Below are 230,686 nucleotides of genomic sequence, written 5' to 3' on the forward strand. Positions count from 1 at the left end.
GTTTGCCAGCGTCGTTTCCAATTGCAATTGGGGCCGCAGTTTGTCCTTGTCGCTGGGGTCGCCAATCGTGCTGGTGAAGGAACCAATGAGAAACGTAACATCATGCCCCAGGTCCTGAAACTGGCGCAGCTTAAACAGCGGAACGGTGTGTCCCAGGTGCAGATCGGACGTGGTCGGATCGAAGCCGCAGTAGACGCGCAGGGGGCGGTTGGCCGCCGCCGCCGCGTGCAAACGCTGTCGTAATTCCTGCTCCATGCTTCGCCTGGTTTCCTCGTCGCCGTACTCCGTGCCTTGCATAATGATGGCGACTTGCTCCTCAATTGGACGCATATGCTTCACCTCAACCTTGTGTATTTCTGAACAAACGCGGCGGGTATTATACATGATGCTTTCAGGATGGCACAACGGGGGCGGGGTACATTTTCCGCCAGCAATTCCAATTTTGGAATCCCTTGGTAGGGGCGGGATGACCGGGAAATACCTTCGTCTAGCGTAAGATGTTGTCTCCCGGTCATCTCGCCCGAATTTACGGCCTGTGCGGGCGAGATGGCGCGGAGACGAGGCCTCTTGTTTCCTACAGGTCTATTCCGCGCCATCCCGCCCCTACCATAATTGGAATTGCTGATTTTCCGCATTCCCTGTTGTGCAAAACGGAAGTTGTGGTATTATTTTTCCTCGTTGCGAACTGGCTGCCTGCCTGTACCCGGCCAATGAGTTCACTGAAAAAACCGGGTTTTTTGATTGTCCGGCGGAAATTACCAGAGTGGTTCATGTGTAAAAACCCGGTTTTTGGCCTTTTTTCAGTAGAGTCACCATTGAGCATAGATGCCCATACACATTGCGCACACGCTCCGTGGCAGCCGTGAAAGCGGGAAAGAGCAAGCGCATGTGGCGGGCAGGGCAGTCCATCTTCCCACGTTGATTCCCAATTAAGTGTCCAGACAAAACCGGCCTCGCGCGCGCCGTGAGGCGTGATGTGTGGGGCGCGCGCGTTGACAGGATGCCGTCTTGTCCACCGCATGACCAATCGCTGACGAACCACGCCGCTGCGCAGCACCACCAATGAATAATTATAGCGCAATTGACCGGCGGCACTTCCACCAACTGTCAACTGCAAACTGACCACTACCCACTATCAACTGACCACTATCTACAGAGGCGTTCATGACCAAGAAACGTAATTCACCTGAAAACAATCGCCTGGATCCCCGCGAGTTGCGCGACAGACGCCGCCGCCAGCGGGACGCTGAAGAGCGCCGTCAGGTGCTCCTGGCCGTGGGCGGCATATTGGCCCTCATCGTCGTCGTCGTGCTGATCGGCGTCGTGAATGAGTTCATCGTCAAGCCGGGGCAGCCGGTGGCTACTGTGAATGGAGAGGAGATCTCCACCCGCGAATGGCAAAAGCGCGTGCGCTACCAGCGCGCGCAGTTTATTTCCACCATTGAAGAGTTTTATGACACGACCAACGGCAATGTGGGGTTGGTACAACAGTTGTTGGGGCAGCAGATGCAGTTGCTGTTGGACCCGGAGCAGCTTGGCCTGTTGGTGCTAAACAGCATGGTGGACGAGCGCCTGATTCGAGAAGCGGCCCAGGCACGGGGGATTCAGGTAACGGCGGACGAAGTGCAAAAGGCGATTGAGGAGCAATACAATTATTATGGTGGTGCGCTGCCCACGCCTCTGCCCGCGGCCACGGAAACGGTCATCCCCACGCCCTCCCTGACGCCGATTCCCACGGCGGTGATCACGGAGGTGGTCCCTACGCTGACGCCGTTCCCCACCTTCACGCCCGGCCCCACGCAAACGCCCGCGCCCACGGCTACGCCCGTGTCACAGGAGTCGTTTGACCAGGAATATGGCGCGGCCATACGGCGTCTGAAGCGTTTGGGGGGCAGCGAGGCGATTTTCCGCGAGGTTGTGGAGGCGCAGCTTTATCGTGACAAGCTGACGGAAGCGCTGGCGGAAGATGCCAACCTGCCCACGGAGGAGTTGCAGGCGAGTATTTATGTGATTACTGCCGGCACAAAATCAGAAGCGGACCAGGTACTCAGCGACATTCAGGCTGATAACTACCTGGACGTGTGGAACCAGATTCGCAGCACCCCACCCAATCCTGACAGCGCCTCCACCGCGCAGGCGCGCGAGTTGCTCTGGTCCAATAGCGACCGCATCACCACCTCGCTTGGCAATAACGTCGCCATCGCCGCCCTGGCCCTGGACGTGGGTGTGCCCAGCAACGTGATCACGCAAACCGTGACCACGGGCGAAGGCGATACAGCCACAACAACGGACTCCTTCCATATTATTATGGTCAGCGGCCGGGAAATGCGCCCCCTCACGGAAAGCGCGCTGAACACGGCCCGGCAGCAGAATCTGTCCACCTGGTTAGACAGCCAGCGCGTTACCACGGAAACGCTCGAACGTTGGCGTGCGCGCGTACCCAAGCAGCCCGCGCTGGATCCGAAGTATCTGGCGCAACCAACCCCAATCCCGCAAACGCCGCTGCCGCCGACGCTGGAAGTCGCCACGCCCGCTCCCGCCGCCACCGAAGCTCCCTGATCCCCTTCTTAGAGAGACTGGAGCAGTTTCCAAAACTGCTCCAGTCTGAAAAATCCTGAACGGATGCAGCCTTAACGCGCCCCGTGCAGATACTCTTCCGGGCGCACGGAAATGACGCGGCTGGCGCTGTCCGACCCCATGCTGATGCCGTAAACCGTCTGCGCCGCCTGCACCGTGCCGCGATTATGCGTGATGACGATGAACTGCGTCCTGGCGCTCAACTCGCGCAGAGCGGACACAAAGCGGTTCACATTTGCCTCGTCCAGCATTGCGTCCACTTCATCCAGCACGCAAAATGGGGTGGGCGCGACCTTCAACAGCGCGAAAATCAGGGCCACGGCGGTTAGTGACCGCTCTCCCCCGGACAACAACCCCAACCCCTGTTCACGACGACTGGGGAGCCGCGCCACAATGTCCACGCCACTGACGGTGAGATCATCGGGATCGGTGAGGACTAGCGAGGCGGAGCCGCCACCAAATAGCTGCTTAAACATGTGCCCAAAGATGGCGTCCACCTGCCGCACGGTTTCACCAAAGGCGGCGGACGTCAGTTCATCCAATTCGGCCACGATCTGGCGCAACTGTTGCTCCGTTTTCGTCAGGTCGTCCACCTGCTGCGTGAGAAAGTCATACCGCTGCTGCGTTTCCTCGTATTCGGCGGGAGCATCGGGATTGATGGCCCCGATGCGGCGGAGTTGCCCACGATACTTTTGGATTTCTTCTTCCAGGTCGGGCGGTAGTTCCTCGACCACGGGCAGGTACTCGACGATCTCTGACAGCGGCAGTGGCGATTGACTCACCTCATCCTCGTCATAAGGTAGCACCACCAGTCCCAGGTCGCTCTTAATGCGATCTTTCAACCCCTCAACGTGATTCTCGTGCTGGCTGAGGGCTATTTGCGTTTGCGTGTGGCGCGTTTCCTGCTCGTGCGCGAGTTTCTGCAAACTTGCGTATTCCCGCTCCAATTGGCGCAGTGCTTCCTGCCCGCCGCGCAGCTTCTGCTGCACCGGCGTGAGCAGCCCGTTCAACCGGGCCAGGTCCGCCTGCTGCGTGTCCAGTTCTGTCGCCACCTCTCGCAGATCAAGCTGCGCCAGTTCCTGCTGCCAGCTATCGCGGCGGCTCTCCTGGCGGCGCAGCAAATCCTGCGCCTGCTGCAAGGCCGCCCGGCGACTGTCTACCACCGCCTGTCTCCCGGCCATAATCGTGCGTAGGGCTTCCATCTTCTGCTGCCAGTTTTGCTGTTCCTGTTTCAGTTCAGCGATGGGCAGAGCCGTCAGATGCGCTTGCGCCGCGTCCGCTTCTTGCGCCAGCCGTGTTACCTCCGCTTCCTGGTTTATCACGGCTTGCTGCATTTCGTCTATGCGCGTGTGCAGCCGTTCCTGGTCACGGGCGGCGTTTTCCCGCTGCCGCTGCAAAAAGCGAAGCTGCTGCCGCGCCCGCTCCAGACTGCTTTGCATCTTGGTGAGGCGTTGGTTGAGCGCCTGCCGTTCCCGTTCAAACTGCCGTTCCGTCCTTTCCAGAGCGTCTGCGACTGCTTGCTGTTCCTGCGTGGCCTGATCCTGTTTGTCGGCCTGCACTGCCAGCCGTGCCGTTTCCGCGCGCTGCGCGTCCAGGTCGGCCACCGCCGCGCGCCACGCCGCTTCCTGCGCCAACACGGAACGGCGCGGGTCTTTGGGGGCCTGCTCCACCAACCCACCGGCATGGACGACCAGGCCATCTAGCGACGCGGCAAGGCAGCCGGGGGGCAGCTCGCGCCCCACCGCGTAGGCGGTAGCGGCATCTTGCACCAGCAGCAGCCGCCCCAGCAGCAGTTGACTGACGCCGGCCAGGTGAGGGGGGCAGGCAACGAGTTCACCGGCCCAACCCAGCACGCCCACCTGTTGCGGACGCGGTGGTGAGGGCGAGGCCAGCACATCCGGCTGCGCCACGACGGAGAGCGGTTGGTCCTGTTTTTCCAGCAGCGCCCACAGGCTGGCCGCGTCCGCAACAATCAGGGTGGAGAGGCGCGCCTGTAGGGCCGCTTCGAGGGCGATCTGGTAGGGCGCGGGAATGGTGAGAACGCCGGCCAGCCGCCCGATGAGGGTGGCTTTGTTGTTGATGCGTACCTCTTTTTGGCGCATTTGCGCCAGTAACTCGGTGCGCGCCTCCAGGCGGGCCAGTTCCTTTTGCTGGGCGTTGATTGTCTGCGCCAACTGCTGATTGGCGCGCCGCATCTCTTTCAGCGTTTGTGTGAGTCCGCGGCGTTCGCGTTGTTTTTCTTGCGAGGATTGCTGTAATTCCGCCGCCTGCGACTGCACCTGCGCTACCTGCGCCTCGCGGCGCTGGATGTCCGCCGCCGCCGCTTCCAGTTGCGCGTCGTCTATCGTTTCGCTTGGTTTTTCCCGGCTGCGTTCCCGCAACTGGGTTAGCTGCCCCTTGAGTTGGGCCAGCGTGTCCTGTCCGGCGCGGTGGGCGGCGTTAGCCTGATCGTTTGCCTTTTGCCAGCGCCGAATCTCTGTTTGCCGCGCCTGAAAGGAGCTGTTGAACTGGCTCATTTGCGTCTGCTGGGCGGCAAGCTGCGCCTGCGCCGTTTCCAGTTCAGCGAGGGCAACGGCCAGTTCCGCCTCGGCGTGGGTCAGGCGCTCTTGGGTAATGGGGATTTCGGCGGCGATGTCGTTTAGTTGGCGTTGGATGGCGCTATGCCGTTCCTGCAAAATGGCCGACTGCCGTCGCGTTTTTTCCAATCGGTCGCGGGTGGCGTCTCGCTGGCCCTGGATGTCTTGCTCTTGCCGTTGCCACCCGGCGATCTGTTGCTTTTCGTTGTCCAGCCGATCCTGGTGCTGTTGCAACTTATGGCGGCCATCGCGCCAGGTGGATTCGGCGTCGCGCGCTTCCTGGCGGCGACGGCGCATTTCCAGGCGGGCATGCTGCCAGCGGTAGCCGTATTGTTGTCGCAGCAGGTGGTGCAGGTCGGCGGCGACCTGTTCGTAGTTTTGGGCGCGGTTGGCTTGCCGCTTGAGGGAGCCGAGGCGGGGGCGGATTTCGGAGAGGATGTCGTAGACACGTTCCAGGTTGTGTTGTGTTTCCTGGAGGCGACGGAGGGTTTCGGCGCGGCGACTTTTGTAGTGGTTGATGCCGGCAGCTTCTTCAAACAAAGCGCGTCGTTCTTCCGCCCGCAGGGAGAGGGCGCGGTCGATCAACCCCTGGCCGATGATCGTGTAGTTGCGCTCCGCCAGGCCACTGGTCGCCAACAGGTCGGCCACGTCGCGCAGCCGCACTTTTTGCCCGTTGATCAGGTAGTCGTTTTCGCCGGAACGGTAGGCGCGGCGGCCAATTTCTACTTCGGTGTAGTCGATGGGCAGCCAGGCGTCGTCGTTGTCGAGGGTGAGGATGGCCTGGGCCATGCCGGCACGAGCGCGACTCTGGCTGCCGGCAAAAATCATATCCGTCGTCTTCTTCCCCCGCAGCGCGCTGTAGCTTTGTTCCCCCAGCACCCAACGCAGCGCGTCGGCCACGTTGCTCTTGCCGCTGCCATTGGGGCCGACGATGGCCGTGATCCCCTCGTCAAAAACAAACTCCTGCTTGCTGGCGAATGTCTTGTAACCTTGAAGTTGTAATCGTTTCAGTCGCATTGAGGAAAGAGTCACAGATTGCGCAGATTGCGCGGATTGATTTTCTGGAAAAGTATAGTCATCACCAGACGCGGCACAGGAACCCTTTGAGGTAGGCGGATTCGGGGAAGGTGAGGGCAATCGGGTGGTCGGGAGCCTGGCCGAGCGGGTAGAGAATTTGCGCGGTGCGTCCGGCATCCACCGCCGCGCCAAACAGCACCTTTTGGAACAGGTCCGCGCTCACCAGCCCGGAACAGGAGAACGTTGCCAGCAGGCCGCCGGGCGTGAGCAGCCGCAGCGCCAGCCAGTTCAGGTCTTTGTAGCCACGGCAGGCGCGTTCCACGTCGCGCTGTGTGTGCGCGAATTTGGGTGGGTCCAGGATGATCACGTCAAACTGCTCGCCGGTGTCGCGGTAGTGGCGCAGCACCTGGAAAGCGTCGCCAGCGATGTATTCATCGTCGGGGCGTTGGGGGGCGGTGAGTTGGACGTTGGCTTCCGCCAGCCGCAGCACATCCACGGAACTGTCCAGGTTGGTGATGGCGCGCGCGCCGGCAGCGGCGGCGTAGACAGCGAAGCCGCCTGTGTAGCTGAAGACGTTGAGGAGGCGTTTGCCGGCAACGAAGCGGGGCTGGCAGACGAGGGCGCGGTTGTCTCGCTGGTCCAGGTAGAGGCCGGTCTTGTGGCCGTGGCGCAGGTCTACCTGGAAGGGGTGACCGTTTTCGTGGACGGTGAGCAGGTCCGGGGGCGGTTGGCCCCAGAGGAGGCCACTAACCGGGGACAGCCCTTCTTTCTTACGAATGGAGAGGTCGGAGCGTTCGAGAATGCCGGCAGGTCCCACCCGCGCCGCCAACAAATCCACCAACATCTGCTTCCACCGCTCAATCCCCGCCGTCTGGCTTTGCAACACCAGAAAATCGCCATACTGGTCCACGATCAGACCGGGCAGATCATCCGATTCGGCGTTGACGAGGCGCAGCGCGTTGGTTTGCGGGGCGAGTTGTAGCGCAGTTCTGCCGGCAATGGCGCGCGCCAACCGCCGTTCCCAAAATGCCTCATCAATCGATTCCTCCAGGTCCCAACTAAGGACGCGCGCTTGAATTTGTGAATGCGGATTGTAGTAGGCGCAGGCCAGCCAGGTATCGTCCGCCGCCACGATATGCACCAGGTCGCCGGCGTTTGCCTGCCCTTCCAATCGCTGCACCGCGCCGGAGAAAATCCAGGGATGGCGCTGCCGCAGCGGTCGGTCACGGTCTTTCTTGAGATAGAGAATTGCGGAAATGTTGGTCATGAATACTCACTTTCGGAGCAGATTTTGCTAGATAAATTGAATTGTGGCGCTCGTGCGCTCAACATGCCATTCACAAAGCGCTTGCTTAAGGCAACTTGCCAACTGTATCAGAAACCGCCCGGTTGCCCAATGGTGTTAGCGAGTCGGCAGCCATGCTCCATGCGGATTGATGATGTTTCCCTTTTCCCGTTGATCGTTTTCCCGTTGGCAAAACTGTCCGAATAGAACGATAGCTGCCTTGTCAATGTTGTACAGGCGTACCTTGACACTCATGACGCACCGTGTTATATTACGGCTTAACGCGGCGCGTTATCTGGCGTTAGCGCGGGTGGGAACTAGAGGGTGGCCGGAGCCTGATGAAGATGCGATGCAGCCAGGGCAGCGTGCCTGACATATTGATGAACAGTAACTACTAACGCTCTCTGGAGATTGGACCAAATTCACGCGCTCAATGGCCATTTTCACCAGAGAAAATTGGTTCAATCTGGCCTGGCAGTTACGATGAACAACCTTCAGCGGAGGCATGAGAGATGTCCGAATCTGTGAACTTGATTGAGGAACAGTTGGCCCTGGATGAGGGCAGTTCCGTGCTGGAAATGGCGCGCAAGGTGCTGCTGGCCAGCATTGGCGCTGTTGTCCTGGCGCAGGAAGAGATGGACACATTCGTGGGCAAACTGGTAGAGCGCGGAGAGATCGCCGAAAAAGATGGACGCAAGTTGCTAAACGAGTTGCGTGAGCGGCGTAAGTCCGCGCCGGAGTCGCCACGGGTGGAATCCGAGGGACGTATGGATGCGATGCTGAAACGCATGAATATCCCTACGAAGACGGATATTGAAACATTGAGCCAGAAAATTCATCACCTGACGGAAAAGGTCGAGGGTTTGCTGGTGGCCGCCGAGGACCGACCCTGACCCGCTGGGAAAGGTGATGAGGCGTGGTGGCGTAGGGGTGATCAGATGCTAGATTCTCCCTTGCGCCAGCAGACGGAATGCGCCCCAATCTGTTATCTTGGCCTGGGCAGCAATCTGGGCCAGCGTGAAGTACATCTGCGCCAGGCCATTAAACTACTGCGTGCGTTTATGGTTGTGAGCGCGATTTCTCCCGTTTACGAAACGCCTCCCTGGGGCGTGGTCGATCAGCCTGATTTTCTCAACATTTGCGTGGCGGGCAGTACCCATCTGCCGCCGCTGCCGTTGCTGTCGGCGCTCAAAAGGATTGAAAACGAGATGGGGCGACGGGCTACCTATCGCTGGGGACCGCGCCTGATAGACATTGACCTGCTCTTTTATGGTGATCTGATCTTGGAAACTGAGCGGCTTACCATTCCACATCCTCATCTGGCGGCGCGCGCCTTTGTGCTGGCGCCGCTGGCGGATATTGCTCCCGGATATTTGCACCCACAAACGAAGAATAGCGTCGCCGAAATGTTGGCGGAAGTTGACCAGACCGGGCTGCGGCGTCTGGCCGCGCCTCTGTTTGCCGAGGATGCCCATGTCTAAGGTCGCGCCCGTTCGCCATCCGTCGCTTGCCCGATTTGCGTGGGGCAGTCGCACCTACGTTATGGGTATCCTTAACGTTACGCCGGACAGTTTTTCTGGTGATGGGCTACTGGCGGAGCATGGCCATGTTACGGCGGCGGCGGTGGCCCAGGCGCGGCAGTTCGTGGCGGATGGCGCGGATATCGTGGACATCGGCGGCGAGAGTACGCGCCCGGGCAGCACGCCGGTGAGTGCGGCGGAGGAGATGGCCCGGATTCTGCCGGTGATTGGCGCGGTGCGGGCGGCGCTGGACGTGACGATTTCCGTGGACACCTATCGCGCGGAGGTGGCGGAAGCGGCGCTGGCGGCGGGAGCGGACTGGGTGAACGATGTGTGGGGGCTGCGCATGGACCCACGCATGGCGGAGGTGGTGGCGGCGGCGGGCTGCCCGGTGGTGATTATGCACAACCGCGGCAAGCCAAAGGATGTGGCCCAGGAAACACGGCTGGGGGGGCGGTATGTGGGGGTGGCCTATGACGATTTGCTGGCGGACGTGACGCGGGAGTTGGAAGCGGGCATTGCCGTGGCTCTGGAAGCCGGTATCCTCCCCCACCACATCATCATTGATCCGGGGATTGGTTTTGGCAAGACGGTTGCGCAAAATGCGCGGTTGATCCATGAATTGGGGCGCATTAAGGCGCTGGGCTATCCGGTTTTGTTGGGACCTTCGCGCAAGTCGTTTATTGGTTACACGCTGGACCTGCCGCCGGCGGAGCGTATGGAGGGCACGGCGGCAACGGTTGCCATTGGCATTGACCGCGGCGCGGATATTGTGCGTGTCCATGACGTGCGGGCGATGGTCCGTGTGGCGCGCATGACGGACCGCATTGTACGAGGTGTGGGGTATGAGGTATGAGGTATGAGTGAGGTCATTGCCGCTTGCCTGATACTCAGTGTCTACTATTTGAGGAGTTAACGATGATTAATTTTCAGCTTGATGAAGAGCAATCCATGCTGACGACGGCTATTCGGCGTTTTGCGCAGGAGCGGGTGCGGAAGGTGTTCCGTGATGCGGATGAGGATGGTGAAATGCCGGCAGACGTAATCGCGGCGGGGTGGGAGTTGGGCGTGCTGCCGACGAGTATTCCCGAGGCGTATGGGGGTTTTGGTGACCATTCCATGGTCACGTCCGTGTTGGCGACCGAGGCTTTTGCCTGGGGCGACCTGGCGGCGGCATTGGCGATTATGACGCCGGGATTGGTGGCCGTACCGGTGATGTTGGAGGGGAGCGAGGCGCAGAAGGAGGCGTATTTGCCCCAGTTTTGCGAAGAGATTATGCCGCCAATGACGGCGGCGCTGACGGAGCCGCGGATGCAGTATGATCCGCGACACCTGGAGACGACGGCGACGCGGGAAGGCGACGAGTACGTGCTGAACGGGGTGAAGTGCATGGTTCCGCGGGCGACGGCGGCGTCGTTGATCCTGGTTTATGCGCGGGAGGGGGAAGGCAATCAGGCGTTCCTGGTTCCGGCGGATGCGCCGGGGTTGGTGATTGGGGAGCGGGAGAAATTGATGGGGGTGAAGGCGCTGCCGACTTATGGGGTGACGCTGACGGATGTGCGCGTGCCGGCATCTTCTCGACTGGGAGAGGCGCGCGGCATCAATTTTGACCGCATCCTCAACTACAGCCGCGTCACCCTGGGTGCGGCAGCCGTCGGGCTGGCCCGTGCCGCCTACGAATACGCCGTCGAATACGCCAAGACGCGGCAGCAGTTCGGCGAACCCATTGCTCACCGCCAGTCCATCGCCTTCATGCTGGCGGAAATGGCGATTGACATTGACGCCGCCCGCCTCATGGTCTGGGAGACCGCCTGGAAAATGGACAAAGGGGAAGACGTGACGCGAGACGTGAGCGTGATGAAGTATTACACCGATAACATGGTGCTGCGCGTGGCGGACCAGGCGCTGCAAACGCTGGGCGGCTATGGCTACATCCGCGAGTATCCCGTGGAACTGTGGCTGCGCAATGCCCGCGGTTTTGCCACGTTCGATGGCATGGCGATTGCCTGAGGCCTTCTCAGCCATCCATTCAGGAGAAGCAAAAAATGATTAGTTTTGAGATTCCCAGCCGAATTACCAACGAAGTGCAGCTTGTGAAAATGGTGGCCGAGCAGGTGATGCGCCCGAAGTCGCGCTACTATGATGAACATGAGCATGAGCGCCCGGTGGAATACATCAACATGATGTGGCAGTTCCTGCGCGACCAGAATAAGAAGCGCATGGAAAAGATGATGAGCGCCAATGGGCAGACCAATGGCAGCAAGCCGAAGGAAGCGTTTGACTTTTCGGTGCTGCGGTTGGTCGTGATTATTGAGATGCTCAGTTGGGGGGATGCCGGCATGTACCTCTGCACCCCCGATCCCCTCTTGGGCGGCGCCGCCGTGGAAGCCGTGGGCACAACCGACCAGAAAATCCGTTTCCTGCAGCGGTTTGGCGAAGGCGACCCCAAATGGGGGGCCATGGCCATGACGGAACCAGGCGCAGGTTCCGACACCAGCGGCATCCGCACGCGCGCCCTGCTGGACAAAGAGAAGAACGAATGGGTGTTGAACGGAGAGAAAATCTTCTGCACCAGCGGCGGATTGGCCCTGGAGGAGTCCAACGGCTTCGTTGTCGTCTGGGCCACGGTTGATCCGAAGTCGGGTCGTGCCGGCATGAAACCATTCGTTGTGGAAGCGGGAACACCCGGCGTTGCCGTCGTCAAGCACGAACACAAAATGGGTATCCGCGTCAGCGACACCGTTTCCATCGTCTTCCAGGATGCGCGCATCCCCTTTGACAACATCCTCGGCAGCCCAGACGTGCAGCGCGAAGGCACGATCAAGGGGTTCAAGGGGGCCATGAAAACGTTTGACGCCAGCCGCCCGGCGGTGGCCGCCAGCGCCATGGGCGTGGCCCGCGCCGCTATGGAGTTCACGCGGGAGAAGTTGGCCGAAGAAGGCATCGTCCTGGACTACACCAAGCCGTTGCACCAGATGACGGCCGTGGAGCGCGATCTGTTGGAGATGGAAGCGCGGCAGCGGGCCGGCTGGCTGCTGACCGTGCGCGCGGCCACGATGATGGGATACGGCGAGAGCAATCGCCTGGAAGCGAGCATGTGCAAGGCGCGCGCGGGCGAGACGGCTACCTGGATCACGCAGAAAGCGGTGGAGTTGCTGGGGCCGTTGGGGTATTCGCGCCAGTGGTTGGCGGAAAAATGGATGCGTGACGCGAAGATCAACGACATCTACGAAGGCACGAAGCAGATTAACCTGCTGATTGTGGCCCGCAGCATCCTCGGCTACACGCGCAAAGAACTGAAGTAGTGACTATACAGGTCATCTGCCCAGATTGGACCAATTTGCTCTGGTTGAATCTTATTGATGTCTACAAAATTGGTCCAATCTGGCTTAGCCGTTACTATTTTCTTATCTCCTGGAGTGCCCATGGATTTGTTTGCCCTGAATGACAAGGTAGCCATCGTGACCGGGGCGTCGCGTGGGATTGGCGAGGCGATTGCTTGGGCGTATGCGCGGGCCGGGGCGCGGTTGGTGATCAGCAGTCGCAAAGCGGAGAATATCGATCCGGTGGCGGCGGCGATTAACGAGACTTTTCCGGGGCGGGCGGTGGCGATGGCCGCGCACGCGGGGGAGGCGGCGGAGGCGCAGGCGTTGGTGGCGCAGGCGGTGGCGTCGTTTGGGCGGCTAGATGTGGTTGTGAATAATGCCGGCACAAACCCCCACTTTGGCCCTATTCTCACCGCCGCTGAATCCCACTGGGACAAAATCCTGCAAGTCAACGTCAAAGGCCCTTTCCTCCTCTGCCAGGCGGCCATTCAGCAGATGCAGCAGCAGGGAGGTGGGGGCAAGATCATTAACGTGGCGTCGATTGCCGGCATTCGGCCCGGCGCGATGATGGGCGTCTACAGCGTGAGCAAAGCCGCCCTCATCATGCTCACCAAAGTCCTTGCCAGCGAAGTCGGCTCCGACAATATCCAGGTCAACGCCATTGCTCCCGGCTTTATTAAAACCAAATTTAGTGCCGCCTTGTGGCAAAATCCGGCCATCGCCAATGCCCTGATCTCCGAGACCCCCGCCGGACGCATGGCCGAACCGGAGGAACTTGCCGGCATCGCCGTCTACCTTGCTTCCGCCGCGTCTAATTTCACCACGGGGGCTGTCTTTACCATCGATGGAGGATATACTATATAGAGGTTTTCTATCACGCATCGTGGCAAAGGAAATGGTAACTACTAACATTCTCTGGAGATTGGACCAGTCGCAACAGAGAAAATGGGTCCAATCGGGCCTAGTAGTTACAAGAAATGAACAATGAATGGGTGAATCTGTGAATTCATGAATGGCTAACCGGGGCGTCCGTCGCAAATGCCATGAAATATGCAACAATTCCCCGATTATGATTGTTCTCCTCCACCTTATCCATCACACGACTCATGTCCAGAGCGTATACACGCCAACTACGCGGAGAAACGATCGAGACGATCATGTTGATCAGCCCGATTCTTGTGACGCTGCTGGCGTTGGGGAGCCTGCTTGTGGCCCTGAGGTCTGCTAACAGGCTGGAATCCTATCTTTACTTGCTGATGCCGCCGGTGGCGGTCTATGTAGCCCAGGTGGTGCGGCGGTTAAATCGGAAGGGGGAAGAAGAACGTGCCGGCATTGTCTTCCTCAGCGTCCACCTGTTTTTGCTCACCTACGTCTTTTACAACCTCGGCTCCCCCAGTGGCGCGCTGCCTTACGCCTACGGAATCCTCATCATCGTCAGCGGCACGATCCTGTCTCCCCGGGCCGCTTTCTACACATGGCTCTGGTCCGTCGTCCTCATGCTTGGCAGCCTCGCCCTGCGCGAGGACCTCACCTGGTCCGCCGTTTTCGACGTCACCGCGGCCTCCGTCGTCAATCTTTTTCTGGCGGGTCTTAATTACCTCTCCAGCTTTGATTGGGAAATCGCGCTGCGTTCCGTCAGTGACCTGCACCAAAAAGTACAGCGGCGGCGCGATGAACTCTGGAACACGCAGCAGGAACTCCGCCACGCCAATGCCCGTCTCCAGGCCCTAAACACACTCTTGGAGACCAGCGTGGCGATAAACCAGCGGGTTACGTCTATTCTGGAACTGGACCAACTGCTGCAGGAAGTGGCCTCGCTCATCGAAGGACAGTTTGCCTACAGCCGTGTGACCATTCTGCTGCCCACGGCGGCAATCGAAGGATTGATCCCGCATCACCACGGCGGCGCGCTGTCGCTGACTTTGCCCGATGGCGCGGTGCTGTATGCTACGGAGGCGGACGCGGTCGGACAGGCGGTTATCAGGCGTCAGCCTGTGCGCGTGGATGATCTGGCGTTGACCCGCGAGCGGAATCATGTCCTTTTGCGCCCTGGTGCGCGTTCGGAATTGGCGCTGCCCCTGTTCAGCGGAGACGACTTGATGGGGGTGGTAGATATTCAGAGCGAGCGCAGTGGCATGTTCAACGCGGATTCCGTTTTCGTGCTGCGTTCGCTGGCGGACCAACTGACGATCGCGATTCAAAATGCGCGTCTTTACAATCAAGTTTCCCGTTTCAATCAACAGTTGGAGCAGGAAGTCCGGCGGCGCACGGAGGATTTGCAGCAGGCGTATGACAAGTTGGAGCGACTGGATCGCACCAAGTCTGATTTTATTCGCGTGGTTTCGCATGAACTGCGCACGCCGCTGACGGTGCTGCAGGGATACAGTGGCATGTTGATGCAGGAAAGGATGACGGCGGAGAATGAGTATTTGGGGCAGTTGGTTGCCGGCATTGACTCCGGAGCCAGACGCCTGCATGAAGTGGTCAACACGATGCTGGACATGGTCAAAATCGACAGTCGCGCTCTGGAATTGTATCCGGAGCCGGTGTTGGTGCAGATGTTGATCAGCAGCCTGGCCGGTGGTTTTCGCCGTACACTGGCCGAACGACATTTGACATTGCAGATAGAGGGTGTGCAGGAAATGCCGGCAATTGAGGCCGACCCCGATGCCCTCTCCAAAGCCTTCTACCACCTGATCATCAACGCCATCAAATACACCCCCGATGGTGGCTCCATTCGCATCACCGGCGCCTGCCCCCCACTATCCGCCGACGCGGCGGATAGCCACCTGGAAATCGTCGTCAGCGACACAGGGATCGGCATCGATCCCGAGTTTCACGAACTAATCTTCACCAAATTCTACCAGACCGGAAAAGTGGCCCTTCATTCCAGCGGCAAGACGAAGTTTAAGGGTGGTGGCCCCGGCCTCGGTCTGGCCATCGCCCGCGGCATCGTCGAAGCGCACCAGGGCAAAGTCTGGGTTGAAAGCCCCTGTCACGACGAAACAACTTGCCCCGGCAGCCACTTCCACGTGTTGCTGCCTCTCAGACAAAGCCACGGACATATCATGCGCGGCTCGACCGCATCAGGAGAGTTGAACCAATGACCTATCGTATTGACAAAGTTGGCGTGATTGGTGCCGGCACAATGGGCGGCGGTATCGCCGCTCACCTGGCCAACTTGGGCGTCCCCGTACTCTTGTTGGACATCGTGCCCCCCAACCTCAACGACGCCGAGAAGAATGACCCCAAGGCGCGCAATCGCATTGTGCAAAGCCTTTTTGATCGTATGGCCAAAGCCCGCCCGGCCAACCTGGCTCGCGCCGACCGCGCCGACCTGATAACCCTGGGCAACACCGAAGACGACTTGCACAAACTGGCCGACTGCGACTGGATCGTGGAAGTCATCATCGAAAAGCTAGAGCCAAAGCAAGAGCTGATGACCCGCCTCGAAGCCATTCGCAAACCGGGCAGCATCATCAGCAGCAACACCTCCGGCATCCCCATTCACCTCATCGCCGAAGGGCGCTCCGATGATTTCCGCGCCCACTTCCTGGGAACGCACTTCTTCAATCCCCCCCGCTACCTGAAACTGCTGGAAATCATCCCCACACCCGACACCGACCCCGCCGTACTCGACTTCATGGTCGCCTTTGGCCGCGACGTACTCGGCAAAGGCGTTGTCGTTTGCAAGGACACCCCCAACTTCATCGCCAACCGTTTCATCTCCATCACCGGCTCCTACGCTGCCGAATATGCTCTGGAGCATGGCTACACCATCCCCGAAATCGACGCCATCACCGGCCCCCTCATCGGCCGCCCCAAAACGGCGACCTTCCGCCTTACCGACCTCGTTGGCCTGGACGTGATGACCCACGTCAACAGCAACCTTTACCCCGCCATTCCCGATGACCCCTATCGCGAGGTGCTGCGCGGCGAGCGCAGTGTGGCCCTCAATGAAAGGATGCTGGCGCAAAAATGGCTGGGCAACAAAACGGGCCAGGGCTTCTACAAGCAAGTCCACGTTAACGGCAATCGTGAATTCTGGGCCTTGAACCCGGAGACGCTGGAATATGAGGCTGCCCCCAAAATTCGCTTCGACTCCGTGGGTAAGGTGCGCAAAATGGATGAATTGGGTCCGCGGATGCGCGCCCTCCTCACGGAAACGGACCGCGCCGCGCAATACGTCCGCGACACCACGTACTTCAATCTGGCCTATGCGGCCCACGTGACTCCGGAAATTGCGTACACGATTGTGGACGTAGACAACGCCAACCGCTGGGGTTTTGCGCACGAGGCCGGCCCCTTCGAGATATGGGACATGCTGGGCGTGTCGGAAACCGTGCAGGCCATGGAAGCGGCGGGATTGGAGATCGCCCCCTGGGTGAAGCAAATGCTGGCCGATGGCGGCACGAAGTTTTATGACAACGGCCGCTACTACGATTTTAGCACCGCTTCTTACCAGCCCGTGCCGCGCGATCCCAACGTGATCGTGTTGCCTGAGTTGAAGCAGGCGCACAAAGAAGTGGAACGGAACGACAGCGCCAGCCTCATCGACATGGGTGACGGTGTCCTCTTACTTGAATTCCACGGTCCGAAGATCAACGCGCTGGATGCGGATGCCGTGGCCATGGGACAGGCTGCCTTGCGCCGTTTGGAGACGGACTTCGACGCGCTCGTCATTGGTAACCAGGCCCAGGACTTCTGCGTGGGCGCGGACATTGCCATGCTCGGTTTTGCCGCCGCGCAGGGGTTATGGGACCAGCTCGATCTTGCCCTGAAGACGGGGCAGCAATTGATGATGGACCTGCGCCACGCGCCCAAGCCGGTTGTCACCGCGCCGCATCAGCGGGTACTCGGCGGCGGCGTAGAGATCACCATGCACGGTTGGGCGACGGTGGCCGATCACGAAACCTACATGGGGCTGGTCGAAGTCGGGGTGGGCATCATTCCCGGTTGGGGCGGCTGCAAGGAGACGTTGCGGCGCAAGGTGAATCCCGTTATGCTGACGGCCAATGCAGATGTTTTGCCGGCACTTCAAGACGCCTTCACCCAGATCGCCACCGCCAAAGTAGGAACCAGCGCCTGGGAAAACAAAGAACTCGGCTACCTGCGCCCGGAAGACCAGATTGTTATGAACAGTGACCACCGTCTGATGGCCGCCAAGCGCAAGGCGCTGGCCCTCATCGCCAGCGGCACCCGCCCGCCAGAAATGGAAAAAATATACGCCGCCGGCCGCGATGCCCTCAACGCACTCTACCTCGGCGTGCAATCATTCCTCTGGGGCGGCTACGCCAGCGCGCACGACGCTACCATCAGCCGCAAACTCGCCTACGTTTTGTGTGGCGGCGACATCAGCGCACCGGCCTGGGTCGATCCGTGGTATATTTTGGACCTGGAGCGTGAAGCCGTGCTTTCGCTGGCGGGTGAACCGTTGACGCAAGCGCGCATCATGCACATGTTGCAGACGGGCAAACCGCTGCGAAACTAGTTCTCAGGGCGGGCTGAATGGCCCCGTTCTCACATTTCCACGCTGGAGGATCTCATGCGTAATCGTTGGCTACTTTTCGTTGTATTAGGATTGACCGCTTTCTTTATGATCCCGCGCCCTGCATTGGCCGCCGTGCCAGAGCAAGTTGCACCAACTTCACAAGTGGCGCAATCCGTGGGAGATGATGCGTTGAACGGTGGCGGCTGCGTCGCCGCCTACCAGCAAGCCCTGGCGGCGACGCCCGCCGCGTCCCACAACTCCTTTACGGTTATTGGCGACTCCTGGGGCTTCCTGTACTATGGTCAGTTCAAACAGAACATGATCGACTCCGGTTATGGCAATGCCTATCAATACTATATGCGCGCTATTCCGGGGACGGAAGCCAGTCAATGGGTGAGTGATCAATCCTACTGCCAGCTTCTCTTCCTGTTGGTCAAATTCCTGGTCCGCAATGACACAGGGACGCCCCGCGTGATGATTTCGCTGGGTGGCAACGATCTAGTCAACGATTACGACGTATGGGGCATGGCAATCTATGATCGTATAGAATCCGACCTGCGCACTCTGGTCAATATGCTGATCGCTGAGCGCAGCGACGTGATCATCATTTTCTCCGGCTACGACATTGTGAACATGTATAAGAGCCAATACTGCACGGATTATGCCGTTAATCTGCTTGGTTCTTCCGATCCCGCGGTGGTGAACCCCGGCCTGATTGAACTGGGGAATCGCCAGGCGGCCGTGGCCGCGGATTATCCGAACGTCTACTACGCCAACTCCTTTGGCGCGCTGCAAGGTACACCGGGTAATCCGAACGTCAATGAGTACAGTCCCCTGCCCTACTTCGTCGATTATCCGGGGTGGGAGCAAGACTGTATTCATATGAATTTGTCTGGTTATGACATATTCACACAGGCTTTGGTTGATTGGATGGCGGGCCACGGCGTGATCTCGCCCGCCGCCGCGCCCAAGGCTTTCTACTTGCGATAGATCATCTTCCCGGAAGCTGTTTTGATGCCAGATGGCCTGAGATTGAGCTTCCGGGAAGGTTTCCCACTTTCCCGGAAGCTGTCTTGATGCCAGATGGCCTGAGATTGAGCTTCTGGGAAGGTTTCACATAACTACGACAGATGTGGCGCGCTGGAAGTAAGCGAAGGTGTGCCGCGCCTGTCAGATGAAGGAGATGACTATGACACGAGAAGCAGTCATTGTTGCTGCCTCGCGGACGGCTGTGGGACGGTCGAAAAAGGGCACAACCCGTAACTGGCGCTCAGATGAAATGGCTGCCGCCGTTATCCGCGAAGTAATGAATCAGGCGGAAGGGTTGGACCCACGGGAAATTGATGACGTGATTATGGGTTGCGCCATGCCGGAAGGGGCGCAAGGGTTGAATTTTGCGCGCACCATTGCCTTGCGGGCGGGTCTGCCGGTGGATATTCCAGGCATGACGGTGAATCGGTTTTGCTCGAGCGGTTTGCAAACGATTGCGCTGGCGGCGGAGCGCATTATCGCCGATGGCGCGGACTGCATTATCGCCGGTGGCGCGGAGACGATGAGCCTGGTGCCGATGACGGGCTTCCGCGTCAACCCCAACCCGTACATGGTGCAGAATGCGCCGGAAGTGTACATGAATATGGGTCTGACGGCGGAGCAGGTGTCGCAAGAGTTCGAGGTGAGTCGCCAGGCGCAGGACGAGTTTGCGGTGAACAGCCACCGCAAGGCGGCGGCGGCTTATGCCACGGAGCGGTTCAAGGGAGAAATTCTGCCGTTGGAGGTGGAAGAGGTGACCGCAGGCCCGAACGGGCCGGAGCGCAAGACCATTATCTTTGACCGGGACGAGCATCTGCGCCCGGATACGAGTCTGGAAGGGTTGGCAAAGTTGAAGCCTGTGTTTAAGTTGGGGGGGACGGTGACTGCCGGCAATTCCTCTCCTCTCAGTGATGGCGCGGCAGCCGTCATTGTCATGGAGCGACAGAGAGCGGAGTCGCTTGGGCTAAAACCTTTGGCGAAATTCGTGGGCTTCAATGTTGGCGGGGTGCGCCCGGAGATTATGGGCGTGGGACCGATAGCCGCCGTGCCGCGGTTGCTGAAGCGCACGGGTATGAACCTGAGTGATATGGACCTGATCGAGTTGAATGAGGCGTTTGCCGCCCAGGCTGTCGCCGTCATTCGTGAGTTGGGTTTTGATGAAGAAAAGGTCAATGTAAATGGTGGAGCGATTGCGTTGGGTCATCCGTTGGGTTGCACGGGCGCGAAGCTGACGGTGCAGATTATCAATGAGATGAAGCGGCGCGACGCTCAGTTTGGCATGGTGACGATGTGCATTGGTGGTGGTATGGGCGCTGCCGGCATTTTCGAGAACCTCAACTAGCAACAACAGCAGCTTCCTGGAAGCTCGCCGCTTCCAGGAAGCTCAATAGCATCAGCTTCCTGGAAGCTATGGGTCAGGCGTGGCTGTCGCGTTCACGGGGGCGACGAGGTAGGCGCGCAGCGGCTGCGTCGTCACGACGCCGTTTTGCCAGTTGGCCGTCCAACTCCAATCACCCTGGCTGCTGACATAGCCGCAGCCGGGCACATACAGATGGGACAGGCCTGCCAGGCCGTGGCTGGACGTTTCCGTGTCGAATGTGCCGCTGGCGTAGTATGAACCGGTGAAGGAGAATTGATTGTTGCTGATGGTGACGGAAGGTTCCGTGACAACGTAGGTGCCGGCACACTCCTGCACGGTGAAGTAAGTGGCAAAGTCATTGACGTTCTGGCTGTTGCTGCTGACGGTGAAGTCGTGGCCGTAGTTTGTTGCCAGCCAGTAGCCGGGTTGGGGGCCTGTGGGGATCGGGGTTGGCGTGGGGGCGGGTTTGAAGATTGCCGGCAAATTCGCCTTGATGGGTCCGGGTGTTGGTGGTGGTGCGAGGGTGCAGGATGGGAATGTATAAGACCCCACGTACGTGCCCCAGCGCCCGTTGCTGCTACCTGTGTTCTTGCTGTACTGACCCAGATACCAGAAGGTCAGGCCGTCGGGAGCAATCGTCATGCCCGTGTAGTCGCCCCAGCGGTAGGGCGCGCCGTCAAAGGCGGTGTAGCTGATTTCGCCGGCTTTCATTTCGATGTCCGGCTTCAGGTATCCCGCCGGGTCGGAGCTTTTGCGCCCGGTGACCCAGGTCGCGGGATACATGCTGCTGCTGGATTTGGTGAAGCCGATAGCCATGTCGTCGCAGTGGTTGACGGCCAGGTTGGGGAAGGTGCGGTAGATGCTGTCTGTGGCATAGATGCCGGCATTCGCCACCGCCCCACTACTCAATTGAATCTGCGCCCAGCGGATGCAATTCACCGTGCCGCCGCCAGGATTGCAGGCAATCGTGCTGGTCGTCCAACCATACCCGTTGCGATACTCGAAATCCAGCGGTCGCCAATCATTGCCCGTGATGCTGCCCCCGCCGGATTGCGGCCAGTTCAACGGGAATCCCGCCGTCACGCCCGTGACGGCGTTCATATCAATCGTATTCACCGTGACCAGCGCAGGAGTAGGATTGGCGAACGGGTTGCTCCAGGAGAGCAGTCTGTGCTGGCTACCATTATTGTCGTCCGGCAGCGTCAGGAAGTAGTGCGGACCGCTGTTCGGCCAGGTTCCCTGCGCGTAGCCGTGTAAGTTGACGGGGAAGGGGGTGAAGGCATCGCCAACGGAGCGTTCCACGAGACTGGCAGGTTGCCCGGCATACATTTGCGCCTTATTCATGGCCCAAACGCGGCTCTCCACATAGGAGATGAGGGCGGGCGCGCCGGTGGTGAACAGATTGCCGCCCATGTAGATGGCGTCTCGGCCAATGCCGGCATGTGGGAAATCCATCCACACCCCGCCCGCGTCCGAACCATCCATGGCGAAGGCGTACAGATTCCAACCGCCCGTCGGATCATTCGTCGCAGAAACCCCCACGCAATAAAATGAACCATCACTGACCGCTCCCGTGAACGGATTGGCGCGCACGCGGTCAATGGCAATGAAGAAACGGCCCGCCGCCTCGTCATACAACACATTCGGATCAAACAGGCTGGAGCGCACCGTAGCCGTGTCATCATCACTGTTGCAGCCAGGGACACTGCTGAAAAGGCTGGCAAAGGTCCGCGGCGAAGACAGCGCCACTCCGGACGTGTCGTAAATCTGGAAGGCCACATTCACCACGGCCACCACGTGGTTAGGCCCTACCGCCAGCTCCGGGTCGGGGGGAACCGTTCCGCCGCTGCCGCCGCAACATTGCGTGTAGTCCAAAGCGTCGAAATGCGGCCCAGGCGTCAGCGCCGTGGGGGCAAAGGCTTCCGGTTGCTGCACCCGCGGATCAGGCGGCAAAGCCAGCGCCGCTGCTTGCAGCGCCTGAATTTGCGCCTCGCTCAGCGGGTTATCCACACCCTCCAGGTCCACGCCGCCGCTGATCCAGCGATCATAGAGCGTGTTGGGATCGGGTGCGTTGGTGGGTATATCCGCCAGGCGAATGGGCACCGGGTTCACGGGCGGGTGGATAACGGCGATGGACAAATCTGCGTTGGCGTCCCCGCCGCTCCCCCCGTTCAATCCCAGAGCCAGCCGCACCGCTTGCTCATGGGCGACCGATTCCGGCTTCGGGTGGGCGCGACTTACCAACACGGCCACGCCTGCCACCAACAAAACAACGATTATGCTGATACGAGTGATATGCTTGAAAAACACGCTTCATCTCCATTTACGTTTCTGTGAGGAAAGGGAATATGGCTGCTCTTGCGCCCTATTATACTGGACAAGGCAGCCACGCACATAAGCCCATGTTAAAACGTAACAGCTAAGCCAGATTGGATCCATTTTTTCCGGTGAAAATAGTCAAGGAGCGCGTGAAATTGGTCCAATCTCCAGAGAGCGTGAGTAGTTGCGTCAAAACATTATTCCTTCACTTCCATTACTCATGTACCCACCGGCCTGCCTTCTCCCTCCGTCCTTTTCCTTTCGCCTTTACTTTCTTCTCATTATTACGTAAACTTCTGGCATGGATAAAATTGATTTTCGTTCCGACACCGTAACCTGGCCCACGCCGGAAATGCGCCGGGCAATGGCCGAGGCGCCCGTTGGGGACGACGTTTATGGCGAAGACCCCACCGTCAACCACCTGGAGGCGATGGCCGCCGAACGAGTGGGCAAAGAGGCGGCGCTGTTTGTTGCCAGCGGCACGATGGGCAACCTCATCGCCATTCTGACGCACGCGGGGCGCGGCGACGAGGCCATCTTGGGCCAGGACGCGCACATCAACTGCTGGGAGGCGGGTGGCATGGCCGCGTTAGGCGGCGTTATCCCGTACGCGCTGCCTACGGATGAATGGGGCCGCATGGACCTGGCGCAGGTAGAGGCGGCGATCCGTCCCGACGACCCGCACTGCCCGCGCACGCGCCTGATCCTGGTGGAGAACAGCTACGGGGCGCGGAATGGCGCGCCTGTGCCATTGGATTATCTGGCGGGTATCGGGGCGATTGCCCGGCGGCATGGGTTGGCGACCCATATGGATGGGGCGCGTCTGTTCAACGCGGCGGTGGCGTTGGGCGTGCCGGCATCTACTGTCACTCGATCCATTGATTCCGTCAGTTTTTGCCTTAGCAAAGGATTGTGCGCGCCCGTCGGCTCGCTGCTCTGCGGTTCGGCGGCATTCATCCGCCAGGCGCGGCGCGTGCGCAAGGTGTTGGGTGGGGGGATGAGGCAGGCGGGGGTGTTGGCAAGTGCCGGCATCATCGCCCTCACGTACATGGTAGACCGCCTCGCCCTTGACCACCAAAACGCCGCCGCCCTCGCCCGTGGCCTGGCCCAGATTCCCGGAATCCGCCTCAACCCGGCGCAAGTCCGCACCAACATCGTCTTTTTTGACCTCGCTCCCGACGCACCCCTCACCGCGCCTCAGATTGCCGAGCGTTTATGCCGGCAAAACATCTGGATTGGCGCCGAAAGCGAACGCAGCTTCCGTGTCGTCACCCACTACTGGATTGGCCCCCGCGAAATCGAACTGTTGCTATCCGCGCTGGAAGAAATCATGACGGAGAGCCGGTGAGCGAATGGCAACCGGCGCGGGCCTCAGCAATTCGTGTAAACTCGTGAAATTCGCGTCAGATATTCAACAATAAGGGTACTATTCACGTCTCCGAGAGATTGGACCAATTTTGTAGACATCAATAAGATTCAACCAGAGCAAATTGGTCCAATCTGGGCAGATGACCTGTATAGTCACCAATATGGAACGGAAATTGAATAAGACAACGAAGTTGTTTCCTGACCGTTCCTTCAAACTGACAATGCAATTCCATACTTTATTTCAGTGTCAGTCCTGAGCGAAGGGCCAGGATGACAAGCCGCCCCAATCGCAAAAATCAAGGGACCGAGCAAATAAGAGGCGAGCGAGCGCAGACAAAGGCAATTCGTAACTGCTAAGCCAGATTGGACCAATTTTCTCCGGTGAATAGGCTAATTGAGCGCCGGAAATTGGTCCAATCTCCAGGGAGCGTTAGTCGTTACGGCAATTCGTGAAATTCGTGTCAGATCTTCAACAATAGGCGAAGGGTCAGGATGAACACCGATCTAATTGGCAAACAGGTTGGACATTACCGTGTTGATGCGCTACTCGGCGACGGCGGCATGGGCACAGTCTATCGCGCCCATGACCTCAACCTGGGCCGCACCGTCGCTATCAAATTCATGCACGCCCAATTCGCCCACCTGCCCGAATTCCGCGCCCGCCTCACCAACGAAGCGCAAACCGTCGCCCGTCTCGACCACCCATCCATTGTCAAAATCTTCGACTTCGGCGAATCCAGCGAAGGCCTCTACATTGCCATGGAGTATGTAGACGGTGGCAGCTTGCGTGCCCACCTGGGACGGTTGCAAAAACGCGGCGTTTTTCTCCCGCTGCAACAAAGCCTGCAAATTGGCGTGCAGATGGCCGACGCGTTGGATTACGCCCATCAGCGTGGCCTCATCCACCGCGACGTGAAACCGGGCAACATCATCCTCAAGAAGCTGGACCGTCCCCCGGAAGAAGGCGACGGCCCCTTCCGCGCCGTCCTTACCGACTTTGGCCTCGTTAAAGTGCTAGAAGGCGAGCGGCTCACGCTCACCGGCACGACGCTGGGCACGCCCGTATACATGTCCCCGGAGCAGTGCGAAGGGACGGAAGCGGTTGATGGGCGCACCGACCTGTACGCGCTGGGCGTGGTACTGTATGAAATGCTCACGAACGCCACGCCGTTCCGCTTCAAGAATCTCACGGAAGCGGTGACGACGCATCTCAAGGGTGTCATGCCTCGTTCGGCGCGTGAACTGCGCCCAGACATTCCCGCCGTGCTGGATGCGGTGCTGATGAAGGCGCTGGCGAAAGAACCGGGTGACCGTTTCGCGTCTGGCGCGGAGATGGCCGCCGCCCTGCGCAGTGCCCGTCTCTCCCTGGATGCTACCGCCACTCGCGTTGTCGCCAGCGATCAACCGGTGGTGACGCCACTGCCATCGCAACCTCCCGCCGGCTATGTCCTGCTGATTGCCGCTCCCGGTCAGCCGGACAGCCGCCTGGCCCTCACCCGCCCCGTGATCAGCCTGGGGCGCAGCGCGGATAATGACGTGGTTCTGCCGGCAGAAGGCGTCTCCCGTTATCATGCCCGTCTTCAGGCCAGGGCAGACGGTTGGAGCATCATTGACCTCGGCGGCGTCAATGGCACGCGCCTGGGCGGACAGCGCCTGCCCGCCAACCAATCCACCCCGCTTACGCCTGACGAACCGCTGCGTATCGGCCCCTATACCCTCACCCTGGTTGCTCCCGCGCCCGCCGAACCGGTCCCCCCCGCCGAGACCCCCACCGGATTGCGTGTTGTGCCTGTCTCCGAGCAGCCCACGCAGCTTCCTATCCAGGAAAACGTACTGGCGATTTACCTGGCCCAGGATCGCGTCCCCGTGGAGCCGGGCAAACCGACGCGGCTGCGCGTGGAAGTGGTCAATCGCGGCGAGTTCGCGGACCGTGTGAACGTGCGCGTGGAAGGCATCACGCCCGGTTGGATGAGCGTGCCGTCGGAATTCATCACCGTTCCGCCCAATGGCAGCGCCCAGATTCCCATTGACGTGAAGATTCCGCGCCAGCCGGATACACCCGTGGGGCGGCAGCGATTCTTCTTGCGCCTGGTTTCGCAGCAGCACCCGCGCGTGACCGCCTCCGCCAGTGGGTCCCTCCTCATTGGCGCCTACACGGCATTTGAAGCCCGCCTGGAAAACGCGGAACTCCAACTGCCGGCCACGGCTCAGGTTTTTGTGCGCAACGGCGGCAATGTGGCCGCCGATTTCAGTATTGTTGGTCGTGGCGAGCGGGTGCAGTTTCGTGGCGAGACGGGGCATCTGCCGTTGGGGCCGGGCGAGGAAGCCATCGTATCGCTTGGCCTGCAGGCGCGTGCCTCTAGTTTGTTTGGGGGTACGGAGACATTGCCCTTTGAGATTGAAGTGGCCACGCGCCATGGGGCGCGACAGGCTTTGGCAGGGCAGGCTGTTGCTTCCTCCATGATTCCGCCTGTCTTGGGGTATGCGGCTGTGGTGGTGGTTACGTTTGCTTGCGTTTTTGGCTTGCTCTTCCTGCTGTTTGGCGACCGCTTGCGCGGCGAGGCGACGCCGACGATGGGGGCAGGCGCCCTGCCGACCATCACGGTGACGAGTTTGGCGACGCCCGGCCTGGGAGAAGCGGATGTGGCCGGGACGTCTACGTCGGTGGCTGTGACGGCGGAGACGGCAACCGCCGCGGCGGCGACGGCGGCGACGCAGGGGGATGAGGATGGGGATGGTTTGAGTGGCACGCAGGAGGCGATTGCCGGCACGGACCCGCAAAATCCAGACACCGACGATGACGGACTCCTCGATGGGGAAGAAGTGCTGATTTATGGTACGGACCCCAAGAACGCGGATACTGATGGCGACCTGCTGAAAGACGGGGAGGAAGTGCAGCGATACAAGACGAACCCGCGCAGCGCCGATACCGATGGCGATGGCGTGCGCGATGCGGTGGAGATTGACCAGGGGACCGATCCGCTGGCAACGCCCACGGCCACGCCTGTTTTGACCACGGCCACGGCTACGGCTACGGGCGCGCCCACGGCGTCGGCGACAGTAGCGGCCACGGCCACGCCTTCCCCGACGGCCACGGCCACGAATACGCCCGGTCCCACGGCAACGCCGACGGCTTCGGCGACGGCTTCTCCCTCACCAACGAATACGCTGCCGCCCACGCCCACGAGTACTTCCGCGCCGACGGCTACCTTCACGCCACTTCCGCCCACGGCCACGGCGACCACGGTCCCCACGGTCACGGCTACGCCTATTCCCACGCCAGAACTGGCTTGCGTGGCGACACCGCCGGCGCTGGATGAGCCATTTGCTGCTGTCGATTGGGGCGGTGCGCCGCTGTTTACGTATGTAGACCAGGCGGAACCGGCGCGGTTGGTGGAGGTGTATTTCGTACGGGATGACGCGAATCTCTACCTGGCGGGGGTGATTCACGACGACACCGGCGATAACACGGATTCGCTGCGCGTGTATGTGGATACGACGGGGAATGGGGGCGACCCGGACAGCACGGACCGCTTTTTCCAGGTGACGCGGGATGGCACGCTCACGATCCGCGCGGGGTTGGGGGATAATGCCGATGGGGATGAGTGGGATACGGATTATTCGAGCAGCAATTGGGAGGCGACGGTGGGCGCGGCGGGCGCGGGGACGTGGTTGGTGCGGATGCGGATTGATGTGGTGGGGGAAATGCCGGCACTCACGCCCCAATTCCGCCTTATGATGCAAACCCTGTTCACCAACGAGGCTCTTGTCAGTTGGCCTGCCGGCGGCGATACCGTGGATGCCGGCACCTGGCAGCCCGTGAACAACGTCACCTGCCCTTGAGCCACGAGTTGAGTGACGCGAGATTGCCAGCGTGACGCTTTCTTCTATTCATTGTGGACGTGGACGTTTAGTGCCGGCATTTCCACCAGTTGGAAGGTCGTGGAGGCAATAGCGACACGCCCCTCCGTCTGCTCAACCCTGTCCATAATCCGCGTGAACAGCTCATTTCTCGTGCTGCGGCGGTGGGCATAGTCAACGACGTAGCGCAGCGTGTACGCCAGCCAGTTATCCGTGACCTCCAGGGTGACGGCGGGATCCATGCTGGTGTTGAGGATGTGGTACTTTCTCACCAGACTGGGCCAGGTCTCCTTCGCGCTCTTCGTGTAGTCGTCCGTCACGGCGTGCGCCGCATCGTACAGAATCTTCACCGCCAGGGCGCGATCACTGCCATGTTTCACTTTGATGACGATCTCATCCCACAGGAATGGGAAATCGCCAGAGTAGTTGAAGACGGGTTCCTTGAACACAAAGCTGTTGGCGATACGAACAATACGCCCGGAGTATTGATCGGCGGCGACCCACTCGCCCACTTCCATAAGGGTCGTGCGGATAACGCCAATATCTATGACGTCACCTTTTATGCCCCCCAACTGCACCCGGTCGCCGGGTTTATAGAAGTTGCTGAAGGATAAAGCGATCCAACCGGCCACGCTGACTATCACTTCTTGCAGCGCAAAAGCAATGCCGGCTCCGGCGATGCCAAAGGCGGCGGAAAGATTGCTCAACCTTTCGTTAAAAATGCCTAGGATGAGTAGGAAAACGGCGATATAGCCGGCGAAGGAAAGCACTTTGCGCGCACGATAACGCGCATCAAGGGTCCTGATGTGGTTGGTTAGATACCATTGCAAAAAGCGGACGACCAGCGTGATGATGGAAATGCCGGCAAAAATGTAAACAACTTTGCTTAGAACCGGATCGAGTAGCAGATTCCTGAACCCTTCCATAATTCCACTCAGCAATTGTTGCGCAATCGCTCGAAAACGGCTTCACGCGCTTCGGCGACAGCTACAAATCAGTTTTCCGTGATGCCGGTTGTCCGCGGACAGGGCTTCTATTGGCGGCGCGGAAACCAGGGGAAGAAAGCGTTTGTCCGCGCCACGTATTCGCGGTAGCCGGGTTTTGTCTCCCGCAGACTTTGCTCCAGCAGGGTCACGCCGGAAACGCGCATCAGCAGCGTCGTCATCAGCGCCGGGCTGAAGATCGTCCAAAAGCCCCCGGCCCCCACCGCAATCAGGTAATACCCCCACCAGCACATCGCGTCGCCGAAGTAGTTGGGATGGCGCGTGTATCGCCACAGTCCACCGTCAAATAACTGGCCCTTGTTGGCCGGGTTGGCCTTGAAGCGAGCCAACTGCCAGTCGCCCACGGCCTCGAAGAAAAGGCCAATCGCCCATACCACCGCGCCCAGATAGGCCCAAATGCCCAATCCGGCGCGGGTGGACAACTGCGCTGCCAGGAGGGGGACGGAGATGATCCAGAGCAGGAAGCCTTGCAGCAAGAAGACACTGTAATAGCTGCGCCACCAATAGCCAGGACCGGCCTTTGCCCGAAAATTCTGGTAGCGATAATCTTCCGGCTTGCCCCAGTTGCGGCGGAAGATGTACACGGACAGGCGCAGCCCCCACAGCGTGACCAGAATGGTGACCAACAGTTGGCGCGGCGCGTATCCATCAGCGAGGGCGAAGTAGACGGCGTTGGCAAGGACGAAGCCCATGCCCCAAAAGATGTCCACGATGCCGGCATTCTTCAACCTGACGCTCACCAACCAGACGAGCGTCATGTAGAGCAAGATAACCCCACCCGCCGTGGCAAAAATCGTCAGGAATTCATTCATGGCACGGTCTGCTCCTCTTCCTGTAGTTCGTCCAAAACCGCCAGCATGTCGGCACTGTCCGGGATGTCGCTCATGGACTTGCCGTAATGGACGAAGCGGGCAATGCCTTGCTTGTCGATGATGACTTGTGCCGGCATTCTCCCCAACTTGAACAAACGAATCTCCTGCCCATACAACTTCAACACCTGAGAACGCGGGTCCGGCACACCCACAAACGGCAGGTCATTTTCCTTCCAATAGCCACGAAAAGCCTCGGCATTGTCCGGGCCAAGAACAACAACCTCCGCGTCTCGTTCGCGGAACGCCTCATACTCCTGGCGCAACTGCGCCATGTGCGCGCGGCAGAATGGTCATATAAAGCCGCGATTAAAGACCAGAAAAACATGCTTACGCCCGCGAAAATCAGAAAGCCGCACCGTTTCCCCATACATATCAGGCAGGGCAAAATCCGGGGCGGCCGCATTAATGACAACTTTGCTCATCTTGTCACTCCAGGTAGGGTAGTTGGGTTCGGTGTTGGGCAACATTGACAATGACACGAAGGACGGAGTGGCATCATCAATCCGCAAGAGCGAGAAAAACCACGTCATCCGCTCTCAATTGAATTGTAGCGTATCAGACTCGTTTCGCAATCCTATCCGCTCGGTTTTTGTCAAAAACTGGTTTCTTCCTACAAACTGTGCTATTCTTATGCGCTTGTGTCTCCACCCCCAAACAAGGGCAGGACCACAAAACTTTCCGCTCCTGAGCCAATCTCAGGGGCTAAACTCCCAAGAGTTCATCCACGGAAAGGAGGTACTTCATCGTGCGCGACTACGAACTCACCATCATTATTCAACCTGACCTGGACGAAGAAGGGCGCAAAGCCCTCATTGCCCAGGTCACCAACTGGATCACGGGCGGCGACGAAAATGCGCCGCAGCCGGCTATTAATGAGTGGGGGCAGCGGCAACTGGCCTACGCCATCAACAAGATTAAGTCTGGCTATTATGTGTTGTTTGATGCCGGCATCAATCCCGCGCAAATTCAGGGTCTGGAGCGCAATCTGTTCTACAACGACGACATCCTGCGTTACTTGATTGTGCGCGCCGACGAGGCCACCGGCAACTACGACTACAAGCAGTTTAACGCCCTGCGCGATTACGTCACCGAATATGGGCAGATCATCCCCCGTCGCCGCAACCGCGTCTCCGCCAAACAGCAGCGCAACCTGGCGCAAGCCATCAAACGCGCCCGCCACCTGGCGTTGCTGCCGTTTGTCGTAGACTGACGCCCGTTCTCCGCGCCGCACTTCAGCGGCGATCGGTCTGGAAACAAGAAGCCCCGCCGCCATTTTTGCCTGGTGACGGGGCTTTTCGTTTGTCACTGTTACATCTCGCGCTAACGATGACGCCGGTAGCAAAATCGAGTAAACTGGTGCGCGAGTCACCTTCCTGGCAGCTCACGGCTTCCTGAAGGTTCGGCATTTTCAACTTCCCAAACCCCGCGGCCGCCCCCAAACATCCCGCGGCCGTGCCACGGCTGTCCGCGCTACATGCCACACCCGAATGCCGGCAGCCGCCTAGCGTATATGGAGGCATCATGGACTTTCATTTAACCGCGGAGCAGCGCCAATTCCGCGACGCTGTTCACACCTTCGTCGCCCGCGAACTCAAACCAATGGCCCGGCACACCGACGAATCCGCCGAATTTAACTGGACCGCCGTGAAAAAAATGGGGCCACTGGGGTTGCTTGGCCTGGAAGTTCCCGAAGAGTACGGTGGAGCCGCCGTGGACGCCATCAGCGCCGCCATCGCCATCGAAGAACTGGGCTGGGGCTGCGGCTCCACCGCGCTCGCCGTGTCCGCGCACAACGGGCTGGCCCTGGGGCCAATCGTCCGCTACGGAACCCCCGCGCAAAAGCAGAAATGGTTGCCCCCCCTGGCTACGGGGCAGGGACGCCTTGCCAGCCTGGCCCTCACCGAACCTGGCGCCGGCTCCGACCTTCAAGGCGGCGTGCGCACCATGGCCGTGGAAGAAGGGGACTCCTGGATCATTGACGGCAGCAAAATGTGGATGACCAACGCTTCCCTTGCCGACATCGCCGTCGTCCTTTGCCGCACCGACCGCGCCGGCGGCAGCCGCAGCCTCAGCCACATCATCGTGCCCCTGGACACCCCCGGCGTCACCATCGGCCCCGCCGAGAAAAAAATGGGATTGAAAGGCTCCCCCACGCACGCTGTCACCTTGGCAGAAGTGCGCGTGCCCCGCGAGAATCTGTTGGGCGAATATGGGCGGGGCTTGCAGCAAACGCTGGCGACGCTGGACAGTGGGCGCGTGGGCATTGGCGCATTGGCCGTTGGTCTGGCGCAGGCGGCGTACGAAGAGGCGATCAAATACGCGCAGGAGCGGCACACCTTTGGTCAGCCGATTGCCCATCATCAGGCTGTGCAGTGGATGCTGGCGGACGCGGCCACGGAAATCCAGGCGGCCCGCCTCATGGTCTACTGGGCGGCGGCTATCAAGCAAAGCGGGCAGCGGTATACAAAAGAGGCGGCCATGGCCAAGCTGTTTGCCACCGAGGTGAGCGAGCGCGTTTGCCGTAACGCCATCCAGATTCACGGCGGCTACGGCTACAGCAGCGAGTTCCCCGTGGAGCGCATCTACCGCGACACGCGCCTGATGACGATTGGCGAAGGAACGAGCGAAATTCAACGGCTGGTGATTGCCCGCCATATCCTCAATCTGGGCTGAGGGACGGAAAGATAACGGATGTCAGAAAAACCTATCGTACCTAAAGCGGGTGTCGTGCCTTATCGCCGTGACGCGGCAGGCGGAGTGGAATTGTTGCTGATCACGGCGCGCCAGGTTCCCGGCTCCTGGATATTCCCCGTGGGCACGGTCGATCCAGGCGAGACATTGGCGCAGACCGCCGCCCGTGAATGCGTGGAGGAGAGCGGCTGCGTCGTTTCCGTGACGGACGAGTTGGGTTTCGTTGACCTGGACAAGGGGCACGCCATTCACCGCCTTACCTTTTTTGCTGCCGCCGTGATTGGTGAAACGGCGGAACGGGAATCGGATCGGGCGCGGCGGTGGGTTCCGCTGACGGAAGCGGTGGATGAGGTGGCGGATGTTTTTCAGCCGGTAGCGCGCGCGGCGCGGACCTACCTGGAGGCGCTGCCATACACGCTGCTGCGCACGCCGGAAGAACGATTTGCCGACTTGCCCGGATGGCCGTATGCGCCTCGTTACGTCACTGTCAACGGTGCGCGTGTGCATTACGTGGACGAAGGAGTGGGGGAGCCGATTGTTTGTCTGCACGGGGAACCTTCCTGGTCTTACCTGTACCGCAAGATGATCCCCATTCTGGCGCGGGATCACCGCGTGCTGGTTCCCGACTTCCTGGGTTTTGGCCGGTCGGATAAATTCCTGGAACGGGAAGCGTACACTTTCCAGATGCACCGGGACACGCTGGCGGCCTGGCTGGATCGGTTGGGGCTGGATCAGGTGACGCTGGTGGTACAGGATTGGGGTGGTTTAATTGGACTGCGGTTGGTGGGGGAAATGCCGGCACGTTTTTCCCGCCTCGTGATTATGAACACAGGACTGCCCACAGGAGATATGCCGGCAACGGACGCCTTCGAAAAGTGGCGCGACTTTGCCGCCCGCCTGGGCAACCTGCCCATCAAGCGCGTCATCCGCATGGGGCTTTCCCACCCGGAAAACGTCTCCGCCGCCGAACTCAACGCCTACGAAGCCCCATTCCCCACCGCTGCCTACAAAGCCGGCGCGTCCGTCTGGCCCCTGCTCGTGCCTATGCGCCGCGACGACCCCGGCGCGGCGGAGATGCGCCAGGCGCGCACCGTCCTCTCCGATTGGCGCAAACCCGCGCTCGTCATGTTTTCCGATGGCGACCCCATCACGCGCGGCGGTAGTCGCCTCTTTCGCAAACTGATCCCCGCGGCCAAAGAGCAGCCGGAAATCGTGATCACCGACGCGGGGCATTTTCTTCAGGAGGAGAAAGGGGAAACAATCGCCCGGCACATTTTGGACTTTATGGCGCAATCCGCTGCCGGATGATCGGGGACACCGGAACAAAGGCAACAAAAAAGCGCTCCGATTGGAGCGCTTTTTTTGATTGCGGGGGTAGGATTCGAACCTACGACCTCCGGGTTATGAGCCCGACGAGCTGCCTCTGCTCTACCCCGCGACGACCGACAATTTATAACTATATCACAATATCGCTGGATGTCAACTGCGTTTTGAGTGGGGCGTGGCGCTTTTTTTGATAACCCCAAAGCCCATTGCCTCTCACAGAAACACGGGGAACACAAGTTGGTTCCGCCCGAGTCGAGGGCGTCGCCTCGGCGCTGCGCGCCTGGCGACGCCAGAAAAACCTCGTAAAATTCCCCGCGCGGGGCGCGCAGCGCCCTGGCGCGGAACAGTATTCGCCCCACAAAAATGAGGGTGTCAACAAAAACCCCGCGCACCCTTGGGAGTGCGCGGTACTTTTTTCGATGACCCGCAAGCCGAACGCCACGCACCCGATGCGCGGACCACTATTTACCGTTATCGGTGATTTATTGTAAAATAGGGGGCATGACCCAATCCCGTTTTGACGGACGTGCGCGGCAGCGCCCCACCTGGTTAAGGATTCTTGGCGCGAATCTGTCTATCCTCGTCTTTTTGGCAATCGGGATTGTCATCATGTTCGCCGTCTATTTGCGTTTTAGCCCCACGCCGGGGGACGCGGAGGTGGTGGCGCAGTTGGTCAGCTCAGGGGATCCGCTGAATGCGCCGTTGCAGAAAGTGGTGGCGGCGCGCCCCGTGACGCAACGGGTGGTGCAGAGCCAGGCTCCGGCACGAATTGGCCTGATTGCGGGGCACACGGGGAATGATTCCGGGGCGGTGTGTGACGATGGCCTGACGGAGGCGCAGGTCAATCTGACTATTGCTCAGGGGGTGGCGAAACGATTGGCGGATGCCGGCATTCGCGCCGACATCTTCCTCGAATTTGACCCACGCCTGCAAGATTTTGCCGGCACAGCCCTCGTCTCCATCCACGCCGACTCCTGCGACTACTTCAACGACGAAGCCACCGGCTTCAAAATCGCCGGCTCCGGCTATACCGACTCCAGCCAGCTTTCCATCTGCGTCGAACACGCCTACCGGGAAGCCACCGACCTTCCCTTCCACGCCAACACTATCACCCCGCACATGACCGACTATCACGCCTTCCGCGAGATCGCCCCCGGAACGGAAGCCATCATCATCGAAGTCGGCTTCATGAACCGGGACCGCGACCTGCTCACCAACCAGGCGGCCCGCCCCATCACCGGCGTGACCAACGGTATCTTGTGCTTCCTGCGGGAGAATGGCTCATGACGGGCGAACAAACATGGTTACAACAAGCCAGAGCGGCCATCAAGCGCGGAGATCAGGATGAGGCCCGCCGCCTGTTGGAACGGGCCGTGCGCATCTCGCCTAACGATTACCGCGCCTGGCTGTGGCTGGCCGGTGTGACGCCATCCGCCCAGGCCAGCGCCGCCTATCTGGAACGCGCCGCCGCCCTCAATCCGCAAGACACCACCGTACAAAAGGCGCGGCAGTGGGCGGCGCGGCGTCTGGCGGCGGAAACGGCTGCTCCCCCGCCGCCGCCTGTGTCCACACAGACCGCGCCTACCCGCCGCGGCTACGGTTTGACGGCGATTCTCGTTATCCTCTTCTGCCTGTTGGGGATCGGTCTCGGTTTGGTGGCCTGGCGCTGGTTGCAACCCACGGTCGTGCCCGGCGCGGTCGCCGCCGCGGATGTGGCACACCCGTCCGTCGTCGCCACCGTGCCGGCACAGGTGGACACGCTGCCGCCGGAGGAGACGGATAGCGGCGGGGAGACAGACGTGATGGAGATCGCGGATGCGACGGCTATCCCGACGGTAGAGGATGGGATGGTAGAGGCGCCCACGACGGCGGTGGATGTCCGTGAACAGGAAGCGCAGGGAGGGGCGGGAATGCCGGCAAAATCCATCAACCCCGCCACCAACACGCGCCCCACCTGGACCCCCACGCCCATCCCCAGCCCCACACCCACGCCCACACCCGTGCCCACAGCCACCCCCATCCCACCCACACCCGTGCCCGTCACCTCCGTGGGCGGCATTCCCGTCAGCTCTGGCGAAACGTGGGTAGACGTGAACCTGACCACGCAGACATTGGTCGCCTACCGGGGTACGGAACCCGTTTTCACGACGTTCATTTCCTCGGGAACCTGGTCGCATCCCACCGTAACGGGGCAGTTCCGCATCTATCTACGCTACGAAGCCCAGGACATGAACGGCTACCTGTTGGGATATGACTACTATTTGCCAAACGTCCCCTACGTGATGTACTTCTACGAGGACTATGCGCTTCACGGCACATATTGGCACAACAACTTCGGCACGCCCATGAGCCACGGCTGCGTCAATCTGGCGACGGGCGACGCCCAATGGCTGTATAACTTCACGTCCATTGGCACGTTGGTCAGCGTTCATTATTGATCGGCGCTGATGGAGCCGCCGCAACTGTAGGACAATCGGCCACAACTGTCCGAAATGGACATCAACGCGAATGGTCCCACGGCGGCAATGGACATAACCAATCTCGTTAACCCGATGGCGACATCGGGTTTCTTTATGAATCAGGAGGCTGTACGGATGCCTTTGCATATTGTCGTTGGCACGCAATGGGGAGACGAAGGGAAAGGACGCATCACGGATATGTTGGCGGCGCGGGCGGATGTGGTTGCCCGTTACAGCGGCGGCGACAACGCCGGTCATACGGTGACGATTGGCGCGGATGTGTTCAAACTGCACCTGGTTCCGTCAGGGATTGTGCATGAGGAGGTGGTCTGCCTCATCGGTAATGGCGTCGTTATCAATCCGGCCGTGTTGCTGCGTGAACTGGATGGGCTGGCGGCGCGGGGCGTGGACGTTTCGCCGCGGCGGCTGCGTATCTGCCGCAAGGCGCACCTGATCACGCCCGCGCATATCGCTCTGGACCAGGGGTATGAGGCGGCGCGGGGGCAGGAGGCGATTGGCACGACGCTGCGCGGGATCGGTCCCGCTTATACGGACAAGGCGCGGCGCTCCGGGCTGCGCGCGGGGCTGCTGGCGGATGCGGAGGGGCTGGCGGACGCGGTGGCGGCGCACGTGACGGCGCATAATCAGGTGTTGCAGGGGGTGTTCGGTCGGCAGCCAATGCCGGCAAAACAAACCGCCATCGAATACGCCCAATACGCCGCCCGCCTCGCTCCCTACCTGACCGATGGCTCCCTCTTCCTCAGCGAAGCCCTCAGCGACAACCAGACCGTCCTCGCCGAAGGCGCGCAGGGAACGCTGCTCGACCTGGACCACGGAACCTACCCCTTTGTCACCAGTTCATCGTCCACCGCCAGCGGGGCACTCACCGGCCTCGGCCTGGGACCGCGCCAGGTAGGGGACGTCATTGGCGTGGCCAAAGCGTTCACCAGCCGCGTCGGCAGTGGCCCGTTTCCCGCCGAAGTCGGCGGGGAGATGGCCTTGCGCTTGCGCGGCACGGGCGCAAACCCCTGGGACGAATACGGCACGACCACGGGACGACCCCGCCGCGTTGGCTGGCTTGATCTCGTCATTTTGCGCTACGCCGCCCGCATCAATGGTCTGACGCAGTTAGCCCTGACCAAACTGGACATCCTCAGCGGCCTGCCGCAAATACCCGTGTGCGTCGCCTATGAGTGCGAGGGGCGGCGTGTGGACCATTTCCCCCCCGACCTGACGGAATTGGCTCAATGCCGGCCCGTCTACGAAATGCTGCCCGGCTGGGATGAAGACGTGACCGGGGCGCGGGAACTGGCCGATTTGCCCGCCAACGCGCGACGGTATGTGCAGTTTGTCGCGGAGCAGGTCGGTGTGCCCGTCACCTACGTCTCCGTTGGCCCCGCGCGTAAACAGGTGGTTGTGGTCCCGGCGTGATGCCGCCGCATCTTTCATGGCACATGCACCTGTTCTTTGACAGGTCTCCTGGCAACAAGTAGTATTAGACGTTGTCGCAGTCGATTGACCATTTGACGCTACGCATACTCATTTCGCCCACGCCGCGACTGCGATTGTGCGAGGGCGAGCCGAAAAGGTGGAACGTGATAGAACCGGAATTGATTACTGTCCTGGAAGGGCCAACGCCTGAATTTCAATTGACGCCGCAGCTTTGGTCGCATTCAATTTACGAGGGACCGGAGGCCGCGCAGGTAGCGTTCTGTGAACTACGTACAGCCAGCGGGGAGGACATCAAGCGTCGCTGTCTGCAAGCGTGGCACGAAGGTCGCCCCGTGAAGTTGGACTTCCCCGACGAGATTCGGATGCGGCAGCAGATTGACGTGGTCGCCATGCGTCTGCGCCAGGTGGAGGAAGGCACGGTACTCATGCTGTGGGTGACGCAGCCTTTCCTGGAAAGCGAGGAAGATGCGTTTGAGGAGGAAGAAGGAGATGACGATGATACCTACAGCTATTGAGGCGTATCGTCAGGCGCTGAACAGCCTGGACCGCGCCGCCTACCATGCGGCGTTTGCGGCGGATGCCGTGGTGATGGACCCGTATGGGGGGCGTCCGCTGGAGGGCGCGGCGGGATTGGACCGTTTCTTTAATGGCATGGAACGTACCTGGAGCCGTTTTACGATGACGTATGGCGCGGCGTATGCCGGCGGGGACCGGGTGGCGGTGAACTGGCAGGTGGAGGCGGAGGCGAAAGGGGGGAAGGTGGCGGTTTTTGCCGGCATCAACGTCTTCACCCTGGACGATTCTGGACTGATCACCCGCCTGGAAGGGTACTGGGACGCTCGCGCCATGATGGCCCAATTATGACTGGCGCTGAAATAAAACTCGAATTGCAGCGCCAGTTTGAAGGAGCGGTAAGGAAACAACTTCGTTGTCTTGTTTGATTTCCGCTCCTTATCGTGAGGAAAGCATGAGTTACGAAACCATCCTCTTCGACGTGCACGAAGGCGTGGCCTCCATCACCCTCAATCGCCCGCAATCGCTGAACGCCTTCAACGACCAGATGATCGCCGAAACCACGGACGCTTTCAAGCAAGCCGGACGCCGCGCGGACATCCGCTGCGTGGTGATCACCGGCAGCGGGCGCGGCTTTTCCGCCGGGCAAGACTTGAAGGACGTGATGCAGCGGGGCGCGGGCATCTCCATTGGCGACCATTTGCGCCACGGTTACAACCAGCTCATCACGCGCATGATTTCCCTGGAGAAGCCGATCATTGGCGCGATCAACGGCGTGGCCGCCGGCGCGGGATGCAGCGTGGCCCTGGCCGCCGATATGCGCCTGGCCTCCGACCGCGCCAGCTTCATCCAGGCATTCAGCAAAGTGGGCCTGGTCCCCGACAGTGGCTCCACCTGGATGCTGCCCCGCCTCATCGGCTACACCCGCGCCTACCAGATGGCGATTACGGCGGAGAAGGTGGACGCGGCCACCGCATTGGCCTGGGGATTGGTGAACGAAGTTGTCCCCGCCGACCAGCTTCCCGAAATCACGATGGCCTGGGCGTTGCGCCTGGCCGCCGGCCCTACCCTGGCGTTTGGCCTGACGAAGCGGGCTATGTGGGCTTCCTGGGGCAAAAGCCTGGCCGAATCGCTGGAATACGAGGCGCAGTTGCAGGACATTGCCGCCCGCAGCCACGACAGCCGCGAAGGGATCATGGCGTTCGTAGAAAAGCGGCCCGCCAATTATCGGGGAGAGTAGGGGGGAAGGAAGAAGGCAGAAGGATGAAGGAGGAAGGGTGTGATGATTGAGACAGTTGCGGTGATTGGTGGGGGGACGATGGGGCGCGGGATCGCGCAGGCGGCGGCGCTGGCCGGGCATCGGGTTTTTCTGTACGACATCACTGATGACCTGCTGGCGCAGGCGCGCATGCGCATTTTTGATGCCATCGACAAGGGCGTGGCCCGCGGCAAGGTGTCGGCGGCGGACGCGGCGCACGCCCGGTCCGCCCTCACCTTCACGGCCAGCTATGATTTTGCCGCCCATTGCGACTTGATCATCGAAGCGGTTCCCGAAGACATGGCGCTAAAGCGGCGCATTTTCCGTCGCCTGGATGAGGAAGCGCCGTCACGCGCCATTCTGGCCAGCAATACCTCCAGCCTGAGCATTAACGCCCTGGCCGCGGCTACGCAGCGCCCGGAGTCCTTCCTGGGACTGCATTTTTTCAATCCGGCGCACATCATGAAGCTGGTGGAGGTGATTCGCGCCGATTTTACCGCGCCGGAAGTATTGGACCGCGCGGTGGCGTTTGTGCGTGGGTTGGGCAAGACGCCCGTTCTCTGCCAGGATACGCCCGCCTTCATCGTTAACCGTGTCGCCCGCCCCTTTTACGGGGAGGCGTTTCGGCTGTTGGGGGAGCAGGCGGCGGACGTGGCGGATATTGACAAACTGGCGCGCTCGCTGGGTTTCCGCATGGGGCCGTTTGAACTGATTGACCTGATCGGCTGCGACGTGAATCTGGCGGTCACGCAGTCGGTGTATGATGCGTATTTCCAGGACCCGAAGTATCGTCCGCACCCGCTGCAACGGCGCATGGTGGAGAGTAATCGCCTGGGACGAAAGACGCAGCATGGTTTTTATGATTATCGTCCGGGTCGGTCGTAGCCGTCTGGTTTCTGGATTGTCGCTATGTTTTTTTCTGACGTGGATTTGCCGGCATTCGCCCGCTTACTAACCGTTCATTTCCTCCGCATCCTGGCCATCCTCATCGTTGCCTTTCTGGCGCTGCGCCTGCTCAACTGGCTCACGCGGCGGCTGGTGCGTCACCTGAAGGAGATGGACGAAATAGACGGCAGCACCCAGGACAGGCAGATCGACACCATCTTCACCGTCGTGCGCAGCACGGGGTTGGTGGTGATTATTGCCTCCGCGCTGTTCATGGTCTTGCTGGAAGTGGGCGTGAACGTGGGGCCAATGCTCACGAGCGTGGGGATTGTGGGGTTGGCATTGGGGCTGGGGGCGCAGACGTTGGTGAAGGATGTGGTCAGCGGCGTGTTCATTATGGCGGAGAACCTGTATCGTGTGGGGGAGGCTGTGGAGGTGGGGGGATATGCCGGCACTATCGAACACTTCACCCTCCGCGCTACCACCGTCCGCGCCTTCAACGGGACCCTGTACACCATCCCCAACGGCGACATCCGCGCCGTCTCTAACAGCTCCCGCGACTGGAGCCGCGCCATCGTGGACGTCGGGCTGCAATACGAAACAGACGTGCCTCAGGCGATGGACACCCTGCGCGAGATTGGCCGCGCCCTGGGGCAAAACGAAGAATTGGCTCCCGCCCTCCTGGATGAACCTACCATCACCGGCATTGAAAATTTAGGTGACTGGCAGGTGACGCTGCGCATCTTCGTCACCACCTTGCCGGGTCAGCAGTTCGACGTGCAGCGGTACTTGCGCCAGGAAGTTAAGAAACGGCTGGCCCTTGCCTACCCCCGCCAGGAGATTCAGATTATCTCCTGACGAGAGAGTGGGGCAGCCGTCAATTCTCCACCGCCAGCAGTAGATCGTTCCCCGTCACCGCAAAAATACGCAGCGGCGCTTCCGCCACGTCAAAATCCGCGATCTGACTGAACGCTTCCGAGCCGTCGGCCAGCGTTCCCTTGTATTGCGCCAGGAAGATGCCGCCCAGGCTGAACTGCAAAATGCGGGCGCTGCCCGGATCCGCCACGAACAACGAGGAGTTCAACCCTTCGCCAATGATTTTCACGGCGATAGGAGCGACGAGGGGGGTGCGCAGACCGTTGTTTAAGAGATCCGCCTCCGTCCACAGCGGACGCCCGCGCACGAACCGACGCAGGCGACCATCCCCGTAGAGAATGATCACGCTCCCATCTTCGCTGTAAATGGCAACGTCTACGGCTTGCTCCAGGTTGGCGTCGTCGGCGAACTCAATCGCCTCTTGTCCATCACTTATCGTGAATCCCTCGCCATCGGCGATGTAGCGCCACACCTTTTGCGCGGTTCGGTCCAGTACATACAGGTTTTCCAGGTAGGTGGTGATGGCCACGGGCTGCCGCCAGTTGCTGGCCAGCCCCAGGGGGACGGCCCGCAAATCGCGGAAGTCAGGGTAGAAATTGATCAGCGCCCCGCTGTTGTCCAGAGCAGCCAGGCTGGGACGGGAGATGTTCTGCCCCGCTTCGCGCCAAAGGGTGTCCACCAGGGTGGCAACAACCTGGTTGCCAATGGCCTGACCGCCGGAGACGAGTAGTTCCGGTTCGGCGGGGTCGAAGGTGAGGTAGTCCGCCGAGGTGTTGTGTAGCCAGAGTTGATTGTTGCCCCTATCCAGCACGTAGAGGTCGCCATTCGCTCCACTACGCAGGGTGACGCTACCGAGGCGGGCGGTATCGCCGTAGTTGTAGAGGGCGGTTGTTTGCAGGCGGGTGACGTCATCCAGGCGGTCAAGTTGGTTGCGGGCGGTCTGGCGCATACTTTGCACGTCGGCGTTGCCGGGGCGCAGCGTTTCCGCTTCCGCGCTGAGGATGAGGACCTGGTTGTAGTATTCGCGGGCGGCGTCGCTGCTTTCCGCCTGCTGTGCCAGGCCAATGGCCTGCCCCATTTCCTGCCGAATTTCGCTGAACCGGTTGGAGAGGCCGCGCTGGAAATAGGCGCTGGCAACGACGAGGGCCAGGATGATGGGGATGAGGATGGCGATCAGGGTGGGCCATGCCCAGTTGATGGGTTCTTCGTCCGCGGCGGCGGGGCGGGGCGGGTTCAGGCGGGCCATCACTTGCGCCAGCCAGCCGGTGGCGCGGCCCAGGCCGTGTGCCGCCTGGGAGGTGGCCTGGCGGGCGGCGGGGCCGACGTCTATCTGGGGGAGCGGCAGGGAGGCGCGGCGGGGAACCTGGCGGGAAGATGGGGGGCTGGCGTATTGTGGGTCGCGACGGGGGGATGTGGTGGGTGGCTCCAGTCGTCGCCCGGTTTCGCGGATGGGGGCGGGCCGCGGCGTGATGACGGGTTCTTCATCGGTGAACTGGATGAGCATGAGGCGGGCGGTGTCGGCGTCGAGGAGGTGGGCGAAGGCGTCGAGGCTGTCGGCCAGGTCTTCGGTTTCCATGAGGGCGGGGTGGATAGTGGATGCCGGCAAATGTGCCATACGCGGGTCCGCCAGCAACAAGATATGACCCGGCTCCAGCCAGTTATGATAGAAGCGCAAATCCAGCCCCGCCGTCTGGCCCAACGGCGTGATGCGCGGCGGGGCCACGTTGGGCAGCCGCTCCACGCCAAACTGATGCCCCAACACGGCGAAGGATTCGCCCGTTTGCGCCATGAACAACTCTTGCCCCCGTAGTACCGCGCACGTTATCGCCCCTTCGCGGGGGGTGTCGCGTCCGCTGACGTTGCGCCGCAGCAGCAGGTCGTTGGTTTCGACGATGGCCTTGCGCAGCGCGGCGGTGACGCTGCCGGGGGTCTGGTAGAACCGCTGGCTGATGGCATCTAGCAAATCCTGCGCCAGCACTTCCGTTTCCGCCGCCGGTCCGTTGAGGGTGAGGTGGATGAAGAGGAAGTCGCTGCCGCGACCGCGCGCGGCGCGTGCGGGGGGGGATTGCGCCAGCAGGCCGGGCACGGTGGCGGCGGCCCGCGGTTGTCCGTTGATGATGTATAGTTGTCCGGTGACGGCTTTTAGGTCCATAGGTGTTGTGTGGTGCGGGCGGTAGGGTGGTGAAATGCCGGCATTCCGCTCAAAACGGCGCTAATATTCAGGCAGCCGCTCGGAGGCGGCGTGGGAGCCGTGTTGTTTTTCCAGCAAGGTTACAGCAAAGGCGGCGGCGGCTTGAATGTGAACAGGTCGCAGCGGGGGGTGATCTTCCAGAATCTCCTCCGTGGAGCGCCCACGCGCCAGCATTTCCAGAATCTCGCGCACGGTGAAGCGGGTGTCCCGGATGTATGGCTCGCCATTGAAGCGGTTAGGGTCAATGAGTACATGGGAAAGGGCATGCTCGCTCATAACATTACTCGGAATAAGTGGCTGTTCGCAATTAAGCTAGTGGAATTGTGCGAACAGCTTGTCAGTAACCGTCCGATGAAAACGCGAAGTTATTTTCGGATGGTTACTAAGTGGAAACCCGTGGGCTGAGATTGTCGAAGCCCATATTGCCTTCGACAGGCTCAGGCAAGGGGCCTGAATAGTTGCGGGAAAGATTCGTTTAACGTCAACCCTAATCGTACATGCAGCGGGGCGATTAGGCAATGGATGGAAACGATGGCGCGGCGGCTCACCAACTGGATATTGACCAACACGCTGTCTTTTGCCTGTCTCGCTCCCCGCGCGCCGTAAAAGGGTGAGGCGGCGGGAGCAAAGGCCACATGCCTGGCACATCCCGCTCCTACGCCAAATGATTCCAGGGGCGGGACATCATGCGCCAGGTGGGTTCCAAATTAAGAATGGCCGGAAGGGTGGCAAGTCGGTGGTATTCGCGCTATATTTCGGCGCGGTGAAAAACCCGGTGAATGAGGAACCGGGTTTTTCGGCGAAGCAAAACCGGTTTTTCTGTTATCCGTGGGGGCGAACTGAAGTTTGCCCTACTGGGAGGTTTGTATGAAGGTGATTATTGCCGGAGAACTGCCGTTTGTGCAGGAGGTGGCGAAGTTGTGCCTGGATGCGGGGTATGATACGCATGTGTTTTTGGTGGAGGATTTTCTGGGGGCGATTGAGAGTGGGTATGTGCTGGACGATGTGGGGGAGGTAGATGTGGCGCTGGAGTTGCATAATGAGTCGGCGGCGGCGAAGCAGGAGTTGATTCTGGCGCTGGACCATGCGCTGCCGGCAAATGCGCTGCTGCTAACCTCGGCACTGGCGACTAGCGTTACCCAGGCGGCGGCGTGGACGTTGGACGAGTCGCGGGTGGTGGGGATTGGCCTGCTGCCGCCAATTGGTCCGACGGGGTTGGTGGAACTGGCGGCGGGGTTGCGCACAGCGGAAGCGGCCATGACGCGGGCGCGCGCGTTCTGGAGCGACTTGGGTTACGAGCCGGTGACGGTGGCGGATGGCCCAGGATTGGTGCGGGCGCGGCTGGTGTGCTGCATTATCAATGAGGCCGTGAGCGCGTTGATGGAAGGCGTGGCGTCCCCGGAGGATATTGATCGGGCGATGAAACTGGGCACGAATTACCCGTATGGACCGCTGGAGTGGGCGGATATAATCGGCCTGGATACGGTGCTGGGGGTGATGACGGGGTTGTTCCAGGAGTGGGGGGACGATCGGTATCGTCCGGCTCCGCTGCTGCGGCGGATGGTGATTGCCGGCATGTTAGGCCAGAAAACGGGTCGCGGCTTCTACGGATATGACGAGGATGGGAAGCGTATCTAATGGGCGTGACTTCTTGCTACCTATGCGCGACGGACCCCGTCACCAGTCGCCGCTACGGTGGGCAGGGGCTGGCGGAAGGCCAGTTGTGCCCCATTTGCCACCAATCTACCTGCCGCTATCACCTGACGACGGTGCGCTGGCGTTGGCGGGAGAGCGGCGAGACGGATGCCGCGCTCGTCTGTCAGTCGTGCAAACGCGCCTATGCGCACCGCCATTGGGATAGTCATCATCGAGATTGGATTACATAAACGTGCCGGGTGCGACGTATTTCCGGCTTGCGTCGCACCCGGCATGTGGAGATTAGCCGGGGTAGCGGGGGGTGTCCGGTCCGACGAGATGGGTGAACAATTGCAGGATTTCGCCGGGTTCGGCGTGGCGGCCTAGCTGCTTTTTGGAGTAGAGGAGGTCATTGTTGACGCGCACTTCAAACGCGCCTTTGCTGCCGGTGATGAGGGTGAGGGTTTCGACGACGTGTTGGTAGTTTTCCATGATGTCGGCTGCCGCACGGACAGCGCGCTGGACGTAGTTTCAAGGGACGCAGTATTCAATGGTGATGGTGTAGGTTTTTTTCATCGGGGGGTCTCCAGGGATAGTGGGTGGTTGGTGGATGCCGGCATTACCCTATTGTATCACAGGGCGTGCGGGAAGGAGCATGAGACACAACCGTCACCTACGAACTCTCAACTACCAAAAAGCGAGATGCTCCGTTCTGCGGGCGCTGAACGGAGCATCTCCAGGGAGCCATAAGCGGGGTGGACCACTAACGGGCGTTAGCGGCTGCCCACCCCATAGGGGGAGCCAAGAACATTTTACACGAACTTGCTGTTTTTTGTCAATCAATTCGGTTCGTTGATTTTTTTTGCCGGCATTTACGCCACCAGGCGGCTCCTCTACTTTCCTGCCCGCACCTTGTGATTGTGTTTACCCCCACGCGGCGTTACAATATCAGCAAATAGGAGGGTTCTATGAAACAGTACGACGTTCCTAGGATCTGGCGCACGCTGCAAGATAGCACCGGTCTGAGATTGTTTGTCCTCCTTTTGGCTTTTATTATGCCGGCACTCGCCTGCGGCCAAGCCACCCCCACGCCGCCCCCCATCACGCCCACCCCCGCGCCGCCCACGCCACCCTCTCCAAACGCTACCCCCTTCACCATCGCTCTCGAGTACGGCATCCTCGGCGTCGCCGATGCTTACGCCGCCACGGGCATCACCTACGCCAAACCCCAACTCGTCTACACCGTCTGGGGTAACGTGGAACCGGAACCGGGCCGCTACGTTTGGGGTCCGCTGGACGCCGTCGTCGGCGAGTACCACGCCGCCGGCTTCACCGGCCTGCAACTCCTCCTCAGCGCCGACTCCCCCTGGGCCAACAGCCAGCAACCCAAACTGGGCGACCTGGGCAACACCTTCCCCCAGGAAGCTTTCCTCAATGACTATGTGGCCTTCGTCACCAACGTCGTCGAACGGTACGACGCCGACGGCATAGACGACATGCCCGGCCTGCGCTATCCCATCCATGACTACGGCGTGGAGCGCGAATTCACCGGCTTCTGGCCCGGACCTGCCGCCGACTACGTGCGTCTGCTGCGCCTCGCCTACCCGGCCATCAAAGCCGCCGACCCACAAGCGCAAGTGCTCCTCGTGGCCCTCCTCATGGGGGACGTGTTCGACGCCTACCCGGACCAGGCGGAAATCGACCGCCGCCTGACGCAGACGCCCTCCTTCCGCAAAAGCGTCGCCGACATCCGGCTGATCCTATCCGCCTGCGACGCCTACGACATTGTGGACTTCCACAGCCTCGCCGACTACAGCGAAATCCCCCCTACCGCCGCCTGGATTCGTCAGCAGTTGGCGGACAACGGCTGCGGCGACCGCCCCATCTGGATCGGGGACGCCTTCCCCATGTCCGGGTTGTTTGGCTTTGGCGGCTTTGTGCCCCCCATCCCCTTCTGGCCCATCACCGGGGAGACGCGGGACGCGGCGGTGGCCTGGATCCAGGCCGTGGCCGACCCCGCCGACCCGGACCACGAGGCCGCGCAGGCGTGGATGCGCGCGGAAACGGCGCGCGGGTTGGTGAAGAAGATCGTCGTGGCCGCCGCCGCCCACCTGCGCGGCATCAACGTGGGCAATCTGGAAGACTGGAAGACGGGGATAGCGGGCGTGGATAAAGCGGCTGTGCCCTCGCTGGGGGCGGCCATGTTCATGGGGTTGATGGACACGACGATCACGGCGCGACAGCCGGGGGGCGAACTGCCGTACAGCGGCCAACTGTGGGCGTCTGCCCGGCGCGCCGGCGCGCCCCGTCCCGCGTTCTATGCCTTGACGCTGGTGGCGGAACAACTGGACGGCTTCACCGGCGTGGCGCGGCTTGATCTGGGGGAGGGCGTGTGGGCGTTCCAGTTTGAGCGTCCCCAGGGGCCGTTGTGGGTGCTGTGGTACGATGCGGGGGCGTTGGCTTTTCCCATTGCTCCCGCGCCGAATGGGGCCGTGACTCTGCCGTTTCCCGCCGCCGCCGCGGAGGTGCGCCAGACACCGACCACGGCGGACGCGCCCGCCGCCGTGCGCGTGGCGGCAACGGATGGCCTGCTGCCGCTAACGCTGGACGCCACCCCGATTTTCATCACTGTCGCGCCCTGATCAACCCGTTACGGGCTGGCGGTGCTGAGGCGGCGGACGTAGTTGACGAGGTTCCAGATGTCGTCGTCGCTGAATTGGTCGCCAAATGCCGGCATTGGCGTCCCCGTAACCCCCCCCTTGATCCAATACCATAAGTCCCCATCCGGGTGCGTCGCCGTGTGCCCACCCGTGAAATTCGCCGGCGGCGAAGCCAGCGTCGCCGCTGCCGGCCCATCCCCAAACCCCTGCTCCCCGTGGCACGTCACGCAATGCGTCTCAAACAACGCCTTCCCCGCCGCAATGGAGGTCGCATCCGGCGTGATCGGATTCGAGGCAAACATCGCGGGCGTGTAATCCTGCGAGAACTGGAATAACTGCCGCGCCCCCACGTAAAACGAGAGTAGCGAAATCACCAGTAGTCCCACAAGTTGCCAATCCTTATCTGCCGCTTTGTTCGCCAGGATGCCCCAGAGAATGGCGAAGAGGACCAGGGCAATCCCCGGAACCAGCCCGCGGCTGCGCGTGAGGAAGGAAACGAGATTATCCAGAGTGCGTCCGCCCTCGGTCAGTCCCGTGATGCGGCTGTCCAGCCCCGCCTCCAGGCGGAAGGGGGCGAAAACGTCGAACGCGCCCTGGCGCCGCACGGCAACTTCCACCTGCCACGGTCCCAACAGGCTAATGGTGCTGCTGTCGAGTTGGTAGTGGCCGCTGCCAGATGCCGGCACAACTTCCTCCGCCGTCCCCAATGATTGCCCCAGAAATGTAAAGCGCAGCGAAACCTCGCGCGCGTCGCTTACCGGGTTGCCGTCCTGATCTTCCAGGTAAACGTCGAACAAATTCTCGCCCGCCAGCGCCGGCTCCAACGTTAGCGAGACATGCAGGTCTTCCACGGTCTGGCTGAGCGTCGTCTGGCCGCTGCTGGCCGCCAACAGCGGCGCATCCTGCGCCCGCTGCAAGTCGCTCAGCCAGCCGGCGGCCACCAGAATGAGAACGGCAAAGCCGGCTTCCACCCACACCAGCACGCGAAAGCGTCCCTGCGCGGCGACCGCTGCCGCCTCCGCCGGGGTCTCATACGTCTTGTTCAGGCGGGGTTTTACCCAAAACAGGTTCAGCGCGGCGATGGCGAAGGGGACCAGGGCCAGGCCGATTTTCAGCAGGAGTACGCGCCCATAGGCGGTGCTGACGAGGCCGCCCCAACTGCCAACGTGTTGGTAGGAGAGGTAGGCGCCGCTGGCGAGGATGGCGCCGACGCAGGCGGCGGCGAGGGCGGAGAAGTTGAGGATGAGGGTGAGGTAGAGCCACGCTTTGTTTTCGGCTTCCAGGTGGCGGGCGCGCAGCAGGCTGATGCCCAGATAGACGAGACCGCCCACCCAAATGCCGGCAGCCACCACATGCACGAAATCCACCGCCACGGCCACATTCGCGTTCCGCACCAGCGCCGCGCTGTGGCTTACCAGGGAGACCGTCGCTGCCGCGCCCAGGCTGAGCAGCAGCCCCGCCCACCAACCCCAACCGCGCAACCCGCCGCGCCCTTTGCCCGCCGCGCCCAACCGCCAGGCGAGCAGCCCCAACACCAGCGTCAGCAGCAGCCGCAGCAGCCACATGAGGCCGAAGCGCGTGTTGAGCCAGACGCCCAGATTACCCGCCGCCAGCAAGTTGTACTGGCCGGCTTGTTCAATCAGCGTCATCACGGCGGACAGCAGCAGAAAGCCCGCCCCCGCCAGCCCCACACGGGCGCTTTGGCGGGCTACGTCTATGTCCAGCGTCGCTTCCGCGTCGGTGATGTCCTCGACATTGAGGATGGGATTCCATAGCAAGAGGCGAAAGGCGAATAGCCCCAACAGCAGGGCCACGCCGCCCAGATTGCCCCAGCGGGCCAGCAACGAGGCCAGTGTGGGGCTGGCTGCTTCGGTGACGGTCTGGCCGGCTCCGCTGCCGCTCAACTGGGATACGCCCACGCCGAAGGAGTAGATGCCGCTGGTGGTGTGGCCGTCCACGGCGGAAAGCACGCGCCAGCTAACGATGTAGCTGCCGTTGTTCAGCGGCGGCAGGGTGACGCGCACGCGGGTGTTGTCCGCGGCGGTGGCTTCCAGCGCGCCCGTTTCCATGGCCTGCCCCGACGGCGAGAGGATTTGGATGTTGCTAAATGCCGGCACAATCGGTTCGCTAAAGGAGATTTCCATGGCATCCGGGCTGGTTTCCAAAATCTCATTTGCCGCCGGCTTGGACGCAGTGGGCACGGCGTGAGCCAAAGCCGGGCGTGCGCCCAGCCACAACCAGGCCAACAGCGCAATGAGCATCCAGGTGGCGAAATTACGGGGGCGTCGAGTCATGTCTGATCCTCAGGAGCGTAATTAAAAACTGACGATGAAAAAAGTACGGAATTACATCGCCAGGTCGCAGGGGATGGGGGTGTCACTGATGGGGGGAGGAGCGAAGCTCCAGGACGGAACTTCGCTCCCGTACCGGTCGAATTATTTCACTGTGATGGTAATGGCGTCGCCGTCTTCCAGGTCCTGGTGGTCGCCATTTGCCATGGAGACGCTGATGGTGTGTTCGCCAGGCTCCAGGCCACGCACGACTGTGTCGGTGGCGGTTCCCGTCACCATGCCGTAGGTCGCGCCATCCACGGCGACGTGCCAGTGGTTGCCGTTTTCGCCGACGACGAAGTTGGTGAACGAGACTTCCACGACGATGCTGTCCGCGCTGTCGAAGGTGGACCCGTCCGCCGGAGACGTGATCTTGACGACGGCTCCGTTGTTGGGAATCTTGACCTCGTCGCCCATGTCCATGTTCTCATCGTGCATGTGCTCGTCGCTGTTCATGTCCATATTGCTGTCCATGTCCATATTGCTGTCCATGGTGGTGTCGGTGGCGTTGTCCATTGTCCCGTCCATGCCGTTGTCGGTGGTGTTGGCCCCGCAAGCGGCGGCGAACAGGAGCAGGAGCAGGAGGGCGAAAAGGGAAAGAGTTCTGGTTTGTTGCTTCATGATTTATCCTCGTGAAAGGGGTGTTTGTTCATTTGCGGCGGCGGGCCATGTTGGCGCCGCTGAGTGCCAGTCCGATGATGCCGATGGCGATGCCGGCAATTGCCAGCTTCTGTATAGTCTGAATCTCATCCGCCATCCCGGCCAGCCGGTCGGCTAATGTCTGATTATCCGGCGGCATTTCCGGGAATTGCAGCGTGCTGGCGGAAAGCACTTCCTCTGGTTCAATCGTGCCGTTGATCGCCACGCCATCCACCGTGCCGGTCAGCAAAACGTCATACTGACCGCGCACCGTGGGCAGAATTGGGACGCGATACCACCCGGATTCGCCCGTCGGCTCCAGGTTGCCGATGAAGGTACGGCCGGCGTAGGAAACTTGCACCTTTAGGTCCGCTTCCAGGCCATCGACGGGCGCGCCGTCTCGTGTGATTTGCAGCACGAGGGCGTTTCGCTCTCCTACGATGACCGGCTCGTTTTCCCAGCCCGTGACGACGATAAAAGGGCCAATTTCTGATTGTTCGTGGGCAAATGCCGGCATTGTCAAACCGGCGCACACCAGTAAAACCAGCAGCGCGAAAACGGCAGGCAAACGATGCTGACGCAACATAGGATTCCTCCAATCAAGTTTATTCTTCAGTAACGATCTGCTTTGGCGCGGTGCGTCACCGACACATAGGGCAGTTGATGCGGCGCATCAGGGATGAGACTCCAGGCACGTCTGCTTTGGCCCGCGTCCGGGGAGTAGGCCAGGCACGTAGCCTAAGGAGGGGAACAGTTGAACCAGGGGAATGCGGTTACAAGAGGCCGCGTGGAGGGGGCGTGTCCGGCGCAATGAGGGCCGATACATGGGGGAGTATGTCCTCATTGCATAGCTGCGCCATGCGCCACGGGGCCGTCGCCGTACAAGAGGTGGCGGCGCACGGCCACAGAGAAAAAGGAAGCGGTGTTTTTCCGACTCCGCTGCCCGGCAGCGAATTGGCGTGACCATCCACGGCCAACAGTGTACCCGCCAGAACTATCTGGTGAGAACTGGGGCACTGGTTGATTGAAACAAGGGAGGCAGTCACGACGCTCACAACGAGCAGCCAGACAATTACACGTCGCATGGGCGTATTCTATCCACAGCCCCGGTTTCCTGCCAACTGACCGTATCCTGCCGGCAATTCTTATAGCGAGGAATATGATGACACAAGGTAACTGCCAGGCCAGTTTGGACCAATTTTCTCTGATGGAAAATGGTCATTTCGCGCGTGAAATTGGTCCAATCTCCCGAGCGCGTTAGTCCTTAGATCTTTGGCCCCGGGGGGTGTGGTGGGGGAATGCCGGCACAAAAGACCGCGCCATGCGACAACGTGACAAACATCACTATATGCCGCCGCCCCATTGTCGTACAATGTGTTTGTATGCACCTGTAGGGAGTTTGATTCCACATGGTAGCCAATCCGTAAGGAGAAAACGGAAGTTCCCCAGCAGCAATAAAGGGTGAACGTCAGTCTGGCAATGTCAATATGACTTTGCCTTTCTGTGGGTTTGGGCGACCCACTCGTGCCTCTGTCTTCTGGCAGGGTGCGCCATCTTTCCCCGCCCTTTGTTTGGTCCGGCAGCCTGTAAGGGGGAATGCCGGCATTTCCTCAGCCCTAACCATACAACTTCATCAAAAGGAGCAGCGCGATGAAACAGTTGCGACTATTTGCTTTCGCCGCCCTACTGGTGGTGGTGATGTTTCTTGTGCCCGCGCCGTTGCGTATGCAGGCCAGTCCTCTGTCGCCTGATCTGGCGCTCACGGCGCTCAGTTTTCAGTACTTCATGAACGATGGCGGCAATGGTTCGGGTTTCTACTATCTGGCTGATGGGGGCACGTTCGTTGATGATGTGGGCACTGCCGGCATCTGGAACTTCAACCCGGACACCAATCGCTATTTCCTCTACTACAACACCGGCGCAAACTGCGGTGCCCTCTCCCTCGGCACATATGACCCGGTGAGCACCCAGGTTCGCGGCATCCGTTCCTGCACGGATGGCTCTGGCGTATTAGGCGTCTGGTTCGGCAGATTGCTGCCCGCTGAGCCAACCACCCGCGTTTCCATTCCCGCCCCGGCGATCCAGGGAAACAACCATGCCCGCGTTCCTTCCTTCGCGGCGGATGGGCGTTATGTCGCCTTCTTCTCTTGGGCCAGCAACCTGGTCAACTTTGACACGAATGGCTACACGGACATCTTCGTCTACGACCGCGTCAGGGGTTTGATCAGCCTGGTTTCCGTTAACAGCGACGAAATCCAGGCCAATGGCGCATCTTTCGATCCGGTCATGTCTACAGACGGACAGTTTGTGGCCTTTGAATCTGGAGCCAACAACCTGGTCAGCGGCGACACCAACGGTTATCAGGATATCTTTGTGCGGGATCGCCAGTCGGGAACAACGAGCCGCGTTTCCATTGCCTCTGATGGAACACAGGCGAATCACACTTCCCACGACACGGCGATTTCCGCGGACGGGCGGTACGTGGCCTTTATGTCGCTGGCGACCAACCTGGTAGCCGGCGATACCAATGGCGTCTACGATGCGTTTGTGCATGATCGCCTGGCCGGGCAGACCATCCGTGTGTCTGTCGCTTCCGACGGCGCCCAGGGGGATGCCCCGGCGCAAGAGGTGGCCATCTCCGCCGATGGGCATTTTGTCGCCTTTTCTTCCGCCGCCAACAACCTGGTTGTCGGCGATACCAACGACGATTACGACATTTTCGTACGCGACCAGGAAACGGGTCAAACCACGCTGGTTTCCGTGGCTCTCAATGGAACCCCGGCTGGCGGCTCCTACCAACCCGCGCTCTCTGCCGATGGGCGCTATGTGGCGTTCCTGTCCGCCGCCGCCAATCTGGTCAGCGGCGATACCAATGGCTACGTGGACATTTTTGTGCGCGACCGCCAGACGGGTCAGACCAGCCGTGTATCCGTGGCGACAAATGGGACCCAGGCAAATAACGCTTCGTACCATCCGGCCATTTCCGCCGCTGGGCAGTATGTGACTTTTGACTCTGACGCCAGCAATCTGGTTGGCGGCGATGCCAATGGCGCGGGGGACGTGTTCATCCATGACCGGCAAACAGGCCAGACCAGCCGCGTCTCCGTCACCACTTTTGGCGTGGGCGGCAACGCCTATGCCGGCTGGCCCGCCGTCTCCGCGGATGGACGCTACGTGGCCTACTGGTCCGCGGCGACCAATCTGGTCAGCGGCGACACGAATGGCTTCGATGACGTTTTTGTCCGGGACCGGCAAACCGGCCAGACCAGCCGTGTTTCCACCGGCGGGACGGAGGCGGATCAGATATCCCGTATCGCCGTTATCTCCGCTGATGGTCGTTACGTGGCCTTTACGTCTGATGCCGGCAATTTGGTTAACGGCGACACGAACGATGAAACCGACATTTTCGTTTACGACCGTCAGACCCGACAAATCAGCCGCGTTTCCGTGGCCTCGGATGGTGCGCAGGCAAATGGAATCTCCCAATTGCCCGCTATCTCCGCCGATGGACGGTACGTTGCTTTTGTTTCCGCGGCCTCCAACCTGGTCATTGGCGACACCAATTGGTTCGATGTCTTTGTCCATGACCGGCAAACGGGACAGACCACCCTCGTTTCCGTGGCCTCGGATGGTACGCAGGCAAACGATTTGTCCACAGCTACAGCCATCTCTGGCGATGGACGGTACGTGGCTTTTGAATCCAAAGCCTCCAATCTGGTTCCCAATGACACCAATGGATGGGACGACATCTTCGTACACGACAGGCAGACCGGGCAGACTGTCCGCGTCTCTGTCGCTTCCGATGGGACGCAAGCGAACGGGAACTCTGAAAAGCCGGCTATTTCCGCTGATGGGCGGTATGTCGCGTTTCAATCCTGGGCCACGAATCTGGTAGACAATGACAACAATGGCATCGGTGACGTTTTCGTCCACGACCGGCTAACGGGGGAAACCACGCGCGTCTCTGTGGCCTCGGACGGAACGGAAGCGAACAGCCTGGTTTATGCCCCCGCTATTTCTGGCAATGGGCAACTGGTGGCCTTTAACACGGACGCCAGCAACCTGGTTGACAACGACACCAATAACAAGGTGGACGTTTATGTACATGATCGGCAGACGGGGCAGACCAGCCGCATTTCCGTGACTTCGGATGGCGCGGAAGGGGATGATCATTCTCATGAGCCGGCCCTATCGTTTGATGGGCGGTATGTAGCATTTCAGTCCAATGCCACGAACCTCATTGATAACGACACCAATGGCGTCTATGACGTCTTTGTCCATGATCGGCAGACGGGCCAGACTATCCGCGTTTCCCTGACTTATGGCGGAACAGAAGCAAATGGCGACAGCGTCTTATCATCGATCTCCGCCGATGGGCGTTACGTGGCCTTCACTTCCTTTGCCTCCAATCTGGTCCGCGGCGACTTCAATGGTTACTTTGACATCTTCGTGCGCGACCGCGGCGAGTAAGGAACTGAACTTTCGAGAGTAGCAAGGGGGGGGGCATTTTGCATTTCGCGTAGACAGTGGCCGCGCCAAAGAACATTGTCGCGGCCGTCAAGACCAGGAATCGATGAGGTACATGGCTGCAAAGGGTAGGAGGATTTCATCATGAAACGTCATCCGGCTGTTACAGTGACGTGGGTGTTTATCGCCGCGGTTTTTCTGGTTTTCGCGGGAACGCGCCTCAGTCGCGCTCAGGGCCGCACGAGCGCGGACGCAGTGAAAGCGATGACCGCGCCGGGCGCGTGGGTTCCCTTTGTTTACAACCTCCAGACCTCCAGATGGGGGGTTGACGACGGCCCCTACCCTATGGTAGACTATCCTCTGCTTGTCAGCCTTTTGCCGGCAAGCCCATCACAAATTCAGGATTTAGGAAGCATGATGAACTATCACTTGCAAAGCATCAATGGGCGTGTTCGTGGGGATGCCTCCCCAACATGCCCGCGTGCCTGCTGAGTGATTAGAACACCAGTTCGCTAATCAAAGCCGCAGGCGCGTCCCGCCTGTGGCTTTTTTGTTGCTGTTTACGCAATTCCTGCCGGGTGATCCCACCCGTCCGCCAAACAGCCACAGGCGTTCCGTCTATGGCTGTTTTTGTTTTTCGGCGCGGCATTGTCGACACAGGATGTCGGTGAGGATCGCCAAAGTCGTCGGCCAGCGGTTTCCCGTCTGGCCGGCAAACACCGGAGGAATAGTCGTGAAACTTCCTGTCAGACAATACTTCTTGCTCCTGGCCCGATACCTGCGCCCGCAGCGGCGCAAGGTAACGCTTCTGGCCCTGTTTCTCTTCAGCGGCATTGGCTTGCAACTTATCAGCCCGCAGATTGTGCGCGCTTTCATTGACGAGGCGCAGGCGGGTGGCGCGACGGCGGCCCTCACGCGCACGGGCGCGCTTTTCTTGCTTGTGACGATCATCAACCAGATTCTGCGCACGTTGTCTGCTTACTTCACGGAAGACGTGAAGTGGCAGGCCACCAACCTGCTGCGCAACGACGTGTCCGCCCACTGCTTGCAGTTGGACATGGCCTTTCACAACGAGAACACGCCGGGCACAATGATTGAGCGCATTGACGGCGACGTGACGGAGTTGTCTAACTTCTTCTCGCAGTTTGTCTTGCGCGTGCTGGGCAATGGGATTCTCCTGGTGGGTATCCTGGTCTTTTTGCTGCGCGAAAGCTGGGTGATCGGCCTGTCGTTCGGTCTGCTGTGCGTGATCATGATGCTGGTGCTGAGCAAGACGGTGAGCTTTGGCGTGCCGTTTTGGGAGGCGCGTCGGGAGGCTATCTCGCGGATGTTCGGTCACATTGAGGAGTGGTTGGGCGGCACGGAAGATATTCGCGCCAATGGGGCGGTTGCTTATGTGATTCAGCAACTACAGCGGGCGAATTATCTGGTGTATGCGGCGTCGCGGAAGGCGTTTTATGCCGGCAATCTCACCTGGGGCAGCACCGGTCTTATGTTCGCCATCAGCAACGCCCTGGCCCTCGGCCTTGGCGCCTACCTCTTCCTGCGCGGCAGCGTCACCATCGGCACCGTCTACCTCATCCTGCAATACAGCAACGCCTTGCAACGTCCCCTGGAGCAACTCGCCCACGAACTCCAGGACCTGCAATCCGCCGCTGCCAGCATCCACCGTATTGAGCAGTTGTTCGCCATCCAGCCGACCGTGCAGGAGATCGCCCATCCCCGCGATTTGCCGGCAGGTCCCCTCTCCGTCACCTTTGCCAGCGTCACCTTCGGCTACGTGCCCGACGAACCCGTCCTGCGCGACGTTAGCTTTTGCCTGGAACCAGGTCAGGTCATGGGGTTGCTGGGGCGCACCGGCAGCGGCAAAACCACGATCACCCGTCTTCTGTTTCGCTTCCACGACCCCAACCTGGGAACCGTGTGCCTGGGCGAGGAAGACCTGCGCCAGGTCCGTTTGGGCGACGTGCGCCAGGGCGTGGGCATGGTCACGCAGGAAGTGCAGCTCTTCCAGGCCAGCGTACGCGACAACCTGACTTTCTTTGATTCCGCCATTCCTGACGCGGACATCATCGAAGCCCTGCACATCCTGGGTCTGGATCAATGGTATGCCTCATTGCCGCGCGGACTGGACACGCGGCTGGCGGCGGGCGGGCGCGGCCTTTCCGCCGGCGAAGCGCAGCTTCTCGCCTTCACCCGCGTCTTCCTGAAAAACCCCGGCCTCGTCATCCTCGACGAAGCCTCATCTCGTCTCGATCCTGTCACGGAGCAGTTGATTGAGCGGGCTATCGACCGCCTGCTCTACAACCGCACCGCCATCATCGTCGCCCATCGCCTGGCTACCGTCCAGCGCGCCGACGACATCCTGATTCTGGAAAATGGCCGCGTGATGGAGTACGGTCCCCGCGTACTCCTGGCGGCGGATGCCGGTTCCCGCTTCGCGCACCTGCTGCGAACGGGACTGGAAGAGGTATTGGCATGAAACCATTAACCACGTGGGAGGCCACACGTAAATTGATAGGATTGCGCCCCGGGCTGTTCGCGGTGAACGCGCTGGCCTGGGGCCTCGTCCACACGGCGTCCTTGCTGCCTGGCCTCGTCATTCGCCAGGTGCTTGATCGCCTGACGGGAGAAGCGCCCGTCAGTTGGGGGCTGTGGACCTTGATCGCCCTGATCGTAGGCATTGGCGCGGGGCGCTTCGTTCTCCTGCTCCTGGGTTTGACGACCTACATGCCGTTTCGCTTCACGATGGAGGGCGTGCTGCGTCTGAATCTGCTGCGCCACATCCTGCGGCGACCCGGCGCGGCGGCGCTGCCCAACTCACCGGGCGAAGCCGTCAGCCGTTTTCGCGGTGACGTGGACCGCCTCATGTTCTTCGTCTCGGACTGGATGGTAGACCTGCTGGGCCTGGGCTTGAGCGCGCTCATTGGCCTGGCCGTGCTGTTCCGCGTCAATGCGCGCATTGCCGCGGCCATCATCGCGCCGTTGGCCGTGGTCGTCATCGTCACCAACCTGATGCGCAAGCAATTGGAAGCGTACCGTGCCGCCAATCGCAAGGCCACCGGGCGCGTCACCGGTTTTATCGGCGAGACCTATGGCGCGGTGCAGGCCGTCAAGGTTGCCAACGCCCACGACGGCATCAACCGGCACTTCGCCGCCCTGAATGAGAAGCGGCGAGATGCGGCGCTCAAGGATACGCTGTTCAGCCAGCTTCTGAACACGGCCTTTCAGAGTACGATTGAGATCAGCTTGGGCATCATCTTGCTCATGGCCGGGCAAACGATTGGCCGCGGCAGTTTCACCATTGGCGATTTTGCCCTGTTTGTGGCTTACCTCTGGCCGGTGACGGATGGCCTTTCCTATCTGGGCCAACTGCTGGCGGTGCAGAAGCAGACGAACGTCTCGTTGGCGCGCATGGATGCGCTGCTGCAAGATGCGCCGCGCGACGCGGTGGTGCAGCCGATTGACGTGCCGCTGCGGGATGCGTTTCCGCCGCTGCCACCGCCGCCGCGCGGTCAGGCGGGGCGGCTGCAAAGGCTGGAGGTGCGCGGCCTGACATACCACCACCCGCACACGAGCAAGGGTATCGCGGACATCAATCTGTCACTGCCGCGCGGCTCTTTTACGGTGGTCACGGGGCGGATTGGCGCGGGTAAGACGACGCTGTTGCGGGTTCTGCTCGGTTTGCTGCCCTTGGATGCGGGAGAGGTGCGTTGGAATGGCGCGGAGATCGTGGAGCGGGATGCGTTCTTTACGCCGCCGCGCGCGGCTTACACAGGGCAGGTTCCGCGCCTGTTTAGCAATACGTTGCAGCAAAATATCCTCATGGGGCTGCCGGATGCGCACGCGGATGTGCCGGCATCTATCCACAGCGCCGTAATGGAGAAAGACCTGCTCAACCTGGAAGACGGCCTGGACACCATGGTCGGGCCGCGCGGCGTCAAACTCTCCGGCGGCCAGATACAACGCACCGCCGCCGCGCGCATGTTCGCGCGCGAACCCGACCTCTACGTCTTTGACGACCTCTCCAGTGCCCTGGACGTAGAGACGGAACGGCTGCTCTGGGAACGACTGTTTCAGCGCACGGGGCGGGCCAACGGGCACGCGCCTACCTGCCTCGTCGTCTCGCATCGGCGCGCGGCACTGCGTCGCGCCGACCACATCGTCGTCCTCAAGGATGGCCGCATCGAAGATGAAGGGACGTTGGATGAACTGTTGCTTCGCTGCCGCGAGATGCAGCACCTCTGGCATGGACACTAAATAGTCACTGAAAAAACCGGGTTTTTCCATTGTTCATGTGTAAAAACCCGGTTTTTGGCCTTTTTTCAGTAGAATCAAGAATGAACCAATCTTCCGCCGAACATCCTTGACATTTAGATTCTGTCGGCACATACTTTTAGCATAAGGTCAGGGTGGGAGCCAGGGAGGTCGCCACTAAAAGCTCACGTTCACGCCACAATTTACCGCATGGGGGCGACGCGCCATTCCGCCTATTCGCGCACGACAAAGCCGCGCGCTACGGGTAAATTAGGAGAAAGACTCATGAAACGCGCTCTGTCAATTTCAATGGTTCTTTGTGTTTTCGGCAGCGTGGTTTTGGTGATGATGCTGTCTGTCCTTCCCGCGCAGGCGAATCCCACGGTACGCTACGTGGCGCCAGGGGGCAACTGCGGGGGACCGCCGAACTGCTACGCCAGTATCCAGGCGGCGATTGATGCCGCCGTGAATGGGGATGAGGTTCGTGTGGCTGCCGGCATTTACTCATCCGTCAGCAGCGGGCAAGGCATCACAGCCGTTGTTCGCCTGGCGAACAAAAAGATCATCCTGCGCGGGGGGTATGCCATCTCTGATTGGAACCAGTCTCAGCCAGAGAACAACCCGACGGTTATTGACGCCAACGGCAATGGCGTTGGCCTATTCATCAATTACCAGGCGGACATAGGCGTTGGCGCGATTGTCGTGGATGGCTTCTCCATTACGGAAGGCAGCGCCACGCTGAGCGGCGCGGGAACGGACTCCGGCGGTGGCATTTTCATTGACCACACGACGCATGTGTTCGTTACTGTGCAAAACTGTGAAATCTATGGAAATGTGGCGGAAGACGGGAGCGGTGCCGGCATTTGGACAACCCGCAGCGATTCACTACACATCCTGGATAATGAAATCCATGATAACGCAGGCTCCGCCGTCGTCGTCACCTATGGAGACTACACCGTCGTCACCGGTAATACCATCACCAACAACGCCGGCGACGGCCTCTCGGTGATTTCCGATCTGGGCGGCGTGGAGATTAGCGGCAACGAGGTGATGGGCAATCAAGGATCGGGCATCAACGTCAACACCGTGTTGGGTGGTTCGCTGACGAATAATATCGTCACCGACAATCACACGACGGGCGGAGGAGGCGGACTGGACATTGCCGGAGCCGTGGACGATTTGATCATCAGCAACAACACAATCCGGGAAAACTCGGCCTTACAGGGCGGCGGCATTGACATCAGCGGTTCCGTGGCGGAAATCAGGAATAATTTGATTGAAGCGAATGGGACAACGCCTGTCAGCAATGGGGGCGGGGGGGTGTACGTTGATGCCGGCAGCACCGGCGCTTACATCCTCGTTGCCCACAATCACATTCTCAACAACACTTCCACCAACCAGGGCGGCGGGCTGCTCATCCTCGGCGAAGTTGACGTCATCGGCAACACGATAACGGGCAACACGGCCTCTTCGGGCGGGGGCATGATCGCCACGGCTAAAGGCAAGATCAGCAACAACCTGATCAGCGAGAATACGGCCCAAAGTGGCGGTGGCATCCGCACCGTCAATGCGGTGGGTCTGCTGCTGGAGCGGAACCGGCTGATTGATAACCACGCCACCAACGGCGCGGGGGGTGGCATGAATCTGTGGGGTGGTTTCTTCATGGATGTGACCCTGGAGGGGAACCAGGTGCTGTCCAATACGGCGACGACGAAGGGAGGCGGTATCTATCTGGAATGTCCGGCGAACGTTGACCCGGTAGATATGGCCAATACCGTTCTGGCGCATAATGTTGCCGCTGCCGGCAGTGGTCTCTATGCGACCGGCTGCGCGGCCAACATGGCTTACAGCACGGTGTCGTCGAACCGGGATGCGGGGGGGGATGGTGTGGGGTTTTATTTGCGTGACCCCTATGCCGGCACAGCATCCTACGTGATTGAGAACGCGATCCTCACCCAGCAGACCATCGGCATTTACGTGGAAAGCGGCCACGCCTACCTGGAGGCCACCTTCTGGGGCGCCGACGCCTGGAGCAATGACGCCAATACCGGTGGACCGGGGATGATTGACCCCGGTTTGCATCAATATCAAGGCGACCCCGCCTTTGTCGATCCGCAAAGGGGCGATTACCATATCCGCAGCGCCTCTCCTGTCATTGACAAAGGTATTGACACCTGGAGCGCAGTGGATATGGACGGACAAATCCGTCACGCGGGCGAGACGGATATGGGGGCCGATGAGTATGGACAGCTTGTGCCGGTTTATCTGCCCGCCATGTGGAAGGTGGGTACGTCGGAGTGAAGATGTCGAATATCACCGTTGTTAACGTCGGCTACCGTTCGACCAATTATTGGGTTGTCAGCGCGGGCACATCTCGCCTGCTGGTGGACATCGGTTGGCCGGGCAGCATGGGCGAGATGCGCGCCAACCTGAAGCGCATGGATGTGCCCATCAGCGAGCTGCGGTACGCGCTGGCAACCCATTATCACATTGACCACGCTGGAGTGGGGCAGGAGATGAAGCAGGCGGGCGTGCCGCTGCTGGTGATGGATGTGCAGGTGGCGGCGATTCCGCAAATGAGGCAGTGGACCAAGCCGCATGACCATTACGTGGACATCACCATGCACGACAATGTGACTATTTCCTGCGCGGAGAGCCGGGCGCTGTTGGCGCGTATGGGCATTGCCGGGGAAATCCTGCACACGCCCGGCCATTCTGATGATAGTGTTTGCCTGCTGCTGGACGAGGGGGCTGTTTTTACGGGAGACCTGACGTGGCCGGCGTTCGTTGGCGCGGAGAGTCGGGAGATGGTGCTGGCGAGTTGGCAACTGTTCCGCCGGCGTGGTGTGGGGATGGTTTATCCCGGACACGGTCCGGCGCGGCCAATTGAGTCGTTTCTGGTGTGAGGGGGGTGAGGGGAAAATGCCGGCATTTTTGCGATTTACCCGATCCACCATACAATTCCCCCCATGCAACGGGAAGGACAACTCCTCAACGGACGGTATCAAATTTTGGAGCGCATCGGCAGCGGCGGCATGGCCACCGTCTTCAAGGCGCACGACCGCACCCTGGACCGGCTGGTCGCGGTCAAACTGCTGCACGCCGGCCTCACGGGAGACGAATCGTTTTTGCGCCATTTTCGCCAGGAGGCGCGGGCGGCGGCCAATCTGGCGCATCCCAACATCGTCACCGTGCATGATACCGGGCAGGATGGCGATCAGTATTATATCGTGATGGAGTTTGTGGAAGGCAAGACGCTGAAGCAGATTATTCGGCACCAGTTGCAGTTGGGCCAGGTGATGGCCATTAACCGGGCGCTGGACTTGACGATTCAGATTTGTGCCGGCATTGGCTACGCCCACCGCGCCGGCCTCGTCCATTGTGATGTCAAACCGCAAAACATCATCGTCACCCGCGACGAGCGCGTCAAGGTTGCCGACTTCGGCATCGCCCGCGCCGTCAGCGACGCCAGCCAGGAAGTGCGCAGCGTCGTCTGGGGCACGCCGCAATACCTTTCCCCGGAGCAGGCAGAAGGCAAGGCGGCCACCCCCGCTTCCGACGTATACGCGATTGGCGTCATTCTTTTTGAACTCCTCACCAACCGCCTTCCCTTCCAGGCGGAATCCCAATCGGCGATGGCCCTGAAGCATTTGCAGGAACCGGCCCCGCCCGTGACTCGTTTCAATCCCGCCGTGCCGCCGCAAATTGAGCGTATCGTGAGTAAATTGCTGGCGAAGGAGCCGGCCAGCCGCTACCGCACCGCCGGGCAGTTGGGGCGTATTCTGGCTACTTATCGTGAACGGGGTGGGGGAAATGCCGGCATGAATCAACCCACACTCAGCCCCAGATACCCCGAACCCATCGGAATCGGCAACAACCTGTCCGACACAACCCCCATACGCCTGCGCACTCCCCTCCCGGACGCCGCCAAACGTCCTGCCACAGCCGCAACTACCCCCACGCGCCCCCCCACGCTGCCCGTGGCCACATCCGCCGAAACCGGCGCGGATTGGCTCACCATTGGACTCGGCCTTATCGCCCTCGTCGCCCTGCTAGGCCTAATCCCCCTCTGGTGGCTCGTCTTCCAGGCGTGGACCGGCTAGACGCCCCACGCACGGCTCTGGCATCTCGCTTTGCGCCCCGCTTTTTGTTATACTCTCAGAAGGTAAATGAACGGCCATCCCGGCGTGACACAATCGCTTCCGGGTAGCACGTGACAGCGTACGGCGCGATCGCCGGGCAGGTATTGACTACTTGCATCCTCAATTCAACTCGAACAGTAACCGCTAAGCCAGATAGGACCAATTTTCTCTGGTGAAAATAGCCATTGAGCGCGTGAATTTGGTCCAATCTCCAGAGAGCGTTAGTTGTTACCTCGAACATTTTTGAACCGAGGGGCAGCCCATACAGCACCAAGAAACACGCTTTTGATACGCCGCGGCGACAAATATCCTCCAGGTCGCGGCAGCGAAAAGACCCCTACCGCGCCGCAAGCGCGGCGTATCAGCGTTGTAGAACCGTGGAGGTACTCCTGTGAATACCAATAAATATACGCGATGGTTTGTGTACTTGCTCATTGGCATCGGCCTGCTGGCAATCCTGTGGAGCCAGAGCAACACGCAACCGGCAACCGATGAGATCTCCATCAGCCAACTGGCTGAATCCATCAAAGCGCATGAGGTCAAGGAAGTGACCGTGGCCAGCGATGGACAGGAGGTCAGGGTCGAATACAAAAACGGACAGCGCCAGCTCAGCACGTCGCAAATCAGTGGCCTCAGTTCATTGGAAGAAGTGCTGCGCGAATACGGCGTAACGCCCGAGTATTATGGAGACAATGGGGTAACGATTACGTATGAGAAGCCGGGACAATTTGGCGCATGGATTAACTTGCTGAGTCTGTTTTTGCCGGCAATTTTAATTATCGGCTTCATCTATTTCATCTTCCGCCAGGCTCAGGGAACCAACAACCAGGCCATGGCCTTTGGCAAAAGCCGTGCCCGAATGCTCACGGGGGACCACCCTACCGTCACCTTTGCCGACGTAGCCGGCTGCGACGAGGCCAAAGAAGAACTGCAAGAGATCGTCGAATTCCTCAAAGAACCGGAGAAATTCATCACCTTTGGCGCGCGCATTCCCAAAGGCGTCCTCCTCGTCGGCTCACCCGGCACGGGCAAAACCCTGATGGCCAAAGCCGTGTCCGGCGAAGCGGGCGTGCCCTTCTTCTCCATCGCCGGCTCCGAATTCGTGGAAATGTTCGTCGGCGTTGGTGCCAGCCGCGTGCGCGACCTGTTTGAACAGGCCAAACGGCACAGCCCTTGCATCATTTTCGTGGACGAAATCGACGCCGTCGGACGGCAGCGCGGCGCGGGATTGGGCGGCTCCCACGATGAGCGGGAACAGACGTTAAACCAGATTCTGGTGGAAATGGATGGCTTCAGCACGGACACCTACGTGATCATCCTCGCCGCTACCAACCGCCCCGACATTCTCGACCCGGCCCTGATGCGCCCCGGACGCTTCGACCGCCGCGTCGTCATCGACCGCCCCGACGTGCGCGGACGCGAGGCCATCTTCAAGGTCCACATGAAGGGCAAGCCCCTGGCTTCCAACGTAGACGTGGAGATTCTGGCGAAAGCCACGCCCGGCTTCGTCGGCGCGGACATCGAAAATACGGTCAACGAAGCGGCGCTGCTGGCGGCGCGCCGCAACCGCAAAAGTATCGGCATGACGGAGTTCCAGGAAGCGATTGAACGGGTGCAGCTTGGCCCCGAGCGCAAGAGCCGCGTCATGACGCAAGAAGAGCGAGAAATCACCGCTTACCATGAGGCGGGGCACGCCATCGTCAGCCACATGCTGCCGCACGCTTCCGAAGTGCGTAAGGTGACGATTATCCCCCGCGGCATGGCCGGCGGCGTCACCTGGTATCTGGATGAAGACCTGAACTACCTCAGCCGCTCCAAATTCAAGGCGATGATCGCCACGGCTCTGGGCGGGCGTGTGGCCGAGGAAATTGTCTTTGGCGAGATCACCACCGGCGCGGGCAGCGATCTGCAATACGTCACGCGGCAGGCGCGCGCCATGGTCACGCAATATGGCATGAGCGAGGACCTGGGTTTGCGTGTTTATGGCGAACGGCAGGAGATGGTCTTCCTCGGGCGTGAAATCAGCGAACAGCGTGATTATTCCGATGCCGTGGCGGAAAAGATTGACGAGGAAGTGCGCCACATCATCGATGAGGAGTATGAACGCGCGCGCCGCGTTCTCACCGAGAATCGAGATAAACTGGATTTAGTGGCGCGGAAGCTGTTAGAAGTGGAGTCGCTGGAAGCGGAGGACTTCGTGGCGTTGATGGAAGGGCACGAGCCGCCTTCCGCGCCGCCCAGTGGTAAACCGTCGCCGCGCCCGCAGTCATCGCCCGCCGGGAGCGACGTAAAATGGAATCCGCCTTCATTGGATATGCCGCCTGCGCCGTCCCCAGCCTGAAATCGCGCTTTCGGGAAGTTGCTGATTTAACCTGAATTCTTCACCCAGACGTGAAACGTGGAATGTAAGCTTATGCTTCGCGTTTCACGTTTTCTGTTATTAGGACTGGCGCTGAAATAAAATGTGAATGGCAGCGCCAGTTTGAAGGAGCGGTAGGAAAACAACTTTGTTGTCTCATTTCATTTCCGCTCCTTAAGGCCGCGTTTATGAGTTCTTCTCTCGCCGATCTCCTGGCTCTGATCAATGATGTGCTGCAAGCGGCTATCGTCATCTTTGGTTCGGCAGTCGTTTTATATAACCTGCCGCATTGGCGGCGCGATCAGGTGACGCGGGCGTTTTCCAACCTGATTGTCTTTGTGGTTGTCGTTTATCTGACGGAGTTGTTGGCCAGTCGCACGATTGGCACGGTTTCGGCTGAGGCGTGGCTGCGGATGGGCTGGGTGGGCATTTGCCTGGTTCCGGCGGCGCAGTACCATTTGTCCCATACGCTGCTAGGAACGACGGGGCATGGTTTGCGGCGGCGGTTGGCGTATGTGGTACTTTCTTATCTAATTGGGCTGGTTTTCCTGGTACTGGCGTTGGCGACGGACTTGTTGGCGACAAGTCTGGTGACGGTTCCGCGCGCGCCTCATTTGCGTTCGGGACCGCTTTTTGGGTTATTCGCGCTGTACTTTGTGGGGGTCGCGGCTGCCGGCATTTACAACGTCTGGTATGCCCGTGCTCGCTGCGTCACCTCTACCACCCGCCAGCGCATGACCGTCATTCTCCTCGCCTTTCTCGCCGCCCCCCTCGGCGTCTTTCCCTACCAACTCATCAACAACGCCTCCCAGATTCGCCTGCCCATCTGGCTCCTCCTTATCCTCGGCAACCTGGTCGTCGGCCTCATGTTTGCCCTGCTCACCTATTACCTGGCCTACTTTGGTCGCGTCTCGCCCGACCGCGTCGTGCGCGTGCGCCTCTTCAAATTCATGGCGCGCGTTCCCATGACGGGAACCATCGTCCTCCTCGTTTACGTCCTCGTCAACCGCACCAGCCCCATGTTGGGATTGCCGCCGGAAACAATGTCCGCCATAGCCGTTGTAGCCGCCGTCATGCTCGTGGAATGGGCCGTGCACAACTACAAGCGCCCGCTGGAGCGCGTGCTGCAATTGAACAACGAGCCGGATGTGCGCCGTATCCAGGAGTTGAGCGAGCGCATCCTTACCACCCGCGACCTGCACCAGTTCCTGGAAAGCATCCTCACGGCCATTTGCGATGCGCTGCGCACGCCCACCGCCTTTGTGGCCGCGCTCACGGTTGAGGGGCCGCGGCTGGAAGTCGTTGTGGGGCCGTTGCGCGCGCCGGACGATCTGTGGGAGGCGGCATCGTGGCAAAATCTCACCAGTGATAGCCCGGAATTGGAGCGGCGTGACCAATTCATTCTCTGGCATAACTATTGGATTCATCCGCTTTATGACCGCAGCCAGGAGTTCATGCTGGGCATTTTGGGGATGGAAGGGCGCGCGCCGGAACCGGACCTGTCTCCGGAGGAGCTGGTCATTTTTGACCGCCTGGTGAACCAGGCCGCGGCGGCATTGGAAGATCGTATTTTGCAGCAGGAGGTTTTCGCCGCCGTGGAAGGACTGTTGCCGGAGATCACGGCGTTGCAGCGCCGCCGCAGCGCCGCCACGTATGGCAGTGCCCCGCAGTTGACGGAGCGATTGATCAGCAATGGTCCGACGGATAATGGGGAGGGCACGCTGCTCGATGATCCGGGCTTTGGCGATATGGTGCGTGATGCGTTGTCTCACTATTGGGGCGGTCCGAAGTTGACGGAAAGCCCGCTGTTGGGGCTGCACGTGGTGCAGGAGGCGCTGGATGAGTTTGAGGGGAACCCGGCGAAGGCGCTGCGCGCTATTTTGCAGCGGGCGATTGAGCAGCAGCGTCCCGAAGGGGAGCGGCGTATGACGGCTACGGAGTGGATTCTTTACAACATTCTGGAGCTGAAGTTTGTGCAGGGGCAGAAAGTGCGCGACGTGGCGCGTCGCCTGGCGATGAGCGAGTCGGACCTGTATCGCAAGCAGCGGGTGGCTATTGAGAATGTCGCCGAGGCGGTTTCGCGTATGGAGCGGGACGCGACGACGAGGGATGGGGTGTGAGGTATGAGGTATGAGGTATGAGGTATGAGGTATGAGGGTGGGGGCATTGTGATTCTGGTCGCTGTCCACTGACCACTGACCACTGTCCACTGACCACTGACCACTGTCCACTGTCCACTGACCACTGTCCACTGTCCACTGTCCACTGTCCACTATCCACTATCCACTATCCACTATCCACTGACCACTCTATTCTGTGTTGCATTTGCAGGCGGGTGGGGTGGGCGAGGAGGCCGCTGACGCCGGGACCGGGGGAGGGCATGACGCGGCTGCCGGCAAAATACGGGAAATCGAAGGTGACGGGATCGCCGGCGGAGAGGCCGGGGAGGGGCATGAGGCGGGCGGTGAGGGGTTTGCGCAGGCGGGCGGAAAGGGCGGCGAGGTCCAGGAGTATGCCGGCAATCTCCCCCTCACGTACATCTCCCGCCAACGGAATCGTATCCAATCCCACGCCGCAGACAGCCGCGTAGCTGAGTAAATCGGTGATGGTCAGATGACCCTCGGCGGCGCGGCGGGCGAGAACCGAATCTTCTAGCACGGGCAGCATCAGCCCGGAAAAGCCGCGGCGGGGAAAACGCGCGCGGTTGATCGCCTCCGTGACGAACGCGGCGGCGAACAGGCTGCCTGGTGCGCCGATGTACGCCAATCCCAACGCTTCCAGCGCGCCGCCCAGGCTGTGCTCATCGGTGGGAAACGGGGCCAGGGAGAAGTCAATGCCGCCGCACGGAAGGCCAAATTGGCGCGTGAGCGCGGCGGTGGCGGTCATGATGCGGTCAGCTTCTTGTTCGATGGCGGCCACGAGACGCTGGCGCGCGTCTGTCAGCGAGTCCGCGCCGCGCACGGCGCGCAGAGCGATGTCCGCCGATTCTACGGCCACGGCGAAGTGGGCCGGTCCGCCGCGGTGGTAGGCGACGGGGAAGAAGGGGGAACCGGGGGGGCAGTGGGCGAGGGCGGCGAAATAGAGGTTGCCAAAGCCATTGGCTTGTAAGGTGCTGTTGCGACGGATGATGCGGGCGATGTGGTGGCAGCGGCCTACGTCTACGTTCCCCGCCAGATCGCTGATGGCGGCGCTGGCAAAGATCGGGTCGGCGGCGGCGATCAGGGTGGGAATGCGGTCCAACCAGGTGGCGTCGTGTGTCAGTTGTACCGGGCCGAAGCTGATGTAGTCAATGCCGGCATTTTGCCACATTTGGGCAAAAGTCGCGGCGGTGGCTTCCATCTGGTCCTCGTCAGCCGGCAGCCAGGCGGGAAAAGGGGGCGTCGCCAGCCGCAGCGTTTGCACGTTTAAGGGAAAGGCGCGGCGCGCCTCACGCAGAAAAGGGGCGAAGGTGGCCGGTTGGGCGTCGGCATCGGCAAAAAGCGTGATTGAACGAATTTCCATGGTAGACTCCGGTTATCACTCCGGCTAACACTTTGTTTGACAGAATGGAGCGGGGCAATAGAATCAAGGAAACTTTGAAAAAAAGGATGGTAGCATAGTCGCGCTGTTCGTCCAACGCCCGCACGATTTTGGTATGCGTACGGCGGTGAATGGCGTGAGCGGCAATACGTCTTATGGCATCGGAAACGGAAAACAAGAGAAAATCACGGCGGCGTCCGGGAAGCAGGTCGGGTAAGGGGCGCAGTGGGGGGAAGATGGAGCGCCGGTCGCTACCGGCGCGGTCGCCGTTGGAAATAGCGCAGGCGGCTTTTTGCGTCTGCGCCCGTTGTAGTTACTTCCTGGCGGCGTATCGCGCGCATCATGGCCTGGAGCATGTGCGGGCGGCGGCGGAGGCGGGCGACAGTGCCTGGTTGGAACTGGTGTGGGATCGGGAGACGCGGGAGTTGCTACACAAATCTTTTGGCGGGCACACGGACGAGGCGGTATTTGACTATTCGGTAAGTTGCCCGGAGTGCCATCGCATTTATTTGTATCATGCGGCGGAGGCAGGGGAGACGACGTTTCAAGTGGAGGTGCAGCCGAGTGCACGGCGTTGATTTAGGTGCCTCTTCAGATTGGTTCATTCTTCAAGAATGACCCAATTTTTGCGCCCCTAGCGGCGTTGGCGGGCGGCTTCGAAGAGGAGAATGCCGGCACTTACCGCCGCATTTAATGATTCCGTGGCCGCGTGCATGGGGATGTAGACCCGCGTTGTCGCTAACTGCATCGCTTCTGTCCCCGCGCCTTCCGCTTCGCTGCCGATGATCAGGGCGCAGGGGCGACGCCAGTTGGCCTGGTCGTAGCTGACAGTTCCTTGCGCGTCCGCCAGGTAGACGGCCAGGCCACGTACGCGCGCGCCGATTTCGGCCCAGGTGAGGGCATGAATCGGCAGCCGCAAATGGGCGCCCATGCTGCCGCGCACGACTTTGGGGTTGTAGGCGTCTACGCAGCCGGGGGAGAGGAGGATGCCTTCGACGCCGGCGGCGGCGGCGGTGCGCAGGATGGTTCCCAGGTTGCCGGGGTCGCCGAGGCGGTCCAGGATGAGGAGCAGGGTGGGGTTGTCTGGGAGGGGTTTGGTTTTTATGGGGATGACGGCTAAAATGCCGGCAGGTGTCTCCGTCCCACTGATTTCCGCAAGTAGCCGCGCGTCTATCTCGTAAGCGGGTGCGGCCAACCGGGCCAACAGCGCCTGGTGCGCCGCGGTGTGATGCCACTGGTTTGTGTAGAGGAGGAAATGGGGCGTGAGATTAAATGCCGGCAGTTCCGCTAACCAGCGGCTGCCTTCAATCACATAAGCCTGTTCTCGTTCACGGGTGCGGCGCTCCGCCAGCAGGCGACGCACCATTTTAACCCGGCTGTTGCTGGGGCTTGTTATCATTGGTCGATTTCCGTTGGCATCTTTTCCCCTGACAGGGGGTTAATAAACATACAAGCAGTCAATGACTGACAGCATTTTTAACCGTTACCACAGCCCACTGACCACTTCTTCCTCAAGGAGGCATCATGGAAAAAATCAAGGCACTGTTTAAGCTTGCCCGCCCCGTGACCACGCTCAGCGGCGTATTCTCGACCGTGATGGGCGGCTACGTTGCCGGCACGGGCGCCTGGCTGAACATCGCCCTGGCGGCGCTGGCGACGGCGCTGATCTCTGGCGCGGCCAATGCCTGGAATGATTACCTGGATATTGAGATCGACAGGGTCAATCAACCGCGGCGCGTCTTGCCCTCCGGCGGCGTTTCCTTGCACACCGCCTGGCGCTTTTCCCTGCTCCTCACGGTGGCGGCTGTGCTGCTGACGCTGCTAATCAACGTGCCCACCTTTCTCATGGCATTGGGGTCCGGCGCGTTGCTCTATTTCTATTCCTGGAAACTCAAAAGCACGGTGCTGTTGGGCAACGCCACCATTGCCCTCATTTCCGCGCTCAGCGTTGTCTTTGGCGGCGTGGCCGCGGGCAATGCCGCCCCGACGCGCTGGTTGGCTTTGATTATTGGCGTTGCTATTTTGGGGCGGGAAGTGTTGAAGACGATGGCCGATTACGAAGGCGACCTGAGCCAGCAGTGCCGCACGGTGGCGACGGTTTGGGGGCAACGGGTCTCGCGCAATATCTTTTACATCCTGGCCGCGGCCACGTTCGTGATGATGATGGTTCCGTACTTGCTGCGCATCTACTCACCGCTATACGCCTACATTGTGGCGATTGGCGTGTACCCCGTGCTGCTGTACATCCTGGTGCGGGTGGCGAGCGATACAAGTGCGCATCAACTCAATCGCTTGAGCCAGTTGATGAAGTATGATTATTTTGTCTGGTTCCTGGCGGTGATCCTGGGGTCGGTTCATTGACGGAGGGGGGATCGCTGCCGGCATTTCCTAGACCGTCGTCCGGCGATTGAGCAGATAAAGCTGGCTGTTAAAGAGGGGGGCGCTATCTTCCTGGAGGGTAGATGCCGGCACATACGTCCCGTTCGCCTGCAACCAATGCCCCTGCGCCGTATCCTGCAACTCAATCTTCAAGATATTCTCCACAATCTCCTGCTGTAACTGCTCATTCTTGATGGGGAACAACACCTCCACGCGCCGATCAATGTTGCGCGGCATCATATCCGCGCTGCCCAGGTAGAGATCATAATCCCCCTGGTTGTGGAAATAGTAAATGCGGGAGTGTTCCAGAAAACGCCCCACAATGCTCAGCACGCGAATGTTGTCGCTAACGCCGGGGACGCCTGGCCGCAGACAGCATATCCCACGAATGATCAGGTCTATCTTCACGCCTGCCTGCGAGGCACGATAGAGGGCGCGGATAAGGGACGAATCGACCAGTGAATTTGACTTGATGATAATGCGCCCATTCTCGCCATGCTCCGTCTCTCGTTCGATGAAGCGCATTAAGTTGTGCCGCAGATTTACGGGAGCCACCAGAAATTTGCGATAATCCGTTTGCTTGGAATACCCCGTGAGGTAGTTGAACAACTCGGTGGCATCCGCGCCGATCTCCTCATCGCACGTCATGAAGCCAAGATCGGTGTAAATGCGAGCCGTGACGGTGTTGTAGTTGCCCGTGGAAAGATGCACGTAGCGGCGGATGCCATCCCGCTCACGGCGCACGACGAGGCTGACTTTGCAGTGCGTCTTCAGTCCGATCAGGCCATAGACCACATGCACGCCCGCCGTTTCCAGCGCGCGCGCCCATTCGATGTTGCTTTCTTCGTCGAAGCGCGCTTTGAGTTCCACCAATACGGCCACTTGTTTTCCGTTTTCGCGCGCCTGCATCAAGGCTTTGACAATGGGGGGATTCGGTCCGACGCGGTAGAGGGTCTGCTTGATCGCCAGCACATCCGGGTCTTCGGCGGCGGCGGAGATGAAGTCAACGACGGGTAGGAAGCTCTCGTATGGGTGATGCAGCAGCACGCTGCCGCGGCGCATGGTGGCGAAGATGCTGTCGGTGCTGCGCAGCGCGGTGGGCAGTCCCGGTTGAAAAGAGGGGTCTTTCAGGTCGGGTAGCGCCAGTTTGTGCAGTTCCCACAGGCTGCTGAGTCCCAGAGGCCCATCAATCGTGTATGTATCGTATGCGCCCACGCCCAGGTTGGTGGTGAGGATGTCGCGGATGTCCTCGGGCGTGTCTTCTTCCACTTCCAGGCGCACGCAGAAGCCGAAGTGACGCTGGCGCAGGTTTTCTTCCATGGTCAGGAGCAAGTCGTCCGCTTCTTCCTCCTGGATTTCCATGTCGTTGTTGCGCGTGATGCGGAAGGGGTAGGCGGCGACGATTTCCATGCCGGGGAAGAGGTGTTCCAGGTTGGCGGCAATGACCTGTTCCACCCAGACGAATTTTTGCACGCTGGGGAGGAGAAGTTCGTCGGGGTCCAGCGGCGTGAGGGGGACGAGGCGGGGGAGGCTGGCGGGGACTTTGATGCGGGCGAAATGTTCCACGCCGGTTTCCGGGTCACGGATGACGGCGGCAAGGTTGAGGCTGAGGTTGGAGATGTGGGGAAAGGGGCGGGCGACGTCGAAGGCCAGGGGGGTGAGGACGGGAAAGATTTCGCGCTCGAAGTAGTCGCCGAGTTTTTTCTGCTGGCGGCGTTTGAGGTCCTGGTAGTTGGTGACGATAATGCCGGCATTTTCCAACTTCGGCAGCAAATGTTCCTTCCAACACGCCGTCACCTGCGCCGTCAACGCCGTCATCGTGCGATGCACCGCCACCAACTGCTCGCGTGGCGTCAGGCCATCCGCCGGCGTCTCCGTCACCCCCAGCAACAACTGCTGCTTCAGCCCCGACACCCGCACCATGAAGAACTCGTCAATGTTGGAGCTAAAAATCGCCAGAAACTTCACCCGTTCCAGCAACGGGTGGGCCGGGTTCATGCACTCGTTGAGGACGCGGCGGTTAAACTCGATCTGGCTTAATTCTCGGTTGATATACAGACTGGGATTTCGTAAATCCACCTCCGGCGGCGCGGACTCGTCGATCACGTTAACCTGATTGTCTTCGGTCATTTCTAGCTCCTTGAAAAACCCGGTTTTGAACCTGGCTAAGAACCCGGTTTTGGGAAAAAACCGGGTTTTTCATCATTCACAATAAAAAGTAGTCCGCCAGTGGTTCGTGATACCCGCCGGGCGTGAATTCCCCGGTAGCTCTATCGACCTCGTACTGCCCCTGGTAGTCGCCGCGGACGATCCGTTGCAGCATCTCCACCAGGCGGTCTACGTCCGCTTCATTGTTGTAGCAGCCGAAACTCATGCGCACCATGCCGGGCATGTTGGACTTGTCGCCGGCAAGCATTTGGTCGCGCCAGGAGGCGGCTTCTTCTTCGTCTAGCTGCAACAAGTGTACCACGTATGGGTGTGCGCAGAAACAGCCGCTGCGCACGCCGATGCCCCCTTCGTACCCGAGGATGGCGGCCAGTTTGAAGTGGGAAATGCCGGCAACGTTAAACGGAATCACCCCCACTTTTTCATGCGCGCGTGCCGGGTCGCTCTCGCCATAAATGCGAATACCCGGAACCTCGCGCAAACGGCGCAGCGCGTAGGCCACCAGTTCCGTTTCGTGCGCGGCAATCGTCTCCATGCCCACGTCCATGAGCTGCCGCGCGGCAGCCGCCATCGCCACCGCCCCCACGACGTTGGGGCTGCCCGCCTCTTCGCGGTCCGGCAGTCCGGCCCAGTGGATGTCCTCCAGCGTGACCACATCCACCGTGCCGCCGCCGCAGTACTCCGGCCCGCTTTCCAGGAAGATGGATTTGGGGCCGATCAACGCGCCCGTGCCAAAGGGGGCGTACATCTTGTGCGCGGAGAGGACGACGAAGTCCAGATGTTCCGGGTCGTCCACGGGTTTCATGTCCACGGGGCGGTGCGGCGCCAACTGCGCCGTGTCCACGAGAATGCGCGCGCCCACGGCGTGCGCTTTGCGCGCCAGGCGGTGGATGGGTTGGATGAAGCCGGTGACGTTGGAGGCCCCGGAGACGGTGATCAGCGCGATGTTGCCGGCATATCGCGCCACCTGCCGATCAAAATCATCCTCGTCCAGCCGCCCCTCCGCCGTCGTCTTGATGTGAACCACCCGCGCCCGACATCGCCAGGGCAAGTCGTTCGAGTGGTGTTCCATTGCCGTACTCAGAACCACTGCGCCCGGCGCCATATTCAGGCGGTAGGAGAGCTTGTTGATCGCTTCCGTTGTGTTCTTGCCAAAAATAACCGCGTGTTCGTTGGGGTCCGCGCCCACAAAACGGGCCACGATCTCGTGGGCGTGGTCGTAGGCCGCCGTACTCAGGCGGGACTTAAAGCCCGTTCCCCGATGCACGCTGGCGTAGTAGGGCATAAACTGGTTGATGGCGTCCATGACGCGCTTGAAAGGGGGCGTGCTGGCGGCGTTGTCCAGGTTGACGTAGGGCACGCGCCGCCCGTCCAGCAACGGCGTGGGCGCGTCCAGGCCAACAATTTCATGGCGTAGGGTGAGGGGATGGGCTGTGTGGGGGATCATGGGTTTCTCCGGTTTGGGTGTGTGGGGTTTTTCCGGGCGGTGCGTTTCAGGTGTCCTGCAAGCGATCCAGCAATGCCTGCAAGCCTAGCAGGTAGCTGCGCCAGGCAAAGCCGCAAATCTGCCCCACGCAGACGGGGGCGATGAGCGAGGTGTGGCGGAAGGGTTCGCGGGCGTAGATGTTAGAGAGGTGGACTTCGATGGCGGGAATGCCGGCAGCCACAATAGCATCCCGCAGCGCATAACTGGTGTGGGAGTATGCGCCGGGATTGATCACCAGGCCGCCGGCCCAGGCGCGGGCGTCGTGGATGGCATCAATGAGTACGCCTTCGTGGTTCGATTGCCGGCAGCGCACGCCGGCCTGCCGTGAGGCCGCCAGCGCCGCCAGCGCCGCGTTGATCTCGTCCAGCGTGTGCACGCCATAAATTTCCGGTTCGCGTGTGCCCAGCAGATTCAGGCTGGGGCCGTGGAGGATGAGGAATTCGTTCATGGTTTCGTCACTGAAAAAACCGGGTTTTTCGATTGTCCGGCCGAAATTACCTGAGTGGTTCACGTGTAAAAACCCGGTTTTTGGCCTTTTTTCAGTAGAGTCATTCTTGGAGAATGAACCAATCTGAATTTAGTTGTCGTTTAGGATAATGGGCAGGAAGTTGTACGCGGTTTCTGGGGTGGCGGTGGGGACGGGCGTGTTGGTGACGGTGGGCGTGGACGTGGGCGGCGGGGTGTTGGTGATGGTGGGCGTGTTGCTGGGCGTAGGGGAGGGGCCGGGGGTGTTGGTGCTGGTGGCGGTGGGGGTGCTGCTGGGGGTGGGCGTGTTGGTGACGGTCGGGGTGCTGCTGGGGGTGGGCGTGTTGCTGGCGGTGGGGGTCGCGGTGGGGGGCGTGTTTTCCACGATGCGGTAGAGGGTTCCGCCAAACAGGCTGGCGACGTATAGCTCGCCGTCTTCGTCCTCGCCAAACGTGCTGGGGGAGGAGATGCTGTCTACGAGCAGGGTTTGCGTCCACCCCCCCATGCCGTCGCTGCTGAGGCTCCAGATTTTGCCGGCACAACTGTCCGCGTACAGATAGTGCCCCTGCAAAACGGGATACTGGCTGCCACGATACATGAAGCCGCCCGTGATCGCGCACGTTGCGCCGTGGCCGTAGGCGAAAATGGGGGCGACCGCCGTGGGAAGGGGATCGCACGCGCCCGTGGGTGGATACGGATGCACCTCGTTCCCTTCAAAGCAAGGCCAGCCATAATTTTCGCCGCCCGTACTGTCCGCGGGCTGCAAATTCACCTCCTCCCATTCGTCCTGCCCCACGTCGGAGAGGAACATCTCTCCCGTGAGGCGGTCGAAGCTGAAGCGCCACGGGTTGCGCAGCCCATACGACCAGATGGCGTCCTGGGCATCGGGCACGCCCACGAAGGGATTGTCCGGCGGGATGGTGTACGGCACGGCTTCATTGCTCACGTCGATGCGCAGGATTTTGCCGGCAAGCGTGGTCAAGTCCTGCGCGTTGTTGTTCTCATACGGCGGGTAGCTGTCCACCTTGCCATCCCCGACGGCCAGATACAGATACCCATCGGGGCCATACGCCATGTCGCCGCCGTAGTTTTCGATCCAGTTTTGCGGAATCGTGAACAGGGAGACCTCGCTGTTCGGGTCGGCCACGTCCGGGTCCGCCGTCACCGAGAAGCGGGAAATCTGGCTATCGCCGGCGCTGTTGGTGTAATGGACGTAGAAGTATCCGTTGCCGGCATAATTAGCATGAAAGACCAGCCCCAGCAACCCTTGTTGGAAGCCAAAATAGGATATGCGGTCGCTGATGTCCAGGAATTCCGTAACGCTGCCATCAGGGTGAATGATCTGAATACGCCCGGTCTTTTCCGTGGCGAACAGGCGGTCATCGCCCGCGTCGGCAATATCGGTGATGCCGCCGGCGAAGACATGCGCCGTCACCGGTTCGATGCTCACGTCCGGCGTGGTCAGGGGCGTGGTGGTGGAGGCGGCGGAATAAGCGGCGGATGCCGCCAAAACGGCTGCCACCGCGAGCAGCAGCACGGTCATGATTGGGGTCAAGTAACGTTTCATGGAAGATTTCCTTGCTCTGACGAAACCCGAAAGCTCTCCAAGACCTTTTGGGTTTCCAGGGTCACGGGGAGATGACGCCAGTGTAGGTGACGCGATAGATGGTGGCATCACGATACAGCCCGACGTACAACTCGCCGGCGCTGTCTTCGCCAAAGGTGGTGACGCTTGTGCCCACCGGTCCAATGATAGGCCCCAAGGGGGCGCTGCGCCAGTCGCCGTCGTCGTCCTGGGTCAGCCCCAGGATTTTGTCGCCGCAAAAGTCGCTGTAGATGTACACATCTTGCAGCGGCGGATACGCGCTACCATGATACCTGTATCCGCCCGTTATGGCACAGTGCGCTGCGTCATGAGGATAGGTGAAGATGGGGAAGGTGAAGGTTTCCGGGGGGGCGCAGCCGGTAAGGTCATATGGCTGCCAGCCTTCGTAGCAACGCCAGCCGAAGTTTTGCGCCTGGGTGGATGCCGGCATTACATTCACCTCCTCCCATCCCGCCTGCCCCACATCCCCGATAAACAAATCGCCATCCGACCGATCAAAACTCATGCGCCACGGATTTCGCAGCCCACTGCCCCATATCTCCCCCCGCGCCGCCGCATCATCCACATACGGGTTATCCGGCGGAATCGCATAAGGCACGGTACGCACATCCAACCGCAGGATTTTACCCGGCAACGTCCCCAGGTCCTGCGCCACGTTCGCCGTCGCGCCCCCATCTCCCAGGCTGACGTAAAGATAGCCATCAGGGCCAAAGGCCAGGCTGCCGCCGTAATGGTAGGGTTGTTCGTGCGGAACCGCCAGCAGCACCACTTCGCCGTCCGCGTCCGCCCGATTCTTGTTCTCCGCCGACCGCGCAAAGCGAGCAAGCGTCAGGCTGCCGTCGGCGGCGCTGTAGGTGACAAAAAACAGGCCACTGGTGGCGTAGTCGGGCGCAAAGGCCAACCCCAGTAGTCCCTGCTCAAACTCATCCCACTTCACCCGGTCCCGAATATCCAGGAACGGCGTCACCTCCAGGCTGCCGCCCGCCCCAATCACGCGAATCTGCCCCCATTTTTCCGTGACGAACAGGCGCTCATCCCCGGCGTGGGTGATGGTCGTGGGGCGATAGAGGCCAAAAGTGTAAGGCTGTAGCTGGATGGGCTGCCAGTTGGTCGTGATGGGCAGGTAGCTGGCGTAGGTCTGCGCCGCCGCGCCGCTGGCGGGCCGGCAGGCGGTGACGCCCAGCGTCATCCACACCAGCGCGTACTGTAACATTTGTGTGGTGGAATGCCGGCATCTATGCCTGTTCGCGCGCAATAGTGAGTTCACTGAAAAAACCGGGTTTTTCGAGTGTCCGGCCGAAATACCAGAGTGGTTCATGTGCAAAAACCCGGTTTTTGGCCTTTTTTCAGTAGAGTCAATAGTGAGTGAATCATAACCTCATAGAGTTATTCGTGTAATTCGTGTAATTCGTGGCAAAAATCCCCGGTCCGCCGCGCCGTTACGGCTGGAGGTGATACACTCCCCCTCCCGTCAGGTCGAGGACGTATAACTCCCCCGCCGCGTCCTCGCCAAAACTGGCAATGTTCAGGTCGGTTTCCCGCAGCGTAACGCGCTGCCAGCCGTTTTCCGTCTGTTCCATGCTCCAGATGTCGCCGCGGCAATAGTCGCTGAAGAAGTAGCGGCCATAGAGGGTGGGGTATTGCGCCCCGCGATAGACGTAGCCGCCGGTGATGGAGCAGCCGTCGCCGTGGTCATATTCGAGGATGGGCGGGGTGGTGTCGCCGCGATTGCAGATGGGGCGACGGTAGCAGTGGGTTCCTTCCAGTGTGTTCCAGCCGAAGTTGATGCCGGCATCTTCCCCCCCCACCACATCCAACTCCTCCCACGCATCCTGCCCCACATCCCCCACATACAAATCACCCGTCAGTCGGTCAAAACTAAACCGCCACGGATTCCGCAGCCCATACGCCCAGATTTCCCCCCGGCTGCCGCGCTCATCCACAAACGGATTATCCGCCGGAATCGCGTAAGGCTGCGCCTGATCCACATCCAACCGCAGCAGCGCCCCCAACAGCGTTCCCTTATTCTGCCCGTTTCCCTCCGGGTCGCCGCCGGAGCCACCATCCCCCATACCCACGTACAAATACCCATCCGCGCCAAACTGAAGCTGCCCGCCATTGTGGTTGCCATACGGCTGCGGGATGGTCAGCAGCACCCGTTCGCTGGACGGGTCGGCGTTCTCCCCACGCGCGGCGAACTCGGCGATCACGGTGTCTCCATTCTTGTCGGTGTAGTCTACAAAGAAGCGCGCCGGGTTCTGTGGGTGGAAGGCGAGGCTCAAGAGTCCTTGCTCGTTCTCCTCCGCGCCCACCCGGTCCGTGATGTCCAGAAACGGGGGAGAGAGCGCCTGCCCATCCCGCACGATGATCACGCGCCCCGCCTGCTCCACGACGAACAGGCGGTCGTCGAAGGCGTGGGTGAGGTAGGTGGGGCGTTGGAAATTGCCGGCAACCAACCGCAACGTCACCTGGCTGAGCGCGGACGTGGGGGGTAGCGTGATCGGTGGGGGAGACGAGGGGCGGCAGCTCGTCAGCCAGGCGAAGCAGCCAAAAAGAAGGAGGAAGCAAGACCGGCGGCGTAATGCCATCACATACAGAGGAAGAAAGTGCGCCGCGTCTGCGGCGGCGCACTGTACACATATCAGCTTCGTTCTACCAGCGGGACGAAGGCGCGACCCGTCGCGCCCACATACTGCGCCTTAGGCCGGATCAGGCGATTATCCGCCACCTGCTCCATCACGTGCGCCGTCCAGCCGGCAATGCGGCTCATGGCAAAGAGGCAGGTAAACTGATCCGTCGGCAGGCCAATCATGTACAGCACCACTGCGGAATAGTAATCTACGTTCGCGTACAGATTGCGCGTCACGAAATACTCGTCCTGGCGCGTCAGCGACTCAATCTGCGCGGCCACGTCATACCAGTGCCCCTGTCCGCTGCCTTGCGCCATCTTCGCCGCCAGCGGGCGCAGGATGCGCGCGCGCGGGTCCTCAACCTTATAGACGCGGTGGCCGATACCCATAATGCGCCGGTCGTTGGCGCGGGCATCGTGATACCAGGCGGCCACATCCCCACTGTTGGCGGCGGCCATGAACTGCTCCATCGCCAGTTGGTTCGCGCCACCGTGCGCGCCGCCCTTCAGGGTTCCGATACCCGTCGTGATGGCCGAGTAGGTGTCGGCCAGCGTGCCTGTGGTGACACGGGCGGCAAAAGTAGAAGCGTTAAAGCCGTGGTCTGCCAGCAGCACCAGGTAGGCGTTCAGCGCATTCACGGCGGCGGCGTCCGGCTCCGTGCCGTTGAGCATGTAGAGGAAATTGGCGGCGTGCCCCAGATCGGCGCGGGGGGCGATAGGTTCCTGCCCATTGCGGATGCGTTCCCAGGCGGCCACCAGCGTGGGCAGCGCGGCGGTGAGCGTGATCGCTTTCTCCTGCACGCTGGGCAGGCTGTTGTCGTCCGCGTCCGCGTCAATCAGGCCCAACCAGCTCACGAACGTGCGCAAAACGGCCATCGGCGTGGCCGTCGCGGGAACCGTTTTCATTGTCCGCAGCACGCTCTCGTCCACGGTCCGCCGCGCCACCAACTGCGACTGGAACGCCGCTAATTGGGCCTCGTTGGGCAGATCGCCGTGCCACAGCAGATAGATAACTTCCTCGAAGCTGGTTGCTTCCCCAATATCCAGAATGTTATAGCCGCGATAGATGAGTTCTCCCTTTTCCCCATCTACGCGGCTGATACGGGTGTCCGCGGCGATTACGCCTGCCAATCCTTTCGTTGCGGTTGTCATGAATAGTCTTGCTCCTCGTGCATGATGAGTGGATGGTTGTCAGTTATTAGGATCTTCCCGGAAGCTCATGTCAGATCAAGCGCCTCATGATTACAGCTTCCGGGAAGTTGGTTTACACGCCCGCTTCGCGCAGGCGGTCGCCGTATTGGGCCTGATAGTACGCCTTGTATTCGCCGCTCTTGATTTTGCGCCACCACCATTCGTTCTCCACGTACCAGCGCACCGTCTTGCGGATCGCCTGCTCCGGCGTGTGTTCCGGCTGCCAGCCCAACGCCTTGATCTTGTCCACATTCAGGCTATAGCGGCGGTCGTGGCCGGGCCGATCCCGTACGTGCACCAGCAGGTCACGCGGGCGGCGCAGTTCGTCCAGCAGAATTTCCGCCATGTGCAGGTTTTCCATTTCCTCCCCCGTGCCCACGTTGTACGCTTCCCCGATGACGCCCCGGTGCAGCACCAGGTCAATGGCCGCGCAGTGGTCGCCTACGTACTGGTAATCCCGTTTTTGCCGTCCGTCGCCGTAGATGGGCAGCGGTTCTTCGTCAATGGCGTTGGTGGTGAAGAGGGGGACGACTTTTTCCGGGTACTGGTAGGGGCCGATGTTGTTGGCGCCGCGGGTGATGGTCACGGGCAGGTTGTAGGTGACGAAGTAGGCGTTGACCATGAGGTCGGCGCTGGCTTTGCTGGCGGCGTAGGGGCTGCGGGGGGCCAGGTTGTCCGTTTCCCGGCTGGCGTGCCCTTCGGGGACGTGGCCGTACACTTCGTCGGTGGAAATCTGGTGGTAGCGTTCCAGGCCAAACTGGCGCGCCGCTTCCAGCAGGACGTAGGTTCCATACACGTCAGTCTGGATGAAGGCGTCGGGGGCCATGATGGAGCGGTCTACGTGGGTTTCGGCGGCGAAGTTGACGATGGTGTCCACGTTGTGCCGGCGGATGGCGGCGGCCACGGCGGCGGCGTCGCAAATGTCCCCGCGGATGAAGTGGTAGTGGGGGTTGGCGTTGAGGGGGAGGAGGTTGTCGAGGTTTCCCGCATACGTCAGCTTGTCATAGACGATCACATGATAGTCAGGATACCTGTCCAGGACGTAGTGAACGAAGTTGGCTCCGATGAAGCCGGCGCCGCCGGTGACGAGAATGTTTTTCAAGGGTGGGTTCCTTTTCGCTGTGGGTATGGTTGCAATGACGCAGTGCGTCTACCCCGTCATTTTATCGCAAGCGCCACAAAACCCAAAACCCGGTTTTTTCCCAAAACCGGGTTTTTCATAGCTTCTGCCGCACGCGCTCCAGGACAGGGCGGACGTGATTGGCATAGGGCGATCCCAGGCGCTCGAAGATGGCGAGGGATTGTTGCAGCAGGGGCAGGGCCTCGGTCAGCCGCGCCTGTTTTTCCAGCAGCAGCGCCAGGTTGAACAGGTCAATGCTCATGCCGGCAACGTCCCCAATCTGCTCGCCCATGACAATCGCCTCCCGATAGAGGCGTTCCGCTTCCGCTTCGTTCCCTTCGTCATCTTCCAGGTTGGCTAACTGTCCCAGGGTGATGGCAATGCCGGCACGATTCCCCAATTCCCGCTCAATCGCCAGGCTCTCCTCATACCGCCGCCGCGCCAGGTCCATCTCCCCCGTGGCCTGTGCCGCGACAGCCAGGTTATGCACAAACGCCGCCAGTTCCCCCTTATTCCCCTCCGCTTCCGCCGCCGCCACCGCCTGCTCCAGCCGCTTTCGCAGTTCCTCCCAGTAGCCGCGCACACCCAGGTAGCCATTCGCTGGGTCACCCACCGCCCACACAAACCGGCGCACCTGCGCCCAGGCTCCCGCCGCATACGCGCGGTCCAGCGCCAGCAGCACGTCCGCCCGCGCCCGCTCCAGCGCGTCGTAGGCTGCCGGGTCGGCGGCGTCGTTGGCAATGGCATACGCCAGATGCACGGCGCGGTGCGCTCCCTCCGCCGCTTCTTCTTCCCCCGCCGCCGCCAGCCGCGCCCCCGCGTAATCCCGCAGCAGCGGGTGCAGCGCGTACCACGCCGTCCCCGCCCCTTCCGCCGCCTCCGGTCCCAACGGGGCCGCCGCCGGTTGCAGCAGCGCCGCCCGCCGCAGCCGCCGCAGCGTCTCCCGCGTCGCTTCCACCTGCGCCGCCGCCGCCGCCCATCCCTCGTCCAGTTCTCCCCACCGCGCCAGTTCTTGCACCCGCCGCGCCTGCTCCTCGGCGGGCAGGTCCCCCCAGGCCAGCACCGCCGCCAGCCGCTCCCCACTCATCGCCGCCGCCGCAAACACCCCCAACCAGCGGAACGCCCGCGCCGCCGCCGCGTCCCGCTCCACCAGCCGCCCGTAGCTGAGGTCAAAGGTGAGGGCCACGCTCTCCTCCTTCGACGTCGCCTCCGCAAACGCCAGCGTCCCCAACCGCCGCTGCTCGTCCCGCAGGCGCGGCAGCAGCCAGCCCGCCCCCTCCATCTCCGCCAGTGCCCCCGCCAGCCGCAGCGCCAGCGGCCAGTAGCCGCACCGTTGCGCCACCTCCGCCGCCTGGTCCGCCGTCAATCCCTCAGGTGCCAGTTCCAACAGCAGTTGTTCCGCCGCCGCCGCTTCCAGCACATCCAGCCGCGTCGTGGTCGCCCCCAACCGCCGCGCCACCAACTCCTCCCGCGTCGTCAGCAGCAGCGCCGCTCCCTGGGGGCGCGCCGCTTGCAGCATCCTGGCGCCGTCCACCCACTCCGGGCGCGCGTCGTCCAACACCAGCAGCAGCGGTCCCATCTCTCCTTGCCTTGCCGCCAGCAGCCCGCGCACCTGCCCCGCGCGCGCGCCCGCGTCCGCCGCCAGTCCCCCCTCGTCCTGCCCACAATGCCGCGCCCATGCCGCCAGCGACGGCAGCGGGTCTCCCCCCACCGCCGGCAGGTCCGCCCAAAACACCCCGCCGGAGAAGTGTCCCGCCAATTGCGATGCCAACATTTGCGCCAGCGCCGTCTTGCCAATCCCGCCGCTCCCTTGCAGCGCCGTAATCGCCTGCGGCCGCTCCGCCCGCGTCAGCGCCCCCGCCAGCCGCGCCAACGCCCCCTCCCGCCCCACGAAATGCTCCGGCGGCGGTGGCGCGGTGGGCAACGTCGTCGCCCCAGGCGGCTGCATCTCCGCCAGCAGCGTCAGCACCTGGGTCAGCATCGCCTGCATCGCCTCCATGCGCTCCTGTTCCAGGTGGTTCAGCGTGGTAAAGGCGCGGTGCATATCGTCGCGCGTGGCGAAGTCGCGCAAAAGCTGCCCCCGCAGCGCCGCCAGGTCCTGGCGCAACTCCGCGCGGCTGAGGAGTTCATCCAGGCCGCGCTTCTCCAATTCCGCCGCGAACAGCCGCGTAATAGCCGCCGCGTCCAGCGATTCATCGCTGGCGACCCGGTCGAAAAGCCCTGCCAGCAGGTCGCCGCCAACTTTTTCCACGAGGCGGGCCACGAATGCTGGCAGCCAGGGCACGGCGGCCAGGTCACCGCCAAAGACCTGGTACAAAACGGCGAGGATAATGCCATAGACGGCGACCTGCCCGGCGGCCTGTCCCGCCTGGCGCGCCGCCGCCAGCAGCCGGTTGATGGTGCGGGTTTCTCTGTCCTGGGCGTGTGCGGCTGGCTCCACAATGGCCTCCTGAGCGTTGTCTATGAATAAGATAGGTATCTACGTTATGCTGTCCAACTGGCGTCTATTGTAGGGCAATTCGCCGAATTGCCCAGGACAAGACAGCGTCTTGTCCTACAGTGAGCGCGGGAACGTAGGGCAATTCGCCGAATTGCCCAGGACAAGACAGCGTCTTGTCCTACAGTGGCGCGCGGGGCGTAGGGCAATTCGCCGAATTGCCCAGGACAAGACAGCGTCTTGTCCTACAGTGGGCGTGCGGGGCGGGACGTAGGGCAATTCGCTGAATTGCCCCGGACAAGACAGCGTCTTGTCCTACAGTGAGCGTGCGCAGGGACGTAGGGCAATTCGCCAATTGCCCTGGACAAGACAGCGTCTTGTCCTACAGTGGCGCAGGGACGTAGGGCAATTCGCCGGTGCCCCGGACAAGACGGCGTCTTGTCCTACAGTGGGCGCGGGGACGTAGGGCAATTCGCCGATTGCCCCGGACAAGACAGCGTCTTGTCCTACAGTGGGCGCAGGGGCGTAGGGCAATTCGCCGATTGCCCCGGACAAGACAGCGTCTTGTCCTACAGTGAGCGCAGGGACGTAGGGCAATTCGCCGATTGCCCTGGACAAGACAGCGTCTTGTCCTACAAGGGACGTAGGGCAATTGTGCCCTGGACAAGACGGCGTCTTGTCCCTACAGTGAGCGCAGGGACGTAGGGCAATTCGCCCGATTGCCCAGGACAAGACAGCGTCTTGTCCTACAGTGAGCGCGGGGACGTAGGGCAATTCGCTGAATTGCCCTGGACAAGACAGCGTCTTGTCCTACAGTGGGGCGCGGGGACGTAGGGCAATTCGCCGAATTGCCCCGGACAAGACAGCGTCTTGTCCACCACAGTGGGCGCGCAGGGACGTAGGGCAATTCGCCGATTGCCCCGGACAAGACAGCGTCTTGTCCTACCACAGTGGGCGCGAGGGCGTAGGGCAATTCGCCGAATTGCCCTGGACAAGACAGCGTCTTGTCCTACAGTGGGCGTGCGTGGCGGGACGTAGGGCAATTCGCTGATTGCCCCGGACAAGACAGCGTCTTGTCCTACAGTGAGCGCGGGAACGTAGGGCAATTCGCCGAATTGCCCAGGACAAGACAGCGTCTTGTCCTCCCACAGTGGGCGCGCAGGGACGTAGGGCAATTCGCCGAATTGCCCTGGACAAGACAGCGTCTTGTCCTACAGTGGGCGCAGGGACGTAGGGCAATTCGCCGAATTGCCCCGGACAAGACAGCGTCTTGTCCTACAGTGAGCGCAGGGGACGTAGGGCAATTCGCCGAATTGCCCTGGACAAGACAGCGTCTTGTCCTACAGTGGGCGCGGGGGACGTAGGGCAATTCGCCGATTGCCCCGGACAAGACAGCGTCTTGTCCTACAGTGAAAGCGCAGGGACGTAGGGCAATTCGCCGATTGCCCCGGACAAGACAGCGTCTTGTCCTACAGTGGGGCGCGGGGACGTAGGGCAATTCGCCGATTGCCCCGGACAAGACAGCGTCTTGTCCTACAGTGGGCGCGGGGACGTAGGGCAATTCGCCGATTGCCCAGGACAAGACAGCGTCTTGTCCTACAGTGAGCGCGCAGGGGCGTAGGGCAATTCGCCGATTGCCCTGGACAAGACGGCGTCTTGTCCTACAGTGGGCGCGGGGACGTAGGGCAATTCGCCGAATTGCCCAGGACAAGACGGCGTCTTGTCCTACAGTGGGCGCCTGGGGGACGTAGGGCAATTCGCGCCGAATTGCCCCCTGGACAAGACAGCGTCTTGTCCTACAGTGGGCGCGGGGACGTAGGGCAATTTCGCCGATTGCCCCGGACAAGACAGCGTCTTGTCCTACAGTGGGCGTGCGTGGCGGGACGTAGGGCAATTCGCCGATTGCCCCGGACAAGACAGCGTCTTGTCCTACAGTGGGGGCGGGGACGTAGGGCAATTCGCCGAATTGCCCCGGACAAGACAGCGTCTTGTCCTACAGTGGGGGCGGGGACGTAGGGCAATTCGCCGAATTGCCCCGGACAAGACAGCGTCTTGTCCTACAGTGGGGCGGGGACGTAGGGCAATTCGCCGATTGCAATTGCCCCCGGACAAGACAGCGTCTTGTCCTACAGTGGGCGGCGTGGCGGGACGTAGGGCAATTCGCCGAATTGCCCCGGACAAGACAGCGTCTTGTCCTACAGTGGGCGCGGGGACGTAGGGCAATTCGCCGAATTGCCCTGGACAAGATGGCGTCTTGTCCTACAAGTGCGTGACTGGTCGCGGGTGTGTTATACTGTGCGGCGTGCGGCGGCGCACGGGCAGCGCAGGAAGTAGGTTGAATGGCAGGGAGGCGTGGGCGCGGCGAATGCCGGCATAAGGAAAAGAAGATGACCACCTCACACAATTATCTGTTTGTCAGTGACTTGCATTTGAGTGAAGGACGCGACCCGCGCACGGGGCTGCTTTCGCCCAACGAGGATTTCTTTCACGATGACGGGTTTGCGCGTTTCCTGGTGTATCACGTGCAGTTGAGCCGACAGCCGCAAGCCGCGGCGCATTATCGCAAGCCGTGGAAGCTGGTGGTGAACGGGGACATTTTCGACTTCTTGCAGGTGACGAAACTGCCGGCGGAAGGGGACGAACTGGAAGCGGTGCGGGGCGTGCGACGTCATGCTGACCTGAGCCAGAATGAGCAGGAGTACGGCCTGGGCACGCGCAGCGCGGAGATTGTGTGGAAGCTGGAGCAGATCGCCGCCGGCCATCCTGTCTTTTTCCAGGCGTTGGGCTGGTTCCTGGCGCAGCCCGGTCAGGAAGTCATCCTTTTGAAGGGGAACCACGACGTGGAGACGTACTGGCCTGCCGTGCAGGCGCGGATGCGGGCGCTGGTGGCGGCGGCGTATGCGGCGTGGCGCGCTGCCGGCATGCGCGGGGAGGAGGTGGATTCGCCGCTGCCCTGGGATGAGGCGCTGCCCGCTTCTATCGCGGATGTTGTGCCGGCATCTATTCAGTTCCCCCCCTGGTTTTATTACGAGCCGGGCCTGTTCTTCGTGGAACACGGCAACCAGTACGACCCGCCAAACGCCTTCAACGACGTGCTGGCTCCCGTGTTGCCGGATCGCCCGGAGATGATCGAATTGCCGGCAGGTTCCTTCTTCGTGCGCTACTTTTTCAACAAGGTCGAACAGGTCCACCCCTTCGCCGACAACATCAAACCGATTACCCGCTACATTCGCTGGGCGCTGGATCAGGAGCCGGTAGACACGCTGCAAATGGTCATTCGCCAGCGGCGCATTATCGTGCGCAGCTTGACCAACCTGATTAAGAAGAAGGCGGACCCGATTAAAGGCGCACCGGGGATGTTGAAGAATGCCGGCACGCCCAAAGAGGGCGCGCCGCAAATTCCCCTGCACCCGGATCGTTGGGAGCAGATCATCACCATCCGTGACGAGATGCACGAGGCCGCCGGGGCCATGGGGAATCGCACCAGCCTGATGACGGCGGGTTCGTTAGGGTTAAACGTGACGTTGAGCGCCAGCGCGCTCACGGCTTTGCGCGCTTTCGTGCGTGGCGAGTGGCGCAAGCTGGCCTGGTTGCTGTTGGGGGCGGGTGGATCGTTTGTGGGGAAGACGCTGTTGACGCAGCAGTTGAATCGGTTTGATACGTTGGTGTCGTTGACGAATGTGGCGGAACGGATTTGCGTGGCTTTTAATCAGCCGGATAATGCCGGCATTCAGGCCGCCGTCCCCTACTACATTTTCGGCCACAACCACAGCGCCCGCGTACGGGAGTTGACCCAGGCCGCCGGCACCAACGCCCCATTCCGCCAGTGGTACGTGAACACGGGCGCGTGGCTGCCCTCTTTTAATGAGAGCGACCGCCTCACGCGCAGCGACATCCAGTTGACGTTTTTCCGCCTGGTGCCGGACAGGCCGGGCCGCGATGAGCAGGTGCCTGAACTCCTGGAATGGCTGCCCAATGCGGATCGCCCCCGCCCGGTACGTCTCTTGTAAGCTCCCGCAAGGGGGACGCACTGTCAGACGTGCGTCCCTCTTTTTATTTCGGTAGGGCGGCGCAGCTTTGCCATTGGCGATTGTGGTAAAGCAGCGGCATACTGTTGTCGGCGGTGGCGTGGGCGGCCATGACTTCACCGACGAAGATGGCGTGATCGCCACCGTCGTAGATTTGCCACACTTTGCAGTCGAGCCAGGCGAGGCAGCCGGGGAGGATGGGGCAGCCGGTGACGGCGGTTTGTACGTCGATGCCGGCAAATCGATCCTTCACCTCGGGCTGCATGCCGGCAAACCGCATTCCCCAATCAAGCTGATCCACGCTCAAAAGATTAATCGAGAACGCGCCAAACTCGCTGATCGCCTTGTGCGTAAACAGATGCTTGCCGAAGCAAACCAACACCAGCGGCGGATCCAGGCTGAGGCTGGAAAAAGAACTGGCTGTAACGCCAATCCGATGCTCTTGGTACATGGTCGTCACCACGGTGACGCCAGAAGCGAACTGCGCGAGTGCTTTGCGGAAATCGTCAGAACTGACCACGATAATGTTCCCCTACTTTGTTTGAGACCGGCTGGCACGCCAAAGCGCGACGCAGCGAGCGTTTACGGATAACGAGGTCAAGTATAACCGTATGAATTATGAATGACGAACTTTATCCGCAATTACTCGGCCAACAACTTCGGGGAAGATGAGGTCGCCCCTCGTCCTTCATTTTTGCAGCGCGTATACGTTTACGTCCACGCCGGGGGAGTAGAGGGCGCTGTCCGGGGGGCGTCGCAGGTTGGGGAAGCCGGCCAGTGCCAGCAGCGAGCCGTCCCACCGGGTCACGTTGGCCGGTTGCACGGGATACGGGACGTGGTGGACCTGCCCGGTGTGCAGCCCGGATGGGGGATTGGCAAAGAGGATGTAGCGCTCCACGAGGAAGAAGGTGAGGGTGTCTGGCTCGGCGAGGTGGGGGCGGTCGCTGCCCTGGTAGTGGAAGACGGATGGGGGGGTGTCCAGGCCGCGTCGTTGGGTGGTGTAGCGGATGTTGCCGGCATTGTCGCGTTGGGCGTTCATGCGGGCGTGGAAGTAGGGGAGTTTGAAAAAGGCGCGGGCGATGAGGACGGCCAGGGGTTGGCTGGCGTCGAGGGAGTAGAACCAGACGCCGGGCGTGCCGTTGGCGTCGTGGACGTAGGTGCGCACGTTGGTTTCGAGGAAGTTGGAGATGGGGGGAAATGCCGGCACAAACCGTGGCCGAATCTCGCGCATAAAAAAGGGAACCAGCCCCAAAAACGCGCTCCCCTCAAACGTATCCACAAACAGCCCTGGCGGCAGCGTCCGCTGGATCATCTCTGGCTCCACACGCCAATGTAAGAACAGCAGATCGCGCCACTGCTGGTACATGGCCGGCGCGCGCCCGCGTGGCTTTTCGCGCCAATACAGACGGTCAGAGAGATTGGGCATCGTCATGGGCATAGCCAGGTGCGACGCACGGCCAATGTGCGTCGCACCTGAGTAATAGCGTAACCGCTACGGAATCGTAATCGTCTTAGAGAGGACGCTGCTGTTCGGGTCGAACACGTAGCCTGTCTTGACGATGTTGGTGACGGTGATTGTGTACGCACCCGTGGTCAGGCTGCCTGTCTGGAACCAGACCGTGCCGTTCGCCGCGGTGGTGCCGATTTGATTCGTGGTCGTGCCATTGGGTTTGGTCCAGGTCACGTGTACTTCCGCGCCGGGTACGGCGGCATTGTTGCCATCCCGCACCAACACCAGACCACGCGCGATCACGTAAGAACCAACCTGCTGTCCCCAGAGACCAATGCCGGCAGAACGCATTGTTTGCCCACCCGTTACCGTCAGCACTAGCGGGTAAACGAGTTCCGGCGTATCCGGGTCGTTGCTGGTGATAATCAGGTTGCCCGTATACGTACCGGCTGCCAGCCCGGTGGCGTCGAAGGTGACAACCACCTCGTCGGAGCCGCCGCCGCTCGTCGTGCCACTCGTAGGCGCGGCGCTGGCCCAATCAATGCCACTGTCCGGCGAGTTGTCCGTCACATGGTAGACCGTGCCGGTAGAGATGTTCGCCGCGTACATTTCGCCGCTGCTATCTTCACCAAAGGAGACGATGCCAAAACCACCCGCGGCCGGGTATGCGTAGGAATTCCAACCCCCATTGCCATCCGCGACCAGGCTCCAGAAGTTGCCGCTGCAATAGTCGGCAAACAAGTAGTGCCCGAACATGGCCGGATAGGCTGTGCCGCGATACCGATAGCCGCCCGTGACGGAGCAGCCCTGGCCGTGACTGTACTCAAAGATGGGGGCGTCGTAGCTGCTGTACGGCTGGCAACCCGACGTGTTGTAGGCGTGCGTGCCTTCATAACAGCGCCAGCCGTAATTCTCGCCGCCGCCACTGCTGGCCGCCTGGTAGTCAATTTCCTCCCAGTTATTCTGGCCCACATCGGCAATGAACAGGTCCCCGGTCAGCCGATCAAAGCTGAATCGCCAGGGATTGCGGACGCCCAGCGCCCAGATTTCATCCAACGTGCCCGGGTCGCCCACGAACGGGTTGTCGGCGGGGATAGCGTAGGGCGAGCCATTGTCTACGTCGATCCGCAGCATCTTGCCCAACCATTCCAGCGGATTCTGCGCCCGATTGCCCGGATCACCACCGCTGCCGCCGTCGCCCATGCCAATGTACAGGTAGCCATCACTGCCGAAGCGCAGGTTTCCGCCATTGTGGTTGCTGTACGGCTGCGCTACGGTGAACAGAATCTGCTCACTGTTGGGGTCGGCAATGTTGGCGTCTTCGGTGACGCTGAAGCGGGATACTGTCGTATTGCCGCTGTTGTTCGTGTAGTTGACGTAGAAATAGCCGTTGTTGGCATAATTGGGGTGGAACGCCAGCCCGAGCAGGCCCTGCTCGCTGCCATTCGACCCGACGCGGGGGTCAATGTTCATGAAGGGCGTTGGCAGCAGGCTACCGTTGCCGTCCACGATGCGGATGCGTCCCGCCTTTTCCACGATGAAGAGCCGATCATCACCCGCGTTGGTCACATTCAACGGCTCCGCCAACCCGGAAACGTAGGGAACCAGACTCAGATTCAACGGATTGGCATTTGCCCCTTCCTCGCTGATGACCCAGTTCAGGTCGGCCTGCCCGTTGTTGCTGATCGTCAAGGAGCCTGTGGTGGTGCCGCCGGAAGCAAGGGTGGCTTCCAGAGAGGGGGGATCCACGGCAATGTCGGCTGCCGCCGGTTGCTGCGGGATGGGCACAAACATGGGGCCGCCCCAGCAGGGGTACGTTTCGGGATTCGGTTCGCCGGATATCGTCCAACAGTAGTACCCGTCGCCGTCCGTATTGGATGGGTCAGTGACGAATTGGGGCACGTACCAGATCACGATGTTCTGGTTGTTGATGGCTTCGTTGTTTAGATAAATGTGCGGCCCTTGCTGATAATTGTCGTTGCAGCACGTGCCGATGATGCCCAGGTCCGTGTCTCCTTCGGAAGCGTGATGCTGTGTTGCATAAATGAAGGCATCATCACCACGCCCGAGGTCGCCGAAGTTGTTGTCCTGGCCTGGTTCCATGTAGTAGCCGGCGCCCGATTGATCCATGACGCGCCAGGCGTAGCCTTCAGGCGTGTAGGGCGCGCCCTGCGACCACCAGTTTTCCACGGACTGATCTTGCCAGGCCGCACCGTCCCAGGTAGCGAACGTGTCGGCGTCGTCGCCGGCGACGGCAATGTCAATGCGCATGAGGGGACGGTAGATGGCGTTGTCGCCGCAGCCTTTGCCAAAAGCGCCGGCGACGGTGCGGAAGCGGCCATCGTTGTAGAACTGGAAGCGTTGTTCGTAGCGATAGTTGCAGTAGTTGCCCCAGTTGGACATGCGGAAGTCTTGAATGACTTCAAAGCCGACCACATTGGCCTGGCCGTTGTCGTAGATGTCGACGACCTGGGTTTCGCCATAGGGGTTGATGTGGAAGCCGCCGCCGCCGCCGCCACAGCCGGTGTAATCGGTGTAGCCGGAAACGCCGTAGTCGGCGTGCCATTCGATGGCTTTGCCGCTGGTCATCACGAGGACGCCATTGTAGGTGACGTTGTACACGCGCAGCGCGTCCGTACCGGTCACTTCGTAACTCAACTGCCAGCCATCCCGATTCACGACGCCGGGGGAGGGGCAACCCCCTTCTGGTTCGAAGGGGATAGTGTTGTTGGGCGGATTGGGTTCCATGCGGGTGTAGTTGAGGCCTGCCAGTTTTTCGTCGGTGAGGTCCACGATGGCCCAGAGAATGCGGTCGCCCAGCTCAAATGTGGGACCGACGCAGAGGTGGCCGTTATCGCAGTCCGTGCCCACCAGCCCGGACTCAACCGGGGCCATGTCCGCCTGGGTGGGTTTGAAGCCGAGGGCGTCGATGACGGGCTGGCTGTTGATGGCTATCTCCAATGCTCTGTCGGCGAGTCGTTTGTTGATGCCGGGATGGACGCCTGGTTGGTAGAAGACATCCAGTACTTGCTGGCCGGTGATGTCTACGATGGCTGTTACGGCGGCGTTTTCGTTGAAGATGTACATTTCAACTTGCCGGCAATCCGCTTGGGCACAGGCGTTGCTGGAAACAGGAAAATGCTCCCCGACGGCGCGGACGCCAAATACCTCGGCGCGCTTGCCCGCCGTGTAGTCGAGGACGCGGGGATCAGATAGCGCCAACTCCTGCGCCAACTGCTGTTCCGCTGATAGTTCGCTGGTTAATGGCGCAGCCGATGATTTGCCGCGGACCACCCCCGTGGGTTGCAAAAAGTGATTGGCAAGCAGCGCCAGTGGGATAACCAGCGCCAGGCCGATCAGGAACAACTTGAGCGAAAAACGACTTTTCATTACTTCACCTCTCCTGAAAATGGGAAAACACCTGGTTGTTATTGATACCAGTTAGTGGCTGTCCGCTAAGTTAGCGGAAATGTGCGGACAGCGGCTATCCATGATAGCTGGACTGTAACCGTCCATAAAAAGTGTGAAGTTGTTTTCGGACGGTTACTTAGTCTGACCGTGGTGACGATTATGAGGTATGTGTCAGGCGTGTTGCAAACACAATGAGAACAATACCATGAGGCAATGGCAATCCGTGGAATGTGATCAGCAATGGACGGCAGTTAATGGTCGTTGGGCTACGGAACTGCCCAGGGGAAGGTTATCATCTAAAGTGAAAAGATGCCAGGGAATGAGCGGATCAGTGCGAAGCGTGCGCGCTGACAAAGGCGTCGATCAAGGCGCGGGCGATGCTGACAGGAGGTGGCACGAGCGGGAGGTTCTCGGCGCGGTACCAGCCCGCGGCGGCGATTTCAGTTTCCTCTAGCACGATTTCTCCGCCGGCGTATTCGGCGGTGAAGGCCAGCATGAGGGAGTCGGGAAACGGCCACGGCTGGCTGCCAAAGTAGCGAATGTTCCGCACTTCCAGGCCGACTTCTTCCTTGATCTCCCGCTCGACCGCTTCTTCCAGCGTCTCGCCTGGCTCTACGAAGCCCGCCAGGACGCTGTGGAAGCCGGGTGGATGGCGGTGGGCGCGGGCCAGCAGCAGGGTGTCGCCTTTGGTGACGGCGACGATGATGGCGGGCGAGATGCGCGGGTAGGTGGTAAGGTCGCAGTTGGGGCAGAGCTTGGCGCGCTCGTCTGGTTTCAGTTGCGTCGCCTGGCCGCAGCGGCCACAAAATTGCGTGTTGCGGTCCCAGGCGACGATTTGCACGGCGCGCACGGCGACGCGCAGCAGGTCGGGGTCGATGCGGTCGAAAAGGCGGCGCAGTCCAAGAAAACGCCATCCTTCGGGGAGGGAAATGCCGGCACGTACATCCCCTGACAAACAATCAACCTCCCCCAGCCGCCCCAGGTATTGCGTGTGGTGCGGGGACAGCCCTAACAACGCCAATTCAGCGGTGGTGGGGACCATATAACGGGAACCGTCGTCCCGCACCAGCAAATGGCCGTTATCAAACACAAACCACCAGGCGGGCGTGGTGATCCGCGCGGGCGCGGTGGCAATCGAGTGAAAGAGCTGTGTCATCGTTTGATTTGATTATGGATAGGGACCGGGCGAGGGGGCGGGATAGCCGCCGGGGGTGAAGGTGGGCGGGGGCGTGCCCAGCGTGGCTGTGGCGAAGACGTTAGGGGTCGTGGTTACGGGCGTCGGCGTGGACGTGATCGTGGGCGTGGGCGTTATGGAGGGCGTGAGGGAGGGGCCGGGCGTGGGCGTGGGGGTGTCCGTGGCCAGGGGGTTGGGCGTGAGCGTGGGGGTAGCGGTGAGCGATGGCGGCGGCGTGTTGGTCGGCGTCGGCGTGAGCAGGGGGGGTGTTGCTGATGGGGTGGGTGTTGAGAGGAGGGGGAGGATGGGGGTCGTTAGCGTGGGCGTGGTTGTGAGGGTGGCGGTGGGCAGCACGTCTGGCGGTCCGAGGAAGTCACCGCCGCCCGGCTGCGGCGCAACGTCGGCGATCTGGTCGGCGTCGGTGAGGGGGTTGGGTGAGACGATCCATTGCGCTTGCAGGTACCAGGCGTTGCCGGCATCCGGCTCTTTCCCACACCCCAATGGACCGGAATACAACCGCCAGATGCCGTCCACCGTCAACTGCGCGTTGCGCGGAATCAGCGGCAAAATTCCCTCCAGACCGGCGGCGTCCAGCCGGAGTTCGTCGGCAATCAAGGCCCAGGTCGTGCGCGGACCGTGATTGGGGGCGCAGGTGGGCAGGGGCAGGCGGGTGAACGTGCCACGCACGCGAATGAGTTGGTCTTGATACAATTGGGGCGCTTCGTTTAGTTCGGCGAAGCTGACTTCCAGGGGGGTGGCGGAGATGATCTGCTGGACGGCGGCTTTGGTGGGGAATGTGCCGGCAAATTCACCCTGGTTCTGGCGGGAACGGGCACAGGCCGGCAGCAGCAAGAGCAGCAGGAGCAGCGGCGACCAGGCGCGCGCAAAGGGGAAATGAACTCGGATCGACATGCGAGGGTATTGTACCGTCGTTTGGTGCATGGCCGCAATTCCCGATGACCTGCTCAGATGATCCTCATGTGTCAGCGGCGGTTGGGGAGGTGAATTTGCGGCCAGCGTGGACCGCGATGATGGACCCACCATTCGGCAATGAGGATGAGAAGGGCGACGACGGCCAGCCAGGGCCATAACTCGCGCTGCCCGATGTCGCTGTCGCCGGCGGTGGTGGCTGTTTTTTGCCCCAGGTCGATGGTGGCGGCGGGCATGATGTGGGATTCCTGGGGAGAGAAGAGGTTGATGGGGAAAATGCCGGCATTCCGGTCCCCCGCATTATCCCGCGCCATCACCTGATACAGTCCGGGTTGCGCCGTCTCCGTAAACAGCAGATCAGATTCATCCACCGTTGCCGACCAGTCGCTCCCGTCCGGTTTGCGCACCTGGACCAGCGTGGCGCTCGTCCCTGGCGTCAGGCGCACCGCGTCGCCGGGTCGCAGCGCATCCGCGGCGGCAAACGCCTGTCCCGGCGTGAGCCAATCCGTCAAATTAGCCATCAGGATGGGGAAGGCCACCTGCAAGGGCAAATCAGAATCACGCAGATCGAACGTCAACAGCGCCACGCGACGCGCCCCGCGCTCGCCTATGAGGATGAGCGGTCCGCCTTCCCCTTCGACCAGCGTTTGCAGACCGGGGGCGCTGACCTGGCGCGCTTCACGAATGTGGACATTGGTCCAGTCTACGAATTGCAGCAGGGGGTTGTCGGCGACGCGGATGGCGGTTGTGTTGGAGAAGGGGTTGGTGACGGTAAAGAGGTCGGGAATGCCGGCAGGCGGATTGAGCAACAGCAAGTCGGCGTCCGGCAGGGGCGTGGGCGGCGTCACCCCGTCGTAGACCATCAGGTCGAATGGTTCTTCGACGTTGGCCGCCAGGTCTGTGTCCGGGCCGGTCTTGAAGGCGTTAATGCCTGGCAGCACGGCGTAAATCTGTTCCAGGAACAAATTGCCGGCAGTGACGAGAAGCGTGCGGCTGCCCGCGCCCCCCTGGTGTACAGCCCAGGCGACGTCGTCCGGCGGGAAAGCGTCCGCCGCATTATCGCTGAGCTGCGCGGCGATGGTGGTGGTTCCATTGGGTAGCTGCCAGGTGAGGTTGGCGGCGGTGTCCGGGTCAATGGTGACGCGGCGGGAGTCGTAGAGGGCGTCGTCCAGGCGCAGGCTGATGAGGGCGGATTGTGGCGCGGCGCCGTAGTTGGTGACGCTGGCGAACAGTTCCACGCCCGTGGCGCCTGCACGGGTTGCCAGGGCGCTGATGCCCAGGTTTTCGCCTTGCCGGCCGATGGCAACGTAGATGGTATTCGCGGGGAACGGGGGCAAATCCCGTGGCAGCCCGCCATCGGAAACGACGGCAATGCGCGCATCCCGAAATCCTTGCGCCGCGCCGATGGCCAGCGCCGCCGCTGCCGCCCAATCCGCTTCTCCCTGTTCTGGCCGCGCCGCCGCCAACGCGGTCCGCAGCACGGCGCGGTCGCTTGTGGCGGGCGTGAGCACTTGCGGTGTGCGCCCTACGAGGATGATGGTCATCTGGTCGGTGCCGCTCAACCCGCCGATCAGTCGCGCCACTTCTTCTTGCGCTGCCGCAAAGCGGTTGGGGGCCACGTCCGTGGCCTGCATGGAGGCGGAGCCGTCCAGTAAAACCACGATGCTGCCGCTGATTAATGCCGGCACAGGCACAAAAGGACGCGCCAGAGCCACCACCAACGCCGCCAGAATCAGCAATTGCAAAATCAGCAGCAAATTGCGCCGCAGCTTCTGCCAGGGCGCATTCGCCTCCCGGTCGCGCAGCAGCTTTTGCCAGAGCAACGTGCTGCTCACCGTGATCTCCCGCCGCCGCAGCCGCAGCATGTACATCAGTACAATCGGCCCGGCCAGCAAACCCAGTAAGAGAAAAAGCGGGGTGAGAAAGGACATCAGGGCAAATGAGCGGGCTGATTGAGCCAGTTTTCAATACGGTTGCGCAGATTGCCTACATCTTCGCTACACAATTGGCGCACGCGCGGGTACCTTCTTGCCGCTGCCTGCCCCATGGTCTTGTAAACCAAAAGCGCATCATCAGGCAGACCATTCCGCTGTGCCAGAGGGAAGAAGTACCGTTCTTTCACGGCTACTTCCTCTCGAATAGCGCGCCACGACCACTCAGGGGGCAGATCGTGCCCGGCAAGCGCCCACACTTCAATTTCTTGCCAGGCATTTTCGCCAAAAAGAGCGGCATCCGTGCGCAACGTATCCTGCGCCGCGGCTTCGATTTTGTCCAACGCCGCCCGTCTTCCGGGTTTTCCGTCCCGATCCACGCACAACAGAAACAGGTCTACCATAGGGTATTGATCGACGATTTCCATGATTTGGGTCGCGCCCAACGCCTGCTCAACACCGCCCAGTTGGGGTTCAAAACACACCGCGACCCTGGCGCGTGCTTTCCCCAATGCCCTGAACATGGCCTGTACCAACGGCTTCAGGATGTGTTGGTCATAGGTGAAGTCTTCGAGAATGATAAGGACGTTCACGATACCGCCTCTGGTTTTTCGTCTTCCGCAAAGCTCATCACATTTTCAAACCAGCCGGAAGCGTGCAGGCGGCCCAATCCCTGCGCCTGCGCCAGGCGCGCGGCATCCGGCATATCCAGAAGGCGCGTCAGCGTGGCGTCTGCCCGGCCCTCCGGGCGATAGAGCAGATAGGCATGTTCCAACGTCTCGCCCCGGACGCTGTTGAGCAGCGAGGACGAATGCGTGGTGATGATCACCTGGGTCTTGCCGCTGCCCGCTTGCTGCTCAATCAATTGCAGCAGCAGATACTGCCGCGCCGGATGAATGCCATTCTCCAGTTCTTCAAAGAAATAAAGTGAAGCGGGCTGCGGCCCTAGCATTGCCGTTAAAATGCCCAGAAAACGGAGCGTCCCGTCAGACGCGCTAAAGACAGAAGTTTTGCGCCCATCTGCTTCTACCAGTTGCAGTCGTACATTTCCTAGATCGTCGGTGAAGAAGTCAAAACTCTCCACATCCATTGGGGTCAATTCGTGTAGCCAGGTAAGGACACGTTGTTTGCGACCAGGGTCTTGATAGATTTCATAAAGCACAGCAGAAAGGTTGCTTCCATTTTCGCTAAGTGCGAACTGTCCTGGACGGGACGTTTGTCGCATAGTTTCAATGTCTAGGTCAAAAAATCGCAAATTGCGAAATACTTCGAGGATGGCTGAGGTTTGGTTATGTAATAGCGACCATCTGTTTTCTACTGCTGTAACTATCAGTGAGGCTGTTTCATTGGATATGGGCCCTTGCAATAATTCCATTACGGGTGGGCGTTTAGTCTCAAGCTCTGGCGACAAGACGCGCGCGACAAACTCGTTCTCAAGAAACGAGGATTGAGGGCGAGAATCAACAATTGGCAAAACAGGTCGATCTGTTTCATGTATGAATTTCACAAACGCTGGCACAACCACATTCATGTTTGCTTCAGTATCTGTGAGAGTGCTGAACACCGTTTCCCCGTTTCTGGTAAGTGATTCATGGGCCAGACTTAGTTTATCTATTGATTGAATCACAAACCTGATCGTGTAGATGAAGCTGTCTTTGTTTGCCTTATCTTCAAAACGCGCGTCAATTTCTAAGCTCTCTTTCTTCCTAAAAGGCAGTTCGCGCATGCCGCCGCGGATGCCGGACCAGACGCGCTCGCCGGACTCGGTGGATTTGCCGCCGACGATTTCCGCCAGGCTGTAGCCGCGGCCAATGGCGTGGAGGAAGCGGAATGCTTCGCGCAAGTTGCTTTTACCGGTGGCGTTGGCCCCGATGATGACGGTTGTTGGCCCCAGTTCCAGCGTGACGGATTGGAAGTTTTTGAAGTTGGTGAGCTTGAGGGATTTAAGCCTCAATTTTAAGGGTGTGCCGTTGTCCATATTGCCACCTGTGAAGCGCGCCGCGCCTGGAAAGTGCGCCGCGCCCGATCGTTTCCCTCATTTTACCACAGCCTGCGCGCGCAGCGTTTGCAGTACGAGTTTGTCCCAGGGGGTGTCGGTGGTGATGGGGATATAGTGGACGCGGCGGCGGGCGCAGTGGTCGGCGATCTCGGCGCGCCACGCTTCCAGGCGGCGGCGGTAGATGTCTACCATGCCCACGTCGAGCGTGAGTTCGGCGTCCGCGCCCGTTTCCACATCGATGAGCTTCACGTCGCCGGCGGCGGCAGGGGAGACTTCGTCTGGGCTGAGGATGTGCAGGAGGCCGACCTCGTAGCCGCGCGCCAGCAGCGCGTTCAATCCCGCTTCGTAGCCGTTGGGGGAGAGCAGATCGCTGAGGAGGAACAGCAGCCCGGGGCGGCGGGCGCGCGTGGCGTAGCGGCGCAGGGAGAGGTTCAGGTCGGTGACGCCGCTGCTTGGGGCGACTTCCAGGAATTGCAGCAGGCGGATGGATTGGGATGCGCCACGATAGGGTCCCCAGGTCTGATTGCCGGCGCTTCGCAGCAGGGTGACGGTGAGCAGGTCGCCGGTGGTGAGGGCGATGTGGCCCAGCGCCGCCGCCAGCCGCAGGGCGTAGCGCTGTTTGTCCGTGGCGGCGTCCGGCGGCCAGGCCATGCTGCCGCTGGCGTCCACAAGCAGGTGAACGGAGAGGTCTTCTTCCTCTTCCAGCAGCTTCACAAACGGGCGCTCCAGGCGAGCGTAGACGTTCCAGTCGAGGCGGCGCAGGTCGTCGCCGGGTGTGTAGTCGCGGTAGTCGGCGAATTCAATGGAGGAGCCACGCTTGCGGCTGCGGCGGTCCCCTTTCATCGCGCCGACGCGGATGCGGTTGGCGACCAGGGTTAGTTGCTCTAGTTTGCGGAGGTTGGCTTCGTCAAAAAGCATCAGCAGGGGCAGATGTAGGTCCATGCGCCTTGTGGTGGCGGCCAATTGAGGCGTGCCGGCATTTCCTTCTTCACAGCGGATTGCGCACCCATCTCAAAACCTCGTCAGGAACGCGGCAGATTGGCGAGAACGTCAGCGATGATCGCGTCGGGACGAATGCCTTCCGCCTGGCCTTCAAAATTCAACAACAGGCGATGGCGCAGGGCGGCGGGGGCCATGCCGGCAATATCTTCATAACTCACATTGTACCGACCCGCCAGCAGCGCCGTGATTTTTGCGCCCAACACCAGCGCCTGCCCCCCCCGCGGGCTGGCCCCATACCGCACAAACTGATTTACCAGCGGCGCGGGACTTTGGCCGGGATGGGTGGCAATGATCAGGCGGCTGACGAACTGGCTGACGTGGCTGGGGATGGGAACCTGGCGCGCCAGGGCCTGCATGGCCACGATCTGGGCGGCGTCGGCGGCCTGCGCCGGTTGTGGCGATGCTTTTCCGGTCGTGCGCGCCAAAATCTCGGTCAGATCGTCGGCGGAGGGGAAAGGGACGTTGACTTTGAAGAGGAAGCGGTCTAGCTGCGCTTCGGGCAGCGGGTAGGTTCCTTCCATTTCCAACGGGTTTTGTGTGGCGAGGACGAAGAAGGGGGAGGGCAGGGGGTAGGTATGGTCGGCCACGGTGACGGTTTGTTCTTGCATCGCTTCCAGCAGGGCGGATTGTGTCTTGGGCGTGGCGCGGTTGATTTCGTCGGCCAGCACCAGGTTGGCGAAGATGGGGCCTTGCTGAAAACGGAAATCGCGGCGTCCGCCGGCGGTTTCTTCCATGATCTCCGTGCCGGTGATGTCTGCCGGCATTAAATCAGGCGTGAACTGGACGCGGCTGAATGCGAGGTCTAAGACCTGCCCCAGCGTGCGAATGAGCATCGTCTTGCCCAGGCCGGGCACGCCCTCCAGCAGCGCATGTCCGCCGGCGAGGATGGCGACCAGCACATGGCGCACCACGTCCCGCTGCCCCACGATGACTTTGCCCAGTTCTGTTTCTATGTTGGCCGCGGTTTCGCGGAAGGTCGCCGCGCTCAATTCGCTTTGCTCAGTTGTGGTCATGATTGTGCCGGCATCCTTTGTGATGATCGAGGAATTTTATGTATCGTCGCGCGTGGTAACTGCCAGGCCAGATTGGACCAATTGTCTCTTGAAAATGGCCAATAAGCGCGTGAAATTGGTCCCAGAGAGCGTTCGTCGTTACCGCGCGTAAATAATTGTCCGCCTACGGTTCCAGCGAGGCAAAATAGTCGCGCACGAATTCCTTCATGCCCAATGGAATATAGTCGCTGTCCAACGCTTCGTAGGCGGCATCGCGGTAATCGCCATAAACCTGGCTGTACGGCACCAGGCTCTGTTCATCGCCGAATTCGGTGGCGTTTTCATGGAGCAGCGCACCACAGGCGGCGGGGTTGGTCCGGCATTCCGCCGGCAATTCCACCTGCACCCCATTCTCATCGCTCAACGCCGCCAACGGCGGCACATACACATTCTCCACATGGCCGCCGCCCGGCCCCGGTCCACCCGGTCCGCCCGCATCTTCCGTGCCTGTGTCCGCTTCATTGCCCAGACCTTGAATGGGCGACCCATCCTGCCCCGCCCCCTCGTTGCCCGGCCCAGTCTGGCCTGTATCGCCAGTTTGCTGGCCTTGCGCGCCGTTTGCCTGCGGCTGGCCGCTCTGGCCGCTCTGCCCATCCGCCTGCGCCACCGCCTCCCGCCCCGCCGCCAGCGACGCCGCCGCCTGGGCGGCCTGCTGCGCCGCCGCTGTTTCCTGCGCCCGTTGTTGCAGCGTGCCCGCCGCCTGCCGCAGCGCCTGCTGCGCCGCCGCCACGTCTCCATTTTCCAACGACGCGGCGGCCTCGGCCAACTGCTGCGCCAGTTCTGAATCAATCGTTTGCAGCGCCTGCGCCGCCTCGCGCAAATCCTGCGCCAAAGCCGCCTGCTCTGCTGCGCTCATTTGCGGCAGTTGGTCCGCCAATTGGTTGGCGGCGGTGCTGGCCCCGCTCAAATCGCCATTTTGCAGCGCCTGTCCCAGCGATTGGGCGGCGGGATTGTCCGCCAGCGGCGCGCCCGCTTCTTGCAGTCGCTGCCGCAATGCGGAAACGTCGTGGCTGGCGGCCAGGTCGCGCAGGTCGGCTTCCGCTTGCGAGAGGACGGCGACCGCTTCTTCCTGGCCCAAATTCCCTTCCTGCAAGGCCTGCAACGCGCTTTCCACGGGTTGGGTCAGCTCCTCTTGCTGCTCCGGGCTAAGGGCGGGGTTTTGTTGGATTTCGTTGATGAGGGCTTGCAGGGCTTCTTCCTGGGCCTGGATGCTTTCTGCCACGGCGCGTTGCGCCCGTAGCAGGTCGTGTTGCGGATTGGGCAGGTAGAAGCTGAGCGCCAGCAGGATCAGCGCCAGGGTGATCATCAGCCAATCCTGGCGATGTAGCCGCAGGGGGAGCAGGGCGCGGGTGTCCAGTTGGGCGCTGGCGCGCAAGGTGTCCTGGAGCTGCTGTTGGGCGAGGGTGGGGGGGACGACCAGCGCGTTCAGTTGGATTTCCACGGCGGTGCTGGTTCGCTCTTGCAGGCGAAACTGGCGGTCGGCGAAGTGCGCCTGGGCCAGCAGGTCGCGGCGGCGGGTGAGGACGCCAACGAGGCCGGCTGCCACGCCCAATAGCGCCAGCGCCAATGTGGCCCAGAGGAGTTCGCGGCCATCCAGCAAGGGGCGCAGCCGCGCTGCCGCCGCCAGCAGCACGGCGGCGAGCAGGCCAATCAGCAGGCCGCGTGGCCCCCAGATGAGGCTGTCGCGCCCGCGTCGCCGTCGGTCCCAGGTGCGCAGCCGTTGTGTTAATTCCGCGAATGGTGTGGCGGTGTTCATCGTTTTCCTTGTGTCAAGTGGCGCTGGCACGGCGCAGGCTGCGCACGGTGAGTGTGTAGAGGAGCCAGGTGAAGAAGAGGTAGCAGATGAGTTGTAGGTACCAGGGGGAGGGGATGTAGAGGGAGCGCCCGAGGAAGGGGAGGGAGAAGCCCCAGAGGCTGCCTTCCTGGACGAGGATGAGTTCGCTGATGATGAGAGATGCCGGCAAATTCGTCGCCGCCAGACCTATTCCGCCATAAATAGTCATCACGCCCATGGGCCACGCCGGAGTGGCTGCGCCGGCCATGATGATTGGGCCGATCACGGAGCCGACGATCAAGCCCATCATGGGAAAGCCTACTGTGAGGATAAAAGAGACGGTTGTGGTGGCGATGATCGCGCCCAGAGTGCTGCGCATGAAGCTGGAGAAGTAGATGCCGAGTAGGGCGTAGGTGAGCGCGCCCACCGTGAGCATGAGTTGGGAGATGAGCATTTCCGCGAGCGAGACGCCGCCGAGAAAGAAGGCGATGCTTTGCAAGGGGATGGCGGTGATGATCAGCAGTAGCACGTAGGCCAGGGCGGATTGTAGTTTGCCCAGGACGAAGGCGCGTTCGGTGAGCAATGTGGTGCGCAAGATTTCGTATGTTTGCTTCTCCCGTTCGCCGGTGATGGCGTTGGCGGTGAAGGCGGGCGCGGTGAAGACGACGAGGAACAACTGGGTGAGAACCAGGGCATAGAAGGTGGACTTTCCGATGAGGCGCAGGTCTGGGCCGCTGCCGCCGCTGCCGGCAACAAAGGCGAGATAAACGAGTGTGACAAACGTGGACAGTAGCGTCAGATAGATAGTGAGGATGGCGAAGGCGCGGCGGCCACGCATCCGTCCGCGTAGCTCTTTGACGGCCACGGGATTATCGCCGAAGCGGGTTCTAAAATAGCCGGTGTTGCCGGAATAGATGTCGTTCATGTCACTTTACATTGTAGTATGGGCGGGGCAGATTAGCCACAGCCGATCCGCCACTCCGCGGCGAGAAACCGCGATCAACCTGCGTGGGATTCCTGCCCGTCACCCGGAAAGCCCAAACGCCCACCCCCGACCTCCGCATGGAGAGCGGGCATGGCTCACCGGTCGGCGGTTCGCCGCAGGCGGCGCAGGGCCAGGGCGAACAGGATGAGGGTGAGGCCACCGTATAGCCCCATGAACAGGGCGGTGGGCAGCAGGGAGCCGAAGATTGCGTGCCCGCTCATGATGTTGGCCAGGCTGCCGATCACGTTGGCGGAGGCCATGAGTAGGTCGCCGTTGTGGGGCAGCAGGCGGTAGTAGGGGAAGTTGAAGATGTCGGCCAGGATAAAGAGGAGGGGCAGGCCGATGAGGGAGAGCAAGACGGCGGAAAGAGTGATGACGGTGGCCGAGATGGTGCCGCGGGTGATGGTGGAGCAATAGAGGCCGAGCATGGCGTAGGTGAGGGCACAGGTGAGGATGACCGCCTGGGTGAGGGCCAGGTCGGTGAAGCTGATGCCGCCGAGGAGGAAGGCGATGCTCTGCATGGGGATGGAGGCGATGATCAAGAGCAGGATGTAGGCCAGGCCGGAGGCCAGTTTGCCCAGCAGCAGGGCGGGGGCGGAGAGGAGGGTGGTGCGCAACAGTTCGTAGGTTTGTCGCTCCTTTTCGCCGGTGATGGCGCCGGTGGTGAAGATGGGGCCGATGAAGAAGACGAGGAATCCCTGGACGACAAGGACCATGCTGAAGATGGTTTTGCCGGCATCCGCCATATTCGGATTGCTGAGTGCCCCCGTGCTGTAATAGAGGCTGGTGTAGACGAGGACCACCAGCCCGGCCATCACCGACAGATAGATACTGAGGACGACAAACGCCCGCCGCCCGCGCATGCGCCCGCGCAGTTCCTTCAGGACAATTGGGTTGTTGCGCCAGCGGTGGACGGCCTGGTAGAAAGCGGACATAGGCGTGACTGTTTCAGGCGAATTCGCCCAGGCGTGGGGCGCGCCGGAGCAGATTCAGGGTGAGGGCGGCGATGAGGAGGAGGTAGACGAGAATGGGGCCGCCGATGGGAAGGACGGTGCTGCTGCTGTTGAAGAGGAGGGTCCAGAGCAGGTTGTTGGTGAGTAGTTTGATCAGGAGAATGCCGGCATAGCTGGCGGCGAGGGCCAGGGTGGTGGAGCGGATGTGGGTGGAGAGGTTCATGCCCAGGATGCCGGCAGTGATGATTTCCAGCCAGGGGCGCACAGCGGTGAAGCCGCTAACGAATAGGGAGGAAATCGCTTGTTTGGGTGCGGTGCTGCTGAGGTAGAGCGAAAAGAGAAATAGGAGAAGTCCGTGTAGCAGGCTGAATATGCCTAGCAGCAGCCAGATGCGCAGGCGGGCCATGGCGCCGAGGAATTTGGCGCAGAGGATGGTGATGTCGCTGTAGGGGGTGGTGCGGATGCTGTCCCAAGTGCCGGCATTTATCTCCATCCCAATAGCCGGAGCCGTCAGCGCCGGGGCCATAATCACGCCGTACCAGGTGAGGACGTTCAACATAATGGCCGGCAGGCAGACGATGCAGGCAAGGAAAGCATCTCTGCTGCTCTGGCTGCTGAACAGCGCCGGATTGAGCCACCCCCCGCACGCGCCGATGATCAGCGCGCCCAGGAAGATGAAGGGGGCGAATCGGCTGGCCTGGTCAAAAAGGGGATTGGGGCGGCCCCAATCCCCGCGCTGACGGCGGTAGATGGGATTGTGGCGTAGATCACGCAACCAGCGCCACAAGCGATGTGGCTGGGCCAGCAGGCGTAGGTAGGCCGGTGGCGTGTTCGTGTGGGGCGGTGCGGCCATGCGCTACTGCACCAATCCTTGCGTCACTTGCAGGAAGATGTCTTCCAGGTCGCTTTGTTCTTCGCCAAAATGGATGACGGGAATGCCGGCATTCACCATCCCCACCAACAACTCACTCAACGCCTCGTCATTTCCTACAAAATCAAAGCGGATTGCATTTGCCGGCATTTCCACCTCCGGCGCGGTGAGGATCGACGTCACCTGTGGCGTGTGTAGCAAGCGTTCCTGCGCCGCTTCCAGGCCATGCAGCACCCGCATCTCGTACAGGCGGTGTGGGCGAAGCTGCTGCTTCATTTGCTGCATATCTCCGAAGGCAATCAGGCGGCCCGCTTCCAGGATGGCAACGCTTGTGCAAATATCGGCCACTTCCGAGAGAATGTGCGAGGAGAAGAAAATGGTCTTACCCATGTTCTTCAATTCGCGCAGCAGTTCGCGCATCTCAATGCGCGCGCGCGGGTCCAGGCCGCTGGCGGGTTCGTCCAAAATCAACACTCGCGGGTCGTGTGCCAGCGTGCGCGCCAGGCAGAGCCGCTGCTTCATGCCCCGGCTAAGGCTTTCCACAAAGTCATTTTTCTTGTGGTTCAGGTCTACTAATGCCAGCAGGTCATCGATCATGCCGGCACGGGTATGCGCCGGAATGTCGTAGCAGGCGGCGAAAAAGTCCAGATACTCCCACACCTTCATGTCTTCGTAGACGCCAAAAAAGTCGGGCATATAGCCAATGACGCGGCGCACGTGGCGCGGCTGCGTGAGGACGGAGTACCCCGCTACCCGCGCCGTGCCCGCCGTTGGTTGCAGTAGCGTGGTTAGAATGCGCATCGTCGTTGTCTTCCCCGCGCCATTCGGCCCCACAAAACCGACCACGGCCCCCTCTTCCACGTTCAGCGTCAACTCGTGCAGCGCCGTCAACGTTCCGTACCGTTTCGTCAACCCGTCGATCTCAATAATACTTGCCATAGAACCGCTCGTTTTCCGTTGTCCGTCGCCATAATCTACGACCAACTTCCCGGAAGTTGTTTACCGTTGCTTGTTTTTAGCGCAGTTCGCCCGTCAAGACGGGGAACACGCTTCTGATCTGCGCGCCATCGGGATTGTCATAGCGCAGCCGCACGCGCACCCGGTTGTTCTCGCCGAGGAAGGGAGCGAAATCCGCCACGGGGGTCAGGCCCCACTGCACGTCTGGCAGGACGACCCATAGCTCCTGACCCCAATCCCAGAGCCGCACCTCCGGCGTGGGCAAACTGGTGGGGTTGTTCGCTTCCAGAAGCAGCAGCTCCATTTTTTCCGGCGTCAGCATTTGCAGCCTGGCCCAGGGTAGATACTCAAATTCTACCCACCCGGAAACGATGAATAGATCGTCTGGGGATGGTTCGTAGACGCCATTGGTTGCCAGAACTTCCCAGGACCAGAGCGCGGTAGGTGTCGTCGTCTGTCCTTCGAGCGTAATCTCTTCGCGCAGCGGCAGTTCAATAAAGTAGAGGGTCGTGCTCAACTGGGTGGCATTGTCCGGGTAGGTGCTGGCTTCCAGTTGGCTGGTGTTGGACCAGCCAATCAGGGTGGCCGTGTTTTGTGGGGGTCGCTCCAGCCCGTAACCGGCGGACGCCAGCGAGTCCAACAATTGCGCTCGCGGATAGAGGCGGCGATCGTCGTAGTAGTCGCTGGAACCGAGAAGCGTGGCATAGTTGTTTGCCAGCACGGAACCGCCGGGAACCGCGTAGCGGGTGGGGACGGAGGAGGTGGGGGAGAAGAGCGACGACGGCGTTGATGCCCCGTTCAGGGCGAAGGATACGGGCTTGCTTTCTCCTGGGGCCAGGTCGCCGACGGCGTAGACGGTGCCGCCAAACAGGATGGAGGCGGATTCCAGGGTGATGTCGCTGTTGTTTTGCAGTTGGGCGCTGAATTGGGCGCTGTCGCCTTCGATGCTGACGCGGGTGGTTCCGGTGAATGCCGGCATCGGCGCATAGCCGGTGGCGATCACGGTTTGCACGCCGCTGACGTCTACGAGCAGGTTGCGGATTGTCAGGGATTGGGTGCGTTCGATGCCGGCATTTCCCCCACTGTTCATATCCATGCCCCGTTGGTCGAATGGGCGGGCCAGGGTCGCCGGCGGCATCGTCAGATCGTACGCCCGCCGCCGCGGCGAATAGAGGCCGATCAGCGTGTGGACGCGCATCGTATCCGCATTGGCCCCCCCATAAGCGACGGACATTTCGTTGACAATCGTCTCGTTGCCCTTAAGGCGGAAACCGGTGAAATAAGCCGCGCCGCTGAAAAGGATGATCAGCGCGGGAATGGTCACCCAGGCGAGTTCCAGCCGCTTGCGCCGTTTCAGCACCATGTAGTTGACGGGGCCGATCAGGATCACATACAGCAGGAGGAAGAAGATAAGCTGAAAGATGGAGGGTAATACAAGGTTTGGCAGACTTTCCACGGCGGCGGCGGCGGCGTAGGCGTTGCGTGGTTCATGCGCCCAGTAGGGCAGCGTGGGAATGGTGTCGGCGATGGTTTGCCAGAGGATGGGGCTGCCGTCCCAGTCTGCCAGGGGAGCCAGTTGGGGGTCCAGGGCGAGGAAGTAGACGCTGCCCCGTCCGTGAGACTGTCGTGCCAGCAGGGGGAGGTTGTCCTGGCGGTAGAGGAGTTCACCGCTCTTGAGGCTGCTGGTGGTGACGACGTAGGGGCCGGGATCGCGGAAGGGGGTGTTGGTGGCGGCGCTGAGTGCCGGCAAATCCGCTTCCGAACGCGCATCCGTGGGGGTTACGGGCAGCAAATCCATCACCGCCGCCGCCGTTTGCCGCCAGCCGGGACCGCCCGTGACCACAAGCTGCCCCCCCGTATCCAGCCAGGCTTGCAGCGCCTCCTGCTGCGCCGGCGTGACGGAACCTGTGTCCACGTCATTCAGGACCAGAACATCCAGCGCCGCCCACGCGGCGGGCGCTTCCGGCAAATCCTCCAGTTTAAGCACGGCTACCGCCGCCTGCGTGCGCGCTCCCGTCACCGTTTCCAGGAAGCCTAATTCATCGGGCAGCGGACTGACGACGCCGTACAGCAGCATATCTTGTTCCAGGCTTTGTAAACGGTTGGAGTTTGCCTGCGCCACTTCCTGCTGCCCATCGAGCAATGTCACGGTGACGGCGTCGATCAGGTCGGGGAGGTAGATGTATGTAACAAGGCGCTTGTTGGACTGCGTGGGTAATGAGACGGGCGAATCGTAGCGGATGTCGGTTTCCAGCGTCGCGTTGCCGGTGACAATGCGCAGCGTACCATCCAGAGCGTTGCCGCTGTTGGCGATGGTGATGTACACTGGAACCCAGTTGCCCCGCTTGTATTGCCCGTCGAAGCCTGCCGTCACGGTCAGCGTGATGTCGCTTGATTGCCATGAGGGCGCGGCGGCGTGGGCGGAGCGAATGCCGGCACACGTCAGGAGCGCCAGTAGAAAAAGAAGCGCGGCGAGTTTGCGTTGGGGAAGATGAGGCATCATGGTATCTTTACGGGAAAGTTTGCCAGGGTGTCGCACCCTAACGGAAGGTAATTTCGTATTGTTCGATGTGAATGTCGGGTCGTTGCTCTTCTACCCAGCGGACCGATTTTTCCAGCAGGCTGTGCAGATAAGCGGCATCGGTTCCGACGGTTGCCAGGCAAATGGCTGACGTGCGCCAGATGTCTTGATGGTCTACTTCAGCCACGGCGACGTTGAATTGCCGGGGCAGGCGTGTGAGCAAGGATTTAACGACCTGACGCTTGTCTTTAAGAGAATGAACACCGTAGAGTTGAATTTTGAGGACACAGGTGGCTACCAGCATGGTTGGCAATTTTGCCTTACCGGGCAGTAAAAGACAACTCCGGCCTGATAGTTGATTGGTAAGGGTGAACCGTATGATGGATGAAAAAGAGGTAAAGACCAATGGGGGACAGGGTGGGTCGTCGTCTTTGCTGCGACGGCTGGCGTATGTGATGTTGATATTGTTCTTGATTGCCGGCATTTCCGCCAGCAGTCTCGTCATTTTTTCCGTGATAGCCGCCGGGCGCGCGGCCCAAACCGTCACCCAACCCATCTCCGATCTGTTCAAGCAGTTGGCGGTGGAGGCCACGCCCGTCATCTTGCCCGATCCGGTGACCATTGTGCGCGAGATCAATCGGCTCAACAATCTGGAGACGGCTTCCTATTCGCTACAAAAGGTGGTGACGGCGGAGCGGAATCAGGATGTGCTCTGGGGGGCGTTGGGGGAGAGTCTGGTTTTTGTAGCGGTGGGGGATGTGATTGCCGGCATTGATCTCAGCGAGGTGCAAATCGAAGACCTGCAAATTGTTGACCCGGAGACGGTGATGGTCCACCTGCCGGACGCGCAAGTGCTGCACTACAGCCTGGACAATGAGCAGTCCTACGTGGCCGACCGGGACAAGGGGTTGTTCGCGCAGGTGGACCCGCGGTTGGAGACGCAGGTACGTCAGGAGGCGGAACAGGCGATTTTGCAGGAGGCATTGAATGCCGGCATTCTCCAGGAAGCCAACGAAACCGCCCGCGACAATATGGAATCCTTCCTGAACAAACTCGGCTTCACCAACGTTATCTTTACCGACGACCCGCCGCCCCCCGCACCTCCCTACGAGCAGGAAATTCCCAAAGGCACTATCCTGGCCACGCCCACGCCCTAAGGAGCGGAAACAAACAAGATGGCGAACTCATTTCCTTGCCGCTCCTTCAAGCTGACAATGCAATTCCGCATCTTGTTTCATTGTCAACCCTAACGTGGACAAGCCACAACCCAAAAGATTCTGCCTCAAAGATTACGCAGATTACACAGATTCTTTCTTGAGTTCACTGAAAAAACCGGGTTTTTCGATTGTCCGGCCGAAATTACCTGAGTGGTTCACGTGTAAAAACCCGATTTTTGGCCTTTTTTCAGTAGAGTCTTTCTTCCATCTGCGAAATCTGTGATGATTCTTTTGCCTTCCGTACAAGAATTTCGCTGATAAGGTACTGAGCCGGTTGCTGGTTGTACGTTGGCGGCGCACCTCGTGGGGGCAAGGCGCGCCGCCAATGAACCTCGTCCCGATTACGGCGCGATGGCGGGGGCCTGGCAGTTTTCCAGTGGCGCAATCGTAATCGGCGTATTCACGTCCAGAATGTTCAGGTCCACGGAAAATGTACCCGTCGTCAACACTGTGGGATCGATGAAAGACGCCGATCCCTGGCCGTTCATGGTCAGCTTCACCAGATTGCCACCGTCTACCGCGATGTACAGATGCCCGTCCAGGGATTCGATATTCTCGTTATCTTGCACATCCCCCTTGTCAAATACATAGTGGTGGGACAGGATACCGTTGACCGTTTCATCTGGCGTCTCTCGTTTGGCGGACGTGAGCGTACTCAAAAGCTGATCCGCCGTGGGAACCCCCTGCATCGGGTCGCCAAATTCGCCCAGCGCCTCCCGCGACTGCTTCATGCAACCAAACTGGGGCACATTCACATACAGGTCATCCCCAATCTGCACAAACTCCAGGCTGTTCAACTCCGCCACTTCCTGCGGCGCCTGCATACTAAAAACGATGTGCGCCGATTCCGGCTCCTTCACGGACTCCATTTGCACGTTGATCCCCTGCGCTTCCCCTTGTTCCGGCTCCACGTTGATGTACAGCGAAAGGCGGTAGCTGTCGAAACCGGCTAGCTGCCCCTGGAGGGTCGCCGGATCTAGCGTGCGTGGTGCGCTATCGTCGGCTGATTGCCCGCAGGCCACCAGCAGCAGCGCCAAAATCAAAACAAGCAGTTTCCTCATTTTCCTGTTCCTTTGGGCCAGACTGGAGAAGTTTCCGAAATTGCTCCAGTCTCCCAGTCGTTCCTTAAATGCGGCGCGTCCAGGCGTCGTTGGCGAATTTCTCGCGGCGAATCTCGGCGGCGCGCGCCTGTTCCGCCGCGCTCAGTTCCCCCGCAACCAGCTCCAGATTCAGCCGACGGGCAAATCCCTCGCGCATGAAGTTGACGGCGTCCGCGAATTCCACTCGCCGCCCCAGGCTTTGCATGACCGTGGTGGCGCGGTAGCGCAGGCGCAGGCGCGTGGCCGTGCGCTGGCCGGGCTGGTCAAAATGGAGGGCGTCCACAATGCGGGTGATGTCTCCGTAGAGGGGGAGCGTGCCATGTTGCAGCACCATGCCGCGGCGGCGCGCCTGGGCGCTGCCGAGCAATTTCATCTGCCCCATGGTGATTTCGTAGTTGGAGGGGCCGTCGAAGCAAGCCGGCCCCAGTGGGCCGTGGTCGCTGTAGTAGGGCTGGGCGCGTGTTGGCTCCAGTCCCATCAGGTGTAATCCCACCAGCAGGGCTTCGGAGAGGCGTTTGTAGCTTTCCAGGATGCCGCCAACGACGCGGGGTTCATTCTCCGGGGCGGCGACGCTGTAGGTGAGTTCATCGACGTGCAGGATGGCGCGTCCACCGGTGGGGCGACGCACGATGTCCCAGCCGAGGGTGGCGCAGTTTTCGACGTCGGCGATTTCCCACTCCTGGCCGTAGCCGAGGGAGAGGCAGGCGGGTTCCCAGCCGTAGAAGCGCAATGTGGGCGGGGAAATGCCGGCACTCACCGCCTCCACAATCGCCTCATCCACCGCCATATTCGTGGCCCCATCACGCAAACCACTCTCAATCACGCGCCACGTGGCCCGCTCATACGTCTCTTGCCCGGATTGCTCCACTATCATCTCATTCATCTCTTTGTTGGTATACTCAGTCGTCACTGTCGAACTGTTAGAAGCAGCGCACCACTATACCAACTCGGCAAAAATGGTTCAAGTTCCCGCGCGCATACCCGGCCTGCGCCTATTGGCGATTGGCTGGGCTATCTACTCCGCCCTCTGGATCGCGCTTGAGGGCAGCCTCACCCGCGTGGTCATCCTGGCCGCCGGCCTCTCGCTCCTCCTGGCGGCGCATGGCTTGCGACGGTGGGGCGGCGGGCGCCGGCTGCAAGCCTGGCAGTGGGCGTTGCTCCTGGCCGGGCTGGGCGCAGCCGTCGGTTTAGGAGCGGCCCTGCTGACGCTGCCGCTAATGGCGCTGAAGACAGGGTTACACGCCCATGGCCCCGAATTCGGCCCCGCCGATGTGGTCTGGGTCGTGCGGCAGGCTCCCTGGTGGACCGGCGCGGGCTTGTTGGCGGGCCTTGGCCTCAGCCTGCTCACGCCGCGCCGCGCCCCCGACCCGGATTAGATTAGTAATTGAGATTGGTCCAATCTTCAAGATTGGACCAATCTTTATGAAAGGTGGTTTTGGGTCGAATTGTCTTGTTGCCGCTTCCAGGAAGGGGGGGGTGGCGTTACCCGTCCGACATGCGCCGTTCCAGTGCCTCTAGCGCCGCTTGCAGTTCCGCCTGGCGGAAACTGGTCGTCAGGTCGCCGCGCGTCCGCTCCAGCACGGACCGTACTGTATCTGTCCGCCGCCGCAGTCCGCCGGTCACGCTGTCGTTAAAGTCGAACGTCACCAGCACGCTGTAGATGGAGTCCATCACGTCCAGCAACCGTTCCGCCTCGGCACTGTGCCCCAGGCGGATGATGTCCAGGATGCGCCGGCGCAGTTCGGTGGCGGCTTCGGCGAGGCCATTGAGCCAGGTGCTGTACTCGGTGTCCAGTTCTTCCGGGGTGGGCAGGGTCTGGTCGCGCACGAGCGCATAGGTGAGGTGTGCTTCGACGTACTCTTTGAGGGCGTCTTGCGTGTAGCCAGCATGGTAGAGGTCGGGGTAGGCGGAAATGCCGGCAACCAACGTATGTGCGGCGTGGCGTGTTTGCTGTAACAAGGTCTGCGCGTGGTCCCATTCCTCGCGGTGGATGGCGCGAATGGTGCGGGAGCAAAGGCTTACCAATTCCCGCGACTGCTGGTAGGCGGTGTCCCGCGCGGCGGAAACGGCTTCCATCTGTTGACGAATGCGGTCGGCAATCAGGTCGAGATTGTCCAAGCAAGACTCTCCTCTGTAAATAATCTTCCCGGAAGCTTCGTCACGGATGATGGTCCTGGGGTGCAGCTTCCGGGAAGATCGCCAGTTTGCGGGCTATTCATTCCCCTGGTTGGGCGGCGAGAAGCTGAAAAGTTCGTCGGCAAGGGTGCGCGGGAAGCGGATTTCACCAAATTGCCGCTCGAAGTTCGCCAGGTTTTGCCCGAGGGCGCGCCAGAGCAACTTGGCGTGCATGGGGGACATGATCACACGCGCCTGCACGAGGCCTTTGGGTGTGCGCGGCAGGATTTGCGCGAAATCGATGACCATTTCCGCCGGCGTATGGCTGATGAAGGCGATGTTGGCGTAAACAGCCTTCAGGTCTTGTGGCACATCAATGGTGATGCGATTGGGGCCGGGGGGGACGTCCGGCGTTGGCGTTGAGGTCGGTTCTGGATTGCTCATGAGTGGTTCCTGGGTAGAGGCGGGACGCGCATTCAAGAATGCGCGTCGTACCTGGATTATTACGGCCGAGGTGCGGCGCGATTATCAAAAACATGTGCCGCACCAGGATTAAGATACCTCAGTTTACCGGTTTCGTCATGTGCGACCGAAGCACAGGGCGGGGAAGCGCGTGGACGAACACGGTTTGACGACAGGCGAGGCATAGTTGTGACGGTTGAGGCGGGATGGCCTCTCATGTTACAATGTGGGGGAGTATCTCCGCCGCATCCGGCGGAGGAATAGTGCCGCAGTGGAGAATATGAACCATGTTGCCAGTGAAGAATGGTTTGCCAACACCCCCGCCTTACACGGTTGTGGAGCATACGGCGGATTGGGCGCTGCGGGTGTGGGGGGCGGATTGGGCGGCGTTGTTGTGCCATGCGGCTGCCGGCATGTCTAGCCTGATGACGCCCGATGTAGAAGCGATTCCCTTGACGGAGACGAGGCAGATCACGCTCTCCGCCTTTGACGCGGAAACGTTGTTGGTGGATTGGCTGAGCGAACTGGCCTATTGGGCGGAGACGGAAATGCTCGTCTTCACCCGCTACGAGATTGAAGAGGCCACGCCCCGCTTGCTGCGCGCCACGGTGCGCGGCGGGCGGGTGACGGAACTACTGAAGCATATTAAGGCGGTGACGTATCATGATTTGGAGATTGTGCCGGCAAATGCCGGCATCGAAGCCACCATCGTGTTTGACGTGTAAAAACAAGCAACAGTCAACGAAAAACTCTCTGGCCACTATCCACTGACCACTCTTTCACAGGAGACTTCATGCGCCACGGCACACCACCATAAATGACAATATCTTCCCGGAAGCTGCTCCCCAGGGCCATCATCCACGACGAAGCTTCCGGGAAGATTATTCTCGAAGATTATTTTCGAAGGAGGTTAGCATGGTTAGTCCCAGTGATTTCAAACGCATCACCCCGTACATTTACGAAATTGCGCAAACCTATCGCGGTGACATGCGCGTGCCGGCACGATTCTATGCCGACGCCGTTCTTCTGGAAGAAACCCTCGGCGACAAAAGCCTCACCCAGCTCGTAAACACCGCCACCCTCCCCGGCATCGTCAAACACGCCCTGGCCATGCCCGACATCCACCAGGGCTACGGCTTCCCTATCGGCGGTGTCATCGCCACCCGCCTGCCCGATGGCGTCATCTCCCCCGGCGGCGTCGGGTATGACATTAACTGCGGCGTGCGTTTGTTGGGGACGCAGTTGATGCAGGAGGAGGTCGCGCCCTATCTGGAGAACCTGGCTTCGGCGCTGTACGCCAACTGCCCCAGCGGCGTGGGCACGAAGGGGCATGTGCGCCTGACCACCGCCGAACTAGACCGGCTGCTGGAGCAGGGGGGACAGTGGGCACTGAAGAACGGGTATGCGACGTCGGCTGACCTGGAGCGCACGGAAGAAAGGGGGCGATTGGCCGGCGCAGATGCCGGCAAAGTCAGCGCCCGCGCCAAAGATCGAGGAAAACCGCAAATTGGCACGCTCGGGGCCGGCAACCACTTCATCGAAGTAGACGTCGTGGACGAAATCTACCACGAGGAAGGCGCGCGGCGCATGGGCCTGCGTCCGGGGCAAGTAGTGGTGCAAATCCACTGCGGTTCGCGCGGCCTGGGGCACCAGGTATGCAGCGACTACGTGCGCCTGTTCCAGCAGAGCGTGCAGCGGTACGGCATCAAACTGCCCGACCGCGAACTGGTATGCGCCCCCCTGAGCAGCCCGGAAGGGCAGGATTACTTCGCGGCCATGAACGCCGCCGCCAACTACGCCTTCGTCAATCGCCAGGTTCTCACGTTTTACATCCGCCGCAGCTTTGAGCAGGTGCTGGCGGGCAATGTGCCCAATCATTCCGTTTACCAGATATATGACATTGCGCACAACATGGCTAAAATTGAGACGCACGAGATTGATGGTCAGCGGATGAAGGTGTGCGTTCATCGCAAAGGGGCGACGCGGGCGTTTGGTCCGGGGTCGCCGGAACTGCCCGACGTGTACCGCGACATCGGCCAGCCGGTGCTGGTTCCCGGCTCCATGGGCACGGCCAGTTGGGTGCTGTTGGGCACGGAAGGCTCCATGGCGCAAACGTTTGGCTCCACCTGCCACGGCGCGGGCCGTACCATGAGCCGCTCGCAGGCGAAACGGATGGTGCGTGGCAGTGAATTGCGGCAGGAGATGGAAGAGGGTGGTATCCAGGTGCGTGCCGGCAGTATGGCCGGACTGGCCGAAGAAGCGCCGATGGCTTACAAGGATGTGGATCGCGTGGTGGAGGTGGTCCACGGTGCCGGCATTGCCCACAAAGTCGCCCGTATCGTCCCGCTGGCCGTGATCAAAGGGTAGGGAGGGGTGAGTGGCGGGTTTGCTTGCAGGCTCGTAAACTTGCAAACCCGCAGACTCGCAAACCCGCAGACTCGCAAACTTGCAACAGGAAGGACATGAAGCTCGATAAGTACAATCTGATGTATCTGGTGGTGGGGTTTTGTGCCGGCATTGTTCTCGGCGTGGCGGGGATCGTCTTATCAGGACGGTCCGCGCCCGCGCCCATCGTCATTGAAGCGCCCGACCCCACGCCCCTGCCCACGCCGGAGCCGCCCCCCGCGCCCGTTTCCGTGTTTGTCAACGGTGCGGTGAACAGTCCAGGGGTGTATGAAATGCCGGCAGCCAGCAAAATCGGCGACGCCATCAACCAGGCCGGGGGCTTCACCGCCGAAGCGGACGCCGACCTGATCAACCTGGCGCAGCCGCTGCTGGATGGGATGCAAATCCGCGTTCCCACGGTGGCGGAACGGAGCGCCCAGGCCGCGCCCCCCGTCGTCATCGAACCGCAAACGTCCGCGGACACAGGTGTCGGCGCGGACAGCGGCGGCCTGGTGAACATCAACACGGCCGATCAGGCACTGCTGGAAACCCTCCCCGGTGTGGGTCCCACCACGGCGGCCAATATCATTGCCTACCGCGACGCCAATGGTCCCTTCGCGGCTATCGAGTCCCTGCTGGACGTGCCCGGCATTGGTCCTTCCAAGTTCGACGAGGTTAAAGCCTTGATCACGGTGGGTGAATAACGCGCTAGATGCCCCGCGATAATTATCTCACCAGTGCGGCGGCGTTGGTTGCCGGCATTCCCTTTCGCCTCTTCGCCCGCCGCGCATTCCCGCCGCCGCGCAAAATCCTCATCCTGAAGCCCTGTTGCCTCAGCCAGGTCATGCTGGCGACCCCTCTGCTGGCCGCCCTGAGCAACGCCTACCCCAAAGCCCAGATCGACTGGGCCGTTTGCGAATCGGCGCGCGCGGCGGTGGCTACCAATCCCCGCGTGAGCGAACTGATCGACAGCGGGCGCGTAGGGTTGGCGCAGGGGCGCTGGCAGGACGTGTCCGCCCTGATTGCCCGGCTGCGCCAGGAGCAATACGACACTTGCTTTATCCCCAGCCGTTCCGCCCTGCTTTCATACATTGCCTGGCGCGCCCACATTCCGCGGCGTGTGGGACTGGACAACGTCGGGCGTGGTTTCGCGCACACGCTGCCCGTGCGTGTGCCGCAGGAGCCGGCGCACGAAGCGGAGCATTACCTGAAACTGGCGGCGGTGGTGGGCATTGCGGAACAGCCGCCCATGGAATTCTTTCCCCGTGACACGGACCGGGCGCGCACCACGGAGCGGTTGGTGGAGGAACTGGACTGGCTGGGGGATAGGCCGCTGGTGATGTTGCATCCGGGCGGGGGGCAAAATCCGGTGCGCGTTGATTTGCGGAGGCAGTGGCCGATGGAGCGGTTCGCTTTGCTGGGCAATTACCTGGCGCGGCAGCATGGGGCGCTGGTGCTGTTGGTGGGTGGGGAGATGGATCGGGAACGGGCAGAGGCTGCGTTGGGTTTGATGTCTGTGCGCGCCTTCAATTTTGCCGGCACGCTCACCCTGGGGGAACTGGGTGCACTTGCCGAAATCGCCGACCTCTACGTCGGCAACGATACCGGCCCCACGCACGTCGCCGCCGCCGCCGGCTGCCCCACCCTCGCCATTTTTGGCCCCACCGATCCTCTCATCTCTCGCCCCTTTGTCCCCCCGGAGCGGTTAGCGACCGTCGCCTGCCCGCCGCGCGACCCCTTCACCTGGGATGATTGCGTGTCCGTTGCCGAAGTCAGCGCCGCCGCCGACCGTCTGCTGGCGGCGCGCATAACGAAAAACCCGGATTCTGGGCTGGAGGAGAAGTAACCGCCGGGAGAAACCGGGTCTTTGTGAAAAATCCGGTTTCTGGGTGCTGTCAGGTCATCTCCTGAAAGTGCGCCATTAGTTCCGGTAAATTGATCTGGCTCACGGTCAGGCGCACGACCGCGTTCAACGGCGGAACGCGGCGCAAATACCCTTGATACTCCCACGCCAACTCCGGGATAAGCACGGTGCTGCGCGCCCCGTTTTTCTCCACCACCACGCCCTCCCCCTCCCAATCGGGATGCTGCATCAGGTAGACGAGTGTCCAATGTTGGTTGGACAGCCGTTCCACCTGGCGCACGCTGCCGCCGACCGCCTCCGCCGCGCCCACGCGCTTCATCAGGGCAGCCATGTCCAGCACCGATTCCTGGCGCAAGTAGGCGCGCAACTGCTGGTGAACGACCAGGTCCAGGTAGCGGCGCAGTGGGCTGGTGGCCTGCACATAGGCGGCCAGACCCAAACCCGCGTGTGGGGCGGGCGCGCTTTGCCGTTGGCTGCGCCGCATTCCCCGCCGCAGCGCGAACATGCCGGCCATGCCGTCCAGTTGCGCCACTTCCGCGGGCGCGTCCTGCGTGCTGTAGGGGAGGGGGATTTCCCGCTCCTGCGCGAATTGGGCCACGGCCACGCCCACCATGAGCATCGCCTCGCGCACCATTTCCCGGCTGCGCAGCGTGGGCAGCGGCTTGATCACCACCTGTCCGTCCTCCACGCGCACCTTCACTTCCGGCAAATCAATCTCAATGGCTCCCGTCGCCAGTCGCTGCTGCTGGAAACGGGTGGCAAGCTGCCCCAGCGTGGCGAAGGGTGCTTCGTCCATGCGCCGGTCGATTTCCTCATACGAGGCGCGGGTCACGCGCACCCAACTGGGGTAGATTTCCAGGTGGGCGATCTGGCCGTCGGCGTCGAAGTCCAGGCCGAATGAGAGTGCGGGAGAGATGGGAGCCAGGCCGAGGCCGAGCTGAGCGGTGGCGGCGGGGGGGAGCATGGCGATGGTCCCTTCCGGCAGGTAGAGGTTGGCTCCGCGTTCCTGAGCGGCGGTGTCGGCGGCGCTGCCTGGGGGGACGAGTGCGGCGGCGTCGGCGATATGCACCCAGAGGCGATTGCCTTCCAGGCTGAGGGCGTCGTCGGGGTCGGTGCTGCCGGCATCGTCTACGGCAAAAGCATCCAGATGGGTGAGATCGCGGCGGGATTCGTCGGGTAATGCCGGCAGCGGCGCGTTGGCCGAAGTCAGAGGCAACTGGAATCGGCGCGGATACGGGTTAACCGCCGCATCCCAGTACCCCACACGCAGCAGCAGCGCGTGGGCGTTCTCCCGCGTCTCCGCGTTGCCTAAATCGCGCAGCACGCGGCTTTGGTCCCGCTGTTCCAGTGCCAGTTCCACCACATCTTGCAAGTACCGTTCATCCTCCGCCGCCATCCGATTCTCGTTGACGCGGGCGACAAACGCTTCCCAGGCTGCCTTTTCCGCCGCTTTTACTTCCCGCTGCGCCTGCGTCGCCGCTACCTCCGCCGCCGTGCAGGCCTGCACTTCGTCCGGCGCGCCGCGAAAATAGAGGCCATCATCTACCAGTTCCCACGTGGCCCAGGCGGTGATGGGCGTGAATTCGCCAAAGATAAGTTCGGCCAGTTCTTCCAGGTTCGTGCTTTCGCCGCTGAGGAGTTCCCAGGCGGTGCGGACTTCGCCGCGCGGGGCGGGGGGAAGGCGGAGGCTGGCGAGGGGGCCAGGGTGCAGTAGGGTGATGTCTTTGGGGCGGACGCTGATGGTTTCGCCGCTGTCGAGGAGGATGTCGAGTTTTTTGCCGGCATGTCGCACGAGGGCCGGGCGATTTTTATAGAGGATGAGGCTGTTTTCGGGGATGTTGGGGGGGGAAGATGCCGGCATAAGCAAAGATACTCCAATCAAAACAGAACCGAGAGGCAAGTAAGACTATTGATACCCCAATCGGGGAATGCCGGCAACCACGCCGCGCACGTTAACTCACCGATCCTGCGAAAATTTCGTGCCGCGTCATCTTGACATCTTTCTGCGCATCTGGTAAGATTCCGTTCGCTCTGGGGGCGTGGTGTAGTGGTTAACACGCCGGCCTGTCAAGCCGGAGATCGCGGGTTCGATCCCCGTCGCTCCCGCTCTGGGCACAGGAGGTACAAGCGGCATCGTTTGTACCTCCTTTTGTTTCTTACTTGTGACTATACAGGTCATCTGCCCAGATTGGACCAATTTACTCTGGTTGAATCTTATTGATGTCTACAAAATTGGTCCAATCTCTCGGAGACGTGAATAGTTACTCTAACTTTATCTTTTCAACCAATTCGCTGGGAGCCATACCAGCACTGTCTAGCACAACTGCATAATCACCATGTCGGGCAATGGCAATCACCGTATCATCATAAATGAACACTCGGTCTACGTTTTTCGCCAGTAATTGTTTTCGAGCTTCCTCTGGATTTTCTACTTGCGTACAAGCTTCCCAATAATCTGAAAAATTCTTCAGTAGATCTGCCGCTTCTATTGTGGCTGCATCTGTGTCATCCCATACCCACCGTTGTAGCAGAACTGGCCGCGAAAACGAATGTCCAGGCGAGTATATTTCCCGGCATAGTTTTCCGCCGCAAATTCCTCGATTCGTTGGGTCACTTCCCGCTTTATATTTCCGGGAATTTTCTTTCCGCCAGAGCCTGGATCAAACATCCATCTTTTTGGGCCATAATGTTTCCCCTTTGCCTCCATTTGAATCGTTCTTGATCGGATCATAAAAGACTTCATCTAGTCGCGAAAAATATTGCTTTCCCTGTTGATTGGCCATCCCAAACTGGTCGCGGGGGATAGGTGTTTGTTCCAAACCGGTTTTTTCTGAAATAATAAGGCGAGGTAACAACGTCCGTTCGCTTTCGAAAAGAACGGCGCTACTTTAGGCACATAACGCCTGCGTAACCTGCCGCGAGGGATTAGCCAACACCTTCGCCGTTCACCAAATAGTTCCAAAAAAGATCGATCTCGCGGTCAGGTTGACGTAATGTTAGACGGCTGGCAAGATTGACAAACCCAACACAGAAAGCCTATGAAGTAATAGGCTTTCTGTGTTGGGCAATATGTAAATTACGGATTACAGGGTTAGCGAAAACTTATAGGTCGTTACTGTTGCTTTCCCGATCCTTTGCAATATAGACATTCTTGACGTCCACCCCCTTCACAATAAGCACATTCATAACGTGGATCACTTTCTAAGCGACCAGTTCCTTTACAATTTTTACAAGCTGTGTGTCCTAAACCATCACAATTTCTGCAAGGGCCTTTGTCAGTAGACATGAGTAATTCTCCTTGTATAATGTTTTTTCTAATTTGAAATAGAGTCGATCATGAAATTAAATTTGTTTTTTTACATATAAGCCTCCTCCGCCTTTTTTACTTGCAAGAAATATATTCCATGCAACCCTACTAATGCTAAGTGGTCATTATCGGGAAACCAAGAACAACCATTTAACCATCCATCGACACGTAAAGTCGCAAGATTATTGCCGTTTTGAGTATCCCACACCCTAAGAGTGTTATCACTGGATACAGAAGCGACAAACGCTCCGTTTGCACTAATTGCACAACCTGTTACCCATGCTAAATGTTCATCAAATCGAAGCCGTATATCCCCAGATTTTGTATCCCAAATATTGAGCGTTCCATCGTACGACGCAGAAACTATAAAATCGTCTTTAGGACTAATTGCACACGACACCACTGGTTCTAGATGATCTATTAGCGTTAGAAGCTCAGCCCCAGTAGAAGTATCCCATATTTTAAGTGTCGTATCAGCCGAAGCGGAAACAATAAAAGAACCATCTTTACTGATTGCACAACTAAGAACATCTGCTTCATGACCAATTAGGTTCAGACGTTCTTTCCCGTTGCTATCCCATACCTTGAGAGACCGATCGTTTGATGCAGAGACAATAATTGAACCATCAGAACAAATATCGCACGAGTTTACACGCTCAGTATGTCCTACTAATGTATGTCGGTTAATCCCTGTTGCTGTTTCCCATAATTTGATTGTTTTATCTTCAGATGCGGAGACAATAACTGAACCATCTTCACTAATAGCACAATCATCTACAGAACCTGTATGCCCGGAAAATGTACGATATACTGTCCCATTTGTAGTATTCCAAGCCTTAACTGTACGATCGACAGATGAGGTAATTAATAGGTCTCCATTTGCGCTAACTGCACAATTTGATACAGAATCAGTGTGTCTAGCAACAAGATTCAACTGGGGGATATTTTGTATATCCCATATTTTAATAGTATCCCCAACCGATGCAGATGCGGCAATTGTTCCATCTTCACTAATAGAACAGCCAAGAAGACCTCCTTGAACCCCAGCTTTGTGTTGATTCAGCGAGGCACTTTCAACCCCTGTTGACATATTCCAGACTTTAAGGGTTTCATCACGAGATGCAGATACTATTATTGTTCCTGTCTTACTGACAGCACACGCATTTACAACATCTGAGTGTCCGGCCAAAGTTTTACATTCAGCACCCGTTATAGCATTCCAGATTTTAAGAGTACCATCTTCTGATGCCGAAATCACGAATTTATTATCGGAACTTATAGCACAATCTCGTACAGGTTTTGTGTGTCCGTTCAACTGTAGAATCTCTGCACCACTAACCGTATCCCATTTTCTAAGAGTATTGTCTGATGACGCTGAGATAATGAATGATTTATCAGAACTGATTGCACAACTATTTACTTCACCGGCATGACCGAAAAGAGTATGAAGCACATTTCCACTAAGAGCATCCCAGACTCTTAAAGTGTGATCTGACGACGCTGATACTATTATGCTTTCATCTTCACTAAGCTCACAATTATTCACTGCGCTAGAATGTCCACTTAATGTGAGGTGTTCAACACCTGTCGCCACATCCCAAATTTTAAGTGTTTGATCTTGAGACGCTGATACGACAAGCAACATATCTTTACTAATCGCACAACTTAATACTTTTTCTGTATGTCCTTTACAAGTTATTATTTCCTCTCCGGTAGTAATATCCCAAATCTTGAGGGTAGAATCTTCTAGAGCTGTAACGATTCTTGAATTATCTGAACTAATAGCACAATCATTAACTGGATCAGGGACATATGCTGACACAGGCGGATGCATTGCAATTGTACGGCGGTATGCAGGGTGGGGAGCATCTGGTAAAGAATGGTATGGCTCAAGATAAAATCTAAACAGCATTTGCATTTGTGTTCTTAAGTGTTCATGTTTGGAGGTGTTGCTTGTGTGTAGTAACTGAACATACAAAGTATTAGCAAGTTCTTGGAATTCTTCACATTGGTTTAATAAATGATCGTTTTGTTCCAGTAGCTGTTTAATATGGAAAAATACAGGATTATATGCGTTTTCAACTAACTCGTAATCACTAATAAGAGGTTGAGTATTCAAGAGATACATTTTTGCTAACAAAAATTGCAAATTCAGCAATTTTTGTTCCAATTGCTCTTGTTGCCCCGCTTTAGCTAACAAGGTTGGGGTATTTCGTAAAAAATATAATTGCCTTCGTTGCCATTTCACCGAATGAGATTTGAAGTTCTCAATGAAATCGTACAACATTAAAACAATTCTCCTTCATCCCATGTGCTGGCAATAAATCCAGACATTGTATTAAGGTCTACTCGCTCATGAGCAACTTGTTGTTTGTCAGACATGAAATCATAGAAACTAGCATGGTATAGACGGTAACAAGGACGAACATCACCCATGTATTCAATTTGTTCTTCATGCAAGAATTCTTTCCATTCTTCCAATACGGCACTAATGCGACTTGTACTCGTTACTTTTGAAAAATCTTTAATTAATTCAATCCAAACAGGCTCAGGCACAGTTGTTAATGCAACTATTATTGGAAGTTTATATTGAAACCACGCATTCTCATCCCTTCCTTTCATCCGTTGCCAATGATCTTCGTAATAATCCTTGAGACCAGTTGGTAATGTTTCTAATGATTTATCCATGTAAGCACCATTTTCAATCTCAGGAAGAACGTAACGCAAATACATAAAGTTGCCATCGCTTTTATGACCAAGCAACTTAACAAATCCTTCTACTTCTAAGTTTTGCGCGCTCATATAAGTTTGAATCCCTGATATGGTTGAGGCTGATCGTATGTAATCTTCTACATCACTCAAATTGTCCGATGAATCATGTTTGATAATTAACTCATCTTGTTGACATGCCACTTGCGGTTTCGTTGAATCATCACGCATTGTTGTAACAATAAATATTCCTTTGGGCAGTATTGTGGGTAAAAAAAGGAGATTTGTGCCTATAGATTTTCTGGATTCGGTAGCTTCATCTAGTGCGTCAATAACAATTACGCAATTTTCTTCTGATTCTAGTTTGTTTGAAACATCACCTAATAATTTCTTGAGAAAGCCAGCATTCTTTGTAGTATCTGGATGTAAATCTGCATATTCTAATTGGTATGTAGCAATTAGCTGGGCACATATGTTTTCAAGAAAAGCAGATTCCGTGTTAATACCTTCTGCACGAATATTGAAATGATGTAAACAACCTTTTTGCTTTACTATTGTTGCAGCTAATGCTGTTTTTCCAATTCCTGGGTCGCCAATAATAAAGAAATAACCACTTGAGTTATCTCTACCATTGATGAAATGATTTATTTTGTTGAATACCCACTGACGGCCAACAAAACCTCTTGTTTTCTCCTCAATGTAATAAGTAAAATCATATATTCGACTACGAATATCGTAGGGGACTTTGTTGAATTCTTTTAATAATTTATTGAAATCTGAGTGAAGTAAATTTGCCAAACTCTCAATTTGTTGTTCGATGGCAATCAACTGATTGGCTGATATATTGGTACTATTAGCAATAGCATTTATATCTTTGGAATCGAAGACAGGACGAAATACATCAGTAGAGCGCAATTCAGCTTCTAAATACTTGAGTAAAAGGTCGGCTTCATTAGTGAAATTCCGCCATTGCGGTGGGTTGTTAATGGATGCTTCCCATCGTGATCCAATTAATTCGATATTTGGTTCACGATCGAAGTTTATAATTTGGGTGACTTCCTGGGCAACTGAAGGTTCTGTTAAAAAACCAGTGGCATCTAATAATGGTTGTGCTAACTCAAGACGAGTTCCAGTTGTTGCATAGCTATGGATAGCTTTACCAATTGCTTGCTTAAATGCTTTTCGAGACGGTTCTCCTTTCAGTTTTAAATAAGTGTTATCAGTAACCTTTCCTGCTATTGCGCCTAAAAAAGCATCTGCTACTGTAGTAAGAACAACTATAGAAAGTGCTGTCATATAAATTCTCCAAGAATACCTTCTTCACTCAACTACTTTTTGCACGTCGGTCACGGAGGTATCTGCCCGTCTAACGTTTTGGTTCAACGTTTTGGTTCAACGTTTTGGTTCAACGTTTTGGTTCAACGTTTTGGTTCACCAGCGCGGGCACATGACAAAAAAATATTGGGGTAACGCTTGATCTCAACTGGTATAACCTGCCCGCGTCTGGTGCAACCGTTGTTGTACGAACGCCAATCGACCTGTGGGTTATGGGGTTTGCTTCTGTCGCCCGTTCGGGATAGTTTACTACCCAGGTATCTTGCCCGCTGTTCTTTGTCACCACATACCCCCGTCATAGCCATTTGTACTCCGTTATTCCTGCACATCAGGCGTCATTTCCATTGATTTTTCGGCCACCAGACACACTTCTCCTAGGGTTGCTTCTTTACCCAAACACCACTTGTATCCACCGCTGGCGGGAAGGATGGGGCGGAATCGTTTCGTGGGGCTGCAATTGGCCTGTGCCACACATGGGGCAGCGATCAGGATGTCGCCCCAACATGGCGGTTAGAATTTCTGTCCGCGATAGCTTTGGCGCTGGGGCGGGCATTGCCGGCAGTATCGCCCGGCACTGAGCCAATTTTCGCTGTCGGTAGCGGGGCGCCAATAAGCCATAGTAACGAATGCGCACAAAGTTCCTGGGCAACACGTGTAACAGAAAACGGCGGATGAACTCCACGGCCGTCAGCACCATCTCTTTGCGTTGGCCGTCTGCCTGGTAATCACGGTAGCTGAAGCGCACACGACCGTCGGCTATATCCTGGATGCGGTGATTGCTGATGGCGATGCGCTGCGTGTATCGTCCCAAATAATCCAACACCTGCATGGCATCGCCAAATGGAGGCTTGGCGTACACCTGCCACTTTTTCCCTCTCGCCTGGCTCAGTAGTCGCTCAAACCGGGCCGGTTCGGTCAAGTGCGCACTCTGTCCGCCTAACTGCACCCGCCCTTGCCCATACATTTTCTCCAGACCCCGGCAAAAGCGGTCGCGAAACTGCGCCGAGAGCGCCTCGATTGGAAACAGAAAATCAGGGGAGGTTGCGCGCCAACGCCGTCCGTCTGCTGACAATGCGCCGCCGGTGACCAGGCAATGGAGGTGCGGATGTTCGGTCAATGTCTGTCCCCAACTGTGCAGAATAGACAAGATGCCCATTTCGCCGCCCAAGAAGCGACGGCCGAACGCTTTTAACGTGTCTGCCGCGCTGTGGAACAGCAACTCATAGACGGCTTTTTGATTAACTCTGACCAGGGGCAGGAAGGCGTGGTCGATGGTGAAGATGACGTGGAAGTAATGGACGGGCAGGAGATGCGCTTTTTGCCGTTCCAACCATTCCGCTTTGACCACGGAACCGCACTTGGGACAGTGGCGATTGCGACAGGAATTGTAGGAGATACGTAAGCCGCCGCATTGGTCGCAAGCGTCCACGTGACCGCCCAACGCGGCTGTTCGACACTGCACAATATCGCGCATCACCTGACGTTGCTCGTTTGACAGCGGGTACTGTTGCTGGTATTCAGTCCCATACAGGCGAAAAATATCGGCCACTTCACAGGGGGGCCGGGTGGGCGTCATGGTGACTGTATCTGGTTCTGAATTATTTAACATTGAACATTTCTACTCTGGAAAACTGTTAAAACACGCCCGTCCTAATGCAAGAATAGAACATATGTTCGTACAACACTTATTATACTGCGCGAATGCGGGATAAAACCCCCGAGATTCGTCTTATACAGCGCGTTTTGCCGGATAAACCGCCGAATAGGGATACATACCTGCAAATCTTGCGGCATAAGATGAAAAATGGGGTTTTATCCGGCAAAATTGCATGATAAACGCCTACGCTGTTGGTTTTCAAATTATAAGAGCGGATGGGTTGTTTAGCAAGAGGGATGGCATGACAGAAAAACCTAAATTATTGGATCAGATGCGGCACGTGCTGCGTCTAAAGCATTACTCTTATAAAACGGAAAAAGCGTATGTGCATTGGGCAAGACGCTTCATTTTCTATCACAATAAGCGTCATCCAGCGGAGATGGGTAAGGAAGAGGTAGAGGCATTTCTGGTTTACCTGGCAGTGGAGCAGTATGTTGCTGCTTCAACGCAGAACCAGGCGCTTAGCGCCCTATTATTCCTCTATAATGAAGTGTTGGAAAAACCTCTTGACTGGGTTGATGTCACCTGGGCCAAAAAACCGGAGCGATTGCCAGTTGTTTTAACTAGAACGGAGGTACGGGCGGTGCTGGCGCATTTATCTGGTGATGTTTTGTTGATCGTGCAACTGCTATATGGGGCCGGGCTGCGTTTGAACGAATGCCTGGGGTTGCGCGTGCAGGATATTGATTTTGGGCAGCGATTGATTGTTGTGCGTGATGGGAAGGGACAAAAAGATCGCACAACAACGCTGCCTGAACGCATTGTGCCTGATATACAAAAACAGTTGGTGCGGGTACAAAAACAGCACCACGCCGACTTACAGCAGGGCCACGGGCGCGCCCCTCTTCCTGATGCCCTTGACCGCAAGTATGTGAACGCCGAATGTGAATGGGTCTGGCAATTTGTCTTTCCGTCAAAGACTTTGTCCAGGAACCCTCGCGCCGATCACGACACCCTATATCGCTTTCATCTGCATGAAAGCAGCGTACAGCGGGCCGTAAGAGTGGCCGCGCGCAAGGCTGGCATTGCCAAACGGGTTAGCCCACATGTATTCCGACATAGTTTTGCCACCCATTTGCTGGAAAGCGGGCATGATATTCGTACCATTCAGGAATTATTGGGGCATAAAGATGTGAAGACGACAATGATTTACACGCATGTATTGAACAAAGGTCCTTTGGGGGTGCGGAGTCCATTAGACCAGGATTGACGGTAGCTTTGTACTTTCAGTTTGACACGATGGTAGTTGCCCAGGCGAGTGCGGGACCTAGCAGATGCGGGGCAGCATTTCGCCGGCGAGCGTGTCCACCACGCGCAGGCTGCCGAGGGCGGTTTGCAGCAGTACGCGGCGCGGCGGCGTGGCGCGTACTTCGCCGATGACGACGGCTTCCGCGCCAGTGGGGACGGCGCGCATGGCCGCCAGCACGGCGTCGGCGTCCTCGCGGGCTACGAGAGCGAGCAGTTTCCCTTCATTGGCAATGTACAGGGGGTCGAAGCCGAGCATTTCGCTGGCTGCCTGCACCGCTGGACGCACGGGAATGGCCGTTTCCGTGATCACGATGCCCACCTGGGATTGGCGGGCGATTTCATTGAGGGTGGTGGCGACGCCGCCGCGCGTGGGGTCGCGCAGGACGTGAATCTGGTCGCTGGCCGCCAGCATCGCCCGGACCAGATGGTTGAGCGGGGCCACGTCGCTGTCCACGGCGGCGTCGAAGCCCAGTTCCCCGCGCGCGCTCAGCACGGCAATGCCGTGGTCCCCAATCGGCCCGGAAAGGATGACCACGTCACCCGGTTGGGCCTGGTCGCCGCCAATGCGCAGGCCGGGCGGAACGAGGCCGATGCCCGCTGTGTTGATGTAGAGGCCGTCCGCTTTGCCTCGCTGCACGACTTTGGTGTCCCCGGCGGCGATTTCGATGCCGGCATCCACCCCCGCCTCCCGCATCGAAACCACCACCCGCCGCAAAACATCCAGGTCCAGCCCCTCCTCCAGAATAAAACCCGCCGTCAGATATAGCGGCGTCGCCCCCATCATCGCCAGGTCATTCACGGTCCCGCAGACGGCCAGGCGGCCAATGTCCCCGCCGGGGAAAAAGAGAGGGGAGACGACGTGAGAATCGGTGCTGATGGCGAGTCGGCCGGCGGGGAGGGAGACAATGCCGGCATCATTCCCCCGTTCCAGCACCTCATTCCCCAAATGCGGCCAGAACAACCGCTGAATCAAATCATGCGACATCCGCCCCCCGCTGCCATGCCCCAACACCACCCGCTCATGGTGCCGCAGCGGCGTGGGGCAGACCGCCCCGGCCATCTCCACCGTTTCCCGGTGACCATTGTCCTTGTCAGACATTATCTTCCTCCAGCGTGAGCAAATGTCGGCCATACCGATAATAAGCGGCGCAAGCCCCCTCCGCCGAGACCATCGTCGCCCCCAGCGGGTTTTCCGGGGTGCAAATCGCGCCAAAAGCGGGGCAATCGTGTGGCTTTTGCAGCCCTTGCAGAATTTGCCCGGCGATACACAGGGGCGACTCTTGCGGCTGGATGTTGCCCACGTCGAAGCGCGTTTCTGCGTCGAAAGCGGCGAATTCCGGCCGCAACCCCCAGCCGCTTTGCGGGATCAGGCCAATGCCCCGCCACTGCCGGTCCCGTTTCTCGAAGACTTGCTCAATGACGGCCTGCGCGGGACGATTGCCGGCATACGTCACGGCTCGCCCATACGCATTTTCCACGCGCGCGCTCCCCGCTTCCAACAGCCGCACGCACGCCAGAATGCCCTGGGCAATGTCCAGCGGTTCAAAACCGGTGACCACAATGGGTACATCGTACTGTTCGGCGATGGGCGGATATTCCCAATAACCCATCACGGCGCAGACGTGCCCGGCGGCCAGAAACCCCTGTACGCGGTTATGGGGCGCGCCCAGGATGGCGTGTATCGCCGGGGGCACGCACACATGCGAGACAAGCACGCTGAAATTGGTCAATCCCAGCGCCCGCGCTTGCAGCACGCTCATGGCGTTGGCCGGGGCCGTGGTCTCGAAGCCGATGGCGAAGAAGACGACCTGTTTGTGCGGGTGGGCCTGGGCGATTTTCACGGCGTCCAGCGGCGAGTAGACGACGCGCACGTCCCCGCCGGCGGCGCGCACGGCGAACAGGTCGCGCTGCGTGCCGGGTACGCGCAGCATGTCCCCATAAGAGGTGAAGATGACGTTGGGGCGGGCGGCGATGGCCAGTGCTTTGTCTACCAGCGCCAGCGGCGTGACGCAGACGGGGCAGCCAGGGCCGTGGACGAGTTCGATTTCCGCCGGCAATAACTGGTCCAATCCATGCCGTACAATCGCGTGCGTCTGCCCGCCGCAAATCTCCATCAGCACCCACGGGCGCGTCACCACGCGCTCGATTTCCCGCAGCGCCACCCGCACCAGCGCCGCATCTCGATATTCCGTTACGTATCGCATATCGTCTCCAACCGGGCCAATCACTCACGGAAAACGGTCAACCACCAGCCACCCATTGTCAACGGTCAACCACCAACTGTCGGCCCAATCTCCTCTTCCAAATTCACAATCTCCCGCAGCATGTCCAGCGTCGCCTGCGCCTCTGCTTCACTGAGCAGGCTGATGGCGAAGCCGACGTGGATGACGACGTAATCCCCCACGACGGCTTCCGGCACGTAGGCCAGGCAAGCTTCGCGGACTGTGCCGCCGAAGTCGATTTTGCCCATTAGCAGGCCGTTTGCTGCGTAGGTTTCCGTAATTTTGCCGGGGACGCCGAGGCACATAATCTTTCTCCAGCCCAGATTGAGTTCACTGAAAAAACCGGGTTTTTCGAGTGTCCGGCCGAAATAACCAGAGTGGTTCATGTGTAAAAACCCGGTTTTTGGCCTTTTTTCAGTAGAGTCAAGATTGGTTCATTCTTGGTTATTCAACACCGTGTTGCCAGCGCCAGGCGGCAATCGCCGCCTGGCCGAGGGCGATGCCGCCATCGTTGGCGGGGACGCGCTCGTGGCAGATGACGGTGAAGCCTTGCCGCCGCAGGTCGCGGACGACCAGCCGCAGCAGGGTTACATTTTGCCACACGCCGCCGCTGAGGGCGACTTCCTGCAGGCTGTGTTCTTGCCGCAGACGGACGCACACGGCGCAGACGAGGGCGGCGACGCTGTTGTGGAAACGGGCGGCGAGTTGTGATGGCGAAATGCCGGCACGCCAATCCCCCACCAATCCCGCCAAAATCGGAGCCGGATCAATCACCTCGCCATTGTCCGCGAAGGAGTAATGGCCTTGTTCGGTGATATCCGCGAGGGTTTCCAGTTCAATGGCCGCCTGCGCTTCGTAGTGGATGGTCTGGCGCACGCCCAGCAGGGCGGCGGCGGCATCGAAGAGGCGGCCCGCGCTGGAGGTGAGGGGGGCGTTGAGGCGTGTGCGGAGTTGGTGGCGTAATGCCGGCATCACCGGCCACCCCATCTCCTGCCGCAACGCAAACCGCACCGGGGGCAAATCCTCCGCCCAGGGAATGCCCGCCGCATCCAACCAGGCCAGCGCCATGCGCCACGGCTCCCGCACTGCCTTGTCCCCGCCGGGGAGGGGCACGTAGGCCAGGTGCGCCACCCGCCGGTAGCCGCCGTAGTCGGCGATCAGGAATTCGCCGCCCCAGATGGCCCCGTCATCCCCGTAACCCGTGCCGTCAAAGGCGACGCCGATGACCGGGTGGTCGCCGATGAACTGGTGTTCGGCGAGGGCGGCGGCGATGTGGGCGTGGTGGTGTTGGATGGGAAATGCCGGCAATCCCTCCACCTCCGCCCGTTCCACCGCATACCGCGTCGCCAGATAATCGGGATGCAAATCGTGCGCCAGCCCTTGCGGTCGGGCGCGGAAAAGCTGCTCGTAGTGGGCCACGGCTTCCATGAAGGCCGTCAGCGTCTCGTAATTTTCCAGGTCGCCAATGTGGTGGCTGAGGAAGGCGTACCGGTCACGGGTGAGGCAGAAGGTGTTTTTGAGCGCCGCGCCGGCGGCCAGCAGCGGCGGCGCGGACCACGGCAGGCGCAGCGGCGCGGGGGCGAAGCCGCGCGCGCGGCGCAGCGTCAGCACGTTGGACGCGCTGCCCGTCAGGGCAATCGGTCGCGCTACGGAATCGTCGCAGCGGATGTGGATGTCGCGGTTATGCAGGAGAAAGGCGTCCGCCAGCCCGCCCAGCCGTTGCCGCGCTTCTTCGTTGTCACTGGCGATGGGTTCCTCGCTCAGGTTGCCGCTGGTCATCACCAGGGCGTCGGGGAAGTCGGGCGCGGCTTCCAGCAGCAGGTGGTGCAGCGGCGTGTAGGGCAACATCACGCCCAGGTTCCGCTGGCCGGGGGCGATGTTGCCGGCAAGGGGAGAGTCGGGGCGGCGTGGCAGGATGACGATGGGGCGGGCGCGCGATTGCAGCAGGGCGCGCCCGTTGTCGTCGAGAAGGCAGTGGCGGGCCGCTGCTTCCACGCTGGCGACCATGAGGGCGAAGGGTTTGTCGGGGCGGTGTTTGCGTTGGCGGAGTTTGGTGATGGCGGTGGAATTGCCGGCATCGCACGCCAGATGAAAGCCGCCCAATCCCTTGATGGCTACGATTTGCCCCTCACGCAGCCGCCGCCGCGCTGCCTGCAACGCCTCTTCCCGCTCGCCGAGAATCGTCCCCCGACCGCTTTCCTCCAACCAGATGTGCGGGCCGCAGACGGGGCAGGCGACGGGCTGCGCGTGAAAGCGGCGGTCCAGTGGATTCGCATATTCGGCGGCGCAGGCGGGGCAAAGGGCAAACGGGGCCATGGTCGTTTGCGGGCGGTCGTAGGGGATGTCCCGAATAATGGTGAAGCGGGGGCCGCAGTTGGTGCAGTTGATGAAGGGGTAGCGATAACGACGGTCGTCCGGGGAGAAAAGTTCGTGTAGACAATCGTCGCAGAGGGCCACGTCGGCGGAGATGGGCTGGAACGCCCCGGGGACGGGCTGCGAGTGGACGATCTGGAATTGGGCGAAGCCGTTGGCCGGCTGCTGACGCACCGTCATCTGGTCGATGTGCGCCAGCGGTGGCAGTTCGCCACGCAGCGCCGCCGTAAACGCGGCCAGCGCCTCGCGCGAGCCGTCCGCTTCGATGTCCACGCCGGCGGACGTGTTGCGCACCCAGCCGGTGAGGGCGTATCGTCGCGCCAGCCCATAGACGAACGGGCGAAAGCCGACGCCCTGCACCACCCCCGTGATGTGGATGCGCGCGCCCAGCCGTTCGCTCATACGGTTACTTTCATTTGCGCCTGGACCCAGGTCAACCACGCTTCAATGCCCGCGCCCGTGCGGCAGGAGAGGGGGAACGTGACCAGCCCAGGGTTGAGGGCGGCCACGCCGCGGCGGAAGGTTTCCATGTCGAAGTCAAGGTATGGCAGCAGGTCAATTTTGTTGATCACGAGGGCGTCCACGCCGCGGTACATGCCCGGATACTTGTACGGTTTGTCCGCGCCTTCTGGCGTGGAGGCGATGAGGACGTTTTTGTGCGCGCCCAGCGGAAAATTGGCGGGGCAGATGAGGTTGCCCACGTTTTCGATGATAAGCAGGTCGATGGCGGACAGGTCAAGCTGTTCCAGCGCCTGCTGTATCATGACGGCGTCCAGGTGGCATTCGCCGCCGGTGTTGATCTGTACGGCGGTGGCGCCGGCGGCGGCGGCGCGGTCGGCGTCGATGCTGGTGGCGATGTCGCCATCAATGACGGCGAGGCGCAGGCGCGGGCTGAGGTGTTGGATGGTGTGCTCGATGAGGCTGGTTTTGCCGGCACCGGGCGAAGCCATCAGGTTCAATCCCACCACGCCCGCCTCCTCCAGTCGCCGCCGGTTGGCCGCGGCTAACTGTTCGTTGGCTCCCATGATGTTGGCGACAACCCGAATGCGCTCAGCCATGTGCCTGATCATCCTCGGCGGAAGCGACGTCAATGGCTTCCAGGTAGAATTCTTCCCCCTGGACAATGCGCACGTATTCGCTGCCACAGGTGGGGCAGAATAGGTTTTGGCGCACCCCATAGCGGTGACCACAGTCCTGACAGACGATTTCCGCCGGCACGCGGCGGAAATGCAATTGCGCTCCTGCCGCCGGCGTCCCTTCGCTCACGAAGTCCCAGTAAAACTGGATGGAATCGTCCACGAAGGAGGAGAGTTCGCCCAACACGACGTGCAAGTCTGTCACTCGCGCGGCTTCTGCCGCGTGCGCATGGTGCAGGGCAATTTCCAATAGGTTTTCGGTTACTACGAGTTCGTGCATGATGTTTCCGTCTGGTAATGGCTAACCCGCTCGTGGGCTGAGCTTGTCGCAGCCCATGACGTCTACGACAGGCTCAGGCAACGGGCCAGGTCGTTACTCCATTTGTGTTACTGGACTCTGGCGTTTCTGGAGTGGAGGCTTCAGCCGGTCCACATATGGTGGTTGACCCGGCTAAAGCCTCGACTCCGATCACCATATGTGGATTTCGCCAGACTCGAGTGTGTTATTTGTGTTGTTTGCGTCAAATGCCGGCAGACACAATCCATCATTAGCCCTATACCGGGGAGGAAGCGGCCGCCAACAGCGTGCGCGTTGCATGAAGCCGCTCCAGCACAACCTGCGCCAGTTGGTAGTACAGCCCGGTAGCCAGAGCGGGGTCCTTCAAAACCAACGCCAGCAGGCGCTCGCCATCCATTCGCAGCACCTGGCAGGGTTCCGTCGCCACGGCAGTGGCCGTCAATTCGCCCGGATTGATGACGGCGGAGACGCCCAAAACGTCACCTGGGTTGATTGTTCCTACCATGAAGTCCTTTCGCAGGTGGGGCAAGTGCTCGTCTACGACTACGTAATGCAGTTCGATGCTGCCGTGACGCAGCAGATAGAGCGCATCGGCGGGGGAACCCATGCGGAAGAGAGTTTCATCGGTGTCCAGTTCCATTTCATTGCTGATCATGGCGACTTCGCGTAGTTGCGCGGGGGACATGAAAGCGAAAAATGGATAACGGCGCAGAATTTCAGGTGAAATCATGAGCGACTCCTTCGTAAATGTAGGGCGATTTTCTGAATCGCCCACCCGATTTGGAAAATCGGGCTACGACGGCACATTCTTTCGTCCATCGTCCTGATCATCATCAATGGGGTGGGCGAGCAGGCGCAAGACGGCGGCGGCGGCGACGGGGACGGCGGCGGCGACAGCCGGGCTGAGTTCTTCGCGGAATTCATAGACGCGCGGCGCTTCGATAGCGACAACATCAATATCGTCCGGCAACGACGCGCCCATGGCCCGCCCCATTTGCAGGGCGGTGTGCAGTGACGTGTCATGGGCGGCGGTGGTGTGGCCGGCGGCGTGATGGGGAAAAGCGTCCAGGGGGGCGCAGTAGATTGCGCCAGGGCTGCCGCCGCGCGTCTGGATGGCATCAATAATGATGGCGCGCTCGTAGTCGATCAGCCATTCCATCAGGCTAAGACCGCCCAGCGCCAGGCATTCCACGTCTACATCCGACCGCGCGGCAATCTCCGGTCGCGCCGCCACCGCGCGCGCCACGTCCCAGCCCACGCCATCATCTCCCAAAATGGGGTTGCCCAAGCCAATCACCAACGTGCGCTCGTCCATAATTCTCTAAATCTTCCTCCAAGATTGGTTCATTCTGGAAGAATGAACCAATCTCGTTAACAGAACTGCCGCAGGACTTCCACTTCTTTCCCGTTGGCGTCACGAATGGTCACTTGCAGGGGCATTTGCCCCGGCAGGGAGTGCGTGGCGCAGCCAAAGCAGGGGTCATAGGCGCGGAAGGCCATTTCCACCATGTTCAACAGCCCTTCATTGACGACCGTTCCTTTGTGAATGAGCGTCTGTGCCGCTTTCTTGATGGACATGCTGATGGGCGCATAGTTGTTGGTTGTGCCCACCACGAGGTTGACTTTCGTGAGAATGCCGCGCTCGTCCGTCCAGTAGTGATGCGTGAGCGTGCCGCGCGGCGCTTCCACGATGCCTACGCCCTCCGTGGGCGTCTTGGTGGGGACGGTGTGGATGTGCGGCGAGGTGATTTCCTCGTCCGTCGCCAGTTCTACCAGTCGCTCCGCCGCATACAACAACTCGATCAGGCGCGCCCAATGGGTCGCCAGCCGCTGGTGTACCGGCTTGCCGCCCAGCGTTTCGTAGAACTGCTCGTACGCTTCCTGCGCCAGCGGCGTGGCCATGCCATCGGCGGCGTTGAGGCGGGAGAGCGGCGTGGCTGCGTAGACGCCCGAGTCCTTGCCGTCCACGAACCCTTTCCAGCCTACTTTTTTCAGGTAGGGGAATTTCAGGTAGGTCCATGGTTCGACCCGTTCGGCGATCCAGTCGGTGTATTCGGCGGGCGCGTATTTGCCCAGCCGCTTTCCGTCGGGGTCAACCACGCTGACGCGACCATGATAGAAGTTGACCTTGTTGTTGTCATCTACGAGGCCGATGTAGTGGGTGCGGTGCGTGTAGGTGTCGCCCAGGATCAGGTCGAGATAGAAGGGGTTGCCCAGAACCATGTCCTGGAACAATTGGAGACTGAACTGAGCAAAACCGATGCCCCAGCGCCCCATTTCTTCAATTTGCTGGCGTTCTGGTTCGGTCAGCCCTTTGGTGACGCCGCCGGGGATGGAGGTGCAGGGATGGACCTTGCGCCCCCCCAGGATTTCCACGACGGTGTGGCCGTACTTGCGCGCCTGGATCACCTTGCCGCCGATTTCCAGCCCCACTTTGTGAATGACGCCGAGGATGTTGCGCTCCGCCACGGGCGCATCTGGTCCCATGACGAAGTCGGGGCCGCCGAGGGCGTAGAAGTGCGTGGTGTGGTCGGTGAAGTAGAAGCCCATGTAGAGCAGTTCGCGCAGCAGTTTGGCCGTGCGTGGGGGATCGACGCCGTAGACGGCGTCGCCTGCTTTGGCGGCGGCCATGTGGTGCGCCTCCGGGCAAACGCCACAGATGCGATTGGTGAGCAAGGGCATTTCCTCCACCGGACGACCGACGCAAAATCGTTCAAAGCCGCGCAGTTCGGGAATCTGGAAGTAGGTGTTGGCGACTTCCCCTTCTTCGTCCAGGAAAATCTCGATCTTGCCGTGCCCTTCGAGGCGGGTGATGGGATCAATGGTTATGCGTTGCATATTGTTGCTCCTGAAAACGTAACGGCGGCGGCGGGGCTATGGGCCGGTCATGGCGGGCCGGGCCGCGTGTAGCAGGGAATGCGCCATGCTGAAGCGGTAGAAAGAGCCAGCCGGGTCGGGTATGCCGTCCAGGATGCGCTCAATCTCCTCGGGATCGTTGCTGTCAATGACGGAGGCGACGGCCGTCATCAGGCGCGCGCCGTAGTCAATGACATCCGCCGCGGGGCCGTAGCAGCCAATGCAGGCCGCCCCCACGCGCGGGCAAAGGGCGCCGCAGCCATTGCGTGTGGCCGGGCCGTTGCAGAGGATGCCTTGCTCTAGCAAACAGAGGTCGGGATCGATGTCCGTGGCCTCGTGGATGCGCACGAAACGGTTGATTTTCTTCACATTGCGCGCGCGAGGGCAGTCGTCGCAGACGGTGGAGCCGCCGGCGCCGATGACGCTGCCGGGCGGCGGCAGGGTGGCTTCGCCATGCAGTGCCTTGATAACCAGGTCAACGACGGCGGCGATCTGATGGGATTCGGGTGGGCAGCCGGGCATGTAGTAGTCTACGTCTACGACCTGATCCAGCGTGCGTACGGTGGGTTGAAAGACGGGGATGTTGATCGCGCCCTCGGGCATGTTGGTGGCGTATTGGGGGCGGAGGTGATCGGGGTTTTCCGTGGAGACGCTTTCGTAGACGGCGTCGTAGATGGCGTCTATCGGGGAGAGGTTGGCGAGGCCGGGAATACAGCCTTCGGTGGCGCAGGAGCCAAAGGCGACGAGGATTTGCGATTTTTGGCGCAAGAGGTGGGCCATGTGTTCGTTTTCGGCGTTGCGGATGCCGCCGTTGAACAGGGTGAGGGTGATGGATTTGTCGGGCATGGCTTCCACGTCTTTGTATTTGGCGTCCATGGCCACGGGCCAGAAGACGACGTCGAAGTTGGCGTCGACGTCCAGGATTTTTTCGTGGATGTTTAGGACGGCGATTTCGCAGCCGCCGCAGGAGGCGGCCCAGTACATGGCGAATTTGGGTTTGGTGTTTTCAGTCATGCCGGCATTTCCTCCACCTCAGGCATCATTTCTGGCAGCGCCGACCTTTGCGCCTGGCGCGTCCGTCCGGGCCAATTCAGCGGCCCCAACGCCCGAATCTCCTCCACCATCTTCGTGATCTCACGGGCCAGATGCACCCCTTCGGCTGCGCTGGCCCACACCAGCTTAATCCGCTCCGGCTCAATACCCATTTGGGCTACCGTGCGGCGCAGCAGCAGGTAACGGCGCAGCGCCTTGTAATTTTGCTCAATGTAATGACATTCACCCGGATGGCACCCCGTGATCAGGACGCCATCCGCGCCGTTTGCCAGCGCCTTCAGCACAAACGTGGGGTCCATGCGTCCGGAGCACATCAGGCGAATCAGGCGGATATTCGGCGGGTACTTGATGCGGGCCGTGCCGGCAAGATCGGCAGCGCGATAGCTGCACCAGTTACAGGTGAAGCCGATAATGATGGGTTCAAACGTGTCACTCATAGCGAACGCTCCTTTCATGCCGGCACCAAATCAACCAGATTTGCGCCATTAAACATCAATAGCCCCTCAATTTGCGCCAGAATCTGCTCATTGCTGAAGCCCGAACCACTGATCGCCCCCGCCGGGCAGGCGGCCACGCAAGTGCCGCACCCCTGGCAGAGCGCGTGATTGATTTCCGTGACCATCAAATCTTCATGGAAGATGATGGCATTGAACGGGCAGAGATTGTTGCAAATGCGGCAGCCGGAACATTTCGCCGCGTCCACCGTCGCCCGCACCGGTTCCAGTTCGATTTCGCCGCGCCCAATGCGGTTGAGCACGCGCGCGGCGGCGGCGGCTCCCTGGGCCACGCTGGAAGGAATATCCTTCGGCCCTTGCACCGCGCCGGCGATGAAGATGCCCTCCGTCATGGTGGCGACCGGGTCCAGCTTGGGGTGTTTCTCAATGAACCAGCCATTGGCGCTGCACGAGATGCCAAAGAGGCGGGCCACCTCGTTCGCGTCTACGCGCGGCTCCAGCCCCGCCGCCAGGATGACCATGTCCACGGGCACGCGCCGCTGCCGACCGGCCAGCGTGTCCTCCGCCTGGATGATCAGCTTACCTTCCTCCCCCGGCAGGCGGGCGGCGTCGGTGACTTCCGCCACGCGCCCGCGCACAAAGAGCGTGCCTTCTTCCAGCAGCCGCTGGTAGAACTCGTCATAATCTTTGTACGCCGTGCGCATGTCGATGTAGAAGTTGTACACCTGCGCGCCCGTGCGTTCCTTCACCAGGTGGGCGAATTTGAGGGAGGCCATGCAGCAGATGGCGGAGCAGTAGTTGTTGTAGTTGCGGTCGCGGCTGCCAACGCAGTGGATGATAGCCACGGACCGGGGTTGGGTGACGCCATCGCGCAGCACGATTTCGCCGTTGGTGGGGCCGGCGGCGTTGCACATGCGCTCGAATTCGATGCTGGTGAAGACGTTTGCCAGGCGGCCATAGCCGTATTGGGGGATACGGCGGGCGTCGAACACGTCGAAACCCGTCGCCAGGATGATGTTGCCCACCGTGACCTGGCGGAATGTCTCTTGCTGGGTGAAGTCAATGGCTTCCGTCGGGCACAGTTTCTCGCAGGCGCGGCATTTGCCGTTCTGGAAGTAGGTGCAGTTGACGGTGTCGATCACGGGGTATTTGGGTACGGCCTGGGCGAAGGGGGTGTAGACGGCTTTGCGATAGCCGAGGCCGGCTTCAAACACGTCGTCGATGACTTTCTTGGGGCATTTTTCCCAGCAGATGCCGCAGCCGGTGCAGAGGTCGGTGTCTACGTAGCGGGGTTTTTGTTTGATGGTGACGGTGAAGTTGCCCACGTAGCCGTCGACGCGCACGACTTCGCTCCAGGTGAGCATTTCGATGTTGGGGTGGTTGCCGACGGTGACCATCTTGGGGGTGAGGATGCAGGCGGCGCAGTCGAGGGTGGGGAAGGTTTTGTCGAATTGGGCCATGTGGCCGCCGATGGAGGGTTCACGCTCCACCAGGTACACTTTGTGCCCGGCATCTGCTATTTCCAAAGCGGCTTGAATGCCGGCAATTCCGCCCCCCACCACCAGCGTATGCGGATCAATGGGCACATGCAGCGGCTCCAGCGGCTCATTTTCAATCACCCGCTCCACGCCGCCGGCAATCACCGCTTTCGCTTTCGCCGTGGCCGCGGCGCGGTCGGTATGCACCCAGGAGACCTGCTCCCGAATGGAAACCAGTTCGCATAAATACGGATTCAGGCCCGCGTGATCGCAGGCATTGCGGAACGTTTGCTCGTGCAGATGGGGAGAGCAGGCAGCCACGACCACGCGCGTCAGCCCTTCGTTTTCGATGTCCCGCTCGATCAGTTCTTGCCCCAGGCTGGAGCACATGAACTTGTAATCGCGGGAGATGACCACGCCATCGTCCCCCAGGGCGTCTTTCGCCCAAACGGCCACGTCTTCCACATCCACCGTGCCGGCAATGTTGCTGCCGCAGTGACAGACGTAGACGCCAATACGTTCCTTATGTTCATCGTGTGGATTGCGCGCTTCAGCACTCATTTGACATCCTCCCGATTCCGCGGCATTTGCGGCATGGGCAGGCTGGGGTCGTCGCGGCGACGGCGGGCAGGTCGCGCTTCCGTTTCCGGCGGCGGCATCTCCACGCCAATCTTCGCCAGCGCCTCCTCCGCGGAGACAAACTCCTTGCCCAGTCCCAACTCCTCCGCCTCATGACCAAACGCCAGCCCCATCAACTGCGTGAAGTAGAGGATGGGCATGTGGTAATCCGTCTTGAAGTGCCGGTTGGCGTCTTCCTGGTAGGCGTCCAGGTTGAGTTGGCACATGGGGCAGAGCGTGACCATCACGTCCGCGTGATACTGGTCCGCCGCGCCGATCAGGCGGCGAATCAATTCGTAGGCCACGGATGGGCTGATCTGGGTCATATGCCCACCGCAGCAGTGGGTTTTCAAGGGGTAGTCAATCACTTCCGCGCCGAGGGCTTGCAGCAGGCGGTCGAGTGATTGCGGGTATTCGGGGTTGCCAAAACGGTTGTCGGGGTCGGGGCGGACGATCATGCAGCCGTAGTAGGGGGCGACGCGCAGCCCTTTGAGGGGGCGAACGACGCGCTGGCGTACGGCGTCGAGGCCGACGTCGTTGGTGATGATGTCCAGGAGGTGACGGATTTGGATTGTGCCGGCATCGTAATGCAACCCCCCCGCTGCTAATGCCTCGTTCACCTGCCGGTCGAGCTTCTGGTCCGTCCGCATGTAGGCGTCCGTCTTCGCCAGATTCAGGTAGCAGGCGCTACAGCCGGCGACCAGGGTGCTGCTGCCGTTCATTTGTTGTTCCGCCAATGCCAGGTTTCGCCCGATCAGGGAAAATGCCGGCAAACGCGCCACCGAAATATACTCCGTCGCCCCGCAGCAGTTCCAATCCCGCACCTCCTCCAACTGCACGCCAATATCTTCGCGAATCGCCAGCAGAGAATCGAGGTACGGGCGCGCCGTGCGCTGCATCGAACAGCCCGGATAAAACAGATACTTGCTCATGCTTCAACCTCCAATTCCCGCGCGCGCCGCAATATGGCGTGGAGTTGGTCTAGATTGTCGATTCGATGTGGCGTCAGGTCAATGCGCCCGCGCCCCAGCATGCCCAGTCCCATCTGCGCCATGCCCACCAGTTGCCGCGGGTGATGGCGCAAATAGTGGCGCGTTGCCAGACCAAACTCAAAGCTGCGACCATAATTTTCGACGTTGCTGACAAAACTCTGTGACAGATCAGGCGCGGTGCTGTCGTCATACAGATGCGCATCAATCGCCATCCGTTTGAGGGTGTACATGATGTCCGTGATATGCACTTCCTGTGGGCAGCGGGTCGTGCAGAAATAGCACGAAACGCAGTACCAGGGCGTATTGCTTGCCAGCACCGCTTCTTCCATATCGGCCCGGATCATGGCAAAAATCTGCCGCGGCGTGTAGTCCATGTCCGCGCCTGAGGGACAGGACCCGCCGCATGTGCCGCATTGGATGCACATATCAAGGCGAGGATCGCCAGGAGTCGCCTGGACGACACGCTCCAGGAAACTGGGGGAACCCTCCTGTGGTGAAAAGTTGACCGTGGACAAGGGGCACCTCCGAGAATAATGCGGTTGGTTGATGGGAGGAATGGCTCCGTGGGGAGCGTTGCCGCCAAAATACTGACATCGGCAAACAAAAAGGGATTCCCGGGTTTACCTGGAATCCCTTGCTATGCTGCTTCATTCCGCACGTCAACCTCGGCTTGACGGACCTGTGAAGCGGGTCCGCATAATGCGATGAAATGGGGGCTGACTTGCCGTGCTACGAATTGCTCTGACGGTATGCTGCTGTTAAGCCTTGCTGCCTCTGCGAGCAACTCCCGCATTGCTTTCGACGCCAAACTCCCCTGAATAGGTTACTACGTCCAAAGACTATCATCTGACTACAGGGGCTCCTAATGATGGATGTCACTGATTTGCCATGACGAGCATCAGTTTCCAAAACAAGGCGTCAGTTTCGCGCTATATTTGCGATTGTGCGTTATCATTGTTGGGCTGGATACTCTCCAGCCGCTTCGAGATGCTTCGTCAATAAGCAGCGCGTGCGTGCCCTTACCACCGACAACACAAGCAACAGTGTTCATCCGCGAGGCAAGACCGGGTTCCTCGTGGGTGGTTCCGCGCGTCTATGCCGGCATTAACGAAGCCATCCGTGGTGCGAAAAACCAAATTTTCTGGAGGTAATATGAGCGGTTTAACTGGATTTGAGACTGCGGCTATTTGGGCGGTCCTCATCATTTCGATTATTGGTATTGCTTATGCCTTTTGGCTGCGCCGGCGTATCCTGACTCAGGACAAAGGCACACCCAAAATGCAAGAAGTGTGGGGGTTTATTAAGGCGGGAGCCAACGCCTACCTCAGCCAGCAGTTTCGGACTATTTTGATTCTCATTGTGGTCCTCACCGTACTCCTGGCCCTGAGCGTCCTGATCATTCCGCCCACGCAGGAGGCGGTGGAGCGCTTCGGCAGCGAGCAGGCCGCCGTGATCTGGGTGGCCGTGGGGCGGGCCATCGCTTTCCTCATGGGGTCCCTGTTCTCCTACTCCGTCGGTTACGTGGGCATGAACGTGGCCGTGGAAGGGAACGTGCGCGTGGCTGCCGCCGCGCGCGTCGGCTACAACCAGGCGATGCAAACCGCGTACCAGTCCGGCACGGTCACGGGCATGTTGACGGTGGGGCTGGGGCTGTTGGGCGGCACGCTCATTTTTATGGTGTACGGCATTGCCGCGCCGGACGCGCTGCTGGGGTTCGGCTTTGGCGGCTCGCTGATCGCCCTGTTTATGCGCGTTGGCGGCGGTATTTACACGAAGGCGGCGGACGTGGGCGCGGACCTGGTGGGCAAGGTGGAGGCGGGCATCCCCGAAGATGACCCGCGCAACGCCGCCGTGATTGCCGACCTGGTGGGCGATAACGTGGGCGATTGTGCCGGCATGGCCGCGGACGTATTCGAGAGCTTTGAAGTGACCATCGTCTCCGCCCTGATTTTGGGGCTGGTGTTGGGCGATGTCTCCCGCGGCGGCCTCGGTGACGGCCAATACGACCTGCGTTTCGTCATCTTCCCCCTGATTTTGCGCGCCATCGGCGTCATCGCCTCCGTCATCGGCAACACCGTTGTGCGCACCGACGAGAAGAAGAAGAACGCCATGGCCGCCATGAATCGCGGCTTCTATCTGGCGGCGATTGTGGGCGTGATTGGCTTTGCCCTCACGACGGTGTTTTACATGATTGACCCGGCTACGGGCGCGCCGGATTGGCGTCCGTTTATGGCCACGGTTGCCGGCATTGTCCTGGCCATCGTGCTGGATAAAGTCACCGAATACTTCACATCCACCCACTTCTCCCCCGTGAAGGAAGTCAGCCGCGCCTCCCAGAGCGGCTCCGCCACCAACATCCTCTCCGGCCTGGCTCTGGGTATGGAGTCCAGCGTTTGGGCCGTCATCGTCATCGCCCTCTCCATCCTCGCCTCCGTGCTGATTTACGCCAACGAGCCGGCGGCCACGCAGTTCACGGCCATCCTCTACGGCGTCTCCCTCACGGGCATTGGCATGTTGACGCTCACGGGCAACACCATCTCCATGGATAGCTTCGGCCCCATCTCCGACAACGCCAACGGCATTGGCGAAATGGCCGGCCTGGAAAAGAAAGCGCGTCTGGTGATGGACGACCTGGACGCGGTGGGCAACACCACCAAAGCCGTCACCAAGGGGATCGCCATTGGCTCCGCCGTTATCGCCGCCGTGGCGCTGTTTGGCTCCTTCCTCACCGACGTGGGCAAGGTGCAGGCGGCGCAAGGGGTGGCGGTGCTGAAGGGCATCAACGTGGCCGCGCCGACGGTGTTTATCGGCCTGCTCGTTGGCGGCGCGCTGCCCTTCCTCTTCTCCTCGCTCACCATTCGCGCCGTGGCCCGCGCGGCGGCGCAGATCGTGGGCGAAGTGCGGCGGCAGTTCCGCATTCCTGGCCTGATGGAAGGTAAGGTGCAGCCCGATTATGCCCGCGCCGTGTCCATCTCTACCACGGCAGCGCAAAAAGAGCTGGTCAGCCTGGGGCTGGTGGCCGTGGTTGTGCCGCTGGTGGTTGGTTTTGGTTTAGGGGTGGAGGCCTTGGGGGGCTTTCTTGCCGGCATTATCCTCGCGGGTCAGTTGATGGCCGTGTTCCAGGCGAACGCGGGCGGGGCCTGGGACAATGCGAAGAAGTTTATCGAAGAAGGCAACCTGGGCGGTAAGAACTCCGAACCGCACAAGGCGGCGGTGGTGGGCGACACCGTGGGCGACCCGCTCAAAGACACGGCCGGTCCGGCGCTGAACCCGCTGATCAAGGTGATCAACCTGGTTTCCCTGATTATCGCCCCCATTGTGGTGGCCGTGCGCCTGCCCGGAGAGCCGATCAGCGCGCTGCTGGCGGTGATTTTGCTGGCGCTGCTGGTGGCGTTGGGTTGGGCGATCTGGAAGAGTAAGACGGAGGCGGCGTCGTTGATGGACCCGGCGCCGGCAGCGGCTCCGGTGAAGAAGTCGCAGCCGACGGCGAAGAATCAGAAGAAGCGGCGGAAGTAAGTTTTCCGCGCGCGGAATTTGGGTGAAGAGATGCCGGCATTTGCGAGAATGCCGGCATTTTTTGTTTCTTACACCTGGTCTTCCCTCCCAATAAGATGACATCTAATCTAAGTTAGCATGATATCTGTCACTAGACAGGCTTCATTGTATGCCCGCAAACTTTAATAGACGACGATGCCCATTGTCTGATGTTAACAGTCGCTTCTGCTATCTTACTACAGGAGGGTGAGATGGATAAATTATCGGTACAGGCAAAATTGTGGGGGGCTGGTGTCTTCGCCATCTTAACAGGCGGAGCGATGTACGGGCTGCTAATAATAATTCGTAGATTGCGAGATATGCCCGGGCTTTTTTTGCCGGAAATTGCCCTGACTTTTTTGATCATTGGCAATCTGGTCGTTTTGCTCATGGGATTGGTGACCCTGGCGCTGATATTTTCCGCGCTTGGCGTAACTGATGGCCGCTTTGCGCTCAGCTTCCCGGAGGGAACGGTACGCGCCATCATTGCCTTAGGCCTGATTCTCATTTTTGTTACCACGTCCGTTTTTCTATTCAGTCAACTGGAATCCACGGTCACTGTGGATCGCGTCCCCGCTTCAATGGTCAGCCAATTAGGTGGTCAAATCATGGCAATGGAGCCGGTGGATGTGCAGGTGAAGGCTGATGGCACTGAGGAGGTGCTGAGCTACAACGTTCAGGTAGTACGCGAAGTAGGTGAAGGGAAACAAGACCTGGCGCAGACACTGACGACGACAATCAGTACGCTGGTCGTTGCCGTGGCCGGCTTTTATTTTGGCACCCGGGCGGTGCAGACCGCTCGTGAGGCAGTGGCCGCGAGTGAACCGGTCTTCCATTACCTGGAACCCAACCAGAAACCGAAGCCGACTCAGGATGAAGCGTGGGCGTTAACGGCACACGGCACGGATTTCCAACTCGTGAAGGTGATGAAATTGACGAAGGCGAACAGCAGCGACCTCGTGGCTCGCGCTGTTTCCACGAATGGGGCGGGCACGGAGATTAAGGGCACGTTTGACTTCAAGCCTGATACGGCCACGGGAAAGTGGGATTTGGTGGTTCAATTCACCGATGGGGCGGAACTATTGGCGCGTGAAGCCTTCACGCTGGAGGACGCCACCGCCCCCGCGTAATCGGGCGCTGTTTTGACTGGGCGGTCGTGCTGAATGAGCGCCAGGCATTGTGAGAATGCCTGGCGCTTTTTTACTTGTTCCCGCGACCGGATTACCGCTCCCCGCCGCATTGGTTCATTCTTTTTGCATTGTGAAAGGCGGCCATTTAGTCACTGGAGGCGGGGACCAGTTCCGGCTGCTTTTCGCGCAGGAAACGGAAACCAACAAGCTGTTGTTGTTCCGTGTCCCAGAGGCGGAAAGAGAGGGACTTGAAACTGGCCCAGAAGGTGATGGTCTCTACTTCATGGAAGAGGGGGTTTTCCGCGTGGCATTTTTCCAGGTTGTAGTTGGGGATGCGCGGGCTGAGGTGGTGGATGTGGTGGAAGCCGATGTTGCCGCTGAACCATTGCAGCAGTCGGGGCAGTTTGTAGAAGGAGCTGCCCTGGATGGCGGCGGCGAAGTAGTCCCAATGTTCGTGGTCGGCCCAGTAGACGCCTTCGTATTGGTGTTGCACGTAGAAGAGCCAGATGCCGGCAGAAGCGGCCAGCGCCATCACCGGAAGTTGAATCATCAAATATGCTTTCCAGCCGATGAGGGCGCTCATGCCGGCAGCGATGCCCAACACCGCCAGATTCGTCCACATCACGTTGCGGCGTCCTTTCTTGTTTGTGCCCTTGGGGGCGAACCGTTGCCCGATGATGAAGGCGAAGAGGGGGGCGATCACGAACATGACCAGCGGATTGCGATAGATGCGATAGACGAGTTGTTGGCGCGGCGAGGCATCCAGGTACTCCTGCACCGTCATCATCCACACGTCGCCGACGCCGCGACGGTCCAGGTCGCCGGAGGTGGCGTGGTGGATGGCGTGGTCGTGCCGCCAGCGGTAGTAGGGGGTGAAGACGAGCAGGCCGGTGAGGATGCCGACGATGTCGTTGGCTTTGCGCGAGGCGAAGAAGGAGCCGTGGCCGCAGTCGTGGAAGATGATAAACAGGCGCACGAGAAAGCCAGATGCCGGCACAACCAGGAGCAGCGTCAACCAGTAGGAAACCTGCAGACTCCAGATCATCGCCGCCCACAAAAGGACGTAGGGGATAAAGGAATTGGCAAGTTGAATGATGCTGCGACGCAAGTTGGAATGTTGATACGGAGACACCGCCTGTCGCCAGGCAGGTTTTTGCACGCGTACTTGATTTACGTTCATATATTTCTCCCTAATTGTGAAGTGAGTGTGTGGAACAGAGGACGGAAAGGACGCGATGGAGGAATCGGATGATTATGATGATCTGGCGCAGTTCATCACACGTCTACTTGTTAATTGTATCGTAAGGAGGCGTTTTCGCTTCCATAAATCTAGGATTTTGGTCTGATTCACCGTGAGCGTTAATAGAATGCGCCAGTGCCATGTTCGCCGGGCGGTAATTGTCACGACTGTTTTTTCGCGTAGCCATGCTAGGACGACGTGGCCTGTGGCCTGGACCTGTCGCCGGCAACAGGGGCTTTGCTCGGCTCAGCCAACGAGCAGGCTGGCGGTTGCGCGGATTTGTCGCGCAAAGGAACCCGTCATGGTCGTCCCCAAAGAGGGTTTCCCAGGCTGTTTACCCGCTTCTGGCGCTATGTTATACTCCTGCCGAACCTCATGACACAATGGCTGTTACCCACGACTGTTTTCGCGATCTTGGCGCTCTCCGCCGGGCGGATAGGGCAGTTTGCCGCGCGGCTGCGTTTGCCACGGATCACGGGTTTCTTGATTGCCGGCATTCTCGTTGGCCCCTACGTCCTCGACCTGATCCACCAGCAAGACATACCGCGCCTTCTCTACATCGACGAAGCCGCGTTGGGATTCATCGCCTTCGCCGCCGGCACCGAACTCTATCTGCGCGAACTACGCAGCCGCCTAAAAAGTATCACCTGGGTGACGGCGGGCGTGGTCCTGGCGACATTCACGCTAGGAACCACCGCTGTCTGGCTGCTGGCGGACGCCATCCCGTTTACCCAGGGGATGCCCCCCCCCGCGCGCCTCGCCGTTGCCATCCTGGCCGGGGCGCTATTGGGAGCCATCTCACCCTCGTCCGTCATCGCCATCATCAACGAACTGCGCGCCCGCGGTCCATTCACGGCCACCGTTTTGGGCGTGACCGTGATCATGGACGTGCTGGTGATCATTCTCTTTGCCATTGGCGTCTCCGTGGCGGATGTGTTGCTGACGGGGATGCCTTTTGGCGTGGAATCCCTCATCCTGCTGTTGGGAGAATTGGCGGCCACGTTTGCCAGCGGCTACGTGCTCTACTGGCTGCTGCGTCTGGTGCTTTCCCGGCGGATGGGGGGGCTCCTGAAGGCGGCGGCCATCATTTTGCTTGGCTACAGTGTGTTTGTGTATTCGCATGAATTGCGCCGGTTTAGCCATGAGCTTTTGCCTTTTGAGGTGCTGCTGGAGCCGCTGCTGATTTGCTTGATTGCCGGCATTCTCATCACCAACAACTCTCCCCATCATCACGAATTCCGGGACATCCTGGAAAAAGCCGGTCCGCCCGTCTACATCGCCTTCTTCATGCTGGTTGGCGCTTCTCTCCGCCTCGACGTCCTCACACACACCTGGCAGATCGCCCTCGTCCTGTTTGGCGTGCGCCTGGTTGCCCTGGCCGCCGGTTCCATTGTCGGCGGCACAATCGCCGGTGATCCCTTCACCCTCAACCGCATCAAGTGGATGGGTCTGGTCACGCAAGCCGGCGTCGTGTTGGGGCTGGCCCAGGAAGTTTCCGTAGAGTTTCCCGACTGGGGCGCGTCCTTTGCCACGATCATCGTCTCCCTGGTCGTCCTCAATCAGACATTCGGCCCGCCGCTCTTCAAGTGGGCGATTCATGCCGTGGGCGAGGGGCGCGAGCAGGCGGAGGCGGCGCCGTTTGATGGCGTGCGCGACGCCCTCATCTTTGGCGTTGATGGGCAGTCGCTCTCCCTGGCGCGGCAGCTTCGTAGTCATGGTTGGCAGGTGCGGGTGGTATGCCGGCAAAACCAAACATGGCTGGAACAGGATACTGACTTGCCTGTGGTGTCCGTGGAGCAGTTGACGCCCGCCATCTTGGCGGACCTGGGCGCCGCTAACGCTGAAGCCATTGTCGCCATGCTATCCGACGAAGAAAACTACGCCATCTGCGAGATCGCCTATGAGCATTTTGGCACGCGCCGTCTGATCGCCCGCCTCACCAGCCGCGCCAATCTGGCGCGTTTCCACCAGTTAGGCGTGTTGATTGTCGAACCCGGCACGGCCATCCTCAACCTCCTGGAACACTTCGTGCGCTCCCCCGGAGCCGCTTCGCTACTGATGGGCATGGCCGACGGACAAGACGTGATCGACGTAGAAGTGCGCAACCCCGACATACACGGGCTGCGACTGCGCGATCTGCGCCTGCCGGGCGACACACTCATCCTCTCCGTGCGTCGCGGCGGCCAGACACTCATCTCCCACGGATATACGCAGTTGATGTTGGGGGACGAAGTGACTATCGTCGGCTCACCGCAAAGCCTGGAAGCCGTGGCCTTGCGCATGGATGCCATAGAGCTTCCAGGAAGCGCACATCTTTGAGGAGGGGTAACGCGAAATCGCCCCCGTCCTCCGCGGGAAGGGGGGGGATAAGATTCGACCAAGAAGTTACAGGAAGACACACGGAAAGCTCATCATCAGGAGGACAATATATGTCAAGGCATACCCGTATCTGGTTGTTAATATTACTGCTGGCGGGATTATGGGGAAGCGCTGGCCGCGTGGCGGCGGCGGATGCCCCGCATGTACAGCCGCTGACGGCGGAGCGGCAAGAGCAGGAGCAGGAGAAAGAGAAAGAGAAAACGGGGGTTCCCTTGCTGCCGTATGCGGTGGCGCGGCGGATGGTCCCGCATGGCACGACGCGGCTGGCCTGTGATCCAGCGCAGGCGGCGGAGGCCTGGGCGTGGCGCAAAGGGGAGATGCCGGATGATGTGGTGATGCCGGCATACATCCCCGCCGATCCCCTCGCTGGATATGACATTGAATGGTATCGAAATATCTGTGTTTCCGGCGCGGGTGGGGTGGGCATTGCCGGCAATCTCTTCCTCCCCCTCAGCCCCGACCCCAACGAAACCTTCCCCGTCATCATCTTCGCCAACAGTTGGGCGCTGGACGAATACGAATACTTCTTCCAGGCGCGCGACTTCGCCCAGGAAGGCTTCATCGTCTACAGCTACAGCGCCCGCGGCTGGGGCAACTCCGGCGGCCTGATTGGCGTCGCCGGCCCGGACGATATGGCCGACGTTTCCGCCAACATCGACTGGATTTTGTCCCACGCCCCCGCCAATCCCGACCAGATCGGCATGAGCGGCATCTCCTACGGCGGCGGCATGTCCTTGCTCGCCGCCGCCCACGACAGCCGCATCAAAACCGTCGTCGCCATGAGCAGTTGGGCCGACCTGCGCCAGAGCCTCTTCGGCGGGGACACGCCGCGCTCTTTTTGGGGCAACATCCTCGTGGTCACGGGCAACCTGTTGGGCAACATGGACCCGGCCATTGAGGTGTATTACAACAACCTCATCCACTACACCAACGTCGAAGAAACGTTGGCCTGGGCGGAAGCGCACTCCCCCGTCTCCGTGTTGGAAGAGATTCAGGTTCCCGTCTACATCATGCAGAACATGGGCGACGAACTGTTCCAGCCCACCTCGCTGCTGCATTTCTACAGCCAGTTGCAAGGCCCCGATCCCTATTTCAAGAAGCTGGACATCAACCTGGGCATCCATGCCACGGCGGAACTGCCCGGCCTCACCGGTCTGTCCAGCGACATCTGGGACCGCGCGCACGACTGGTTCCGCTACTGGCTGCAAGGGGTGGACACGGGCATTTTGGAGCAGCCGCCGGTGCATGTGCGCCTGAAAAACGCGGACCAGACGGTGGCCCTGGAGGATTGGCCCAGCGCGGCCATCGCCACGCGCACCTGGTATCTCAGCCCGCGGCATGGCCTCTCCGGCAGCCTCACGGACGCGCCCGAATACGACCCAGACACGGACACGATTCACACGGCGGGCCTGTTTGTCTCCGGGGCCACCACGGGCATTCCCATCGTCTCGCCGTTGTTGGAACAGCATACGCCGATTGATATTTGGGCCTGGATTCCGCTCATTCGCCGCGATCTGGCGACGGTGTATGAGTCCTCGTCGCTGTCATCCGACATGACGATTGTGGGCATTCCCACGGTGGAACTGTGGGTGCAGCCGGAACTGTCGCGGGCGCAGTTGATCGCGCACCTGTATGACGTGGACGCGCTGGGGATTGGCACGTTGATCACGCATGGCCCGATGACGCTGCACGAGGCGGCTCCGGGGCAGCCGGTGCGGGTGACGTTTGAGATGGTGGCGGTGGGGTATCAAATGCCGGCAGGTCACCACCTTGTCCTGGCCATTGACACCGAAGATGATCAATATGGCTCCCCCACGGATGCCGCCTACGACGTCACCTTCCACTACGATCTCGCCGGGCCGCCCCTGATCACCGTGCCCTACGTGGCAAACCCGTAGCCGAGGGTCTGGCGCACCCGTCACCGGCAGGCGCGCGCGTACTGCTCAATCAACTGCACCGCCTGGCCGACGCCATCCTCGGCGACAATGAGGTGTCCGAGTTGGCGCGCGCGTTCCTGCATCGCTTGATGGGTGATGGTGGCGCGGATGGCTGTGGCTAATGCCGGCACACTCAACTTCTTCTTCGCAATCGGCGCCGGACCAACCCCCAACCGCTGCACCAGATGGCCCCAAAACGGCTGGTCCGAAAAATGGGGCACGACAATCGTCGGCGTGCCTGCGCGCAACCCGGCGCCCGTCGTGCCCGCACCCCCATGATGCACCACCGCCGCCATGCGTGGAAACAACCAATCATGCGGCACATTGTCCACCATGAGCACCGTCGGCGGCAGGTCGCCGGGTTCCAGCCCGCCCCAACCGCGCAGCAGAATCCCCCGCTGCCCCGTCTCCGCCAACGCCGCCAGCGCCAGATTCGTCATGGCGCGCCCATCGCGGCTCCCCACGCTGCCGAAGCCAATGTACACCGGGGGCGGCCCCTCGCTCAAGAATTGACGCAATGCCGCCGACGGCTGCCAGTTGGCGGAAGAATCCAGGAACCAGTAGCCGGTCACGTGGATCAGAGCCGGGTCCCAATCCGGCGGCGGCGGCAGCACGTGCCGACTGTAACCCATCAGCACCGGGCGGCGCTCTCGTATGATTTGCGCGAATGGTCCCGCCAGCGGCCACGGAGGAAGCGCGAACATCTCCTGGCGAATCTCGTTAAACATGCCGCGCATCACCTGCCAAAAAACCTGACCGATGGCAACATGCGTCAGGTGGTTGAGTGTTCCACTCTGAAACGGCGGCGGTGGAATCAGCGCGCTGGGGAACGCCTGCGTAGGCATCATGGCCGGCTGTAAATGACCCTGGACGTAGGGAATGCCCAGTTTTTCGCCAAAAGTCGCCCCCACGAACGCGCCGGGGCCGCCGGTGAGCAGCAGGTCGGCATCCTGGCTGGCCTCCCAGCAATCGAGAGCCATCTGCCGCGCCTCCGCCCACACTTCCTGCTTCATGTCCCGAAACAGGCGCAGCGGTCCGGGGATTTCCTCCGGCGCGTGCCCATTGGTCCCCTGCATAAAACGTTGTATGTCGCCACTGACCGGGCCATACGCCAACCCATGTTCGCGCACCTGGTCCGCGAAGATGCGGTCTGTGGCCACGCATACCTGGTGACCTGCCTGCCGCAGCCCGACCCCCAACGCAATGAAAGGCTGCACATCGCCGCGCGAGCCAAAGCAGATAATGGTTATTCGCATCGTCCCATCCTGAAAAAGTGATCAAACCCCTCCATTGTACCGACCTCGACGGCAGTTGGAAAAGAATTCAGTGACGCCCACGCGACGCCATAAAGTAGGACAATTCGCCGAATTGTCCGTTGCCATAAAGGGACAATTTTGGCAAATTGTCCTACGGTGTATAGGACAATGCGCTAAATCGTCCGCTGTCCTTTCCCCTGGCGTGTGCTATAGTTTCGGTCATGCTAATCACGGTCGTCGTCTTCTTTGCTATCTTTGTGCAGGCTGTTACCGGTTTTGGGCTGGCCCTGGTTTCCATGACGATACTGGCGGGCATCATCGGCGTGCGGACGGCGGCGCCGCTGGTGGCGCTGGTGGCGCTGGTGGCGGAAGTGGTGATTTTGCTGCGTTATCGGGAGGCGTTGTCGCTGCGCGCGGTGGTGCGTTTTACGGTGGCGGCGCTGCCGGGGATTCCGGTGGGGATTGTGGCGCTGCGTTGGGTAGATGCCGGCATTCTCACCACCACCCTCGGCATCATCATCACCCTCTACGCCCTCTATGCCCTGCTCACGCCCCGTTTGCCGGAACTCAACCATCCCGCCTGGGCGGTTGGCCTGGGATTCCTCGCCGGACTCTTTGGCGGCGCGTCCAACATCAGCGGCCCCCCCATCATCATCTATGGCACCTGCCGTCGCTGGCCCGTGGCGACCTTCAAGAGCAACTTGCAGGGATTCTTCCTCGTCACCAGCGTCATCACCCTGGGCGGCTACGCCCTCGGCGGCCTGATCACGCGGCTCGTCTGGCAGGATTTTCTGCTGGCGCTCCCCGGCGTCGCGCTAGGGCTGATCGCCGGTTTCCGCCTGGATGGACGCCTGAATCCCGCGCGCTTTCGCCAGGCGATTATGGTTCTTTTGCTGGTTCTGGGGGGGCGACTTATTTTAGGGGGTGAGGGGCGGGGGGCGAGTGAGCGAGGGGCGAGGGGTGGGTCCCCCCCCCCCCCCCCCCCTCCGCGCCCTCGCGCCCCCCCCCCCCCCCCCGCGGCGCCCCCCCCCCCCCGCGCGCCCCGCCCGCCGCGCCCCCCCCCCCCCCCCCCAATTGGCTATTATTCCGCTATGACTACATGGCGCAGAATGGGACGAGAGTACGAACGAGACCCGGACAAGACGTCGCAGCCATTGCGGCTGTCGCTTTTTGTGCGGCTGTTAACCTATGTGAAACCATACAAGGGGCGCATGACGCTGTCTATCATCGCCCTGCTGTTCAGCACGGGGTTGGGGCTGGTGTTGCCGCTGGTGGTGCGTAACCTGGTGGACATTGCCCTGGTGGACAAGAGCATGCCCACGCTCAACCGCCTGGCCGTGGCTTTGCTCATCGTGTTTGTGGTGCAGGCCATTTTCAGCTTTATTCACCAGTTGAGTCTGGCTTACGTGGGGGAGCGGGTGGTGGCGGACATTCGCGTGCAGCTTTACACGCATTTGCAGGCGTTGTCGCTGACGTTTTTCGCGGAGCGGCGCACGGGGGAGATCGTTTCCCGCCTCACGAATGATGTGACGCTGCTGCAAGGGGCGATTACGAATGATCTGGTGTCGCTGCTGCGGCAGGCGATCACGCTGGTGGGGGCGTCGGTGCTGCTGTTTGTGTTGGATTGGCGGCTGACGTTGGTGATTCTTGCCGGCATTCCCATCATCTCCCTCACCATGGTCTGGCTGGGGCGCAAAATCCGCGCCGCCTCCACCGCCGTGCAGGATGCCCTCGCCGAAGCCGCCAATGTGTTGCAGGAGACCGTTGCCGGCATTCGCATCGTCAAATCATTCGCCCGCGAAGCGTACGAAATCGGCCGCTTCGGCGCCAGAGTGCAGGACACCTTCACCGCCGCCATGCGCCGCGCCCGCGTCTCCGCCGTCCTCGGCCCGATCATCGGCTTCATGGCCTTCTTCTCCATCACCGTCACCCTCTGGTTTGGCAGCTTCGAAGTCATCCAGGGACGCCTCACCGCCGGCGGCCTTGTCGCGTACCTCGTGTACACCATGATGGTTGCCGCCCCCGTCGCTACCCTGGCCGGCCTGTACGCCCAATTCCAATCCGCCATGGGGGCCACCGAGCGATTGTTTCAACTGCTGGACACCCAACCTGACATCGTCAGCCGCCCCGACGCCCAGCCATTGCCCTCCATTCGCGGCGAAGTGGCTTTCCACGACGTGCATTTTGCCTACAGCGCCGATATTCCCGTCCTGCGCGGCATATCCTTCACGGCACGCCCCGGGCAAGTGATCGCGCTCGTGGGTCCCAGCGGCGCCGGCAAAAGCACCCTCATCAACCTTATCCCCCGCTTCTACGACGCCGAGTCCGGCGGCATCACCATTGACGGCTACGACGTGCGCGACGTAGACCTGCAATCCCTGCGCCGGCAAATCGGCATCGTGCCCCAGGAGACCATCCTCTTCTCCGACAGCGTCGCCACCAATATCCGCTACGGCAAGCTGGACGCCACCGACGAAGAGATCAAAGCCGCCGCCATTGCCGCCAACGCCCATGACTTCATCATGCACGAACTGGCGCAGGGGTACGAGACGACGGTGGGTGAGCGCGGGGCCAAACTGAGCGGCGGGCAGCGGCAGCGCGTCGCCATCGCCCGCGCTATCCTCAAGGACCCGCGCATTCTCATCCTCGACGAAGCCACCTCCTCCCTGGACAGCGAGAGCGAAGCCCTGGTGCAAGAAGCGCTGCAGCGGCTGATGGCCGGGCGCACCAGCTTCGTCATCGCCCATCGCCTCAGCACGGTCGTCAATGCCGACTGGGTGCTGGTGCTGGAACAGGGGCGGCTGGTGGAGCAAGGCACGCACGCCGATTTATTAGCGAATCCCGACGGCCTCTATGCGCGGCTTTACCATATGCAATTCATGGCCGCGGAGGCCGCCTTACAGGAGGCATAATCATATGGCAGGTTTGCCAGGACCACTTTTGAGAAAGCTGAGGGCCACCCTTCGAGAATGCGGTCCCTTTGCCACGGATCGGCAGTTATTGGCCGTTTTTGAGGATGAACGCCTGGAACCGTGGAAATACCAGATTCAGGAGGCGTATAGCAGGCACGAGCGGGTGGATTACTTTATCAGCGAGTTTCTCAACCGCCGCACGCGCGCCGGGCAAAGCGTCCTCGCCCTGTTTCTGCAAGTGCTGTATGAGGAGGCCGTCGAGCAAGACGAGTGCTATGGTCGCCTGAACGATATGGCCGTGGAAGTTGCCCTGGCCACGGGGTCCGACCTGCCCGTGTTGGCGCAGCACAACTTGTGGCGCGCGGCGATGGCCCGCGCCGGGCAAACACCGCCTGCTTCCCTCGGCGGCTATGGCCTGCCCGATGGGGAGGAAGACGCGGCCCGCGAACTGGCGGCGCTACCGTCCGATTTACCGTCGTTCGTTTTCCAGGAACGGCTGGAGGCGTTGAAGAACAAGAAAAAGGCGGATTGGCTGCCCGTTCGTTTTCTGGAGCAGGGATTAGCGGCGGCGGGCGCGGTGGGGCGCGTGGAGTATGGCGCGAACCGCGTGGGCACGGCTTTCCTCGTTGCGCCCGACCTGGTCCTCACCAACGCGCACGTCCTCAAATACATCCCCACGTTGACGGAAGGGGGCGTGCGTTTCCTGGCCGGACCGCGCGGCGCGGCCACCTGGCACGATTTCGCGGCATCCGTGCTGGTCAGTCCCGCCGTGGACCTGGACTTTGCCCTGCTGCGGTTGCGCGTGCCCGCCACGGCGGCCCCGCTGCGCTTCTCCGCGCGCAAGCCCTACGTGGATCAGGCGGCCAATATCCTGCAATATCCCCAGGGGAACGCGCTGCAAGTGGCGCTGCGGTACAACGCCATTGTCAGGGTGGATGATGAGCGATTTTATTATGTGTCGGATACGGATTTTGGCTCGTCGGGGTCGCCTGTTTTTGATGATGATTGGCTGGTGATTGGATTGCACCGTGCCGGCATTGCCGACTCCGACAATCACCCCCTCAAACACGCCAACCAGGGCATCCCCATCACCGCCATCCTCCCCCGCCTTCGCGCGCACATCCACGCCTAACCCTATCAGGCGTCCGGCTTCCACCAAATCGTGCGCGAGACGGCGCGGCGGATGAGGCCGCGTCGTTTCGGCTGCAGCTCCACAACTTCCTCGTGGTAAACGGCGGTGTAGCTGCCTCGTTCTGGCCGGGGATGGGATTGGGGAACCAGGGCGGCGCCGGAAGGGGCGTCCACGTTGGCCGGCTCCGCCTCCAGCCGCCGCCGCAGCCAGTTTAGTCCCGCTTCGGCGGCAATCGTCAGCAGGCTGACAGCCACCGCCTGCCCCACTTGCCTCAGTTGCGCCATCGGCATCTCCCCTCGCCCCACCGTCAATTTGGACCCCGCAAACGGCGCAATCGCCTCCCGCGTCAACGGCGCGCCGCAACCCCCGCAAAAGCGGTTCTTCATGGGATTATTCGTCTGGCATTCAGGACAGGCGCGTTCAATCATGTGTTTAATCCTACTCCAGGCAAAGCCGCGCAAATAGCTTCTGGACTACAAAGATCAGGGCATCAAACAAATCGAAGCGTGTTCTGCAATTGCTCCGGCGTATGAGCATCCAGCAGGGACAAAGTACGCCGATTAAGCACCCAACAGGGCCGCTGCCGCTTCCGGTCCCATTTCTTGCATCAGGCGGTCTTGCCACGCCTCCGCCGTATGCGCCAACATCTCCGCGTCCAGCAGTTCCCTCCGCTCCTCGTAGTAACTTAACGCATCATACACTTGCGCCAGATGCAACTGGGGCAACATTTCGGCGGCGATTTGCTCTGGCGTATAACCAGCCTGATGGTAGCCAACGACGACATCCACGCCCACGCGCGTGCCGCGAACAACGGGACGCATTCCGCCGCCGCGGCTGTGGACCAATGTGACATAGGGATGTGCCGGCAAAACCGTTTCCACGACCAACGATGTGACAAATTGCTCTACAGTTTGTTGGCGGTTTTGGGCTTCGTGGCTTGCTTTTTCATACAGATTGGGCGGGAGTTGAACCGTGATGGTCGTGTTCATATCAGCGCGCACCTCCGTGAAGTGATGGTAATCGCTGGAGATTATAGCAGAAAACGGAGAAGGGCAGTTAAGCTCAGATTGGTTCAGATTAGTTCATTCTACAAGAATGAACCAATCTTTCGCGGACATGACATCACCCGCGTCCACGGCGGGCGACGAGGACAAGCAATCCGCACAGCAAGGCGGCTAACCCCAGCAGCCAGTAGCCCGATAATCCGCTGCCGCTGGCGACGCGGACGGGGGGAGCGGGGGATGCGGGAGAGCCGGTGGGCGTGGAGGTGGGGAGGGGAGTGGGCGTCGCGGTGGGCGCGGGGGTGAGCGTTGGCGTTGGCGTGGCGGTGGCGGTGGCCGTGGGGCGGGGCGTGGCCGTGGGGGTAGGCGTGGGCAGGGGCAGCGATTCCACCAGGTAGCGGGGCGGTCCGCCAATCAGGCACTCGTCGGCGCAAACAGCGCCCGCCAGGGGAATCGTGTACTGTCCATCCACGGGCGCGAGCGGCTGCGCCGCGCCGAAAACGTCCACCAGCGTGGCCCGCGGCGCGCGCGCGGGCAGCCTCACCGTCACGTCCGCCGCGCCCCGCGCCCAAAGGACGCGCACAACCTGCTCCGGCTGCGTGAACGTGACCACGTAATAAGCCTCATTTTCCTCAGTCGTGGCGGCGGTGAAGCCGGCCAGCAGGTGGGTCATTGTGGCGTAGGCGGTGAAGGCGGGGCGGGGGGTGAGGTCGGCGCGCAGCAGGCCGAATGGTTCCGCGCCGGGGGCGGACAACACATCGGTGAACTTGTAGACGCCGATGCGGGCCGCGCCGGCGGCAAAACCGAGCGCGTGCGCCTGCGCGAGGAACCATGCCTGCTGCTCCAGGCTGACGTCAAAATCGGGCCGCGTGACCGGCCAGGCGGGGTCCTGGTTGGGGGCGGCGTTGGTTTCGTCAATCCAGATGGGCTTGCCCAGGCCGTACTCTCCCTGAATGGCGTCCATCGCGGCGACGATGGGGGCCACGGTTTCCGCGCGGAAGTAAATGTGCAGGGAGATCACGTCGAAGTAGAAGTCGTGGGCGCGCGCTTGCGGGTCGGTGGCGAGGGTTTGCAGCAGCCGCGCCAGGTACTGCGGGCGTCCGGCGAGTTCGTCGTGCCAGTAGGTGAGGCCGGCCAGGTGGATGACGGCCTGGGGATCGGTCTCTTTCATGACGAGGTAGGCGACTTTGAGGAGGCGGGCGTAGTCGGCGACGCTGCCGGCATATTCGTACCCATACACCCCCGCATCAATATCCGGCTCGTTCCAGATCACCCAATGATGCACACCTAGCGGCCCATAGTAGGCGGCAATGCGCCGCACATAGTTGGCCCACAGGTTGTCGGAATGGTTGAGGGGGAGGTAGAGGCCGCGAGGAATGCCGGCATTTTCCACCCCATCCGTTGCCCAACCCGGCGTCTGCTTCAACACCCCCACCACCTCCCGCCCCTGTGCCCGCGCCTCCGTCAGCCACTCCTCCAACACATGCAGCGTATTCCAATCCTCCGGCCCCGTCGGCTGAATTTCGCGCCAATAAAACAGAATTCGCTCCCAACCCAACCCCGCCTCCGCCGCCGCTTGTGGCGCCCAAAACGCCTCCACCGCGCCAAAGCGGGGGTCTGGCGTCGGACCGGCCTCCGTTTGCGCCCTTGCGCGGGGGGCGCTCCCCGCCGCGACCGACAGCAAAACCAGCCCCATCGCCAGCCACGCCGACGGAAGAACAGCGCGGATATTTATCCGCGCTTGTTCAGTTTCTTCCTTCATCCACCATTTCGCCAGCTTGCCGCACATGGATTACAATGATAGCATAACTGCCAGATTCGGGTGCGCCGCAACTCTGCCCACTATCATTGAAAAACTGTACGCTTGACGTGGAGGATTTAGCCTTGCGACGATTTCACTCCCTTTTGATAACCCTGCCCCTGGCCCTGTTGATGGGGTTGGGGTTGTTGTTCGCCGCTGCGCGTGATGATGCCGTGGCGGTTGCCGCGCTGCCCCCCGGGCATCCCGCGCTATCCGCGGAGGAGGTGTCTGACTGGATGGCGTGGCTATCGGAGAACGCCGTTTACCTGCCGTTCCTGCGCGGATTGGGCGACCCGGCGCGCGTGCCCACGACGGCCAACGACTTCTACCTGCCGGGGACGCAGCCGGGTGGGCTGCAAACGGAAGTGACGGACCCGGTCCAATGTTATGGCTGTCACTTTGGCTATTTGCCCGCCAACCCCGATGGCGAAACGGGGTACACCTGGACCGGCAGCATGATGGCGCAGTCGGCGCGTGACCCCGTTTTTTATGCGGCGCTGGACGTGGCGAATGGGGATGCGGCGGAAGCGGGGCAGTTTTGTCTTCGCTGCCACGCGCCGCGTGGCTGGCTGGCGGGGCGCGCCGCCGACAGCAGTGGCGTGAGCCTGATGGGCGCGGACCTGGGCGGTGTGCAGTGCGAGGTGTGCCACCGCATGGTGGATCCGTTTTACAGCGCGGAAAATCCGGCGCGGGATGTGGATGTGCTGGCGGCGTTGGCCGACGCGCCCACCGTGTTGGGCAGCGGTGCCATTGTGGTGGACCCGGAGGATGAGCGGCGCGGCCCATTTGATTTGCAGCTTGATTGGGATACCAATCCGCACAGCATCCTGGGGCTGGATTGGCCGCTGCAATCACCCTTCCACACGGAGGCGGCGTTGTGCGGGAGTTGCCACGACATCACGAATCCCGTTTTTAGCTGGGACGAGGGCAGCCAGAGCTATGTGGCGAATGCCCTGGACACGCCCGGCGACGTGAGCGAGGGGTTCCCGCTGGAGCGCACGTACAGCGAGTGGCTGTTGAGCGAATACAATACGCCGCAAGGGGTGTATGCGCCGCAGTTTGGCGGCAATGAGCCGTATGTTTCCACGTGCCAGGATTGCCACATGCGCAAGGTGACGGGATCGGGCGGGTCGTTTTTCGGCAATATGGTGGAGCGGGACAATATGCCGCTGCACGATTTGACGGGGGCGAATACGTGGGTTCCGCTGACGCTGCCGCTGCATCCTGAGTTTGGCGATGATTTTGATCAGACGGGATTGGCGGCGCTGGATGCCGGCATTCAACGCGCCCGCTACATGGTCCAAAATGCCGGCATCCTCGACGTACAACAGCAAGGGAACCAGCTTATCGTCACCATCACCAACGAAACCGGCCACAAACTCCCTACCGGCTACCCCGAAGGGCGGCGCATGTGGCTACAGGTTGAAGGATATGACAGCGGCGGCAACCTCGTGTTCACCTCCGGCGCGTATGACGCAGCCACGGGAGAACTGACCGAAGACGCCAACCTGCAAGTGTATGAGACGAAGCAGGGCCTGACGGAAGATTGGGCGGCGCAGTTGGGATTGCCCGCCGGCGCGTCCTTCCACTTCGCGTTGAACAATACCGTGGTCAAGGACAACCGCATCCCGCCGCGTGGCTACAGCTTCGCCGCATTCCGCGACGCGGGCGCGGCGCCGGTGACGGATGGCGCGGCGGACCCATCCCGTTATGCGGATGGGCAGTATTGGGACACGACGGTGTATACGCTGCCGGCAAACGTGACCCAGGGCGTGGTGCGTTTGCTGTACCAGACTTCCTCCAAAGAGTACATTACGTTTTTGCGCGACAACAACCCGTTGCCGGGAATTGCCGGCAATCGCGGGCAAATCCTCTACAATCTCTGGCAGCAAACAGGTCGCAGCCAACCGGAAATCATGGCCGAAACCAACTTCGGCCAATAACCCCGTTTTGGGGTAACATAGGCGCGATGCTCTGGCAAAGGGCGTCGCCGCATCTTCCCGGAAGCGCAAAACAGCTTCCGGGAAGGTCTCATATCGGAGTTTTTATGGCCCGTCAATCTTACACCCCCGTTGCCCCCTACGCGGACCTGAAACGCGCGGAAACGCTGCTCAACGCTGCCGCTACCACCGACGACGTGCGTCAGGCGTGCGCCAAAGAGGGTGCCAAAATCGGCTACAAAGCGTTTTGTTACCTGCTGTTGGGCAAAATGACGCCCGAAGGCATGAAGCCGGACGATGCCTGCCTGGAGGCCGCCCGTCTGGAAACCGCCGGCGAGTCCGCTGCCGCTCTGGAAATCTACCGCCGGGTCCTCGACGCCCACCCCGACCACCCCATCGCCAAAAAGGCACTCGCCTAGTTTCCCGTTTTTTGTTACCAGTTGAGTGTTGCCATGATGCCCGCGCCCCCAGAACCGCCCCCCCTCCCTGAGCCGCCGACCCCGCGATTGCGCCCGGCGCAGGTGGAAATCCTCAAGTACGAGGGTGGCCTGATGGCCGTCAGCGCCGTGCCCGGTAGCGGCAAGACGTTCACGCTGACGCAACTTGCCAGCCAGCTCATCGCCCAGGGGCGCATTGACATCGGCGCGCAGCAAGAAATCCTCATCGTCACGTACCTCAACGCCAGCGTGGACACCTTCAAGGCGCGCATTCGCAAGCAGCTTTTACAGATGGGGCTGCCACCGGTGGGCTTCGACGTGCGCACGCTGCACAGCCTGGGACTGGAGGTGATGCGGCACGCGGGCGGGGTGCTGGATGGGGACGACAACATCACGGTGATGGACGAGGTGCAGTCCACTTACTACCTGACGCAGGCGGTAGACGTGTGGATTGAGGCCAACAGCCGCTGGTGGCACCAGTTTATCCCCGAGGACAGCCCGCAGGCGAAGGCGCGCTGGCGCGAGGTAACGGAGCAGACGGCGCGGACCTTTATTCGCACGGCGAAGAATGAGCGTTATCGCCCGCCCCAAATTCTGGCGCGGTTGAATGAGATGGATAGTCAGGGACAGATGTATCCGTTGGTATGGGTGCTTGCCGGCATTTACGACCAGTACCAGCGCACGTTGGAGCGCCAGGGCGTCTACGACTTCGACGACCTCATCTGGCTGGCGACGGAACAACTGCGCCGCTCCGAGGAACTGGCCGCGCACCTGCGCCACCGCTGGCCCTACGTGCTGGAAGACGAAGCGCAGGACAGCGTGCCCCTGCAAGAGGTGCTGCTGACGGCGCTGACCGGGGAGAATGGCAACTGGGTGCGCGTAGGGGACCCCAATCAGGCGATTACGAGTACGTTCACGGCGGCCCATCCCCGTTTTCTGATGGATTTCCTCGACCGCCCGGACGTGGCGGACCGCCCCTTGCCCAACTCCGGGCGCTCCGCTCCGGTCATTTTCGCGGCGGCCAATGAGATCGTGCATTGGGTGTGCGACAACCACCCCGTGCCCGAAGTGCGCCGCTACACGTTCCGCCGCCAAAACATTCAGCCCACGCCGCCAGGGGACGCGCAGCCCAACCCGGAGCAGATCGGAGAAGGGATCACCATTCGCGCTTATAAGCATCGTGAGGATGAGGAATTGCCGTCGGTGGCGCAACTGGCCGTGCGCTATCTGGAGAAGTACCCGGACCATAACGCGGCCATTCTTGTGCCCACGCACAATCTGGGACATCAGTTAGCGGAACATCTGGACCGCCTGAAGGCGCCCTACGACAACCTGCTGCGTGGCGGCGTACGCACGCGGGAGATTGCCGCCGCGCTGCACGCGATGTTGGCGCTGCTGGCGAACCCGCTGGACACGCGCGCGCTGCCAAACGTCCACGCCTCGCTGATGGAAATCGGCCATCCGGCGGCGCAATCGCCGGGCACGAATGAGGCGGATTTGCGCCGCTTTGAGGCGATTTTGCGCGGTGTGTTCCGCCCGGAGGCGTTGATCTATCCGCGAAATGAGGCGGAAATGTTGACGGCTGTGCCGGCAAACGTGGCTCGCCCCGAAGATATTGCCTGTCTGGAGCGCCTGGCCGCCTTCCTCCAGCGCGTCTTCGAACTGCGCCCGTTGCCGATTGACGACCTGGTGCTGGCCCTCAGCGACGAGCTGTTCGCCGAGACGTGGATGGCCGAAGGCGCGCGCGCATCGCATGAGGCGGACCTGGCGCTGGCGTATGAGCTTTCCAACGTGCTGCGCCGCTGGCGGGATACGCAGCCGAACTGGCGCTTGCCGGAACTGGCGGCGCAACTGGAGGATGTGGCCAAGGGGCGGCGGGCGTTGCAACTAAGCGTGACCCGCGAGGAGGGGTATGAGCCGGAACCGGGGCGGATTACGCTGTGTACGCAGCACGCCTCGAAGGGGCTGGAGTGGGACGCGGTGTTTTTGGTGAGCGTGGATGGGGTGTGGATTCCGGGGAACCTGGACGGGCACTTTTTGGGGGTGGTGGATTTTCTGGGGGAGGAGGACCCGACGGCGGAGGCGAGCGCGCAGTTGTTACATTTGATGGAGGGAGATGCCGGCATCTACCCCGACCGCACCGCCACCGAATCCGCCCACATTGACGTGATCAGCGAACGCCTGCGCCTGCTCTACGTGGGCATCACCCGCGCCCGCCGCTATCTGCACATCAGCCGCAGCCGCGCCACTCGTCGCCGCGGCATCGACCAGCCTACCGAACCCGCCACCGTCATGGGCGTTCTTTACCAGTTCCTCCAACGGCGGAAGAAAAGTCGTGATTTCTCTGGGAAATAGTTGGCAGTTGGTGGTTGGCGGTTGGGGGTTGGCGGTTGGTCGTGCCGGTAGCGCACCCATTTGTGGACAAAGACCCCGTGCCATCCGCGAAATCCTGATAATTTTCATCCCTTGTGGTGTACCCTGTTTCCGTCTCCCCTTCTTGAGTCTGGCGAAACCCACGCAGGGTGATCGGAGTCGAGGCTTTAGCCGGGTCAACTCCCATATGTGGACCGGCTGAAGCCTCCATGCCAAAAACGCCGGAGTCCAGCCCCCTTAATCCGACGCGGGTAGTCGCTTTTTCATGAAAACGGCCACATCTCCGTCCGGCCAGTCCTCGTTCGTGTAGTAGGACACATCTACCCCCTCCAGTTGGAACCCCACGCGGCGATAGAACGCGATGGCCGGCGCGTTGTTGTTCTGCGTTTCGCACACAATCGTGCGCAGCCCGAGGTCGCCGGCCCGCGCCGCCAGCCAATCCACCAACCGCCGCCCGATCCCCTGGCCACGAAAAGCATCCGCCACGTGCAGTTCCCAGACCCACAGGCTGCCGTTCCAAAAATGCGGCTCCGCCAGCGCGACGCCCACCAACGACCCGGCGGCAAACGCGCCGGCGGAACAGCCGTGCGCCAGCCCGTCCCTGTAGCGGCGCACCGTTTCTTCATCGAGATAATCATAGCGGCGCGTGATTGGTTCGGGCAGCGGCTCCGGTGTCAAGACAAAGCGCGTGCTGTCCGCCGCGTCCTCCCAGCGTACCACCCAGCGTACCCCGCTCGTGTAACCCGTGATCACCCGCGCCAGCGCCGCCGCGTCTAATTGCGTTAATGGTTCAATGTTGACAGACATATTTACTCCGTAGAATTGGTCCTGGACGCTGTCGTTCTTGGCGTGGAGGTTTCAGCCGGCCCACGTTTGAGGTAGACCCGGCTAAAGCCTCGATTCCGGTTACCATGTGTCGATTTCGCCAGGCTCAAGTTGGTCGTTTATGCGCGAGGCTCGTTTCCGAGTTTTCCGTTTCCCGTTTCCCGTTGACTGTTGACAAGGGTTGGAAACTGAATTACATTCCCCCTCATCAAGAATGCGTTTACCCAAGAGGCATCCCATGCAGAACCAGTCGCGCACCTATTCAGAACTGATCCTCTTTACCATCCTGTTCCTCTTTTTCATGGAACTGCTGGTCGATTTCGTGGGCGCAATCTATGCGCGCGGGCTGTTGCAAACCAGCATCCCTGTCGAAATCGTCAGCGTCGTTCTTCTCTTTTCGCCCCTGGCTTTGCTGGCCTGGCCCGACGGATTGCGCGGCTGGCCGCTGACTATTCTAGGGGAAGTGACGCTCATCTGCCGCGTCTTTGAAGTGGTGTTGGACAAAGGCCCGAAGATGGTTATGTCGGGGTTGGGCGTCGGTTGTTTTCTTGTGCTTTTGCCGGCATTGCTGCACCAGCAGGCGCGCGCGGAACGGGAAAGCAATAGCTTCACGCTCGGCGTTTCCTTCACCATTGCCCTCGCCCTCCTCATCCTCTTTCGCGTGGGCGGTTCCGGCCTCGATCTGGCCGTCACCGGTGGCACGCAGGCGATTGGTCTGGCGTTGGCGCTGTTGGCCGCCGTCATGCTCATTGGCATCTCCCGGCCAGACGAGTTACCCGCGCGTGGGCGTGGCAGCCGCCCGGCCCTCAAACTCCCGGCGACATTCGGACGCATTTTGGCGTTGAGCGTGGGCATTTTTAGCGTCATTATCCTCGTTTACTTCGCTTTTTCCAGCCCCAATGTGATTGCCCGCTGGACCGGCGTTAGCTACCCGCTGATCGTGGTCGTGATGTTGGTGTCGCTTTCGGGATGTGCCGGCATTTTTCTTCGCCGCCCCACCTGGTTATCCTGGATCACGCCCCCCCGCCTGCTGGCGGCAAACGCCCTCTTTCTCCTGTCCCTCGTGGGCACGCTCCTGGCGCACCAGATTCGCTTCCCCGCCAATCCCGCCGCCTACCCGCTGGCGCAGCCCGCCGTTGGCGTATGGGCGTATCTCCCCTTGCTATTGATGCTGCTCCTCTTTCCGCTGCTGCTGCTGGACCTCATCCTGTTTTTGCGCGACCTCACCGCGCGCAAGCCCACCATGCGGTCGCTGGCCGGCGGCTTCACCCTGGCTTCGCTCTTCTTGCTCATCCTCGTGCTGGCGCAGGTGTTCACCACCGTTTACGATTACATTCCCGTGGTGGGTCCCTTCTTCCGCGACAAGTTCTGGCTCGTGTTCCTGGTCGCGGGTCTGGGCGTGGCGCCGGCGCTGCTGGTGGTTGATCCGGCCATGTACACGCTGGAGGAATGGCTGTCGCGCCTGGTGCCGCCGCCCTGGTTGGTCGGGGTGATGCCGGCATTCGCCCTGCTCACCATCATGGCCCTGCTCATCACCCCCGCCCGCCCCGCGCCCCCCGCGGCGGACGCCGACCACTTGCGCATCCTCACCTTCAACATCCAGCAAGGGTACAGCGAAGATGGGCGCAAAAACGTGGCCGGGCAGTTGGCCCTCATGCAGGCGGCCAATGCGGACGTGATTGGTTTGCAGGAGTCGGATACCAACAGAATTGCCGGCAGCAACGACGACGTCGTGCGTTATCTGGCGGACCAACTGGATATGTACGCTTACTATGGACCCCCGGTAACTGCCGGCACATTCGGCATCGCCCTCCTCTCCCGCTATCCCCTGCAAAACGCGGACACCTTCTACATGTACAGCGAAGGCGAACAGACCGCCGCCATCCAGGCGCAAATCAGCGTGAGCGGGCAAACCTTCAACCTCTTTGTCACCCACCTGGGCAATGGTGGCCCCATCGTCCAGCAAGAAGCCCTCTTGCAACGCATAGACGGCCTGCCCAACGTCGTTGCCCTCGGAGACTTCAACTTCCGCCCGGACAGTGACCCGTACCGCCTCACCACGACCACGCTGGAGGATGCCTATCTCGCCGCGTGGCCGACCGGCATCGACAGCGCCGGCATCGACGCCCGCGAGCGCATCGACCACGTTTTTATCTCGCCCGGCCTCACCGTCAACGAAGCCGATTACCTGGAAACTGCCGAATCAGACCATCCCGCCGTGCTGGTTGAAGTAGGTTGGTAACCCCGGCCCGCCCAGACGCGCTTGCACTTTGCCCAAAATCGCTTACACTCATCTTCTGGCAAACTGGCGATGCAATGCGCATCTAATTTCATCGCCAGTCCTAAGCCGGATTGGTCCAATCTCCAGAGAGCACTGGTCGTTACCTGGAAAGCACCCTACAACATCCAAGAAGATTCACAATTAGTCGCGGAGCGTGCATGACCACTTTAGCACCCACCCCTACCGTAACGGACGTTATTGGTATCCGGTTCCAAAAACTGGGCAAGTTGTACCATTTCGGCCTGACCCCGGAGCAAATCGAAGACATCAAGCCCGGTGATTATGTCGTCGTGGAAACAAAACGAGGCCGCCAACTGGGCCAGGTAATCGCCTTCGTCCCCCCGGAGCAGGTCAACCGCCGCCGCGCCCTGCGCAACATCGAACGCCGCGCCACGCCCCGCGACCTGGTTTTGCAGCAGGTATGGGAAGCGCGCGAACTGGATGCCCTGATCACCTGCCGCGAGAAGGCATATGAGCTAGGTTTGCAGGATACGCGCTTTATCAAAGCGACCTACAGTTTCGATGGCTCCTGGATCACCTACTACTACACGACGGAAAACAAGAATCTGGACATCCGCACGCTACGTTCGACACTGGGCCGGCATTTACGCACGCGCGTCGAGATGCAGATCATCGGTCCCCGCGACGTCGCCAAGATGCTCGGCGGCTTTGGGGCCTGCGGCCAGCCGCGCTGCTGTTCCACCTTCCTCACCGACTTCAGCCCTGTTTCCATCCGCATGGCGAAGGCGCAAGGCGTTTCCCTTAGCCCGCAAGAGATCACGGGCATGTGTGGGCGGCTGCGCTGCTGCCTTGTGTATGAGTATGAGCAGTACGTGGAAGCGAAAAAAGGGCTGCCCAAGAAAGGCAAGCGCGTGCGCACCCCGCATGGGGATGGGGTGGTCAAAGACGTGCTGCCGCTGAAGGAGATGGTGCGCGTAGACGTTGATGGCGAGTGGTTCGACGTGGCGCGCCACGAATTGGAGCCGTTGGACGAATTGGAAGCCCTGGAGCGCAAGGCGGAAGCGGGTTGTTCTCGGCACGAGGGCGGCGAATGCGACTGCGGCGCGCGCAAGCCGACGGATGATGCTGATGAATCGTGACGCCGCCTGGAGCCTGGTTTGCGAATTTGTGCAAGATGAGGGGCTGCGCCGCCATATGCTGGCGGTAGCTGCCGGCATGAAGTGGTACGCTCGTCATCTGGGCCATGATCCCGCGTATTGGGAAACGATTGGCCTCCTGCACGATTTTGACTGGGAAATTCACCCTGATCTGGACCAACATCCCACCGCCGGTGCGCCCATTTTGCGCCAGCGCGGCGTGGATGAGGACACTATCCGCACCATTCTCTCCCACTACACCGAGGGAACCGGCGTAGAACGGGCGCAACCGATTGATTTTGCGCTGCTGGCCTGCGACGAAATCACCGGCCTGATCATTGCCGCCACGCTCGTGCGCCCGTCGAAGGACGTGCGCGACGTAGCCCTTAGCTCCGTCCGCAAAAAGTGGAAAGACCGTCGTTTTGCCGCCGGTGTGGATCGGGAGCACGTGACTGAGGTGACGGCGGATTTCAGCCGCGTTTGCTTCGATGGTCGGCTGGACCTGTGGACGCACGTCGGCAATGTGCTGGTGGCGATGCAGGAGGATGCCGCCATATTGGAGCTGGACGGTCGCCTGGCGACTGGCGGCTAAGCGGAAAGGGGCCTGGCAGAGGGATGAGCGTGCGTGACCCGTGGTCGAAGCAACCTGGCGCGAAGGCGGTGGTGGGGGAGGCTGTTTTGGCGCAGTTGATGCCGGCATTATCCTACGCCGATCTCCGGGTGCAATGGGGCGTCGCCCGCGCCCGCGCCGGCGGCATCGATCCCCACGACGAATTTCGCGGCCTCTACGTCTCCGACGCCCACGTCGATGTCCTGCTGGGGCAGGGATTGGGCAACAACGCCCTCTCCCCCGCGCCGGTGGGGGAAGGGTGGGCGGCAAAACTGGCCGCCGCGCGTCGTGCCTGGCTGGCGCAAATGGGGGATGGGCGGCTGGCCGCGCTCTGGCACCGTTTCCAACTGAGCGACATGGAAATGGATGCCCTGTTGCTGGCGCTGCTTCCGGAACTGGACCCGCGTTTCGAGCGCATTTTTGCCTACCTGCAAGACGACATCACGAAAAAACGTCCCACGGTTGACCTGCTGCTCAACCTGCTCAGCGACGATTTCTCCGAAAAGCTGCGCCTGCAAGAGATGTTCCGCGATGAGGGCCGTCTGGTGGCTTCTCGCCTGGCGCTGCGTTTTCGCGATGGTCCGGTGGCGCAGCCCACGCTGTTGAGCCATTTTGTGCGCCCCGCGCCCCAGGTGGTGGCTTATTTGTTGGGGCATGATGGGTTGGACAGCCAGTTGCATGTGTTTGGGCGGTTTTGGTCGGTGGCGGAAATGCCGGCATCCGCCCAACTCCCCGCCGCCATGCACGCCCCCCTCGCCGCCGCCGCCCACGCCGCGCCGCCGCCGCTACTCGCCTTCGTGGGCGGCTATGGCGTCGGCAAAGAAGCCGCCGCCTGTTTCGTCGCCCGCGCCGCGCAAACCCCCCTGATCCGCCTTGACCTGGCGGCAGCCGACTTTCCCCTGGCCGATTTTCTCCCCCTGGTCCTGCGCGACGGGCGGCTGCTGGGCGCATCTCTCTACTTCTCCGGTTGGGACAGCGTCCTCGAAGACGGGGACCTGCCGCCGCGCCTGCTGCAAACGCTGCTGGCCTACCCCGGCCTCGTCATGGTCGGCGGCGAACAGACGTGGCAGCCACGTGACAAACGTCACCCGCGCCCCGTCCACACCGTCCCCTTTCCCCGCCCCGCCTACGCCGAGCGCGTTAGCCTCTGGCGCGACGCGCTGGACGGTAGTGGCATTGATGTAGCCCCCGTGGCCAATCACTTCCAGTTTACGCCAGGGCAAATCCGCGACGCCGCGGCCACCGCCCGCGATCTGGCCCGTTGGGAGCAGAAGCCACTAAGCCTGTCGCACCTTTTCACCGCCAGCCGCACCCATTCCAATCAGAAGCTGACGGCCCTGGCGACGAAGATTGAGCCGCGCCACCGGTGGGAGGACATCATCCTCCCTGCCGACACGCTGCGCCAACTGCGGGAAATGGTGAACATGGTGCGCTATCGCCCGCTGGTCTACGGTCAATGGCGGTTTGGCGAAAAGATGTCGCTGGGCAAAGGGCTGAATGCGCTGTTCGCGGGGGAGTCCGGCACGGGCAAGACGATGGCCGCGGACATCATGGCGCATGAGTTGGGGCTGGACCTGTACAAGATTAATCTGTCCACGGTGGTGAGCAAGTACATCGGTGAGACGGAGAAGAATCTGAGCCGCATTTTCCTTGAGGCGGAGACAAGTAATGCGGTGCTGTTTTTTGACGAGGCGGACGCGCTGTTTGGCAAGCGTTCGGAGGTGAAGGATAGCCACGACCGGTACGCGAATATCGAGATTAGCTATTTGTTGCAGCGGATGGAGGCATTTGCCGGCATTGTCATCCTGGCCACCAATTTGCGCGCCAACCTGGACGACGCCTTCACCCGCCGCCTGCACTTCATCGTCGAATTCCCCTTCCCCGAAGCCCCCGACCGCGAGAAAATCTGGCGCGTCAACACCCCGCCGGACCTGCCGCTGGCCGCCGACGTGGACTACACCCTGCTGGCCGAGCGTTTTCGCATTGCCGGCGGCAACATCCGCAACATTCTGCTGGCCGGCGCATTCCTGGCGGCGGAAGCCGGGCAGTCCGTGGGCATGGCTCATTTGCTGCACGCGGCGCGGCGCGAATACCAGAAAATGGGGCGGCTGATCAACGAGGTGCTGTTTGCGCCGCCGCCGCCCGACGCTTGAGCGTCGAGAATTGCCGCGTGCCGCAGAATGATGTACATTATGTCTGCCGTACCCTAATCCATCTGAACAACCCCCGGTTTCTTCTCTCTTGAAATCACCGGCAAATCCCAGAAACCAGGTTTTTTACCGCCCAAACCCCGGTTTCTTCTCTCTCGAAATCACGCGCAAAGCCCAGACCCCGGTTTTTTTTATTGAAGGAGAGTAACTACCAGGCCAGATCGAACCAATTTTCTCTGGTGAAATTGGTCCAATCTCCAGAGAGCGTTTGTAGTTACGAAGGAGATAGCATGTCCACTGAACGTGTCTTAGCGCCAAAAACTGGATTGCACCCCCGGCGGCAGATGGATGAATCCTCCACGCACCAGTCTGGGCCGCTGCCGACTCCTGAGCGGCTTGCCGGTCCGCTCACGCCCGATACCGTGTTCCAACTGCATCAGACGATTGGCAATGCCGCCGTGCAGCGCGTGCTGGCCCAGCGCAGCGGCGTGGGTCCCACCGAACTGGACGACGAGACGACGTCCGCCATCAACCGTCATCTTGGTCATGGTGCCAGTTTGGATGCCGGCATGTCTCAAAAAGCGGGCGCGGCCCTGGGCACGAACTTCGACGACGTGACCGTTCATCATGATGCCGCCGCCGACCAGTTGTCCCGCCAGCTTGGGGCCAGAGCGTTTACCGTGGGCAGCGACATTTTCTTCCGCGACGGCGAATACAGCCCGGCCAGCCATGACGGGCAGCACCTCCTGGCACACGAGTTGACCCACGTGGTGCAGCAGGGGGGTGGTCCCGCCAACGTGCAGGGCAAAATGAGCGTCAACGACCCCAACGACGAGTACGAAGCGGAAGCGGACCGCATGGCCGCGCACGTCATGGATCAGCCGATGGGGAGCACTTCCCCCGCGCAGTTGCAGGAGGACGAAGAACAACTGCAACTGCAGGAAGAGGAAGAAGAACTGGTCCAAATGCAGGAAATGGAAGAAGAAGAGGAACTGGTGCAACCCTGATAGCGCCAAGATGCCGTGACGCGGCGGACCGGCCGCGGGCGCTACTTCCGCTTTGAGAAAGAGTCCCTGACAATGATTGCCGACCTGGACGAAACCCTGCGCCAACTCCTCGTGGCCGAACTGCCCGTGAAGAATGGGGAGATTGACATCAAGTTCGATCAGCCGCGCCGGGAGTGGAGCGCCAGGCTCACCAAACCAACGATTAATCTGTTCCTGTATGATGTGCGGGAGAACACCACCCTGCGGCAGCACCAGTGGGAGATGGTCAAGAATGGACGCGGCCCGGCGGGCAGTCGCAAGCGGACGCCGTTTCGCATAGACTGCCATTATATGCTGACGACGTGGGCGGCGCAGCCGGAGGACGAACACCGCTTGCTGACGCGGGCGATGCTGGTGCTGTTCCGGTTCCCGGTACTCACGGAGGACCGCCTCGTGGGGGCGATGCGGGACCAGCCGTTTGACGTGGCGGCGCAGTTGGCGGTGGCGGATAAGTTGACGAATCCCGCCGAGGTGTGGAGCGCGTTAGACAATGAAATGCGCCCCACCGTGCCCTATTTGGTGACGATTGCGTTGGACCCGTGGACGGAAGTGACTGGTCCGATTGTGCGTACCTTTACGCTGCGCACGGGGCAGACGCGGACGTTGCCCTGGCAGCAGCAGTTGGATGAGGTGGCGGCGGAGGTTTCGTATGTTGCCGGCATTGTCCACAAAAACGGCGCCCCCCAACCCGGCATCGAAATCGCCATCAAAGGAACCGGCCTCCTGGCAACCAGCGACAGCGAAGGCCGCTTCTCCCTCGGCGGCCTCCCGCCGGGAACCTACACCCTCCTCGCCTGGCCCGCCAGCGGCAAACCCAAACAGAAACAGATCATCATCCCCGCCGCCGGCGGAGATTATGACATTGAACTGTAGAGGAAAGAAGAAAACTGTAACTGCACATAAGAACCCTTCCAGCGCATCCGTCAATTCCCAAGCGAAGCCTTTATGAACGGATGCGCCCTAAGCCAGATTGGCCCCATTCTTGCTGGTGAAAGTGGTCCAATCTCCAGAGAGCGTTAGTAGTTACAAATAATTGACGGGTGAACGGCTGAACCGTTGAAGCATGCCATTGGCCGTTGAGAAATTCACCAATTCAAGGGTTAATGATTGCGACGAGCAACTTTTCACCCACCATTGATCACTTTTCAAGGAGAAACGATATGGCTGTAGGTTATGCATCACCGGGTGTGTACGTCGAAGAAGTTGATCGCGGCACAAAGCCCATTGAAAGCGCGGGCACATCCATCGCCGCCTTCATTGGCATCACGGCGGAAGCCAGCCGCAAAAGCATTGACCCGAACACGGGCGACCGCGTCCCCGTGGAATCCGTGCTGAACAAGGCTACGCTCGTCACTAACTGGACGCAGTTCGGCGACATTTTTGGCGGATTCACGGATGGGGCGTATTTGCCGGAAGCGGTGTATGGGTATTTCGCTAATGGTGGCGGCCCCTGCTACGTGACCAGCCTGCTGGCCTTGAACGAGCAGCCGGCCAAACCCACCGCCGCCAAGCCGGCCAAAGAAGGCGAGGAAGCTAAAGCCGCGCCTGCGTCTGAGTCCGCGGCAGCCGCGCTCACCGCAAACGATTACGTCGGTGATACCGCCGCGCGCACGGGCATTAGCGGGTTGGAGGCCATTGACGAGGTGAACCTGGTGCTGTGCCCAGACCTGATGGCCGGGTACGATGGCTCCAAGAAGGCCAAAGACATGATCAAAGCGGTGCAAACGGCGCTGATCACGCACTGCGAGAAGATGCGCTTCCGTTTTGCCCTGCTGGACACGCCTCCCGGCTTAAACGCGCAACAGGCCAAAGAGTGGCGCGAATTCCTCAACTTCGACACCTCGCACGCGGCGTTGTACTACCCCTGGTTGGAGATTGCCAACCTGGGCGGCGCGGGCACGAAGTTGGTGCCGCCGAGTGGTCATGTGGTGGGCATTTATGGGCGCAGTGATTCGGAGCGTGGGGTGCATAAAGTGCCGGCAAACGAAGTAGTCCGGGGCGCGGTCGGGTTAGAGATTCAACTCAGCCGCGGCGAGCAAGACGTCCTCAACCCCATTGGCATCAACTGCATTCGCGCCTTTCCCGGTCGGGGCATCCGCGTCTGGGGTGGCCGCACCCTCAGCAGCAACGGCGCCTGGCGTTACATCAACGTGCGCCGCCTCTTTAACATGGTCGGCTCCTCGTTGGATCGTGGCTTGCAGTGGGTCGTGTTCGAGCCAAACGACAGCGCCCTTTGGGCTAAAGTACGCCGCGACATCACCTCCTATTTGCGCGTGGTCTGGCGCGGCGGCGCGCTCTTTGGCGCTACCCCCGAACAGGCCTTTTATGTCAAATGCGACGAAGAACTGAACCCGCCGGAAATCCGCGACCTGGGTCAGTTGATCATTGAAGTTGGCCTTGCTCCCGTCAAGCCGGCGGAGTTCGTCATCCTGCGCATCAGCCAATGGGCCGGCGCGGACGCCGAGGCGTGATAGAGATTCGTTCCGAAATTAACAACATCTTCCCGGAAGTTGCTCGTCAGGAGCATCATTTGTGACCAAACTTCCGGGAAGGTCATTCTCAGAGGAGACAGCACGCGCCGCGTGCGCACCACCATAATTGACAACATCTTCCCGGAAGTTGCTCCTCAGGAGCATCATCTGTGACCAAACTTCCGGGAAGATCATTCTCAGAGGAGAAATCGCTATGGCAGATCGCGAAGATCCATTGGTTGGCTTTCACTGGGCCTTAGACGTACAGAACGGCAAAATCGTTGGCTATTTTACCGAATGCTCCGGCATCGGTTCTGAACATGACATCATCGAACACAAGGTCGTCACGGAAACGGGACAGGAAGTGGTGATGAAGATTCCTGGCCGCTTGAAGTGGGAAAACATCGTCCTGAAGCGGGGCATTACCAGCAACATGGACATCTGGAACTGGCGCAAGCAGGTGGAAGATGGGGATGTAGATGGCGCGCGCTGCGATGGTTCCATTGTGATGTACGACCAGTCGTTGAACGAAGTCGCCCGTTGGAATTTTGAGCGCGCCTGGCCGGTGAAGGTGACCGGACCGCAGCCCAAATCGGATAGCAACGAGATCAGCGTCGAAGAGCTGCACATCACGCACGAATATATCGCTCGCGTCAACTAGTTTTTGCGGCGCGAATGCGTACGGCGCGCGCCCAGTTGAGGGCGCGTTGCCGGCATCATTCGCGTCCATTGATTAAGCCTCATGCAAATCACCTTTGATTTTGTGCTGCCGCGGGGCTACGTGGATGAGACGGGGCAGGTGCATCGCCAGGGTCGGATGCGGCTGGCGACGGCGCTGGATGAGATAGAACCGTTGCAGGATGCGCGTGTGCAGGCGAATGAAGCGTATTTGCCCGTGCTGTTGCTGGCGCGGGTGGTGGTGGCGTTGGGCGAAATGCCGGCAATCACACCCCAAGTGATCGAGCGTCTATTTGCCTCTGACCTGGCCTATCTCCAGGAACTGTACCTGCGTCTGAACAGCCCTACGCCCGTCGTCGTCGGCGCTGTTTGTCCACAATGCCATACGCAGTTTCAACTGCAAGTGGCCCCGCTGGAACCGTGATCATGCCGGACGCCGCCATCCCCCCCGACACCGGCACAATCACGCCCGAGCTTGTGCGCCAGGTAGCGGAGCGCGTCTACGCCCTCTGGCTGCGGGATTTGCAGATCGAACAGGAGCGGCGACGGCTGCGCCAGCCCGACAGTCGCGTCCGACGCGGACGCAAGCAAGAGATAAGATAGCGCGGATATGGACGAGCAAGTACGCGAGAGCATAAACCAGGCATTTCGCTTCGTGGTGCAGATTGACGGCATCAATCAAGGCGCGTTTACGGAGTGTACGTTGCCGGCAATTGAGTGGGAAGTGCAAGAGGTCAAAGTGGGCGGCCTGAACACCTACGTGCCGCAGTTGCCGGGCCGGCGCAAGGCGACCAAACTCACGCTGAAAAACGGCATCGGCACCGGCGACCTGCTGCAATGGTGTCTGGACACCATGGGTGAAACCTTCACCCGCCGCGCCATCACGGTCAAACTGTACAACGTGAAGCACGAACCGCTGCTCAACTGGCACATTGCTGATGCCTATCCCGTCAAGTGGACCGCGCCGCAGTTCAAGACGGACAGCAGCACGGTGGCGATGCAGACGTTAGAACTGGCTTGCGGCGAAATCACGGTTGAGGCGGCGTAGTGTGGTAACACGGCAGCAAAATCCCCTCTGGCGGCATGTGCGGCGGCACCTGTCCATGCCCGTTGTGATGCGCAGTGTGGCCCTGCCGGCATCCCCCATGCCGGCCACGCCCGCACGCCTGCTCCCCGGCCTTTCGCCGACGCTTCCGCTTGGCTCTCTGGTGGACTGGCCGCCTATCTCGCCGCCGGATTGGTCCCTACCGGCTGCGCCGCTGCCGGCGCAGCCGCCGGCGCTTGCTCCGCCATTCATTCAGCGGCGGGACATCCCTTCCCCGGCCACGCCATTGCCCCCGGCGCCTGTTTCCAGACCGGTGCCTTCGGCTGCGCCCGTGCCGGCATCCCCGCCCACCGAGGACCGTGATTGGCGACGCCTGCAAACCATCATGCGCAAGCATGAGGCGCGCAAGCAACAGGAAGATGGCGACGTGTCACCGCCCGCTCCCACGATCTCCGCGCCGGCGGTGCAGCGCCAGGAGACACCCCCGGCGATTGAGTCGCTCGCCCCCCTGGCCCCGGAATCGTTGCCACGCCCCCAGGCGGAGATGGATGTTTTGCCCGCGCCAACACCGGCGGCGATGCCATCGCCCGTGAGCGAGCCGTCTTTGCTGGACCGTGTGGTGCGGCGGGTGCAGCGTTTTTGGGAGCGTCCGCCAGAGCCGCCTGCGCCGCCTGCTGTGGTTCAACGTCAGCCGGATGAGGATGCCGGCACGGGCGGGACAACGGTCGGCGGCAGCATGATCGTGGGCGGCGATCTACAATCCGGCGCTGTTACCGTGGCGGGCGATTTGCAGGTAGCCGGTTCATTGACAAACGCGGGGTCTTTGGACGTAGGCGGCGGCGTGCGCGCGGGTGGCGCGGTGACGGCGGCGGCGGCGAACGTGGGCGGCAATGTGGAGGCGGGGGGAACGGTCAATTTGTCCGGTGCGTCGGAGGTGGGGGGGAGCGTGGATGCCGGCACAACCGTCCTCACACGGAGCGTTACCACCGTCGGCGGAGACGTGAATGCCGGTGTCTCCGCCGCCCTCAGCGGCATCAGCAACGTCGGCGGTAACGTGGAAGCGGGAGCGAGCATGGCCGCCAGTGGCTCGCTTGTCGCCGGCGGCGATGTGCGCGCAGCGGGCACGGTGAGCGTCAGCGGAGGCCCGACATCCATTGGCGGAAACGTGGAAGCCGGCGGCAGTCTGGTTACCGGCGGTCCCGTCGAAGTGGGTGGCGGTGTCAGTGGCAGTTCCGTGAGCATGTCCGGTGATGGCACGTCGGTGGGCGGTGACGTGCGCGCCGCCGGCGCGTTGTCCACGAGTGGCTCTACGACTATCGGTGGCGGTATGCTGGCTGCGGGTGTATTGTCCAGCGCGGGCGTGACCCATGTCGGCGGCAGCCTGAATGTAGCCGGCAGCGCGGCTTTCAGTGGGGCAACGAGTGTGGGGGGAAATGTGCATATTGCCGGCAATGCTGCCGGCATTGGTGGCGAGAATACACCGGCCGTCCAGCGCGCGCCCGATCCTGACGCCCCCTCGACTCCGCTCCAAGAAGCGTGGCCCGTGCAGCGCCGCGCCGTGGACGCCCCCGCGCCGACGTCGCCTCGCGCACCGGAGAAAACAACCCCCATGCGCGAACGGGACGCCACGGACACGCGGGTCGAAGCTATTTTGCGGCAAGTAGACGCCGCCCGCCCCACCGACTCCCGCATTGAGTTAGTCACACCGCGCCGGCCTCGTCCGACCCTGGCGCGTCAGCCAGAGGCAGGATCACAAACGCCATCCGCGCCCCGGCGGCAAAACACGGCAACGCCGCCGCCCGCGACGCCCGTTCCCACGGAAATTGGCCCGCTCCCCGCCGACCTGTGGACCCTCCTGGGCGAGACGCCGCCCGCGTCTACCGCCCCGCCACCGCCCGTTATCATGCGCAGCGTGGACACCGCTCCCGCTCCCGCGCCCCAGTTAGCGCCCGCCCCTCCCGCCCCCGCTCCTGACGCACCGCCAACGGCGGACGCGGAAGATGGCATCAACGTAGATGAACTGGCACGCCGGGTCTACGATCAACTCAAACGCCGCCTGTCCACCGACTGGGAACGCACCCGCCGGGTACTTCCATGAAAGGATAGTAGTGTCTTATTGGGCTGGTTCTAATGAATCTGGATCATGAGATTTCGATATAGGCGACAAGGAATTGGCTGGCAAAGTTGGGGTCATTTGGCTTCTCCTTGATGCGATTAGGGATGTCATTTCGAAGAAGCGCCTGCCTGGGATAGACGCTATTGGCACGTCTTTGGTTGAAGCACAACGGGCTGTGGATAGGGCCAGGTTGGAAAGTTAGTTGGATGTGCGCCAAACTCTTACGTGATTCTTGTACAATGGTATTTTTCTGAATATTGTCTTTTACCGATTGCTTGCCCAAAGATCAGTATTTGACTTCACATTGGGAGGTTTTCCTATGAGTAAGACCAGCGTCATGTATTTTGAAAAAGAAGACATTTTGCATCTGGTCATTTCCGAGGAACCAGAAGCGAGAAGTATTGAACTAGGACCAAACATAACGGCGGAACTAAACGAGAAAGGAGAACTGATTGGCGTGGAAATAGTGAATGCCGCAGCTTTCCTGCGTGATTCGATTCTGGAGTCTATTCAGTTCAAGATGTTGGAATCAATGATGCCTGGCGCTGTCGCATCTGAATCTGAAGTTGCCGCGTGACGAGATCGTAAGGAACGGTTCGAGAATAACTTCACACGTTTTGTGGCGTTTACTGACGAACTATTCATCATGGCGGCTGTCCGCGCATTTCCGCTAGCTTAACCACGGACAGCCACTAAGTAGCCGCTCGCAAATAAGTTAGTGGTTTTCAGATTGGTCCAATCTCGGAGATTGGACCAATCTTGCCAAATTAATAACGGGCGGTTACTAACCGTAAGATGGTGCATGACCCTTGAGACTGAATAGCGACAAAGGGATGACGATGGTCAAGACAGTTGAAGCGATATTTGATGGGCATGTGTTTCTTTCTACGGAACCCTTTACGCTCATGCCGAACACCTCCGTGAGAATCGTTATAGATTCTCATTTTCAACAGGCGGGTTTTCGGATAATACCGCGGGAAGACGAATCCTATGGATAGCGAACTGGTGGCGGCGGAAATTTGCGAGGTGGACGAGAGCGGAGAGGCGAAGAGCGGCGGCGTCTCGGTTACGTGTATGTTCAATCCGTTTGAGTACACGGTTTCCAAGACGAACACGTACGAGGAGAAGTCGCGCAATCGCTCTAGCGTGCCGCATGTGGAGTTCAAGAAGGCGGGGGCGCAAACGCTGCGCCTGAAGCTGATTTTTGATAGCTACGAGGCGCAAACGGACGTGAGCGAGACGACGCGCCTGTTATGGAAGTTGATGGAGTCGAAGACGCGCCAAAATGGCAACCGCACGGAAAAAGTGCCGCCGCCGGAAGTGGCATTTTCCTGGGGCGTGTTCCGCTTCGTCTCCGTGATCACGAACATGACGCAGAAGTTCACGCTGTTTCTGGCGAATGGCACGCCCGTACGCGCGGAGGTGGACATCACCTTCACGCAGCATAAGGATGTGGAGGATTATGGTCGGCAGAACCCGACTTCTGGCGGCGGCCCCACGGAGCGTATCTGGCAGGTGACGGCGGGGGACCGGCTGGATACGATTGCCGCGGCGGTGTACAACGACGCGACAAAATGGCCGCTGATCGCCGCGCACAATGGACTCGTGAATCCGCACCGTTTGCGTCCCGGCCAACGCCTGAACATTCCCGCGCGTTAAAGATTGGCTCTACTGAAAAAAGGCCAAAAACCGGGTTTTTACACATGAACTCTGGTAATTTCAACCGGGCAATCGAAAAACCCGGTTTCTTCAGTGAATAAGGACATGCCTGAATCACAGCCACTTGCCAGTCGCATATACGTTGAGGTGGAGGGGAGCGAGCTGCCCGCCGATGTTTTTAGCAACCTGCTGGAAGTGACGGTGGATCAGCACGCCCATTTGCCCGCTATGTTTACGGCGCGCCTGGCGGACCGCGACCTGTCGCTGCTGGATGGTGGCCCATTTGACCTGGCGAAGGCGGTGAAGATTGAGGCGGCGCGGGAAGATGGCGAGAAGGTGACGCTGTTTGAGGGGGAGATCACGGCGTTGGAGCCGGCATTTGGCGAGGGCATGGTGGCGGAACTGGTGGTGCGGGGGTATGACAAGTTGCACCGCCTGTTTCGAGAGACAAAAAGCCGCGCTTTTGTGAACAAGAAGGACAGCGACCTGGCGCGGGAAATGGCCCAGGCTGCCGGTTTGCAGGCGGAGGTGGACAGCACGGCGACCGTTTACGACCATCTGTACCAGCACAATCAGTCGGACCTGGCGTTTTTGATGCAGCGGGCGTGGCGCATTGGTTACGAGTGCTTTGTGGAGGGGGGAAAGTTGTATTTTCGCCAGCCGCCGCGCGGCGGGGCGGCGCTGACGCTGCACTGGGGGGATGATTTGCAGTCGTTTATGCCGCGGATGACGCTGGCGGAACAGGTGGACGAGGTGATTGTGAAGGGGTGGGACGCGGAGCAGCAGCAGGCGATTGTGGGGCGGGCGCAAGCGACGGATGGGCGGCTCTATCCGCGGATTGAGGAGTCCCGCAGCGGCGCGGAGTGGGCGGGGCAGTTTGGGCAGGGCAAGCTGGTGATTGTGAATCAGCCGGTGGTTAGCCAGGCGGAGGCGGATGCGTTGGCGGCGGCGCGGTTGAATGAGTTGAGCGGGGCGTTTGTGGAGGCGGATGGAGTGGCATTTCGTCGCCCGGAGATTAAGGCGGGGCAGTTGGTGGATTTGCAGGCGTTGGGTCAGCGGTTTAGCGGCACGTATTTGGTGACGAGCGCGACGCACGTTTATGCGCCGGAGGGGTTGACGACGCATTTTTGCGTGCGGGGGACGCGGACGGGGATGTTGGCGGATCAATTGGGGGCGGGAGATGCCGGCATTTCCTGGCCCGGCATCGTCACGGCAATCGTCACCAACGTGGATGACCCGCAAAATTGGGGCCGCGTCAAACTCAAATTCCCCTGGATGGCCGACGACGCCGAAAGCACCTGGGCGCGCGTCGTGGGCATCGGCGCGGGACCGGAAGCGGGCTGGTACGTCATGCCCGCCGTCGCTGATGAAGTGGTCGTGGCCTTTGAACACGGCGACTTTGACCGCCCGTTTGTTATTGGCGGCCTCTGGAACGGGCAGCACGCGCCGCCGCCGGAACACGTCGCGGGTGGCGACCAGCCGCTGGTGCGCGTGTGGCGCTCCCGTGGCGGACACACGATTGCGACTTATGACAACCGGGATAACAAGGTGGAGGTCAAAAGTGCCGGCGGGCATACGGTGACACTGGATGACGCGAATAAGAAGTTGATCATCAGCAGTGGCGGCGGTCTGACGTTGACGTTGGATGATAATGGACGCAAGATTGTGCTGGATGGTAGCGGGGATGTAGAGATAAATGCCGGCAGCAATCTCAAACTCACGGCCACGATGAACATGGACCTGGAAGCGAACGGCCAGGTGACGATAAAGGGCGCGGTGATTAATCTGAATTGATTTTTTTTGCGTTAGATCAATCTTCCCGGAAGCTGTTTTGATGATGCCTTTTGCTTGAGATTAGCTTCCGGGAAGGTTCGTCTGAGGGAAATATGGGACAACCGGCGGCAAAGCAGGGCGACCAGGTCGTCGCCACGGATGTACACATCATCATGATCCCGTCACCGGGCGGCCCGGTGCCCACGCCGCTGCCGCACCCGTTTACGGGGATTCTGGATGGCAATTTGAGCGCGAATGTGAAGGTGATGGGAATGCCGGCAGCAACCGTCGGCAGCACCGCCCGCAACACCCCCCCACACATTCCGCAAGGCGGCCCCTTCCAGATACCGCCCACCAACACCGGCGTGATCATGATGGGCAGCAGCACCGTCATGATCAACGGCAAACCCGCCGCCCGCAACGGCGACACCGCGCAGACCTGCGCCGACCCCATGCCTAACCCCGGCGGCACGGTCGTGGCCGTGGGAACTGTCTTGATTGGCGGCTAATGGCGGCGCGCCCGCAGAAATGGATAGGTATTTTATGAGCAACGACATCATTGGACGCGGTTGGGCCTTTCCGCCCCAGGTGAACGCCCAGGGCGGTCTGGCGCTGACGAGCGAAAACAGCGAAATCGAACAGGCCATCCTTATCATTTTGTCCACCGCGCCCGGACAGCGCGTGATGCGGCCCACATTTGGCTGTCGCCTGCACGACCTCGTCTTCGCGCCGAACACCCTCCAGACGGCTACCCAGGCCCGCCGCTATGTTGAGGAGGCATTGGGCATGTGGGAGCCGCGCATTGAGGTGAAAAAGGTGACGGTGCAGCCGGACCCGAAGGTGGGTAACTGCCTGAGCATTGACATCCAGTATCAACTCAAAGCCACGCGCGACCAGCGTACCCTCACCTACCCCTTCTACCTCATCCCCAGCGAGATTGGACCAATTTTCTCCGGTGAAAATGGCCATTGAGCGCGTGAAATTGGTCCAATCTATCTCGCTCACCACAACGGACCCCAGACCTATGAAGCACAAGAAACTGGTCATCGCTTTTGTCGTTATTGATTTACTGCTCCTGACTGTTTACCTGGGCGGTAGCTGGTACTTTTCCAGCGTGCTGATCACGTTTTCCCGCGCCACGCTGGCGGAGGATGCGGCGCTCAGTGAAGACCCGGTGGCGCTGGGGCTGTCCCCGCCGGAAGAGGTTTCCATTGCCGCCGGAGACGTGACGCTGGCCGGCTGGTATTTCGACAACCCTGATGCCGGCAATTGCGGCGTGCTCCTGCTACATGGGCGCTCCAGTACGCGCTACGGCATGCTCCGTTTTGCCCCGCTGTTTTGGGACCACGGCTGCGATTTGCTCCTGTATGATGCGCGTTATCACGGGAATAGTACGGGGCAGTATGGCACCTATGGCTATTACGAGAGCGACGATGCGCTGGCGGCGCTGGACTGGTTTACGCAACGCACCGGGCTGCCTCGCGCCCAGGTTGGGCTGATGGGCACGTCATACGGCGCGGCCACGGCGCTGCTGGCGGCGGCCAAAGCGCCGGACATTGCTTTCGTGGCTGCCGATTCTTCCTATCGGGACATGAAAACTATCGTCACGGAGCAGGGTGTGCAGCAGTATGGTGGCTTTGTGCGCCTGTTTATTCCCGGTGCGTTTGCGGTGGCGGGGCTGCGGGCGCATTTTGACCCGTATGCCGTCTCCCCGATGCTGGCCGCCGCGCAAATCCGCGTGCCGGCATTTTTGCTGCATTCGTTACAGGATACCTACACATTGCCGGCACACTCGCAAGACATTTACGACCATTTAGGCGAGACACGTAAAGTGCTGTACCTGACCGACTGGGGCGCCTCCCATTCCGCCTCCGTCACCACGAATCTGGCCGGGTATCAGGCGTACATGGATGATTTCCTGGCCGCCTACGTGCCCCAATTCCCGCCGGTGCATGGCAAGTAAAGCACAATACCCACCGACCCCTATTTTCGCAATCATTGGAGAGTTCGATGCCCCTGAATGCACCGAAACTGGATGACCGCACATTCCAGCAGCTTGTGGACGAAGCGAAGAAACGCATCCCTCACTACACCAAGGAGTGGACGGACCATAACGTCAGCGATCCGGGGGTGACGCTGATTGAGTTGTTTGCCTGGATGACGGAGACGGTTCTTTACCGCCTGAACCAGGTGCCTGACCTGCACATGATCAAGTTTATGGAGATGCTGGGGATTCGGTTGTTGGAACCCGTGCCGGCATTTGCCCCCGTCACTTTCTGGCTTTCCGCACCCCAACCCAACCCCATCATCATCCCCGCCGGAACCGAAGTCGCCAGCACCCAAACCGAAACCAGAGGCTCCATCACCTTCACCACCGACGCCGACCTGCGCATCATCCCCCCCCAGATGGTCCAGGTCGTGGCTCGCCTGACCGGTAGCGACGGCCAGAAGCGGTATCAAGAGATCAACGTGCGCCGATTGGCCGTCGGCTTCGAGGGCGTGGACATTTTCACCGGCACGCCACAGGAAGACGACGCTCTCTACTTCGGCTTCGAGAACGACCTCAGCCACCACTTGCTGGGCCTGGAGACGGATTGGGACCCGGCGGGCGGCGCGGGCGTGGACCCCACCATGCCGCCGCTGGTGTGGGAGGCGGCCACCGGAGAGCGCGAGACGCGCTGGACGGCCTGTGATCTGGAGATGGATAACACCCGGGGTTTGAACACGACCGGCCGCATTCAGGTGCATATGCCGGCAATGGGCAAGTACACCGTCAACAATCAAGAACGGTACTGGGTGCGCGTGCGCGTTAAAACACCCACCGCCGCCGAACGACAGAACGGCATGAGACCGTACCGCGTCAGCCCGCGCCTGCGCCGACTGACCGCCGACGCCTGGGGCGGCACAATCCCCGCCACCCACGCCCAACTCGTCGCGGCGGAGTTTCTTGGGCGTAGCGACGGCTCGCCCGGCCAACGCCTCCAACTACAGCGCTTCCCCATCCTCAAACGCAAGCCCGGCGAAACCCTGACCATTCACCTTGAGGGCGAAGCGATGCAGACCTGGCGCGAGGTTGCCGACTTCGGCGACTCCGGTTTCACCGATCCCCATTACACCCTGGACGGCGTCACCGGCGAATTGCGCCTGGGGCCGGCCGTGCGCCAGCCGGACGGCACGCTGAAACTGTACGGCGCCATTCCCCCGCGCGGAGCCAACCTCATTTTTCATCAATACCGCACCGGCGGCGGCGCGGTGGGCAACGTCCAGGCCGGCATTTTGAACACCCTGAAAACGGCCATTCCCTACGTCGCCCGCGTCAGCAACCGCCGCGCGGCTCAGGGTGGCCTGGATGCGGAAACCCTGCAAGCGGCCATGATGCGCGCCCCCAAACTGCTGCGCTCGCGTGACCGCGCCGTCACCGAAAGCGATTTTGAGTTTCTGGCGCGGCAGGCCATTCCCGAGGCCATCAGCCGCGTCAAATGCCTGCAGCCGCGCCCTTCCGAAGCCGGGCGCGTCAATCCCGGCCAGGTATACGTCCTCGTCATCCCGCGCATTGCCGATCCGGATCGCTACCTGGCGGAATCCGAACTGGCCCCGAACGATGCGGACGTGGCCCGATTGACCGATTACCTCGATGAGCGCCGCCTGCTCACCACGCGCCTGAACGTGCGCGCTCCCGCCTACCGCTGGGTGGCCGTCAAAGTCCAGCTTCGCGCCGCGCCTGGTGTGGCCGCCGGCCAGGTGGAAGCAGATGTGTTGGCGCGGCTTTACCACTTCCTCAATCCCCTCACGGGGGGTCCCGATGGGCACGGATGGCCTTTTGGCCGCGATTTATACGTTTCCGACGTTTACCAATGCCTCCAGGGCGTGCCTGACGTGCAGTTTATTCGGGGGGTGGAGATGCGCGCTGCGCGTGCCGGCGGCGAAGGGGAGGGTGACGCGGTGGAGCTGTTGGAAGTTGTGGCACATGGGGTTATCGTCTCCGGGCGACACCGGATCGAATTTGTGTAGAAAGGCACGCAGATGAGCAAGAACCGCGGACTGGATACGGAAAAGAAGAAAATGCCGGCAGCGCCCGTACGCAACGGGACCGAACCGGAAGCAGCCCAATTCCCCCTTGCGTCGCAGTTTCATGACAAAGGATTACCCCCCGTCTTGCCCGGCTCCGCTTCGCTGCGGCAGGCGGCCCTGCAACGAATGCAGCAGCAGCACGGCAACCAGTACGTGCAGCGACAGTTGGGGCAGCAGCCGCATATGCGCGCTAACAACGGCGGCGCTCCCGTGGCACAGCGCATTGTTCCCGTTGTTGCCGCCGAATTGGGGATTGCCGTCTTCTCCGCCGGCGCTCCCATCGTTCTCAGCGGCAATTTCTCTTGTTCCGCGGCCACTATCAACTACATTCACGAAAACACGCCGCCAGACGCGGATTGGACGCGGGTGACAACGACGCTGCGCGCCAACGTGTGGAATCCGCGCCCGTTTATGGGCGGTAATATGTCCATGTACTTCCGTCTTTCGTATGAGTACAATGGGCACGACCTGCGTGACGTGAGTATTGTGGGCTTACAGGATCAGTCAGAGCATCTCACGAGTTCAACGTTCGCCATCAATTTCACGGGCATGGCGCACAGCCCATCATCCGATCCCACAGCAGCCATTCGCTACCAAATCAGCGGCACATGGGACCCCGTGGGCACAGGCATTGATTCATTCTGGGGCTATTTGCAGGTAAAGGCGGATGGTTCGATGCTGTTTACGATTGAGTCTGAACATGGATGGGTCTGGACACGCGCGGATGCTTTTGGCGATATTACGACCACACCAGTAGAAACGGAAGAAGTTCCGCCGGAACCGGAGCCACCGCCTCCTCCAGAGCCTGTGATGCACCTGACGGACGTAACGTTTGCGCCCGGTTCGGATGTGATTGAAGCAGGCGCGGAACAGGCGCTGGTATCTTGGTATCTGGGATTGCCACAGAGCGCGCGCCGCCAGATTGAGGATGGTACGTTGCAAATTACCATTGAAGGTCATGCCAGCACGACGCAGCCTGGTCCGGCGAACCGCCTCCTTTCACGGCAACGAGCGCAGCGCGTGGTGGAGATTTTGCAGGACATTGCCGGCTCCGACGCGCGCTTCCGCGTTTATTCTCGTGGCGAGTACGTCGCGGGCACTCCGGATGACGTGGAAGATGAAAACGAGCGAGTTGTGCTAGTCTCCGTGGAAACCATCGAGGAGGCGGATGCAAGCGGTGGCGGTTCCTCCGATGGGGCGACAGGTGGTTGAGGAGCAAAGCCGGACGAATGAGGAAGCATGACGGGCAGGCTGGAAAAGGAAATGAAAGAGGCACGGGCAAAGGAAAAACGGAGTCCGCACCGTTTCATTCTCTCATGCCCCCTGTCACGCGGGCGACCTTCCTGGCGGAAGGGACCTTCCTGGCGGAAGGGGCATCTATTCCCATAGCGACCGGGGCGTTGTTGCAAATGCAACGTTTGCAGGGCAACGCCGCCGTGCAGCGGCGGATCGCGGCGCGTCAGGCCGCGCCCACGGTGCAGCGCACCAGCGTGGAAGAGTACGACGCCCGCGCCACCCAATTCCACGATCTGCTGCAAACCAGCACCTCGGACAAGCACCGCGCCCTGAATCTGCTCTTGCAGCAAGATGAAGGGGACATCTACGTCCTCACGCACCGTTATGACCACCTCTATGGCGAGAATTTGCAGGACGTTGTCTATGGGTTGCACAAGCGCGTTGACCTGGACTTGCTGCTGAAGGCGGTGGCCCATTTGCGCTTCGGCCATGCCCACGGGTATGAAACGGCCATGGCCCTGGCGCTGATTCCTGCCGGCACGCGCGATGTGCAAGTGTTCGCTATCTTACAGGCCCTCCCCCTCAGCGGACGCCAAAAAATGGAGGAACGATACAACCAGGCCTTTGCCGACTTCGGGCAAGGCTCCCTACAAGCCGACCTCTACGACGACTTCATGGGCAACGCCTTGCAGCGGGGCAACGAAGATTGGTACAAAGCCCTGGCCTTGCTGCACCGCGCCAAACTCACCCCCGCCGAGGAACTGTATCTCCTCACCAGCGGGCGAGATGGAACCGCCGAATCCGCGGCCATCAAACTCATTCAGGACGAATGGCTGAAAGGGGCAGAAAATTTCGAGAAATTGAAGGCGGATTGGAAAGCCTACGTTAACAACGAAACCGCCTGGACCACGCACAGTTGGTTTAATCGAAACCAGGGCCTGTACACGGCCATGGAAGAGGAGTTCTCCGGCGAGGATTGGCAGTTGATCCGCGCCGTCCTCAGCGGAGCGAGCCAGTACGAATACCAGTTTGGCGATACCGAAAGTGCGCGGAACATGCGGGAGTTGGCCGGTTATTTTGGGGAGGAGCATCAGGAAATCACCGACGAGGAAGCGCGCCTGATCACCATTGAGAACATGCAGATTGACGTGGCGCAAGATTCGTTGCTGGCGGCCATCCGTGGCGCAGGCACGAACGACGAGCAGGTGTTCAAGTGGCTGGCCGAATTGCAGAAAATCTGGGCCGGGCGCATCAAACGGCATGAGGGAACGAAAACGGCGGAAGCGTACGAACGTATCTGGGAATCCAATAAACAGAGCTATTTGAACCTGATTGGGACGGATATGGATACGTGGACGGAGGAGTACAAACATGCACGCCTGATCGTTAAGGGAGACCTGAACGCCGCGGACGAGTTGTATCTGGCCTTGTATGAGGAGAAATACGACGAGGCCGCCGACCTGGTAATCAAGTTTTGGGCAGACAAGAAGGTTGAGAGCCTGTTCCGCGAGGCGGGCATTCCCACCACGGATGCCGGCGTGATCGTGCGGCCCTCCTATTCGATTTTGGGACGCATGATTGGCGAGATCGGCGCCAAAAGGGAGCGGATGGTCTACCCACTGCTGAATTACGATTACGACGAGGCGACGCGCGGGGCTATCGTCATCGAAAGATTGCTGGCGCGCGGCGTGTTTGAAGGTGCGCTGGCGGAGGTTCATGCGTTTTTGAACCACGATGCGCTGAGCGAGAAAGCGGCGCTGCGCGACGATGTGGTGGCGGCCTATGCGCGGCGCAACTTGCAGGCGGTGCAGCCACCCTGGGCGGAGAATGAACCCACGGCGAAGTTCCTGCTGCACATTTTCCATGCGGGCGAAGTTTCCTATTCCAGCTACGAGATTCTGAACTTGCTGGCGCCGGCGACGACGGCGGAAGAGATGCTGAAGCGGGCGCAGTACCAGTTGGCGGCAACGCAGACGGGGGTGCTGAATGCTTTGTTGGAGGCAGGCGTGGCCGTGTACAGTGAGATGTCGGCGGAGGATGTGTCCGATGTGGCCACGGAGTCGTTGCAGCGGCTGGCGAGTATTGTGAAGGAGGAGGGAATCAGCAAGGATGAGCTGGAAGTGATGATGGCCATGTTCGAGGTGGAGGACGTGACCGCTCTGGCTCAGGTGGAGATGGCGCAGTTTCAGAAGGCGCTGGCGCGGCTGCGGGGCATGAAGCAGACGGCGGCCAATGTGATTTCCACGGCGTTGGAGGCGTTGGCGGCGCTGGTGCTGGCCCCGTTTACGGGTGGCAGCAGTGTGGCGGCGGTGGCGGCGGCGGTGACGCCGGCGATTATTGGGATGTTGACGCGGGAGGCGTTGTTGGGGAGTGATTATGAGTTGGCGTCGGCGGAGAATGCCGGCAAAATCGCCCAGGCGCTCGTCGGATTTGGTGTGGGAAAAGTGGCCGGGCGTGCCCTGCAAGCCTTTGATCCTTTGGAAATGAAAATGGTCGGCCTGATCAAAAGCCCATTCTGGGAAGAAGTCGCCAGTGGGGCGATTTCTAGCGCCGCTTCCGACCTCGCCACCGGTTACGTCACCGGCGAATTCCCCGACCTGAAGGACCAGGGCGCAAAAATGATTGGCCTCATTTTTGGGGCCGGTGGCGCGGTCGTCAAGGGCGAAATGAAAGCGGAATTGAGTGACCAGACATCCGACGCGCTGCGCCTGTGGATAAACGTCAGCGCCAGCACCGGCGAATACGTGACCTCTAATTTGCCCGATGTGGTGCAGACGCTGGCGGGCAAAGATGACCTGACCACGGAGCAAATGGTATTGGAACTGGCGAAATTTGGCGCGAAAGCGGTGACGAATGGCGCGCGCTCCGGAATTGCCGGTTACGCCAGTGATAAAGCGAAGATGAAGTTGACCAAGGAAGAGATGAAGCGGCTGCGCGAGATGTATGAGGCGTACTACGAGGAAAAGCAGAAATGGGACGAAGCGGAAGCCGTTTGGGGGGGGAAGGCGCTCATTCCCGTGGAGATGCAGCGGCGACAGGCGGAATTTGTGGCGGAATGGCAGATGATTCTGGCGGAATTGGAAGTGGACCGGATCGTGGATGAGATCGTGATTGAAGACGAAGATGGAACGGCCGAGGTGCTGGATCGACTGGATGAATACGCCGAGCAGCGGGAGAAGGCCGAGGCGGCACAGTAGGGAGAATGGGTGTGGCAAATAGATTGCTTTTTCAGTTAGAGATTGATGGTCCGGAGCGGGCGGAGACGTTGGCGTTGCCGCCGGGCGTGACACGCCTGGGGCGCGTTGCCGGCAATGATCTGGAACTACCGCACCATTTTGTCTCCGGGCGGCACGCGCAAATCGTTTGCGACGAATCCTCCTGCGTCCTCACGGACCTGGGCAGCACCAATGGCACGGTGGTGGATGGCGAGAAGCTGCCGCCGCAAACGCCGCGCCCGCTGACGGAGGGCACAGCCGTGCAAATCGGTCCTTATCGCCTTGTTTTGCGCGTCTCCACGGTTGCGGAACCGGAACCGGAACCTGAGCCGGAAGCTGCTCCGCCCATTGTTGTTGCACCGTCTGCTGGGGAGGTTATGCCGGCATCTTCTCCCCCCATCCCCGTCATCGCCACGCCCCCACCGCCGCCTACCCCGCCATCCCCCCCCGCCATCCCTGCCGATCCCGCCGCGCCTCCGCCCGGTCTCACCCATCACAGCGAACGACTGCTGAACTACCTGCCCGCCATCTACCACACCGATTTCATGGCCCGCTTTCTGGGCATTTTCGAGAGCATTTTAACGCCCATTGAATGGACGGTAGACAACTTTGACCTCTATTTGGGTCCATCCAGCGCCCCCGCGGATTTCCTACCCTGGCTGGCAAACTGGTACGCCATGTCGTTTGACACATCCTGGAGCGAAACGCAGCGGCGCGCGTTCCTGGCCGAAGCGTACGACCTGTATGCTCGCCGCGGTACACGCGCCGCGCTGCAACGGGTGTTGCAGATTTACACCGGCGCGCGCGCGGAAATTGTGGACCAGGAAGCGGATCAGGACCCATTTGTGTTTACGGTGCGCTTGCCAATGCCGGCAAATCAAGTCAACCGCGCCCTGATCGAACAACTCATCGACATGCACAAACCGGCCCACGCCAGCTATCGCCTGCTCTTCGCTCAGGGCTGACTCCGGTAAACAGAATCTTCTCAGGTCAAGAAGGAAAGGGGGCTGACGTGCCGGCAAGCACCAGCTTCAGGCTATTAGAAACCATTTTTTCAGCCGAAGGAGTGGCTACACAAAGGAAACTGACATTCACGCCTCTCGCCACCGCTAGTTGCCGGTTACGTGGCGCACAAACCATTGGTGCAAGGGCGCGGTCTGCCGGCAATGCTCGAAGCAAACGTCCACCAACCGCGGCGAACACACAACCTGCATGGGAATATTCGGCGAACCGGCAAAAATCCCTTTGAAACGGAGCAGATCGGCTCGGGGATGGTCGGGGGCAAATTCTGCCGGCACGCGCTTATACGTATCTCCGTGCAATCGGTAGCCGGCGGCGCTCAATGTGCCAATGATCCGCTGCAAAGCCGCGCCGCCCTCTTCGTCCGCTACGGCCTGCCGGAACGTATCCATCGATTGCTGCGGCAGCATGTACAATCCGCCGCCAATCCACGCCTCTTCCGCACTGAGATGGAAATAAAAGCCCGGCAGTTCCATTTTCTTGCCGCTCCCTTCCCAAAAGACGATGCCCACATTCGTCTTATAGGGCGACTTATCTTTTGAAAAACGGGTATCGCGGTAAATGCGCATCAGCGAGCCGCTGCCATTTGTGCGCATATCCGAGCGGAGGCCCGGGGCGATCTGTTTTAGCCGTTCCCCCAAATCCCCGATGAAAGCCAGCGCCGGCGTGACGATCTCATCTTGATAAATATCCTTCCGCTCGTTGAACCACTCCCGATTGTTATTCTCGATCAAGTCCGTCAGAAATTGTAGACCCGCGGTTGAAAAACCATTAAACATTCGATTCTCCTATTTTGAGACAAAATCAGAACGCTTGTTCGCTGCACTGCCCGGATTATATCAGATTGGTTCATTTTACAAGAATAAACCAATCCGCCACCCGTGATATTGCCCCTATCTCAATTTGTATTACAATCAGCGCCGTATTCGCGGAGCCAAATGCGCTACAAATGAAACAAAACAAGGTGTGCTATGACGGATTTGACCGGCAGGAGAATTGATCAGTACCGCGTTGACGCCAAACTCGGCGAAGGCGGCATGGGCGCAGTCTATCGTGCCCACGATCTCAACCTGAATCGCGCGGTGGCGCTGAAGGTGATGAGCCAGCAGTTGGCGCGCAACCCCACCTTTCAACAGCGATTCTTGCAGGAAGCGCAGGCCGCCGCGCGCCTCAATCACCCCTCCATTGTGCAGATTTACGACTTTGGCACAACGCAAGGCCTGCTCTACATGGTGATGGCTTTCGTTCCCGGCGGCAGCCTGGCGAGCTACATCAAACAGATGCAGGCGCAAAACCAGGTGCTGGAACTGCGGGAAATGCTCCTCATCCTGGCCCAGATCGCCGACGCGCTTGCTTTTGCCCATCGTAGCGGCGTTGTTCATCGAGACATCAAGCCGGACAACGTGCTGCTGCTGCGGCTGGAACAACCGGAACGTGCCGGAGAACCCCCTGTGCGTGCCGTGGTCACGGACTTCGGCCTGGCCAAGCTGCTGGAGGGGGGCGTGGTGGAAACGGCCACGGGCACGTTCATGGGCACGATGGCCTATATGTCGCCGGAGCAGGCGTTGGGCAAGCCGCTGGATGGGCGTTCGGACATCTATTCTCTCGGTGTGATGCTGTATCAATTGACCACGGGCAGGCTGCCATTTGAGATTAAGACGCCGACGGAAGCGGTGATGAAGCATATGCAGGAAACGCCGCCGCCGCCGCAATCCGTCCGTGAGGGCGTGCCGGCATCTGTTGTCTCCATCCTGGCCAAAGCCCTGGCCAAAAACCCCGCCAACCGCTACCAGGACGCCGCCGTCCTGGCCCAAGACCTGCGCCAGGCAGCCGCCAGCCTCACCCCCCAAGAAGTTACCCAGTTTGCCCCCGCCGGAACCGTCATCAGCCTGGCGACCCAGCTTGTCTCCTCCACACCGCCGGCCATGCCCAGCCGCATGGGCGGGAACATTGGCGCGGCATCTGAGGACCAGCTCATCGTGGCCCACCAGGGCGAAACCCCGCGCACGCACCCGCTGGACAAAAACGTGATCACCCTGGGGCGCGTGGAGACGTGCGACATCGTTTTGCCGGCAACGGGCATTTCGCGCACCCATGCACGCCTGGAACGGACCGATACCGGTTGGCAGGTGGTGGACCTGGGCAGCACCAACGGCACGTTCCTCGATGGCAGCCGCTTGCTGCCGGACGTGCCGGAACCCTGGCAGCCGGGGCAGACGTTGCGGATTGGCGCCTATCATTTGCAGTGGCGGCGGGCGGTAAATGCCGGCATCGGCCCCATCAGTCTCATGGCTCCCCAAATCTCCGGCCCGGTTTCCCCCAACCTGGGTCGCACGCAGCGCTTTGGCGGCGGCAGCTCGCAAATCTACAGCACCGGCGGGCAGATCGGCCTCGCCGTCACGCCCACCAACGTGGACGTCGCCGCCGGCGGGCGCGCCGACATCCAGGTGGAACTGCTGAACCAGGGCATCACCGTGGACCATTTCACCTTCGGCCTGGACGGCATCCCCAAATCCTGGGTCACGATCCCCCAGGACTCGCTGCAACTGATGCCCGGCGCGCAGGGGGCGCTGCCGCTGACCATTCAGCCGCCGCGCGACAGCAACGCTACCGCCGGCGCGCACGCCTATCGCCTCACCGTCCGTTCCGCGTCCAATCCGCGGGAACAGGCCGTCGTCAGCGGCCAGGTCAACATCCAGCCCTTTACGCAATCCACCCTCGAAGTCAGCCCAACGCAGCTAAAAAACGGTAGTACCTGCCGCGTGCGTGTTCACAATCAGGGCAACGTGCGCGCGTCCTTTCAGGTCTCCGGCTCCGACCCGGCGGAATCGCTGCTTTTCCAGGGCACGGAGCAACCGCTGACGCTGAACCCGGGCCAGCAGGACAACCTGATGGTTAAGGTGTCGGCACGCAGCCGCCCGCTGCTGGGACGCACGCAGACGCAGCCGTTTACGCTGTCGGCGCAAGCGCCTTCGGGCGAGGTGCAGCGGCAGTCGGGCCAGCTTGCCGTTTCCCCCGTGATTCCGCCGTGGTTGGTGTCCGTTGCCGGCATTCTCGCCATCCTGATCTGCCTCGGTGGTGCTTACCTGCTGAACACGACCCGCCAAAACCAGCAGGCCGCCACGGAAACAGCCGTGGCCCTGGTCGCCGCGGCCCAGGCCACCGAAAACGCCCAGGCCACGCAGGCAGCCGCGAGCCAGGCCACCCAGACCGCCCAGGCCGCCGCCGCCCAGCAAACGCTGGACGCCCAGGCCACCATGGACTTCCTCACCGCTGTCGCCGCCGGCGACAACGACGGCGACGGCCTTGCCAACCAGGAAGAACAGGCGGCGGGCACGGACCCCAACAACGCGGACACGGACGGCGACGGCCTCAGCGATTACGTGGAAGTGCGCCAAAAGGGAACGGATCCCAAGAAAGAAGACACGGACGGCGATGGCCTCGTGGACGGACAGGAAGTGGAAATAGGCACATCTCCGCTCAATCCCGATACAGACAATGACGGCGTCCCCGACGGCCTCGATCCCGATCCCCTGGCCCCGCCCACGCTCACGCCGACCCTGACGACGGAAGCCACGGCCACGCCCTCCCCGCCGCCCACGGCCACGGAAACGCCCGTGCCCGGCGTTTGGAGCGGCGTTTGGGAGTCGGAGTGTTCTTTTGTTGCCTGCGCCCAAGTCACCTTGCAGCAGGACGGCAACAGCATCACCGGGTCGTATGCCAATGGCGCGGGCACGCTCACCGGCGTAGTGGAAGGCAACCTGGTCAGCGGGCAATGGTCGCTCGGCGGCGTTGACGGCGAATTTGACTTCTGGATTGCCGAGGACGGGCAAACCTGGCAGGGCAACTGGGACCGCACCTTTGCCTGGTGTGGTTATCGGGCGGGCGACGAGAAGCCGTCTCCCTGCGGCGTTTCCCGCTGGTATGGCACCTGGACGACGAACTGCGGCGGCAGCAGTTGCAGCGATCTGACCGTCATCCAGACCGGCAGCGAGGTTGTGGGCACGTATGCGGATGGTGATGGCGCCATCGCGGGAACGGTCTCCGGAACCACGCTCAGCGGTACGTGGACGCGCGGCGGCGCGGGCACGCTCAAATTCTTCCTGGCTACCAATGGCCGCCAGTTTAATGGCAACTACAATGGCTCATTTGAGTGGTGCGGCCATCGGTCCGGGCAGGCGGATCCCTCGCCTTGTCTGAACAAGGGGGACGTCATCTTCCCCATCGGCACGCTGACGATTCCGGGCATTTTCATCCTGCAAACACCGCCGCCCATCATCAATCCCAACCTGATCAACCCGCTGATTGATCCCGGCCTGATCTTGTTCCCTACGGCCACTCCTGGCCTGAATCTGATCAATCCGGGCCTCATCATCATACCCACGGTCACGCCGTAGTGTCTGGCCCTTTCTTCCGGGAAGCTGCTGCGAGACGAGTGCCGTTGGAAATCTGGCTTTCAGGGTAACTAACGGCCAAGCCAGAGGTGACAATATAATTGGTCTAATCTCCAGAGAGCGTTGGTAGTTACCTTTCAGGAAGGTGGGGGATAGGAAACGTGGTGACGACGACTGAGTATTTGACGGTTGCGGAGGCGCTGTCGCTGGTGTTGGCCGGCGTATCCGTGATGCCTGTGGAGATGCGCCCGCTGCTGCCGGCATTAGGCTGTGTCCTGGCGGAAGATGTGGTAGCGCGGGACAATTTGCCCCCGTTTGCCAACTCCGCCATGGATGGGTACGCCGTGCGCGCGGCAGACGTGGCTGCTGCCGGCAGCGGCAGCCCGGCGCGGCTGCGGGTCGTTGCGGACATTGCCGCCGGCACGGTTGCCGCCACCGCGGTTTATGCCGGCACAGCCGCCCGCATCATGACCGGAGCGCCCCTGCCGCCTGGCGCGGACGCCGTTGTGCCTGTCGAAGACACGGACGAGCCGTGGCGCGACGCGGAGCGTTCTTTGCCCGCCACCATCGCCATCAAGCGATCCGTGGGCGCGGGGGATTACGTGCGTCAGGCCGGGGAAGACGTGCGGGCGGGCGTGATTGTGGTCCGCGCCGGCGCGTTGATTCGCCCGCAGGAGATCGGCGTGATGGCCTCCCTCGGCTACGATCGGGTGGCCGTGGTTCGTCCGCCTCGCGTGGGCATCCTGGCTACGGGGGATGAGCTGATTGACGTGACCGCCCCGCTACAGCCGGGCAAGATTCGCAATAGCAACGGGTACACACAGGCGGCCCAGGTGCTACGGTTGGGGGCGCAGCCTGTTTCCCTGGGCATTGCCGGGGACACGGAAGCGGCGGTGCGTGCGCGTCTGCGGGAAGGGTTGGACGCGGGCGTGGACTTGTTTATCAGTTCCGCGGGCGTCTCCGTGGGGGCGTATGATGTGGTGAAGGCGGTGCTGGCGGCGGAAGGGGATGTGCGCTTCTGGCGCGTGCGCATGCGGCCGGGAAAGCCACTGGCTTTTGGCAAGTACGCGGGTGTGCCTTATCTGGGATTGCCCGGTAATCCCGTGTCCGCGATGGTTTCGTTTGCCCGCTTTGCCCGTCCCGCGATACTGAAAATGGCCGGGCATCAGCAGTTGCGGCCGCCGATGGTGCGGGTGACGATGCGGGAGGCGCTGCGTTCCGACGGGCGGGAGAGCTACTTGCGCGCTGTGGTGACGCGGGAGGGGGAGGTGTATCAGGCGGTGACGACCGGGGGACAAGGGTCGCACATGATGACGTCGCTGGTGAAGGCCAATGCGTTGGTGATTGTGCCGGAAGGGGTGCTGGAGGTTGCGCCTGGGGAGTGGCTGTCGGCCATTATGCTGGATTGGCCGGAGACTGTTTTTTAGCGCCGTTCGGGGAATCAGACGAAAAAAGAGGGTGAGCGGCCAACATCATCGGCTGCTCACCCTCTTCTCTTTTTCTGGAGATTTTCGCAATGCTCTGCCGACGGGACGGCTGCCGGCAAGGGAGACGTTACGAGCGGCGCGTGGCTTACTCCATGTTCTGGCGTGAAGCCAGGGTGCGGCTCAACAAGTCTTCTTGTTGACGGCGCAGGCGATCACGGCGGCGGCGGCTTTTTTCAACGCTGCGTTTGTATCCGCGACCCGTGCCGGCATCTTGCCCTAAAGCGCGACGGAGAGCAATTTCCATCGCCGTTGGCATCTCTTCCAACTCTTCTTCCTCGTCGTCGAAGTCCATATAGACTTCCTCCACGACCGCCTGTGGCGCTTCCGCCTCTGGCGCTTCCATCAGCGACTTCATGCTCAAATCAATGCGGCGTTTGCGTTTGCTGAAGCCCAACACCTGCACCTGAACCTCATCGCCTACCTTCACCACTTCGCTGGGATGGTTGACGTAATTGTGGCTCAGTTCGCTGATGTGTACCAGGCCTTCTTTGGCTGCGCCAATGTCTACAAACGCGCCAAAATTCTCCAGGCGAGTGACCGTACCCGTATACGTCTGACCTTCCGCCAAATCGCTCCACTCAACGGCGATAGGCTCGATCATGGTGACGGTGAACTGTCCCCGCTCCTGATCAATGCGGTCTACCCACACGGATATTTCGTCACCCACGTTCAGGACGTCGGCGACGCGGTTGACCCGTTCCTTGCCTAACTGAGAGATATGGATGAGCGCATCCGCACCCACGCCCACATCAATGAAGGCTCCGTACAGCTCTAACCGTTTGACGGTTCCCGTAAGCTCCATTTTGGGCTTCAAAGTGGCGAAGCTCAGGGTTTCTGGGGCCGCGTCTGCGACGGCATCGGCGGCGTTTGTTATCATCTCTTCACTCATTGCGAAAATCTCCTAACAGGGGTTATAAGTCTTCGTGGCCCCTCACCATTGCAGAGCAGCGTTCCCCCGCCGGCGCGGACAGCCTGAGGGCACGGCAATACGACTGCCGGCATATTGTTTTGTGCGGACAAACGCGATAACAATTGCCAGATAGGCGGCAGAAGGTTCACTTGGTAAACGTTCGTGAGGCTTGTCTTGCTGGGGGATAACAACTGCGAGACGCTACTTGACAGCGGTTATTATAGCAAGGGCAGGGGGTCTGTCAACAGTCCAGAAGTCATATTATGACCTGTATTGGGTTAATTTGCGTGGGATTCTGGGGAGTGTGCCTGTTGGTGAATGGGGGCGAGGGCATTTGCACGCCCAAATGGCCGGCCTTCATTAGAGAGAATGCCGGGAGCCAGGCGGGTTTTTGCCGGCAAAGCCCCGAATCGGAAACCAGCCCTTGCGCATTCTACTGATCCTCCTATAATCCATTCCGCTTTGCCCGACGAAGCAGCAACGTTTGAACCGTTTCGGCTCTCCTGAATTTCCTGGGGCGGGGCACTTGTATTGCGCCAGGTTGTGGACTTGTCTGACGCAACGTGTCCATTCTCTTGCGAAATCTCGCAGAACCCACTTTTCGTTACAGAGATACAACCTATGTACCGACGTGATTTGATTTGGTTTGTACTGATTATTGGCCTCGTTGCCGCCGCCATTTGGATGGCAATGAACGAGAATTTCCCCATACGCCAGGGTCTTGACCTCAGCGGCGGCCTGCAAGTGCTGCTGGAAGCGGATGTGCCTGCTGACCAGGCCGTGACCCGCGAACAGATGGATACGGCGCGCAGCATTATCAGCCAACGTATCAACGGCCTGGGCGTATCTGAGCCGGTGGTGCAGTTGGAGGGCGACCGGCGTATTCTGGTCGAGCTTCCCGGAGTGGATAACCCGGACCAGGCTTTTTCCTTGATCCAGGGCACGGCCTTGCTGGAGTTTGTGGACACAGGCACGCAAGGATTGCCTGAGGGGCTGTGTATTCGGACGACGCACGATGCCGGCATTTCCCGCTGCGAACTGGAAAATGGACGCACCGAAGCGGAAGCGGAGCAGTCTCCCGCGCCGACCTTTTCCACCGTCCTCACCGGCGACAAACTCAAATCCGCCACGGCGGGGCAGAGTTCGTTTGGCGAATATTACGTTGCCTTTGAAATGACGCCAGAAGGGGCCGACCTGATGCAGCAGCATACATCGGCGAACGTGGGCAAATTTCTCACCATCGTTCTGGACAAGCGCGTCATTTCCAGCCCCACGATAAACGCCGTTCTCAGCGATAGCGGCCAGATCACGGGACGGTTTACGTTGGAAGAGGCGCAGCAACTCGCCCTGCAATTAAGTTATGGGAGCCTGCCCGTGCCGCTGCGGATCGAAGCCACACGCCAGATCGGCGCGACGTTGGGCACGCAGTCGGTGCAGGCCAGCATCCGCGCCGGCGCGATTGGCGTGTTGATCGTGTTACTGTTCATGCTCATCTATTACCGCGTGCCCGGTTTGCTGGCGGATGTAGCGCTGGTGATTTACGCGCTGCTGAACTTCGCCTTCTTCAAATGGATTGGGGTGACGTTAACGTTGCCGGCAATCACCGGATTTCTTCTCTCCACCGGGATGGCCGTGGACGCCAATATCCTCGTGTTTGAACGCATGAAGGAAGAACTGCGTGGCGGTGGCAGCCTCAACGAGGCCATCCACGATGGCTTCACCCGCGCCTGGACGTCTATCCGCGACTCAAACATTGCCACCCTGATCATTTGCTTTATCCTCTTCATCTTTGGACGAAACTTTGGCGCCAGCACAGTGCAAGGATTCGCCATCACGTTGGCGATTGGCGTACTTATCAGCATGTTCACCGCCGTGACCGTGACCCGCACCTTTGTGCGCCTGATCATTGGCAACGCCGCGGAATGGCTCACGAAACACAAAGCGTTCCTCCTCAGCTAGGAATCAAGACGAAGGCAGTTTTAGAAACTGGTCCAGTCTGGGAACAATCTCACGCATCCGTCAATGCCAACTCAATTAGCGGATGTACCCTTTGCAGGATGATGGATTGACCTATGTTTACCATTGTACAGCGTCGCAAAACGTATTTTCTGATTTCGGGCATTATCATTGGCGCGGGCATCCTTGCCATGATCGTCTCCACGATCACCACCGGCAGCCCGTTTCATGTTGGTATTGATTTCCGCAGCGGCACGCGCTTCGAGATCGTCTTTGAGGAACCGACCACGGAGAATGCCATTCGCCAGGTTTTTAGCGAGTTCGACATTAATAATCCCTCCGTTGTTTCTTATGAGGGCACTGGCGAGCAAAATGCGTGGCAAATCCGCACCGAATTCGTTAACCCCGAACAGGCGCAGGCGATTGAGAATGCGCTGGTGAATGAAATTGGGCCGCTGGATACGCAAAAAACGCTGGTGCAAAGCGTCAGCCCGGCCGTAGGCGGCGAAGTGCGCCAGGCCGCTGTCGTGGCCATCGGCGTGGCCGCGGTCATTATTCTCGTCTACATCATGGCTGCCTTTCGCCAGGTGCCCAACCCGTTTCGCTATGGGGCGTGCGCGGTGGCGGCCATGCTGCACGATATTCTGGTGATCTTTGGTTTCATTGCCATTGCCGGCATGTTCTTCGGTTGGGAAGTAGACGCGCTCTTCCTCACCGCCGTCCTCACCGTCGCCGGGTTCAGTTTGCAGGATACGATTGTCGTCTTCGACCGCATCCGCGAAAACGTGTCCCGCCGCCCGCTTGAAGATTACGAAATGCTCGTCAATCGCTCCATCCTGGAGACGATCCACCGCTCCCTGGCCACGCAGCTTAGCGCCATGTTTGTCCTTGTTGCCATCCTGCTCTTCGGCGGCGAATCAATTCGCTCCTTCATCGGCGTCTTGTTCGTTGGTATTTTCAGCGGCACGTACAGCTCCATCTTCACGGCGATCCCGCTGCTGGTAAGCTGGGAAAAGGGCGAGATCCCCTTCCTCAAGACCGCCGCGGCGAGATAACGATATTGGACCTTTCCGGGTAACGGCTAAGTGACTGTCCGCAATTGAATTGGCGGAAATGTGCGGACAGCTTGTCAGTAACCGTCCGTAAAAAGTGCGAAGTTATTTTTGGGCGGTTACTAAGGACTGACGGTGCAATTCCGCACTTTATTTCATCGTCAGTCCTAAGCCAGATTGGACCCATTTTCAAAGAGCGTTAGTAGTTACCTTCTCGGAAGCTCGATGACGGGCCAAAAGCGTCCTGTCCTGCCCGTAGTTGAGCATCAAAACGGCTTCTGGGAAGGATGGGAAACGGGCAACGCCACTAACCGTCAACGGTCAACTGTCAACCACCAACTAACCTTGAAGCGGCGATATCCCCCGGCATCTATTCTTTGGTTGCTTTGCCTTCTGATGGGACTTTGGGCGTGCGCGCGCGCGCCGGGGGAAACGGGCGCCACCGCCACGCTCGCCGTGGTTCCTACGGATGCGCCCGCCGCCGTCCTGCCCTCCACTGCGCCCCCGCGCGATCTGCCCACCCTCTATCCCACTTTTACGGCCATCCCCTCGCCGACCGCCCCGGCTGCGCCCACGGCCACGCCGACGCGCCCTACGGCCACGCCTCTGCCGCTGGATACGACGTGGGTGATGCTGCGCTACGAGATTCCCGCGTTGGGGTTGGCGCGCACGCTGCGGGGCACGGTGGGTAACCAGATTGTGATGACGGATGAGCTGACGGGCAAATCCGTGACGCAGCAGAATCAGGTGGGGGTGTTGCTGGAGATTGAGGAGGCGTTGGGCGGTCTGGTGTTGGCGGAAATGCCGGCATCTTGCCCCACCTGCGTCCATCTCACCTACGAACTACCCCTGCAAGCGCGCCGGGAAACAGGCTGGCTTACCGATCCCGTGTTCCTCGGCAGCGTCGAAAACTACCTTGCCGTCGCCCTCGGCCCCCATTTCCCCCCCGCCACCCGCTTTGGCCTGCGACGCCGCGCCTCCGCCTTCAAGGCCGCGCAGACCATCGCCTGGCTAGAAGATGGCGTCATCTGGAATTGGCCGGCAACGGCGGCGGACGTGCCGACTCCCCAGCCGCCCACCGACGCGCAGCAGGCGGCCTTTGCGGATGCCGCGCAGCTTGCGTTGCGGGCTACCTATGGTCACTCTTGCCTCAACTACGCCGACGATTTTCTGTATTTTGCCGGCACGGACGACAATCGCACCATCCGTGTAAACTGTTCCGCGCAGGCCTTGCCCACCGTGCTGCTTCCCCTTTATGCGCAACTGGAGATGCTGCTGGCCGGGCAGGTGGACGAGACGGCTCCCCCTATGCCGCCGCTGCCCCTGGCGCCGCCGGTTCTGCTTTTTTATCAACGGGCGGATGCCGGCACAGTGACTTTATTCCCAGACGGAACCGTGGAAATTGGGGGCATTTCCGCCGAAATTATGGTAAAAACGTTGGCGGCGGATGATGTGATCACGCTGACTGCCGCTATTTCCCGGACAGGCGTTCTCATGCCCACCAATGCGCCGGTGGTGCCTGTGACCCTTCCGGTGGTCGGGAAGCCTTTTCAATTCGCCACGGAAAACGTGATAGCCCTACGCACGGACTATGGCGTGATCAGCCTGGGGTGGAATGGGACGGCAGTGGCGGCACTGCAAGGAGCACTGCGCCTGTGGGATCGGTGGTTGGATGATCTTCTTCCCGTGCCACTACCCACACCCACGTTATCCCCCTAACATTGCCATATTTCCGCCAGAGGATACGGCGCCACCGTCATGAAAGCACTCTACCTGAGCGACAACGGACTGGAACTGCGTACGGATTGTCCGATGCCACGGCCGCAGCCAAATGAGGCCCTGATTCGGGTGCTTTGTGCCGGCATTTGCAGCACCGATCTGGAGATCGTGCGCGGCTATAATCCCCATCGCGGCATCCTCGGGCATGAATTCGTGGGCATCGTCGAAGCCGCCGCCGACACCGATTGGATTGGTCGCCGCGCCGTTGGCGGCATCAACCTCGGCTGCCAGACCTGCGCCGTCTGTACCCAGAGCGGTCCCGAACACTGCCCCAATCGCCGCGTCCTGGGCATTCTCGGCAAAGATGGCGTCTTCGCCGACTACATCACCCTCCCTTTGACCAATCTCCTTCCCGTGCCGGACAGCGTGCCGGACGATATGGCCGTCTTCACCGAACCCCTGGCCGCCGCCCTGCGCATCACCGAACAGCTTGATGTGACTATCCGCTCCGCTACCGCGCACCGGGTGGCCGCCGTCGTTGGTCCGGGCCGCCTGGGGCTACTCATTAGTCAAGTCCTGGCCCTCACCGGACTTGCCGTAACCGTGGTCGGACGCAGTGAGGCCTCGCTGGTTTTGCCGCGTTCGTTGGGCATGGAAACGGCGCCGGTCCACGAGGTTGGCGACGACGCTTTTGACCTGGTGGTGGAGGCAACGGGCAATGATCAGGGGTTGGCTGCTGCGCTGCGGATGCTGCGCCCGTTGGGGACGTTGGTGTTGAAAAGCACTTATGCCGGCACAGCCAACGTCAATCTCACCAAACTCGTCGTCGCCGAAATCACCGTCATCGGTTCTCGCTGCGGTCCGTTTGCCCCCGCGTTGCGCCTCCTCTCGCAGGGGCAAATCCAGGTCGAACCCCTCGTAGACGGGCGCTATCCCCTCGCCGATGGCCTGCAAGCTTTCGCCCACGCGGCCCGGCCGGGCGTTCGCAAAATTCTGCTCTACCCATAAGCGCCCTTCCCTCCTTGCGTGTCTCAAATCCAGCGACAAGCTCCGTTGGTCCCCGTTGGACAAACGGAGAGTGAAATTTCTCTTGACAAAACCCCCTCCTTCCACGAGAATTAGAACGTATGAGCGATAAATGGATTCGCGTGAGCGAAATAGCGGACTATGTTTACTGCCACCGCGCCTGGTGGTATCGGCGCGTGACAGGTCTGGAAAGCCAGAACGCAACCGAACTAACGCGCGGCACGGCTTTTCATGACGACCACGGCGCGGAGGTGGGACGTTCGTTGTACCTGCGACGCCTGGCGTATGTGCTGCTGGCGTTGGCGGCGGCGGTGGTGGTCTTCGGCCTGCTGCGTGGGTGGTGATTGATTGATGAGTGTGGGCGAACCGAATGTGGCGTTGCTGGGGCTGGGTTTGGTGCTGGCGCTGTTGGCGTTAGTGGTGATGTGGCGTGGGCGGCGGTTGTGGGAAGATGCCGGCATGCCCGATGGCCGTGTCATCTACAGCGATACGGGAGCCTGGTACGCGCAAGATGAGCCGCTCCTGGCCCATGACCTCAAACTCGTGGGCAAGCCTGATTATCTGGTACAGCAGGCGGACGGGCTGGTCATTCCCGTCGAGGTAAAATCGAAAACCGCGCCACCGCAGCCGTATGAAGGCCATGTCTTACAGCTCGCCGCCTACTGCCTGTTGGTGCAGCGCACCTACGGCGTGCGCCCCACGCATGGCATTCTGCAATATAGTGACCGCGCCTTTTCGATTGATTTCACCTATGAACTGGAGGAGACGATTCTGGATTTGCTGGCGGAGATGCGCGAGGGGCTGATGGAATCCGAACTACACCGTGACCACCAGAATCCGCGAAAATGCCGGCAATGTGGCTTCCGCGACGTGTGCCAGCAAAGCCTGAATTGAACGTGCCTGATTACGACCACCTTCCCGCAACCTGTTTTGATGCGAAATGACGGGAATAATGACATGCTTGAGGTCTGAAAGCGTGTTTCTGGGAAGGTTTGTTGGCCCATGTCCCCCTGGGGCTAACCAGTCAGATTGAACGTCCACTCAGGGAGCCGTGCTGAAGGTGAGCGTGTAGGGAACAACCACGTTTCCGTTCGCGGCGCTCACAAACCCCTGATGCACCTCGCTGTTGATGCCCAACGCATACGTTCTCCCCGCCACCAGCCGCACCGGTAAAACGCACGTGCGCCCATCAGTAAACAGGGGATCGCCCACGATCTCCGGCGTTTCGACCTCGGAAACCGTCACAAATGACCAACTGTCCTGGCGCACATCCTCGCTAAAAGTCACCACGATCTGCGTCAGGTTGGCGGGCACTTCTGTCGCCCCGTTCCCCGGCGTTGTGGATACAACGCGCGGGGCGGATGGCGTTGGTGCGTTCACAGGCGTGTCCGTTGGCACGATGTCCATACCGCCGGGATTTCCTGTGGCATTCTCGCCGTGGGGGATAAAATAGAGCGCCACGCCGACGGCCAGCAGCCCCAGCCCCAAAACCAGCGCGGACTTTTGTCGCTGCGGCGCAATCGTAATCTTACCGCCCAATTCTGAAGCCACGGCCAGCACCAGTAGCAGGATGCCGCCAATTACCAGAATAGTGGGCAGCGGTGTGTTCTGCAAGGAAGCGATAAATTCCATGAAATGCACCTCCTTCTCACCCCAGGCGTCCGTTTTAAGCAATTTTTCAGACGCCCTGTATTGTAACAGTTTTCACAAAGCCAGGTCAATTGGGCAATTCGCCGGGCATGGAAGGTTTTTTCCCATTCGTTCGCTATAATTACCCTCATGCGGCGCGGCCCCCGTTTTTTCCCGCTGCCGACAAACACACGGAGGTTCTTTTGACGTCAATACAACGACTGGCAGGTATGCAAGATATTCTGCCCGACGCGCAGCGATACTGGCGCTATCTCATTCAGACCGGTACGGAGGTCGCCCAGGAATTCGGTTTTCAGCAGATCGACGTTCCCATTCTGGAAGCAACCCAGCTTTTTGTGCGTGGCGTGGGTACGGCGTCCGACTTCTTCGTCAACAAGGAAATGTACACCATTGAAGAAGAGGATGGCGAAAGCATCACCTTGCGACCGGAGTACACCGCCGGTCTCGTGCGCGCCTACATTGAAAACGGGATGCAGAACTGGGTGCAACCGGTGAAGCTTTTCAGCTTCGGCCCTATCTTCCGCCGTGAACGCCCCCAGGCCGGGCGTTTTCGGCAGCACAGCCAGTTTGATGTAGAAATCATGGGCGAAACCGACCCGGCCGCCGACGTGGAAGTGATGATGCTGGCGATGACCATGCTCCAGCGCATTGGCTTTCGCGGTCTCACTTTCCAGCTAAACAGCACCGGCTGCCCCATCTGCAAACCCGTTTACGTGGAAAAACTACGCGCCTATCTGACCGACCATATGGAAAAGCTCGCTCCTATTGACCAGGAGCGAATGCGACGCAACCCGCTGCGCATCCTGGATAGCAAAGAAGCGGGCATGGATGCGCTTCTCGCCGACGCACCGCACATCATCAACTCACTTTGTGCCGACTGCACCGACCATTTTGCCGAACTACGCCGCTTGCTGGATAAGCTCGAACAGCCATACAGCATCAATTTCCGCCTCGTGCGGGGCATTGACTATTACGTGAAGACGGTGTTTGAAGTTTGGGCGGAGGGGATTGGCGCCCAGGCAGCCCTTTTTGGCGGCGGGCGATACGATGGATTGGCGGAGGCGATTGGTGGTCCGCATACGCCGGGGGTTGGCTTTGGTGCCGGCATTGACCGCATTGCACTCACGATGGCTGCCTGGGGCATAGAACCTCCCCCGGCTTTCGCCATCCCCGTATTCATTGCCCACTTTGGCGGCGAAACCAAGAGCGCCGCCGTCGCGCTGGCGTTTCGTCTCCGTCGCGCCCACGTCCCCGCGCGCGTCGCCTTCGCCCACGCTCGCCGCAGCATGAAAAGCCAGATGCGCGAGGCCAACAAACTCGACGCCCGCTATGTTCTCATTTTGGGCGAGTCGGAACTGGCGGCCAATAGTGTTGTCGTGCGTCCCCTGGATGGCGGCGAACAGACCACGCTCTCTCTGGCGGGTTCGGTCCTGGAGGACTGGTTGCGTCTGGCCCTGGGGCGCAAGAAATGACCATTTCCCCGGCGGGCCTCTGAATGTAGGGCTGCCTGACACATTCATATGAACATCAACCAAATTGGCATCCTTTATCACCCTGAGAAAGCAGCCACCATTGAAGTCTCCGCGCAGGTGAGTCGCTGGCTGCAAGCACGAGGCATCGCCAACTGGATCGGTCCCAACGCCGACCATCTGGGCGCGGATACCCCGCTGGCGGAAACCGACCTGATGGTCGTCCTCGGCGGTGATGGCTCCACCTTGCGCGCCGCCCGTATCGCCGCGCCACATGCCATCCCCATTTTTTGTATCAATATGGGGCGCGTTGGCTTCCTGAGTGAGGCGGAACTGGACATCTGGCCGGAGAAGCTCAGCGCTGTGTTGCAAGGCGACTATTGGTTAGAACGTCGCCTCATGTTACAGGCCCATCTTTACAATGCCGGAACGCGGCAGGAGACGATGGTTGCCTTGAACGATGTGGTAGTCGGGCGAGGTGTTCAGGCGCGCATCGTGCGTTTGAAGCTGTTTGTGGATAATGACCACGTGACCACCTACACGGCGGATGGTTTGATTGTTGCCACGCCCACCGGCTCCACGGCTTATTCCATGGCCGCCGGTGGCCCTCTGCTGCCACCCGAACTGGAAAATTTCCTTGTTATTCCCGTTGCGCCCCATCTCAGCTTGGGGCGGGCATTGGTGCTACACCGTCAGGCCGTCATTTGCATAGAAGTAGAAATGGATCATGACGCCACCGTGACGGCGGACGGGCAGGAGTCCAGCCAGTTACACAGCGGGGACAAGGTGGTATTGCAGAAGCACGACCACCGCGCCTTGTTTGCCCGCGTGGGTAGCTCTGGCTATTTTTATCGTCGTTTGATGCGCCGTCTGGGTGTGCAGCGTACCACGGATTAGACCGACGGTGTACAGCGACGGAGTGAGGTAATTGGTCATGCAGATTTCCGACCCCCGCATTCGCTCCCTGCTGCGACAGGCGAATGCTGTCGCGGCGCAAAACAAACGCGCGGCGGCGGAGCAGTTGTATCGCCAGATAATTGACGAAGCCCCGGACGTACCTGAAGCCTGGTTGGGATTGGGTATGGTGCTTGTGGATCCTGAGGAGCAGCAGCAGGCGTACCGCCAGGCGCTGGTCCTGGACAGGGAAAATGAAGCGGCGCGGGCGTGGCTGGCCCGCCTGGGTCAATCCCGCGTCCATGATGGCGACGACGCGCCCGCGGTTGATGCGGAAGAAGTCACCCGACGCTATCTGGATGAAGCCACGAGCTTGCCTGCCGCTGTTTCCGTTGCGCCAGAGAAGGAAGACGAACTGCCCGTCTCTACCGAAAATGCCGCGCCGCTGCATCCTGTGCTGACCAACCAGGCCCAACCGGCTCCCCCTCAGGCGGAAGCGTTGGTTTGTGCCAATCATCCGGGACGGGTGACGAGTCTGCGATGTAATCGCTGCAACAAGCCCATTTGTACGCAGTGCGCCCGCCGGACACCCGTTGGCTACCGCTGCAAGGCGTGCGTGCGCGAGCAAGAAGACATCTTCTACACGGCTGAGGCCATTCACTACATCATTGCCTTTGTGGTGGGTGTGCCGTTGGCAATCCTGGCGGCGGTGTTGGTTAGTTTTATTCCCTTCTGGTTCTTGCTCATTTTCATTGGCCCGGTCCTGGGCACGATTGTGGGTCGCCTGACATTTCTGTCGATTGGTCGGCGGCGCGGGCGCTACATTCCCTATCTTGTTGGCGGGTCTGTGGTCTTGAGCGCCCTGGTCGTGCTTTTGTTAACCGGAAACTGGCTGTCCATTGGCATCTATGGTTTCCTGGGGGCCAGTTCCGCCTATTACCAGTTGAAGTAGTCACTGCCGTTATGTTATCGGAACTGTACATACGCGATTTTGCCATCATTGACGAACTGCGGATGCAGTTCGATTTTGGTTTCAACGTGCTGACGGGCGAAACGGGCGCGGGCAAATCAATTATTCTGGACAGCCTCAGCCTGATCCTGGGTGGTCGCGCGGACTCCAGCATGGTGCGCGCGGAATGTGATCGCGCCATCATTGAAGCGGCTTTCGAGCTGACGCCGCGGGCGCAGGATGCGCTGCGGCCGCTGTTGGGGGAGCAAGGATTGGAGGCGGAGGAGGAGGAGGACGTCCTGTTGTTGGCGCGAGAATTGCGCGCCAACGGGCGCAGCATTTGCCGCGTAAACGGTCGCACTGTGACCGTGTCCACGTTGAAGGAGGTGGGGGAGTTGCTTGTGGATATTCACGGGCAGGGGGAGCACTTGTCGTTGCTGCAGCCGCGTTCCCATTTGCCGCTTCTTGATTCCTACGGTCGGTTGGATGAGGAGCGGGAGGCTGTGGCGCGGCAGGTGGGGCAACTGCGGACTGTGCAGCGAGAGTTGGACGGCCTGCGGCAAAGCGCGCGCAATGCGGCGCAACGGATTGACTTCCTCACGTTTCAGGTGCAGGAGATCGATGCGGCGAAGTTGGAAGTAGGGGAGGAGGAGCAGCTTCGTGAAGAGCGGACGCGGGTAGCCAACACGGAGCAGTTGATGAAGCAAGCGGCTACGGCTGTGTTCCTGTTGGATGGGGTGGATGATGAGACGCCATCCGTATCGGACTTGTTGGGGCAGGTTGAGCGGGCGGTGAGCGATCTGGTTGAATTGGATCCGCCGCAGGCAGCGTGGTTGGAGCAGTTGCAGGGGGTGGTTTTTCAGTTTGAGGAGCTGTCACGAGAGTTGCGGCATTATCAGGATTCGTTGGAGTTCGAGCCGGAGCGGCTGGCGTATTTGGAGGAGCGGTTGGAGTTGATCAATCGGTTGAAGCGGAAGTATGGGACGGATGTTGCCGGCATTTTAGCCACCCGTGACCGCCTTTCCTCTGAACTGGAAAACATTTCGCATAGCGAGGAGCGCACGCACGAACTGAGCCGGGAAGAAAATCGCCTCCTGAAGCAGATTGGTCAGATCGCCGCCATTTTGTCTCAGAAGCGTCAGGTGGCCGCTAACGAGTTGGCGGGGGCTATCGAAAAGGAACTGGAAGCCCTGCGTATGCCCGGCGCGCGCTTTGCTGTTGATTTTCAGCGACAGCCAGACACCACGGGGGCCTTTGTGGGGGAGGAGCGCTTAGCCTTTGACCAGAGTGGCATAGACCAGTGCGAGTTTCTTATTTCCGCGAATCCGGGGGAGCCGTTGCGGCCCATGGCGCGCGTCGCCAGCGGCGGGGAAACGGCGCGGCTGATGCTGGCCTTGAAAACGGCGCTGGCGCAGGTGGACGCGACGCCGACACTGATTTTTGACGAGATCGATCAGGGCATCGGCGGGCGGGTGGGAGACACGGTAGGCCAGAAGCTGTGGCGTCTGGCGCACGCGGGGGGGCATCAGGTGATTGTGGTCACGCACTTGCCGCAGTTGGCGGGGTATGGGGATGCGCATTTCCAGGTGGGCAAGCGGGTGGAGGCAGGGCGCACCCATACGGTGGTGAGGTCGTTGGATGTGAACGGCCGCGTTGCGGAGCTGGCGGCGATGTTGGGTACGGGCGAGGGGGACGCGCAAAATGGGGCGCAATCGATTCTGCGGCAGGTAGCTGAGGTTAAAGAGAATGCCGGCGACTAGGTGAACCATGAGCGGAAAGATGACGAAAGAATCGCTGCTGCAAACATTGCAAGCGGAACGAGTGGCCTGGGATCGGTTGCTGACGGAAGTGGGAGAGGCACGCATGGGGCTGCCTGTCCTCGCAGATGGCTGGTCGGTGGCGGATGTGATCGCACACGTTTCCTGGTATGAACGGGAGGCGACAGGTATTCTGCGAGAGCGGGCACTGCGCGGTTCGCCCTGGTGGGCGCTGCCGCACGCGCAGCGAAACGCGCACATTCACGCGCAGAATCAGGGGCGGGCGCTGGCGGAAATCCTGATGGAAGCGGAAGTCGCATATGCGGCGTTGTTGGCGGCGCTGGAAGCGGTGACGGATGATGATTTGATGGACGCGACACGGTTTGCGGAAATGCCGGCATCCTGGCAGCCGTGGCAGGTGGTTGCCGAAAATAGCTACGAACATTATCGCCAGCACGCGCAGGAGATACGCGCCCACCTGCTGTAGGCTGGGCGCATCCCATTCATTTACATTCCATAGTTGATACCCCTGTTTGCTGTGTTAAAATCAAAACGGAAAGACCCAATCCTCAGAGGTGAAGTTTACGCGTGGAGGAATTCTCGCCGCGCAGTGCATTTGGAAAAGCGCAACCCATCGGATGCCGGCATTTTGGAGACACTCTGTTGCTTGACTTAGCTATTGTTATCGTTAACTACAACGTCAGCGCCCTGCTGCGTCGCTGCTTGCAAACCGTTTTCGCCAGCGCCGGTGATTTCACGTTTGCCGTGGCGGTGGTGGATAATGCGTCGCAAGATGATAGCGTGGAGATGGTGCGCCAGGCGTTTCCGCAGGTGCATGTGGTTGCGAACGAGGAAAATGCCGGGTATCCTGCCGGCAACAATCAAGGATTACGCGCCTTGGGGATTGAAAACGAGCAACCGCCCCGCTACGTCCTGCTTCTCAATCCCGACACCGAACTCCCTCCCAACGCCCTCGCCGACATGCTCAACTTCCTTGACAAGAACTCGGATGTGGGCATCGTTGGCCCGCGGCTGATCCTGCCCAACGGCCAGCTCGATCTCGCCTGCCGCCGCGGGTTTCCCTCTCCCGCCGTCTCCATCTACCGTTTCCTCGGACTCAGCCACCTTTTTCCGCACTCCCCGCGCTTTGGCCGCTACAACATGACCTTTCTCGACGAACACGAACAAGCCGACGTGGACGCCGTCGTTGGCGCGTTCATGATGCTGCGCGGCACCGCGGTGCGTCAGGTTGGCCTCCTGGACGAACGCTTCTGGATGTATGGCGAAGACCTCGATTGGGCCAAGCGGATCAAAGATGCCGGTTGGCGTGTCGTCTATAACCCCGCCGTTACCGTTTTGCATGTCAAACGGGCCTCCAGCCGCCAAAACCGGCGCAAGGCTCAATACGAATTCTATCGCGCCATGCCCATCTTCTACTACAAGCACTATCGCCAGCAAACCTCCTGGTGGCTGCACCTGATCATTATGATCGGAATTGGTCTCAAAGCTGGGCCTAAGCTCTGGCCGGCGCTGTTCTCCGGGCCAGGCATCCTCACAGCGAGCCAATGAAAGCTGACTCACGAACCATGATTGCCCAACGAATTCGCGTTATCTACGCCATCTCCCTCCTGGCACTGGACACGGTGCTGGCGGCGCTGGCCTTTATTCTCGCCTACCAACTTCGCGCCTGGATTCCCTGGCCCGCCGAGTTGGTCAATGCCGTTCCCCTCACGCGCTACATTCCCGTGCTGCTGACCCACATCTTCAGTGTCATCATGACGCTCCTCTTCTATCGGCAATATGTGATTCCGCGCGCGATTTCGCGCATTGATCAGTTGTACGCCGTATTCGCCGCCGTCTCCGTGGGCACGATGATGTCCGTGGCCGCCGTTTCCTTTCTCTTCAAGAACACGCGCTTCGAGGTGGACTATCCGCGTGCGATGGTCATCTACGCCTGGCTGACGACCATCGTGCTGCTGATGATGGGGCGCACACTGCACCAGGTGATTCGTGACGTCTTGCAGCGACGTGGTTGGGGACGCGATCGGCTTCTCATCGTGGGCACAGGAGACGTAGCCCGCATCATTTTGCAGCGCATACTTTGGGCGCCCAACCTGGGGTATGAACTGATCGGACTGGTGAACAGCGACCGGGCCGCGCCCCCGCTATTGGGCGTGCCCATTTTGGGCGTGCCCGAGGATTTGCCCACCATCATTGAGGAATACGCGATAGACGAAGTCATGATCGTCATTCCTGAGAAGGGGCATCGGGAAGTCGTGCGTGTGATTTCCTACTGTGAACGAGGCCGCGTCTCCATCAAGGTTTTCCCAGACATCTTTCAATTTGTCACATCGCAGGCGTCCATTGACGACCTGGGTGGTTTACCATTGCTGTCCGTCCGTGACTTCGCCATGCGGGGCTACTTGATGGTGTTCAAGCGGCTGATTGATCTGGTGGGAGCGGCAATGGGGCTGGTGCTGCTCTCGCCACTGATGCTGCTGGTCGCCATTGCCATCAAGTTGGAGTCACCCGGCCCCGTTTTCTTTGTGCAAGACCGCATGGGGCTGGATGGCAAGCCGTTTTCCATGATCAAGTTTCGCTCCATGCGGTTGGATGCGGAGAAAGACGGTCCGGGTTGGACCACGGAGAATGATCCGCGACGCACGAAACTGGGCACTTTTCTACGCAACGTGGACCTTGACGAACTGCCGCAACTGATGAACGTCTTCTTGGGGGAGATGAGCCTGGTGGGACCACGCCCAGAGCAGCCCTATTACGTGGAGCAATTCCGCCGTAGCGTGCCACGCTACATGGAACGTCACCGCGAAAAGGCGGGCATGACGGGATGGGCGCAGGTTAACGGGCTGCGCGGCGACACGTCCATTCTGGAACGGACGAAGTATGACCTCTGGTACACCGAGAACTGGTCTGTCTGGTTGGATATGAAAATCATGCTGCGCACGTTCTGGAATTTGCTGAAGGCGACGCTACGCTTGTTGACGCGCCCTTTGCGCCGCGGGCAGCCTGGCCCAGCGCCGGAGGACGTGCCGGGCGATCTGGTGGAACTGACTTCCCCGAATCACGATGAATAAGAAGTGGTTAGTGGCCGTCCACAATTAAGTTAGCGGAAATGTGCGACCAGCCGCTATCAAGGATAGCGGCCATCATGGGTAGCTTGTCAGTAGCCGTTCGTAAAAAGTGTGAAGTTATTTTCGGGCCGTTACCTGGTGGGTAGGTGACGGTGGTCGGAAATACCACCTGTGCTGCTCTCCACGCTCAAGTCTCGGCTTCAATTCCCAGATAGCCGGTGCTGCCGGGGGCAATTGGCGGCGTCTACGGCATTGTCGGCTGAGGCCGGCACTGCGCATGTTTTCATCCTTTGTGATATGCCTCATTGTGTGGGAAACTCCTTTTGCCGGCACAATCTAACACGATTTTTATTTGACGCATGTTTTTGAGCATGATAACATAATGCGTGCTTTTTTAGCACTCATGCACGATGAGTGCTAAAAAGGGTTTCTGGCAATTCTATTTCTCGAAGAAATCTGGCGGATCGACCGCTGCCATGAACCTCCTTGTCGCTGAGGGCGCATTCGTTTTTCAGATTGAGAATGACGGATGCGCTGGAAGGGTTCTTGCTTGGTAACAGCCAATCTCCAGAGAGCGTTAGTAGTTACCTTGCTTGCGGATAACCACTTATGACGCAACCATTGACGGACCGGCAGCAACAAATACTGGCGTTGATTACGCGGACGTACATTGAGACGGGCGCGCCTGTTGGTTCGCGCACGCTGGTGGATGTGTATGGGCTGGATGTAAGCGCGGCGACGGTACGGAATGAGATGGCTGTTCTGGACAGCCTGGGTTATGTTTCGCAGTTGCACACGTCGGCGGGGCGCATTCCCACGGAGAAGGGGTATCGGTATTTTGTGCAGCGGCTGTTGGGGGAGTTTGAATTGCCGGCATTAGAGAAATCCATGATCCGCCACCAGTTTCACCAGGCACGCCTGGACCTGGAGCAGTGGATTCGCCTGGCTGCCGCCATCCTCGCCCGCACCTCGCATGGAGCCAGTTTCGTCACCTCCCCGCGCCCTGTTTTGAATCGATTCAAGCACATCCAGCTTATTTCCACCAAAGGGCGACTTGTTTTGATGATCCTCGTCCTTTTTGGTGGCGAAGTGAAGCAGGAAATGCTCACCCTGGCCGAACCGCTCTCACAAAATCGGCTCAGCGTGGCCGCGACGCGCATCAACCAGCTATTCGAAAGCATGTCCTCCGATGAGATTGCCGCGCGCCAATCCAGCATTGATGATGCCCTGGAGCGAGATGTTGTCAGCCTGGTATTGACGATTTTGCGGCGGGTTGATTCTCGCGAGATCAGAGATGTTTATCGTGACGGTCTGTTGAATATCCTTGAGGACGACGGCACGCGCCAGGCAGTGCGTGTGTTGGAAGAGCGCACCTTTATGGCCTCCTTGCTGGCGGAAACGCTCAAACCGGGCACATCCGGCGTACAGGTGGTGATTGGCGGCGAGGGACGTTGGGAAGAGCTAAAGGATTGCGCCATAATTTTGTCCCACTATGGCGTCGCGGACGAGATGACCGGCGCACTGGCCGTGCTGGGTCCGACGCGCATGTCCTACAGCCGCAACATTTCCGCGGTGCGGTACGTTGCCGGGCTGTTGAGCAACTTGCTAAACGACTATTACATCGAGAAACCCCGCCTGGAAGGGGGGAACCTGCCGATGACGGTTGTCGAAACGGAGTAGCATCATAAACACCCGGTTTCCCGGCTTCGGGTGTGATTTGGAAATAGCAGAAACCAAAACACCCGGTTTCTAGGTTTCGGGTGTGATTTGGAAATAGCAGAAACCAAAACACCCGGTTTCTAGGCTTCGGGTGTGATTTGGAAATAGCAGAAACCAAAACACCCGGTTTCTAGGCTTCGGGTGTGATTTGGAAATAGCAGAAACCAAAACACCCGGTTTCTAGGCTTCGGGTGTGATTTGGAAATAGCAGAAACCAAAACACCCGGTTTCTAGGCTTCGGGTGTGATTTGGAAATAGCAGAAACCGGGTGTTTCGCCCGCTCAGGATTTCGATAAGTAGGGATACGTATGGAACAAGAAGAAACTATCATTGCCAAAGACGAGAACCAAAATGGAACGGCGGAAACGACCGCCTTTGAGGACGAAACAACCATGCCGGCATCGCTCGAAGAGCAACTTGCGGCGGCGCGGGCGGATGCGGCGACGTACCGCGATAGCTGGCTGCGGGTGCGGGCAGAGTTCGCCAACGCGCGCAAGCGAATGGACAGGCAGCAATTGGATGCGTACAACAATGCGCTGGTGGATGTGATCAAGAAACTGCTGCCGGTGTTGGACGATTTTGACCGGGCCATGGTTTCCGTGCCGGCATCTATCGCTGAAGATAGCTGGTATGCCGGCATCGAACTCGTGCAGCGCAAACTCTATGGTATCCTCGAAGGCATGAACATTGAACCCATCAAGGCCATTGGCCAGGTCTTTGATCCTAATTTACACGAAGCCGTCATGCAGGTAAATTCCACTACCTATGAAAGCGGCATCGTCGCGCAAGAACTGCAAACAGGCTACAAACACGGCGACCGTGTTATTCGTCCGGCCATGGTTGCCGTGGCGAATTAGCCCGGGTTGGAAGCACCTTTTTCCCTGTTCACGCAGGCACACACCGACTGAGAACGATCAACTACAACTATTTTCCGGAGAAAATAAGACATTATGGGCAAAATCATTGGTATCGACCTTGGAACAACGAACTCTGTGGCCGCTGTGATGGAAGGTGGCGAGCCAACCGTCATTCCCAGCGCCGAGGGCAGCCGCCTCTTCCCCTCCGTCGTAGCCGTCAACACCAAGACGGCCGAGCGTCTGGTCGGACAGGTTGCCAAGCGGCAGGCCGTGGTCAATCCGCACAACACCATCTTTTCCGTGAAACGTTTCATGGGACGCAAATATGACGATTCCGAAGTGAAACGGGCGCGGGAATACGTGCCCTACGAGGTGCGGCGAGCGGCCAACGGGGACGTGCGCGTGGTAATGAATGAACGAGAGTATTCGCCGCCGGAAGTGTCGGCTATGATTCTGCAGAAAATCAAGGCGGATGCGGAGGCATTCTTGGGACAGCCCGTGACGCAAGCCGTGATTACTGTGCCGGCATATTTCAACGACAGCCAGCGACAGGCAACCAAAGACGCGGGTCGTATCGCCGGCCTGGAAGTGATGCGCATTGTCAACGAGCCAACTGCTTCCGCCCTGGCATATGGTCTGGGCAGCAGCAAGGAACAGACGATTGCCGTCTATGACCTCGGCGGTGGCACATTTGATATTTCCATCCTGGAAGTGGGGGATGGTGTGTTTGAGGTGCGTTCCACCAACGGCGACACGTTCCTGGGCGGTGATGACTTCGACCTGCGCATCATTGATTGGGCCGCGGACCAGTTCAAGATGGACCAGGGCATCGACCTGCGGCAGGATCGCCAGGCGTTGCAGCGCCTGCGTGAGGCAGCGGAAAAGGCGAAGATCGAACTGTCCACAACGATGCAGACGGAGATGAACTTGCCTTACATTACGGCGGACGCCAGCGGGCCAAAACATTTGAACCTGACGCTGACGCGGGCGAAGTTGGAGCAGTTGACCGAGGACCTGGTTCAGCGGTCAATAGAACCGTGCCGTCGCGCACTGGCGGATGCCGGGCTATCGCCGTCGGATATTCAGGATGTTGTGCTGGTCGGGGGGATGACGAGAATGCCGGCAATTCAAGAAGCCGTGCGTAAGTTCTTTGGCCGTGAACCACACAAAGGCGTCAACCCCGACGAAGTCGTCGGCGTCGGCGCCGCTATCCAGGCTGGTGTCCTCGGCGGCGAAGTTAAAGATGTGCTCCTCCTGGACGTGACGCCACTCACCTTGAGCATCGAAACCCTCGGTGCGGTGGCCACACCTTTGATTGAACGCAACACCACCATTCCTACCAAGAAGGGCCAGATATTCTCCACCGCGGCTGACAGCCAGACGCAAGTGGAAATCCATGTTGTCCAGGGTGAACGCCCCATGGCCCACGATAACAAGAGCCTGGGACGCTTTATTTTAGACGGCATTCCACCCGCGCCGCGCGGTGTCCCCCAAATCGAAGTCACATTCGATATCAATGCCGATGGCATCCTCAACGTCAGCGCCCGCGACAAAGCAACCGGACGAGAGCAAACTATGCAGATTCTCCCTTCCAGCGGCCTGGACGAGCGCGAGATCGACCGCATGGTGAAGGATGCCGAGCGCCATGCTTCGGAAGATGCCGAGCGGAAGGCTTCCGTGGAAACTATGAACCTCGCCGAAAATGCCGTCTACAGCGCGGAGCGGTTCATCAAGGAAAATGAGGACAAGATCAGCGCGGCGCAGAAAGAGTCCTTGAACGCGGCCATGGATGCCGTCAAATCGGCGCGGGAAAGTGGCAGCGTGGAAGCGACGAAGAGCCAGGTTGATAAGCTGCAAGGCGTGTTGCAAGAGATTGGCATGAGCATGTACCAACAGCAAGGCGGTCCCGATCCTGCCGCCGGCGGCGCGCCCGGCCCCGATGGGCAAGACGAAGACGTGATCGAAGGCGAGTTCACCAGCTAATACATGAGTACGAAACGCGATTACTACGACGTGTTGGGCGTTCCGCGGAATGCCGGCAAAGAGGATCTGAAGAAGGCCTACCGTAAACTGGCCCGGCAGTATCATCCCGATGTCAACAAAGACGAAGGGGCGGATGATCTGTTCAAGGAAATCAACGAAGCCTACGAAGTGCTTTCTGATCCCGACAAGCGAGCAACCTACGATCGGTTCGGCCATGCCGGCGTGCAGGGCAGCGGGGCCAATTATCAGGACTTCGCTGGCTTTGGCGATGTCTTTGACTTCGTCGAGCAGTTCATGGGTGGTTTTGGCGGCACGCGCCGTCGCCGCCGCGGACCTCGTCGTGGCGCGGATATTCGCTATGACCTCGTACTCACTTTTGAGGAGGCGGTTCATGGCGTTGAGAAGGAAATAGAGTTTCGCCGACCGGAGACTTGCCCGCATTGTGCCGGCAGCGGTGCGGAACCGGGATATAAACCCAAAACCTGCCCCACCTGCAATGGTATGGGGGAGGTGCGGCGCGAACGCGGCTTCTTCGTCAACGTCATGACCTGCCCCGAATGCCAGGGCAACGGTGAAATCATTCCCCGTCCTTGTTCCGTTTGCCTGGGACGCAAAGAGGTGCAAAAAACCGTCAAACGCACCATCAAAATCCCTGCCGGCGTAGACAATGATAACCAAATACGAATGAACAATGAAGGCGCGCCGGGTGTGTACGGTGGTCCACCCGGCCACCTGTACGTGGTCATTCAAGTACTCAAGCACGAATTCTTCGAGCGTCGTGGCGGCGACATCCTGCTGGACATTGAAATCAATGTCGCTCAGGCTGCCCTCGGCGATGAAATAAAGGTCCCGACGATTGACGGTGAAGAGAAGTTGTCGATTCCACCCGGCACGCAATCCGGTACCGTGTTCCGCCTGCGCGGGCGCGGCGTGTCCAACGTCCGCGGTGACGGACGTGGCGATCAGCACATCATTGCCCAGGTAGCAGTCCCCCGGCAACTTTCCGAGCAACAACGAGAGTTGTTTGAAGAATTAGCGCGCACGCTGGGCAAAGAAATCATTCCACGGCGTGAGCGAGGCATCTTGAGCCAGCTCAAAAGCGCCCTGGGCGACGTGCTTGGCCTATGAACTGGGTAGAAGTCAGTGTCGTCACCGATGGAGAAGCGGCTGAGGCCGTTTCCGAGGTCTTGCGCCCGTTTGCGCATGACGAGAGCGTGGTCTTGGAGCAACTTGGCGACGCGGCGAGCCTGGACCCCTATGCCCTCGAACCTGCCGTAACCGTCAAGATCTATCTGCCGGACGACGAGCAAATCTCTACCCGACAGCAACGTATTAAGGAAGCCCTTTACTTTCTGGGACGCCTCTATCCCATTCCCGCCCCCACATTTCGTGTCCTGCAAGAACAGGATTGGGCGAATGCCTGGAAAGCGCATTACGAACCGTTCCGCATTGGTCGGCGACTTTGGATTCAACCAAGCTGGCAGCCGGCGCAGGCGGTCCTGCCGGGTGACATCGTTCTAACGCTGGACCCCGGCATGGCCTTTGGCACCGGTCTGCACCCTACCACGCAAATGTGCCTTCAGGTGCTGGAGACATTGGTGTGCCCGGGCATGAGCATGTTGGATGTAGGTACGGGGTCGGGGATTTTGGCCGTGGCTGGTGCCCGCCTGGGCGCGGCGCGCGTGCTGGGGGTGGATACGGATGGGCTGGCCGTGGAGGCGGCGCGGGCAAACGCCGCCCTGAATGGGACAACTACGCAAGTGCGTATCGCCCCCGGCAGCTTGAGCAGCGTACCGCTGTCGTCATGGGACCTGGTACTTGTGAATATCCTGGCGCCCGTTATTGAATCTTTGCTGCGCCAGGATCATCTACTGGATTACGTTGCGCCCGAAGGATTCCTCATCCTTAGCGGCATCATTGACGCCCAGTTGCCAGGCGTAACAGCGGCGATTGTCGCCAGCGGCGGAGAAATCACGCAAACGCACGTTATCCGTGACTGGGTGGCATTGGTAGTGCAACGAGCCACGGCTCCCTCATACTAAATTGGGTCCAATCTCCAGAGAGCGTTAGTAGTGACACTGCAAAAACCAAAAACGCCACAACCGATACGGTTCTGGCGCTTTTCGTGCCTTGTTGTTGTGGATGCCTGGTATTGTACCGCGGGCTAAGTAACCGTCCGAACGTTTCCGCTAACCTAATTGCGGATAGCCACTAACGATTGGATGACACGAAACTGGTGTTGTTGCGATAGCGGTATGTGATACGTCCACGTTCCAGGTCGTAGGGAGTCATTTCGACGCGGACCCGGTCTCCCACCAGAATACGGATATAGTAGCGACGCATCTTGCCAGACAAGTATGCAAGAACCTTGTGCCCATTGTCCAGTTCGACGAGGAATTGTGTATTGGGCAAGGCTTCGACAACAGTGGCTTCGACCTGTAGTTTGTCCTCTTTCTTGGCCATATGCCTCCTGATTTGTGGCGCGACGCACCTGTTTACAAGAAGGTGCGCCGCACCGGACTTCATTTCATGTGCGATAGGTTTGCCGCCGTCTCATGCGACGTACAGCCTTCTTCTTTTGGATGCGGCGCAGTTCGCTTTTGGATACGTGCCAGCGTTTGCGCCGAATGACGCTCATTGTGCCTGATTTGGCGACCTTTTTACGGAATCGCTTTAGCAAGCTTTCGTCTGTTTCGTTGGGCATTAGTTTTACGTGGGCCATCTTCTCTCACCTCCTTCCGTTCCGCCAGGTAGTCAGTAGCAAAGGGTGATAGGGTTACTCTTCTTCGTCCGGGAGGTCGTCCCCAACACCACTCATTTCCTCATCAAGCGCATTCGCTTCCGCTTCCGCCGCAACTTCCACCTCGGCTTCCGCTTCCACCTCGGCTTCCACTTCCGCCGCAACTTCCACTTCCGTCTCGGCTTTCGCTTCCGCCTCGGCTTCCACTTCCGTCTCGGTTTCCACTTCCGTCTCGGTTTCCGCTTCCGCTTCCGCCGCGACTTCCACTTCCGCCTCGGCTTCCACTTCCGCCACGACTTCCACTTCCGCCACGACTTCCACTTCCGCCTCGGCTTCCTCCTCTTCCGCGTTCTTGCGCGCCATCCACTCCATCTGTTCGCTCGTGGTCACGGCTTTCAGACTCAGGCCAATGCGTTGCTTTTCTGGACTCATGCTGATCACGCGCAGCAAATGCGTTTCACCTTCGCGCACCACCTCACGTGGATGTCCCACGTTGGTGGATGCCAGTTGCGAAATATGCAGCAACCCTTCCACGCCAGGCTCTAATTGCACAAATGCCCCGTAATCCACCAACCGGGTAATTCGACCTTCTACCAGGCTGTTGACAGGGTATTTATCCGGTGCCAACGACCACGGGCTAGGGACAGTACGTCGGCGGCTGAGAGCAATGCGCTGCGATTCCCGATCCAATTTGAGGATGAAGACTTCAATCTCATCCCCGACTTTGACGACATCGCGGGGGTGCTTGACACGATGCCAGGCCAGCTCGGAAATGTGAATCAGGCCATCGGCCCCGCCAATGTCCACGAACGCGCCGAAATCGCGCATACCCGTCACGCGGCCAGTAACCACGTCGCCGATGTTCAGTTTTTGTAGCAGTTCCTGGCGGCGAGCCTCCGCCCATTCCTTCTGCGCATCCTTTTGCGAAAGCACCAGACGGCGACGGTCACGATCCACTTCGATAATTTTCACCGGAATCTTCTCGCCGCGCAGTTTGGTCATGCGCTGCTGCCGCTGCTTATCGCTCATTCCTCGGCTAACGTCTGATAGATGGGAGGCGGGAATAAAACCGCGCAGATTGCCAAAGGGGGCGATTGCGCCGCCGCGATTATATTGGGTGACTTCCACCTCAATAATCTCGCCGCTGTTCATCAACTCTTCCGCGCGAATCCAATCCTGGTACAACAAAGCCCGTTGAATTGAGACGAGCAGGCTATCCGGTTCGTGCGCGTTAACGATGTAAACCAGCACTTCCTGATTTAATTCCAGGTCTGCCTTGACCTCATCACTTAGCTTGTTGATTTCAGAAGCGGGCACGAGGCCGTCTCGCTTCAATCCCAGATCAATGATAACGCCCTGTGACGACTTGCTCACAATGATACCCGTGCGCATATCGCCCTCATTGGGCATATCATAATCATGTTCCTCCAGGAACTGATTCATATCAGCTTCGGAAAAATTAAATTCTTCGTTCTCCATCTATAACGTTCTTTCCCTGTGATGATGGGGCCAAAAACAAAAAAGCCCGGCGTATTCTCTGGGCATACATCCGAGCTAAACCCAATGGTAACTCTCTTGAAGATATTGCTTACCGTATGATTACAACAAAGATTTCTTCTTTTTGCCTACGAAAACAACATTCCCACAACAAGCTACCTGTTTAGCACATGCCGCCCCTCCAATTCTATACAAGCGCTATGCAATTGTAAAACGCCTTTTTGGTAAAGACTGGAGTGACGTGATTATAGCCACACGCCTGTTCTTTGTCAATTTAGCCTGGACAAAATCCAGGGTTTGCCAGTAGTCGTATCGGAGGCGGATTTTCTCGAAGTTGCGGTAAATTGCCACACGAGTGAGATGCAAGTGCGATTCGCTCAAATTCGCTCTCGCGTAGCAGATTTCCGCACAATTGAAAAACCCGGCCAGGGGATGGCGTGAGGCAACAGGGTGGCTTTCTTTTTGCTATAATCAATAGTTGCTGTGTGCGACAGGCAAAGTCCAAGACCGGAGCCATATTGAAACTATTCCAGGCTCCATCTGGAATAGAGCGCGCATGGACGCGGGCCAGTGTCGGGCGCGTCGCTAACTCGCCCCCGACGAAAATGGGGCGCGTGTGAACCTGGAAAGACGCGGCTCAAGCATGAAGCGGCGAAGTCCGTGGTCGATTCAGATTTATCACGACGTCGGCATGGGTTAAGTGGTATATTGACATGACTGTACTTGAAGCGAAAAATGTCTCGAAGATTTACCAGATGGGCACCGTGACTGTGCGGGCGCTGGACAATATCTCTTTTGAAGTGATCCACGGGGAGTTCGTGGCCGTCATGGGGCCTTCCGGGTCTGGCAAAAGTACACTGCTGCACCTGCTGGGTGGATTGGACGAACCATCTTCAGGCAGCATTGTGCTGGCGGGTGAAGAAATTTCCAATATGCCGGATACCCGCGTAACGCTGGCGCGGCGGCGCAAGGTAGGCTTCATCTTCCAGTTCTACAATCTGCTGCCGACGCTGACGGCGGAGGAAAACGTGGCGCTGCCTTTGCTCATTGATGGGCAAAACCTGGCTCCCCATCGGGAAAAAGTACGGTCTTTATTACAGATGGTCGACCTGGGGGAGCGGGGTGGGCATCGTCCCGACCAGATGAGTGGCGGCCAGCAGCAGCGAGTGGCTATTGCCCGCGCCTTTGTCAACGATCCGGAGATTGTGCTGGCGGACGAGCCGACGGGCAACCTCGATTCACGTTCGGGAACAGCTATTTTGCGGCTTTTGCGCCGTTCCTGCGATGAGATGCAGCAGACGATCGTCATGGTGACGCACGATCCGCGGGCAGCCAGTTATGCTGACCGCGTGGTATTCCTGAAGGACGGGCAGGTGGTGCAGTCGCTGTCTATTCGTTATCGTTGTGGTCATGTGGAGGATATGGCCGGCATTCTCTCCGTCATGCAGCAGCTCGAACTATAGCGCCCGCCATGTTATCCCGAACACGCGATACCCTCCTCTTCCGCCTCAGCCGCCTGGCCATCGCTACCCCCTTGCTCCTGGCGCTGCGTAACATGACCAGCCGCTGGGTGCGCACGCTGCTGACGATGGCCGGCATCATCGTCGGCGTCGCTGCCATGGTCGCCGTCAACGTTACCAACGGCAGCACGATCCACTCCATCAACCAGTTCTTTGACGAAGCCGCCGGACGGAGCGACTTGCTCGTGGAAGCGGACACCCCCGGCGGTTTTGACGAGTCGTTGGTCAACGTGGCGCGGCGCGTTCCCGGCGTCACCGCTCTGGCGCCCGCCTACATAGGCGTGACCATTCTGGCCGATGAGGCGCGCGACTGGCAGGTGCAGTTTGGCGGCGGCGGCCAGATCGCCCCCGGCAGCCAGTTTTGGCTCATGGGCGTCGATCCCGAATTGGACCCCCTGGTGCATGATTACACGCTCAGCACCGGGCGTCTCTTGCAGGCGCGAGAGACGGGCTACCGCGTGGTCTTGGTGGACACATACGCGGAGGACAAAGGGATTGAGGTGGGCGAAGACCTGGCGCTGGCGACGCCCGACGGCGTGGCGCGGCTGCGCGTGGTCGGCCTGATCGCCAAAGAGGGCATTGGCGTGACCAATGCGGGCGTGATTGGCTTCACGCCGCTGCCGGTGGCGCAGGAGTTGTTCGCTGCCGGGGGAACGTTGACGCAGTTGGAGATTGTGGCGGACGAGGCCATTGCCGGCAACAGCGATACGCTAGAAACGTTGCGACAGACGCTGACCGACCGCCTCGGCAGCGATGTAAAAGTCAAATACCCTGCCTCGCGCGGGCAGTTAGTCGCCAACAGCCTGCAAAACTACCGCCTCGGCCTGGGCTTCTTCAGCGTCGTCAGTCTGTTTGTGGGTAGCTTCCTCATTTACAACGCCTTTGCCATGACTATCGTGGAACGCACGCGGGAGATTGGCATGATGCGGGCCATTGGCACGACACAGGGGCAGGTGGTGGCCTTGGTGATGGCGGAAGCTGTCATTCTGGGGCTGCTCGGCTCGCTGGTGGGGGTCGTGGTGGGGCTGCTGCTGGCGCGTGGGCTGATCGTGTTCATGGCGGCTTTCACGCGGCAGGCGTTGGAGGTGGTCGCGGCGCAGCCGGGCGAACTGCTGCAAGCGATGGCCACGGGTGTGATGGTGACGTTGGCGGCGGCGTTTGTGCCGGCATTTCAAGCTGCCCGTATCTCCCCCCTGCAAGCCCTGCGCGTGCAGGGCAACATAGACGAATCCCGCTGGCTACAGATGGGTCTCAAATTCGGTCCCCTCACCGTCGTCGCCACGCTCCTCATCCTCTACCGCGTCCCCTTCCGCCCCGAAGTCGCCTATCCCCTGGGCAGCAACGCCATCTTCTTCCTTTTGCTCGGCGCTACCCTCTGCATCCCCATCGTCGCCGGCCTGCTGGAGCGCCTGTTTCGCCCCCTCATTGTCCTCCTCTTTGGCAACGAAGGGCGATTGGGTAGCAGCAACATCAATCGCGCGCGTGGGCGCACCACCCTCACCGTCGCCGCCCTCATGGTGGGCATCAGCATGGTCGTGGGCATCAGCGGCCTGACGCAGAGCTTCGAGGCCGACCTGCGCAACTGGGTGGAGACCGCCGTGGGGGGCGACCTGTACGTGCGTTCTCCATTGGACATGCGCCCGGACCTGGAAGGGCGGCTGTTGGCCGTGGACGGCGTGGCTGCCGTTACCAAAGCCGCGTATGTCTCCGCCCGTTTCATCCCACCAACGGGCGCGGGCAGGGACGGGGACGAGTACACGATTTTCGCGGCGATTGATCCGGAAACGTATTTGCGCGTTGCCGGCATTCAAATCGAACAAGGACCGCCCGCCGCCGAAGCGATCCAACAACTCGCTGCCGGTGACGCCCTCCTCCTCAGCGCCACGTTGGCCGAGCAGTACGACCTGGAGGTGGGCGATACCCTGACGCTGGAGACCAGAAGAGGTCAGCACGCCTTCCGCATTGCCGGCATCATCGTAGACTTCACCGGCGCGGAAACACCCGTCGTCACCGGCTCCTGGGGGGATTTGCGCCGCTATTTTGGCGTCAACACCGTAGACCGCTTCACCCTCACCCTGTCCCCCGACGCCGACCCGGACATCGTCGCTGAACGCATCAAGAACCAGGTCGGGCGCGGTGACAATCTCGCCGTGGAGAGCCAGGCCGAATTCCAGGAAAAAGTCCTCAGTGTTAGCCAGCAGGCGTTTGCTCTCTTTGACGTCCTTGGTTTGATCGGCCTGGTCGTGGCCGGATTGGGTGTGATCAACACCATGCTTATGAACGTGCTGGAGCGCACGCGCGAGTTGGGCAGCCTGCGCAGCCTGGGTATGACCCAACCGCAGGTGCGGCGCATGGTGCTGGCGGAAGCGATGGCGATTGGCCTCATCGGGGCTGTGTTTGGCGTCGCGTTTGGCGTCGTTCTCGTCGGCGTCTTTATCACCGGGCTGCGCGAATTAGGCGGCTTTGCCCTCACCGCGCAGACGCCCACACGCGCCATGATCACGTCGTTCTTTATCGCCCTGGCCGTGGCCCTCGTCGCCGCCTGGTATCCCGCCGTGCGCGCGGGTCGCGTGAACATCATCGCCGCTATCAAAAACGAGTAGAAACGATTCACCATCATCTTCCCGGAAGCTGTTACTATGCAAATTGGTTCTGAAATGGCGCTTCCGGGAAGGTTTCTTGAACATGTCCATCATCTTCCCGGAAGCTGCTACGATGCAAAATGGTTCTGAAATGGCGCTTCCGGGAACGTCTCTTGAACGTGGCCACCGCAACCTGCCGGCTTCTGCCCACACCCGCGCGTATCTGGTATGGAAATCGGGCAGGCCGGCGTGAGCGGTTACAACGAAACAACGGGAGAAATTGCATGAATTGGAAACGCGCCATCATCACCCTGACCTTGCTGGTTCTGCTGGTCGCCGGCGGCTACTGGGCTTATCTGCGCTATCTGGCCCCGCGGCCGCAGGCGGAAACGCCGCCGCCTGACGTGAATACGCTGTCGGTGGACACGGGCGTGGATGTGGTATCGGCGGAGGCGCGCCTGGAGCCGCTGCGCTGGGTGGAGTTGGGCATCTTGACGCCGGGACGGGTGGAAGCGGTCCTGGTGAGCGAGGGTGATGTGGTGGCGGCGGGCGCGCCGCTGCTGCGCCTGGAGGCGGCGGACCTGGAGGCGGCGCTGGCGCAGGCGGAGGCGGCTGTGAGCCAGGCTCGGGCGGGCGTGGCGGCGGCGGAGGCGCAGGTGAGCGCGGCGGAGGCGGGCGTGGTGGCCGCGCGGGCGGCGATTGATGTGGCGGAGGCGCAGTTGGCGCTGGCACAGGCGGACCCGTTGCCGGAGGAGGTGGCGGCGATGCAAGGGAATGTGGATGTGGCGGATGCCGGCATTTCCCAGGCCCTCGCCAATCGTGATGTAGCCCTTACCGCCGCCACCAACGCCCAGATCGAAAACGCCCAGGCCCAGTTAGCCGCGGCTCAGGCGGACGCCCGCGTCGTACAGGATCAGTACGACGAACTTATTCGCAACAATGTGGGCGGCACCTTGGAGGAACAGACGCGCTTTGCCCTCAACGCGGCGCAGGTGCGGGTGGCCGCGGCGCAGGCAGCTCTGGACGATCTGCGTGCCGGCGCGACCGCGGCGCAGCGGCAGGCGGCCGGCGCGACGGTCTCTGTCGCCACGGCGCAGCGAGACGCGGCGCAGGCGCAGCTTGATTTGCTCCTGGCCGGGCCACGCCCACAGCAGGTGGATGTGGCCCAGGCGCAGGTGAATCAGGCGGATGTGGGATTGGCGCAGGCGGAGGCGGCGTTGGCGCAGGCGCAAGCGGGGGTTTCTCAGGCGCAGGCGGCACTGGCGCAGGCGCAGGCGGGGCGGGATGCGGCGCGGGCAGCGTTGCAAAAGATGGTGTTGGTGGCGCCGTTTGCCGGCACAATCGCCCAAATCAACGCCGAAACCGGTGAAACGCTCACGCCGGGTCTGCCGGTGATCAACCTGGCCGATTTCGGCGGCTGGTTGGTGAAAACGACTGACTTGACGGAGGGGGATGTGGTGGCCGTGGCCGTGGGGGACGTGGTTGAATTGCGCCTGGAGGCGATCCCGGACGAGCGGCTGGTGGGGACGGTGACGGAGATTGCCGTCGTGTCCACGCTCTCCCGTGGCGATATTACATACGAAGTGACGATTGCCGTGGCGGAACCTGATGCCCTGCCCTTGCGCTGGGGGATGACGGTGTACGCGGATATCCAGGTGAAGTGAGAGAGAATGCCGATCCCCGCTCCATACGTGAGTGCCGATCCCTTGTGACAAAGGGGAGACGGGAGCAGTCTTGGAGACTGCTCCCGTCCAGGTTGCTCCAGTTTAGGCTATCGGAGTAGCTCCTCAAGCGTCACGCCTTCAGGGAGAGGTATGTCAGCACGGCCGAGATCGCGCGTGGGTGCGCCGCTGAGCGCGCCCGGATGCAGTCCGCCGAACCACAAGCCTTTGCGTCCCGTGAAGTCCTGGCAGATGTTGATGCCGGCAACGTGCCCAAGCCCACGATATAGTCCAATGTCAAACGACGTGCATTGAGAGCCGGGATCGTGCTGCAACCAGAACGCATCGTGCTCCACCAGGTAGCCCCACAATCCGCCTCCACCATTGGAATCCGTGAATGAGCCATCGTTGTACAGGTTGTAATCACCCTGGCTGCTGCTACCATCGTTGAGGAAGATCAGGTAATCCATGATATAAAGCGGCTGTTCCTCCGGCTGGCAGTTCGGGTAGGTGAAGGAGCCGATGTACGTGCCCCACTTGCCGGCGGAGGGGATGTTCTTGGAGTACTCGCCCAGGTACCAGAAAGTGGTGCCGTCGGGGTCGATGGTCATGCCGGTGTAGTCGCCCCAGCGACGCGGCGGGGAGTCGAAGGCGGTGTAGGGGACCTCGCCCGCTTTCAGTTCCGCTTCCGGTTGCAGCGTGCCCATGGGGTCGCCACTTTCGCGCCCGGTGTACCAGATGCTGGGGTA

Annotated in this window: 180 protein-coding genes and 2 tRNA genes (2 of these 182 only partly in view); 101 read left to right on the top strand and 81 right to left on the bottom strand. The window is 60.3% G+C overall.

From position 1 onward, the window contains the following. Both H6650_07415 and H6650_07420 read right to left on the bottom strand, forming a co-directional pair. On the bottom strand, positions 1 to 330 hold the start of the coding sequence (locus H6650_07415) for a tyrosine--tRNA ligase (protein MCB8951824.1). It extends 906 nt beyond the left edge of the window; 330 of the gene's 1,236 nt are visible here — the first part of the coding sequence; its start codon is at positions 328 to 330; its stop codon lies beyond the left edge, outside the window. 244 nt (positions 331 to 574) lie between these two features. After that, a complete protein-coding gene (locus H6650_07420; GenBank protein ID MCB8951825.1) occupies positions 575 to 1,126 on the bottom strand; it encodes a hypothetical protein in 552 nt (183 codons plus the stop codon). Positions 1,127 to 1,164: 38 nt separating this feature from the next. Between H6650_07420 and H6650_07425 the strand changes: the two genes are divergently transcribed. Further along, positions 1,165 to 2,559, top strand: a complete 1,395-nt coding sequence (locus H6650_07425; protein ID MCB8951826.1) for a SurA N-terminal domain-containing protein — start codon at positions 1,165 to 1,167, stop codon at positions 2,557 to 2,559. Between the two features lie 71 nt (positions 2,560 to 2,630). Here H6650_07425 and smc read toward each other — a convergent pair whose 3' ends face one another. Beyond that, positions 2,631 to 6,170 (bottom strand): chromosome segregation protein SMC, encoded by a 3,540-nt coding sequence (gene smc / locus H6650_07430; protein MCB8951827.1) that lies wholly within the window; start codon positions 6,168 to 6,170, stop codon positions 2,631 to 2,633. Between the two features lie 61 nt (positions 6,171 to 6,231). Continuing rightward, positions 6,232 to 7,437 carry a class I SAM-dependent methyltransferase gene (locus H6650_07435; GenBank protein MCB8951828.1) on the bottom strand — a complete coding sequence of 402 codons (1,206 nt, stop codon included), beginning with the start codon at positions 7,435 to 7,437 and terminating at the stop codon, positions 6,232 to 6,234. 530 nt (positions 7,438 to 7,967) lie between these two features. Between H6650_07435 and H6650_07440 the strand changes: the two genes are divergently transcribed. The 10 genes from H6650_07440 (at position 7,968) to H6650_07485 (ending at position 20,163) form a co-directional block, all read left to right on the top strand. Next, on the top strand, positions 7,968 to 8,348 hold the full coding sequence (locus tag H6650_07440; GenBank protein ID MCB8951829.1) for a poly(hydroxyalkanoate) granule-associated protein: 381 nt from the start codon (positions 7,968 to 7,970) through the stop codon (positions 8,346 to 8,348). A gap of 45 nt (positions 8,349 to 8,393) precedes the next feature. Next, positions 8,394 to 8,936: a 2-amino-4-hydroxy-6-hydroxymethyldihydropteridine diphosphokinase gene (gene folK, locus H6650_07445; GenBank protein ID MCB8951830.1), complete on the top strand. Its 543-nt coding sequence runs from the start codon at positions 8,394 to 8,396 to the stop codon at positions 8,934 to 8,936. Continuing rightward, positions 8,929 to 9,831, top strand: a complete 903-nt coding sequence (folP, locus tag H6650_07450) for a dihydropteroate synthase (GenBank protein ID MCB8951831.1) — start codon at positions 8,929 to 8,931, stop codon at positions 9,829 to 9,831. The genes folK and folP overlap by 8 nt, the downstream gene beginning before the upstream one ends. Positions 9,832 to 9,893: 62 nt before the next feature. Then, on the top strand, positions 9,894 to 10,985 hold the full coding sequence (locus H6650_07455; protein MCB8951832.1) for an acyl-CoA dehydrogenase family protein: 1,092 nt from the start codon (positions 9,894 to 9,896) through the stop codon (positions 10,983 to 10,985). Between the two features lie 35 nt (positions 10,986 to 11,020). Next, the gene (locus tag H6650_07460; protein MCB8951833.1) at positions 11,021 to 12,280 is read left to right on the top strand and encodes an acyl-CoA dehydrogenase family protein; all 1,260 of its coding nucleotides are present in this window, start codon (positions 11,021 to 11,023) and stop codon (positions 12,278 to 12,280) included. A 120-nt stretch (positions 12,281 to 12,400) separates the two neighbouring features. Continuing rightward, positions 12,401 to 13,165: a glucose 1-dehydrogenase gene (locus H6650_07465; protein ID MCB8951834.1), complete on the top strand. Its 765-nt coding sequence runs from the start codon at positions 12,401 to 12,403 to the stop codon at positions 13,163 to 13,165. Positions 13,166 to 13,458: 293 nt separating this feature from the next. Beyond that, positions 13,459 to 15,408, top strand: a complete 1,950-nt coding sequence (locus tag H6650_07470) for a GAF domain-containing sensor histidine kinase (GenBank protein ID MCB8951835.1) — start codon at positions 13,459 to 13,461, stop codon at positions 15,406 to 15,408. Next, positions 15,405 to 17,792, top strand: a complete 2,388-nt coding sequence (locus tag H6650_07475) for a 3-hydroxyacyl-CoA dehydrogenase/enoyl-CoA hydratase family protein (protein MCB8951836.1) — start codon at positions 15,405 to 15,407, stop codon at positions 17,790 to 17,792. Before H6650_07470 ends, H6650_07475 begins: the two co-directional genes overlap by 4 nt. A gap of 54 nt (positions 17,793 to 17,846) precedes the next feature. Then, on the top strand, positions 17,847 to 18,782 hold the full coding sequence (locus tag H6650_07480) for an SGNH/GDSL hydrolase family protein (protein ID MCB8951837.1): 936 nt from the start codon (positions 17,847 to 17,849) through the stop codon (positions 18,780 to 18,782). A gap of 199 nt (positions 18,783 to 18,981) precedes the next feature. Further along, positions 18,982 to 20,163, top strand: a complete 1,182-nt coding sequence (locus H6650_07485; protein MCB8951838.1) for an acetyl-CoA C-acyltransferase — start codon at positions 18,982 to 18,984, stop codon at positions 20,161 to 20,163. Between the two features lie 66 nt (positions 20,164 to 20,229). Here the strand turns inward: H6650_07485 and H6650_07490 are convergent, their stop codons facing one another. Further along, the gene (locus tag H6650_07490) at positions 20,230 to 22,491 is read right to left on the bottom strand and encodes a hypothetical protein (protein ID MCB8951839.1); all 2,262 of its coding nucleotides are present in this window, start codon (positions 22,489 to 22,491) and stop codon (positions 20,230 to 20,232) included. A gap of 310 nt (positions 22,492 to 22,801) precedes the next feature. Here H6650_07490 and ltaE point away from each other — a divergent pair, with 310 nt between their 5' ends. Next, complete coding sequence (ltaE, locus tag H6650_07495) at positions 22,802 to 23,848, top strand: low-specificity L-threonine aldolase (GenBank protein ID MCB8951840.1); 1,047 nt, start codon at positions 22,802 to 22,804, stop codon at positions 23,846 to 23,848. A gap of 512 nt (positions 23,849 to 24,360) precedes the next feature. Beyond that, positions 24,361 to 27,711 carry a protein kinase gene (locus tag H6650_07500; GenBank protein MCB8951841.1) on the top strand — a complete coding sequence of 1,117 codons (3,351 nt, stop codon included), beginning with the start codon at positions 24,361 to 24,363 and terminating at the stop codon, positions 27,709 to 27,711. Between the two features lie 44 nt (positions 27,712 to 27,755). Here the strand turns inward: H6650_07500 and H6650_07505 are convergent, their stop codons facing one another. From H6650_07505 to H6650_07520, 4 genes are all read right to left on the bottom strand, one after another. Further along, positions 27,756 to 28,655 carry a mechanosensitive ion channel gene (locus H6650_07505; GenBank protein ID MCB8951842.1) on the bottom strand — a complete coding sequence of 300 codons (900 nt, stop codon included), beginning with the start codon at positions 28,653 to 28,655 and terminating at the stop codon, positions 27,756 to 27,758. A gap of 107 nt (positions 28,656 to 28,762) precedes the next feature. Further along, positions 28,763 to 29,545 (bottom strand): DUF1295 domain-containing protein, encoded by a 783-nt coding sequence (locus H6650_07510; protein MCB8951843.1) that lies wholly within the window; start codon positions 29,543 to 29,545, stop codon positions 28,763 to 28,765. After that, a complete protein-coding gene (locus tag H6650_07515; protein ID MCB8951844.1) occupies positions 29,542 to 29,877 on the bottom strand; it encodes a redoxin domain-containing protein in 336 nt (111 codons plus the stop codon). Before H6650_07515 ends, H6650_07510 begins: the two co-directional genes overlap by 4 nt. A gap of 18 nt (positions 29,878 to 29,895) precedes the next feature. After that, on the bottom strand, positions 29,896 to 30,027 hold the full coding sequence (locus H6650_07520; GenBank protein ID MCB8951845.1) for a redoxin domain-containing protein: 132 nt from the start codon (positions 30,025 to 30,027) through the stop codon (positions 29,896 to 29,898). Positions 30,028 to 30,350: 323 nt separating this feature from the next. Here H6650_07520 and H6650_07525 point away from each other — a divergent pair, with 323 nt between their 5' ends. From H6650_07525 to H6650_07535, 3 genes are all read left to right on the top strand, one after another. Then, entirely contained in the window at positions 30,351 to 30,815 is a 465-nt protein-coding gene (locus H6650_07525) for a 30S ribosomal protein S18 (GenBank protein MCB8951846.1), read from the top strand. A 311-nt stretch (positions 30,816 to 31,126) separates the two neighbouring features. Beyond that, on the top strand, positions 31,127 to 32,278 hold the full coding sequence (locus H6650_07530; protein ID MCB8951847.1) for an acyl-CoA dehydrogenase family protein: 1,152 nt from the start codon (positions 31,127 to 31,129) through the stop codon (positions 32,276 to 32,278). Between the two features lie 18 nt (positions 32,279 to 32,296). Then, a complete protein-coding gene (locus tag H6650_07535; GenBank protein ID MCB8951848.1) occupies positions 32,297 to 33,604 on the top strand; it encodes an alpha/beta fold hydrolase in 1,308 nt (435 codons plus the stop codon). 58 nt (positions 33,605 to 33,662) lie between these two features. On the opposite strand, the gene H6650_07540 is transcribed toward H6650_07535, so the two are convergent. After that, positions 33,663 to 33,734 (bottom strand) — tRNA-Met (locus H6650_07540). Positions 33,735 to 34,123: 389 nt separating this feature from the next. On the opposite strand from H6650_07540, the gene H6650_07545 reads away from it, so the two are divergent. The 8 genes from H6650_07545 (at position 34,124) to H6650_07580 (ending at position 41,047) form a co-directional block, all read left to right on the top strand. Next, positions 34,124 to 34,909 (top strand): N-acetylmuramoyl-L-alanine amidase, encoded by a 786-nt coding sequence (locus tag H6650_07545; GenBank protein MCB8951849.1) that lies wholly within the window; start codon positions 34,124 to 34,126, stop codon positions 34,907 to 34,909. Then, positions 34,906 to 36,060, top strand: coding sequence for a L,D-transpeptidase family protein (locus tag H6650_07550; GenBank protein MCB8951850.1), 1,155 nt, complete (start codon positions 34,906 to 34,908; stop codon positions 36,058 to 36,060). The genes H6650_07545 and H6650_07550 overlap by 4 nt, the downstream gene beginning before the upstream one ends. Before the next feature lie 156 nt (positions 36,061 to 36,216). Continuing rightward, a complete protein-coding gene (locus H6650_07555) occupies positions 36,217 to 37,512 on the top strand; it encodes an adenylosuccinate synthase (GenBank protein MCB8951851.1) in 1,296 nt (431 codons plus the stop codon). Between the two features lie 164 nt (positions 37,513 to 37,676). Then, positions 37,677 to 38,048, top strand: coding sequence for a hypothetical protein (locus tag H6650_07560; GenBank protein ID MCB8951852.1), 372 nt, complete (start codon positions 37,677 to 37,679; stop codon positions 38,046 to 38,048). Next, positions 38,023 to 38,397: a nuclear transport factor 2 family protein gene (locus H6650_07565; protein ID MCB8951853.1), complete on the top strand. Its 375-nt coding sequence runs from the start codon at positions 38,023 to 38,025 to the stop codon at positions 38,395 to 38,397. Before H6650_07560 ends, H6650_07565 begins: the two co-directional genes overlap by 26 nt. A gap of 103 nt (positions 38,398 to 38,500) precedes the next feature. After that, positions 38,501 to 39,286 (top strand): enoyl-CoA hydratase/isomerase family protein, encoded by a 786-nt coding sequence (locus tag H6650_07570; GenBank protein MCB8951854.1) that lies wholly within the window; start codon positions 38,501 to 38,503, stop codon positions 39,284 to 39,286. 42 nt (positions 39,287 to 39,328) lie between these two features. After that, the gene (locus H6650_07575; protein ID MCB8951855.1) at positions 39,329 to 40,189 is read left to right on the top strand and encodes a 3-hydroxybutyryl-CoA dehydrogenase; all 861 of its coding nucleotides are present in this window, start codon (positions 39,329 to 39,331) and stop codon (positions 40,187 to 40,189) included. Positions 40,190 to 40,213: 24 nt separating this feature from the next. Continuing rightward, a complete protein-coding gene (locus H6650_07580) occupies positions 40,214 to 41,047 on the top strand; it encodes a mechanosensitive ion channel family protein (GenBank protein MCB8951856.1) in 834 nt (277 codons plus the stop codon). Between the two features lie 19 nt (positions 41,048 to 41,066). On the opposite strand, the gene H6650_07585 is transcribed toward H6650_07580, so the two are convergent. Both H6650_07585 and H6650_07590 read right to left on the bottom strand, forming a co-directional pair. Further along, the gene (locus H6650_07585; protein MCB8951857.1) at positions 41,067 to 43,217 is read right to left on the bottom strand and encodes a hypothetical protein; all 2,151 of its coding nucleotides are present in this window, start codon (positions 43,215 to 43,217) and stop codon (positions 41,067 to 41,069) included. 60 nt (positions 43,218 to 43,277) lie between these two features. Continuing rightward, entirely contained in the window at positions 43,278 to 43,532 is a 255-nt protein-coding gene (locus H6650_07590; protein MCB8951858.1) for a DUF433 domain-containing protein, read from the bottom strand. Between the two features lie 591 nt (positions 43,533 to 44,123). On the opposite strand from H6650_07590, the gene H6650_07595 reads away from it, so the two are divergent. Next, complete coding sequence (locus tag H6650_07595) at positions 44,124 to 44,894, top strand: 3-hydroxybutyryl-CoA dehydrogenase (GenBank protein MCB8951859.1); 771 nt, start codon at positions 44,124 to 44,126, stop codon at positions 44,892 to 44,894. After that, on the top strand, positions 44,894 to 45,142 hold the full coding sequence (locus H6650_07600) for a hypothetical protein (protein ID MCB8951860.1): 249 nt from the start codon (positions 44,894 to 44,896) through the stop codon (positions 45,140 to 45,142). Before H6650_07595 ends, H6650_07600 begins: the two co-directional genes overlap by 1 nt. 52 nt (positions 45,143 to 45,194) lie before the next feature. On the opposite strand, the gene H6650_07605 is transcribed toward H6650_07600, so the two are convergent. Beyond that, positions 45,195 to 45,383, bottom strand: coding sequence for a hypothetical protein (locus H6650_07605; GenBank protein ID MCB8951861.1), 189 nt, complete (start codon positions 45,381 to 45,383; stop codon positions 45,195 to 45,197). Positions 45,384 to 45,859: 476 nt separating this feature from the next. Here H6650_07605 and H6650_07610 point away from each other — a divergent pair, with 476 nt between their 5' ends. Continuing rightward, a complete protein-coding gene (locus H6650_07610; GenBank protein MCB8951862.1) occupies positions 45,860 to 47,533 on the top strand; it encodes a hypothetical protein in 1,674 nt (557 codons plus the stop codon). An 8-nt stretch (positions 47,534 to 47,541) separates the two neighbouring features. On the opposite strand, the gene H6650_07615 is transcribed toward H6650_07610, so the two are convergent. The 4 genes from H6650_07615 to H6650_07630 form a co-directional block, all read right to left on the bottom strand. After that, positions 47,542 to 49,845 (bottom strand): copper resistance protein CopC, encoded by a 2,304-nt coding sequence (locus tag H6650_07615; protein ID MCB8951863.1) that lies wholly within the window; start codon positions 49,843 to 49,845, stop codon positions 47,542 to 47,544. A gap of 141 nt (positions 49,846 to 49,986) precedes the next feature. Continuing rightward, positions 49,987 to 50,502: a hypothetical protein gene (locus H6650_07620; protein MCB8951864.1), complete on the bottom strand. Its 516-nt coding sequence runs from the start codon at positions 50,500 to 50,502 to the stop codon at positions 49,987 to 49,989. A 28-nt stretch (positions 50,503 to 50,530) separates the two neighbouring features. Then, complete coding sequence (locus H6650_07625; GenBank protein ID MCB8951865.1) at positions 50,531 to 51,106, bottom strand: hypothetical protein; 576 nt, start codon at positions 51,104 to 51,106, stop codon at positions 50,531 to 50,533. Positions 51,107 to 51,293: 187 nt separating this feature from the next. Beyond that, the gene (locus H6650_07630) at positions 51,294 to 51,605 is read right to left on the bottom strand and encodes a hypothetical protein (protein ID MCB8951866.1); all 312 of its coding nucleotides are present in this window, start codon (positions 51,603 to 51,605) and stop codon (positions 51,294 to 51,296) included. Between the two features lie 2,236 nt (positions 51,606 to 53,841). Here H6650_07630 and H6650_07635 point away from each other — a divergent pair. From H6650_07635 to H6650_07675, 9 genes are all read left to right on the top strand, one after another. Further along, positions 53,842 to 54,990 carry a PD40 domain-containing protein gene (locus H6650_07635; GenBank protein ID MCB8951867.1) on the top strand — a complete coding sequence of 383 codons (1,149 nt, stop codon included), beginning with the start codon at positions 53,842 to 53,844 and terminating at the stop codon, positions 54,988 to 54,990. Positions 54,991 to 55,131: 141 nt separating this feature from the next. Next, a complete protein-coding gene (locus H6650_07640; GenBank protein MCB8951868.1) occupies positions 55,132 to 55,479 on the top strand; it encodes a hypothetical protein in 348 nt (115 codons plus the stop codon). A 169-nt stretch (positions 55,480 to 55,648) separates the two neighbouring features. After that, positions 55,649 to 57,469 carry an ABC transporter ATP-binding protein gene (locus H6650_07645; GenBank protein MCB8951869.1) on the top strand — a complete coding sequence of 607 codons (1,821 nt, stop codon included), beginning with the start codon at positions 55,649 to 55,651 and terminating at the stop codon, positions 57,467 to 57,469. Continuing rightward, on the top strand, positions 57,466 to 59,247 hold the full coding sequence (locus H6650_07650; GenBank protein MCB8951870.1) for an ABC transporter ATP-binding protein: 1,782 nt from the start codon (positions 57,466 to 57,468) through the stop codon (positions 59,245 to 59,247). The genes H6650_07645 and H6650_07650 overlap by 4 nt, the downstream gene beginning before the upstream one ends. A gap of 342 nt (positions 59,248 to 59,589) precedes the next feature. Beyond that, positions 59,590 to 61,545, top strand: coding sequence for a right-handed parallel beta-helix repeat-containing protein (locus H6650_07655; GenBank protein MCB8951871.1), 1,956 nt, complete (start codon positions 59,590 to 59,592; stop codon positions 61,543 to 61,545). Between the two features lie 2 nt (positions 61,546 to 61,547). Further along, positions 61,548 to 62,150: an MBL fold metallo-hydrolase gene (locus H6650_07660; protein MCB8951872.1), complete on the top strand. Its 603-nt coding sequence runs from the start codon at positions 61,548 to 61,550 to the stop codon at positions 62,148 to 62,150. Positions 62,151 to 62,213: 63 nt separating this feature from the next. Beyond that, positions 62,214 to 63,347: a serine/threonine protein kinase gene (locus H6650_07665; protein ID MCB8951873.1), complete on the top strand. Its 1,134-nt coding sequence runs from the start codon at positions 62,214 to 62,216 to the stop codon at positions 63,345 to 63,347. Between the two features lie 430 nt (positions 63,348 to 63,777). Beyond that, a complete protein-coding gene (locus H6650_07670; GenBank protein MCB8951874.1) occupies positions 63,778 to 65,727 on the top strand; it encodes an ATP-dependent metallopeptidase FtsH/Yme1/Tma family protein in 1,950 nt (649 codons plus the stop codon). 206 nt (positions 65,728 to 65,933) lie between these two features. After that, complete coding sequence (locus tag H6650_07675; protein ID MCB8951875.1) at positions 65,934 to 67,865, top strand: hypothetical protein; 1,932 nt, start codon at positions 65,934 to 65,936, stop codon at positions 67,863 to 67,865. A 166-nt stretch (positions 67,866 to 68,031) separates the two neighbouring features. Here the strand turns inward: H6650_07675 and H6650_07680 are convergent, their stop codons facing one another. Continuing rightward, a complete protein-coding gene (locus H6650_07680; protein MCB8951876.1) occupies positions 68,032 to 69,246 on the bottom strand; it encodes a DUF711 family protein in 1,215 nt (404 codons plus the stop codon). A gap of 254 nt (positions 69,247 to 69,500) precedes the next feature. Here H6650_07680 and H6650_07685 point away from each other — a divergent pair, with 254 nt between their 5' ends. After that, entirely contained in the window at positions 69,501 to 69,842 is a 342-nt protein-coding gene (locus H6650_07685; GenBank protein ID MCB8951877.1) for a hypothetical protein, read from the top strand. Positions 69,843 to 69,898: 56 nt separating this feature from the next. Here H6650_07685 and H6650_07690 read toward each other — a convergent pair whose 3' ends face one another. Further along, the gene (locus H6650_07690; protein MCB8951878.1) at positions 69,899 to 70,663 is read right to left on the bottom strand and encodes an RNA methyltransferase; all 765 of its coding nucleotides are present in this window, start codon (positions 70,661 to 70,663) and stop codon (positions 69,899 to 69,901) included. A gap of 125 nt (positions 70,664 to 70,788) precedes the next feature. On the opposite strand from H6650_07690, the gene H6650_07695 reads away from it, so the two are divergent. After that, positions 70,789 to 71,625, top strand: coding sequence for a geranylgeranylglycerol-phosphate geranylgeranyltransferase (locus tag H6650_07695; protein ID MCB8951879.1), 837 nt, complete (start codon positions 70,789 to 70,791; stop codon positions 71,623 to 71,625). Positions 71,626 to 71,652: 27 nt separating this feature from the next. Here H6650_07695 and ppk1 read toward each other — a convergent pair whose 3' ends face one another. The 9 genes from ppk1 to H6650_07740 form a co-directional block, all read right to left on the bottom strand. Then, on the bottom strand, positions 71,653 to 73,773 hold the full coding sequence (gene ppk1 / locus H6650_07700; GenBank protein MCB8951880.1) for a polyphosphate kinase 1: 2,121 nt from the start codon (positions 73,771 to 73,773) through the stop codon (positions 71,653 to 71,655). Positions 73,774 to 73,849: 76 nt separating this feature from the next. Next, positions 73,850 to 75,256 carry an aminotransferase class V-fold PLP-dependent enzyme gene (locus H6650_07705; protein ID MCB8951881.1) on the bottom strand — a complete coding sequence of 469 codons (1,407 nt, stop codon included), beginning with the start codon at positions 75,254 to 75,256 and terminating at the stop codon, positions 73,850 to 73,852. A 46-nt stretch (positions 75,257 to 75,302) separates the two neighbouring features. Continuing rightward, complete coding sequence (gene aroQ, locus H6650_07710) at positions 75,303 to 75,743, bottom strand: type II 3-dehydroquinate dehydratase (GenBank protein MCB8951882.1); 441 nt, start codon at positions 75,741 to 75,743, stop codon at positions 75,303 to 75,305. A gap of 129 nt (positions 75,744 to 75,872) precedes the next feature. Continuing rightward, a complete protein-coding gene (locus H6650_07715) occupies positions 75,873 to 77,327 on the bottom strand; it encodes a PQQ-dependent sugar dehydrogenase (protein ID MCB8951883.1) in 1,455 nt (484 codons plus the stop codon). A gap of 61 nt (positions 77,328 to 77,388) precedes the next feature. Continuing rightward, complete coding sequence (locus H6650_07720) at positions 77,389 to 78,579, bottom strand: PQQ-dependent sugar dehydrogenase (GenBank protein MCB8951884.1); 1,191 nt, start codon at positions 78,577 to 78,579, stop codon at positions 77,389 to 77,391. A gap of 226 nt (positions 78,580 to 78,805) precedes the next feature. Further along, on the bottom strand, positions 78,806 to 79,954 hold the full coding sequence (locus H6650_07725; protein MCB8951885.1) for a PQQ-dependent sugar dehydrogenase: 1,149 nt from the start codon (positions 79,952 to 79,954) through the stop codon (positions 78,806 to 78,808). 53 nt (positions 79,955 to 80,007) lie between these two features. Next, entirely contained in the window at positions 80,008 to 81,147 is a 1,140-nt protein-coding gene (locus H6650_07730; GenBank protein ID MCB8951886.1) for a citrate synthase, read from the bottom strand. 112 nt (positions 81,148 to 81,259) lie between these two features. Next, positions 81,260 to 82,288 carry a dTDP-glucose 4,6-dehydratase gene (gene rfbB / locus H6650_07735; protein ID MCB8951887.1) on the bottom strand — a complete coding sequence of 343 codons (1,029 nt, stop codon included), beginning with the start codon at positions 82,286 to 82,288 and terminating at the stop codon, positions 81,260 to 81,262. Positions 82,289 to 82,403: 115 nt separating this feature from the next. Next, positions 82,404 to 84,746, bottom strand: coding sequence for a tetratricopeptide repeat protein (locus tag H6650_07740; protein MCB8951888.1), 2,343 nt, complete (start codon positions 84,744 to 84,746; stop codon positions 82,404 to 82,406). 2,384 nt (positions 84,747 to 87,130) lie between these two features. Here H6650_07740 and H6650_07745 point away from each other — a divergent pair. Further along, on the top strand, positions 87,131 to 88,753 hold the full coding sequence (locus H6650_07745; GenBank protein MCB8951889.1) for a hypothetical protein: 1,623 nt from the start codon (positions 87,131 to 87,133) through the stop codon (positions 88,751 to 88,753). A 43-nt stretch (positions 88,754 to 88,796) separates the two neighbouring features. Here H6650_07745 and H6650_07750 read toward each other — a convergent pair whose 3' ends face one another. The 17 genes from H6650_07750 to H6650_07830 form a co-directional block, all read right to left on the bottom strand. After that, positions 88,797 to 89,291 (bottom strand): flavin reductase family protein, encoded by a 495-nt coding sequence (locus tag H6650_07750; GenBank protein ID MCB8951890.1) that lies wholly within the window; start codon positions 89,289 to 89,291, stop codon positions 88,797 to 88,799. A gap of 168 nt (positions 89,292 to 89,459) precedes the next feature. After that, positions 89,460 to 90,137 (bottom strand): DUF2071 domain-containing protein, encoded by a 678-nt coding sequence (locus tag H6650_07755; GenBank protein MCB8951891.1) that lies wholly within the window; start codon positions 90,135 to 90,137, stop codon positions 89,460 to 89,462. A gap of 126 nt (positions 90,138 to 90,263) precedes the next feature. Beyond that, positions 90,264 to 93,611 carry a PQQ-dependent sugar dehydrogenase gene (locus H6650_07760; GenBank protein MCB8951892.1) on the bottom strand — a complete coding sequence of 1,116 codons (3,348 nt, stop codon included), beginning with the start codon at positions 93,609 to 93,611 and terminating at the stop codon, positions 90,264 to 90,266. A 349-nt stretch (positions 93,612 to 93,960) separates the two neighbouring features. Beyond that, positions 93,961 to 94,788 (bottom strand): NAD(+) diphosphatase, encoded by an 828-nt coding sequence (nudC, locus tag H6650_07765; protein ID MCB8951893.1) that lies wholly within the window; start codon positions 94,786 to 94,788, stop codon positions 93,961 to 93,963. 12 nt (positions 94,789 to 94,800) lie between these two features. Further along, positions 94,801 to 95,718 carry a hypothetical protein gene (locus H6650_07770; protein ID MCB8951894.1) on the bottom strand — a complete coding sequence of 306 codons (918 nt, stop codon included), beginning with the start codon at positions 95,716 to 95,718 and terminating at the stop codon, positions 94,801 to 94,803. Between the two features lie 71 nt (positions 95,719 to 95,789). Then, positions 95,790 to 97,667, bottom strand: a complete 1,878-nt coding sequence (locus tag H6650_07775) for a VWA domain-containing protein (protein MCB8951895.1) — start codon at positions 97,665 to 97,667, stop codon at positions 95,790 to 95,792. Further along, a complete protein-coding gene (locus H6650_07780) occupies positions 97,667 to 98,260 on the bottom strand; it encodes a hypothetical protein (GenBank protein ID MCB8951896.1) in 594 nt (197 codons plus the stop codon). Before H6650_07780 ends, H6650_07775 begins: the two co-directional genes overlap by 1 nt. Further along, complete coding sequence (locus H6650_07785) at positions 98,257 to 99,645, bottom strand: ATP-binding protein (GenBank protein ID MCB8951897.1); 1,389 nt, start codon at positions 99,643 to 99,645, stop codon at positions 98,257 to 98,259. The genes H6650_07780 and H6650_07785 overlap by 4 nt, the downstream gene beginning before the upstream one ends. Positions 99,646 to 99,702: 57 nt before the next feature. Then, positions 99,703 to 100,608 carry a DUF58 domain-containing protein gene (locus tag H6650_07790; GenBank protein MCB8951898.1) on the bottom strand — a complete coding sequence of 302 codons (906 nt, stop codon included), beginning with the start codon at positions 100,606 to 100,608 and terminating at the stop codon, positions 99,703 to 99,705. 80 nt (positions 100,609 to 100,688) lie between these two features. Next, complete coding sequence (locus H6650_07795; protein MCB8951899.1) at positions 100,689 to 101,681, bottom strand: MoxR family ATPase; 993 nt, start codon at positions 101,679 to 101,681, stop codon at positions 100,689 to 100,691. 163 nt (positions 101,682 to 101,844) lie between these two features. Continuing rightward, positions 101,845 to 103,476, bottom strand: a complete 1,632-nt coding sequence (locus H6650_07800; GenBank protein ID MCB8951900.1) for a hypothetical protein — start codon at positions 103,474 to 103,476, stop codon at positions 101,845 to 101,847. Positions 103,477 to 103,489: 13 nt separating this feature from the next. Continuing rightward, positions 103,490 to 104,419, bottom strand: coding sequence for an ABC transporter permease (locus H6650_07805; protein MCB8951901.1), 930 nt, complete (start codon positions 104,417 to 104,419; stop codon positions 103,490 to 103,492). A 155-nt stretch (positions 104,420 to 104,574) separates the two neighbouring features. Next, complete coding sequence (locus H6650_07810; GenBank protein ID MCB8951902.1) at positions 104,575 to 105,414, bottom strand: ABC transporter permease subunit; 840 nt, start codon at positions 105,412 to 105,414, stop codon at positions 104,575 to 104,577. 13 nt (positions 105,415 to 105,427) lie between these two features. Beyond that, positions 105,428 to 106,285 (bottom strand): hypothetical protein, encoded by an 858-nt coding sequence (locus H6650_07815; GenBank protein MCB8951903.1) that lies wholly within the window; start codon positions 106,283 to 106,285, stop codon positions 105,428 to 105,430. 3 nt (positions 106,286 to 106,288) lie between these two features. Beyond that, entirely contained in the window at positions 106,289 to 107,242 is a 954-nt protein-coding gene (locus H6650_07820; GenBank protein MCB8951904.1) for an ABC transporter ATP-binding protein, read from the bottom strand. 76 nt (positions 107,243 to 107,318) lie between these two features. Continuing rightward, positions 107,319 to 109,763 (bottom strand): hypothetical protein, encoded by a 2,445-nt coding sequence (locus tag H6650_07825; GenBank protein ID MCB8951905.1) that lies wholly within the window; start codon positions 109,761 to 109,763, stop codon positions 107,319 to 107,321. A gap of 37 nt (positions 109,764 to 109,800) precedes the next feature. Next, on the bottom strand, positions 109,801 to 110,085 hold the full coding sequence (locus tag H6650_07830) for a DUF503 domain-containing protein (GenBank protein MCB8951906.1): 285 nt from the start codon (positions 110,083 to 110,085) through the stop codon (positions 109,801 to 109,803). A 73-nt stretch (positions 110,086 to 110,158) separates the two neighbouring features. On the opposite strand from H6650_07830, the gene H6650_07835 reads away from it, so the two are divergent. Beyond that, positions 110,159 to 110,938: a DUF4230 domain-containing protein gene (locus tag H6650_07835; GenBank protein ID MCB8951907.1), complete on the top strand. Its 780-nt coding sequence runs from the start codon at positions 110,159 to 110,161 to the stop codon at positions 110,936 to 110,938. A gap of 401 nt (positions 110,939 to 111,339) precedes the next feature. On the opposite strand, the gene H6650_07840 is transcribed toward H6650_07835, so the two are convergent. Both H6650_07840 and H6650_07845 read right to left on the bottom strand, forming a co-directional pair. Continuing rightward, on the bottom strand, positions 111,340 to 112,059 hold the full coding sequence (locus H6650_07840; protein MCB8951908.1) for a hypothetical protein: 720 nt from the start codon (positions 112,057 to 112,059) through the stop codon (positions 111,340 to 111,342). 64 nt (positions 112,060 to 112,123) lie between these two features. Next, positions 112,124 to 112,981 carry a lipoate--protein ligase family protein gene (locus tag H6650_07845; protein MCB8951909.1) on the bottom strand — a complete coding sequence of 286 codons (858 nt, stop codon included), beginning with the start codon at positions 112,979 to 112,981 and terminating at the stop codon, positions 112,124 to 112,126. Between the two features lie 73 nt (positions 112,982 to 113,054). On the opposite strand from H6650_07845, the gene H6650_07850 reads away from it, so the two are divergent. After that, positions 113,055 to 113,474, top strand: coding sequence for a hypothetical protein (locus H6650_07850; GenBank protein ID MCB8951910.1), 420 nt, complete (start codon positions 113,055 to 113,057; stop codon positions 113,472 to 113,474). Between the two features lie 106 nt (positions 113,475 to 113,580). On the opposite strand, the gene H6650_07855 is transcribed toward H6650_07850, so the two are convergent. Together H6650_07855 and H6650_07860 are read right to left on the bottom strand one after the other, a co-directional pair. Beyond that, positions 113,581 to 114,174 (bottom strand): haloacid dehalogenase, encoded by a 594-nt coding sequence (locus H6650_07855; protein MCB8951911.1) that lies wholly within the window; start codon positions 114,172 to 114,174, stop codon positions 113,581 to 113,583. Positions 114,175 to 114,309: 135 nt separating this feature from the next. Further along, complete coding sequence (locus H6650_07860; GenBank protein ID MCB8951912.1) at positions 114,310 to 114,657, bottom strand: DUF3467 domain-containing protein; 348 nt, start codon at positions 114,655 to 114,657, stop codon at positions 114,310 to 114,312. 305 nt (positions 114,658 to 114,962) lie between these two features. On the opposite strand from H6650_07860, the gene H6650_07865 reads away from it, so the two are divergent. The 4 genes from H6650_07865 (at position 114,963) to H6650_07880 (ending at position 118,906) form a co-directional block, all read left to right on the top strand. Continuing rightward, on the top strand, positions 114,963 to 115,400 hold the full coding sequence (locus tag H6650_07865) for an archease (protein ID MCB8951913.1): 438 nt from the start codon (positions 114,963 to 114,965) through the stop codon (positions 115,398 to 115,400). A gap of 190 nt (positions 115,401 to 115,590) precedes the next feature. After that, positions 115,591 to 117,042, top strand: a complete 1,452-nt coding sequence (locus H6650_07870) for an RtcB family protein (GenBank protein MCB8951914.1) — start codon at positions 115,591 to 115,593, stop codon at positions 117,040 to 117,042. A gap of 95 nt (positions 117,043 to 117,137) precedes the next feature. Further along, positions 117,138 to 117,764: a ComEA family DNA-binding protein gene (locus H6650_07875; protein MCB8951915.1), complete on the top strand. Its 627-nt coding sequence runs from the start codon at positions 117,138 to 117,140 to the stop codon at positions 117,762 to 117,764. Between the two features lie 8 nt (positions 117,765 to 117,772). After that, positions 117,773 to 118,906: a glycosyltransferase family 9 protein gene (locus H6650_07880; GenBank protein ID MCB8951916.1), complete on the top strand. Its 1,134-nt coding sequence runs from the start codon at positions 117,773 to 117,775 to the stop codon at positions 118,904 to 118,906. Positions 118,907 to 118,955: 49 nt separating this feature from the next. Here the strand turns inward: H6650_07880 and H6650_07885 are convergent, their stop codons facing one another. Further along, positions 118,956 to 120,785 carry an RNB domain-containing ribonuclease gene (locus H6650_07885; GenBank protein ID MCB8951917.1) on the bottom strand — a complete coding sequence of 610 codons (1,830 nt, stop codon included), beginning with the start codon at positions 120,783 to 120,785 and terminating at the stop codon, positions 118,956 to 118,958. 172 nt (positions 120,786 to 120,957) lie between these two features. Here H6650_07885 and H6650_07890 point away from each other — a divergent pair. After that, positions 120,958 to 121,030 (top strand) — tRNA-Asp (locus tag H6650_07890). Positions 121,031 to 121,409: 379 nt separating this feature from the next. Here the strand turns inward: H6650_07890 and H6650_07895 are convergent. The 4 genes from H6650_07895 to H6650_07910 form a co-directional block, all read right to left on the bottom strand. Beyond that, entirely contained in the window at positions 121,410 to 121,655 is a 246-nt protein-coding gene (locus H6650_07895; protein MCB8951918.1) for a hypothetical protein, read from the bottom strand. 625 nt (positions 121,656 to 122,280) lie between these two features. Continuing rightward, positions 122,281 to 124,518, bottom strand: a complete 2,238-nt coding sequence (locus H6650_07900) for a WD40 repeat domain-containing protein (GenBank protein ID MCB8951919.1) — start codon at positions 124,516 to 124,518, stop codon at positions 122,281 to 122,283. Then, on the bottom strand, positions 124,518 to 126,236 hold the full coding sequence (locus H6650_07905; protein ID MCB8951920.1) for an ATP-binding protein: 1,719 nt from the start codon (positions 126,234 to 126,236) through the stop codon (positions 124,518 to 124,520). The genes H6650_07900 and H6650_07905 overlap by 1 nt, the downstream gene beginning before the upstream one ends. 427 nt (positions 126,237 to 126,663) lie before the next feature. Beyond that, positions 126,664 to 127,884 (bottom strand): IS91 family transposase, encoded by a 1,221-nt coding sequence (locus tag H6650_07910; GenBank protein ID MCB8951921.1) that lies wholly within the window; start codon positions 127,882 to 127,884, stop codon positions 126,664 to 126,666. A gap of 289 nt (positions 127,885 to 128,173) precedes the next feature. On the opposite strand from H6650_07910, the gene H6650_07915 reads away from it, so the two are divergent. After that, complete coding sequence (locus H6650_07915) at positions 128,174 to 129,142, top strand: integron integrase (protein MCB8951922.1); 969 nt, start codon at positions 128,174 to 128,176, stop codon at positions 129,140 to 129,142. A 57-nt stretch (positions 129,143 to 129,199) separates the two neighbouring features. Here the strand turns inward: H6650_07915 and hypE are convergent, their stop codons facing one another. The 14 genes from hypE to H6650_07985 form a co-directional block, all read right to left on the bottom strand. Continuing rightward, complete coding sequence (gene hypE, locus H6650_07920; GenBank protein ID MCB8951923.1) at positions 129,200 to 130,279, bottom strand: hydrogenase expression/formation protein HypE; 1,080 nt, start codon at positions 130,277 to 130,279, stop codon at positions 129,200 to 129,202. Continuing rightward, a complete protein-coding gene (hypD, locus tag H6650_07925; protein MCB8951924.1) occupies positions 130,272 to 131,384 on the bottom strand; it encodes a hydrogenase formation protein HypD in 1,113 nt (370 codons plus the stop codon). Before hypD ends, hypE begins: the two co-directional genes overlap by 8 nt. 65 nt (positions 131,385 to 131,449) lie before the next feature. Then, complete coding sequence (locus H6650_07930; GenBank protein MCB8951925.1) at positions 131,450 to 131,707, bottom strand: HypC/HybG/HupF family hydrogenase formation chaperone; 258 nt, start codon at positions 131,705 to 131,707, stop codon at positions 131,450 to 131,452. 139 nt (positions 131,708 to 131,846) lie between these two features. After that, entirely contained in the window at positions 131,847 to 134,177 is a 2,331-nt protein-coding gene (hypF, locus tag H6650_07935; GenBank protein ID MCB8951926.1) for a carbamoyltransferase HypF, read from the bottom strand. Continuing rightward, positions 134,174 to 134,833, bottom strand: a complete 660-nt coding sequence (gene hypB / locus H6650_07940) for a hydrogenase nickel incorporation protein HypB (protein MCB8951927.1) — start codon at positions 134,831 to 134,833, stop codon at positions 134,174 to 134,176. Before hypB ends, hypF begins: the two co-directional genes overlap by 4 nt. Continuing rightward, positions 134,826 to 135,191, bottom strand: a complete 366-nt coding sequence (locus tag H6650_07945) for a hydrogenase maturation nickel metallochaperone HypA (GenBank protein ID MCB8951928.1) — start codon at positions 135,189 to 135,191, stop codon at positions 134,826 to 134,828. Before H6650_07945 ends, hypB begins: the two co-directional genes overlap by 8 nt. 274 nt (positions 135,192 to 135,465) lie before the next feature. Continuing rightward, positions 135,466 to 135,939 carry a cyclic nucleotide-binding domain-containing protein gene (locus H6650_07950; GenBank protein MCB8951929.1) on the bottom strand — a complete coding sequence of 158 codons (474 nt, stop codon included), beginning with the start codon at positions 135,937 to 135,939 and terminating at the stop codon, positions 135,466 to 135,468. Between the two features lie 63 nt (positions 135,940 to 136,002). Continuing rightward, positions 136,003 to 136,524, bottom strand: a complete 522-nt coding sequence (locus H6650_07955) for a hydrogenase maturation protease (protein ID MCB8951930.1) — start codon at positions 136,522 to 136,524, stop codon at positions 136,003 to 136,005. A 56-nt stretch (positions 136,525 to 136,580) separates the two neighbouring features. Further along, positions 136,581 to 138,047, bottom strand: a complete 1,467-nt coding sequence (locus H6650_07960) for a Ni/Fe hydrogenase subunit alpha (GenBank protein MCB8951931.1) — start codon at positions 138,045 to 138,047, stop codon at positions 136,581 to 136,583. A 36-nt stretch (positions 138,048 to 138,083) separates the two neighbouring features. Continuing rightward, positions 138,084 to 139,079: an oxidoreductase gene (locus H6650_07965; protein MCB8951932.1), complete on the bottom strand. Its 996-nt coding sequence runs from the start codon at positions 139,077 to 139,079 to the stop codon at positions 138,084 to 138,086. After that, positions 139,076 to 139,555 carry a hydrogenase iron-sulfur subunit gene (locus tag H6650_07970; GenBank protein MCB8951933.1) on the bottom strand — a complete coding sequence of 160 codons (480 nt, stop codon included), beginning with the start codon at positions 139,553 to 139,555 and terminating at the stop codon, positions 139,076 to 139,078. The genes H6650_07965 and H6650_07970 overlap by 4 nt, the downstream gene beginning before the upstream one ends. A gap of 14 nt (positions 139,556 to 139,569) precedes the next feature. Beyond that, positions 139,570 to 141,612, bottom strand: a complete 2,043-nt coding sequence (locus H6650_07975; protein MCB8951934.1) for a CoB--CoM heterodisulfide reductase iron-sulfur subunit A family protein — start codon at positions 141,610 to 141,612, stop codon at positions 139,570 to 139,572. After that, positions 141,609 to 142,601 carry a CoB--CoM heterodisulfide reductase iron-sulfur subunit B family protein gene (locus H6650_07980; protein ID MCB8951935.1) on the bottom strand — a complete coding sequence of 331 codons (993 nt, stop codon included), beginning with the start codon at positions 142,599 to 142,601 and terminating at the stop codon, positions 141,609 to 141,611. The genes H6650_07975 and H6650_07980 overlap by 4 nt, the downstream gene beginning before the upstream one ends. Beyond that, entirely contained in the window at positions 142,598 to 143,176 is a 579-nt protein-coding gene (locus tag H6650_07985; protein ID MCB8951936.1) for a 4Fe-4S dicluster domain-containing protein, read from the bottom strand. Before H6650_07985 ends, H6650_07980 begins: the two co-directional genes overlap by 4 nt. Before the next feature lie 637 nt (positions 143,177 to 143,813). On the opposite strand from H6650_07985, the gene H6650_07990 reads away from it, so the two are divergent. Then, positions 143,814 to 146,177 (top strand): sodium-translocating pyrophosphatase, encoded by a 2,364-nt coding sequence (locus H6650_07990; protein ID MCB8951937.1) that lies wholly within the window; start codon positions 143,814 to 143,816, stop codon positions 146,175 to 146,177. Positions 146,178 to 146,407: 230 nt separating this feature from the next. Further along, complete coding sequence (locus H6650_07995; GenBank protein ID MCB8951938.1) at positions 146,408 to 147,325, top strand: hypothetical protein; 918 nt, start codon at positions 146,408 to 146,410, stop codon at positions 147,323 to 147,325. A gap of 145 nt (positions 147,326 to 147,470) precedes the next feature. On the opposite strand, the gene H6650_08000 is transcribed toward H6650_07995, so the two are convergent. Continuing rightward, positions 147,471 to 148,505: a fatty acid desaturase gene (locus tag H6650_08000; protein ID MCB8951939.1), complete on the bottom strand. Its 1,035-nt coding sequence runs from the start codon at positions 148,503 to 148,505 to the stop codon at positions 147,471 to 147,473. 435 nt (positions 148,506 to 148,940) lie between these two features. On the opposite strand from H6650_08000, the gene H6650_08005 reads away from it, so the two are divergent. Together H6650_08005 and H6650_08010 are read left to right on the top strand one after the other, a co-directional pair. Then, positions 148,941 to 150,884: a cation:proton antiporter gene (locus H6650_08005; GenBank protein ID MCB8951940.1), complete on the top strand. Its 1,944-nt coding sequence runs from the start codon at positions 148,941 to 148,943 to the stop codon at positions 150,882 to 150,884. A 110-nt stretch (positions 150,885 to 150,994) separates the two neighbouring features. Then, on the top strand, positions 150,995 to 152,842 hold the full coding sequence (locus H6650_08010) for a CocE/NonD family hydrolase (GenBank protein MCB8951941.1): 1,848 nt from the start codon (positions 150,995 to 150,997) through the stop codon (positions 152,840 to 152,842). 20 nt (positions 152,843 to 152,862) lie between these two features. Here H6650_08010 and H6650_08015 read toward each other — a convergent pair whose 3' ends face one another. Beyond that, complete coding sequence (locus H6650_08015; protein MCB8951942.1) at positions 152,863 to 154,137, bottom strand: glycosyltransferase family 1 protein; 1,275 nt, start codon at positions 154,135 to 154,137, stop codon at positions 152,863 to 152,865. A gap of 221 nt (positions 154,138 to 154,358) precedes the next feature. Between H6650_08015 and H6650_08020 the strand changes: the two genes are divergently transcribed. Both H6650_08020 and H6650_08025 read left to right on the top strand, forming a co-directional pair. After that, a complete protein-coding gene (locus H6650_08020; GenBank protein MCB8951943.1) occupies positions 154,359 to 157,049 on the top strand; it encodes an ATP-binding cassette domain-containing protein in 2,691 nt (896 codons plus the stop codon). A 28-nt stretch (positions 157,050 to 157,077) separates the two neighbouring features. Next, a complete protein-coding gene (locus tag H6650_08025) occupies positions 157,078 to 158,181 on the top strand; it encodes a trypsin-like peptidase domain-containing protein (GenBank protein ID MCB8951944.1) in 1,104 nt (367 codons plus the stop codon). Positions 158,182 to 158,186: 5 nt separating this feature from the next. On the opposite strand, the gene H6650_08030 is transcribed toward H6650_08025, so the two are convergent. The 3 genes from H6650_08030 to H6650_08040 all read right to left on the bottom strand — a co-directional run bounded on the left by H6650_08030 (position 158,187) and on the right by H6650_08040 (position 160,944). Continuing rightward, positions 158,187 to 158,609: a zinc ribbon domain-containing protein gene (locus tag H6650_08030; GenBank protein ID MCB8951945.1), complete on the bottom strand. Its 423-nt coding sequence runs from the start codon at positions 158,607 to 158,609 to the stop codon at positions 158,187 to 158,189. Positions 158,610 to 158,741: 132 nt separating this feature from the next. Next, a complete protein-coding gene (locus H6650_08035; GenBank protein MCB8951946.1) occupies positions 158,742 to 159,170 on the bottom strand; it encodes a DUF433 domain-containing protein in 429 nt (142 codons plus the stop codon). 133 nt (positions 159,171 to 159,303) lie between these two features. Then, positions 159,304 to 160,944: a hypothetical protein gene (locus tag H6650_08040; GenBank protein MCB8951947.1), complete on the bottom strand. Its 1,641-nt coding sequence runs from the start codon at positions 160,942 to 160,944 to the stop codon at positions 159,304 to 159,306. Between the two features lie 122 nt (positions 160,945 to 161,066). Between H6650_08040 and H6650_08045 the strand changes: the two genes are divergently transcribed. From H6650_08045 to H6650_08055, 3 genes are all read left to right on the top strand, one after another. Then, positions 161,067 to 162,926 carry a hypothetical protein gene (locus H6650_08045; protein ID MCB8951948.1) on the top strand — a complete coding sequence of 620 codons (1,860 nt, stop codon included), beginning with the start codon at positions 161,067 to 161,069 and terminating at the stop codon, positions 162,924 to 162,926. Between the two features lie 104 nt (positions 162,927 to 163,030). Beyond that, positions 163,031 to 163,342, top strand: a complete 312-nt coding sequence (locus tag H6650_08050; protein MCB8951949.1) for a hypothetical protein — start codon at positions 163,031 to 163,033, stop codon at positions 163,340 to 163,342. 33 nt (positions 163,343 to 163,375) lie between these two features. Then, positions 163,376 to 165,715 carry an ATP-dependent helicase gene (locus H6650_08055; GenBank protein ID MCB8951950.1) on the top strand — a complete coding sequence of 780 codons (2,340 nt, stop codon included), beginning with the start codon at positions 163,376 to 163,378 and terminating at the stop codon, positions 165,713 to 165,715. A 255-nt stretch (positions 165,716 to 165,970) separates the two neighbouring features. Here H6650_08055 and H6650_08060 read toward each other — a convergent pair whose 3' ends face one another. After that, entirely contained in the window at positions 165,971 to 166,540 is a 570-nt protein-coding gene (locus H6650_08060; GenBank protein ID MCB8951951.1) for a GNAT family N-acetyltransferase, read from the bottom strand. A 256-nt stretch (positions 166,541 to 166,796) separates the two neighbouring features. On the opposite strand from H6650_08060, the gene H6650_08065 reads away from it, so the two are divergent. The 22 genes from H6650_08065 (at position 166,797) to H6650_08170 (ending at position 192,971) form a co-directional block, all read left to right on the top strand. After that, entirely contained in the window at positions 166,797 to 168,800 is a 2,004-nt protein-coding gene (locus H6650_08065) for an endonuclease/exonuclease/phosphatase family protein (protein MCB8951952.1), read from the top strand. A 197-nt stretch (positions 168,801 to 168,997) separates the two neighbouring features. Beyond that, the gene (locus tag H6650_08070; GenBank protein ID MCB8951953.1) at positions 168,998 to 169,939 is read left to right on the top strand and encodes a stage 0 sporulation protein; all 942 of its coding nucleotides are present in this window, start codon (positions 168,998 to 169,000) and stop codon (positions 169,937 to 169,939) included. Next, a complete protein-coding gene (locus H6650_08075; GenBank protein ID MCB8951954.1) occupies positions 169,929 to 170,528 on the top strand; it encodes an HDIG domain-containing protein in 600 nt (199 codons plus the stop codon). Before H6650_08070 ends, H6650_08075 begins: the two co-directional genes overlap by 11 nt. 23 nt (positions 170,529 to 170,551) lie before the next feature. Then, positions 170,552 to 172,699 (top strand): ATP-binding protein, encoded by a 2,148-nt coding sequence (locus tag H6650_08080; GenBank protein MCB8951955.1) that lies wholly within the window; start codon positions 170,552 to 170,554, stop codon positions 172,697 to 172,699. Positions 172,700 to 172,986: 287 nt separating this feature from the next. Beyond that, positions 172,987 to 173,703 carry a DUF4157 domain-containing protein gene (locus H6650_08085; protein MCB8951956.1) on the top strand — a complete coding sequence of 239 codons (717 nt, stop codon included), beginning with the start codon at positions 172,987 to 172,989 and terminating at the stop codon, positions 173,701 to 173,703. A 15-nt stretch (positions 173,704 to 173,718) separates the two neighbouring features. Next, complete coding sequence (locus tag H6650_08090) at positions 173,719 to 174,615, top strand: DUF4255 domain-containing protein (protein ID MCB8951957.1); 897 nt, start codon at positions 173,719 to 173,721, stop codon at positions 174,613 to 174,615. A 287-nt stretch (positions 174,616 to 174,902) separates the two neighbouring features. Then, on the top strand, positions 174,903 to 176,213 hold the full coding sequence (locus tag H6650_08095) for a phage tail sheath family protein (protein MCB8951958.1): 1,311 nt from the start codon (positions 174,903 to 174,905) through the stop codon (positions 176,211 to 176,213). Between the two features lie 235 nt (positions 176,214 to 176,448). Continuing rightward, on the top strand, positions 176,449 to 176,874 hold the full coding sequence (locus tag H6650_08100) for a phage tail protein (GenBank protein MCB8951959.1): 426 nt from the start codon (positions 176,449 to 176,451) through the stop codon (positions 176,872 to 176,874). A gap of 81 nt (positions 176,875 to 176,955) precedes the next feature. After that, complete coding sequence (locus tag H6650_08105; GenBank protein ID MCB8951960.1) at positions 176,956 to 177,315, top strand: phage tail assembly protein; 360 nt, start codon at positions 176,956 to 176,958, stop codon at positions 177,313 to 177,315. Between the two features lie 2 nt (positions 177,316 to 177,317). Then, the gene (locus H6650_08110; GenBank protein MCB8951961.1) at positions 177,318 to 177,494 is read left to right on the top strand and encodes a hypothetical protein; all 177 of its coding nucleotides are present in this window, start codon (positions 177,318 to 177,320) and stop codon (positions 177,492 to 177,494) included. 7 nt (positions 177,495 to 177,501) lie between these two features. Then, complete coding sequence (locus H6650_08115; GenBank protein MCB8951962.1) at positions 177,502 to 177,939, top strand: phage tail protein; 438 nt, start codon at positions 177,502 to 177,504, stop codon at positions 177,937 to 177,939. Between the two features lies 1 nt (position 177,940). Further along, positions 177,941 to 180,034, top strand: a complete 2,094-nt coding sequence (locus H6650_08120) for a hypothetical protein (protein ID MCB8951963.1) — start codon at positions 177,941 to 177,943, stop codon at positions 180,032 to 180,034. A 337-nt stretch (positions 180,035 to 180,371) separates the two neighbouring features. Next, on the top strand, positions 180,372 to 180,629 hold the full coding sequence (locus H6650_08125) for a DUF2283 domain-containing protein (protein MCB8951964.1): 258 nt from the start codon (positions 180,372 to 180,374) through the stop codon (positions 180,627 to 180,629). Between the two features lie 413 nt (positions 180,630 to 181,042). Continuing rightward, the gene (locus H6650_08130) at positions 181,043 to 181,711 is read left to right on the top strand and encodes a LysM peptidoglycan-binding domain-containing protein (protein MCB8951965.1); all 669 of its coding nucleotides are present in this window, start codon (positions 181,043 to 181,045) and stop codon (positions 181,709 to 181,711) included. 105 nt (positions 181,712 to 181,816) lie between these two features. Continuing rightward, positions 181,817 to 183,505: a VgrG-related protein gene (locus tag H6650_08135; protein MCB8951966.1), complete on the top strand. Its 1,689-nt coding sequence runs from the start codon at positions 181,817 to 181,819 to the stop codon at positions 183,503 to 183,505. A 92-nt stretch (positions 183,506 to 183,597) separates the two neighbouring features. Next, a complete protein-coding gene (locus H6650_08140) occupies positions 183,598 to 183,993 on the top strand; it encodes a PAAR domain-containing protein (protein ID MCB8951967.1) in 396 nt (131 codons plus the stop codon). A gap of 34 nt (positions 183,994 to 184,027) precedes the next feature. Beyond that, positions 184,028 to 184,456, top strand: coding sequence for a GPW/gp25 family protein (locus H6650_08145; GenBank protein MCB8951968.1), 429 nt, complete (start codon positions 184,028 to 184,030; stop codon positions 184,454 to 184,456). 52 nt (positions 184,457 to 184,508) lie between these two features. Continuing rightward, a complete protein-coding gene (locus tag H6650_08150; protein ID MCB8951969.1) occupies positions 184,509 to 185,447 on the top strand; it encodes an alpha/beta fold hydrolase in 939 nt (312 codons plus the stop codon). Between the two features lie 47 nt (positions 185,448 to 185,494). Beyond that, on the top strand, positions 185,495 to 187,495 hold the full coding sequence (locus H6650_08155) for a putative baseplate assembly protein (GenBank protein ID MCB8951970.1): 2,001 nt from the start codon (positions 185,495 to 185,497) through the stop codon (positions 187,493 to 187,495). A gap of 12 nt (positions 187,496 to 187,507) precedes the next feature. After that, positions 187,508 to 188,767: an OmpA family protein gene (locus H6650_08160; GenBank protein MCB8951971.1), complete on the top strand. Its 1,260-nt coding sequence runs from the start codon at positions 187,508 to 187,510 to the stop codon at positions 188,765 to 188,767. Between the two features lie 104 nt (positions 188,768 to 188,871). Continuing rightward, the gene (locus tag H6650_08165; GenBank protein ID MCB8951972.1) at positions 188,872 to 191,988 is read left to right on the top strand and encodes a hypothetical protein; all 3,117 of its coding nucleotides are present in this window, start codon (positions 188,872 to 188,874) and stop codon (positions 191,986 to 191,988) included. 11 nt (positions 191,989 to 191,999) lie between these two features. Beyond that, positions 192,000 to 192,971 carry a phage tail protein I gene (locus tag H6650_08170; GenBank protein ID MCB8951973.1) on the top strand — a complete coding sequence of 324 codons (972 nt, stop codon included), beginning with the start codon at positions 192,000 to 192,002 and terminating at the stop codon, positions 192,969 to 192,971. A 144-nt stretch (positions 192,972 to 193,115) separates the two neighbouring features. Here H6650_08170 and H6650_08175 read toward each other — a convergent pair whose 3' ends face one another. After that, the gene (locus H6650_08175) at positions 193,116 to 193,805 is read right to left on the bottom strand and encodes a DUF2461 domain-containing protein (protein ID MCB8951974.1); all 690 of its coding nucleotides are present in this window, start codon (positions 193,803 to 193,805) and stop codon (positions 193,116 to 193,118) included. A gap of 192 nt (positions 193,806 to 193,997) precedes the next feature. Between H6650_08175 and H6650_08180 the strand changes: the two genes are divergently transcribed. Together H6650_08180 and H6650_08185 are read left to right on the top strand one after the other, a co-directional pair. After that, entirely contained in the window at positions 193,998 to 197,423 is a 3,426-nt protein-coding gene (locus H6650_08180) for a protein kinase (GenBank protein MCB8951975.1), read from the top strand. A gap of 161 nt (positions 197,424 to 197,584) precedes the next feature. After that, positions 197,585 to 198,847, top strand: coding sequence for a molybdopterin molybdotransferase MoeA (locus tag H6650_08185; GenBank protein ID MCB8951976.1), 1,263 nt, complete (start codon positions 197,585 to 197,587; stop codon positions 198,845 to 198,847). A 145-nt stretch (positions 198,848 to 198,992) separates the two neighbouring features. Here the strand turns inward: H6650_08185 and H6650_08190 are convergent, their stop codons facing one another. Continuing rightward, positions 198,993 to 199,796 (bottom strand): S1 RNA-binding domain-containing protein, encoded by an 804-nt coding sequence (locus H6650_08190; protein ID MCB8951977.1) that lies wholly within the window; start codon positions 199,794 to 199,796, stop codon positions 198,993 to 198,995. A 642-nt stretch (positions 199,797 to 200,438) separates the two neighbouring features. On the opposite strand from H6650_08190, the gene secD reads away from it, so the two are divergent. The 6 genes from secD (at position 200,439) to cas4 (ending at position 206,464) form a co-directional block, all read left to right on the top strand. Beyond that, the gene (gene secD, locus H6650_08195) at positions 200,439 to 201,776 is read left to right on the top strand and encodes a protein translocase subunit SecD (GenBank protein MCB8951978.1); all 1,338 of its coding nucleotides are present in this window, start codon (positions 200,439 to 200,441) and stop codon (positions 201,774 to 201,776) included. A 113-nt stretch (positions 201,777 to 201,889) separates the two neighbouring features. After that, entirely contained in the window at positions 201,890 to 202,828 is a 939-nt protein-coding gene (gene secF / locus H6650_08200) for a protein translocase subunit SecF (GenBank protein MCB8951979.1), read from the top strand. A 222-nt stretch (positions 202,829 to 203,050) separates the two neighbouring features. Next, the gene (locus H6650_08205; protein MCB8951980.1) at positions 203,051 to 204,544 is read left to right on the top strand and encodes a hypothetical protein; all 1,494 of its coding nucleotides are present in this window, start codon (positions 203,051 to 203,053) and stop codon (positions 204,542 to 204,544) included. Positions 204,545 to 204,583: 39 nt separating this feature from the next. Next, positions 204,584 to 205,552, top strand: coding sequence for an alcohol dehydrogenase catalytic domain-containing protein (locus H6650_08210; GenBank protein MCB8951981.1), 969 nt, complete (start codon positions 204,584 to 204,586; stop codon positions 205,550 to 205,552). A 119-nt stretch (positions 205,553 to 205,671) separates the two neighbouring features. Continuing rightward, positions 205,672 to 205,914 carry a hypothetical protein gene (locus H6650_08215; GenBank protein ID MCB8951982.1) on the top strand — a complete coding sequence of 81 codons (243 nt, stop codon included), beginning with the start codon at positions 205,672 to 205,674 and terminating at the stop codon, positions 205,912 to 205,914. A gap of 7 nt (positions 205,915 to 205,921) precedes the next feature. Next, entirely contained in the window at positions 205,922 to 206,464 is a 543-nt protein-coding gene (gene cas4 / locus H6650_08220; GenBank protein MCB8951983.1) for a CRISPR-associated protein Cas4, read from the top strand. A gap of 147 nt (positions 206,465 to 206,611) precedes the next feature. On the opposite strand, the gene H6650_08225 is transcribed toward cas4, so the two are convergent. Then, on the bottom strand, positions 206,612 to 207,202 hold the full coding sequence (locus H6650_08225) for an Ig-like domain-containing protein (GenBank protein MCB8951984.1): 591 nt from the start codon (positions 207,200 to 207,202) through the stop codon (positions 206,612 to 206,614). A gap of 200 nt (positions 207,203 to 207,402) precedes the next feature. Here H6650_08225 and H6650_08230 point away from each other — a divergent pair, with 200 nt between their 5' ends. The 12 genes from H6650_08230 to prmA all read left to right on the top strand — a co-directional run bounded on the left by H6650_08230 (position 207,403) and on the right by prmA (position 221,979). Beyond that, complete coding sequence (locus tag H6650_08230; GenBank protein MCB8951985.1) at positions 207,403 to 208,692, top strand: histidine--tRNA ligase; 1,290 nt, start codon at positions 207,403 to 207,405, stop codon at positions 208,690 to 208,692. A gap of 48 nt (positions 208,693 to 208,740) precedes the next feature. Beyond that, a complete protein-coding gene (locus H6650_08235) occupies positions 208,741 to 209,586 on the top strand; it encodes an NAD(+)/NADH kinase (protein MCB8951986.1) in 846 nt (281 codons plus the stop codon). 37 nt (positions 209,587 to 209,623) lie between these two features. Beyond that, complete coding sequence (locus H6650_08240; protein MCB8951987.1) at positions 209,624 to 210,535, top strand: hypothetical protein; 912 nt, start codon at positions 209,624 to 209,626, stop codon at positions 210,533 to 210,535. Between the two features lie 11 nt (positions 210,536 to 210,546). Beyond that, entirely contained in the window at positions 210,547 to 212,292 is a 1,746-nt protein-coding gene (gene recN, locus H6650_08245) for a DNA repair protein RecN (GenBank protein ID MCB8951988.1), read from the top strand. A 19-nt stretch (positions 212,293 to 212,311) separates the two neighbouring features. Beyond that, a complete protein-coding gene (locus tag H6650_08250) occupies positions 212,312 to 212,776 on the top strand; it encodes a ClbS/DfsB family four-helix bundle protein (protein MCB8951989.1) in 465 nt (154 codons plus the stop codon). A gap of 176 nt (positions 212,777 to 212,952) precedes the next feature. Continuing rightward, positions 212,953 to 213,858 carry a glycosyltransferase family 2 protein gene (locus H6650_08255; GenBank protein ID MCB8951990.1) on the top strand — a complete coding sequence of 302 codons (906 nt, stop codon included), beginning with the start codon at positions 212,953 to 212,955 and terminating at the stop codon, positions 213,856 to 213,858. A gap of 17 nt (positions 213,859 to 213,875) precedes the next feature. Beyond that, the gene (locus tag H6650_08260) at positions 213,876 to 215,381 is read left to right on the top strand and encodes an undecaprenyl-phosphate glucose phosphotransferase (protein ID MCB8951991.1); all 1,506 of its coding nucleotides are present in this window, start codon (positions 213,876 to 213,878) and stop codon (positions 215,379 to 215,381) included. 606 nt (positions 215,382 to 215,987) lie between these two features. Next, positions 215,988 to 217,058 (top strand): heat-inducible transcription repressor HrcA, encoded by a 1,071-nt coding sequence (gene hrcA, locus H6650_08265; protein ID MCB8951992.1) that lies wholly within the window; start codon positions 215,988 to 215,990, stop codon positions 217,056 to 217,058. 347 nt (positions 217,059 to 217,405) lie between these two features. After that, positions 217,406 to 217,954: a nucleotide exchange factor GrpE gene (gene grpE / locus H6650_08270; protein MCB8951993.1), complete on the top strand. Its 549-nt coding sequence runs from the start codon at positions 217,406 to 217,408 to the stop codon at positions 217,952 to 217,954. 93 nt (positions 217,955 to 218,047) lie between these two features. Then, a complete protein-coding gene (dnaK, locus tag H6650_08275) occupies positions 218,048 to 219,937 on the top strand; it encodes a molecular chaperone DnaK (protein MCB8951994.1) in 1,890 nt (629 codons plus the stop codon). 3 nt (positions 219,938 to 219,940) lie between these two features. Then, positions 219,941 to 221,065, top strand: a complete 1,125-nt coding sequence (gene dnaJ / locus H6650_08280; GenBank protein MCB8951995.1) for a molecular chaperone DnaJ — start codon at positions 219,941 to 219,943, stop codon at positions 221,063 to 221,065. Continuing rightward, positions 221,062 to 221,979: a 50S ribosomal protein L11 methyltransferase gene (gene prmA, locus H6650_08285; protein MCB8951996.1), complete on the top strand. Its 918-nt coding sequence runs from the start codon at positions 221,062 to 221,064 to the stop codon at positions 221,977 to 221,979. The genes dnaJ and prmA overlap by 4 nt, the downstream gene beginning before the upstream one ends. A 169-nt stretch (positions 221,980 to 222,148) precedes the next feature. Here the strand turns inward: prmA and infA are convergent, their stop codons facing one another. The 3 genes from infA to H6650_08300 all read right to left on the bottom strand — a co-directional run bounded on the left by infA (position 222,149) and on the right by H6650_08300 (position 224,120). Next, the gene (infA, locus tag H6650_08290) at positions 222,149 to 222,400 is read right to left on the bottom strand and encodes a translation initiation factor IF-1 (GenBank protein ID MCB8951997.1); all 252 of its coding nucleotides are present in this window, start codon (positions 222,398 to 222,400) and stop codon (positions 222,149 to 222,151) included. A gap of 64 nt (positions 222,401 to 222,464) precedes the next feature. Then, positions 222,465 to 222,659 (bottom strand): 30S ribosomal protein S21, encoded by a 195-nt coding sequence (gene rpsU, locus H6650_08295; protein MCB8951998.1) that lies wholly within the window; start codon positions 222,657 to 222,659, stop codon positions 222,465 to 222,467. A gap of 54 nt (positions 222,660 to 222,713) precedes the next feature. Beyond that, positions 222,714 to 224,120, bottom strand: a complete 1,407-nt coding sequence (locus H6650_08300) for a S1 RNA-binding domain-containing protein (GenBank protein ID MCB8951999.1) — start codon at positions 224,118 to 224,120, stop codon at positions 222,714 to 222,716. 767 nt (positions 224,121 to 224,887) lie between these two features. Between H6650_08300 and H6650_08305 the strand changes: the two genes are divergently transcribed. From H6650_08305 to H6650_08315, 3 genes are all read left to right on the top strand, one after another. Then, complete coding sequence (locus H6650_08305; GenBank protein MCB8952000.1) at positions 224,888 to 225,637, top strand: ABC transporter ATP-binding protein; 750 nt, start codon at positions 224,888 to 224,890, stop codon at positions 225,635 to 225,637. Between the two features lie 8 nt (positions 225,638 to 225,645). Further along, complete coding sequence (locus tag H6650_08310) at positions 225,646 to 228,297, top strand: ABC transporter permease (protein MCB8952001.1); 2,652 nt, start codon at positions 225,646 to 225,648, stop codon at positions 228,295 to 228,297. A 263-nt stretch (positions 228,298 to 228,560) separates the two neighbouring features. Continuing rightward, a complete protein-coding gene (locus tag H6650_08315; GenBank protein MCB8952002.1) occupies positions 228,561 to 229,940 on the top strand; it encodes an HlyD family efflux transporter periplasmic adaptor subunit in 1,380 nt (459 codons plus the stop codon). Positions 229,941 to 230,047: 107 nt separating this feature from the next. On the opposite strand, the gene H6650_08320 is transcribed toward H6650_08315, so the two are convergent. Then, positions 230,048 to 230,686 carry the 3' end of a hypothetical protein gene (locus tag H6650_08320; GenBank protein MCB8952003.1) on the bottom strand. The gene runs 1,410 nt beyond the window's last position, so the window shows 639 of its 2,049 coding nt (coding positions 1,411-2,049); the start codon falls outside the window, past its right edge; its stop codon occupies positions 230,048 to 230,050.

It is taken from the genome of Ardenticatenales bacterium (assembly GCA_020634515.1).
In the GTDB taxonomy this organism is placed as follows: domain Bacteria; phylum Chloroflexota; class Anaerolineae; order Promineifilales; family Promineifilaceae; genus JAGVTM01.

Bases quoted from the DNA above. Each gene is read 5' to 3' on its own strand.
- H6650_08190 (MCB8951977.1), bottom strand. From the start codon at position 199,796: ATGAGTGAAGAGATGATAACAAACGCCGCCGATGCCGTCGCAGACGCG.
- H6650_07515 (MCB8951844.1), bottom strand. From the start codon at position 29,877: ATGGCGCAGTTGCGCCAGGAGTATGAGGCGTTCCGCGAACGAGACGCG.
- H6650_08095 (MCB8951958.1), top strand. From the start codon at position 174,903: ATGGCTGTAGGTTATGCATCACCGGGTGTGTACGTCGAAGAAGTTGAT.
- H6650_07870 (MCB8951914.1), top strand. From the start codon at position 115,591: ATGGTTAGTCCCAGTGATTTCAAACGCATCACCCCGTACATTTACGAA.
- H6650_07555 (MCB8951851.1), top strand. From the start codon at position 36,217: ATGCCTTTGCATATTGTCGTTGGCACGCAATGGGGAGACGAAGGGAAA.
- H6650_07990 (MCB8951937.1), top strand. From the start codon at position 143,814: ATGAGCGGTTTAACTGGATTTGAGACTGCGGCTATTTGGGCGGTCCTC.
- H6650_07950 (MCB8951929.1), bottom strand. From the start codon at position 135,939: ATGATTTCACCTGAAATTCTGCGCCGTTATCCATTTTTCGCTTTCATG.
- H6650_08175 (MCB8951974.1), bottom strand. From the start codon at position 193,805: ATGTTTAATGGTTTTTCAACCGCGGGTCTACAATTTCTGACGGACTTG.
- H6650_07600 (MCB8951860.1), top strand. From the start codon at position 44,894: ATGGGCGTGACTTCTTGCTACCTATGCGCGACGGACCCCGTCACCAGT.
- H6650_07465 (MCB8951834.1), top strand. From the start codon at position 12,401: ATGGATTTGTTTGCCCTGAATGACAAGGTAGCCATCGTGACCGGGGCG.
- H6650_08215 (MCB8951982.1), top strand. From the start codon at position 205,672: ATGAGCGATAAATGGATTCGCGTGAGCGAAATAGCGGACTATGTTTAC.
- infA (MCB8951997.1), bottom strand. From the start codon at position 222,400: ATGGCCAAGAAAGAGGACAAACTACAGGTCGAAGCCACTGTTGTCGAA.
- H6650_07620 (MCB8951864.1), bottom strand. From the start codon at position 50,502: ATGAAGCAACAAACCAGAACTCTTTCCCTTTTCGCCCTCCTGCTCCTG.
- H6650_07770 (MCB8951894.1), bottom strand. From the start codon at position 95,718: ATGTCGATCCGAGTTCATTTCCCCTTTGCGCGCGCCTGGTCGCCGCTG.
- H6650_07820 (MCB8951904.1), bottom strand. From the start codon at position 107,242: ATGGCAAGTATTATTGAGATCGACGGGTTGACGAAACGGTACGGAACG.
- H6650_07630 (MCB8951866.1), bottom strand. From the start codon at position 51,605: ATGCGACGTGTAATTGTCTGGCTGCTCGTTGTGAGCGTCGTGACTGCC.
- H6650_07455 (MCB8951832.1), top strand. From the start codon at position 9,894: ATGATTAATTTTCAGCTTGATGAAGAGCAATCCATGCTGACGACGGCT.
- hypD (MCB8951924.1), bottom strand. From the start codon at position 131,384: ATGCGATACGTAACGGAATATCGAGATGCGGCGCTGGTGCGGGTGGCG.
- H6650_08150 (MCB8951969.1), top strand. From the start codon at position 184,509: ATGAAGCACAAGAAACTGGTCATCGCTTTTGTCGTTATTGATTTACTG.
- H6650_07980 (MCB8951935.1), bottom strand. From the start codon at position 142,601: ATGAGCAAGTATCTGTTTTATCCGGGCTGTTCGATGCAGCGCACGGCG.
- H6650_08040 (MCB8951947.1), bottom strand. From the start codon at position 160,944: ATGAAGGAAGAAACTGAACAAGCGCGGATAAATATCCGCGCTGTTCTT.
- H6650_07675 (MCB8951875.1), top strand. From the start codon at position 65,934: ATGAGTTCTTCTCTCGCCGATCTCCTGGCTCTGATCAATGATGTGCTG.
- H6650_07695 (MCB8951879.1), top strand. From the start codon at position 70,789: ATGGAAAAAATCAAGGCACTGTTTAAGCTTGCCCGCCCCGTGACCACG.
- H6650_08210 (MCB8951981.1), top strand. From the start codon at position 204,584: ATGAAAGCACTCTACCTGAGCGACAACGGACTGGAACTGCGTACGGAT.
- H6650_07595 (MCB8951859.1), top strand. From the start codon at position 44,124: ATGAAGGTGATTATTGCCGGAGAACTGCCGTTTGTGCAGGAGGTGGCG.
- H6650_07855 (MCB8951911.1), bottom strand. From the start codon at position 114,174: ATGGAAGCCGTTTCCGCCGCGCGGGACACCGCCTACCAGCAGTCGCGG.
- H6650_07895 (MCB8951918.1), bottom strand. From the start codon at position 121,655: ATGATCCGATCAAGAACGATTCAAATGGAGGCAAAGGGGAAACATTAT.
- H6650_08135 (MCB8951966.1), top strand. From the start codon at position 181,817: ATGCCTGAATCACAGCCACTTGCCAGTCGCATATACGTTGAGGTGGAG.
- H6650_07535 (MCB8951848.1), top strand. From the start codon at position 32,297: ATGTCAGAAAAACCTATCGTACCTAAAGCGGGTGTCGTGCCTTATCGC.
- H6650_07585 (MCB8951857.1), bottom strand. From the start codon at position 43,217: ATGGACCTAAAAGCCGTCACCGGACAACTATACATCATCAACGGACAA.
- dnaJ (MCB8951995.1), top strand. From the start codon at position 219,941: ATGAGTACGAAACGCGATTACTACGACGTGTTGGGCGTTCCGCGGAAT.
- H6650_07685 (MCB8951877.1), top strand. From the start codon at position 69,501: ATGGAGCGCCGGTCGCTACCGGCGCGGTCGCCGTTGGAAATAGCGCAG.
- H6650_08240 (MCB8951987.1), top strand. From the start codon at position 209,624: ATGCAGATTTCCGACCCCCGCATTCGCTCCCTGCTGCGACAGGCGAAT.
- H6650_08105 (MCB8951960.1), top strand. From the start codon at position 176,956: ATGCAAATCACCTTTGATTTTGTGCTGCCGCGGGGCTACGTGGATGAG.
- H6650_07680 (MCB8951876.1), bottom strand. From the start codon at position 69,246: ATGGAAATTCGTTCAATCACGCTTTTTGCCGATGCCGACGCCCAACCG.
- H6650_07845 (MCB8951909.1), bottom strand. From the start codon at position 112,981: ATGAATGAGATGATAGTGGAGCAATCCGGGCAAGAGACGTATGAGCGG.
- H6650_07530 (MCB8951847.1), top strand. From the start codon at position 31,127: ATGGACTTTCATTTAACCGCGGAGCAGCGCCAATTCCGCGACGCTGTT.
- H6650_08050 (MCB8951949.1), top strand. From the start codon at position 163,031: ATGGCCCGTCAATCTTACACCCCCGTTGCCCCCTACGCGGACCTGAAA.
- H6650_07970 (MCB8951933.1), bottom strand. From the start codon at position 139,555: ATGAGTGACACGTTTGAACCCATCATTATCGGCTTCACCTGTAACTGG.
- H6650_08300 (MCB8951999.1), bottom strand. From the start codon at position 224,120: ATGAATCAGTTCCTGGAGGAACATGATTATGATATGCCCAATGAGGGC.
- H6650_07485 (MCB8951838.1), top strand. From the start codon at position 18,982: ATGACACGAGAAGCAGTCATTGTTGCTGCCTCGCGGACGGCTGTGGGA.
- H6650_08125 (MCB8951964.1), top strand. From the start codon at position 180,372: ATGAGTAAGACCAGCGTCATGTATTTTGAAAAAGAAGACATTTTGCAT.
- H6650_07690 (MCB8951878.1), bottom strand. From the start codon at position 70,663: ATGATAACAAGCCCCAGCAACAGCCGGGTTAAAATGGTGCGTCGCCTG.
- H6650_08115 (MCB8951962.1), top strand. From the start codon at position 177,502: ATGGACGAGCAAGTACGCGAGAGCATAAACCAGGCATTTCGCTTCGTG.
- H6650_07775 (MCB8951895.1), bottom strand. From the start codon at position 97,667: ATGTCCTTTCTCACCCCGCTTTTTCTCTTACTGGGTTTGCTGGCCGGG.
- H6650_08165 (MCB8951972.1), top strand. From the start codon at position 188,872: ATGCCCCCTGTCACGCGGGCGACCTTCCTGGCGGAAGGGACCTTCCTG.
- H6650_07825 (MCB8951905.1), bottom strand. From the start codon at position 109,763: ATGATGCCTCATCTTCCCCAACGCAAACTCGCCGCGCTTCTTTTTCTA.
- folP (MCB8951831.1), top strand. From the start codon at position 8,929: ATGTCTAAGGTCGCGCCCGTTCGCCATCCGTCGCTTGCCCGATTTGCG.
- H6650_08315 (MCB8952002.1), top strand. From the start codon at position 228,561: ATGAATTGGAAACGCGCCATCATCACCCTGACCTTGCTGGTTCTGCTG.
- H6650_07800 (MCB8951900.1), bottom strand. From the start codon at position 103,476: ATGAACACCGCCACACCATTCGCGGAATTAACACAACGGCTGCGCACC.
- H6650_07730 (MCB8951886.1), bottom strand. From the start codon at position 81,147: ATGACAACCGCAACGAAAGGATTGGCAGGCGTAATCGCCGCGGACACC.
- H6650_08260 (MCB8951991.1), top strand. From the start codon at position 213,876: ATGATTGCCCAACGAATTCGCGTTATCTACGCCATCTCCCTCCTGGCA.
- H6650_08030 (MCB8951945.1), bottom strand. From the start codon at position 158,609: ATGATTGAACGCGCCTGTCCTGAATGCCAGACGAATAATCCCATGAAG.
- H6650_07650 (MCB8951870.1), top strand. From the start codon at position 57,466: ATGAAACCATTAACCACGTGGGAGGCCACACGTAAATTGATAGGATTG.
- H6650_07880 (MCB8951916.1), top strand. From the start codon at position 117,773: ATGCCCCGCGATAATTATCTCACCAGTGCGGCGGCGTTGGTTGCCGGC.
- H6650_08310 (MCB8952001.1), top strand. From the start codon at position 225,646: ATGTTATCCCGAACACGCGATACCCTCCTCTTCCGCCTCAGCCGCCTG.
- H6650_07805 (MCB8951901.1), bottom strand. From the start codon at position 104,419: ATGAACGACATCTATTCCGGCAACACCGGCTATTTTAGAACCCGCTTC.
- H6650_08010 (MCB8951941.1), top strand. From the start codon at position 150,995: ATGTCAAGGCATACCCGTATCTGGTTGTTAATATTACTGCTGGCGGGA.
- H6650_07760 (MCB8951892.1), bottom strand. From the start codon at position 93,611: ATGAAAAGTCGTTTTTCGCTCAAGTTGTTCCTGATCGGCCTGGCGCTG.
- H6650_07570 (MCB8951854.1), top strand. From the start codon at position 38,501: ATGAGTTACGAAACCATCCTCTTCGACGTGCACGAAGGCGTGGCCTCC.
- H6650_07875 (MCB8951915.1), top strand. From the start codon at position 117,138: ATGAAGCTCGATAAGTACAATCTGATGTATCTGGTGGTGGGGTTTTGT.
- H6650_07615 (MCB8951863.1), bottom strand. From the start codon at position 49,845: ATGACTCGACGCCCCCGTAATTTCGCCACCTGGATGCTCATTGCGCTG.
- H6650_08000 (MCB8951939.1), bottom strand. From the start codon at position 148,505: ATGAACGTAAATCAAGTACGCGTGCAAAAACCTGCCTGGCGACAGGCG.
- H6650_07725 (MCB8951885.1), bottom strand. From the start codon at position 79,954: ATGGCATTACGCCGCCGGTCTTGCTTCCTCCTTCTTTTTGGCTGCTTC.
- H6650_07565 (MCB8951853.1), top strand. From the start codon at position 38,023: ATGACGATGATACCTACAGCTATTGAGGCGTATCGTCAGGCGCTGAAC.
- H6650_08035 (MCB8951946.1), bottom strand. From the start codon at position 159,170: ATGAACACGACCATCACGGTTCAACTCCCGCCCAATCTGTATGAAAAA.
- H6650_07960 (MCB8951931.1), bottom strand. From the start codon at position 138,047: ATGCAACGCATAACCATTGATCCCATCACCCGCCTCGAAGGGCACGGC.
- hypE (MCB8951923.1), bottom strand. From the start codon at position 130,279: ATGTCTGACAAGGACAATGGTCACCGGGAAACGGTGGAGATGGCCGGG.
- folK (MCB8951830.1), top strand. From the start codon at position 8,394: ATGCTAGATTCTCCCTTGCGCCAGCAGACGGAATGCGCCCCAATCTGT.
- H6650_08180 (MCB8951975.1), top strand. From the start codon at position 193,998: ATGACGGATTTGACCGGCAGGAGAATTGATCAGTACCGCGTTGACGCC.
- H6650_08015 (MCB8951942.1), bottom strand. From the start codon at position 154,137: ATGCGAATAACCATTATCTGCTTTGGCTCGCGCGGCGATGTGCAGCCT.
- H6650_08060 (MCB8951951.1), bottom strand. From the start codon at position 166,540: ATGTCTGTCAACATTGAACCATTAACGCAATTAGACGCGGCGGCGCTG.
- hrcA (MCB8951992.1), top strand. From the start codon at position 215,988: ATGACGCAACCATTGACGGACCGGCAGCAACAAATACTGGCGTTGATT.
- ltaE (MCB8951840.1), top strand. From the start codon at position 22,802: ATGGATAAAATTGATTTTCGTTCCGACACCGTAACCTGGCCCACGCCG.
- H6650_07785 (MCB8951897.1), bottom strand. From the start codon at position 99,645: ATGGACAACGGCACACCCTTAAAATTGAGGCTTAAATCCCTCAAGCTC.
- H6650_08225 (MCB8951984.1), bottom strand. From the start codon at position 207,202: ATGGAATTTATCGCTTCCTTGCAGAACACACCGCTGCCCACTATTCTG.
- ppk1 (MCB8951880.1), bottom strand. From the start codon at position 73,773: ATGACCGAAGACAATCAGGTTAACGTGATCGACGAGTCCGCGCCGCCG.
- H6650_07955 (MCB8951930.1), bottom strand. From the start codon at position 136,524: ATGGACGAGCGCACGTTGGTGATTGGCTTGGGCAACCCCATTTTGGGA.
- H6650_08250 (MCB8951989.1), top strand. From the start codon at position 212,312: ATGACGAAAGAATCGCTGCTGCAAACATTGCAAGCGGAACGAGTGGCC.
- H6650_07545 (MCB8951849.1), top strand. From the start codon at position 34,124: ATGACCCAATCCCGTTTTGACGGACGTGCGCGGCAGCGCCCCACCTGG.
- H6650_08305 (MCB8952000.1), top strand. From the start codon at position 224,888: ATGACTGTACTTGAAGCGAAAAATGTCTCGAAGATTTACCAGATGGGC.
- H6650_07475 (MCB8951836.1), top strand. From the start codon at position 15,405: ATGACCTATCGTATTGACAAAGTTGGCGTGATTGGTGCCGGCACAATG.
- H6650_07915 (MCB8951922.1), top strand. From the start codon at position 128,174: ATGACAGAAAAACCTAAATTATTGGATCAGATGCGGCACGTGCTGCGT.
- hypB (MCB8951927.1), bottom strand. From the start codon at position 134,833: ATGGCTGAGCGCATTCGGGTTGTCGCCAACATCATGGGAGCCAACGAA.
- H6650_07905 (MCB8951920.1), bottom strand. From the start codon at position 126,236: ATGACAGCACTTTCTATAGTTGTTCTTACTACAGTAGCAGATGCTTTT.
- H6650_07850 (MCB8951910.1), top strand. From the start codon at position 113,055: ATGGTTCAAGTTCCCGCGCGCATACCCGGCCTGCGCCTATTGGCGATT.
- H6650_07510 (MCB8951843.1), bottom strand. From the start codon at position 29,545: ATGAATGAATTCCTGACGATTTTTGCCACGGCGGGTGGGGTTATCTTG.
- dnaK (MCB8951994.1), top strand. From the start codon at position 218,048: ATGGGCAAAATCATTGGTATCGACCTTGGAACAACGAACTCTGTGGCC.
- H6650_07610 (MCB8951862.1), top strand. From the start codon at position 45,860: ATGAAACAGTACGACGTTCCTAGGATCTGGCGCACGCTGCAAGATAGC.
- H6650_07745 (MCB8951889.1), top strand. From the start codon at position 87,131: ATGACCACCTCACACAATTATCTGTTTGTCAGTGACTTGCATTTGAGT.
- H6650_07505 (MCB8951842.1), bottom strand. From the start codon at position 28,655: ATGGAAGGGTTCAGGAATCTGCTACTCGATCCGGTTCTAAGCAAAGTT.
- H6650_07975 (MCB8951934.1), bottom strand. From the start codon at position 141,612: ATGAGTGCTGAAGCGCGCAATCCACACGATGAACATAAGGAACGTATT.
- H6650_08055 (MCB8951950.1), top strand. From the start codon at position 163,376: ATGATGCCCGCGCCCCCAGAACCGCCCCCCCTCCCTGAGCCGCCGACC.
- recN (MCB8951988.1), top strand. From the start codon at position 210,547: ATGTTATCGGAACTGTACATACGCGATTTTGCCATCATTGACGAACTG.
- H6650_07910 (MCB8951921.1), bottom strand. From the start codon at position 127,884: ATGTTAAATAATTCAGAACCAGATACAGTCACCATGACGCCCACCCGG.
- H6650_07865 (MCB8951913.1), top strand. From the start codon at position 114,963: ATGTTGCCAGTGAAGAATGGTTTGCCAACACCCCCGCCTTACACGGTT.
- H6650_07660 (MCB8951872.1), top strand. From the start codon at position 61,548: ATGTCGAATATCACCGTTGTTAACGTCGGCTACCGTTCGACCAATTAT.
- H6650_08155 (MCB8951970.1), top strand. From the start codon at position 185,495: ATGCCCCTGAATGCACCGAAACTGGATGACCGCACATTCCAGCAGCTT.
- H6650_07720 (MCB8951884.1), bottom strand. From the start codon at position 78,579: ATGTTACAGTACGCGCTGGTGTGGATGACGCTGGGCGTCACCGCCTGC.
- H6650_07840 (MCB8951908.1), bottom strand. From the start codon at position 112,059: ATGAGGAAACTGCTTGTTTTGATTTTGGCGCTGCTGCTGGTGGCCTGC.
- H6650_07705 (MCB8951881.1), bottom strand. From the start codon at position 75,256: ATGATCCCCCACACAGCCCATCCCCTCACCCTACGCCATGAAATTGTT.
- H6650_07625 (MCB8951865.1), bottom strand. From the start codon at position 51,106: ATGTTGCGTCAGCATCGTTTGCCTGCCGTTTTCGCGCTGCTGGTTTTA.
- rpsU (MCB8951998.1), bottom strand. From the start codon at position 222,659: ATGGCCCACGTAAAACTAATGCCCAACGAAACAGACGAAAGCTTGCTA.
- H6650_07550 (MCB8951850.1), top strand. From the start codon at position 34,906: ATGACGGGCGAACAAACATGGTTACAACAAGCCAGAGCGGCCATCAAG.
- H6650_07965 (MCB8951932.1), bottom strand. From the start codon at position 139,079: ATGACTGAAAACACCAAACCCAAATTCGCCATGTACTGGGCCGCCTCC.
- prmA (MCB8951996.1), top strand. From the start codon at position 221,062: ATGAACTGGGTAGAAGTCAGTGTCGTCACCGATGGAGAAGCGGCTGAG.
- H6650_07480 (MCB8951837.1), top strand. From the start codon at position 17,847: ATGCGTAATCGTTGGCTACTTTTCGTTGTATTAGGATTGACCGCTTTC.
- H6650_07645 (MCB8951869.1), top strand. From the start codon at position 55,649: ATGTCGGTGAGGATCGCCAAAGTCGTCGGCCAGCGGTTTCCCGTCTGG.
- H6650_07860 (MCB8951912.1), bottom strand. From the start codon at position 114,657: ATGAGCAATCCAGAACCGACCTCAACGCCAACGCCGGACGTCCCCCCC.
- H6650_07520 (MCB8951845.1), bottom strand. From the start codon at position 30,027: ATGAGCAAAGTTGTCATTAATGCGGCCGCCCCGGATTTTGCCCTGCCT.
- H6650_08130 (MCB8951965.1), top strand. From the start codon at position 181,043: ATGGATAGCGAACTGGTGGCGGCGGAAATTTGCGAGGTGGACGAGAGC.
- H6650_07460 (MCB8951833.1), top strand. From the start codon at position 11,021: ATGATTAGTTTTGAGATTCCCAGCCGAATTACCAACGAAGTGCAGCTT.
- H6650_08005 (MCB8951940.1), top strand. From the start codon at position 148,941: ATGACACAATGGCTGTTACCCACGACTGTTTTCGCGATCTTGGCGCTC.
- H6650_07575 (MCB8951855.1), top strand. From the start codon at position 39,329: ATGATTGAGACAGTTGCGGTGATTGGTGGGGGGACGATGGGGCGCGGG.
- H6650_07790 (MCB8951898.1), bottom strand. From the start codon at position 100,608: ATGGACCTACATCTGCCCCTGCTGATGCTTTTTGACGAAGCCAACCTC.
- grpE (MCB8951993.1), top strand. From the start codon at position 217,406: ATGGAACAAGAAGAAACTATCATTGCCAAAGACGAGAACCAAAATGGA.
- H6650_07810 (MCB8951902.1), bottom strand. From the start codon at position 105,414: ATGTCCGCTTTCTACCAGGCCGTCCACCGCTGGCGCAACAACCCAATT.
- H6650_08140 (MCB8951967.1), top strand. From the start codon at position 183,598: ATGGGACAACCGGCGGCAAAGCAGGGCGACCAGGTCGTCGCCACGGAT.
- H6650_08070 (MCB8951953.1), top strand. From the start codon at position 168,998: ATGACCACTTTAGCACCCACCCCTACCGTAACGGACGTTATTGGTATC.
- H6650_07590 (MCB8951858.1), bottom strand. From the start codon at position 43,532: ATGAGCGAGCATGCCCTTTCCCATGTACTCATTGACCCTAACCGCTTC.
- H6650_08110 (MCB8951961.1), top strand. From the start codon at position 177,318: ATGCCGGACGCCGCCATCCCCCCCGACACCGGCACAATCACGCCCGAG.
- H6650_08160 (MCB8951971.1), top strand. From the start codon at position 187,508: ATGAGCAAGAACCGCGGACTGGATACGGAAAAGAAGAAAATGCCGGCA.
- H6650_07580 (MCB8951856.1), top strand. From the start codon at position 40,214: ATGTTTTTTTCTGACGTGGATTTGCCGGCATTCGCCCGCTTACTAACC.
- aroQ (MCB8951882.1), bottom strand. From the start codon at position 75,743: ATGAACGAATTCCTCATCCTCCACGGCCCCAGCCTGAATCTGCTGGGC.
- H6650_08235 (MCB8951986.1), top strand. From the start codon at position 208,741: ATGAACATCAACCAAATTGGCATCCTTTATCACCCTGAGAAAGCAGCC.
- H6650_07995 (MCB8951938.1), top strand. From the start codon at position 146,408: ATGGATAAATTATCGGTACAGGCAAAATTGTGGGGGGCTGGTGTCTTC.
- H6650_08065 (MCB8951952.1), top strand. From the start codon at position 166,797: ATGCAGAACCAGTCGCGCACCTATTCAGAACTGATCCTCTTTACCATC.
- H6650_07900 (MCB8951919.1), bottom strand. From the start codon at position 124,518: ATGTTGTACGATTTCATTGAGAACTTCAAATCTCATTCGGTGAAATGG.
- H6650_08075 (MCB8951954.1), top strand. From the start codon at position 169,929: ATGAATCGTGACGCCGCCTGGAGCCTGGTTTGCGAATTTGTGCAAGAT.
- H6650_07835 (MCB8951907.1), top strand. From the start codon at position 110,159: ATGATGGATGAAAAAGAGGTAAAGACCAATGGGGGACAGGGTGGGTCG.
- H6650_07655 (MCB8951871.1), top strand. From the start codon at position 59,590: ATGATGCTGTCTGTCCTTCCCGCGCAGGCGAATCCCACGGTACGCTAC.
- H6650_07885 (MCB8951917.1), bottom strand. From the start codon at position 120,785: ATGCCGGCATCTTCCCCCCCCAACATCCCCGAAAACAGCCTCATCCTC.
- H6650_08085 (MCB8951956.1), top strand. From the start codon at position 172,987: ATGTCCACTGAACGTGTCTTAGCGCCAAAAACTGGATTGCACCCCCGG.
- smc (MCB8951827.1), bottom strand. From the start codon at position 6,170: ATGCGACTGAAACGATTACAACTTCAAGGTTACAAGACATTCGCCAGC.
- H6650_07440 (MCB8951829.1), top strand. From the start codon at position 7,968: ATGTCCGAATCTGTGAACTTGATTGAGGAACAGTTGGCCCTGGATGAG.
- H6650_08080 (MCB8951955.1), top strand. From the start codon at position 170,552: ATGAGCGTGCGTGACCCGTGGTCGAAGCAACCTGGCGCGAAGGCGGTG.
- H6650_08145 (MCB8951968.1), top strand. From the start codon at position 184,028: ATGAGCAACGACATCATTGGACGCGGTTGGGCCTTTCCGCCCCAGGTG.
- H6650_07470 (MCB8951835.1), top strand. From the start codon at position 13,459: ATGTTGATCAGCCCGATTCTTGTGACGCTGCTGGCGTTGGGGAGCCTG.
- H6650_08205 (MCB8951980.1), top strand. From the start codon at position 203,051: ATGACGGGCCAAAAGCGTCCTGTCCTGCCCGTAGTTGAGCATCAAAAC.
- H6650_07830 (MCB8951906.1), bottom strand. From the start codon at position 110,085: ATGCTGGTAGCCACCTGTGTCCTCAAAATTCAACTCTACGGTGTTCAT.
- H6650_08020 (MCB8951943.1), top strand. From the start codon at position 154,359: ATGCTAATCACGGTCGTCGTCTTCTTTGCTATCTTTGTGCAGGCTGTT.
- H6650_07435 (MCB8951828.1), bottom strand. From the start codon at position 7,437: ATGACCAACATTTCCGCAATTCTCTATCTCAAGAAAGACCGTGACCGA.
- H6650_07425 (MCB8951826.1), top strand. From the start codon at position 1,165: ATGACCAAGAAACGTAATTCACCTGAAAACAATCGCCTGGATCCCCGC.
- H6650_07715 (MCB8951883.1), bottom strand. From the start codon at position 77,327: ATGAAACGTTACTTGACCCCAATCATGACCGTGCTGCTGCTCGCGGTG.
- H6650_07605 (MCB8951861.1), bottom strand. From the start codon at position 45,383: ATGGAAAACTACCAACACGTCGTCGAAACCCTCACCCTCATCACCGGC.
- H6650_07945 (MCB8951928.1), bottom strand. From the start codon at position 135,191: ATGCACGAACTCGTAGTAACCGAAAACCTATTGGAAATTGCCCTGCAC.
- H6650_07500 (MCB8951841.1), top strand. From the start codon at position 24,361: ATGAACACCGATCTAATTGGCAAACAGGTTGGACATTACCGTGTTGAT.
- secF (MCB8951979.1), top strand. From the start codon at position 201,890: ATGTTTACCATTGTACAGCGTCGCAAAACGTATTTTCTGATTTCGGGC.
- H6650_07795 (MCB8951899.1), bottom strand. From the start codon at position 101,681: ATGACCACAACTGAGCAAAGCGAATTGAGCGCGGCGACCTTCCGCGAA.
- nudC (MCB8951893.1), bottom strand. From the start codon at position 94,788: ATGACACAGCTCTTTCACTCGATTGCCACCGCGCCCGCGCGGATCACC.
- H6650_07815 (MCB8951903.1), bottom strand. From the start codon at position 106,285: ATGGCCGCACCGCCCCACACGAACACGCCACCGGCCTACCTACGCCTG.
- H6650_07930 (MCB8951925.1), bottom strand. From the start codon at position 131,707: ATGTGCCTCGGCGTCCCCGGCAAAATTACGGAAACCTACGCAGCAAAC.
- H6650_07665 (MCB8951873.1), top strand. From the start codon at position 62,214: ATGCAACGGGAAGGACAACTCCTCAACGGACGGTATCAAATTTTGGAG.
- cas4 (MCB8951983.1), top strand. From the start codon at position 205,922: ATGAGTGTGGGCGAACCGAATGTGGCGTTGCTGGGGCTGGGTTTGGTG.
- H6650_07755 (MCB8951891.1), bottom strand. From the start codon at position 90,137: ATGTACCAGCAGTGGCGCGATCTGCTGTTCTTACATTGGCGTGTGGAG.
- H6650_07640 (MCB8951868.1), top strand. From the start codon at position 55,132: ATGAAACGTCATCCGGCTGTTACAGTGACGTGGGTGTTTATCGCCGCG.
- secD (MCB8951978.1), top strand. From the start codon at position 200,439: ATGTACCGACGTGATTTGATTTGGTTTGTACTGATTATTGGCCTCGTT.
- hypF (MCB8951926.1), bottom strand. From the start codon at position 134,177: ATGAGCGAACGGCTGGGCGCGCGCATCCACATCACGGGGGTGGTGCAG.